Source organism: Rhizobium rhizogenes NBRC 13257 (assembly GCF_000696095.1).
In the GTDB taxonomy this organism is placed as follows: domain Bacteria; phylum Pseudomonadota; class Alphaproteobacteria; order Rhizobiales; family Rhizobiaceae; genus Rhizobium; species Rhizobium rhizogenes.
In genome coordinates, this window is the sequence record NZ_BAYX01000003.1 from 1 (window position 1) to 230,686 (window position 230,686).

Here is a 230,686-nt window from a genome sequence, read left to right on the forward strand (position 1 = left end):
AGCCACATTGCAGCGATATCGATTTCTCATCTCGAATGATTGAGTTGGCTGTCCGTGCTCCAAGAGAAGCACAAAGGGTGATATCGCATTTTAATCGCCACCGAATTTTCGATGCCGCTCTTCATCTTGTAATCCCAAAAATGAATGCAGCCGAGTTCGATGGTCGCTTACGGACCACATGAAAAACACGATACCAATTGCATCGAGGCACTTTCGATTGCCGTCCCGCTACGATCACTATATCGCGCTTGCTCGCGAAAAGGCCCTGGCGGGAGATTGCATCGAAGCCGAAACCTATTATCAGCAAGCAGAACATTATTTCCGCAGCGCCGCAGCGCTCGCCTCGCCCGCACAGAAGGTAGACCAACCACAATGAACGCCACGTCCACCTTTGAGCACCCCAGCGACGCTGGCGACAAGGCTTGGCTCAAGGTTCTTTCGAAGTATCGCAATCCACATGCCGGGCGCAGTACCTTCGAACTTGCGGTGACCGCCGTTCCGTTCGCGATCCTCTGGGCCGGCGCATGGGCGGCCGTTCATTATGGTCTCTGGTACGGCCTGATCCTGGTGATCCCCGCCGCCGCATTTCTGTTGCGGCTGTTCGCGATCCAGCACGATTGCGGTCATGGCTCTTTTTTCGCACGCCGCCGCATCGACGACTGGACCGGACGCGCGATCGGAGTGCTGACCCTGACACCCTATGACTACTGGCGCCGGGCGCATGCGCAGCATCACGCCACCGCCGGCAATCTCGATGAGCGCGGCGTCGGCGATATCACCACCCTCACGGTTGCCGAATACAATGCGCAGTCCTGGTGGGGACGGCTAGGCTACAGGCTTTACAGACATCCGCTGGTGATGTTCGGCATCGGACCCGTCTGGGTCTTCCTGTTGAAGCAGCGGCTACCCTTCGGCATGATGCGCTCGGGCCCCGTTCCGTGGATATCGACCATGGCCACCAATCTCGCCGTCGCCGTCATTGCAGCGCTGCTGATCTGGGCGGTCGGCATCGTTCCGTTTTTGCTCGTCCATCTCCCGATCGTCTTGCTGGCGGGCGCCGCCGGTGTCTGGCTCTTCTATATCCAGCACCAATTCGAGGAAACGCATTGGTCGAAGCCGCCGGAGTGGCAGTTTCAACATGCCGCCATGCACGGCGCATCCCATTACGACCTACCGCTGGTGCTGAGATGGCTTACCGGCAATATCGGCATCCATCATGTGCATCATCTGTCGAGCCGGGTGCCCTATTACCGCCTTCCCGAAGTGCTGCGCGACCATCCCGAGTTGGGCAATGTCAGCCGCATCACCCTTATGGAGAGCCTGCGCTGCGTCAAACTCGTCCTTTGGGACGAGAAAACCAACCGGCTCGTTTCCTTCCGCGAGGCAAAACGCCAAAAGGCGCTTTGAACGGCCTGCCTCTAGCGCCACCGGATCTTTAGCAGTCGCATTCATGCCTGCGAAAGATCCGATCGCCGCTCAAATATTGAGCAACAATGATCGAGCGTGGGCAATGAGCGTTCCGGCAGCGGATCACCCTCATAAAAATCAATAGCTTATAAATTGGCACACCCTTTGCTTCTGTAGAAGCTGAGTTGGTGGCTAGGGTTCCGGCGCTTTGAAAAGCGTGCTGGTCCGAGAGCTGCCGCCGGTTGGGGGAGAAATCCCACCGGATGCACGGCGGGACAAAAGCCCGGGAGACCTCGTAAGCCAAGGGATTGGCGGCGCGATGGTCTTTGCCGATCCCTTTTTGACAAAAAGCAAAAAGGGGAATTTCAATGCAGACTTTTTCGAAGCTTCTTTCCATCACCGCCCTGACCGCCTCGCTGATGCTGGGCTTTGGCACCTCTGCCGATGCCGCGCAGAAGACCGAGTTCAAGGTTGCCTGGTCGATCTATGTCGGCTGGATGCCCTGGGGCTATGCCGCCGATCACGGCATCGTCAAGAAATGGGCCGACAAATACGGCATCAAGATCGACGTCACCCAGTTCAACGACTACGTCGAATCGATGAACCAGTATACGGCCGGCGCCTTCGATGCCGTGACGCTCACCAACATGGATGGCCTTTCCATTCCGGCCGCCGGCGGCGTCGACACGACCGCCGTCATCGTCGGCGACTTTTCGAACGGCAACGACGCCGTCATCCTCAAGGACAAGGCGAGCCTTGCCGATATCAAGGGCCAGAACGTCAATCTGGTCGAATATTCCGTCTCGCATTACCTGCTCGCCCGCGCACTCGACAGCATCAAGCTCAGCGAGCGTGACGTGAAGGTCGTTAACACCTCCGACGCAGACATGGTTGCCGCCTACAAGACGCCCGACGTCTCCGCCGTCGTCACCTGGAATCCACTGGTCTCCACCATTCTTGAAGAGCCCACCGCCAAGAAGGTGTTCGACAGCTCGCAAGTGCCCGGCGAAATCATCGACCTGATGGTCGCCAATACCACGGTGCTCAAGGATAATCCGAACTTCGGCAAGGCGCTGGCCGGCATCTGGTATGAGACGGCAGCGCTGATGAAGGCAGATACGGCGGACGGCAAAGCCGCCCGCGAGACGATGGGATCGGCCTCCGGCACCGACCTCAAGGGCTTCGAAGCGCAGATCGCCGCGACTAAGCTCTTCGACAAACCCACTGACGCCGTCGCCTTCACCGCGTCGCCGAGCCTTCCGAAGACGATGGATCTGGTGCGTAACTTCCTGTTCCAGAAGGGTCTGCTCGGCAGCGGCGCGGCGTCGGCTGATGTCATCGGCATCGAGATGCCGGATGGCAAGGTCCTCGGCGACAACGGCAACGTCAAGCTGCGCTTTACCGAGACCTACATGAAGGCGGCCGCTGACGGCGCGCTCTGAGCGAAGTTCGACCGGCGGCGCGGGAAAACCGCGCCGCGTCATCCCTTCATCAGCGGAGCTTTCCTCATGCGCTGGATCAACACCAAGCCGAGCCGGGGCGCGCAATTTGCCCTGATGATGCTGCCCTTCGCCCTGATCGTCGTCGCCTATGTCTTCGGATCGACAGCGCGGCTAGCGGAAAACGCCAATGACAAGCTGCTGCCAAATCTCTCCGGCTTCGTCCAGGCGATCGACCGCATGGCCTTCACCGCCGATCAGCGCACTGGCGAGTACCTGCTTTGGTCGGACACCTGGGCAAGCCTGATCCGGCTTTTCGCCGGCCTCGGCATCTCCACGCTGACGGCGCTTTTGATCGGCATGCTCATCGGCATGCTGCCCTATCTCAGGGCGCTGCTCGCTCCCTTCGTCGCCGTCATCTCGATGGTGCCGCCCTTAGCGCTGCTGCCGATCCTCTTCATCGTCATGGGCCTCGGCGAGACCTCGAAGATCGCTCTTATCGTGATCGGCGTCGCGCCGACGATGATCCGCGACCTGGCACTGAAAGCGCTGGAATTGCCCCGCGAGCAGATCGTCAAGGCCGAAACGCTTGGCGGCTCCTCCTGGCAGATTGCTCTGCGTGTCGTGCTGCCGCAGATCCTGCCGCGACTGATCACCTGCCTCAGGCTGCAGCTCGGCCCCGCCTGGTTGTTCCTGATCGCGGCCGAGGCGATCTCGTCGGATTCCGGTCTCGGCTACCGCATCTTCCTTGTCCGCCGCTATCTCTCGATGGACATCATCTTTCCCTATGTCGTCTGGATCACGCTGCTTGCCGTGCTGACGAACTACATTCTCGACCGCATCCGCATCGCTGTCTTTCCCTGGTCGGAACTGGAGAAGCGGGCATGAGCGAACTCAGGATCGAAAATGTCTGGAAGGAGTATGGCGACCAGATCGTGCTCGAGGATATCTCGCTGACCGTCGCCTCGCGCGCCTTCGTCGCCCTCGTCGGCCCTTCCGGCTGCGGTAAGTCGACATTCCTGCGTATGCTGCTCGGCCAGGAGCAGCCGACCAGAGGCCAGATCCTGCTCGACGGCGAGCTTCTGCCGGCCGAGCCTGGTCCTGATCGCGGCGTCGTCTTCCAGCGCTACTCCGTGTTTCCGCATCTGACCGTGCTCGGCAATGTGCTGCTCGGCAAGGAATTCTCCGGCGCACGCCACAAGGCCAAGCTCTTCGGCGCGGCGCGGCGGAACGCTATCGCCGAGGCGCGGCAACTGATCGGCGAAGTCGGCCTTGCCGGCGCAGAGGACAAATATCCGGCGCAGCTTTCCGGCGGCATGCAACAGCGCCTGGCGCTTGCCCAGGCGCTGATCATGAAACCGAAGGTGCTGCTGCTCGACGAGCCATTCGGCGCGCTCGACCCGGGTATCCGCGCCGAGATCCATACGCTGATGAAACGGCTCTGGAACGAGACGCAGATGACCGTCGTCATGGTCACCCATGACATGCGCGAGGCCTTCACGCTTGCGAGCCGGGTCATCGCCTTCGAACGCCGCCGCGACCGTCCAGAAGAGAAGGAACGCTACGGCGCGACTATCACCAAGGATATTTCCATCTGGCCGCCGCGCCTTGCCGGCGAGCCGTCGATCTTCAGCCCCGACCGGGACGGCCCGGTTGTTTCCCTGGGGCATCGCCGGGACGACCTGGCTTCGTCGGGAGAAACCCAGCCATGACACATGTCAGACGTTCGCCGGAAGACATAGCCGCCAACCGCGCGCGCTACGAAGAGCATCAAAGAAAGGGGCTCGACTTCGCGCCCAAGGCACTGCCCGAGGCAAGCCCGTTGTCGGCGCCCGAGATCGCGCCCAACACGATCATCCACCGCGAAGTCGTTCCGGGTGGCTGGTACTGGTCGACCCATATCAGGAAGAATGAGGCATTCCGCGTCAGCCTCGACCATGGCTTCTCGACGGTTTCCCTCGTCGCCTGGAGTGCGGACGACACCAGCGAGCGGCTGAACCTGCCCGATACGGTGAAGATGCAATGGACAACCGCGCTCGGCAAAGGCCGGGTGATCTTCTCCGATATGGGCCGAGTGATGTTCTCGGTGACGGAAGATAGCTCCGGCGCCCATGACGGGCTGATGGGCGGCTCCACCTTCGCGTCAAACGCAGCAAAGTACGGTGAGGGAAAGCGCAACACCCGCGACAACCTGATCCTGCTTGCCACCAAGGCCGGGCTCGACAAGCGGGATATTCCGTCGGTATTGGCGCTCTTTGCCCCGGTCCGTGTCGGTCAGGACGGCGCGTTCCTGTGGAAGCCGGAGCTGCTGCATGGGCACGACTATGTCGAACTGCGCGCCGAGATGGATATGATCGTCGGCTTTTCCAACTGCCCGCACCCGCTTGATCCGGACCCCACCTATCGGCCGAACCCGGTGACCATCACGCGCGTCACGGCGGTAGAACCACCTGCCGATGACCTTTGCCGGACCGCGACTGCCGAGGCAGTGCGTGGTTTTGAAAACAACGCGCTGGCGACGATGTGAGGGGGAGCAAGACCATGAGTGATTTCATCCAGACAGCTCCGGGCCGCACGCTCGAAAACACCGCACAGGACCATTACATCCCGGCCGAGGCGCCGTTCTCGACGGTGATCCGCAAAGGCCAGACGGTCCGCATCGAGGACACATACGGCCAGCAGGCGATCGACACATTGTTCTATAACGCCACGGATGTCTCCGAGCGCTATTCTAACCAGGATACGATGCGCGAACAGGGCGCAGCCTATATCTCCACCGGCACGAAGGTCATCTCGAACGAGGGCCGGGTGATGCTGACCATGACCGCCGACAGTTGCGGCCGGCACGACACCTCGGCCGGCGCCTGCTCCTGCGAAAGCAATACGGTGCGCTTCGGCCACGGCACCAAATATCTGCACGCCTGCCGAGACAATTTCGTTCTCGAGGTCTCCAAGCACGGCATGGGCAAGCGCGATGTCGTGCCCAACATCAACTTCTTCATGAATGTGCCGATCGAGCCGAGCGGCGAGATGACGATCGTCGACGGGATCTCCGCGCCGGGCGACTATGTCGAGCTGAAAGCCGAGATGGACGTACTGCTTGTCATCTCCAATTGCCCGCAGATCAACAATCCCTGCAACGGTTTTGATCCGACACCGGTCCGGGTGCTGGTCTGGGATAGCGAGGCCTGACATGTTCAAGAAGGTTCTGATCGCAAACCGGGGTGAAATCGCCGTCCGGATCATCAAGACATTGCAGCGCATGGGTATCGCCTCCGTCGCTGTCTATTCCGATGCCGACCGCTTTTCCAAGGCGGCGCTGATAGCGGACGAGGCGGTCAGGCTTGGCCCAGCGCCGGCCTCCGAAAGCTATCTCGATGTCGACGCCGTCATCGTCGCCTGCAAGGCGACCGGTGCCGAGGCCGTGCATCCGGGCTACGGCTTCCTTTCGGAGAATATCGGATTTGCCGAGCGGCTGGCGAAAGAGGGCATTGCCTTCATCGGCCCGACACCCGACAACATTGCCGCTTTCGGGCTGAAGCACACGGCCCGTGAACTGGCGCGCGAAAGCGGCGTGCCGCTCCTTCCCGGCAGCGGACTGCTGGAGACGAGCGACGACGCGCTCATGGCCGCCACCGACATCGGCTATCCGCTGATGCTGAAATCGACGGCCGGCGGCGGCGGCATCGGCATGCAGCTCTGCGACGACCCCGAAAGCCTGAAGGCGGTTTTCGACAGCGTGCAGCGCACCGCGCGCGCAAGCTTCGGTGATGCGCGCGTCTATCTCGAGCGCTTCGTCGCCAAGGCTCGCCATGTCGAAGTGCAGATCTTCGGCGACGGCAATGGTCGGGTGATCGCGCTTGGGGAACGCGACTGCTCGCTGCAGCGCCGGAACCAGAAGGTGATCGAGGAGACCCCCGCGCCGGGATTGTCCGACGCAGTTCGGGCCAGCCTGCACGCCGCCGCCGTCGCGCTCGGCACCTCCGCCCACTACCGATCGGCAGGGACAGTCGAATTCATCTATGATCCGGCACGCGAGGAATTCTACTTCCTTGAGGTCAACACGCGTCTGCAGGTGGAGCATCCGGTCACTGAAGCCGTCTTCGGCATCGATCTCGTCGAGTGGATGATCCGCCAGGCCGCTGGGGAGGATGTACTCACCGGCAAAGAAAATCTCGTTCCCAAGGGCGCAGCGATTGAGGCGCGCATCTATGCCGAGATGCCGCATGCCGGGTTCAGGCCGAGCGCGGGGCTGCTGACCGAGGTCATCTTTCCGAAAAACGCGCGTGTCGATGGCTGGATCGAGACAGGTACGGAGGTCAGCCCTTACTATGACCCCATGCTCGCCAAGGTGATCGTCAAGGCCGAGGATCGGTCGGCAGCGATCAAGGCGCTCGGCAAGGCGCTTGAAGGCAGCGCCATTTCCGGCATCGAAACCAATCTCGATTATCTCAAGGCCATCGCCGCTTCCGATCTGCTCGCGAGCGGCAATGTGGCGACGACGGCGCTCAAGGATTTCGTCTTTGTGCCCGATGTCGTCGAGGTCATCACGCCAGGCGCCCAATCGAGCCTGCAGGAACTGCCGGGACGGCTGGGTCTCTGGCATGTCGGGGTACCGCCAAGCGGGCCGATGGACGAACGATCCTTCCGCCATGCCAACCGGCTGGCCGGAAATGCCGACGAGACGGCAGCGCTCGAGCTCACCGTCTCCGGTCCGATGCTGAAATTCTTCTCGGATGTGACGGTCGCCCTTGCCGGCGCGAACATGCCGATGACCCTCGATGGCGTACCGGCTCCGCACGACACCGCAATCCTCGTCAAGGCGGGCCAGACGCTTGCGATCGGAGCGATCGCCGGTGCCGGCCAGCGCGCCTATCTCGCCGTCGCGGGCGGGTTTGCGGCCCCGGAGGTGCTTGGCTCGCGCGCAACCTTCGGTCTCGGGCAATTCGGCGGCCACGCGACGGGAACGCTTCGCGCCGGCCATGTGCTGCGGCTTGCCCGCGCTCCGCAACCGGCACCCAAGCCGACTAATGAACCAGCCCAGCTCTCCCGCAGTTGGGATGTCGGCGTGCTCTACGGTCCGCACGGCGCTCCCGATTTCTTCCTGGAGGAAGACATCGAAACGCTGTTTGCGACCGAGTACGAGGTTCATTTCAACAGCGCCCGCACCGGCGTGCGCCTGATCGGCCCCGCGCCGAAATGGGCACGCACGGATGGCGGCGAGGCGGGGCTTCATCCCTCCAACCTGCACGACAATGCCTATGCGGTCGGCGCAATCGACTTTACCGGCGACATGCCAATCATTCTCGGTCCCGACGGCCCGAGCCTCGGCGGCTTCGTCTGCCCGGCGGTGATTGCTCGCGACGAACAATGGAAGATGGGCCAGTTCAAACCGGGTGACACGATCCGCTTCCATGCGGTGAAACGCACCGAGGACCCGATCGCCGGGCCGGTGGTCAAGCGCATCGGCGTTGACGCCGGTGCCGCGATCATTGGGCACAGCGAGGCGGGGCCGGTCCCCGTGGTCTATCGCCGCCAGGGCGACGACAATCTGCTGGTCGAATACGGCCCGATGCAGCTCGACATTGCGCTTCGCCTGCGCGTGCATCTCCTGATGCAGGCGGTCAAGGAGGCGAAGCTTCCGGGACTTGTCGATCTCACCCCCGGCATACGGTCGCTGCAGATCCACTATGACGGAACCAGCCTCACCCGCATGCGCCTTCTCGGCCTGCTCGCCGAGATCGAGGCTACGCTTCCGCCGGCACAGGCGGTGAAGGTCCCGAGCCGGATCGTGCATCTGCCGCTTTCCTGGAACGATCCCGATGCCGAGCTTGCGATGCGCAAATATCAGGAGCTCGTTCGCCCCAATGCGCCCTGGTGCCCGTCGAATATCGAGTTCATCCGCCGCATCAACGGGCTGGCCGACGAACAGGCGGTGCGCGACGTCGTCTTTGACGCCAGCTATCTCGTTCTCGGGCTCGGCGACGTCTATCTCGGCGCGCCGGTCGCCACACCGATGGATCCCCGGCATCGGCTGGTGACGACGAAGTACAATCCGGCCCGGACATGGACGCCGGAAAACGCCGTTGGCATCGGCGGCGCCTATATGTGCATCTATGGCATGGAAGGTCCCGGCGGCTATCAGCTCTTCGGCCGGACGATCCAGGTGTGGAATACCTGGCGCCAGACGCCGGTCTTTTCCAAGCAAAAGCCCTGGCTGCTTGATTTCTTCGACCAGATCCGCTTCTTCCCCGTCAGCCACGAGGAACTGACCGAAGCGCGTGCCGGCTTCCCGCATGGCGGCTATCCGATTCGCATCGAGGAGAGCGAATTCTCCTATGCGGCCTATGAGGCGGATCTTGCCGCCAACGCGGAAGCCATCGGTGCCTTCAAGACCCGCCAGCAATCGGCTTTCGAAGCCGAACGCCAGCGCTGGAAGGATCTCGGCCTCGACAGTTTCGTCGTCGACGAGGGTACTGGCCCCGGGCTTGGAGGCGATATTCCCGAAGGCTGCTTCGGCGTCGAAAGCGCCGTGCCCGGCAACGTCTGGAAGATCCTCATCGAGGAAGGCCAGACGGTCGCCGCCGGCGAGACGCTTGCCATCATCGAGTCCATGAAGATGGAAATCAATGTGACCGCCCATGCCGCCGGCCGCGTCCGCGATCTGCGCGCAGGCCCCGGCCGCAACGTCAAAGCCGGCGATGTCCTCGTCGTGCTGGAGGAAATCTGATGCTCCCTGCCATTCTCGATCTCGCTTCGCTCCAATCCGCCTATGCATCCGGCTTGTCGCCTCTCGATCTCGTTGAGGAGGTGATCATCCGCCGCAAGGCTTCCGACGACCCCGCGATCTTCATCACACCGACGCCGGACGACGAACTGCGCGCCGCTGCCAAGGCGCTGATAAGCCGAGCACCCGATCCGAACAGCCTGCCACTCTGGGGCATCCCCTTCGCGATCAAGGACAATATCGATGTGGCCGGCCTACCGACCACGGCCGCCTGCCCGGCTTTTGCCTATCGCCCCGACAAGGATGCAACGGTGGTGGCACGCCTAAGGGCTGCCGGGGCGCTGGTGATCGGCAAGACCAATCTCGATCAGTTCGCCACCGGCCTCAACGGCACGCGCTCGCCGCATGGCGCGCCGCGCTCGGTCTTCGACAAGGATTATGTATCGGGCGGCTCCAGCTCCGGTTCGGCCGTTGCCACAGCCTCAGGCCTGGCAAGCTTCGCGCTTGGCACCGACACAGCCGGTTCCGGCCGCGTGCCGGCGGCCTTCAACAATCTCGTCGGCATCAAGCCGACGCCTGGGCTGGTGCCGAATGTCGGCGTCGTGCCCGCCTGCCGCAGTGTCGATGTCATCACCATTTTTGCAGCGACCGTCGGCGACGGCGTTGCGATCCGCAAAGTGATGGAGGGCTATGACGTCGCCGATCCCTTCTCGCGCAAGGCGGCTCCCGCCAGCCTGCCCGCCTCGGGCCTCCGGGTCGGCGTGCTCGACGGGGCCGAGCGAGAGTTCTTCGGCAACGAGCACGTCGAAGCCCTCTATGATGCCGCGATCGAAAGGGCGCGCTCCCTCGGCGCCACCATCGTTCCCTTCGACTATGCGCCGTTCCGGCAGGCAGCCGAATTGCTCTACAACGGCCCCTGGGTCGCCGAACGGCTGGCGGCGGTGAAGGATTTTCTTACCAGCAATGCCGCTGATTTCGATCCGAACGTGCAAACCATCATCGAGGGTGCCAGAGCCTATGATGCGGTCGACGCCTTCGAAGGCCGATACAAGCTCGAAGCACTGCGTCAGAAGACCAGGGAAGAGTGGGAGAAGGCTGATATCCTGATGCTGCCGACCTCGCCGACCACCTATACGGTCGAGGAGATGATCGCCGATCCGATCACGAAGAACGGCCATTTCGGCCGGTACACCAACTTCGTCAATCTGCTCGACTGCGCGGCAATCGCCATTCCGGCCGGCTTCGACGCGAACGGTCACCTGCCGGCCGGCGTGACGCTGATCGGTCCGGCCTTTACCGACGATGCTCTCGCTCCCTTCGCCGACGCCATGCACCGGAGCTTGAACACCGGGATGGGCAAGGACCGCATGGCCGTTATCCCCGAGGCGAGCCGCGTGCCTCAGGCCGATGACGGCTCGGTGCCGATCGTCGTCGTCGGAGCGCATCTGAGCGGCATGCCGCTCAACCATGAACTCACTTCTTCCGGCGGATACCAGTTGAAGACCTGCCGGACGGCGGGTGACTACCGCCTCTTCGCGCTGCCGGGAACTGTCCCGCCCAAGCCGGGGTTGCTGCGCGAGCCGGGCTTTTCCGGCGGGGGCGTGGAGGTCGAAGTCTGGGCATTATCACCCGAGGCCTTCGGCCGCTTCGTCCAGAAAATCCCCGCGCCACTCGGCATTGGCAAGGTTTCGCTGGATGACGGCACGGCGGTGTCGGGTTTCCTCTGCGAGGCGCACGCCGCCGCGGATGCGCTTGAGATCACCGATTTCGGCGGCTGGCGGCACTACGTCCGAGCCAAAACCGAGACAACCTCTTGAGAAAGGATCTGCAGGATGAAGGCATTCCTGGTGAAGACATTGCGTGTCATCGTTGATGGGGTGATCGCCCGAACGCTCGTCATCGGGATGCCTCGTTCGCGGGATGGCAATTCCTCGCCCTCATCTGACACATAGAACGATCTCGTCCGTCGCGGAGGCGCCGGTGGAAACTTCCGCCGGCGCCTCCGCTTTCGCTTAATTCACGATCGGGCAACCGGCACTAGCCTTCGTGTCTCAAGCCGGCCTGCGACCGAAAAGACAAGTAGCTCGGTATCCTCACCGATCCTGTCGCCATTCATCAATCGGACGATGTCATCGACGCCGCCGACCGGGGTGCCGTCGATCGCCAGAATATAGTCACCGTCTTTCAAGCCGGCACGCTCGGCCGGGCCGCCGGATTCGACTCGTCTGACCCGCACGGACGTCGCCTGCCTGGTGCCCGCCTCAAGGGCGATCCTGCGCGGCAGCTCGATTGTATCGCCGGCGATGCCAATGAAGGCCCGCCGGACATGGCCGTAACGGAGGATCTCCGACACCACGACATTCGCCGTGTTGGAGGCGACCGCGAAGGCGATGCTCTGCGCGCCCTGGATGACGGCCGTGTTGACCCCGATGACCTCACCAGCGGAGGACACCAGCGGCCCGCCGGAATTGCCGGGATTGAGCGCGGCATCGGTCTGGATAACGTCATCCATCAGCCGGCCGCTCGCCGAACGCATCGAGCGGCCGAGCGCCGACACGATGCCTGCGGTTACCGTCCATTCGAAACCGAACGGATTGCCGATGGCAATCGCAATATGCCCCCGGCGCAGACGCTTGGAATCGCCCAGCCGTGCCCAGGCACTGACGCCGGAATTCGCACGAATGAGCGCGATGTCGGTGTCGACGTCGCGTCCAAGAACGCGTCCTTCCGTAACCGAACCGTCCGGCGTGGTGATGCGGACGAGCTTCGCATCGTCGACCACATGATTGTTGGTGACGATCAGCCCATCCGGTGAGATGTCAAAGCCGGAGCCATGCCCTCCCTTGCCGCCCACACGCTGGATGCGGCTGACCGCCGGACCGACCATGTCGACCGCGCTTGCTATGGATTGGGAATATGCGTCTATCAGCGCGCCGTCATCGGCGGCCGTAATATTTTTATCTATGAGACCCATCATCTGATCCTCCAACAGCGGCGCCCGTCGTCGCTACCGCCGGCGAACCGATCACGCGGATGCGCGCGTTCGCCATGGCGCTGTTGTATGAGAATTAAATGGAGGGGCGCAGGTCTGCATTCAAGCCGGGAGGCTTGAGGTCGGTCGTGACCTCCTGACTGGAATGCGCGGAAACCAATCCATCTCGCTAGTTCAAGTGCCCATTGATGGAATTGTCGCTAACTGCTTTCCAGCGTCTTGCCCACACACTCGGAGATATGCGAACTATTGAAGATGAGTTGTCCGGAATGTGGCCAAGAACTGACCATCTGGGTCCAAGGCATGAGCCTTAATGTTACCTGCAACAATTGCGGATGGACCGTTGCGACGACCAATAGAGATCATGCCGCGTTTGACGAGACAACCTATACGGTGCGGCTGGATCGAGCCGATCGACTGCGCTCAAAGACGATCCTGGATGTTTCGACGGTTCTTGGAATTGGCGTCATTCAGGCTCGCCTGGTCGTCGATCAAGATTTGCCGGTAGCCCAGGCTGTGACGGCAACATCTGCGATGCTATTACGCGACGCGTTCGTTAAGCGTGGTCTCCAAGTCGTCGTTGAACCGCCGCTTCCCTGGAACCCGGACGGCACACGCGCATAGCGCCGCAGCTACAGCCCCCACTTCGGACCGTTTTCAGACAGCTTGATTTCGACAGGCTCACCGCAAACCTCGACCGAGGGGCCACCGAGCGCGTTCCAGCGAAACAGGTTGAGATGCCAACCGCCGGGTATCAATCGTGACCGGTCGATTATCCCGTCAGCGCCGGCTGCTCTGGCTATATCAGCATTGCGCCATGACGCCGGCTCCTGACCGTCCGCTAAAGCGGACCGCCAGGACAGATTGGATAGTCCCCGATCAATGCCGAGCTGTTCACAAGCCTGCCGGTCATGCTGATCGACCACGATCGCATCACTGACAAGAAGCGGTACGACAACGCGCGGACGCTGGTCTTCGCGCATGTAGCCGGAGATGGCGATGATTGACCATTCGAGTGAAGCACTCGTATAAAGTGTCGCCTGACCGAGGCGGTGATAGCGTCCCGCGCTGGATGCCTCGGGAGGATCGAGCACATGATCAAGGCGTTCGGTCAGCACCGAACGAAAGAAGCGACCACTGATCTTGCGAAAGAGGCCCGCGGACTCATTCTTTGTAACATGTGCTTCCATGCAGACCCACATAGCGGGAGACCCCGCTGGGAAACAAACCTTATGGCGCGTTGCAAATCGGTATTGGCCGCGGTGGCGGCGCCGGATGATCTATTTTGTATTGGGCAATGATTGGCTCCAGGGTTTCTTTCGACCAGAACTTCGGAGCGCCGATTTCCTTCAAGCAGGAATCGTTCCAATACAAGCCGGCCTTCGATGGCGAGCGGCCGCTCGCCACAGCTTTGGCGACGGCGTTTATATCGGCTGACTCAGGATAGATGTAGAGCGTCGTCGGATTGCCTTTCACCATGGAGAGGATCTGGCTGGCGTCCGATGCCGTCCAGCTGGTGCAGCCGTCGCTGCGGCCACCCGCATATTCCACCAGCTTTCCAAGCGGAACATATCCATCGCGATTTGCGTAGGGGCTTTCAGGATTTTTCTTCAGGCAGACGCCTGCCACGACAGCGGCTGCGTGCCCGCCGATGGCGCGCTGTCGTGCATTTGCCGTTTCGCCCTCGCCGTCAAATTGGATGAACGAGCGAAGCAAGGCCGCATCTTTCGTTCCCGAGACGCGGTAGTAACCCTTGAACGTCGTCTTCGTCTCGTCCGTCATATAGGCACCGCCGGCGGTCAGGTTCGAATCCATGGCATTGCCGAAGTTCCGGGCGCACTCTCTGCCATTGCCGAAATCAACAACGCCCTTCAAATCGCGACCGCTGCCGTGCCCGGACGAAATCACACGAAACGTCTGGGTGGCTTCGCAGACAGTGTAAAAGCGGCCGCCCGATTTGCCGTCGCCCAGATCGTTCGGGCGTGTGGCGTCCATTGCGAAGTAGCAAGGATTACTGACTTTACCTTCGCTTACTTTGCGCATGTAAAGCGCGCGCGCCCGCTGCAGGACCGGCGAGGCGATCTGGCCGTCACCTTCGCCGACATGAGGCGTAAGCCACGGCGGAATGTCCGCTTGTCGACCAGCCGCAAATAACTGCGGCGATGCTGAGAGGACGACGGCGACGGTGCAAAGGCTGAGAGTATTGACGATACTCAAGAGAGCATATCTCGACCGCACGGAATCAGATCTCCTGTTGAAACGTTTTGCACTTCTACATCCAGCCTCGGCCCGAAGCCAATGGCGGCAATGATTCTGTGCTGACATCCCAAGCCCTCTTCGAACCACTCTGGCGGCAGATGGTCGCCAGCGCGCCAGAAGACTCGATTAACTTCAGACAATAATGCACGTATGAGGAGATGCTAGGAATCATAGGGGAATCGGGACCGGCAGGCGTCGAATCTCAGAATATCTGTTTTCGCCCGTCGTTGAGATCTCACCTGAGACCATGCGCGAGCGCGAAACATACTAAGAGAAAAAAAGGGGCAGAATGAGAAAGCTTATGATTTTGGCCGCCATCACGATGGCGGCTCTTTCCGTGTCGGCAAACGCCGCACCGGTCGCAAGCAAGGGCGGGTATGAATATGATAAAAATCGACTGAGCGATCCCGCGGCTCTCAACTGGAACATCGAGCAATGCAGCCACGGTGCCATCACGCCGGAAGCGACAGAGCAATTTGCGAAGCTCATGAACGTTCCCGCGGCCAATGTCCGTCGCGAGTTTTGCCGCCGAATCCTCACCGCTTACGCCAAGGGTGCCATCCCCTACGACGACTACGTTCAGTTTGCCGCAAGTCGTGTTATGGCTCCAAGCATTGCGAGGGCTTTGAGAATTGCAGGTTCTGGCCCACGGAAGCCACAGGGCGATGGACAAAGTGATATCGTTCTTCCGCTTTTGGCGAAAATGGACTCGGGCGAGACGTTCAAAGGCTCGACAATAGCATCGCGCGGCAACGGCCGATTCTCGGTCAAGTCGTCGCGGCGGTCGGTAAAATGCTCCGGTACCTACGACCTGAAGGACCGGCGCCCGACAGTTACTCTTCTCGTCAAATGCTCGGACGGTCGTACTGGGCAGGCCGTGGTCACGAGAGCGCCGGACCTCATGTCGGCGTGGGGGAAGGTGAAGCTATCCGATGGGAGCAACGGTCAGCTGACTGTTGGCACCGTGCGGAAACAACAGTGACAGGCAGACAGAGCCAAGCCCGCGGCCTCATGTCGGACGATTAGAATGAGATTCCGGCACTGAACAAGCCGCGGGCTGTCGTCCCGAGTTCCGAGCGAGGCTATCTGGACGATGCGCGAGTAGCCATGCTTCTTCTTTGACTGAGCGCATGGCGTTCATCTTTGCCACACACCCTCATGTGGATTGGGGGCAACGCAATGCTTTCTGCAATTCGGCCCCTGCCGAGAGGACGTAAGGCTTTAACCTTAGGAAGAGCGCTTCCGACTACTTGCTCAGGCTGCAGGGGATCAGCACCGGCAAATAATTTCCATCCCCATTGTCGGAATCACCTTCTGTTGGCCGTCCTTGGAGCATCAACCGCGTCAACCTGGAGGAATATCGTGGAAAACGCTCAATCAATTTGGCAGACCGCTGCCATTCTCATCGCTCGCCTGATCTTCACCGTCGTCTTCGTGATGGCCGTCTCGTTCAAGTTCATGGATATGGGCGCGACTGCCGGCTACATCGCAGCCGCCGCCTTCCCGTTCCCATTGTTCTTGGCTTGGTGCGCCGCGATCCTTGAGGTGCTGCTTGCCATCGCTTTCTTGACCGGTGCGTTGTTTACCCCGGCCGCGCTCGCTGCTGCCGTTTATGTCATCTTCCTCGGATTCTCATTCCATGGTCCTGCACGTTGGGCCGGCAACCAAGCTGAATTCGGCTTCTTCGTGGATCACTTTGTTTTCGTAGCGGGTTTGCTCTTCGCTGCTGTACATGGCCCGGGCCGGGTACTTGCCGTCAAGTAGGCATCCTGGCCGGACAGAGTGTGACGCAGCTTCATCATGATCTGAAGCTTGCCGCACCATTCCCCTTTCGACGGCGAATGAACAATGTGCTGGCACAGATGGCGGGCTTGTCGACGAGCTGCACGCGTTAAGGCCGGGGTTACAGCACTGCGGTCGCATATGAGGCGCTCATGTGGCTGAGCACCCAGTTTCCTGCCCAGGGCGCAGAGTTATTACTGGCTAAACTTGACGCTCGCCGTTCGCTCCCCAAATTCGAGTCGCGCCACCTAATCTGCTCCACTAACCCTCATGTGCCCTCCGCAATCCTCCACCGCCTTATGATGAAGTCCATAGGGTTGCTCACATCCCGACTTTAAACAGAAGCTTAAAGTGTCTTCACTTCCGTTATTGCTATTTCCTTCTCGAGGGGGCCAGCGACGGTTTCGGGCCCGAAAGCCAAAAGCAGATCAGTAAGCCTCGTTCTTCAACCTCGGCAGCCTCATGAGCGCGCTCGCGACAGCCTGTCTCGGCGATCAAACCGCGATTACCGCCTGCATCGATATCGCCGCCGCAGCTCGGATTTGGCCTCGGCGCCGAATCCGGGAACGAGACGCAGCTGATGATCACCGAACCAGCAGAAGACGACACCGACCGATTGAACGCCGCCGGCTTCGGACTGGCGGCCCGGTTGCCGGAAAGACCTCATTGGCGGAAATCGGGCTTATCATTCATGTGGTCGCGAACGGAGCCGATCGTCTACTGCCTTTGGATGAAACGATGGCCTATCCCAATCGAATACTCGACGATCTGACCTCGCCCGGACGCCGCTCACAGCCGCCCCGAGCCGACGGCCCTCACCTCCCCGTCCCTGTCTGAAGTGATCCAGTAGCCTCAATATCGCATACAGGTCGCGACCAATGGATCTGTGCCAACAGATACGAATTCCGCGCGCCACGCCAAATCGAAATTTCCTTTACCAAACAGACATGCTGACATCGGCGCAACGTGAACCTCATTGCGCCGTCTTCGTCGCACCAATGGAACCGGATGGGCATTGGCATTCTCTGCCATTGCCCATCGATCCTGCTGAAGGCTCACAAGCCGTCAACGTCGATGATCGCTTGCGCGAAGGCCTGCGGCGCCTCCTGCGGCAGATTGTGGCCGATGCCGCCATCGATCATCCGGTGTGCATACTTGCCGGAAAACTTGCCGCGGTAGGAAGCGGGATCAAGGTGCGGCGCGCCGTTGGCGTCGCCTTCCAGGGTGATCGTGGGCACGCTGATCACCGGCGCCATTGCCAGGCGCTTCTCCAGATCATCATATTGCGGCTCGCCTCTCGCCAGTCCCAACCGCCAGCGATAATTGTCGATAACGATGGCAACGTGATCCGGATTGTCGAAGGCTGCGGCGCTGCGATCAAACTGCGCGTCATCGAAGTCCCACTTCGGAGAGGCAATCTGCCAGATCAGCTTGGCAAAATCGCGCCGGTATTTATCGTAGCCCTCCTGCCCGCGCTCGGTGGCGAAGTAATACTGGTACCACCATTGAAGCTCCGCCTTCGGCGGCAGCGGCATCTTATTGGCTTCCTGACTGCCGATCAGATAGCCGCTGACGGAGACCAGCGCCTTGCAACGCTCGGGCCAGAGCGCCGCCAGAATGTTAGCCGTGCGCGCACCCCAGTCAAAGCCGCCGAGGATCGCCTTCGGAATTTTCAGTGCATCCATCAAGGCGAGGATATCGACAGCCACGACCGACTGCTGACCGTTGCGCGCAGTCTCGCTCGAAAGAAAGCCTGTCGTCCCGTAACCACGCAGATAGGGAACGATCACGTGGTAGCCTCGTGATGCGAGCAGCGGAGCAACATCGACGAAGCTGTGGATGTCATAGGGCCAGCCATGCAACAGAATGACCGGAGCGCCATCGGCGGGGCCTGCCTCCGCATATCCGACGGTCAGCACCCCGGCGTCAATCTGCTTCAGAGAAGCGAACGACGCGCCACCTCCGGATTTGACCGCCGGCTTTGTCTCATTGGACTGCGCCGCGACAGAGCCGGGCAGAGCCAATTGATTGGCAGCGAGGGCGCCGGCGGCGATACCAAAGAAGCGGCGGCGAGGGCGGTTGATGTCTTCGGACATTCATCTTTCTCCAACAAGCATGACGCTGCCTGGCGGGAAGACTTCCCCGCGCTTCCGCCATGCGTCCCGATCGGACAGTTTTAAATGGCAATGCGAGTCTCAAGCGCAGATACAATAGAGCGCTAGCGATCCTTCAACTACGATTCACGCGCCAAAGATCAATCCCGCAACACTGGCATTGTTTACCAGCGAATTGAGGACCATGACGATCGGGGGAAAACAGAAGATCGTTGCGACATCGACGGGCCGGACCTCACGGACGAGGAGAACGCATCGCAAAGCCAATTCGCAGCGACCACTCGCCTGACGAACGCCGCCCGACATAAATGGGAACGGATGCCGCTATCACCGTTTGCGCACCAACCACCGAAGATGCCAATATCGGCCAGCGTTCCCCGCGGGGAACTCGTTTTCGACGACGCATAATTGACAGCGATGGACCGAAAGTTCCCCGCGGGGAACGCTATTTTAGGCCTGGTTGCCCCGAATCATAGAATCGGAGTACTTCTTATCTACGGAAAATGCCGGTAGTACCGACTTTCTGCGTAAATAAAGAAACCAGTCACAAAAACCCAACCATAAAGGCGCTTAGTAACGTGGCCAAAAATGGGAGAAAACCATGACCCGACATCTGAGCAGCCTCGCCTTCATGCAGACATTCTCTGCGAAGCTGGATACCGCATTGGGCAATCTCAGCCTAGCCCAGTTCCCCCCCCATGCCCGACGCACTATGCGCAAGTTCACCTCTCCCGAGGTTGCCGCGCTGCTTAACGTGACCGAAGCCTATATCAGGCAGGTTTCGCTGAAAGAGCAGGGGCCGACGCCGGAAGTCGCCAATGGGCGGCGTCTCTATACGCTCGAGCAGATCCTCGAATTGCGTATGCACCTGGCGCAGAACGGCCGCAAAAAGTGGATGAACCCGCGCAGGGTAGGCGAGGAGCAATGCCAGATCCTGGCAATCACCAATTTCAAGGGCGGCTCCAGCAAGACCTCCACCACGATCCATCTCGGTCATTATCTGGCCTTGAGAGGATACCGCGTGCTGGCCGTTGACCTCGACCCCCAGGCATCGCTGACCAGCCTGCATGGTAGTCTGCCGGATTTTGATTATCGTGACGGCGATACGCTTTATTCCGCCATCCGCTTCGAGGATCCGATCCCGACCGAGCAGGTCATTCATCAGACCCACATCGCCGGCTTCGATGTCATCTGCGCCGGCCTGGAATTGACGGAGTTCGAAACCGCCGTTGCGCTTGAAATGCGCAAGTCTGGCGGCACGAGCTTCCTCTTGCGCGTATCGCAGGCACTGGAGCAGGTGGCTGATCGCTACGACATCATTCTGATGGATTCGGCCCCGTCGCTGAACTTCCTCACCCTGTCATCCCTGACCGCGGCGACAGGCGTCCTGATCCCGGTTCCGGCACATATGCTCGATGTGGATTCCACAGCGAAGTTTCTGGAACTCGCCGGATCCTACATGCAGATCCTCGAACAGGTCGGCACGTCGGCGCAATGGGATTTCGCCAAGTTCCTGATCACCAAGTTCGAACCGAACGACCATCCCCAGGCCAATATGACGGCGCTGATGCGGCAGGTTTTCGGCGAGGACCTGTTGCTTAACTCCGTGATCAAATCGACCGCGGTTGCCGATGCCTTGACCTGGAAACAGAGCCTTTACGAGGTGCAGCGGTCGAGATTTTCCGCCCCGAAAACCTATGACAGGGCGATTGAGTCGATCAATGCGGCAAATGCCGAAATCGAAGAGCTTCTTTCGAGAGCATGGGGACGCGAATGAGCAGGAAAGATTCCAAAGGCATGTTTGCCAATGTCCTGATCGGTCTCGGCCAGGACACTCCATCCGTACCCGCCGCAACGACATCGCCGTCGCCGCATCTTCTGAAGGTCGCCGCCGGCGTTCGGCAGTTGCAGGAACGTGGCGAGCTTGCCGACAAGCTGCTGCAGGGTGCCGATCACATCATCCAGCTCGACGTGGACGCGGTCCTTCCGTCTTCCATTCGGGATCGATTTGACGGAGCTTATGACGCCGACAGGCTTCAGGATCTCGTGCAGTCCATGCGCGAACACGGGCAAACGACGCCTGGTCTCGTTCGGCCCATGCCGGGCGAGGGCAGCCGGTTTCAGATCGTCTTCGGACGACGCCGCCTTGCCGCTGCAAAGCTTCTTGGCATCAAGTTCCGCGCCATCGTCCGCGATCTCACGGACGAACAGGCAATCGTTATCCAGGGCGAAGAAAATGCCAATCGCGACGATCTGTCCTTCATTGAGAAATGCGTTTTCGCTCTCAGCCAGGAAGAGGCGGGCTTCAAGCGCGAGGTGATCTGCTCATCGCTCGCAACCGGCAAGTCGCATGTTTCCGAAATGCTGCAGATCGCCAAGGTTTTCCCGAATACGGTCCTGACGCGTATCGGTGCTGCTCCCGAGACCGGCCGCCGGCGCTGGGCGCAACTGGCCGAACGCTGGAGCGCCAATGCCAAAGCCCAAACGGTCACGGACCGGCTGCTGGAAGAGCTGACGGTTCAGTCGCTGTCTAGCGATGACAGGTTCGCGGCCGTGTTGAATGCCGTTTCCAAGGCCGAGAATGCCCCTACAGCCCCTGCGGATCGCGCTCAGGAGGTCGTTTCCAAGGGAATGACCCTTGCCATCGTGAACTACGCCAAGGCGGGAACCAAGCTTACCTTCACGAAAGCCGTCCCAGACGATTTCGTGAATTACCTGCTGCGTCGAATGGAGGGATTGCACGAGGAATATCTCGATCAATCTCAACAGACCGCGCAGCACAAGACCAAGCTGTAACAGGAGACTGAATAGCAAAAGAAAAAGGCCCCCGAACGTTGCCGTAGCGGAAGCCCTTCTCAGTATGTAGCAATACGAGAATCACATTTCCGCGAATCATAGTCAAGAGTCTTTGGCACCGTTTTTGGTGAGCGGCTTTCTTTTGCCTGTTGAAAGGTGAAGGAAATGGAGATGCATATCACGACGCCCTTCGGGCGGCGGTCGATGTCGCTTGCCTTGATGAGAAATCAGATCAAGGCAACGGCCATCAGACAAGGTAAAACTGTCGACAAGTGGCAGGTGTTTCGCAATGTCTGCGAAGCAAGACCCCTGCTCAACATTTCAGATCGCACACTGGCGGTTCTGAATGCTCTTCTAACGTTTTACCCCGAGAAGGAACTCAGCGAAGACGCCGGGCTGGTGGTCTTTCCGTCCAACAATCAGCTCACCGTTCGCGCCCATGGCATTACCGGAACGACATTGCGGCGGCATCTGGCTGCCCTGGTCGAGGCCGGCCTGATCCTGCGCAAGGATAGCCCGAACGGCAAACGTTTCGCCCGCAAGGATGGGGCAGGGGCTGTCGAAGACGCCTATGGCTTCAATCTGGCGCCGCTCCTTGCCCGTTCCGAGGAGCTTGCGGATCTGGCGCAGCAGATTGCCGTCGAGAAAAAACATCTCCGACAGGCCAAGGAGAAGCTCACCATTTGCCGCCGCGATGTTCGCAAGCTGATTGGCACCGCGATCGAAGAAGGCGTTCCCGGTAACTGGCAGGCGATCGAGAGACATTATCTCAGCCTGGTCAACACCCTGCCACGCGCGCCAACAGCCGTGGATATCGCTCCCATCGCCGAAGAAATGGAAATGCTACGCAATGAGATCATCAACCTTTTGGAAACAAAGCTGATTTCCGAAAAATCAGTTGCCAATGATGTCCAAAATGACCGGCACATACAGAATTCAAATACCGAATCTCAAATAGAATCTGAAGCGAGCCCTCAGACTGCAACAGCCCCAGAACCAGACCAATCGGCCGAGCAGATCAGCAAACCCTCACAGCAGCCGATCAAAGCCTATCCGTTAGCAACGGTGCTGCGAGCCTGCCCAGAGATCACCAATTACGGCCCTTCCGGTGCGATTGCCAGCTGGCGAGAGCTGATGACAGCAGCCGTTGTCGTTCGAACCATGCTGGGTGTGACATCCAGCGCTTATCAAGATGCTTGCGATACCATGGGGCCGGAAAGCACGGCTGTCGTCATGGCCTGCCTCCTCGAAAAAGCGCAGCATATCAGCTCAGCCGGTGGCTATCTGCGCAATCTCACCTCAAGGGCACGTCGAGGCGAGTTTTCCCTCGGGCCGATGCTGATGGCGCAGATGCGGGGTCGTGACGCCGAGGCGAGGAAGGCATCTTGATGATCATCACCGAAGAGATCAGAGCTGCGATGAAGCCAATCCGGCGCGCTCCATTCGCTTCCCAATTTCATATCTACGAAGGCTATCCGCCGTTCGTCGAAACAGGGATATCAATGCATATGGGGCTGCTGGTCTCTCGAAGGATGGAGCCTCATCTGACTCAAAAAGCTGTCACGATGGATACCAGATGCCAACCAATGACGATGGGGCATCATTTTAATCGTAGCCATAGTGGAAATTAGCGCCGCTTTTGCTTCCGCTCGGAAAACTTATAGCGAAACTTCAAATAGTTAGCGACCAGTCATTTTCCAGAATAGGGGCTCAAAAGGAGCAAATATCTGATCCGAATTTACCCAAATTCAGCTTCAGATGCAAGGCGCTTGCAATATTCGATGAACGTGCGGCCAATCGCATGACCTCGATTGAGAAAAATATTCCTATAAATTCTATAGAAATAGACATTACAGCTTTCACGCCCCGGCGCTCATACCCGTAGGGTGTTTCCAAAGTGTCGATGGCAATGGCCAGGAAGAGGGGATGGATATGGGCGTGTTTCGTTCGGCAATGATCGGTGTCGTCGCGGCTTTAGGTTTCGGGCTGGCTTCGGCCCAAGCGGCTGATCTTTCTGAGATCAGGATCGACTGGGCGACTTACAATCCCGTCGGGCTTCTCCTGAAAAAGGAAGGCCTGCTCGAAAAGGAATTCGCCAAGGATAATATCAGCATCCGCTGGGTGCAATCCGCGGGCTCGAACAAGGCGCTGGAGTTCCTGAATGCCGGCTCGATCGATTTCGGTTCGACAGCGGGTGCTGCGGCATTGATCGCCCGGGTCAACGGCAACCCGATCAAATCGATCTACGTTTTCTCACGCCCCGAATGGACAGCCTTGGTCACCCGGGCCGATAGTCCGATTTCCACCGTTCAGGATCTCAAGGGCAAAACGATCGCGGTAACCCGTGGGACCGATCCGCACATCTTTCTCGTCCGTGCCTTGGCGGATGCCGGGTTGAAGCAGACGGATGTGAAGCTGGTTCTCTTGCAGCACGCGGACGGCAAGCTCGCGCTTCTACGCGGTGACGTCGATGCCTGGGCAGGTCTCGATCCTCTGATGGCGGCCGCCGAGGTGGAGGACAAGGCGAAGCTCTTCTATCGCAAGCCCGAAAACAACACATGGGGCGTACTCAACACCACCGAGACTTTCGCCACCGAACATCCCGATATCGTCAAGCGCGTCATTGCCGTCTACGAGCAGGCGCGGGCCGACGCGATCGCCAACCCCGCTGCATTGAAGGCGGCGCTGGTCGAAGCTGCCAAGCTGCCGGACGACGTAATCGCCAAGCAGCTTGAGCGCACGGACATCTCCCAGTCGACGATTGGCGATCTGCAACGCGATACGATCTCGAAAGCCGGTATTGCCTTGCAGAGTGCGGGTGTCCTTCCGGCTGATGTCGATATTCAGAAAGTCACGAACGAGTTGATCGACGATCGCTTCGCCGTCGGGAAAACGCAGTAAAGACCCAAGGCAACGCTATGGCAGACTTGGCCGGGACCGGCATCGAAACGGAAACAAAGGCGTCGCGTTCAGTCGCGGCGTCTGCGTTTTATGGAATAGGCGGCAGGGCGACGGTCGCCATCATCCTACCTGCCCTCGGACTGCTGTTTTGGGAAGTCGCGGTTGCGGCCGGCTGGTTTTCCGGTCGTCTCATGCCGCCGCCGTCGAAGGTTGCCGCAACCTTATGGGCGCTTTCGAAGTCCGGTGAACTCTTCACCCATATAGGCATCACCACCGTCAGGGTATTCTTCGGATTCATCATCGGCGCCGTGACGGCCACGATTGCCGGAGCCGTGACAGGGTATTTCGGACTTGCGCGCCGGCTGATCGATCCGTCGCTACAGGCGCTTCGTTCCATTCCCTCGATCGCCTGGGTGCCTTTGTTCATCCTCTGGTTCGGGATCTTTGAGGCATCGAAAGTGGCGCTGATCGCCGTCGGTGTCTTCTTTCCGATCTATCTCGGCGTATCGGCCGCCATCCTTTCGGTCGATCGCAAGATCGTCGAGGTCGGGCGGATTTTCCGGCTATCGGGCTTTGCGCTGGTGCGGCGGGTCATGCTGCCAACGGTTTTCCCCGCCTATGTGACCGCCTTGCGATCCGGTCTCGGTCTCGGCTGGATGTTCGTCGTCGCCGCCGAATTCATGGGCGCTTCGGAGGGGCTTGGCTATCTTCTCGTCGATGGTCAACAGATGGGCAAGCCCGACCAGATCATGGCTGCCATCATTACATTCGCGGTCATCGGCAAGCTGACGGACAGTCTGCTGCTGGCCGTGACGACGCCTTTCCTGACATGGCAGGACAGCTACAGGCGGGAGGGGTGAGCCGATGCTGACGCTGCGACACCTCGGAAAGACCTATGCGAATGGCGTTCGCGCGCTCGAAGGCTTCTCGCTCAATCTGGCGCCGGGCGAGATCGTTGCCGTCATCGGCGGATCGGGTTGCGGCAAGAGTACGCTGCTGCGGCTGATCAGCGGTCTCGAAACACCCACGCGCGGGACGGTCGAGCTGAATGGCGAGCCGGTCGTCAAGCCGCATCCATTGATCAATCTCATTTTTCAGGAACCCCGTCTTCTGCCCTGGCTGAGTGTTGCCAACAATGTCGGCTTCGGGCTTGCCGAACTCGAGGGCGATGACCGTCGTCACCGGGTCGAGGTTGCGTTGAAAAAAGTCGGCCTTGCGGAACTCGGCCGTCGCTGGCCTAGGGAATTGTCAGGCGGCCAGGCCCAGAGGGTGGCGATCGCCCGCGCACTGGTCACCCAACCGGAAGTGCTGCTTCTGGATGAGCCTTTCTCCGCTCTGGATGCCTTCACGCGCGCCGACCTGCAGGACCACCTGCTCGACATATGGTCCGAGACCCGCCCAACGCTCATTATCGTGACGCACGATATCGACGAGGCCCTTGTTCTCGCCGACCGGATCATCGTCATGCGGCCATGGCCGGGGCGTATTCTCGATGAGATCAAGATCGACCTGCCAAGGAAACGCGATCGAGCGTCGGAGGCCTTCGAGGTTGCGAAGAGACAGTTGCTCCTGTCGCTCAATACATCGCTGCAGCCGTCTTAAGCATTACCTCATCGACGATCTCACCCTACCTTGATCTAGGGTTCGAGTGCCCCGCGATCCGGTGAAACGCGAAGCATCAACCGCATAGCAAGCAGGATCGCGCATAACGCTGTGATGACCGAGCAGCCCAACCACAATGATGATGCGCTGAAATGCACGTAGATGAACGTGCCGATGGCCGGTGCCACAATGCCGGCCGCGGCTTGAGCCGTGCGGTAGAAACTCATATAGGCGCCGCTTTTGCCGCCGCTGCGCGCGGCTTGTCCCATCACCATGGCCATGATGGCGGGATAGAACATCAGCTGTCCGGCCGTCAGCAGCAGGTAGAGAGTGACCAGAGCGGTCACGCTCCCGCCGAGAGGCAATGCCCCGAAACTGACGGCAACGATCATCATCCCGATGAGCACCACGGTCATGTGGTTTTTCGATTTGGCCCAACGGCTCACCGGCAGTATGGCGGCTGCGAAAACGAAATGCCCCAATGTCAGCAGGTTTCCGTATTCCTCCGGCGTCATGCCGTAATAGGAGGTGACGAAAAGGGGCAGGGTGGAAGAGGTCTGGCGCCCCACCATGTCGAGCACGCAGGCCGCCAGGCACAGAAGAAGGAACTCCATATTTCTATAGGGCAATCCCGCAGGCTTCGATGTATCCGCCTTTACCGCGGGAGCGGCATGACGCGGTACCGATCTGTCCAGGAAAACAAGAACGGCAATCGCCGCGACGGCAGACGTAAGGCCATCGATGAAGAATATCAGGCTTGGTTGACGCGCATATAAATGTCCCGCCATCGCCGCGGCCATGCCGGCGCCGACATTGATCGCCACGACATAGATCGCATAGGCTTGCGAGCGCTCGTCTTCCGGGCACAGGCGAACCACGCAGGCATCATAGGCCGGCCGAAATGCACCATTTGCAAATGCCATGATCGCGACAGCGGCACCGATCGACATGCTGTCGCCGAGGGCAGGGATGAGAAACAGGGTGGCGGCGCTGGCAAGAAAGCTCAGAATCAGGACGTTTTCCGAGCCTATCCGATCGCTGGCATGACCTCCGGCCCATGCGCCGAAAATGCTGCCGAGCCCGAAAACGGTGAGGATGATCCCCGCCGTCTCAATGGATAGACCGACGGCACTCGTCAGGTAGAGCACCAGAAATGGCGTCACCATGAAGCCGAGGAAATTCACAAAGGCGATGGCGGCCAGCAGCCATAGCTGTCGGGGGAGTTTCGGTATCATAGTTCTCCAAGCGATGCCGCCGACACGATGGTTTAGCCGATGCGTCATGGCCACGATCGGCAGGCTCTTCCCTTTTGATATTATGATCCGTTGAGCACAAGCAATCGCCGCCTAAGGCAGGGCGCACAATGTCGCACAGATATTACCTTGGTCATCCTCTGATTCATGGTGAATTTGAACCTGATCAACTTTCTTTGAGGGAATGGAAATCAGCCGCCGCAATGCTGGGCTGAACGTCTTCCCGAAGCTCTCCTGCGTCCATGTCAATCGAAAACTGGCGACGCCCCACCGAGAGCGGCAGCCGCTCCAACCGCCGACAGCATATCAACCACAGGTTCGGGCAAGCCAATTTGACTATGCTGCCCTTTGCCGGACGGTGAATTTCAATACCGTTAGTTCTTTCAGAGTCTGGCCAAGCAGGCGGTGCCAGCCTTCGAGGTGCTGGACTTTTTTGTATTACCTAACGCAAGAGTTCTCACATATGACTTCGATCGTTTCCTCCCTGAGCACCAGTCAGATCAGGTCGCTTTCCACAGCAGCGGTTGCGGCTTGGACGACGGATGACGTGGCCTCGCTTTCCACAAAACAGATCAATGTGCTTTCGTCAGCTCAGATCGCTGCGTTGGACACGGAAGATGTCGAAGTCCTCAGTTCCCAGCAGCTAAGCGCTATTTCACAAACTGCCATCGTTGGTTTGACCATGGATCAATTGGCAGTTCTGACGGCGTCTGACATCGAAAGCTTGAGCTCGCTGCAGATCGCGGCGATCACCACCACGCAGATTAGCGCCCTGACGACGGATCAGGCGGAAGCCTTGAGTTCATCGCAAGTAGCTGCCCTTAGCTCATCGCAAGTCGCAGCTTTAAGCGCGGCTGATATCGCCACCTTCTCGACCGGCGATATGGCGGCGATCACCAATAAGGCGGTATCAGGTCTATCCACCGCCTCTATTGCAACTCTCTCGACGGATCAGATCGCTGCGTTGAGCACGTCCAGCATTGCGAGCCTGACCACCACCCAGGTCGCAGCCCTGAGCACGGCGCAGATTGCCGCCTTGACGACGGCCCAGGTCGCCGCTCTCAAGACGGCGCAAATCGCGGTCATGGACACGAAAGGCATCGCAGCGCTTTCCACCGCGCAGATTGCTGCTCTCAGCACTACTGCGATCGCGAGCCTGACGACCAGCCAGATCGATGTCCTGAGCACGGCGCAGGCCGAGGCCTTGTCCTCTTCGCAGGTGAAGGTGTTGAGCTCGACCCAGATTGCGGCACTGGGGACGGATGACATCGCCACCTTCTCGACCGACGATATGGCGGCGATCACCAGCAAAGCCGTAGCGGGCCTTGGAACGGGCCTTCTGGCAGCTCTCTCTACGGCGCAGATTGCGGCGCTGAGCACGAGCGCCATCACTGGCCTCACGACCGGTCAAGTCGTCGCTTTGAGCACAGAGCAGATCGCTTCCCTGACGACGACCCAGCTCGGTGCCCTCAAGGCATCGCAAGTCGCGGTCATGGGTACCAACGATATCGCGGTGCTGTCCACCGCGCAGGTCGCGGCCCTCAGCAAGACCGCGATCGCCGGTCTGACGACGACCCAGATCGTTGCTTTGAGCACGGAGCAGGTTGCCGCCTTGACGACGACCCAGCTCGGTGCCCTCAAGGCATCGCAGGTCGCGGTGATGGGCACCAACGATATCGCGGCGCTGTCCACCGCACAGGTTGCAGCCCTGAGTACTTCCGGCGTTACCGGCCTGACCACCGACCAGGTCGCTGCCCTGAGCACGGCGCAGGCCGAGGCCCTGACGACGATCCAGGTCGCGGTGCTGAGTTCGACACAGATTGCCGCGCTGGGAACGGATGATATTGCCACCTTCTCGACCGCCGACATGGCGGCGATCACCAGCAAAGCCATAGCGGGCTTGGATACAGCCGGTATCGCAGCCCTCTCGACGGATCAGATTGCCGCGCTGAGCAAGGCCGGCATTACGGGTCTGACAACCGATCAGATTGCCTCCTTGAGCACGGCGCAGGTCGAGGTATTGAAGACGACCCAGATCGTCGTGCTGAGTTCCAAGCAGATTGCGGTTCTGGGAACGGATATTGTCTCATCCCTTTCCACAGCGCAGGTTGCGGCTCTGAGCACCGCCGGCATTACCGGCCTGACCACCGACCAGATCGCTGCCCTCAGCACGGCGCAGGCCGAGGCCTTGTCCTCCTCGCAGGTGAAGGCGCTGAGTTCGACCCAGATTGCCGTTCTGGGAGCCGATGATATCGCCACCTTCTCGACCGCCGACATGGCGGCGATCACCAGCAAAGCCATAGCGGGCTTGAGCACGGCCGCTATCGCAACCCTCTCGACGGATCAGATCGCCGCCCTGAACACGAGCACGGTTGCAGGCCTGACGACGGCCCAGATCGCCGCCCTCTCGACGGATCAGATAAGCGCCCTGAACACGCGTATCGTCGCGGGCCTGACGACGACCCAGATCGTCGCTTTGAGCACGGCGCAGGTTGCCGCCTTGACGACGACCCAGCTCAGCGCCCTCAAGGCATCGCAAGTTGCGGTGATGGAGACGAACGATATCGCGGCGCTTTCCACCGTGCAGATTGCAGCCCTGGGCACGAGCGCGATCGCAGGCCTGACGACGAGCCAGATCGATGCCCTGACCACGGCGCAGGCCGAGGCCCTGACGACGGCTCAGGTGAAAGTGCTGAGCTCGACCCAGATTGCGGCGCTGGGGACGGATGATATCGCCACCTTCTCGACCGATGATATCGCGGCGATCACCAGCAAAGCCATGTCTGGTTTGAGCGCTAGCCAGATCGCAGCCTTGACGACAGGTCAGATTGCGGTTTTGAGCACGAGCGCGATCGCGGGTCTGACGACCAGCCAGATCGCAGCCCTGACGACCGGCCAAGCGGCGGCCTTGACGACGACTCAGGTGGTAGTGCTCAGCTCAACGCAGCTTTCCGCGCTGGGAACGGATGACATCGCCACCTTCTCGACCGCCGATATCGCGGCGATCACCAGCAAAGCTATATCGGGCTTGAGCACGAGCCTTATCACAGAACTGTCCACTGCGCAGATTGCCGCCCTGAGCACGAGCGCAATCACTGGCCTGACGACCAGTCAGATCGCGACCCTGAGCAGCAGTCAGCTTGCTGCTTTGAACACCGCAAAAGTCGCGGTGCTGAGTTCCAAGCAGGTCGCCGCCCTCGGCACGAATGTTGTCGCATCCCTGTCCACTGCACAGGTCGCCGCCCTGAGTACTTCCGGCATTACCGGCCTGACCACCGACCAGGTCGCTGCCCTGAAAACAACGCAGGTTGAGGCCCTGACGACGATCCAGGCCGCAGCGCTGAGTTCAACTCAGCTTTCCGCGCTCGGGACGGATGACATAGCGACTTTCTCGACCGCCGATATCGCGGCGATAACCGGTAAGGCCATAGCGGGCCTGAGCACGGCTGTCATCGCAGCTCTTTCGACGGGGCAGATCGCAGCCCTGAGCTCCGCCGGCGTTGTCGGTCTGAGCACCGACCAGATCTCCTCGCTGAGCACGGCGCAAATTGCGGCCTTGACCACCGCTCGCGTAGGGGTGCTGCGTGCAGCGCAAGTCGCCGCCCTGGAAACGGAAGTCGTTGCATCCCTTTCCACCGCGCAGATCGCGGCCTTGAGCACGGCCGGTATCACCGGTCTGACCACCGACCAGATTGATACGCTGAGCACGGCACAGGCCGAGGCCTTGACGACGGCTCAGGTCGCGGCGCTGAGCTCGACCCAGATCGCTGCTCTGGAGACGGATGACATCGCCACCTTCTCGACCGATGATATCGCGGCGATCAGCAGCAAAGCCATGCCGGGCCTGAGCACGGCGATCATTGCCGCTCTCTCAGCGGATCAGCTCGCGGCCCTCGGTACGACCGGCATAGCGGGCCTGACAACCACACAGATCGACGCCCTCAGCAGCGGGCAAATTGCAACCCTGCTCACCAAGCAGATTGCCGTCCTGAGTTCAACGCAGGTCGCCGCCCTGGGCACGGATATTATCGCATCTCTCTCCACCACGCAGATTGCGGCCCTGAGTGCGTCCGGTGTCGCAGGTCTGACCACCAGCCAGATTGCCGCCCTTAGCACCGCGCAGGCAGAGTCCCTGACAACGGCCCAGGTCGCAGTGCTGAGCTCGACCCAGATCAATGCTCTGGGCGCTGATGACATCGCGACTTTCTCGACCGCCGATATCGCGGCGATCACCAGCAAGGCCATGTCGGGTCTGAGCACAGCCGTTATTGCGGCCCTCTCGACGGATCAGATCGCTGCCTTGAGTGCGTCCGGCGTTGCGGGTCTGACCACCAGCCAGATCGCTGCCCTCAGCACGGCGCAAATCGCTGCCGTGACTACCGGGCGGGTTGCGGCGCTGAGCTCGACACAGATTGCGGTCCTGAGCACAGCCGTTATCGCCGCCCTCAGCACCGCACAGGTCGCCGCGCTGAGTGCATCCGGCATTGCCGGCCTGACCACCGACCAGATCGCCGCCCTCAGCACAGCGCAGGCGGAAGCCTTGACGACGACCCAAGTCGCGGCGCTGAGCTCAACCCAGATTGCTGCTCTGGAGACAGATGATCTGGCGACCTTCTCGACCAAGGACATCGCGGCGATCGGCTCGAGCGCCATATCGGGATTGTCCACGGCCGCTATAGCGACCCTCTCGACGGATCAAATCGCGGCCCTGAGCACGGCCGGCATTGCCGGCCTCTCGACCGAGCAGATCAATGCCCTCAGCACAGGTCAAATCGACGCCTTGCTGACCAAGCAGGTTGCGGCGTTGAGTTCGACGCAGGTCGCATCCCTGAGTACGGGCATTCTCGCCTCCCTTTCGACCGCGCAGATTGCGGCCCTGAGCGCGTCCGGCATTACCGGTCTTTCCACCAAACAAATTGGCGCTCTGAGCACGGCACAGGCCGAGGCCCTGACGACCACTCAGGTCGGAACTCTCAGTTCCAAACAGGTTGGAGCTTTGAGCGCAGAGGATATAGCGACCTTCTCGACCAAGGATATCGCGGCCATCGGTTCAAGTGTCATTGTGGGACTAACCACTGCAGTCATAGCAAGCCTCTCGACCGCGCAGATCGCAGCCCTGAGCACGGCTGGCATTTCGGGTCTTTCGACCGCCCAGATCGTGGCTCTAAGCACCGGCCAGCTTGAAGCCTTGACCACCGCACAGATCGCGGCCCTCAATTCTACGCAGCTTGCGGCCCTGGATACGGAAGACATAGCGACCTTCTCGACCAAGGACATCGCGGCGCTTAGCTCGAGTGCCATATCGGGATTGTCTACGGCTGTTATAGCTGCCCTCTCGACGGATCAGATTGCGGCCCTGAGCACGTCCGGCGTTGCCGGACTTTCCACCAAGCAGATCGTCGCTTTGAGTACCGTTCAGGCCGAGGCTCTGACGACGATCCAGGTCGGGGCGCTCAGTTCTACGCAACTTGCGGCTCTGGATACGGACGATATCGCCACGTTCTCCACCGCCGATATCGCGGCGATCGGCTCAAGCGCCGTATCGGGATTGTCCACGGCTGTCATAGCTGCTCTCTCGACCGGGCAGATCGCGGCCTTGAGCACGTCCGGCGTTGCCGGACTTTCCACCAAACAGATTGCCGCCCTGAACACCAGCCAGGTCGACGCCTTGCTGACCAAGCAGGTTGCGGTACTTGGTTCGACGCAGGTCGCCGCCCTGAACACAGCTGTTGTCGCGACCCTCTCGACTGCGCAGGTTGCCGCGCTCAGCACGTCCGGTATTGCGGGCCTGACCACCGCGCAGATCGCTACTCTGGGCACAGGTCAGGCCGCGACCCTATCGACGGCCCAGATCGGCGCGCTTGGTTCCAAGCAGGTTGCTGCTTTGACGACGGCCGACATCGCAGCCCTCTCGACCATGCAGATCGCGGCCCTGAGCACGGTTGGTATTGCGGGCCTGAGCGCGACGCAGATTGCCGCCTTGAGCACCGACCAGGCCGAGGCCCTGACGACGACGCAGGTTGCGGTGCTGAGCTCGACCCAGGTTGCCGCCCTGGGAGCGGACCAACTCGAGACCTTCTCGACCGCCGACATTGCGGCGATCAGCTCGAGCGCCATAACGGGATTGTCCACGGATACGCTGGCGGCGTTTTCGACGGCGCAGATCGCGGCATTGGGCACGGCTGGCATTGCAGGCCTTTCCGCCACACAGATCGCGGTTCTCAGCACCGGCCAGCTTGAAGCCTTGACGACCGTCCAGGTCGGCGCGCTTGGTTCCAAGCAGATTGCCGCCTTGACGACCGTCGACATCGCAGCCCTCTCGACCACACAGATCGCAGCCCTGAGCACAGCCGGCATTGCAGGTCTGACCACCGAGCAGATTGCCGCCTTGAGCACCGACCAGGCTGAGGCCTTGACGACGCCTCAGGTCGCGGTGCTGAGCTCGACCCAGATTGCGGCCCTGGGGACCGACGATCTCGAGACCTTCTCGACCGCCGACATCGCGGCGATCAGTTCGAGTGCCATACAGGGACTGACGACGGGCACCATAGCAGCGCTTTCGACGGACCAGATCGAGGTATTGGGAACGGCCGGCATCGCGGGCCTGACCACTGACCAGATTGCCGCCTTGAGCACCGGCCAGCTCGAAGCCTTGACGACTGCCCAGATCGGCGCGCTTGGTTCCAAGCAGATTGCCGTCCTAAGTACCGTCGGCATTGCGGGCCTGTCGACGGCGCAGATCGCGGCCCTGAGCACGGCCGGCATCGCGGGTCTGACCACCGACCAGATTGCGGCCTTGAGCACCAATCAGGCCGAGGCCCTGACACCGACCCAGGTCGGCGCGCTCAGTTCCAAGCAGATTGTGGCCCTTGGGGCAGACGATCTTGACACTTTCTCAACCGCCGATATCGCGGCGATCAGTTCGACTGCCATATCGGGATTGTCCACGGAGACAATAGCGGGTCTATCGACCTTGCAGATTGCTGCCCTGGGAACGGCCGGCATTGCAGGTCTCACCACTGCGCAGATCGCCGTATTGAGCTCCGACCAGATCGACGCCTTGACGACGGCGCAGATCGGCGCGCTTGGTTCCAAGCAGATTGCCGTCCTGACGACGGCCGAGGTCGTTGCGTTTTCGACCGCCGATATCGCAGCCATCAGTTCGAGCGCCATATCGGGGCTGTCCACAGCCATTATAGCGGCTCTATCGACTGTGCAGATTGCCGCCCTGAGCACGGCCGGCATCACGGGCCTCACCACTGCGCAGATCGCCGCCCTGAATACCGACAAGGTCGAGGCGCTGACGACGGCGCAGATCGGTGCGCTCAGTTCCAAGCAGGTTGCCGCCCTGAGCGCCGCCGATATCGCGGCCCTCTCGACGGCGCAGGTTGCAGCCTTGAGCACGGCTGGCGTCGCTGGCCTCAGCAGCGCTCAGGTCGGTGCCCTGAGCGTCGAGCAGGTTGAAGCTCTTTCCACCACCCAGATTGCCGCCTTGACGTCGACTGGCGTCGCGGGCCTGACCACGGCTGACCTGGCAACCTTCTCGGCCGCCGATATTGCCGCGATCAGCTCAAGTGCCATAGAGGGATTGTCCACGGACTTCATCGCGTCGTTTTCCACGGCTGAAATCGCCGCCCTGGGTACGGCAAGTGTCGCAGGCCTCAGCAGCGCTCAGGTCAAGGCGTTGAGTATCGATCAGATCGAAGCGCTTTCCACCACGCAGATTGCCGCGCTGAGTTCTTCGGGCGCCGCAGGCCTGACAACGGAAGATCTGGGAACCTTCTCGACCGACGAACTCGTTGCCATCAGCTCGAATGCGATACCGGGATTGTCCACGGACTTTATCGTTGCCCTCTCGACCGCGCAGATCGCTATTTTGACGACGAGCCAAGTCGCTTCGCTGAGTTACAGCCAGGTGGCGGCCATGAGCACCGACCAGATCGTGGCCCTGTCCACGACGCAGGTCAATGCCCTGAACGCATTGCAGCTCGCCGCACTGGATACGGACGACATCGCGCTGTTTTCGACCGATTTCATCGTCGCCTTGAATTCCAGCGCGATTGCCGGATTGAGCACGAGAGTGATTGCCTCCCTGACGACAGAGCAGGCCGAGGCTTTAACCCCGAGCCAGGTCGCCGGGCTGACTTCGGCACAGGTTGCGGCATTGAGTACCCAGGAGCTGGCAACCTTCTCGACCGCCGATATCGCGTCGTTCAGCTCAACCGGTTTAGCGGGATTGTCGACACAGGACATTGCGAGCCTGTCGAGTGCGCAATTGGGTGCTCTCATGAAATCGCAGATGGGATATCTGAGTTCCGACCAGATTGCGGCTGTCATTTCGGTTTATGTGGGCGCCTGATCTCCGCATCTGAGCAATTGCGGTCTCAACGAAGCCGGACGGCGTCTCCGAAACGAAGAGGGCGCCGTTTGACGTTGATCCGGGATGCGCAGTTTTCCCGGCATCATCCCAGGCCGGACGAAATCTGTTGATGGCCGGTAGGCCCCGGCCGATTTCAACGGGCGGCGCGTGACATGCTTAGAGCAAGCTAGCAGAGTTAATAACTGTGCGGCCATTTCGCAAATGGCTGCAACGCCGGCCGTTAAATCGTGGGATGTGTCCATGGTCACCAATGAAGCATCAGCTCTGACTCCTGTTCCGTCTGTTGCCGGAATTTTGGAGCTCGCGCGCACCCAGCGCCTTTCCTTCACGGATTTGTTCCAATTCGCCGAAGGTCGAAGCGTGGCCGGACAAAAACTTGAGGCGGCGGAGGTCTACAAGGTCTGGATCGCATTCAACGAGGGCCATCCCTTCCTGCATCTCGTCTATTTCAATTATTCGGTGACCCTCCGGCAATTAGGCGATGTCGCGGGATCTATACATGCGTTGCGTGCGTGCCTGAAACTCGATCCGCGCTTCGGGCCGGCGCATATCAATCTTGGACGGGCGCTGGAAGACAGCGGCATCGCCACTCAGGCAATCCTGCAATGGCGGAGCTTCGTGGAGCTGACCGCCGACAGTACGGCCGACCGGCTCGCACATCGCCTCCTGGCGCTTCAGCACATCGGCCGCGTCATGGAAAACGCGGGTCTTCTGGAAGATGCGGAAACCACCTTGTGGCAAGCGATGGAACTGCGGCCCGACAAGACGGAAGCCGGGCAACATTGGAGTGCGCTGCGCCAGCGTCAATGCAAATGGCCGACGCTGGTCTCGTCGGACCATGTCTCCATCCGCCATCTGCTCGATGCCATGTCGCCGCTGACGCTCGCCTGTTTTTCCGACGATCCGTTGTTCCAGCTGGCCAAGGCCTACCGCTATAATAAGTCTTTCGTCGGACGTCCCGATACCAGCGGCTTCACGCGCAAGACGCCGAAGCAGAAGACCAGAACCGGCCAACGCCTTCGCGTCGGCTATGTTTCCTCGGATCTGCGCGACCATGCGGTCGGCTTTGCGCTCAGGGAAGTGCTGGAGCTGCATGACAAGCGGAGCGTCGAAATCTACGCCTATTATTGTGGCGATCCCGTGCAGGGAGATGCGACCCAGGCACGCATGAAAGCCGTCGTCGATTGCTGGCGCGATATCGGCGCGCTGAGCGATGCGGATGCGGCAAGACAGATCGCCGACGACGACATCGATATTCTCGTCGACGTCAACGGCTATACCAAGCATGCCCGGACGAAGATCTTCGCCTATCGGCCGGCGCCGGTCGTCGTCAATTTTTGCGGTTATCCGGGTACGATGGGCAGCCCGTTCCATCACTACATCATCGCAGACGAACACATTATCCCGCCCGAGAACGAGATCTATTTTTCGGAGAAAGTCCTTCGGATCGCCTGTAACCAGCCGATCGATCGCAAGCGGGTGATCGCCGAAAGGCCGTCCCGCGCCGAAGCCGGCCTGCCGGAAGACGTTTTCGTCTATGCATGCTTCAACGGCATGCAGAAGATCACGCAGGAAACCTTTGCGCACTGGATGAAGATTCTCTCCGGAACGACCGGTAGTGTGCTCTGGCTGCTCACCGGCGGCGACGATGTGGATAAACGCTTGCTTCAGTTGGCGGAGAATGCCGGCGTTGCGCCGGAGCGGCTGATTTTTGCGCCCAAGGCGCCGAATGCGAAGCATCTCGCCCGGATCGCGGTTGCCGACCTGTTCCTCGACACGTTCCCCTACGGGGCACACTCAACCGCGGGCGATGCTCTGACCATGGGACTGCCTGTCCTGACATTCCCCGGCAAGAGCTTTGCAGCCCGCTTCTGCCACAGCATCGTTGCCGCCGCCGGCGTGCCGGAGCTGATCTGCTCGAACCCAGAGGACTATATCGAAAGGGCAATCGGCTTTGCGAACAACCCCAGAAGCCTGAGGGAGATCCGCGAGTCGCTGCAGGCGAAAAGAGAGACTTCCGCTTTGCGTGACATTCCGGCGCTTGCACGCCGCCTCGAAGAGCTTTTCTGGCAAATGCAGGCAGAGTGCGAACGCGGCGAAACACCGGTGCCGGACCTGAGCAATCTCGACATCTATTACGATATTGGGGTGGACCTCGTTCAGGACAATATCGCGTTTTCGGACGATCGGGCCTATCGGCAGGCCTACCGCGACAAGCTGGTAGAATGGCACGATTACGCGCCGATTCCGCACGACAGACGACTGTGGACTGAGGAAGCCGCGGTCTCGACACCGCACGCAGCCGGAAAGAGCTGATCGGGAATGCCGCGGATCAAGAAAATTGCCGTGGTCGGTGCCGGGCTTTCCGGCGCGGTCATCGGTCGTGAACTCGCCATGGTGGGTCACGAGATCGACGTCTTCGATACGCGCAACCATATTGCCGGGAATTGCCACACCGAGCGCGACCCGGCGACCGGTGTCATGGTGCATGTCTACGGCCCGCATATTTTCCACACGGACGACAGGGAAGTCTGGGAGTATGTGAACCTCTTTCAGACGTTCATGCCCTACAAGAACCGCGTCAAGACGACGAGTTCGGGCCAAGTCTATTCCCTGCCCATCAATCTTCACACGATCAATCAGTTTTTCGGCAAGACGCTCAGACCGGACGAAGCGCGTGCTTTCATCGAGGAGCGTGCCGACAAAAGCATAACGGATCCGAAGACCTTCGAGGAGCAGGCGCTGCGCTTCGTCGGTAATGACCTCTATGAAGCGTTCCTCAAGGGATATACCCAGAAGCAATGGGGTTGCGCGCCGACCGATCTTCCGGCCTCCATCCTGAAACGGCTTCCGGTCCGCTTCAACTACGACGACAACTATTTCTTCCATAAATACCAGGGCATGCCGGAGAACGGCTATACCGACATGGTTGGGCGAATTCTCGACCACACGAATATAGAAGTCCACTTGGAAACCAGGTTTCACAGCGGTCTAGCCAAGGACTTCGATCACATATTCTATTCCGGTCCCCTCGACGGCTATTTCGACTATGAATATGGCCGTTTGGGATATCGCACGCTGGATTTCGAGCGTTTTACCCATGACGGTGACTACCAGGGGTGCGCAGTCATGAACTATGGCGATGTCTCCGTGCCCTATACGCGCGTGACGGAGCATAAGCATTTCTCCCCGTGGGAAGACCATGCCGGCTCGGTCTGCTATCGCGAGTTCTCCAGGGCCTGCGAACCCGGCGATGTTCCCTACTATCCGATCCGCCTGATGGAGGAAAAGGAACAGCTCGCGCACTATGTCACGCGAGCCCTCCAGGAGACCGCGGTCACCTTTGTCGGCCGGCTCGGAACATACCGCTATCTCGATATGGACGTCACGATCCGCGAGGCGCTGGACACCGCCCGGCTTTATCTATCCGTCAGCGCCGATCACACGCCGATGCCGGCATTCCTGCATCCGCCGCTCCAGACGCTTTAACGAGCGTCCGGAACAGCCGCATTGGACACAACGGGGAAACTCAATCCTCGTTGGCGGCCAGCTTCGACAGAGTCTCACCGCGTCCGCGAGCCCTCAGGATCAACGGCACGATCAACGCCGCCGCCGCGATCAGCAGCAGTACCGCCGAGATCGGCGAGGTGAACAGCACCGTGACATCGCCCTGGCTGATCGCAAGAGCGCGCCGAAGCTGCTGCTCCGCCAGCGGCCCGAGGATCAGACCCACCACGACCGGTGCGATCGGATAACCGAAAATCCGCATGACATAGCCGAGAACGCCGAAGGCGAGCAGCATGCCGAGTTCGTAAACCGACGGATTGGCGCCGATCGTTCCGAGCGTGGCAAACAGGAGGATGCCCGCATAAAGCCATGGCTTGGGAATGGTGAGGAGCTTCACCCAAAGCCCGACCAGCGGCAGGTTGAGCACCAGCAGCATGAAATTGGCGATGAGCAGGCTGGCGATCAGGCCCCAGACGAGCTGCGGGTTGGTGACAAACAGCAGCGGGCCGGGCTGCAGGCCGTATTGCTGGAAGCCGGCAAGCATGATCGCAGCTGTCGCCGTCGTCGGCAGGCCGAGGGTCAGAAGTGGAACGAGCGTTCCAGCGGCCGATGCATTGTTGGCCGCTTCCGGACCCGCGACGCCTTCGATCGCGCCCTTGCCGAATTCTTCCGGATATTTGGTCAGGCGTTTTTCGGCTGCATAGGACAGGAAGGTGCCGATTTCGGCGCCGCCCGCCGGCATGGCGCCGATCGGGAAGCCGATCAGCGTTCCGCGCAGCCAGGCCTTCCAAGACCGTGCCCAATCCTGGGCCGTCATCCAGACGGATCCCTTGACCGCCTCGATCGTGTCGGGTCCGCGATTGCCCTGCGCGGCGATGTAGAGAGATTCGCCGATGGCGAACATCGCAACCGCAAGTGTCGTCACCTCGATGCCGTCAAGCAGATCCGGGACGCCGAAGCTCATGCGCGCCTGGCCGGTGAGCTGGTCGATGCCGATGATGGCAAGCGCAAAGCCGATGAACAATGATGTCAGGCCGCGCAAGGTGGAATCGCCGAAGGCCGATGAAACCGTCACGAAAGCCAGCACCATCAGCGCGAAATATTCGCGCGGACCGAAGACCAGCGCCAGCTTGACGATGATCGGCGCTATGAAGGCGAGCCCCAGCGTGGCGATCAGGCCGGCAACGAAGGAGCCGATTGCGGCGGTGGCGAGTGCCGGTCCGCCGCGACCCGCCCGCGCCATCTTGTTGCCCTCGAGCGCGGTCACGATCGAGGCGCTTTCGCCGGGTGTGTTGAGCAGGATGGAGGTCGTCGAGCCGCCATACATGCCGCCATAATAGATCCCGGCAAACATGATCAGCGATCCCGCTGGATCGAGCTTGTAGGTCACCGGCAGGAGCAATGCCACGGTCAGCGCCGGGCCGATGCCGGGAAGCACGCCGACAGCCGTTCCGAGCGTGACGCCGATCAGGGCGTAAAGCAGGTTCATCGGCTGGGCCGCGATCATCAGGCCCTGCAACAGAAAATCAAATGTGCTCACGTTAGGGCCTCACCAAAATAGATGTTCGAGCGGACCGGCTGGAAGCGACAGCTGCAACAGCCCGGAAAAGATCAACCAGACCCCGAGACAGAGCGCGATGCCGAGCGGGATCGATATCCAGAGCTTGCGCTTGCCGAAGGCGGCTGCAGTCGCCGCAAAGAGCAGACCGGTCGCGATCGAAAAGCCCAGCGGTTTCAACAGCAGCATCTGGGCGGCAAGACCGCCGACGATCCAGACCACAGGCGCAACTTCCTGACGTTCGCGCACGGGAAAGTCTGCGCGTAGCGCTGCAAGGACGGTCCAGGCGGACAGAACAGCAGCCCGCCGGCGATCACGAAAGGAATGGTCGCGGGGCCGATGCCTGAATAGCTCGCAATTTTCGCCAGCCGCGAACTGTCCCAGAAGATCAGGCCGGCAAGGGCAGCGAGAAAGGCGGCGATGACAAGCGCCGCCCGATCCGGGCGGCGTGTCTGTGTGGTAGGGGAATTGCCCGTGGTCATTGGACGAGCCCGATGTCCTTGAGGACGCCTTCGGTCGCGGAAATATCCTTGGCGAGCTGTTCTTTGAAGGCGTCGCCGGCGAGATAGGTATCCTCCCAGCCCTTCGTCTTCAGAAGCTCCTGCCAGCCGGCGGACTTGGCAAGCTTTTCGACGTCGGACGACACGGCGGCCTTCTGCTCGTCGCTCAAGCCGGGTGCTGCCGCAATCATGCGCCAGTTTTCGACCACGACGTCGAGGCCGCTTTCCTTGATCGTCGGCGCATCGATGCCGTCAAGACGCTCGCCGCTCGACACGGCGAGGAGACGCAGCGCACCGGACTTCACCTGGGATTCAAATTCGCCGTAACCGGAAATCCCCGCCGTCACCTGGCTGCCGAGGATGGCGGCCAGCGCTTCGCCGCCGCCGGAAAAGGCGATGTAGTTGATCTTGGTCGGATCGACACCCGCCGCCTTTGCAATGAGGCCGACCGCGATATGGTCGGTGCCGCCGGCCGAACCGCCGGCCCAGGACACCGAACCTGGATCCTTCTTCAGTGCCTCGACAAGATCGCCCATGGTTTTCAGTGGCGAGGCGGCCGGAACGACGATGGCTTCATATTCGCCGGTCAGGCGTGCGATCGGTGTCACGTCCTTGAGCGACACCGGCGATTTGTTGGTCAGGATGGCGCCGACCATGACATAGCCGCCGACGATCAGGGCATTCGGATTGCCGCTCGCCTGGCTGGCGAACTGCGCCAGACCGATGGTGCCGCCGGCACCCGGCACGTTCTGCACCTGGACATTGCGGGAGATGCCTTCCTGCTGCATCACCGACTGGATGGAGCGGGCGGTCTGGTCCCAGCCGCCACCGGGATTGGCCGGTGCCATGATGGTGTAGTCCGCCGCGAAAGCCGGCAGCGCAAGGGCGCCGGCAAGCATGGAAGCCAGAAAAAACTGTTTCAAGATTAGTCCTCCGTCGGGCGCGCTCCTTGGAGATCGGCGCGATGTTTATCCTCTTTGCGGACGGGGATTGGCTTCATCGATTAAGCGGCGCCAGGACGTCAATGACCTGCTTGCGCCGGATCCAGATGAAATACTCCTCCCATACGCTTCGATCATTCGCCTCCACGAATGATGAAGAGCCGCAAGCCATCACAGGAAGCTGACATCTAGCTGACATCGGCCGGTGTCATGTCGCACGAACATTGCCTGGCCGGAGCTATTGCAGACGCAAGGCTTCGTTCCAGCGGGCAATCAGCCGCGCTCGCTTGACCTGGTCGAGATAGACCATCAGGCCGGGGCTGACCGGCACTGGGCGCAATTGGCCGCCCAGCATTTCGCGCATGGTATTGGCGGTGTTGGCGCCGGCGACATCCGGGCTTACCGCCGGGATCTGAAGCTCGCGGGCCATGATCGTCTGGCCTTCCTTGGACATGAAAAACGCCAGATAGCGCTTTCCGAGATCCGGGGAGGCGGCCGCCTGTGGCACGAGCCCGATACGCGACATGACAACGGTATAGTCCCGTGGCAGAACGATGCCGACATCGGGGTAACGCGAGGCCCAATTGGCGGCGTAGGAGCCGAGGATGTTATAGCCGAGCGTGAAGCGGCCGTCGGATACGCGCTCGAGAATGGCCGTGCTGGTCGAATAGACTTTCACGCCGGCCGCCCCCATGGCCTGGATGACCGACCAGATGTCGCCGAATTGCTCCTGGTCGCGCGCCATGAACAGAAAGCCGACACCCGATCGCTCGATATCATAGGTGCCGATCCGGCCACGGACCTCGTTCCCGTGCCGCTTCAGGTAGTCGACGAGTTCCGCGCGCGTCGATGGCGGTTTCTCCTGGGTGAAGCTCGGCTTGTGGTAGACGAAAACGGCGGGCTCGAAGGTCAGGGCATAGGCTGTGTTGCGCCAGTTCGCCCATTCCGGCCAGCGGCCGCTCATCGGCAGATCGCTGCGCTGGGCGTATCCGTCATTGCTGAGCTTGACCTGAAGATCCATCGCCGAGGAGAAGGCGAAATCCGCCGTCCTGCCGCCGGCGTCGGTTTCCTTGACGATCCGGTCGTAGATCTCCCCCGTCAGCATATCCTCGTAGCGGACGGCGACATCGGGGTTGGCCGTCTGAAACCCCCTGATCATCGGCGTCGCCAGCGGCTCGTCCAGCGAGGAGTAGACGATGACCTCAGGCGCCTTCTCATTCCCCGAGAGCGCCGGAAAGACAACAGGCTCCGCTGCAGCAAGGCTCGCATTGAGGCAGATGGTAAGGAGGATAAAAAGAGGCCGCATGGGGTGATATTGCCGCAGCGGCAGATCGTTCACAAGCGCATGCCCACCGGTCTGAGCTCCGCTTGTCGTTTCAGGTGAGGAAAAGTACCGTAACACCTTGGATTGCTGCCTGGCGTTTTCCCAAATCGATTCCGGTCCAAGGCGGAATGCGCTAGAATGCGGGCTGGGGGAGAATAGTCGTTTTGCGCATATTGCTGGTTGAGGACAACAAGGCACTTTCCGAAGGGCTTTTCGCGATCCTGCGCGGGGCCGGCTATGCCGTTGATGTGGTGGGCGACGGCGCTTCTGCGAATGCGGCGGCGGCCGCCGAAACCTTCGATCTCGTCATCCTCGATCTCAACCTGCCGGAGATGGACGGGCTCGATGTGCTCCGGGCCATGCGCGCGCGCCAGAACAAGGCGGCCGTACTCATTCTGACGGCGCGGGGTACGCAGGAAGAGAAGGTGCGCGGCCTCGATCTGGGTGCTGACGACTACATGATCAAGCCCTTCGACATCAGCGAATTCGAGGCGCGCGTTCGCGTGCTCCTGCGCCGGCAGGCGGGGCTTCGCGCGTCGCTCGTCACCTATGGCAATGTCGTCCTCGACCTCAATTCACGCACCTTCTCGGCCAATGGCGTTCCCATCGATATTCCGGCCCGCGAACTTGGCCTTCTCGAAACCCTGTTCATGCGCGCCGGCAGGGTCGTCGCCAAGGAGGCGATCATCCAGTCGCTTGCCGCCTTCGACGACGATCTGAGCGCCAATGCCATCGAGCAATATGTCAGCCGGTTGCGCAAGCGTCTCGCGCCGCACGGATTGACGGTCAGGACGGCCCGCGGCATCGGCTATTATCTCGACAAGCTGGCGGACGGATGAGGGCACAGTCAGCCTATTCCCTGCGCCGCAGGCTGCTTGCCTGGCTTCTGATCGCGACCGTCGTCATCGGCGTCGTTGCGCTGGCCGACACCTATCGAGAGGCGCTGACAACCGCAAACACCGTTTCGGACCGCGTTCTCGCCGGCTCGGCGCTTGCTATCGCTGAACGCGTCGTCGTCGCTGAAGACGGCACGCTGGAAGTGGATATTCCCTATGTCGCGCTGGAAATGCTGACATCGGCGGCCCAGGACCGCGTCTTCTACCGCGTGGACGGTCCGCCCGGCCGGTTCATCACCGGCTATCAGAACTTGCCATCGATTGCCGACATGAAGGGACAGGCGGCGGTCTACGCTGATCACATGTTCGGCGGCGAACCGATCCGGCTTGCCGTGCTCGAGCGTTCGGCGTCGACGGGCATCAATTCGGTTCCGTTCACGGTGACCGTCGCCGAAACGACGATCGGCCGCACGCAGCTGACGCAGGCCATTCTGCTCCGCTCAGCCTTGCGCCTTCTGATCCTCATTCTCGGTGCCGCCATTATCGTCTGGATCGCCGTCACCGTATCGCTTCGGCCGCTCTATCGCCTCGGGGATGCCATTGCGGAGCGCAGCCCCGACGATCTCCATCCGATCCGGCAATCCGCGCCGAGCGAGGTCGAGGGGTTGGTGGAGACGGTCAATTCCTTCATGGTGCGGCTGCAATCGGCGCTTGATGCATTGCGCCATTTCACCGGAAATGCCGGCCACCAGCTGCGCACGCCCCTTGCCATTATCCGTACCCAGCTTGCGCTGTCGGCGCGCGCGACGTCGCTCGACGAGGCGCGGGAGGCCGCGCGCAAGGGTGATGAGGCCGTTGCCCATGCGGAACGCATCCTGGCGCAACTGCTGCTCATGGCGAAAGTCGAAGCGGCCGCTTCGAAAGAGCCGCAATCGCAGACGACCCTCGATCTTGTGTCGCTTGCACAGCGGATCACCGGCGACCATGTTCCCGGCGCCGGCGAAGCCGGCATCGATCTCGGCTTTGAGGGTGAGGGGAGCGCTCTCATTCGGGCCGAGCCGCTTCTGATCGGCGAGCTTCTGCGTAATCTTATCGAGAACGCGATCGCCTATGCCGGACGCGGGACGGAGGTGACTGTGCGCGTGGAGGCAAAGGGAGAGGTGGTCTGTCTGGACGTGGAAGACAATGGCACGGGTATCCCACTGGACAAACGACAAAGCGTGCGACAGCGATTTGCCCGCGGGGGAGGCGGGCAGGCGCCCGGAATGGGCCTGGGGCTGCCGATCGTCGAGGAGATCGCCGGCCTGTTCGGCGGCTCGCTGACGCTTGGCGAGGGAGCCGGCGGAAAGGGGCTGAAAGCCTCAGTTATCTTCCCCGGCAAATTGGACTGACGGGGAGTCCGCCTGATCGCGCACTGTTGCCGGGCAGACCGAAGAAGCTTTCGCCGGGAACCAGTCCGACAAGCACTTCGTTCTGGGAGCTGCGGACGGGGCGGACTATCGCCCCATCCATTGGTTCGGTTAGCTCTTTTACTCGACGTCGAACTTGACGCCTTGTGCGAGCGGAAGGGTGCGGCCGTAATTGATGGTGTTGGTGGCGCGGCGCATATAGGCCTTCCAGGCGTCTGAACCGGATTCGCGGCCGCCGCCGGTCTCCTTTTCACCGCCGAAGGCTCCACCGATCTCGGCGCCCGATGGGCCGAGATTGACGTTGGCGATGCCGCAATCCGAACCGCGTGCCGAAACGAAGGCTTCCGCCTCGCGCATGTCATTGGTGAAGATCGACGACGACAGGCCCTGCGGCACAGCATTGTGCAGCGCCAGTACCGCGTCGAAATCGCTGTACTTCATCACATAGAGGATCGGCGCGAAGGTCTCGTTCTCGACCGGGCCGGTCTGCGCCGGCATCTCGACCAGCGCCGGACGGACGTAGAAGGCATCGGCAGACCCGTTTTCGACACGCTCGCCGCCGGTCACCTTGCCGCCGGCCGATTTCGCTTCGCCAAGAGCGGCCTGCATCCGGTCGAAAGCCTGCTTGTCGATCAGCGGGCCGACCAGCGTACCCTGTTCCAGCGGATTGCCGATGGTGACGGAGCCGTAAGCCTTCTGCAGACGCGGCACGAGCTGATCGTAGACGCTCTCATGCACGAAGAGACGGCGCAGCGTCGTGCAGCGCTGGCCGGCGGTGCCCATGGCGGAGAAGGCGACGCCGCGCAGCGTCAGATCGAGATCGGCCGTCGGGCTGACGATCGCGGCATTGTTGCCGCCGAGCTCGAGAATCGCGCGGGCGAAGCGGCTGGCAAGCCGAGGACCGACGGCGCGGCCCATGGCCGTCGAGCCGGTGGCGGAGACCAGCGGAACCTTGGGGTGGTCGACCAGGATTTCACCGAGATCGCGACCACCGATAATGAGCGTCGAGAGATTGGCCGGGGCGTCGCCGCCCTCGGCGACAAAGCGCTTCAGGGCCTTTTCGAACAGAGCCTGTGTGGCAAGCGCCGTCAGCGGCGTCTTTTCCGAGGGCTTCCAGATCGTCGAATTGCCGCAGACCATGGCGAGTGCCGCATTCCATGACCAGACGGCGACCGGGAAGTTGAAGGCGGAGATGATGCCGATCGGGCCGAGCGGATGCCAGGTCTCCATCATCCGGTGTTCGGAGCGTTCGGTGGCAATCGTCAGGCCGTAAAGCTGGCGCGACAAGCCCACAGCGAAATCGCAGATGTCGATCATTTCCTGCACTTCGCCCAGACCTTCGGAGGTGATCTTGCCAACCTCGATGGAGACGAGACGGCCAAGCGCCGCCTTGCCGGCGCGCAGCTCTTCGCCGAGCAGACGAACCAGCTCGCCGCGCTTCGGCGCCGGCACATTACGCCAGGCGAGGAAGGCGTCCTGCGCCTTGTCGATCGCAGCCTTGGCATCGGCCGCCGAATCTTCCCTCAACCGGCCGATTTCGGCGCCGGTTACCGGCGAGGTCACGGCAAGCGTTCCGCCCGTATAACGATCGGCGGCAACGCCAAGGTCGGTCAGGATTTTCGAGACTTCTGAGGCGAGATCTAGTGTGGACATGGTCGTTATCGTCTTTCTGATGGAAGCGTGTTCGGTGATATCTGGTGACTGTCGGCGTAGGACGGAAGAGTTGTCTAACCTGATCTTCGTCCGCGCCCGGCTTTCTTTAAATGGTCTCGCTAGAAGCGGTCGCTGGTCAGATGCGCGAGCTGAGCTCCGGCCTCGTAGTAGAGTTCTTTGGCGGCACGGAAGCTTGCGTCCTTGGGCTCGGTCAGCGGCAGGGGAAGCTCGGCTTCGCTGATATCGCCGAGGATATGGCGGGCGATGGTCTTGCCAAACACCGTGCCCGGCGCAATGCCCCGGCCATTATAGCCGGAAAAGCCGATGACGTTCTCCGCGAATTTATGGAAACGGGGGACAGCATCGTCGGTCATGCCGATCTTGCCGTACCATTCGTTTTCCAAGGCGATGTCACCGAGATGCGGGAACAGCTTCTTCAATGACCGCCGCGCCCAGCTCCTGTGAACCGCAAGGCCGGTGTTGCGCAGTGCCCCGATGCTGCCGATCACAAGACGTCCGGCCTGGTCCATGCGGAAGGACGATAGGACTTCCTTCGTGTCCCAGCAGCCTTCGCGGCCAGGCAGGATCGATTTCCGCACATTGTCGCCGAGCGGCACGGTGGCGAAATTGAAATAGGGCAGATGCACCTGCTCGGTACGCACATGCTCCCAGGGGCCAGTGGAATAGGCGTCGGTCGCAACGACGATCCACTTGGCGGAGACGGAGCCATGCGCCGTACTCACCTTCCATCCGTCGCCCTGGCGTTCGGTGGCGATGACGGCGCTGCCGGTAAAGATTTTCGTGCCCGCACGGATGGCGGCGTGCGCCAGGCCGCGCGCATAGGCAAGCGGCTGGATCGTGCCGGCGCGCGGATCGAACAACGATCCGGCATAGGCAGCGCTGCCGACGCGATGGGCAGTCTCTTCGGCAGACAGCAGTTGCACCGGGGCGCCACGGGCGGTCCATTGGCGATGCCGCTCCTGCAATTCTTTCAGGCCATCGGCGCCGACGGCCAGATGCAGTGTGCCGTTCTTTTCGATTTCGCAGGGGATTTCATATCTCTCGACAATCTCGCGCACCAGAAGCGGCGCGCCGCCAAGCAGATCGAGCGTCCGCTCGCCGTGGACCGGTCCGAGCACGCCGGGAATATCGTCCGGCATTACCCACATGCCGCCATTGATCAGGCCGACATTGCGGCCAGCACCACCAAAGCCGATCTCGACCGCCTCCAGAACCACCGCCGACTGACCGGCTTCAGTGAGATGCAGGGCTGCCGAGAGGCCAGTGTAACCGCCACCGACGACAACGACATCGGCGGTGAGATCGCCGGCAAGCGCTGGTGTCACAGGGCCGGCGGGCGCGGTCTTTTCCCAAAGGCCGTGGGAGCGGGGATTATTCAGCATCGATCCTGTCCATCAATACGAAAATATCGGGCAATGCCTGTGCGGCAAACTGGAACCGGCATCCTGAGAGACGCCTGGCCCGGCCGCAGCCTGTGTCTGAAGATGAAAGCAGTAGCCTGCATTGGACTATCTCGCAACGGTTGGTCAGATCGAAGGGGACGACGTTTGTGGAGATATGGCGACATCATTCCGATTTTTCCGCTTCTTCCCCTTTACGGCGCGGTTTTCGGGGAAGAAATTGATATTTCTTCAAGAGTTAATTCCGTATGGGAATGAACATGATCACGCCGCGACGATTTCTGCCCTCCTTGTCCCTGCTGTCCGCTTTCGAGGCAGCGGCACGCACCGGCAGTGTTACCGTTGCGGCAAGAGAACTGGATCTGACCCAGAGCGCCGTCAGCCGCCAGATCAAGGCGCTGGAAGAGCAGCTTGGCGTGGAGCTGTTCGTGCGGGAGCGCCAGACCATCCGCCTGACGCTTGCCGGCGACAGCTATGCCCGCGAAATCCGCGAGGCATTGCGGCGGATTTCGTCGGCCTCGCTCGACCTGCGCGCCAACCCGAATGGCGGAACATTGAACGTGGCGATCCTGCCGACTTTCGGGACACGCTGGCTCGCCCCGAGGCTCGGCGATTTCCTTGCGACCAATCCGGGCATCACCATAAATCTGGTCACCCGTTTGTCACCATTCGATTTTCGGCTGGATTCGATCGACGCGGCCATCCATTTCGGCCATCCGCATTGGCCGGGCGCCGAACTTGCATTCCTGATGTCGGAGCGGACTATGCCGGCCTGCAGCCCCGATTTCCTCGCCCGCCACCGACTGGTGGAGCCCGCCGATTTCCTGCAGGTGCCGCTGCTGCATCTGACAACCCGGCCGGATGCCTGGGAAAAATGGCTGGCCGCGAACGGCGCCCCTGCCTCCGGTGTGCGGGGCATGTTGTTCGATCAGTTTGCAACCGCCGCTCAGGCCGCCATCTCCGGCCTTGGCGTCGCCTTGCTGCCGACATTTCTCATCCAGGAGGAACTCAAGCGCGGGGAGCTGGTGGCGGCCTCGCCCAACGAACTGGAAAGCGACGAGCGCTATTATCTTGCCTGTCCGTTCGAGCGCCTGGCATACCCGCCGCTTGTCCGTTTTCGCGAGTGGATTGTGAATCAGCGTTGAAGGATCACACTGTCCCTGTGGAGAAGTCGAGGGTGCCTGCAAATTGAGGAATCTCTAATCGATTAAAATAAATTCAATCGTTTAAACCATTTAATGCTATGATTTACAAAGAATTTCTTTCGTGCCATCCAAAGAGCCTCACACCAAGGAGGTCCTGATGCAAGAGCGTGAAGCCGTGCGGAACGAGATACCCTTACACGTCGTTGATCGTCTCGAAAGCGAGTGGCGGTCGGTGCAGGTCGAGCGCTCGTCGCTTGGACGCGCGCCGAAGACCGACACGGTCGACAGGGCTGCCACGATGCCGGTCGGCAATCTTGGAACAGCGAATAGCTGACACTGACAGCCCCGTTTCCTCGTCGCATTCCTTGATCCTGTCGCTTACGGCAAGTCCGCTGGATATCCGCGAGCGACAGAGCCGGATGACTATCCGCGCCAGTTCAGGAAGCGCCGTTCGATCTGGCCGATGACGAAGTTCACGATCAGGCCCATCATCGACAAGATGGCGACGCCGGTGAACAGCTTTTCAAGATCATAAAGCGAGCCCGCTTCGAGGATATAGGCGCCGACGCCGAACTGCGCGCCGAGCATTTCTGCGGCAACCAGCAGGATAATCGCGATCGAGATCGAGACGCGAAGACCGGAAAGAATGGCCGGGAAAGCGCCCGGCAGGACGATTTTCCGGACGATCGACCACCAGCTCAAGCCGAAGCTCTGGCCCATGCGGATCAGCGAACGGTCGACATTGTCGACCGCGCCGTAGGTGGCAACGACCGTGGGCGTGAATGTCCCGAAGGCGATCAGCGCGTATTTCGAGGTTTCGTCGATCCCGAACCAAATGACGAACAGGGGCAGCAGGGCGATCTTCGGGATCGGAAACAACGCCGCCACAAGCGGTACGAGACCAGCGCGGACATGGCTGAAAAGGCCGATGCAAACGCCGATCGAGATGCCGGCAGTGATACCGAGGGTGGCGCCGACGAAAAGCCGCTGTAGCGACGGCAGCAGATGCTGCCAGAGCAGCCCGGTCCGCCAGAGCTGGAGGAAGGTCTCGAGAACCGCCGACGGTCGCGGCAGCGTCAGGTTAGAGATGATGCCGGTGCGAGTGCCGATTTCGGCAAGTGCGATCAGGATGACGAAAACGGCGATCGCCATACCGCGAACCGGCGTCGGGGCAAAGCCGCCGCCGCGAAAGTCGACAGCGCGAACCGGAGGCGCAATCGTGCCGGTATTGTCGTCACCGGCCATGTCTGACGGCGTTGAAAATGTGGTGATGTCAGACATTGACCAGCTCCTTGTCGGCGGCCATGGCCTCTTCCCGCATCAGCTCCCAGAGCTGCTTCTGCTTTTCCTCCAGCACCGGATCGCCGAGATGGCGGTCGGCAAGCGGAATATCGATATCGACGATGTCGCGAATACGTCCGGGACGACGGGAGAGGACGACGACACGGTGACCCAGCCGCACAGCCTCGTTGAGGTTGTGGGTAACGTAGACCGACGTGAAGGGCTGGCGGGTCCAGAGCGAAATCAGGTCGTCCATCAGCAGTTCGCGGGTTTGGCTGTCGAGCGCCGAGAGCGGCTCGTCCATGAGCATGACAGCGGGGCGAACGGCAAGGGCGCGGCTGATGGCCACGCGCTGGCGCATGCCTCCGGAGAGTTGCTTGGGAAGCGTGCGCCGAAATTCGGAAAGGCGCGTGCGTTCCAGGACATCCGTGACGATCGCGTCCATCTCGCGTTTGCCGATGCCATGATCCTCGAGCACCAGCTTGATATTGCCTTCGACCGTGCGCCAAGGCAGCAGGGCAAAGTGCTGGAACACATAGGTTAGCGGATTGAGCGAACCCGCTGGCGGGTTGCCGATTTGCAGGACCTCGCCGGATGAGGGGCGTTCGAGGCCGCCGAGGAAGCGTAGCAGTGTGGACTTGCCGCATCCGGACGGGCCGATCAGACAGACGATCTGGCCCTGCGGGATGTCAAGGGAAATGTCCTTCAGAACCTCGACGGATCCGTATCGGTGGCTGATATTCTTGAGCTTCAGGTCCATATGTCCTCCAGGCGGGAGCCTTGAGAGCCCCTGCATTCAGCCTCGGTCGTCAGATGGTCTTGACGTAGGACGTGTCGAAGAGCTGCTCGTTGGTGATCGCTTCCTTGACCATGCCTTCGGACTTGAACCATTCGAGCTGCTCCACGCAGCTGCCGAGCGAGAGTGCCAGGCCGTTGTTGATACGCATCGCGCCGTCGATCAGGTTCTGCTTGGCGGTTTCGAAGGGGCTGTCGCTTTCGACGTATTTGTGAACGATCTTCGCCAGGTCGTCGCGCTCGGCGTCGTTGGCCTTGTTGTCGACGAAGGCCGCATTGTAGTCCGCAATCGCCTTGGAATAGGCTTTGACGAAGGCCTCTGTCAGCTCGCGCTCGTTCTTGGCATTCTTGGTTGAGGTAAAGGCCGTCGTCACCTGGTAGTTCGGCGCATAGTCGGAGACGAGGCCTATCTGCTTGGCAGCACCTTCCCGGAGCATCTGCTTGGCCACATTCGGCTGGATCGCCCAGGCATCGATCTGCCCGGTCGACAGCGCGCCGACGATGGCGCCGAGCTTTTGTAGCGGGCGAAGCTGGATGTCCGAGAGCTTGATATTGTTCGCCTGCGCGATCTTGTGGATCATGAAATGGAAGGACGAGCCGGCTGTGGTGATGCCGAAGCTCTTGCCGGCAAGCTTTGACGGATCCGTCAGGCCTGCATCATAGGCCTTGTTCGAGGCGAGGATGATGGCGCCGACCGTTCCCTTTTCCTCGGTGAGCGCACCGCCTATCACCTTGACCGCGTCCTTCTGCGCCAGGCTGATGAGGCCGCCGCTCATGGCGGTCACGCCGAAATCCGCGTCGCCGGAGGCAATCGCCACCGCCATGGGCTGGGCGGCTTCGAAGAATTTCAGGTCGATGTCGAGCCCGACTTCCTTGTAATAGCCGCGTTCATAGGCAATGAAGCTCGGCGCGTGGCTGGCAAGATGCAGCACCGCAAGATTGCGGGTTGCCGCGCGCGCCGGCATGCCGAAGGCGGTGGCAGCGCCAACGGCGCCCATGCCGATAAGCGCCTGACGGCGGTTCAAGGTAAGCGTCATTCCGGTATCTCCTCCGATGGGGCAGCGCCTGGGGCGTCTTCGCTCCTGTTTGCCATTGGCTGTCGCGGAAGGCAACCAACCGTGACCATGTCTCCGGTACCTTCTGCGCCTAAGCTTCAGGCAAGGAGGCAGGCTACCCGTCGGATGTCATCGAGCGATCTTCTCCAGGAAGGGCAGCAGCGCGCCGAGCACCTCCTCGGCTGCGGTTTCAGGCAGCAGGTGGCCGCCGCCAATGCCGATGTCTTCGACATTTTCCGCCCAGTCCGCCCATATGTTCAATGGTTCCCGGCCGCCGCCATAGAGCCGTCCTGCTTCGGACAGAACAAGGACCGGTGCCTGGATCTTGCGCCCGGATGCGCGATCAATGAGATCGTCGGCATCATCGATAGTGGCGCCGGCCCTGTAGTCCTCGCACATGGCGTGCCGCACCTCCTCCCTGTCGAATGCGGCCCGATAGTCTTCGAGCGCCAGCGGGTGAAGCCGGTCGATACCGAGAGCCATCTTGTCGAGGGTGAGGTCGATCAGGAAGCGCGGGTCCGCCGCCATCAATTTTTCGGGCAGGGGCGCGGGCTGCGCCATCATGAACCAATGCCAGGCGCCCATGCCGAAAGTCTTGCTGGCACCCTCCCACATCTCCGGCGTCGGCACCACCGTCACCGACACGAGCGCAGTCACCGCTTCCGGATAGTCGAGTGCCATGCGGTAGGCGACACGGCCGCCACGGTCGTGGCCGACGACGGCGAAGCGTTCATGTCCGAGTGCTTTCATCATCTCATGCAGGCATTTCGCCATCCGGCGTTTTGACCCGGCACCTTCGGTGTCAGCGACAAGGTGGCTGTCTCCGTAGCCGGGCAGGTCCGGGATGACCACGCTGTAGTGGGTTGCGAGAACCGGTGCGATGCGATGCCAGGCAGAGCGTGTCTCCGGATAGCCATGCAGAAGCAGGACCGCCGGCCCCGAACCGCCGGTCAGCACAGCCAACTCGGCTTGGGCTGTCTCGATGCGCCTGTCCTCGAAATCGGGGAAAAGCGTATTTGCGTGTCGATACATGGCTTAATTTTCCTGCTGGAGTGGTTACGGCACTTGCCTGATACGGCCGCTGCCTCTGATTTCCGAACGGCGTAAGATCGGACGGCCGAAGAGCTCGACGTTGCCGCTTCCGGAAATCGAGACGTCCGCATCCGCTTGCGCGGCAAGTTGCACATCGCCACTGCCGCGAACCTTGATCTCAGCGGATTTGGCGGTCAGGTTTTTGAGGCGCGCCGCGCCCGAACCCGAGATATCCAGGTCGACCGTATCGGCGGCTCCGGTGGCGGCAACGCTGCCGCTTCCCCGGATGCTCAGCCGCAGCAGAGGCTGGTTGATCTGCGACAGGGTAAGATTACCGCTGCCGAGCAATTTCCAGTCGGCTATCGCCGGTCCTGACAGGCTGACATCGAGCCGGGTGTCAACCCAGCCCGGATCGCAATCCAGGCTCAGCTTTCCGCCTTCCATCCGCACATGGTCGAGAAGGGCGGGATCGCCGCTGATGATTGCCTCCGCCTTGTCTCCCGGCTGGTAGCGGACCGAGGCCGGCAGGTTGATCACCAGCCTGTCGACGGCGGTAAAGGGCAGGATAACCTGCTGGCTGGTGGATGCGGCTGATCCGCAGGTGGACGGCATCGCCCCCCACAAATGCCTCGCCTCGGCCCAATCCCGTCCGGACAGTCCGATACCCAGCGCCAGAAAGACGACTGCACCGATCAATCCCGCTGTCGCGATAAATGCCAACTTTCCAGTCATTGTCCCGTTCCTTCAACGTGGTGTCATGCAACGCTCAGGCGCGCTGGTCCAGTTCAGCCAGGCGGAAATGCAGCCTGGCATAATGGCCAAGCATGCGTATGCCCGCGCCCAGTCCCATCAACAGCAAGGCGCCGCCGCCCAGGAGGCAGCTCACCAGTCCGGCGCCGATGAGCAGGCGCGCTATTATTCCGATGATCGGTCCGCCGAAGTCGAACAGCAGCGTGGTCAAGATGATCTTCACCCCGACCGCGCCGATGACCGCCAGAGCAATCGCAAGGCCAAAGGTGATGACAACCGTCACAAGGAGCAGCGGCAGCAGGAAAAGGATATCGACGATGGCTAGGCCGGCCAAGGCCATCGCGGCCGCCAACATGTTCGACATGCTCCAATGGGCCTCGAAACGGCGCAGCCCAGCCTCGGCTCGCAGTTCCCTGGCAATTCTGGCAGGATCGCCCAATGCCGCCGCGACCTCCGCCTCGCTGCGGCCGGAAGCATCGGATTCGGCGAAATGGGCAGCGTAGTCGGCGACGATATCCTCGATCTCTTGAGGCGGCAGGCCGGCAAGCCCCAGTCTCAGCGTGCGCAAAAAGGCGTCCCTGGTCATGGCAAATCCTCAAGAAGTTTATCGACGGCGCCCGCAAAGGAACGCCAGTCGCGGCGATGCGCTTCGAAAATCGTCCGGCCGAGCGGCGTGAGCCGGTAATACTTGCGGGGTGGACCGTTGCTCGATTCGACGATGCGAGTGGCCACCAGGCCGTCATTCTGCATCCGTCGCATCAGTGGATAGATCGTACCTTCCCCCATGCCGACGGCGGTAACCAGCGTGCTGGCGATTTCATAACCGTAGCTTTCACCCCGCGACAGCACGGCCAGGACGCAGAGGTCAAGGGCGCCTTTTCGCAATTGGACTTGGATAGAGTCGGTCATGAATGCCTCGGGTTTACAATATGCATATAACAAGCTATCTGTTTATGCAAGGTAGTGGATCGGCTTTGTGAAGTTGCTCGTCGGTAATCCCGACGCGACCACGGTCGTTCATGGCTGGCTCGCATGGTTACGGCCGCAACTGCAACCCTACCGGCTCGTACCTCTCGTCAAACGGAGCAATGACAATGATCCGCCTGCGCTTCTTTCTTGCCGCCCTCTTTTGCCTTGCGGCCCCGCTGGCGCATGCCGCCGGCTTCCAACTCATCGAGATTCCGGCCGATGGGCCACTTCCAGCGCTGAAGGGAGGGATCTGGTATCCCTGCGCTCAGCCGGCAGGCGATGTGACCATCGGCCCCTTCACCATGTCGGTTACCAAGGATTGCCCGATCATGGGCGAGACGCTGCCACTTGTCGTCGTCTCACATGGCAGGATCGGCAGTGCTCTCGGCCATCGTGACACGGCCGAGACGTTGGCCGAAGCCGGTTTCGTCGTCGTCGCAATCAGCCATCCCGGCGACAACTCACTGGACCAGAGCCGTACCCGCGACTTCTCGGTCTTCGTCGAGCGGCCGGCCGACATCAGGCGGGTGATCGACTTCGTGCTCGGCCCATGGCCGAACACAGGCAAGATCGACGCCAGGCGCATCGGCATGTTTGGCTTTTCGCGCGGCGGATATACCGGGCTTGTCGCAATCGGCGCCAATCCGCACTTTGGAAAACGCCTGAGGCTATGCGACGGCAACAGCAGTGCGCTATGTGATCAGGTTCACAAGGGCGAGCTTCCGGAACTCGCCCATGATCCACGCATCAAGGCCGCGGTGATCGCCGATCCGCTCAGCGTCTTTTTCACGCTGGATAGCTTCGAGAACGTCAAGATACCCGTACAGCTATGGGGCTCCGAGCGTGGCGGCGACGGCGTGACGCCGGAAAGCGTGGTGGCGATCAGCAATCAATTGCCGACAAAACCCGAATTTCACGCGGTACCCAATTCCCAGCATTTCGATTTCCTGCCCCCGTGCCCGGCCGAACTAGCAAAGTCTGCGCCAGAAATCTGTACCGACCGTCCGGGCTTCGATCGCGCCGAATTCCATAGGAAGTTCAATGCCGAAGTGCTCGCCTTCTTCCGCAAGCACCTGGTGGACGTGCAGTAGCTGTAGAAAGAGCGTCTTGTCCTCCTACCCGGCTGTCATTTGGCTTTGCAGTTCAATAAGCTGTCAGCAGATTCTGTCCGAAATTCGGCTCGACACCGAGCAGTGGCGCAGCGCGGCTGACGATGTCGTGAACCATGGGTGCAGCCGTTTCGGCGGCGAGGTTGAGATTGTGCAGGCCGGTCAGCGGCTGATCGATGAAGGACAGCACCACATATCTAGGGTTTTCCATCGGAAAAGCGGCGAGGAAGGAATTGAAGCTCAGCTTGTGTGAATAGACGCCATTGATCACCTTGTTCGCCGTGCCCGTCTTCCCGCCGACGTGGAAGCCGGGGACATCGGCAGTCTTGCCGGTGCCCTGTTCGCCGTTCAGCTTGAACAGATATCTGATGACGTCGCTGGTGCTCTTTTTAACGACCATCTTTTCGGTCTTCTCAGCTTCTTCCCGTGTCCGTGGCAGGAAGGTGGGCTCGATCAACTCACCACCGTCGATGAGGGCGGCTCCAGCAACTGCCGTCTGCATCGGCGTGGTGGCGACGCCATGGCCGAAGGCGATGGTGATCGAGTTGATCTTCTTCCACACTTTCGGCTGGCTCGGAGCTTTCACCTCGGGTAGCTCCGTCTGCATCCTCGAGAGCAAGCCGAAGCGGGTCAGATAGGTCTTCTGGACGTCCATCCCGACCTTGTCCATGATCTTTGCGGTGCCGATGTTGGACGAGTAGCGGAAGATTTCGGGTACGGTCAGCCAACGACGCGGAACGTCACGGTCGTCGTGGATGGTGAAGCCGCCGTAGTGCAGGGGTGCACTGGCATCGAATGTGTCGGTCAGCTTGACCGTGCCGGTGTCGATGGCCATCGCGATTGAGAACGTCTTGAACACCGAGCCCATTTCGTCGGTGCCATCGGACATGCGATTTAGCCAGCCCTTGATGTCCGCCTGCGGGTCATTCGGATCGAAATCAGGAGCCGATGCCATGGCCAGCACCTCGCCGGTATGGATATCGAGGATGACCGCACCGGCCGACTGAGCCTGATATTGGCCGATCGCATCCGACACGACGTCGTGTACGATGTTCTGGACACGAAGATCGATCGACAGATGGACAGGCTGCAGGCTGTCGCGGCTCGTCATGCCGGCGGAGGTGAGATCTGAAAGCCCCTGCCCATCGAGATACTTCTCGATGCCAGCGACACCATGGTTGTCGATGTCGACATAGCCGAGGATATGGGCGGCGGTACGGCCACCGGGATAAAAGCGCTTTACCTCCGGACGGAAACCGATTGCTGGAATTCCAAGCCCCAGAACCTCGTTCTGCTGTTTCGGGGTCAGCTGGCGCCGCAGCCACGCGAAGTGCGATCGCTTGTCTGAAAGCTTTTGATACAGCGTCTTTTTATCGAGGTCAGGGAATAGTGTCGAAAGCTTCTCCACCGCCTCGTCGACATCGACGATATGAAACGGCTCGGCAAACATCGACACCGTCCGTATATCGGTCGCCAGAAGCTCGCCGTTGCGGTCAACAATGTCGGGGCGCCACGCGATCACGGGACCAGACGGGATATTCGCCGCATCGACCGCCGGCTGAGAGTCGAAGTAGACGAGCTTTCCGCATATGGCGAGATAAGCCATCGTGAGCACGCCAGCCAAAGTCAGGATACGAGACTTTGCCTGCCTGTTCTTGCGGCCCGATGCCACAATATTGCGCCTGCGTGCCCCGGAACTGAATGTCAATTCCACGAGACGACCGCTCTTTATACTGAACGTGTGAAGGATCGACATTTCTATGAAAATTCAGAGGATTGAGGAGGGGAAAGAGGGGTTTCCTATAAGCCTGATTTTTAGGTTAAGGCGTTTAAATAAATCTTAACAGCACATTAAATTTTGTTCACAAAGCTTACGCATGTCTTCCCGTCCAACGGCATTGGAGCTCATTCTCAAAACACCATTCGCCCTCGATACCGCCTGATCCAGCCACATGCCGGTTTATGCGACTGCGCTTAAACTTAGCTTGACGGCAGACGTAGCAACGCTACCCTCTCCCGCAACTGACGACCGCTTGGGCTTTGGGAGGAGACCGTGGGAATGTCGGACCGCGAATTGCATGCCTCGCAGGTTCAATCCGCCCTGGTGGGAAGTGCGGCGGCGCAATCGGCTGTCGTTGCGTCCTGGAGCCGTTCCATGCGCCTCTATGGACTCGACCCCGAAGACGGGGCGTCGCCGGATGTTTTGACGGAAGCCGAGTTCAGGCAGGTGCGCGAGCGCCTGGGATCGCTTGTGCAGACGGCGCAGACAAGCCTCGATCGCCTCTATTCGGCGGTCGGCGGCGCCGGATGCTGCGTGCTTCTGGCAGACAAGGATGGCGTGCCGGTCGACCGGCGCGGATCGGTCGCCGATGACGCGGTCTTTTGCAAGATGGGCCTTTGGACCGGTGCGGTCTGGAGCGAGGAGCGCGCCGGCACCAACGGCATCGGCACGGCGCTTGCCGAACAGCGGGCATTGACCATCCATCGCGACCAGCATTTCTTCAGCCGCAACACGGCGCTGTCCTGCACGGTCGCGCCGATCTTCGATCATCGTGGTCGGTTGATGGCGGCAATCGACGTCTCTTCGGCCCGGTCCGACCTGACGGAGGATTTCGTCAAGCTGATTGCGCTTGCCGTCGGCGAAGCCGCCCGACATGTCGAGGCTGAAAACTTCCGCCTTGCCTTTCCGAAGGCGCGGATCGTGCTGGCGCAGAGCGGTGTCGACCCCCTACAGGAGCGCGCCGCGAACGCCCTGCTTGCCGTCGATGACGACGATCTCGTCATCGGTGCGTCCCGCTCGGCCCGGCATCTTCTCGGCCTGACCGACGAAGCGCTCAGCAGGCCGCTGCCGGCAGCCGCCCTCCTTGGCCAGCGCAAGACTGCGCGGCAGGACTACGCGACGGCTGAGCGAAGTGTCATTCAACGCGCTCTCGCTCGCACCTCCGGCAATATTTCCGCCGCTGCGATGATCATGGGCATCAGCCGCGCCACCCTGCACCGAAAATTGAAGAAGCTCGGCTTCGACTGAGCGCCGGTCGCGCTTAAGCCGGTGCCGCAGCGATATCGCAGTGCGACCTGTCGCAAAACTGCGACATCTCACTGACCTTGTTTCATTCCCTGGGAAGACAGAGCCGCAGACGCGGCGCCATTGTGATGCCGGTGCCGCGGAGGCGGCATTGTCACAAGTGTGCGGTCTTCGCCGATGCGAATCCTTGCATCCCGAAGACCTCGCCAGGGAGGAAAACCAATGAACAAGGTAGAATTTCACCGAACCGTCAGGCCGAACTTCAAGAAGCGCTACGGCAATTTCATCGGCGGCAAATTCGTCGAACCGAAATCCGGGCGCTATTTCGAAAACACCTCGCCGGTCAACGGCCAGGTGTTGTGCGAGATTGCCCGCTCCGATGCGCAGGACATTGAAGCCGCTCTCGATGCGGCCCATGCCGCCAAGGATGCCTGGGGCCGTACCAGCGTGGCCGAGCGCAGCCTGCTGCTCAACAGAATAGCCCAGGTGGTGGAAGACAATCTGGCGCTCTTGGCACAGGCCGAGACCTGGGACAACGGCAAGCCGATCCGCGAAACGATGGCAGCCGACCTTCCACTCGCCGTCGATCATCTGCGCTATTTCGCCGGCGTCATCCGGGCGCAGGAAGGCAGCATTTCCGAAGTCGACCATGATACGGTCGCCTATCATTTCCATGAGCCGCTCGGAGTCGTCGGCCAGATCATTCCGTGGAACTTCCCGCTGCTGATGGCGATCTGGAAGCTTGCGCCCGCGCTAGCCGCCGGCAATTGCGTGGTGATCAAGCCGGCCGAACAGACCCCGGCATCCATTCTGGTCTTCGCCGAGCTGATCGCCGATATTCTGCCGCCCGGCGTCCTCAACATCGTCAACGGCTTCGGTCTCGAGGCCGGCAAGCCTCTGGCATCCAGCCCGCGCATCGCCAAGATCGCCTTTACCGGCGAGACGACGACGGGCCGGTTGATCATGCAATATGCCAGCCAGAACCTTATTCCGATCACGCTGGAACTGGGCGGCAAATCGCCGAACATCTTCTTCAAGGATGTCGCCGAAGAAGACGACGATTTCCTCGACAAGGCGATCGAAGGCTTCGTCATGTTCGCTCTCAACCAGGGTGAAGTCTGCACATGCCCGAGCCGTGCCCTGATCCATGAGTCCATCTACGACAGGTTCATGGAAAAGGCTTTGAAGCGTGTCGAGGCCATCGTCCAGGGCGATCCGCTTGATCCGGCGACGATGATCGGCGCGCAGGCGTCCAGCGAGCAGTTGGAGAAGATCCTCTCCTATCTCGACATCGGCAAGCAGGAAGGCGCCGAGGTGCTGATCGGCGGTGAACGCAATGTCCTGCAGGGCGATCTGGCCGCGGGCTATTACGTCAAACCGACGGTCTTCAAGGGCCACAACCGCATGCGGATATTCCAAGAGGAAATCTTCGGGCCTGTCGTCTCCGTCACCACCTTCAAGGACAATGACGAGGCGCTTTCGATCGCCAATGATACGCTTTACGGTCTCGGCGCTGGTATCTGGAGCCGCGATGTCAACACCTGCTATCGCTTCGGCCGCGCCATCCAGGCCGGGCGCGTCTGGACCAATTGCTATCATGCCTATCCGGCGCATGCCGCCTTCGGCGGCTACAAGCAGTCCGGTATCGGTCGCGAAAACCACCTGAAGATGCTGGAGCATTATCAGCAGACGAAGAACATGCTCGTCAGCTACAGTCCGAAGAAGCTCGGCTTCTTCTGAGCCCGAGACGCCTGTCCGAGCGCAACTCGCCGGAGGCGGAGCAACGGGCTCCGCCTCCGGCACGTCACTGGGAGGAAGCATCATGAACGATCAGGTCAGCGCCACCCCGGCCGCCCTCGATCTCATCAAGACTTTACAGTCGGAATACGGGCCGATCCTGTTTCATCAGTCGGGCGGCTGTTGCGATGGCTCCTCGCCGATGTGCTATCCGCAGAACGATTTCATCGTCGGAGATCATGATGTGCAGCTAGGGGAAATCGGCGGTGCGCCGGTCTATATCAGCGGGCCGCAATACGAAGCGTGGAAACACACGGAACTGATCATCGACGTCGTGCCCGGCCGGGGCGGCATGTTCTCGCTCGACAATGGCCGCGAGGTGCGCTTCCTGACACGCTCGCGTATTTGCACCGTTCCGGGATCCTAGCCGTTTCGGATCACAGCGGTAGAACCCCATGAGAACGGCCGATCGTGATGATCGGCCGCTCCAATTGTCATATTGAATTCACGCAAATGTTTGCGCCTTGACCGTCGCGTACCGGTCAGAATTCTTCCCACGCACCGGCTGTTGCCGCAGCGCTGCCCGACCCCCCGAAGGCACCGGCAAGCTTGGCACGGAGCGATCGGGCCGGCGAGGCCGCCGGGGCTGACTGCTGGGTGGCCGCAGCCGGCCGCTGATAGCTTCGATCGCCTTGGAGGGTGAACTGGCCGAGCAGATTGTTCAGGGAAGCCACTTCCTTGGCGAGGCTGTGGCTGGCCGCGGTAGACTGCTCGACCATGGCGGCATTTTGCTGCGTTCCCTGATCGATGGTGTTGACTGCCGTATTGATCTCCTGCAGGCCGGTTGCCTGTTCGCGAGCCGCTTCGACGATCGCCCGCACATTATGGTCGATCTCCTCGACCTCCTTGACGATCTGTTGCAGCGAATCTCCGGTTTTCGTGACGAGGTCGACACCGCTGTGAACCTGCTGGCCGGATGTTGATATCAGTGCCTTGATCTCCTTGGCCGCCTTGGCGGAGCGCTGCGCCAGTTCACGGACTTCCTGGGCAACGACCGCAAAGCCCTTGCCCGCGTCGCCGGCACGGGCCGCCTCGACGCCTGCATTCAGCGCCAGGAGGTTCGTCTGGAATGCAATGTCATCGATGACGCCGATGATGTTGCTGATTTCGCTCGACGACTTCGAGATTGCCTCCATCGCGGCAACCGCCTCGCGCATGACGTCGCCCGATTTTTGCGCGCCGATGCGGGCGCGGCCGACCAGCGAACCTGCTTCCTCTGCCCGCCGGGTGGAGTCCTTGACGGTGGTTGTGATCTCTTCCAGTGCCGCGGCGGTTTCCTCGATTGAAGCAGCCTGCTGTTCGGTCCGCTTGGAAAGATCGTCGGATGCCGAGCGGATCTCGTTCGCGCCGGCCTCGATGGCCTGGGCATTGTCGCCGACGGCGCGCAGCGTATCCTGGAGCTTCGCCATCGAGGAATTGAAGTTGGCACGGAGCTGATCGAGATGGGCAACGAAGGGTTTGTCGATGCGATAGGTCACGTTGCCGTTTGAAAGCTCGGCAAGGCCCGCGGCCAATCCATCGACGGCAAACTGGGTGTCGGCCGCATCTTTGGTCTTCTGCGCCTCACGTTCGAGCCTTTCCTTTTCCGAGAGATTGCGGCCGGCATCGGCTTCTTGCTCCAGGCGGATGCGCTCGATTGCATTGTCGCGGAAGACCGACACGGCTGCGGCCATATGACCGACCTCATCCTGACGCTCGATACCGGACACGGCTTCCTCGGTCTCGCCCTTGGCCAGCGACGCCATGCGGGCGCGCAGTCGCTCGATCGGTGTCGTGATGCCACGGGCAGAGATCAGGAGGGCAATCAGGATTGCCGCGGCAAAGATGATCCCGAGCGCAATCAAGGTATAGGTGATGGTATGATCCGTTTGCTCGCTAAGTCTGTTGCTTTCGGCGGCTAAGTTCTTGTTCAAGGCGTCGAGCCAGCTGCGAACTGTCAGCATCTGCGTCTCGATAAGGGGATCCGCCTGCTTCAACAGGCGAGTGGCCGTATCATTGTCATCAACCATACCAGCCCTCACGGCCTGATCCGTCAATGCAATGATAGTGTCGGCCTGAGCCTTGAACGTGTCTATTGTTTTTGCCTCGGCGGGCATGAGACGCTTAGCGTTCGCGAGGCGTTCGAAGAGAACCTTCTTGTTGTCGTCATAGTCCTTGGTAATTTTTTCTATTTTCGGGTCTTTTGAGCTGTAGACCAGGACTTGATAGGTATTGTAGCTGAGCGCTGTCATCCGCTGACTTGAGCGCGATATCTCTACTGCGGCCGTTTCGTCTTTCGAGATGAAATCGGAATAGGTCGAGACGGTGTTTTTGTATTGGCTTGAAACAACGAGGACGCCCGCTATCCCAATCAGGCAGATCGGGATAATAATGGACAGAACCTTTGTTCTGATCTTGGCGTTCTGCAGGAATGACATAACTTGGCTCGCGCGTGATGAAGTTCAGGCGATCGCTCGGCGATAAGGGTCGTCGCACGCCTCAGCGATGGTCTGCTTCGAGATCGGGGGGATTGATTACAGAGAGGGAGCGTCCTGCTCGTCGCCGTTGGCGCTGTACCGTTAGAGGACCATGCCTGGCTGAAAAAACCATTAATGAGACCGAATTCGACAGCGATTTGTTAAAATGCATGACGATCTCTTCGAAAAGCCAAACATGCGGTTGCATCAATCGTCTCTTTGCTGATCGCTGCTTCGTATTCTTCGCAGCAGCGGGTCTTGACAGCAGGCGTATTCTTCCTCCTTATAACGCACAATTTGGTTACTTATCGAGAGCGATATCATCGCCCTGACGATCGAACCAAATCCAAACGGCTTGGAGGGAGGAAATCCATGTCTGTTGAAACGACCCGCAGATCCGTGCTGATGGGGGCCTTGGGTTTGGCCGGCGCGATGACGTTCTTCGGTGCGGCATACGCTGAGACGACGCGGCTGCGTCTTGCCTGGTGGGGTGGCAATGAGCGTACCCGCAGAACGCAGGAGGTGCTGAAGCTCTATCAACAGCGCGTCAACGGCGTTGAGCTTGCGGGCGAGGTCAGCAACTCGGAATATTTCACGAAACTCGCCACGCAGGTCGTCGGGCGCAGTGCGCCGGATGTTTTCCAGCTCGAGCCCAACAGCTTCGCCGATTTCGTCAAGCGCGACTGTGTGCTTGCCCTCGACGGTCTCATGCCCAATCCGATTGATGCCGCTGGGATCAGTCGCGCCATGCTGGATCTCTGCGCGGTCGACGGCAAGGTCTGGGGCATCCCCCAGGCCCTCAACTCCTTCGCCATGATGTACGACAAGGATGCCTTTGCGACCGCCGGCGTGACGCCGCCGGATGCCCAAACCAGCTGGGATGATTATGCGGATCGCATGGTCGAGCTGACCAAGGCGCTCAATCGTCGCCGGTACTGGGGCTCTTGCGACGCCAGCGGCTACAGCTACGCCTTCCAGGTCTGGCTGCGCCAGCGCGGCCGCGACCTGTTTACCGCCGATCAGGCTCTGGGCTTCGGCAAGGACGATGTGGCCGAATGGTTTGCCTACTGGGACAAGTTGCGCCAGCGCGGCGGCTGCGTGCCGGCCGACGTCGCAGCGCTCAGCCCGGATTCGACGATCAACCTCATGCCGCTGATCCAGGGCAAGGCGGCGACGAGCTTCGCCTTTTCCAACCAGATCGTCGGCATGCAGGCGACAACGCCGGTACAGCTGGCAATGACGATGTTTCCGAATGGAGGCGCCGGGGCAAAACCCGGGCAGTTCTATCGGCCGGCGAGCAGCTGGTCGATCTACGCGCAGTCCCCAAATCCCGAGGCGGCCGCGCGCTTCGTCAATTTCTTCGTCAGCGATCCCGAAGCGGCCAAGATCCTCGGCGTGGAGCGGGGTGTGCCGATGAGCCCAGCGCTGCGCGCATCGATCCTGCCGACGCTACGACCGGTCGAGCGGGCCACGGTGGAGTATATCGATGCCATCGCGGATAAGGTTGGCCCCTATCCTCCGCCACCTCCGAAAGGGTCGCAGCAATTCGGCCAGCTGATGAAACGGGCGGCCGATGCGGTGGCCTTCAACAGTGCCTCCATCAGCGACAGCGCTGCTACTCTGATGAAAGACGCGCATTCCATTCTCTGAGTGCCCGCCGCAATTTGAGGAAAGATCCCATGCAGGCCGCTGCCAACACCCTAGAGGCGAGAGAGCATCTCACGGCGGAGTTCGATGCCCATCCCTGGCTGTTCGAACATCATGCGACGGCAGGGCAGCGAAGCGAGCAGGAAGCTTTCATTGCCGAACTGGCACAGCGCCTGCCGCTGCGGATCGGCGAGGCCTGTTTCCTGTCGCCCAGGGCGCACATCTTCCCCGACAGCCTGATGCTCGGCGACCGCTGCATTGTCGCTGCGGGGGTGCGGATCCATGGCCAGCTCATCGCGGGTGATCATTGCTCGTTCAATTTGAATGCGTCAGTGATCGGTCATGTCCGGATGGGATCCTGGGTCCGCGTTGCTGCCGGCGCGGTGCTGGCCGGCTTTGACCACATCGCGGACGATCCGGAGAAGCCGATCGCCTTGCAGGGCGTTTCCTTCAAGGGCATCGAGATTGGCGACGATGTCTGGATCGGCGCCAATGCGGTGGTGACCGATGGGATCCGGATCGGCAACCATTGCATCATTGCCGCCGGGGCGGTCGTGACGCGCGACGTGCCCGACTATGCGCTCGTCGGTGGCAATCCCGCGCGATTGATCCGTGATCGCCGCCGGCCGCGTTCTTCGTCACCTCCGGACCCTCTTGTGGCTGAAATAAAGGTCTTCAGCGATCGGATCGGAAAGGAGTGGTCCGGGATTCTCGCCGCCCATGCCGCGCCTACACCCGATCGCGCGTCGTGGTATCTGGATCCGCGCAACAACGGGAACGCACCGTTTCGCGCCGATTGCGATGCGATCCAGATCGCGGCAATGTTCGGCGCGGTTCCGGATCCCTTCGCCAAGGAGGAGTGGACCGACCGGCTTGCGGCACTCCAGGATCCGGCGACGGGGCTCTGCTTCAATGCAGATAGGGTCCAGGCTGTTCGCGACAATCCGCCGGCCGATCCCGGTGGCGACAATCTCTACAATATCCTTTGTGTCGGCTATGCCCTGGAATGCCTCGGTGCTGCCTTCCGTCATCCGATCGCCTGGGCGTCCCGCCTTGATCCCGGCACGCTGCAGCGCGCATTGGACGGTCTTCCCTGGGTCGGCAGGGGCTGGTCTTCGGGCGCCTGGGTCGATGCGCTCGGCACGGCTTACTACCTCAACACTCGCAATTTCGGCGATCCGGGAGAGCTGGCGACCCTGATGGGCTGGCTGACCACCCGCGCGGACCCGGTGACCGGCCTCTGGGGCGGTCCGGTCGGCGACGACTGGCTGCAGCCCGTAAACGGCTTCTACCGGCTGACGCGCGGAACCTACGCGCAATTTGGCATTCCATTGCCCTATCCCGAACGGACGATCGATGCCGTGCTGGCCCATCTGCGCCGCAACGGCCGGTTCGAGCGCGCCCGTTTCGATGCCTGCAATGTCCTCGACGTCGTTCACCCGCTGATGCTCTGCGCCCGGCAGACGGACTATCGCGCGGAGGAAGTTGCGGAGGTGATGCGGCATTTCCTGAGCGCGGCGCTCCGGCACTATACGCCTGGGCAGGGTTTTGCCTTTGCGCGGAGCGAGGCCCCCGGCCTGCAGGGCACAGAAATGTGGCTGTCGATCGTCGGTCTCATCCTGACATATCTGGGTCTGTCCGATGCGGCGAGCTTCCAGCTCGTCGGGGTGCATCGCTGGGATCCGGCGCTGCCTGTCGGCAATATCCGCTGGCCGGCGCTCGCAGTGCGATGACGCGCTTCACAGTGCGTCATCGTCTGTTGATCTCGCCGTTTCCCCGTCAGGCGGCGCCAGCCGTGTCCAGCGTGGGATAATCGATATAACCCTTCTCGCCGGCCGAGAAAAACGTGTCCCTGTCCGGCGCGTTGAGTGCCGCGCCCTTGAGGAAACGGGCGGGCAGGTCCGGGTTGGCAAGAAATGTGCTGCCGAACACGGTCGCATCGGCTTGTCCCTTGTCCAGTGCTGCCTCGGCCTTGGCCTGGTCGAGCCCGCTGCCCATCAGATAGGCGCCATTGAAAAGCGGCTTCAGAGCCGAATGATAATCGACTGTCGTTCCGAACAGCGCAACATGCAGATAGGCGAGATTGAACGTGTTCAACTGCCGGACGAGATAGGTGTATGTCTCCTGCGGGGTGGCGTCGGAAACGTCGTTGTAGTTCATCTCCGGCGAGATTTTGATGCCGACCCGATCGCTACCGGCCTCTTCGACCATCGCCTTCAACACGTCGAGGATGAAACGGGCGCGGTTCTCGATCGAGCCGCCATATTGATCCTCGCGCTTGTTGCTGCCTGAGGAGAGAAACTGTTCCGGCAGATATCCCGAAGCGCCATGCAGTTCCACGCCATCGAAACCGGCTTCGAGCGCCCGGCGGGTGGCCGCGCGATACCCGGCGATGACATCGGCGATTTCGGCGAGGCTCAGCGCGTGCGGCGTGACGAAGTCCTGCTGGCCGGTGGCCGTCCACGTCTGACCGGCCGGCTTGATGGCCGAGGGTGCGACGGGCTGTGCGTTCCCCGGAAGCAGCGAGGGGTGAGAGATGCGGCCGCAATGCATGATCTGCATGAAGATGCGGGCGCCGCGCGCATGGACTGCATCCGTCACGCGCTTCCAGGCGGCAACCTGGGTGTCGGTCTCGATACCGGGCGTGCGGACATAGCCCTTGCCCGTTGCAGCTGGGTATACGCCTTCGCTGATGATCAGCCCGGCATCTGCCCGCTGGCTGTAATAGGTCGCCACGATATCCGTGAGCACGCCGTCGTCGTCATTGGCACGGGAGCGCGTCATTGGCGCCATGACGAAGCGATTGGGAAGTTCGTACCGTCCGATCCGGACGGGTGTGAAGAGGTTGCTCATGTTTGGACGTGTCCTTCTTGGTTGCGTCCGCAATACATGGTCACTGCCTCGAACGGGATAAATAGAAGAAAATGGAAATGATTGGTCCGCTGATGGCGCAATGACGCGGAGCTTCTGGGCGACATGGCTCCGTGTGGCCCGCAACGCAAATCGCAGATTCACTCTCGCTATCGGAAGTGGCCGAACAGATGCTAGGATCGACGTTAGTCGATCGGGCCGCATTGCTTTGCGAAGTCTCGCTTGAAGGCCACGTCATTGCGCGTCCCGCCTTGCAAAACACGGGACGGTGATGATGTGATCATGGAAATGGATGCTGATTTGTTCTGAAGACTGCACTGGGAGGAGGGCCCAATGACCATGATCCATCAGGCGCTGTATCGCGAGCGGCTGACATCCGCAGAGAGGGCGGTCGCCATGATCCCGTCCGGCGCGAAGGTCGCCATGCCGCTGGCCGCCGGTCAGCCACCCGCCATCCTTGCGGCGTTTGCCGAACGAGCCCGCGCGGGAGCCGTTAAGAATGTGCGGCTCCATTATCTCCTTTGCACAGGCGTCGCCGGCACCAGCGTGTTCGATTTCGAGCTGCGCGATGTGATCGTCCCGATGAGCTATTTTCATGGCGGCGTGGAGCGCGCGCTCGACAAGAGGCGATCGGCGGAAGCGTTGCCCGCCGTCGACCTGGTGCCGTGCCATTTCAGCCAGGTGCCGCGCTCGATGATCGAGCATGTCGGCGTGGACACGTTGATTGCGACCGTTTCGCCGATGGACGCGGACGGTAATTTCAGCCTTGGGGCCAGTACCGACTACGCGCTCACGGTATCGCGGAAGCCCGGGATCCGGGTTATCCTCGAGGTCAATCCCAACATGCCCTATGTGCGGGGCGATTGCATGATCCCCGTATCAAGCGTGACGGCGTTGGTCGAAAATGATGCCGGCCTGCCGATCTTGCCAGCCGCCCCGCGCAATGAAGTGGATGATGCCATCGGTGCGATCATCGCGGGCCTGGTGGAAGATGGCGATTGTCTGCAAATGGGTATCGGTGCCTTACCCGATGCGGTGTGCTCGGGGCTTACTCGTCATCGCCATCTTGGCATCCATACGGAGATGATGACGCCGGGGCTCGCCAGGCTGATCAAGGCAGGTGTGGTCGACAACAGCCGCAAGCAGACACATGTCGGGCGGTCCATCTTCACCTTTGCACTGGGAGATCAGGCGCTCTACGACTTCCTGAACAACAATCCGGACGTCGAAGCCTACCCGGTCGATTATGTGAACAATCCCTTCGTCATTGCCCAGAATGACCGGGTGGTGTCGGTCAATGCGACGCTGCAGATCGATCTGAACGGCGCGTGCAATTCGGAGTTCGTAAACGGAAGGCAATTCAGCGCATCCGGCGGCCAGGTTGATTTCGTGCGTGGCGCCTATGCCTCGCGCGGCGGGCGATCGATCATCGCCTGTCATTCCACCGCGGCGAAAGGCACGCTCTCGCGCATTGTTCCGGCGCTGACGGGACCGGTGACGACATCACGCAACGATACGCATATCGTCGTGACTGAGTATGGATGGGCGAACCTCAAGGGCAAGTCCGTGGCCGAGCGAGCAAGGGCGCTGATCGGGCTGGCCCACCCCGATTTTCGCGAGGATCTGGACCGGGCAGCCCATGGGGTAGGGCTTTATGCTGATGCTGCGTTGGATGCACGGGCTGTGAACACCGACCGTTGAGATGAGAAGGTCGTCGGTTCATATCCCTTCAAGAGCACCTTTTGCGGTTTTTGTTACCTCAACGGAATGACGAGGTCTGACCTTCGAACCCTTGCAAGGCGACGAATTACAACTCTTGAGCATCAGATAAAAAGGGCGTCTATTTCCGCTTGTTCCTCGATGTGGCGACCACGCTGCCGAGGACTGCTCACCAACCTGGGCTTAAGCGGCATTGACATCGTGCCTATTGACCGCCCCGGATGAAATCCGCAATCCGTTCGGCGATCATGATGGTGGGTATGTTGGTGTTGGCGCAGGGGATCGACGGCATCAGCGAGGCATCGCAGACCCGCAGTCCCTCGACGCCGTAAACCCGGCCTGTAGCGGAGGTAACGGCCATGGGATCATCCGGCGATCCCATGCGGCAGGTGCCGGAGGGATGCCAGGTGCCGCCGACGTGCCGGCGGACGAATTCGGTCAGCATCGCATCGTCGGTGAGCAGCTCTTCCATGGTGGTGCCGAGGGTGACGACGGAATGGATGAGAGCGGCGCGCAAGGGACCCGCGAGGTCGAGCATCGCCGACAATGCGCCGCGCTGGATCGCATTCCATGCGCCGGGAACGGCGACTTTGGCGACGCGCGGGGAATAGCTGGAGGGAAACACCGTGCCCCGATAACCGTTCATATGCGGATCGAGCAGCACCTGCGCGCCCATGCGCAACGCCAGTTTCAGTCGTTCAAGGTCGCGTTCGTCCGTCAGCATCCGGAAATCGACCTCGGGTTCGGCCAGCGGATCGGCGGACCCAAGCTTCAGGACGCCGCGCGAGTAGGACTTGTTGACCCAGAAGAACAGACTGCCCATCCGCAGGCCGACCGAATGCCAGCCGGAGCGTGACAGGATGGCGGCATGCATATCGCCCTGTGGTGTATCGGGAAGGCCAGAGGAAAAACGCCAGATCGATTGCTCGTGGTGTTCCGTGCGGTCGCTCACCCGCATTCGTGGCGGCAGATAGGCGGCGACCGCGATGGACGGATGTTCCATCAGGTTGCGGCCGATGCCCGCGCGCGATGAGATGACGGGAATGCCGAGCGCTACGAGATCCGTGCCGGGACCGATGCCGGAACGCAGCAGCAGCGCCGGGGAGTGGATCGCACCCGAAGCCACGATGATCTCGTGCGCCCTGATCGTCTGGGAGTGGGTGCCCGTAAGCGTGGCGCCAATCGCCCGCGTGCCCTCGAAGAGAATACGCGTCGCGGTGCTGTCGGTGATGATCGTGAGGTTCGGGCGCCGGCGAACATCGGGTGTGAGATAGGCAATCGAGGTCGGCAGGCGTTCGCCGGCATCGCTGACGGCGACGGCGCCCCGGAACGTGCCGTTCTCCCAAGGGCCATTCTGGTCGGGCCGGATCGGATGTCCCCGTGTCTCCAGCGTCTTCATCACGCGATCGACGAAGGGCGATATTTTTTCGTCCGTGATCCGCCGGATCGACAGTGGTCCGTTCGCTCCATGCAGGGGGCCGCCGAAATCCCGGTCGGCCTCTATTCTGCGGAAATAGGGCAGGCAGCTCTCCCATCCCCATCCGGTCGCACCCAATTCCTCCCATTCGGCGTAGTCGGACGGTGCGCCGCGATTGGCCATCAGCGCGTTGATGGCGGAGCCGCCGCCGAGAATCTTCGCCTGCTCGTAGCGGCGGGATGAACGGGGGACGCTGTTTGATCGGGAAGAGCCCATCAACGCGGTGAGCGAGGACCATATGTTGCTGGTGTCGAGATAGGCGCGGCCGGGATAACGGCTGCGCACGTCATCGGGGATGTCGCCGGCGGCAATGTTGCGTCCGGCTTCGACAAGAACCACCATCCGCTTCGGATCTTCCGACAGCCGCGCTGCCAGAACGCATCCGGCCGATCCGCCACCGAGGATCAGGTGATCGGCAATCATGCGGCCTTCCCCTGGCGACGATCCGTGTTGCGCGCATTGATCGCCACCAGCATCACCAAGATGAAGGAAATCGCCGTCAGCAGCGAGCTGATCGATGCGATCGTCGGATCGATTTCGTCGCGCAGCGCGGTGAACATGCGCTTTGTCAGCGTCTGGTACTGGCCGCCGGAAATGAACAGCGAAACGACGGTCTCGTCCATCGCGGAAATGAAGGCGAACAGCATGCCGGAAATCACGCTCGGCCGGATCTGCGGCAGGGTGATGACGAAGAAGGTGCGCAACCGGTTCATGCCGAGGCTGCGCGACACCATCTCCTGCGTATGGTCGAATTTTCGAAGGCCGACCAGAACCGAGGTGATGACATAAGGCAGGCCGAGCATGACATTGGCGAGGATCAGGCCCGTCATGGTGGCAAGCAGGCCGATCTGGGCGTAGACGAGAAAGACCCCGACGGCGGTGATGACGATCGGCACGATCAGCGGCAGGAGCAGCAGCATCTGCAGGCTGCGCACCAGCCGGGACGAGGTCATATCGAGCGCATAGGCGGCGGCCGTGCCGAAGATCGTCGCCAGGATGGCGCTCGAAACCGAGACGATAAGGCTGACGCGGGTCGCCTGCATCCATGCGGCACTGCTGAGATAGGCCTCATACCAGCGCAGAGACCATGATGGAGGCGGGAACGACAGGAACCGGGCGCCGGAAAACGACATGGGCACGATGATGAGGATCGGGATGATCAGCCAGGCGAGGATAAGGGCGACGACGGCATAAAGCAGGATTTTGGGCATACGCATGCGTCACCTCGTTCCCATGATGCGTTCAAACGGGATGATCAGGCTCGCCAGGCGGAAGATGAGGAAGACACAGGCCATCAGCACCACGCTGATCGACGATGCCGCACCCCATTCATTGTAGACCTCGATGTTACGGGAGACGAGCATGGAGACCATGTAGGTGCGGCCGCCGCCCAGAAGTTCCGGCGTGATGTAGAAACCGAGCGTCAGCACGAAGACCAGAACCATGCCGGCGATCATGCCGGGCAGGGACAGGGGCAGGAAGACCCGCGCAAACACATGCGCCGGCGATCCGCCGAGGCTGGCTCCCGCCATCGTCAGCTCGGGCGGGATCTTCTTCATGGTCGCATAGAGCGGCAGCACCATGAAGGGCAGCAGGATATGAATGGTTGCCAGAACCGTGCCGAACTCGTTGTTGACGAGCAGCAGCGGGCTGTCGATCAGCCCGGCACTCTTCAGCGCCGAATTGACGATGCCGGTTCTCTGCAACAGGATGAGCCAGGCATAGGCGCGCACGAGCACGCTGGTCCAGAAGGGCAGCAGCACCATTGCGAGAATGAGCACGCTCCATCGCTGCGGCAGGCCCGCCGCCACATAGGCGACGGGATAGCCGAGCAGAAGCGTCGCGAGCGTCACCACGAACGCGATGCGGAAGGTTTGGAGGAAGGTCATCCAGTAGACGGAATCGGTCAGGAACCGTTCGTAGTTGACGAGCGTGAAACCGCCGTTCTGCCAGATCGACTGCCAGGCAAGCCAGAGCAGCGGCACGATCAGCAACGACACGACCACGAGCAGGGCAGGGGCAAGAAGCATCAACATCAGCCTCTGCTCGCGCCGGTCATGACGCTCCGAAGGATTGCTTGTCGACACGGTCATGAATGACCCTCCATCGGCTGGGTGATTACTTCTGGATAAAGGATGCCCAGCGCTTCTGTGCTTCCTCGCCGGCCGGCGAACTCCACCACTTGTCCGACACCAGAACCTGCTTGGCGGCGTTCTCCGGCGAGCTTGGCATTTCAGCCGCGCGCTCCGGGGAAATCTTGCCGGTCTTGTAGGCCTCCGGATTGCCGGGGCCGTAATCGATATAAGTCGGGAAGTTCGCCTGGATCTCCGGCGTCATCGCCGCGTTGACGAATTTCACGGCGGTGTCGAGATTGGGCGCACCTTTCAGAATGCAAAGCGATGTGTATTGCAGGAAGCCCTGGTTGAATGTGTAGCTGATTGGGGCTCCTTCCTTGGCAACGGCGGTCACGCGACCGTTCCAGGCCATTTCCATATCGACCTCGCCGTCGGCAAGCAGCTGTGCCGACTGAGCGCCCGACGTCCACCAGACGGTAACGTAAGGCTTGATTTCCTCGAGCTTCTTGAAGGCGCGATCGACGTCCAGCGGATAGAGCTTGTCGGCGGGAACGCCGTCGGCAAGAAGGGCTGCTTCCAGCGTGGCAAGCGGATGGTTGCGCAGTGCGCGCGTGCCCGGAAACTTCTTGACGTCCCAGAAATCCGCCCAGCTCTTCGGCGGGTTTGTTCCGAACTTGTCCTTGTTGTAGGCGAGCACGCTCGAATAGAACTCATAGGCCACGGAATAGGGGCTCTTGTATTCCGCGGGCATTTTTTCGGCATTGGGGATCTTGGAGAAATCGAGGGTCTCGATCATGCCCTGCTGGCCGCCACGGACGCAATCCTGCGTCGGCGTATCGACGACATCCCAGATCGGCTTGCCCGTTGACGTCTGGGTCTTGATGACCGGCCAGGCGTCTGGCGCGCTATCCTGGTTGACGGTGATTCCAAGCAATTTGGCGACCGGGTCGAGGATCGCCTTGGTCTGGGCGTCCTGATAGGCGCCGCCCTGGGATACGAAGGTGATCTGTTCAGCCGAAGCAAGGCCGGCCGAGAGGGCGATGGCTGACGCGGAAAGCACGAGAGTGGAAAATTTCAGTATCATGTCCGTTCTCCTCTTTTGGCAGGATTTCAAACCCCGCTTTTTTTGATGCGTGAAATGCTGGGTCTTATCGCCCGATTGCATCCAGGAACTGGTACCAGCCGGCGACGAGCCGGACGGCGGGTTCCCGGATGGGATAGAAGGGAACGGGTTTCAACCGTTCGGAAGTCAGAAGTCCGAGGTCGGGGCTCTCGCCTGCGATGATCGCGGCGACGTGTTTGCCCATGCTGGAGGCAAGCGCCACGCCGGTGCCGTTGTAACCGACCGCATAGACGACGCGTTCGTCCAGCCGTCCCACATGCGGAATGCTATCCATGGTCATGGCGACGAGACCGGACCACCGATGGGTAACGGCGGCGTCGGAAAGTTCCGGGAACTGTCGCACCATCGCTTTGTGCAGCGCGGCGAAGGCGCTTTCAGAATCCGTCTTGCCGAAGGCGCCGCGGCCGCCATAGAGCAGCCGATCACCCGCCTTGCGAAACCAGCGCATCATCCGCCGGGTCTCGGTGTAGCTGCGGCCATTGGCCAAGAGAGCGCCCCCGGCTTTGCCGGACAGCGGTTCCGTGGCGATCATGGCCGAGCGGAAGGGGATGATCGCTTTGCGGACTGCCGCCGTCGCGCGTGTCAGGTCGGAATAGGAGTTGGTGGCGATCACGGCCTGTCCGGCGGTGATGGTGCCGTGAGGCGTTTCCAGACACACGCCGGAGCTCTCGCGCCTGAGGCCGGTGACCGGGGCATTCTCGAAGATGTGGATACCGGCGGCCTTCAGCCCGGCGGCAATGCCGAACACGAAATTGAGGGGGTGAATGACACCGCCATGGGTGTTGAGCATGCCGCCGGTGAAATCCCGCGAGCCGGTTTCCCTTTCCATATCCCCCGGTGAAAGGATGGAGCAGGCGTTGTCGCCGAGCGCCTGCTGCAGCCAATTCACTTCCGTCTTGAGAGCCTCAAGCGAGACCGCATTGTGGGCGCAGCGCAGCGAGCCCGCCGTCCGGTAGCTGGCGGACGCGATGCCGTAATCCTCGACCAGCTCGCCGACATGCTCGATGGCTTCGATACCGAGATCGTGCATGCGTCGGGCGGTCTCGATACCGAACCGGCCGGCGATCTCGGAAAAGGCGAGCCGGAACTTTCCGGAGACGACGCCGCCATTGCGCCCGCTTGCGCCCCAGCCGATACGGTTTGCTTCCAGCACCACGGATGACAGGCCTCGGCGGGCGAGGTAACGGGCCGTGCTCAGGCCCGTATAACCGCCGCCGATAATGGCTACGTCATAGCGATGATCGCCCGACAGCGTGCCGAAGACCGGACGGTCTACGGCTGTCTCCTGCCAGAGGGAGTTGATATCGGGAAAGGGAGGGTGGGCGGCGGCCATCGTCTTTCCTCAGGCCGCGCTTGCGGTCTGAATACCCGCGGCAAGCTCCGCGTCAACGGCGTCGGCAAGCTGTTTCAGCGAGGAGAAATGGAAATCCGGCTTCGTCAGTACCTTGGGTTCCGGCGTGCCGCCAAACCCCTTCTGACCCTGACGCCGCTCGATCCAGCATGTCGTGTAACCGAGCTCCTTGGCCACGCCGATATCGTGGTGCTGGCTCTGGGCAACGTGCAAGATTTCCGACTGCTTGAAGCCGGAAGCGGATTGGCGGCCCTTGTTGAAGGCGAAGAACTGCGGATTGGGCTTGGCGCATCCCGTTTCGTCGCAGGTGACGCTGTCGTGGAACGGATTGCCGAGCGTGTCCGAATAGGCCGAGAAGGCCGTGCGGTCTGCATTCGTCATCGCCACCAGCCGGAAATTCTTGCGCAGGCGTGCCAGAGCCTCGACCGAGTCCGAGAAGGCCGGCCAGCGCAGGACCGCCAGCTGAAAGGCTTCCGCGGTCGCATCATCTTTCACGAAGCCGCATTCCGTCGCCAGGGAGAGATAGACGTCCTTCATGGCAAAGGAGGAGCGGCCGTAAAACTTATCCCGGCCGCGCTTGTAAGGCTCGAAGATCTCGTCATCGGAGGCTGCGGCTGCCTTCTCCCCGCCGAGAGCCCGAACGGCATTCAGGACACCCGTTTCGAAATCGATCAAAGTGCCGACGACATCGAAGGTCATGACCTTGAATTCGGTGAGTTTCATAGTCTTCTTTCCTTGTTGACTGTAAGAATGAACGTGAGATTTCAGGATGCTTCCGGCACGATGATCGTGTCTTCGGGATGCAGTGCCACGGTAATCGGGTCGCCCGGTTTCTTGAGTTGCGCGCGGCCCGCATGATTGCTTGGGAGCCTTAGGCTGAGGTCGCCACCGGATGACAGCGTCAGGAAAACCCGGATGCTTTCGCCCTGATAAAGTGTGTCGGTCACCGTTCCCGTCAGCCGGTTCGATGCCGATGGTTCGCTGCCATCGGCGACGACGAGCTTTTCGGAATGGACAGCCAGATGCAGGTGGCCATTCTGTGGAACGCGATGCGACGTGCGCAGGACTGTGTCGCCCAACCTTACGGTGTCGCCGCCTTCACGCTTGACCGACAGCAGCGTTGCCTCGCCGATGAAGCGGGCGACGAAGGAATCCGCCGGATGGTCATGAAGCTGCTCCGGCGTGTCCACCTGCACGAACCGGCCCTTGTTCATGATGGCAACGCGATCGCTCATCGTCAGGGCCTCACGCTGGTCGTGGGTGACGTAGATGATGGTTGCGCCAAGCCGCTTGTGCAGGCGCTTGAGTTCGATCTGCATGGTCTCCCGCAGCTGCTTGTCGAGCGCGGAAAGCGGCTCGTCCATCAGGATCAGTCCCGGCTCGAAAATCATGGCGCGAGCGAGTGCGACACGCTGGCGCTGGCCGCCGGAAAGCTCATGAACGCGCCGCTCTCCGTATCCGGTCAGTTCGACCATATCGAGCGCTTCCCGCAGCTTCTTTGGCCAGTCCGATTTCGGCAGACGGCGTGCCCTGAGCGGAAATGTGATGTTCTCGGCGACACTCATATGCGGAAAGAGCGCATAGTTCTGGAAGACGATGCCGATATTGCGCTTGTGCGGAGGCTCGAATGTAATATCCCGTTCGCCGAGCCAGATGGATCCGGACGTGGGCTGCACAAAGCCTCCCAGAATACCCAGAAAGGTCGTCTTTCCCGACCCGGAAGGCCCGAGGATCGAGACGAATTCTCCCGCAGCCACTTCCAGGCTGACATTGTCCAGCGCCCGGAATTCTCCATAGCTCTTGTTTGCAGCGCGAATGGAAACGCCCAAACGCTCAGCGCTCTTTAGATCAATCATATGATTCCACTGCAAAATTTACACGCGCGGATGCCGAACCGACACGCGCTGCATTCATTGTTGAGTAGAAACCTGGACATGTGGCCCATGCCGGAACGCTGTGCGTCCGGCAGGTCTGCATATCCTGTTCCCCGATTTTCCTTGAAGGTCTTCCGCCTTCCTTGATCGGCAACAGACCAAAGAACCGAGATGTCCGCAATTGAAAAAAAGTTCAGAAAGGTGTTACATTATGTAATGAACAAGCTGCGCCGATCCCTGCCGTCCATGAATGGCCTCTTTACTTTCGAGGCCGCGGCGCGCTGCGGCAACTTCTCCAAGGCAGCCGACGAGCTCAACGTCACGCCGGCGGCCGTCAGCCGGATGATCGCGCGTCTGGAGGAACATCTCGATACGGCGCTGTTCAGTCGTCAGCCGGGAGGTGTCGGCCTGACCGAATCCGGCCGCATACTCTTCGATGCGATTGCGCGCGGCTTTTCGGCAATCGAGAACGCGCTGCGCGAAATCGAGGATCGCCGCATCGGCATTCAAACGGTCTCCCTGTCGGTTTCGACCGGTTTCACCACCCATTGGATGATGCCGCGCATGGCGGAATTCAAGAAGCAGTTTCCAACCGTCGATTTGCGTTTCCAACTCGTGATGGGCGCACTGGCCGGCCCGGTCAACGACGTGGATCTTGGGATGCGCTTCGTCAACGGCTCGGATGAGCGGCATGAGGCGGTTTTCGTCATGCCGGAAATTCTGGTCCCGATCTGCAGTCCCGCCTATCGGGAAAGCCATGGGCCGGATGGCAACGACATGAAGCGGAGCCCCGACACTACCATCAATCTCAGCGACGCTCAGCCGAACTGGTCGAGCCTGTTTTCTCCGGCGAACGAGGGCGACGCGGTCAACTCGATGATCTTTTCCGACTATGCCATCGTGGTGCAGGCAGCGCTTCTCGGGCAGGGCGTTGCGCTCGGATGGCTGAACGTTGTTGCGCATTGGCTACGAACCGAGGCGCTGGTGCCGGCGCGCGAGCATCTGATGACGACCGGCCGGCAATGCCATCTCGTCCGCCTGCGGGACAAGCCGGCCCGCGCCATCGTCACGCAGGTCCGCGACTGGATGATCGCCGAACTCAATAGTGACATCGTCGCGGTAGACGCGCTTTATCCGACACTCGGGCTGGATCCTGGGAGCTGGTCGAAAGCAGGATAGTGACTTGCGGTGCATTCTCTATGCAGCGCGTTTGAGACTTCGCTGAACGTCTCCTGACACAATGCGGGCAAGACAAATGGCATGACCACGGGATCGATGGTTCGGCCTTGCTCAAGGCGATAGCGTCTTCGGAAGCCAACACAAATTCCCTCGGGGTTCATAACCTCAAGTTATATGCGCGCGCAATTTTTTTGCAGTCCCACGGCTGGGCCATGATGATAACCTTCAGGCAATAAAAGTGGGAACTAAGCCGTTTTGGAAACGTAAAGCGGCCGAAAAAAGCAAGATCCATGCCGCCATCGAACAGGTCGCTTCCGGCCCTGCTTGCGCGTGCGTGTTGAGCGGGAGTCCATGGCATTGGTAATATCGTTTGCAAATGGCGAGGGCTTGGCGTGCTTTTCTAGCGAGGGCGCGAGGCTGCGTCGGACATGAAGGATGCCTCCGGAAAGGCTCTCATCGGCCTACACTTACTCAGTAAGCGCTACGGAACGCATACGGTCCTCGACAAGATCGATCTCGAAGTTGGTTCAGGCGAGGTTCTCGCCATCATTGGGCCCAGCGGTTCGGGAAAGAGCACGCTGCTTCGCTGCATCAATTATCTCGAGCCGCCATCGGGCGGTACGATTACCATAGGTCCAACGACGATCAATGCGGCGCAACCGGTGTCGCGTAACGAGCTGTCCAGCCTGCGTCGGCGTGTCGGCATGGTTTTTCAGTCGTTTAACCTTTTCCCCCACATGTCGGTGCTGCGCAATGTCAGCCTCGCGCAGGAACGGGTGCTCGGCCGCAGCCGGGCCGAAGCGGACGAGCGTTCGATGCAACTGCTAAGTCGGGTCGGGTTGACCGATAAGGCTGCGCAGTTTCCGGGGCGCTGTTCGGGCGGACAACAGCAGCGGATTGCCATCGCCCGCGCTCTGGCGCTCGATCCAGAGGTCATGTTGTTCGACGAGCCGACGTCGGCGCTCGATCCGGAGCTGGGGCTCGAGGTGTTGGCGGTCATGCGCGAACTGGCGACCAGCGGGATGACGATGATCGTCGTGACCCACGAAATGGGTTTTGCCGAAAACGTATCCGACACGGTGATGATCATGGCGGATGGCCAGATCGTGGAAAAAGGTCCGTCGGCCGAGGTCATGCGCAATCCGCAGCACGAGCGGGCGCGCCGCTTCCTCCGTGCGGTGCATGATCGATGAGCGCTGCCGATCTTCTTATGTTTGTCCGCGGTCTCGCCTGGACCACCGCCTTGACCATCGGTTCCTTCGCGATCGGCGCCATCCTTGCCATACCGCTTCTGGCAGCACGCCGAAGCCGGTTTTTCCCGGTGCGCTTCCTTGCCTCGGTCGCGATCCAGATCGTGCGTGCCATTCCGCCGATCCTCTGGTTGTTCATCATCTTCTTTGGTCTTGGGATAAGCCTTTTCCCGATCAGCCCGTTCGTGGCGGCGCTTGCCGGCCTTGGCCTCATCGCGGCCGCGAACATGGCGGAAATCTATCGCGGCGCCCTGAGCTCGATCCACCATGGTCAATGGGAGGCCTGTGCGGCGCTGGATCTTGGCCGGTGGTCTACGATGAGGGATGTGGTGGCGCCGCAGGCCTTCAGAGTGGCTCTGCCGTCGGCGGCAAGTTATCTCATTGGCCTGATGAAAGAGACGGCGGTCGCCTCAACGATCGGGGTGACGGAGCTCGCCTACCAGGGCAATCAACTTTCGCAACTAACGTTCCGCGGTCTGGAAATCTTCGCCTTCGTCGGGCTTTTCTACATTTTTCTCAGCCTGCCGGTGGCCTGGCTGTCGCGCCTGGCCGACGCTCATCTCCGATCCAGGGTGGCGCGCTGATGTTTCCAAGCTATGACGAAATCGTCTCGTGGATGCCCGAGCTTCTCGGCGGTCTTTCCATCAGCCTTCAGGTCACCGTGCTCAGCCTGTTGCTTGGCATTCCCTTCGGGCTTTTGCTGGCGTTGGGCGTGCTGGCGCGCAGCAAGGCGCTGCGAGCCGTTTCGCTCATTTTTGTGGAAGTGGGACGCGGCGCGCCGGCACTGGTGCTGCTGCAATTCATCTATTTCGGGTTGCCGAGCGTCGGGCTGACGATCGAGTCCTTTGCGGCGGCGGTGATCGCGCTTGCCTGGAACACCGGCGCCTATACCAGCGAGATCATCCGGGCGAGCCTGCAATCGATCGCGCACGGCCAGCGCGAGGCCGCCGAGGCGCTCGGCCTCAATCGGACCGACGAGTTGCGCTTCGTCCTGCTTCCGCAGGGCCTGCGCGTGGCGTTGCCGGCGCTTCTCGGCTTCTCGATCCTCATTTTCCAGGGCACGTCGCTGTGTTTCACGATTGCCCTGCCGGAACTCGTGAGCCGTGCTTACGAGATCGGTTCCACCACCTTCCGCTATTTCCCGGCCCTGCTTTGCGCCGGTGCGCTCTATGCCTGCATTTCGATACCCGCCGCCCTCCTCGTCAGCCACGTCGAGAAGCGCGCAAGTCTCTATGCTCAACATTAACCTTCCACAGAAAGGAATTCCGACATGCCCGCATTCAAGTCCAAGGCTTACCTCCTTCTGTCCGGCATTGCCGGCATGCTCCTGTCGGCCCAGATTACGCATGCCGCGGACTGCACGCCGCAGCACAAGTTCACCACCATCGAGCCCGGCACGCTGACGGTTGCCGTCACGACCTATGCGCCGCACTCCTATCTGGACGACAGCGGCGGCATGAAGGGGATAGACGGCGATATCGCCGCCGAATTCGCCAAGCGCGAATGCCTGAAGGTCAAGGCGGTTGCCGTCGATCCCGCCGCGGCGATCCAGTATGTTCTTTCCGGCCAGGCTGATATCACCACCGGCGACTGGTATCGCACCGCCGAGCGGGCCAAGGTCATGAGCCTTTCCGCGCCGCTCTACACGGACCAGATGGCGATCTATTCGAAGCAGGACTTCAAGAAGGTATCCGATCTCGAAGGCAAAAAGGTCGGCACCGTCCAGGGTTATCTCTGGGTTTCCGATCTGAAGACGCTGCTCGGCGCGTCGCTAAAGCTCTATCCGAACTCCGTCAACATGCAGCAGGATCTGTTTGCCGGCCGTATCGATGTTGCCGTCGACGGCTATTCGACAGGGGTTGTCGCCGCACAGAAAGGTGCGCTGAAGGATGTCAAGGTTGCCGTCGCAACCGCGGATCCGCGCGTGAAGGCGACCAAGGAGGCCGCACAGGCTGGCTTCCCCTATTCGTTGAAGGCGAAGGAATTCGGTGAAGCGCTCGATAGCAATATCGAGGCGATGCACAAGGACGGAACGATCGTCAAGATCCTGAAGTCTTATGGCCTTGACGGCACGGCGGGCGAAACCGGCGCTCCGCGCCTGGTGCAGTAAGGCCATGGTGCGCGGGGGAGGCGATCTTCCCCCGCTTGCCCGCGAACAGATATAGGGAGACATCGGCGATGACGGTCTACACGGTCACGCGCAAGACGCAGTCATGGTACGGGGAACAGATCGGCATCCTGATCCTCGATGCGGCCTATCCTTGTGTTCCCGGCAATGTCGGGAATGCTTCCACCTACACCTATCCCGTCCGGTTTCAGGAAGTGCGCGGCGCGTCGATCGACAGGCTTCTGAACCAGCGCGATCCCGCCCTGAAGGAGGCTTTCGTCGAAGCAGCACTGGAATTGCAGAGCCGGGGCGTTAAGGCCATTACCGGTGCCTGCGGCTTCATGGCCTATTTTCAGGAGGAAGTGGCAGCCGCGCTCGATATCCCGGTCTTCTTGTCCAGCCTGATGCAGGTTCCCTTCATGCACGCACTTTGCGGCGGCAGCGTTGGTATCATCACGGCCAATGCCTCGCGGCTCACGCCGCGGCATTTCAAGGCTTGCAACATCCCGGACAGCATTCCCCTGGCGATCGCGGGCATGGAGGACCAGACGGAGTTTCGTCAAGCAATCCTTGAAGAAAAGGGAACGCTGGATTCAGCGGAGATCGAACGCGAGGTGACGCAGGTCGCCCGCCGTCTGGTGGAAGAACATCCCGACGTGCGTTCCATCCTGCTGGAGTGCAGCGATCTGCCGCCCTATGCCCATGCGGTGCAAGCAGCCACGGGACGCCCTATCTTCGACTTCATCACGATGATCAACTACGTCCGGCAGAGCATTGCCCACCGGCCTTACGTCGGGAGCATGTGACGCCAGCGGTTTCGACCAGGAGGTCAACCATGTCTGTCGATGAATATTACCTGCTCGGGCGCTCGGGGCTGCGCGTCAGCCGTCTGGCGCTCGGCACGATGACCTTTGGCAATGGTGGCATTCGCGGTATCGGCGGAAACTGGGGGGCGGACGAGGCGACCGCACGGGCGATCTTCAACCGCTACATCGCCGCCGGCGGCAATTTCATCGACACTGCCAATTCCTATGCCGGGGGGTTGAGTGAAAAACTTGTCGGCGCCTTCGTCGCCGAAATGGGTTTGCGCGATGACGTCGTCATCACCACGAAATTCTCCAACAATGTTTCGCCCGGTAATCCCAATGCCGGCGGCAACGGTCGCAAGGCGATGCTGCAGGCGGTCGATGCCTCGCTCAAGCGCCTGAAGACCGATTATATCGACCTCTATCTGCTGCATACGTGGGATCGCATGACGCCGGCCGAGGAAGTCATGCGAACGTTCGACGATCTCGTGCGTGCCGGCAAGATCCGTTATGCCGGGTTCTCCGACGTGCCCGGCTGGTATGCCGCGCGCGCTCAGACATGGGCCGAGGCGCATGCGCTCACCCAGCCCATCTGCCTGCAATTGCCTTATTCACTGGTCGAGCGGAGCATCGAGCACGAGTTCATGCCGCTCGCCGAGGCGCTTGGTCTCGGCATCACCGCATGGAGCCCGCTTGCCATGGGGCTTCTATCCGGAAAATACCGTCCCGGTTCGACAGAGCAGGGGCGGCTTTCGCAAGATGCATCCGGCGGCGGCCTTGGATTGTTCACCGAACGCAACACGGGCATCCTCACCGTGCTGGAAAGGATTGCCGGCGAACTGGGGCGCAGCATGGCGCAGGTGGCGCTGAACTGGTGCGTCAATCGCCCGGGTGTCGCAGCCGCGATTATCGGCGCGAGCCGGCTCTCCCAACTCGACGACAATCTCGCTGCGCTGGATTTTACAATTCCGCCCGAGTTCCGGTCCGAGCTCGATAGCGCCACCGCCATCGAGGCACCCTATCCCTATGCGCTCTTTGCGGACGACTATCAGGCCGCGATTTTGAATGCAGGCGCTTATGTTGGCGATAAGCCGCCGAGCTACAGACGGGAAATCCTGCTGCCCAAGATCACGGACTATACATTCGGCCAGCCGAAGGCCAAGGATCCGGATTGAATGCCCAACCCTCGACCAATCAGCTCTTCGCGCCCAACGGTCAGGCAGCGGGGATATCGGTCGTTTCGAAGATGGGCGCGTCGGCATCCTGTTCGAGCAGCCAATCCCGAAAGAGCATGGCGCCGTGTTTTGCCGGGCGCTGCGCTGGCATCACGAGGTATATGGACTGGCCGGAGCGATGGACTGCGTCCAGCGGATAGACCAACCGGCCGGCTTGGACATGATCATGGACAAGGTGTTTCCAGCCAAGCGCAATACCTTGCCCGAGAACGGCGGCCTCGATAGAGCTGAGCGCGTCCGTGAAAACGAAATCCTGGGCGAGGCGGGCGACGGGGACGGAATGGTGGAGCAGCCAGTCACGCCAGCCGAGCCGAACGCGATGCCGTTCCTCGAAATGCAGAAGCCGGTGATTCAGCAAATCGGCGGGCACATTGATCGGCCCGTGCTCCCTGAGATAGTCGGCGTTGCAAACCGGGATGACTTCTTCCGTCACGAAATGCCACGCATGGATCCCCGGCCATTTGCCGGCGCCGAGGCGCGCTGAAATATCGATGTCTTCTTCGTTCAAATCCTGGTCGTCGCGGCTGCTTTCCTCGATACGCAGCGCGATATCGGGATGCTTCACCTTGAAATCCTTGAGGCGCGGCAGAAGCCAAAGCTGCACGAAGGAGGTCGAGAATGATACTCGGACCGTGTCGTTCGAATGTTTTGTGCGCAGGGATGTCAGGACCATGTGCAGGTGATCGAAGGCTTGCTGCGTTTCCCTGTAGAGTCTTTGCCCCTCGGCGGTCAGCTCCAGCCGCGTGTGTTCGCGGCGAAACAGTTTTAGCCCCGTCGCCTCTTCCAGCAGCTTGATCGTCTTGCTGACGGCCGGTTGGCTGACGTTCAGTTCCTCGGCAGCGGCGGTGAAACTTCGCCGCCGCGCTGCCGCCTCGAAGACGAAGAGATAATTTGCCGAGGGTACCAAGGATCGCAGTCTATGCATAAATTGAAGTTATGCCCCTCTGCATTTTTTTGCAACGTCACAAGTGTGTTCGTGGTTAGTAGTCTCGCCCGAAATCAAATCGGGAACTCTCAATGCAAACTCATGCTCGCGCCGTCGTCATCGGTGGTGGTTGTGTCGGGGCCGCCATCCTTTACGGTCTTGCCAAACGTGGCTGGACGGATGTCGCCCTTCTGGAACGCACGCAGCTGACTGCTGGCTCCACCTGGCATGCCGCCGGCCTCATCCCCTCCTATGCGCGCAGTATCAATATCGGCCGCATGATCGCCAAGACGATCGAAATATATGAGGGGCTGGAAGCGGAGACCGGCCAGCATGTCGGCTGGCACAAATGCGGGCAGCTGCGCATCGCCAACACGCGTGACCGCCTGGACGAATACAAGAGCTATATGAGCGTTGCCGCCGTTCAGGGCATTCGCGCTGAACTCGTGACGCCACAGGAAGCCCGTCAACTCTGGCCGCTTCTGGAAAATAATCACGACATGCTGGCGGCACTCTATCATCCCGATGACGGCCACATAGCACCGGCCGACGTCACGCAGGCAATGGCAAAGGGCGCTCGTGATCGCGGTGCCAAGATCTACCTCAATACCGAGGTGCGCGGCTTCGAGCGCATGCCGGGCGGCGAGTGGAAAATCCTCACCAACAACGGCGAGATCATTTGCGAACACGTCATCTCGGCGACCGGCAATTATGCCCGCCAGACGGGCGCCATGCTCGGCCTTGAAATTCCGGCAATTCCGATCGTCCATCAATACTGGATCACCGATGCGGTGCCGGAAGTGATCGAGCGCAAGCGGCAGGGACTGCCGGAAATGCCGATCCTGCGCGACGAGGCTTTCGAAGGCTATCTGCGCGAGGAGGGTGATGGCCTGATGTTCGGCCCCTATGAAAAGACCGAGCATCTGAAGCTCTTCGCGGAGAACGGCGTTCCGGAATGGTTCGGGGCCGACCTCCTGGAAGAGGATTTCGATTCCGTGTCCTGGAACTGGGAGCGCGCCATGGAGCTCATTCCGGCGCTCGGCCGGGTGGGCATTAAGGCGAACGTGCGCGGCCCGTTCCAGATGACGGCTGACGAGTTGCCGCTGGTGGGACCGGCCTGGGGGCTGGAGAATGTCTGGATCGCGGAAGGCGTGCCCGGCGGTATCCTCTGGGGTGGCGCCATCGGCTATTACCTGTCGGAACGCATCGTCGAAGGCGCCAACAGCCTCGACACCTCCGAACTCGACCCACGCCGCTTCGGTGACTATGCCAATAAGGAGTGGACGCGGCACAAAGTGCGCGAAAGCTGGGGCACCCATGCCGAACAGCATTATCCGGGCCAGGACATGCCAGCAGCCCGACCGCAGAAAACGGCGCCCTCCTACGACATCCTGACGAAGCGTGGTGCCGTCTGGGGGGTGCTGAACGGCTGGGAAATGCCGAACTGGTTCGCACCAGAGGGTGTCGAGGCCAGGGATCAGAACAGCTGGCGCTGGACGGAGAAGGGCAAGTATGTCGGCGAGGAGGTTCATGCGGTGCGCAACACCGTCGGTCTCGTCGAAATGACGCCGATGACGAAATTCGAGATCTCCGGTCCGGGCGCCGAGGCCTGGCTCGACGGCATCCTCGCCAACCGCCTGCCGAAAGTCGGACGCGTCAATCTCAGCCATCATCTGACCAGGAACGGCGGTGTCCAGGCGGAGTACATCGTTTCCCGTCTTGAGGACGGTACGTTCTATTTGATTTCGACCCCCCGCGCCGAGCGCTGGAATTTCGACGACCTGTCGAAGCTCTTGCCGAAGGACGGGACAGTGCAGTTGCGAAACGCAACGAATGAACGCGGTTGCTTCACCATCGTCGGACCCAAGGCGCGCGAGGTGCTGCAGGGTCTCACGGAAATGGATCTTTCCAACGAGGCCTTTCCGTGGTTCGGGGTCAAATCGGGTACGGTCGGTCTTGCCACCGACGTCCGGCTGCTGCGGGTGAACTATGAAGGAGAACTCGGATGGGAGCTCTATCATCCGCTTTGCTACCAGCGTCATCTCCTCGAAGCCTTGCTGGCGGCCGGCGCACCACACGGCCTACGCTTGATCGGTCTGCAGGCGCTGGAATCGCTCAGGCTGGAAAAATCCTATCGCGCCATGTATCGCGATATGAATCCGGAACTGACGGCATGGGAAAGCGGCCTTGACCGCTTCATTCGCCTGGACAAGGGGGAGTTCATCGGCAGAGAGGCCCTGTTGCGACAGAAAGAACAGGGCGTCGAACAACGGTCGGTCACCATCAGCATCGACACGGATGGAGCAAGCTCGCTCATCCATGAAGGCGTCTATCGCAACGGCAAGCTGGTCGGCTGCATCACCTCCGGTGGCTATGCCTACACGCTTGGCTGTGATGTCGCTTTTGCGCTGCTGCCGGTCGAACTGGGCGCTCCCGGCACCGAGCTCGAAGTGCCGATCCTCGGAGAGATGCGCAAGGCGCGCGTAATCCCTGAATCACCCTATGATCCCGACACTCTGCGCGGCCGCATGTGAGGGTCGGACAGCGAAAACATGGGAAGGCGTTAAGTTTCATATCCTTTTCCCGTTTCTCCGTTTACAGCGAAGCACCGGCCGTAGGGATAAACTAAAGCGCCGAAATCGAAGGATCTCGTGCGGGCACGTTGTCTATTGATCCAGCTTCTGGAAAATCTCGGAAAGCAGATTGGAAAGATCGATCGCTTCCTTCTGGCCCAATATGTTCATCACGTCTTGGCGATTTCATTTGGGTCTAGATCGCATGATATCGCCGGTCAAAATAGATGAGAGCCTGTCCGCCGTCGTTCTCGCGGATGGCGACGACGTCGCAGATCAGGATGTCATGCGTGCCCCCGTCGGAGATGGCTTTCACCCTGCAATCGAGAGAGATCAGCGCGTCGTCGAGCACAGGTGCTCCCGTTTCAAGCGAGGACCAGCTGGCACCCTCGAAACGCTCGTTCACAGGCGTCTTGCCGCCGAAAAGCCGGCTAAGCTCCTCATGGCTGCGCTCCAATGTATTGACGCAAAGCACACGGTTGGCGTTGACGGCCGGATAGGCGGAAGAGCCGCGATTGAGGCAGACCAGCAATGTCGGCGGGCTGTCGGTCACGCTGCACACCGCGGTTGCCGCAAAGCCCGCAAGCCCTCCCGGGCCATCGGTCGTCACTATGTTGACGGCGGCTCCGAGCCGCGCCATGGCGTCGCGGTATTCCTGCTTCCTCTCGTCAAGGGAGAGGCTGGCTGGTGCGGCGACCGTCAGGGATGAGGCTTGCATGTCAGGCTCCTTATCGGACTTCCGATCTCGCGCGTAGAAAGCGCAGCACTTTATTGTTGAATTCCTCGGGCTCGACGACGTTCACCGCATGGGCGCCAAAGTCGGAAAGGGTAAGCTCGGCGGCCGGCAAGCCCTCGGCAAGCCGGACGGAGCGCGTATAGGGCACGAGCAGATCGTCGCGCGTGCCGACGACCAGCGTCGGAGTGCGGATCTCGGCGAGCCGGTGGTCGATATCGAACGCCCGCAACGCGGCGATCCGTTTGAGAACATTCGCCTTGCCCTGGAAATGCGCGACGCCATGGCGCTCATCCGCCGCCATGCGCTCGGCATTTTCCGACATCCAGACCGCCGGATAGAGAAACAAGGGCTGCGCCTTGACGAAGGCTTCGACGCCGGATCGCTCCAAAAGCTCGATGCGGATATCGAAGCAGCGGCCGGAATGCGGATCGGCCTTGCTCCATGCGTTGATGAGGATCAGCTTCCCGATAAGCTCGGGACGCCGCAGCGCGATGTCGAGGCCGATGAGGCCGCCGAGCGCGTGGCCCATGAAGTCGAAACGATCAAGTTGCAGCCGGGCTGCAATCTCCAGTACATCGTCCGCCATGGCCGAGATGCCGCCCGTATCCGGAACATCGCCGCCGGTGCGTCCCGTGCCGCGATGGTCGTAGGTGACGATCCGGAAATCGGTCGCGAGCGCCTCGATTTGAGGCGCCCAATAGCTTCCTGATCCGCCAAGCCCGGAGGATAGGATGATCGTCTTCGCGTCGGGGTGATCGAGCCCATGAACCTCGAAATGCATGCCGCCTACTTCTTGCCGATATGAGCGACGGTTGCGATCTCGACCAGCGCGTCCGGCTTGACGAGCCCGCACAGGATGCAGTAGCGCGCCGGCTTGTCGCCGGGGAAGTATTCGGCATAGACGGCGTTGACGGCCTGGTAGTTGGCCCAGTCGGTGACGAAGATGTGGTTCATCGTCACGTCTTCCATGGTGCCCCCGGCTGTCTCGATCACCGATTTGATGGTTTCGAGCACATGGCGCGTCTGGGCGCCGGCATCGCCGACATGCACGACGTCATTGTTCTTGTCGAAGGGCAGGGTGCCGGAGACATAGACGATGCCATCGGCAAGCGTGCCGGGCGAAAATGGCGCGATCGGCTTATGGGTTCCTGCGGGCACGATGATGGACTTGGGCATGAGGGTCTCCTCTTGATGATTGGATCAGGCTTCGTTTGGAGCGGCTTGTGAGACGGTGGCGCAGAAGTCGTTGACGGTGGCGACCCAACCGAAGAATTTCTCGACGTTGTAGACGGTCGCCTGCTGGATGAAATCGGGGCCGAGATGATGGGTGGCATCCTCCAGCATCACGCCGAAATATTCGAGATGGAACGCATCGCGGAGCGAGCTCTCCACGCAAACATTCGTGGCGATGCCGACGAAGACGAGATTGCGGATGCCGCGCGCGCGCAGCACGCTGTCCATATTGGTGTTGAAGAAACCGCTGTAGCGGGTCTTCGGCACCAGGATGTCGCCGGGTTGGGGCTGCAGCTCGTCGACGATCGCGTAGTCCCAGGTTCCCTTGGCGAGAAGCTGCCCCTGTAGCTCCGGTCTCTGGCGCATGGTCTTCAGGGCATTGGACTTGTGATAGTTCGGCGAGCCGGGGCCACCGGCCTCCACATAGTCCTTGTCCCAACCGTTCTGGAAATAGATGACCTGAACACCGGCGGCGCGCGCCGCGTCCAGTGTCTTCTTGATATTGGCGATCGTGCCCTTGGCGCCCGCGATATCGAAGCCGGCGAGATCGACATAGCCGCCTTCGGTCGAATAGGCGTTCTGCATGTCAACGACGACAACCGCTGTCTCACTGGGCTTCAGCGTGATCGGTTCGGGCCTGGCGGGGAGGGTGACGCTCTGCGAGCGCTCCTGAGGGGCCTGATATCCGGCTGCGGTAACGGCGCTCATTCGGCGGCCTCCAGCATGGGCTTTATGTGTTCGCGGCACTTCATCAGCGGCTGGATCTTCGTGCCGAAATCTTCGACACCCTTCACGAAGTCGTCGAAGGTCAGCAGCACGCCGCCTGTTCCGGGAACGGTCGGGACTTCATCGAGCAGCTTGGCGATGGTCTCGTAGGAGCCAACGAGTGTTCCCATGTTGATGTTGACGGCCGAGACGGGGTCGGCCATCTGGCGGATATTGGTGTCCGAACCGGACTTGGTATCGGCGGCACCCTGCACGCCGAGCCAGGCAATCGCTTCCTGGTCTGCGCCGTCCTTATAGCTCTCCCATTTGGCGCGGGCGGCCTCATCGGTCTCGTCGGCGATCACCATGAAAAGGACGAAGGAAGAGACGTCGCGGCCGGTCTTGGCCGTCGCTACCTGAAGCCGTTCGGCTGCCGGAGCAAACGCCTTCGGCGTATTGACGCCGACGCCGAAGCAAAAATTGTAGTCGGCATATTGGGCCGAGAACTCCATGCCCGCGGTCGAAGAGCCGGCGCAGATCACCTTCATGTCGGCCTGGGGCCGTGGCGACAGGCGGCAATCGTCCATCTGGAAGAATTCGCCCTTCAGATCGCTCTTTCCGGTCTCCCACAGATCGCGCAGCACGGTCGCGTATTCGCCGAGATAGTCGTAGCGCTTGGCGAAATACTCGTCGCCCGGCCACATGCCCATTTGGGAATATTCCGGGCGCTGCCAGCCGGTGACGAGGTTGAGACCGAAGCGGCCATTCGAAATGCTGTCGATGGTCGATGCCATACGGGCGACGATAGCCGGCGGCATCACCAGCGTTGCGGCGGTCGCAAACAGCTTGATGCGGGTGGTGACGGCAGCGAGGCCCGACATCAGCGTGAAGGATTCGAGATTGTGATCCCAGAACTCCGTCTTGCCGCCGAAGCCGCGCAGCTTGATCATCGAGAGCACGAAGTCGAAGCCGTATTTCTCCGCCTTTAGCGTGATCTCCTTGTTCAGTTCGAAGCTGGGTTTGTACTGCGGCGCGTTTTCCGACAGCAGCCAACCATTGTTCCCGATCGGGATGAAAACACCGATTTCCATATCTGCTCTCCTCTTGATGTCGCGAGCGGCCAAGGCCTGGTTCGGAATCTTGAAAGCAGGTTGTGTGCCAAATCGAAAAGTTCAATAAAATCAATGGAGATCGGTTTTGCGCGTCCTAAATTATTTATCGTTTGGTCAAAAATTTACCGTCCGATAAATTTTTGACCAAACATCGTGCGCTGCCGCCCAAAATTGCGGCAGCGCACGATGTGCCGTGTGAGATGGCCCCGCTCAAAAACTGGCATGGTTTATGATGCCGACTGGCTACGGTGTCATAACATCACGAGTGCGATGCGGTCGCCTTGTTTGCCGAGGCGAGCCGGTTCTGCGGGGAGTGACCGCCTGTAGACTTCTTATTCGCCGATCAGCCCTTCGCTCGCGATGCCCTTCGTCAGCTCCAGCGCCTGGCGCTCGAACAGCCCGCGATAGATCCCGCCTTTGCGCCGAATGAGGCTGGCATGGGTGCCTTCCTCGGCAATATCTCCGTGTTCGAAGACCAGCAGCCGATCGAGCGCGCGCACAGTCGACAGGCGGTGAGCAACGACGAGCGTCGTGCGTCCCTCCATCAGCCGCTCCATCGCCTGCTGGATGAGCATTTCCGATTCCGAGTCGAGGCTTGAAGTCGCTTCGTCGAGGATCAGGATCGGCGCATCGGCCAGGAATGCGCGGGCGATGGCGATGCGTTGCCGTTCGCCGCCGGAGAGCTTGATGCCGCGTTCACCGACAAGCGTCGCATAGCCCTTCGGCAGCGCTTCGATGAAGTCGTGGGCGCTTGCAAGCTGTGCAGCCCTCCTGATCTCTGCTTGCGTGGCCGTCGGCCTTGCATAGGCGATATTTTCCGCCAGCGAGCGGTGAAACAGGATGGGTTCCTGCTGCACGATGGCGATCTGGCGGCGAAGAGAGGTCTGCGCCACCTTGGAAATATCCTGCCCGTCGATCGAGACCGTGCCGTGGTTGACGTCATGCAGGCGCTGGATCAGCTTGATGAAGGTCGTCTTTCCCGAGCCGGAATGGCCGACAAGGCCGACCCGCTCGCCCGGTTTGATGGTGACCGAGAAGTCTTTGTAGAGCGGGGCAGGGTGGTTGCCATAATGGAAGGTGACATGATCGAACGTGATCAGGCCGGCCTTCACATGGAGGGCTGGCGCGCGGGGAACGTCCTCCACGCCCAAAGGCTGTGCATGGATGGTGACAAGCTCCTCCATGTCGTTCACCGAGCGCTGCAGGTTGCGGATATGCATGCCGATTTCACGCAGATAGCCCTGAAGAATGAAAAAGGCAGTCAGGACGAAAGTGATGTCGCCCGCATTGGCCTTGCCGTTGGCCCAAAGCCAAAGGGCGAGGCCGAGCACGCAGCCGCGCAACAGGCTGAGCAGTGCATTCTGCGAGGTGCCGTTCAGGGTGCCCCGCGTCCAGGTGCGAGCGGTGCGATCCCGCCACTTGCGCATGACCGTGGCGAGACGCTTGTCCTCGCGGTCTTCAGCACCAAAGGCCTTGACCACGGCGTTGCAGGTCACGGCATCGGCGAGCGCACCGCCAAGGCGTGTATCCCAGCTATTGGCCATGCTGGCCATCGGCGCGACATAGCGCAGAGCCATCGTCGCCGTGAAGGCGATAAAGAGTACGGATCCGGCGCCAACCAGCAATCCCATCATCGGCCAGTACCATGTCATCAAAATAGTCGAGCCGATGAGCATCACCAGCGATGGGAACAGCGCGACGAAGACGGTGTCGTTGAGCAGGTCAAGCGCCCACATGCCGCGCGTCACCTTGCGGACGGTGGAGCCGGCAAAGCTGTTGGCGTGCCAATCGCTCGAAAAGCGCTGGATATGGAAGAAGGAATTCGCCGCGATCTCCGACATCGACTTCAGCGTGAAGCCGATGATGGCGGTGAACGTGGCATGCCGCAAAATGACGGCGCCGATCGACAGTGCCATCAGCCAGCAAAAGGCGTTGAAAGCATTGTTCCACGTTGCGGCGTCGCCGGCCTTTCCGGACACCACGGCATCGACCAGCCGGCCGGAAAACAAGGGCGTGAGCACATCCGCAAATGTAGACAGCATCGCTGTGAACAACATGAAGGAGGCGCGGCCTGGCTGTTGCTTCCAGTGAGCCCAGCAAAAACGGAAAACGCTGCGAAAAGCACCGCCGCGGCGGGATTTGAAACCAAGAGCCATTGATGTATCCGGCTTTCGCCGGCTCCGTCATAGGGTAAGGGATCTCCGCGCAAAACCGCGCGAAATGGTTTGGTGGGGAACGATCGACGGGAGGGTTAGCACCAGTCCATCAGGTTCTGCCGCGTTGGAAAACGCGGCCGGCTTCAGGCGATATTCGCGGAAGCCACTGGGGAGTTGGAAAAAATAGCCATCGAAAACTCCCTAGAACCGTGTTGATGATGATCAATCCTAGATCGGTTGGACGCGTAGGCCAAGTCAAACCCGGCGAAATTTTCGGCTAAGCTTTGAGATGCGGCATAGTTGCAACAGTAGCCAGGTCGCAAGCCCTCGGGGAAGGGGATTTGCTGGCCACCAGCTGCGGCAGGCCATACCAAAATGCATCAAAAGGACGTGGGGCTTAACGCCTTAAGGATTCGTTCACCATGATCGCAGCTTCGTCTCGGCAATGAATTGACGTTCACCCGAACATAACCTCGCAAAAGCAGAATGGTCTTTCCTATCTGTTCCGAGGAATTTCCGTGGCTAAAGGCGTCATTGCGGACGGCAAACTGCCAATCTCATTCTCCGAGGTCGAGCCGGCTTCGAACGCTGTCATGTCGCCCAGGATGTCGGACGATTCTCATCATGAAGCTGACTTGGCCGAGCGCCAGAGTTGGCTGGAGAATATGATCAACCAAATCCCTGATTATATATATGCCAAGGATTTGGAAGGACGTTTCCTGTTTGCAAACCAAGCGATCGTCGCCAACAACGGGCTGTCGCATCTGAAGGATTTGGTCGGGCGGACGGATTTCGATTTCCTGCCGCACCACATAGCGCAAATAGCCACGGATGTTGAACGTAGTGTCGCCGAGACAGGACAGCCCCATTTCGGTGGTGAGGAGTTGGCATTTCGTGGCGGTGGGGAGCGATGGCTGATGATCACGCGTGTCCCGCTGAGAGACGCGTCTGGAACAATAGTCGGCGTTGTCGGCGTTTCCCGTGACGTCACCGCGCAGAAATCGGCAGAACGACGGATGCGCGCTCAGTCCGGTCTGCTCGAAATGATAGCGCGCGGAATGCCTCTGCCCAATTTTCTTGAAGAACTTGCTCTGATGACTGCCGGATTCGCGAAGGGTGTTCACGCTGCATTCCTGACAATCACGCCAGATTCGGCGGAGTTGCGGCTGGCGGCTGCGCCGACCTTGAATGAAGACTATCGCAAACGCGCCAATGCGACATTCATTCGTACCGTTCCCACAGATCTCGACGCCGCCGCGGCGGCACTCAAGCTCGCCTTTGATCAGGCGGGTATTTCTGAACTCGACCATCAGTGCCGTTGTTTGGCAATTTCCGACGCCGACGGGCAGATCGAAGGCATCCTCGCTCTCTATTCGTCTGAAGGTTCACGGTTTCAGCCGGATTTCTCCGAGTTTGTTTCGATCGCGGTGCACATGGCCGGGATAGCAATCAGCCGTCATCGTGCGGAGGCAAGGATCGGGTTTCTTGCCGACCACGATCCGCTGACGGGGATGGCCAATCGCGCATTGCTGGACCGAAAACTCACCTTTGCAATGCAGACGGCCGATTCGACGAAGAGCGAAGTGGCGCTGGCATTCCTCGATCTCGACAATTTCAAGCTCGTCAACGACAGCCTTGGTCACTCGGTCGGCGACCAATTGTTGAAGATCGTAGCCAGCAGGATCAGCGAGCTGACAAGTGACCAGGGTTCTCTCGCCAGAATCGGGGGAGACGAGTTCGTGATTATTCTTGAGCAAATGGATCTCGAGAGCTGCCTGGATCGATTGTCGGCAATAAGAGAAGCAGTTACACGCCCGATCGTACTCAACGATATCGAACTCAGGGTGACCTGCAGCATCGGCGTCGCCAGTTACCCGAGCCATGGCAGCACCGCGGGAGAGCTGCTCGCTTCCGCAGATATGGCCATGTATCGGGCGAAGGAGCTGGGTCGCGACGGAATAGCCTTGTTCACCTCGGCAATGACCGCCATCGTCCGAAAGAAGCTTTCCCGGACCGACGAACTCCGCCAGGCACTTCTTCGCGATGAGTTCGTGCTGCACTACCAGCCGCAGGTGGACGTCCGGACAGGCAGGATCGTTGCGGCCGAAGCGTTGATCCGCTGGAACCATTCGAGCGAGGGCCTTGTCTACCCAGGAGATTTCATTGCTCTTGCCGAAGAGACGGGTCTCATCGTGCCAATTGGTGAATGGGTACTCAAGACGGCGTGCAGGCAGGCCAAGGCATGGCAGGACCAGGGGCGCGAACCAATCAGGATCAGCGTCAATGTCTCCGCCAGGCAGTTTCAGGAAAAGCGCCTGATCGAGACCGTGGCGACTGCGCTGAGTGAAAGCGGCCTCGATCCAATATGGCTCGAGCTTGAAATCACCGAGAGCCTGATCATGAAGGACCTCGCCGGTTCGATTGCCAGAATGCAGGAATTGGAGACGCTGGGCGTAAAGCTCGCAGTCGACGATTTCGGAACAGGCTATTCGAGCCTCAGTGCGCTCAAAAGATTTCCATTGTCGCGCCTCAAGATCGACCGCTCATTCATCGCCGACATTCCGCACGACGCCGACGACATGGCCATAACTGCAGCGATTATCTCGCTTGCCCAGAAGCTGGGTTTGGAGGTGATCGCCGAAGGTGTCGAGACGGAGGAGCAGGCTCGCTTCCTCGTCGAAAGCGGCTGTAACGAGATTCAGGGCTATCTCTTTAGCCGGCCCGTTGAAGAGGCGCAGTTTAATCGGATGCTCGAGAACAATGGCGGCATGTATCCGCTCTTACGAACACAAGCTTCGTGAGCACCAAGCAGATGAATGCCGCCATTGTTCTCGAGCATGCGAGTAGCGGCACTCCAGCCATTCAGATGTCGAAGTTCTGCGGCAGGATCACGAGGTCGCGGATTGTCACATTGCGTGGCCGTGTCAGCATGAACAAGACCGCTTCGGCAACTTCGGATGGCTCGATGAGATTGCCTGCTGCCATCGCTTTTTCGAGATTTTCGGGCGGCCAATCCTTCAGGAGCGCCGTCACCACCGGACCGGGTGCGATTGCCCCCACGCGTATTCCATGTTTCGAGACTTGCCGCCGCACCGTGTGGACGAAGGCTTGCACTGCATGTTTTGAGGCCGTGTAGACCGGTTCCCACACCACCGGGACGTGGCCAGCCACCGAACTGGTCACGATGATATCGCCGGCCTTGCGCTCCACCATATGCGGGAGGACCGCGTGTACGCAGCGAAACACGGCGTTGATGTTGAGATTGAGCATCCGGTCAAAGGCGTCCGGATCGCCTTCGATAAGATCGCCGCCGATATAAGAGCCTGCATTGGCGTGGAAGACGTCCAGTTGCCCGGCTTTTGAAAGGATCTGCGGCATCATGGTGGCGATGCTGCTCGTGTCGGCCAGATCGATCACCAGCGGGATAGCGTTACCGCCAAGTTCTTGGCAAAGAGCGTTCAGCCTATCCTCCGCGCGGTCGATCAGGACGACACGGGCGCCGGATTCAAGGCAGATCTTGCTGCAGGCAAGGCCGATTCCGGATGCGGCACCGGTGATGGCGACGACTTTTCCCTCGAGTTTGTTGGTCATTTTCATTCTCCTCCTGACTATTTTAAGGTTGATGTCACCGGGTAAGGTAGCCTCCGTCAACCACGAGCACCGAACCGGTGACGTAGCTTGCGGCGGGCGAGCACAGGAACAGGACGCAGTTGGCGATCTCCTCCGGCTGGCCGTAGCGCCCCATCGGGGTCATTTGCCGCCAGACGGAATCCCATTCCGGTATGGCGAAGCCGCCCCGGGTCATATCGGTGTCGATGTAGCCCGGCGCGACCGCGTTTACCCTGATGTTTTCAGCCGCGACCTCGCTGGCCAGACTTTTCGTCATCATGTGAACGGCAGCCTTGGACGCATTGTAGGCGACCTGATGCTGCGGGATGTTGGTGGTGAATCCGGAGATCGACCCGACGTTCAGGATGACTCCGCCACCCTGCTCGCGCATCGGCGTCATTGCTGCGCGGCAAAAGCGAAAGGCCTGGATGAGATTGGTGGACATGATCGTGTCCAGCATCTGGTCATTGAAATCCGGCGTATCGCCATGCACAGCGACGCCGGCATTGTTGACAAGAATGTCGATGCGTCCGTATTTCGCGATCGTATGCCGGATCAGCATGTCCGGTGCGGCCGGGTCCGTGGCGTCGGCGGATACGAAATCATAGTCATAGCCGGCACCGTTCAGCAGGGCGTCCGCTTCCGGATTGTCGCGGCGGGCAGTCAGAACGGATTTCGCTCCGGCTTCGCCGAAAAGCTGGGCAATCGCCAGTCCGATGCCACGATTGCCGCCGGTAATGAGTGCAACCTTGTCGTCCAGCCTGAATTGTTTCAAGGTCATCCTAGTCTCCTCCTCTTTATCTCTTAACTGTCTGCCAGCTCCTCAGCAGGTCGTCGCGCGGTCGGGCGACATTGATCCGGCTCGCCTATCGGGGAGAGCGATGTCAATGCTGTCCCCTCAGCCTGCCTCCTCCGCAAAGCGCTGGCTTTCCAGTGATAGAAAACGTTGGTGGAGGATACAGGCCGCGCCGAAGGCGGGACCGACCGTTTCCTCCTCGTTCACGCCAATGGAGGGCAATGGAAAGCTTGCCTCCTGCGCCAACTGAATATGGTGAGCGACACGCGCTGCCATCAGCGGGTAAAGAGCCGCGACGGAACCGCCAAGGATGATGCGGTCGGCATCGATGACGCGACAGGCCTGGATCAGGCCGAAAGCCAGGGCTCTTGCCCATTCCTCCGCAATCGAGACTGCGCCCGGTACACGATCGCGCACATCCGCCAGGAAATGCCCGAATGTCGGGGCGGCGACAGCCGGCACTTTGCGGTACTCCGTCATGATATGTTCCAGGCCCAGCACCTCCTCCAGGCTGCGGCTCGGTTCCGATGCACTGGAGATTCTCAGGTGCCCGATCTCGCCCGCCAGTCCGTTGGCGCCGCGAAACAGGCTGCCATTGGCAATGATGCCGCCACCAACCCCGCTTTCCATGACCAGGAACAACGTCACGCCGCTATGCTTATCGTTTCGTCCGTAAGACGCGCCGATAGCAAAGGCATTGCCGTCGTTCTCCGCGACGACCGGCACGGAAACAGGCAGGGACTCGCGCACCAATTCGGCAAGCTGGACGTTTTCCCAGCGCAGCAAGGGCGCCAGCCGGACAAATCCGTGCTTGTCCATTTGCGCCGGCACGGCAACGCCTATGCCTTCGCAGCGCTCCAGTCTTGAAGACGGAATGGCCCCCAGCACCATCTCGATCGCCCGCTCGACGGTCGCGGCGACACCGGCGGATGCGCCGTCGAACGGTTCGACCGTGGTCGAGACAATGTTGCCGCCGAGGTCGATTTCGACCGCGCTGATATGCTCCACGCCTATTTCTATGCCCAGGAAATAGACCGCGCCTGGCACCAGTTCGATCATGATTCCAGGCCGCCCCGCATGGGCATGGCCGCCGCGCGCCTGGTCGCCGTCGCTGACCTCGCGCACCAATCCATCAAGCGTCAGGCCGGCGATGATATGGCCGGACGAAGAGCGATTGAGCCCCAGCCTGCGGGCAAGTTCCGCCCGGCTGAGCGGGCCGAACTGATACAAAGCCCGCAACGCCGCCAGCTCGTTGCGCTGGCGGATTCCCCGTGGCGAACTCGTTACTACCGCCGGCTCAGTCAAAAATGATCTCCGTTGATTTTTGTGAGGGACGAACGAGTGGTGGTGCAATGGAGGCAAGCGCAAATCTCGATATGGGCGAGCCCGTGCTTTTCACCACTGCTTCCGCTCATGCTATTGCGCTGTCAAGGGCGTCCGTTGGTGGCCCGTCGTCGCACCGCTTCCTGCATCTTGAGATCGATGAAGGCCTTGGCATGCTCGGCAAGCGGCATGTTCTCCGTCCATGTGTCTCGCCAGATGGCGCAGGCAAGCGACAGGCCTTCGTCGACGACGGCGCTGGAGAATGACTCGAAGGTGATGTCCCTGCCATAGCCGATATCGAGCAGCGCATCGAACACCAGGTCGAAATTGATGCAACCATCGCCGAGATAGCCACGATTGCTCTCGCCGATGTGGAAATAGCCGATCTTTTCGCCGGCGAGCCGGATCGCCGCAGCCGGATTGGCTTCCTCGATGTTCATGTGGAACGTATCGAGATGCAGAAGCACATGATCGGAACCCGTCGCCTCTATGAAGGCAAGCCCCTGCGCCGTCGTGTTGAGCAGGTTCGTCTCGAACCGATTGACGATTTCGAGCACGAGATCCACGCCCGCCGCCCTGGCAATATCGGCCGTTTTGGCGATGGCCTGGACACTGTTTCTGCGGCCATTTTCGGTCGGCATCCGGCTATATTTGGTATGGGCGGAGTAAAGGATGCCGCCGAGCTTGGTGCCGCCGATGTCGCGAACGGCCCTGACCGCATCGGCCAGCATGCGTTCGCCGGCCTTGACCGTCTCGGCATCATCGCTCGACACGTCGGCATTTAGCGGCAAGCCCATTGTTACGGCAATCTGCAGGTCGAGCGAACGTGCCCGCTTGGCCAGTTGGTCGAGGTTGAATTTTTCGGGCCGCAGATAGGCGAATTCGATCAGCTTGTATCCGCACGCCGCGGATTTCTCCATCGCGTCCTCGAGCATGCGTTGTGTGCTGCCGCCCGTCCAGACGAACGAATGGATACCCAATCTTCCCATGTAATTCTCCTCCCAGGACGAATATTCTATATGTTGCTACACACAACAAAATAACCGATCGACTTCGATGTCAAGTCGCTTCGTATGCGTGGGCTTTGCAGGTGCGGAGGGTAGCTGGTGTGCTTCCAGTCGATTTTCGAGTGGAATACCCTCTCATGCCCAGGACATCCACGTCTCTATGCTCATGCCGGTTTGGTATTGACACCCAACGGAAAAGCGCTAATTTGTAATTTCGCGCAACATATATGCGCCAATTGTGCCGGGTAAAGAGTTCGCAGAGCAGTATTGCGGCGGCCCCAGATGGCAAAGCCGCAATCTCGCGGGAAAATCCGAGACTTTCGAACACAATCCCGCGAGTAATGCCGGGTCAAATCGACGAGTGATTTTTTTTACATACGCCGTACCGAAGAGGGAGAGGAGCCCTTGTAGGTGCGAGTGACGCAGGATGGCAGATTGGGCGCAGCGACCTGCTCGCGATCCAATCCGGGGAGGGGGCTCTAGCCATGAAGGCTGACTTAAGGATCGTTCCGGACTTTGAAATGGTCATCTGCGCACCTGCGGAATCCTTCCGCTGGAACATGCATGACTATCCGTATTTTGGTGCCAAGTGGCACTATCATCCCGAGTACGAGCTGCACCTGACGCGCAAGAGCTCGGGCGTGATGATGGTCGGCGACTACATCGGTGAGTTCGAGCCGGGTTGCCTGGTTCTGACCGGACCCAACGTCCCGCACAATTGGGTCAGCGATATAGAACCCGGCATCCCGATCCAGAACCGCGATATGCTGATTCAGTTCAGTGCCGAATGGGCCGACCGCGTCACGGGCTTTTGCCCGGAGCTCGCCAGCATCCGCCCGCTTTATGAAGATGCCGTCTACGGCGTGGAGTTTCTCGGTGCGACGGCGATGGCCGGGCAGCGGCTGCTCGCCCAGATCGGTGCTGCCCATGGCGCGGAGCGTATCGTCTTGTTCTTGCAGCTGATGACGACGCTCGCCCAGAATCCGGGCGATCGCCGCAGGTTATCGAGATTGGCGCCGACATCCGCACATGTGGAACTGCCGCGGGAACTCGATGTCGCCATGCGCTATGTGCTGGAGCACTATAGCGACGACATCGATCTTGCCTCGGTATCCCGGCTGTGCGGGCTGGAGCCGCAGGCATTCTCCCGCTTCTTCAAGCGGCAGAGCGGCCATACATTTGCACGCTACGTCATTCTGGCGCGCGTCTATGCGGCCTGCTCGCTGCTGACGCAGACCTATCGGCCAATCACCGATATCTGCTTCGAGGTCGGTTTCAACAGCATCGCCAATTTCAACAGGCAGTTCATCAAGGTCTGCGGTCGCACGCCGTCGGATTACCGCCGCAACGCCCACAAGATCGGCACCAAGGCGCGCGCGGATCCGTTCAGGGAAATTCGCGCCTTTTCAGCCGGCATCGGTGCAGTCGGCGAAAAAGTATAGGTCGGCCGCAAAGCACGCGTGGCAGAGGATTTTTACCGATACTAAGCTCGCTGGACGCGCATGGAGGTGGGTCCACAAAAACAAGCTGCGGTATTCAACCATGATAGCGAGATGAAATTCGACCGCCGGGAGGAGCCGGGGCGTCGGATTTTCGAGGCCCGACTGCGGTTGGGCCGGGCAGGATGCTTGTCGACAGCCGTCCGCAAGCACAACGAACACTCTGGGAGGAGAGTTTATGATCGGGAAAAATGGAATTGGACTTGCGGCGCTCGCAATCGGTCTCATGGCGACTGTCATGCCCGCAAAGGCCGACTTCTGGTCGGATGCCGGAGCGAAATACAAAGGCGTCGTTCTGCATGGCGTGACCGAGAGCACGCCGCCCTCCAACTACATCAAGGATGTGCTTGCGCCGGAGTTCGAAAAGAAGACCGGGATCAAGGTCGCGATCGAAACCACGTCGTGGGATCAGATGTACGATAAGGCCATCAAGGACATGGAAGCCAAAACCGGCATCTATGACATGGTCTATATCGAACAGGACATCATCTACGCCTATCTGGCCCGCAACTTCCTTGTCGATATCACCAAGTCGCTCAAGGACGACGCCTCGCTGAAGGCGCCCGAATTCGACGAGACGCACTTCACCACCTTCGCCAACTATTTCAAGAATGCCGACGGCGATCTCTTCGGCGTCCCGATGGAAGCCTTCATCAAGATATATCTCTACCGCACCGATCTCTTCAACGATCCGAAGATCAAGGAGGCGTTCAAGAAGGAAACCGGCAAGGATCTCGTTCCGGCGAAAACGCACGAGGACTATACCGAGATCGCGGAATTCTTCACCAAATACGGCAAGGACAACGGCCTTGAGCTTTGGGGCACCACTGCGCAGGCCCATACGGGCCATCCAGCGTCCTGGTATGAGTTCTTCGAGTCCGTCGCACCAACCTTCGGCGTGTTCAACTGGGGTATCGACGCTTCCAAGAATTATGCGGCGACCGTCGAAAACGGCGGCACGATGAATGGCCCGGAAGCCAAAAAGGCGCTGAAATACTGGCTGCATCTGCGTGACATCGCCCCACCGGAATCGGCGGCGAGTACATGGACGGAAGTCGGTACGACATTCGCCGCCGGCCGTGTCGCGCAGGGCCTGGTCTATGGCGAGAACGCGGCCTGGATCGCCAGCGACGCTGAAAAGTCGAAGGTCGTCGGCAATGTCGGCGTGGCGCTGCCGCCGACGGAGCCCGCCGTTCTCGATGAGGTCAAGGGCGGCAAGGGCTATATTGGCTACTATGATGGTGGCGCCTTCGGGCTTCCCGTGACGTCGAAGAACAAGGAGGCGGCACTGCTGTTCCTGCAATTCATCGGCCAGGATTCAGTCCAGGCCGATTGGGCAGTCGCAGCGCCACGCATCACCAACACGGCAACCTATGACGACCCGAAAATCATCGCAATGGATAAGAAGCTCAACGGCTACTATTCCATGCTGAAGGATGACGGGAAGCTGTTTGCCGGCGCCCCTCCTTACCCCTTCCACGCCCAGGTGCGCGAAGCAACGGCTCCGATCTTCTACAGGATCCTGCTGGGGGAAGTGTCGCCCGACGATGGACTTGACCAGATGGCGGCAGCCGCCGAAGCGGAGCTGAAGAACCTCGGCTATCGCAAATAGTCCAGTGCAAGTCTGCCCGGGCAGCCGCACGAGCGGCCGCCCGGGACGTGCATTCAATGCTCCGCGGCGCGGGCATCGACTTCCGGGAGACAAGGTTCATGCGTTCCAACACTGTGGGCTGGCTGATGCTTGCCCCGACGATAGCAATTCTCGGCATATTCGGCATCGCACCCTTTATCTATGTGCTTTACCTGGCGTTTCATCACTGGAACCCGTTCGGCGCCGATCCGTCCATGGCCTATAATGGCGCGAACAATTTCCGCCGGCTTGTCTTCGACCAGGAATTTCTCGGATCCATCGCCGTCACCGCCAAGTTTGCATTCTTCGCGGTGCTCAGCGAAATCGCCCTTGGCTATGCTCTTGCCCAGCTGTTCATGCGGGAGTTTCCGGGCCGCGGCTTCTTCAGGACGATCCACACGCTGCCGCTCATCGTCGCGCCCATCGTCGTCGGTTCCGTCTGGCGCCTGATGACGACCCCGAGCATCGGCATCATTCCCTATCTGCTCAAACACTGGTTCGGCTATGACCTGAACATCGGTCGCGATGCCAGTGCGGCCTTTGCGCTGACCGTCATCATGGACATCTGGCATTGGACACCGCTGGTGACGCTCACCCTGCTCGCAGCGCTGCTCGCCTTGCCCAAGGAGCCGTTCGAACAGGCGCAGATAGACGGCGCCAACCGCTGGCAGATCTTCTGGCACGTCACGCTGCCGATGATCCGGCCTGCGATCCTCGCGACCGTGTTCATCCGTCTGATGGATGCGCTGCGCACCGTCGATGAAGTCTGGATGCTGACATCAGGCGGCCCCGGCGCGGCAACCCGCTATGTCGGCCTGCATATCTGGAAGATCGTGTTTCCCAAGACCGATTACGGCTATGGCGCGGCCATATCGGTGATCGTGCTCTATCTGACGCTGGTCATGTGCTGGCTGCTCTATGTCGCCCTCGTCGCCCGCCGCGAAAAGAAGAGGACGTTCTGATGCGCCAGCAACGCCCCATTCTTTACCTGCTGCTCTGGCTCCTCCTGAGCCTGCTGACCCTGTTTCCGATCTACTGGCTATTTGTCATCTCGGTGAAGCCGGCGGTGGATCTCTTCACCACGCCAAGCCTGATCCTCGATACGGTCTACTGGAAGAACTACGTCAACGTGATCAACAATGAGACGTTGCGTGGCTACATGATCAACTCTCTGATCATCTCCACCAGCAATGCGCTTCTGGTCACTGTGCTGGCCTTTCTGGCCTGCTACGCGCTGTCTCGTTTCGATCTCGCCGGCAAGGAGAACATCTTCTTCTGGACGATCACCAACCGCATGGCGCCCGCAGCCGTGTTCCTGCTGCCTTTCTACCTGCTGTTTACCCAGGTTTTCACCTTCGGCGACTGGAAGCTCTACGACACCAAGATCGGGATGATCCTGCTCTATTGCACCTTCAATCTGCCTTTCGCGATCTGGACGCTGCGACCGACCATCGACGGCATTCCCAGGGAACTCGACGAAGCCGCCACAGTCGATGGCGCCTCGACATGGCAGGTGATCCACGAAGTCGTGTTCCCTCTCGCAAGACCGGGCCTGGCGGTCACATTCATCCTCACCTGGGTGTTTGCCTGGAACGAGTTTCTGCTGGCGGCAACCCTCACAAGTTTCAACGCCCGCACCATCACCACCGGCCTTTCGGAGTATGTCACGACCACCGGGACCGAATGGGGCACGATGGCGGCGATTGCGGTCATCACCCTGATCCCGGCCCTCATCATTTTCTCGATGGTCCAGCGCCACATCGTGGCCGGTCTGACCTTCGGCGCGGTCAAGGAGTGAGCGATGCAACATCAGATCGATCCTGACGAAACTGAGGATGCACCGGCCATCGTTACGGCCGGCAAACAGGAGCGGGTCGGCTTCCTGCCGATCGTCACCAACTGGTTCGACCGTGTGTTCGTCGGCATCTACCTGTTTGTCGCACTTGAGCTGTTCTGGATGCGCTTCCTCGAACAATCGATCCCGCTGACGCTCTGCCATGTGCTGGCGGTCGCCTTGGGGGTCCTGATCGTCTGGCGCGGTTGAAGCCGAATGCCCTTCTGAAATCGAGAAATGGAATAGGCCATGAAAGCACTGGTTCTGGAAGAAAAGATGAAACTGTCGCTCCGGGACTTTCCCATCGAGCGCGAAGAAGCGCTCGGGTCTCGCGACGTTCGCATCAAGCTGCACACAGTCGGCATTTGCGGCTCGGACGTACACTATTACACCCATGGCGGCACCGGCATCTTCCAGGTCAGGGCACCGATGATCCTCGGTCATGAGGCGTCCGGCACGGTCATCGAGGCCGGAGCCGACGTCACATCGCTGAAAGTCGGCGACCGCGTCTGCATGGAACCGGGCATTCCCGACCCCAACAGCCGTGCCACCCGGATGGGCATGTACAATGTCGATCCGGCCGTGCGTTTCTGGGCAACCCCGCCGATCCATGGCGTGCTGCGGCCGACGGTGGTTCATCCCGCCGATTTCACCTTCAAGCTGCCCGACAACGTTTCCTTTGCCGAAGCGGCGATGGTCGAGCCGCTGGCGGTCGGCGTCCATGCCGCCACCAAGGCACAGGTCAAGCCAGGGGATATCGCGCTGGTGATCGGCGCCGGTCCGATCGGGCTGGTTACCGCACTCTCGGCGCTGGCGGCCGGTTGCGCACACGTCTTCGTCAGCGATATCGATGACGCAAAGCTCGAGATTGCCGCAAAGCTCGGCGCGGTCATCCCGATCAACCCGCAGCGCCAGGATCTCGTCAACGAGATTCTCACGGCCACGGACGGCTGGGGTGTGGAAATCCTGTTCGAATGCTCCGGCCACCCTAGGGGTGCCGAGGGTGTGTTCGATCCGCTGGCACCGGGCGGGCGGGTGGTGTTCATCGGGTCGCAGGTCCACCCGATCCACTACGATGTCGGCAAGGCCATGGTGCGCGAAGCCCGCGTCGAACATGTCTTCCGCTACGCTCATGTCTTTCCGCGCTGCGTCGCGATGCTGTCGTCAGGCGCAATCGACGTCAAGCCGCTCATCACCCGCACATTCGATTTTGTAGACAGTGTCTGCGCCTTTGAAACCGCTGCATCCGCCCCCAGGGGCGAAGTCAAGATGCAGATCATATTGCCGCAATAGGGGATTGGTATGGCTCAGGTCGCCGTCAAGGACGTCATCAAGAAATATGGAAGTCTTCAGGTCATTCATGGCGTGAACATCGACATAGCAGATGGCGAATTCGTTGTTCTCGTGGGTCCGTCTGGGTGCGGAAAATCGACATTGCTGCGCATGATCGCGGGGCTTGAAACCATCTCCGGCGGTGAGGTTTCGATCGGTGCCAGGGTCGTCAATAACGTGCTGCCCAAGGACCGCGATATCGCCATGGTGTTTCAGAATTATGCGCTCTATCCGCACAAGAACGTCGCCGACAATATGGGCTTTCCGCTGAAGCTGAAGGGTGCGCCAAAAAGCGAAATCGAGGCCAAGGTCAGGAAGGCGGCCGAAATTCTCGATCTCGGCAAGCTGCTGGACCGCTATCCCAAGCAGCTCTCCGGCGGCCAGCGCCAGCGCGTCGCCATGGGTCGTGCCATCGTGCGCGATCCGCAGGTCTTCCTGTTCGACGAGCCCTTGTCCAATCTCGACGCCAAGCTGCGCGTGACCATGCGCGTCGAGATCAAGGAGCTTCACCAGCGGCTGAAGACCACGACGATCTACGTCACCCACGACCAGATCGAGGCGATGACCATGGCCGACAAGATCGTTGTCATGCGCGATGGCCTGGTCGAACAGATCGGTGCGCCGCTCGACCTTTACGACCACCCCGCCAATGTCTTCGTTGCGGGTTTCATCGGCTCGCCGGCGATGAACTTCGTGCGTGGCAAACTGGCAACCGTGAATGGCGAGACGGTTTTCGTCAGCGATAAAGGCGCCGTCCTGCCGGTGCCTGCGGGCACAACTGCTCACGACGAGCCGGTAATCTACGGCATTCGTCCGGAACATATCGAACATGGTGGTGAAGGCCTTCCGGCAACGATCTCGGTGCTCGAACCAACTGGATCCGAAACGCAAATTTTCGCCCATATCGGGGGCGACCCTATCAATGCGGTGGTCAAGGACCGGATCGCGTTGCGCCCTGGCGAGACAATACCGCTGCTAATCAACCGCGAACGGGTTCATCTCTTCGAGAGGAAGAGCGGACGGCGCGTCTGATCCCCATAAATGATGGAGTAGTTCGATGTTCTTTGAGAAATTCAGGATGGACGGGCAGGTTGCCGTCGTCACCGGCGGCGGACGTGGTATCGGTCTGGCCTGCGCCGAGGCATTGGCCGAGGCCGGTGCCAGGATCGTTATTATCGACCGGGAAGAGACAATCGCCCAGTCCGGCAAGCAGGCATTGGCGGCGAAGGGCTATAACGCCGACGTCCTGATCCTCGATGTGACGGATTCGGTTGCCGTCGACAAGGCGGCCGCGGCGGTGTTCGCCAAATACGGCCGGATCGACGTTCTCGTTGCCAATGCCGGCATTGCCCGCTCCGGCACTCCCGCGGAGGACACGCCGGACGAACTCTGGCTGAACGTCAATGACGTCAATTACAACGGTGTGTTCTGGTGCAACCGCGCCTTTGGCCGGCCAATGCTGAAGGTTGGACGCGGCTCGATCATCAATATCGGCTCGATGTCCGGCTACATCGTCAATCGCCCGCAAAACCAGACCTATTACAACGCCTCCAAGGCCGCCGTGCACCATCTTACCGCCTCGCTGGCGGCGGAATGGGCCGGGCGCGGTGTCCGCGTCAATGCGGTGGCGCCGACCTATATCGAATCCGAGATGACGAAGGTCCTCAATCTCGATCCCGATGTGGTCGACACCTGGCTGCGCGATACGCCGATGGGCCGGATGGGCCAGCCGCACGAGATCGCCTCGGTGGTGCATTTCCTCGCCTGCGACGCATCCAGCCTGATGACCGGCACGACCGTGAAGGCCGATGCCGGCTTTACCATCTGGTAGGAGAGCGGCAAGCCATTCCGGCGCTCACGCGGGATGCTCGACTGTCTTGGCCGATGTAGCTGGCCGTTTTGCAACGGGGCCAATGGGCGAATTCCTCGTGGCCCCGGCTATCATCCCGATCGCATTACTTTGCTGCTGCGACTGCCTTTTCGATATAAATTTCCCGCAGGCGTTTGCTCACAGGGCCGATGACCCCTTCGCCGATGGTGGTTCCGTCGATCTCAAGGACAGCGGTCACGAAAGACGTGGCGGAGGTGATGAAGGCCTCCTTTGCAGCCAGCGCTTCCTCGATGGTGAAGGATCTTTCCTCCAACGTATAGCCGGATTCAGCAGCAAGCCGGAGAACGGCGGCGCGGGTAATGCCATGCAGAATATCGAATGAAAGCTTGCGCGTGACGATCTTGCCGTCTGACGTCACGATATAGGCATTGGCTGAGGATGCTTCGGTGACATAGCCGTCCTGCACGAGCCATGCATCGTCGGCGCCAGCCTGATAGGCGACGTTCTTCGCCATCGACGGGTAAAGAAGCTGGACAGTCTTGATGTCGCGACGGCCCCAGCGAATGTCCGGCAGCGATATGATCTTCAGGCCGCGTTTGGCGAGAGGGCTTTCGATGACCGGCCGGGATTGGGTGAACATGACGACCACCGGCGGCGTGCCCTTGGGCGGAAAATTGAAGTCCCGATCGGCCGAGCCACGGGAAATCTGCATATAGATCAGACCTTCGTCGACATTGTTGGCTGCCACCAGTTTGCGGTGGATGGCCAGGAGCTCGTCGACGGACATCGGCATCGCCATGTCGAGTTCGTTCAATGAGCGCTGTAGCCGTGCCATGTGACCATCGAAATCGACGAGCTTGCCGCCGAGCACGCAGGTGACTTCATAGATGGCATCCGCGAAAAGATAGCCGCGGTCGAAAATCGAGACCTTGGCTTCGGTTTCGGGGCAATACTGGCCGTTGACGTAGACAGTGCGTTCAGGTGACGTCATGTTCATTCAATTCCTAAGAGGTTTGCTTGCATTGAAGAGAGGCGCATTGGCGGCATGCCGCCTTTAATATCCGCGCGCGAAGTCGACAATGGATGGAAGCGTGGCGGTGCGTCGAAAGGTTCGAATATTGTCCGCTACGAGCGCTGCCGCCGTTTCCCGATCCGTCGGGGCGGAGATGTGCGGCAGCACGGTGATCCGGGGATGGTCCCAAAAGGGTGCGTCGGCGGGCAGCGGCTCTACATCGAAAACATCCAGAACCGCGTGGCTCAAACGGCCGGTATCGAGCGCCTGTAACAGATCTTCGCTCACCACGATCGGGCCACGAGCGAAATTGATCAGCGATGCGTTCGCGGGCAGGAGGGCAAGCCTTTCTGCGTTAAGCAGCGCCCGCGTTTCCGACGTCTGCGGCAGAAGGCACACCAGGATATCGGATGCGCGCAGGACTGCATTCAGACCATCATCGCCGGAGAAGGTCTCAATCCCTTCGATGTTCTTTGCCGAGCGGCTCCATCCAATCACCTTGAAACCGGCATCGATCAGACGATGCGCCGCCGCCTCACCCAGCGCGCCCAGCCCAAGCAGGCCGACGGTGACCTGTTCCGGGCGTCGATAGGGCAATTGCTGCCAGCTGCGCTCCCGCTGGAAGCGGGCATAGGCAGGCATGTCGCGGAACAGGTAATAGGTCCAGGCAAGAACGGCTTCGGCCATGGTGCGGCTCAATTGCGGGTCGACCAGACGCACAACGGGCAATGTGCTGTCGCCGATTTCGCTGACCAGACGTTCGACGCCCGCCCAAAGGCTGTGAATCCACGTCAAGCCGGGCAAGCGGGCGAGATCCATCGGATCGGGGTTGGCGACGATGGCAATATCGACCGCTGCTCGCTCTTCTTCATTGAGATGCCGGAACGAGACGATCTTCTCCTCCGGCATCCTCAGCGAAAGAGCTTCGAGCCACAGCTGTTCCGCCTCATCGGATATACGCGTTACCAGCGCAATCATTCGACTGTTTCCCTTTTCTCGCTCAATGCGCAAAGACACTCTCGAAATCCTTGAAACCCTTGACTTCGATCGGGTTTCCGCTGGGATCAAAGAAGAACATCGTACGCTGCTCGCCAGGCAGCCCTTCGAAGCGCACAACGGGCGGAATGTCGAATGCCGTGCCGGCGTCTTCCAGCCTCTTGGCAAGGGCAAACCAGTCGTCGAGCGCAAGGACAACACCGAGATGGGGCATCATCACCATATGATCGCCGACCTTGCCGGTGCGCGTCGTTTCGAAAGGCTTGCCGAGATGCAGGGAGATCTGATGGCCGAAGAAATCGAAATCGACCCATGTATCCGTGCTGCGGCCTTCCTCGCAGCCGAGCACGCCGCCATAAAAGCGGCGGGCCTCATCGAGATCGGTGACATGATAGGCGAGATGGAAAAGTGAACGCATGATGATTGTTACCTGGCTAAGTTTGAGTAGTGGTGATTGCTATGACATTGTTGATGGACATCGCTTGGCGGCTGCTTCCAAAAATGCCACGAGCAACGGATGGGGCATGTCGGCTCTTGATGATAATTCGGGATGTCCTTGCATGCCAATGAAGAAGGCGTGCCCGGGCACTTCGATAGCATCGACAATGGCGCCTAATGAACTGAATGCGGCAACGCGAAGCCCGGCGACTTCAAGATCCGGCAGTAGAGCCGGGTTCAATCGGAAGCGGTGATTGCAGCGGATCTGGCGCTCTGAACGAATAATGACTGAGAGCTGAGTGTCGGAAACGATATCGATCGCCTGATCACCCGTCCTATGGAGTGGCAGCAGAGTTTCATCCGGCCCCTGCGCACCGGCCATCGGCACGAAGGTCTTGATCCTGGCATCCGGGTCGGCCTCCGCCAGATTGGCCGTTTTGCGACCCAAGGCACGCCATGCCACCGCCGTCGCCATCGTCTGCATACCCAGGCACAAACCAACTGTCGGCAGGCCGGATTCCAGGCTTAAAGCGGCGGCCGCGGTCTGGCCGGCAACATTCTTCATGTCGGCGCCCCCAGGGAGCAGAATGCCCGACAGGCCGTCGAAAATAGCTGGATCTTCGAACTGGTTGATGTGGACCGGATCGATGAAGCGCGCATCGATCGGAATGGAAAGGCTATCTGCCGCGTCGGCGAGACTTGCCAGTGCTGCCGGATAGACGTCGCGATGGTCGCTCTCCGCACCGACAAGGCCGATTGTCAGACCATCGCCCTCCCAGAAGGGAGGCGCGCGCAACCCGATCCGCCCGAAGCGATCCCGCAGGGCAAGTAGCTCCTGCGTCGCCGCGTCGAAAAAGCAATCGGAACCCTCGTGAACGGTGATCGCTTTCACCTTTATTCCAAGGGCCTGGGCGGCAGACGAGAGTGTTGTCGGCATGTCTTGATCAGCCAGAAATGCCGGATGGATAGGCACCACGACGTTCTGCATCCGAGCAGCATCGAGAATACTCTCCGGCGTGGCGACGGGCGGCACCTGCTTCCCCGACAGTCGCTCGAACCAGCAGAGCCCACTTGGCCCAAGCCCGCCACTTGCGATCACATGCTGCGCGGCATCGGCGTGGAGCCTGGTATCGAAGCGGGCCGCGACGTGCATGAAGCCGCATTGCCGTGCAGCCGCGATTGCAGCAGCAACCGCGCCATAGAGAGCAGGGCGGGACGTATCATGCAAGACGAGGATCAACCCCATGGCGCGCTCCTTCTCGTCGCTTTCAAACTTCGAGCAAATCGCGTTTGACGGTTCCAAGCGCTCGATATCCCGTGTCCGTGACGACGATCGTTTCGCTGACGCCGACGGTGAAGCGGCCGTAAATGCGCAGCGCCGGCGGCAAATGGAAGGTCATGCCGGGACGCAGCTCCGTCTTCACTCCGGCGTTCAGGCTGAGGATGGCCCCCTCGCCCCAATCCGGCGCGAAGGAGATCCCGACGCTATAGCCAAGGCGCTTGCGGAAATTATCGGTGTAGCCCGCCGCATCGATGATCCGCTGGCAAGCCATATGTGGAACCTCGCACGGCACGCCCGGACGAATGGTATCGAGCGATACCTGGAGCGCCTCCTGGCAAACCTTCATCATCTCCGTTGCTTCATTCGGCGCCTGCCCGATCCAGGCCGATCGCATCAAGGCAGCGTGATAGCGGTCATGGCAGGCGGCCATTTCGAGAAAGGCGGGATCACCGTCCTCGATCCTGCCGCGTCGCCAGGTTCCGTGCGGCACGCCCGTGCGCGCACCGACTGAGACAAGCGGTTCCATGCCCATATATTCCGATCCGGCTGATATCGCCGCAGACATCATTGCGGCGACCAGATCGTTATCGGTGGCACCGACCTTGACGGCCGCAAGTCCGGCCCGCATGCCCGCGTCGACATAGGAGGCCGCGCGTTCGAGCTTCTCGATTTCCAGCGGAGATTTGACGGCGCGTAACTTTTCAATAACGCCGGCACCGTCATGCACGACGCCTAACCGCTCAGCCAAGGATTCGTAGACGAATATCGGCAGGAACCAGCCTCGTTTGTCGATCGCGACGCGCTTTCCTCTAAGGCCGCGCTTCTCGATGAGGGCCATGAGGAAGGAAACGGGCTCGTCGCCGTCCTGATAGACTTCGGCGTCAGCGATGAAGGTATTGGCGATGAAGTTAAAATATTCGAGCTGGCGGATGACGAAGACCGGATCACCCTCGGCCGGAAGGAGCAGCGCCTGAAACGTGTAATATCCCGGTGTTTGCTGGCCGGTCAGATAGAAGATGTTTTCCGGACCGGTGATGACGAGCGCGTCGATGCCAGCCTCGACGAGATTTTGACGAGCGCGTGCAACCCGGATCTCATATTCCTTTTTCGGGAAGGCCGATTCCTGCCCCTGTAAGATAGTGCCTGCCGTCGTCATCTTGCGAACTCCTTCAAGAGACTTGTCTTTGATAGATCAACCGTCAACCCGAGGCCGGGAGCCTGAGTGCCGGTCACTTGGCCTCGGGCGTAGGTGAGGCGGGATGCCGGATCGTCAGCCAGCCCATCGGCTCCATATAATTCGGCGAAGGACGGGCCAGTCGCGCAGGCCAGATGCAGGGCCGCGGCCGTCGCCACGGCGCCCTCATTCATCTGCCCGAGCATGAAGGGGATATTGCCGTTGCGAAGCGTCACTGCCGCCTTCAGCGTCGGAGCGATGCCGCCGAGCTTGACCAGCTTGAGATGTGCCCACAGACGGCCGGACGCCTCGACAATAGCCTTCACGTCCAGCAAACTGGAGACACTTTCGTCCAGCATCAGCGGCATCGGGCTTTTCCGTGCGAGTTCGAGCATGAGGTCGAAATCTCCGGCGGGAATGGGCTGCTCGACATAAGCGAGATCGAATTCTGCCAGCCGCGCTAGCTTCCCTTCTGCATCGTCGCGGCCCCAGGCACCATTGGCATCGACCGCGAGCTTGATGGCCTCACCGAAGCGACTGCGCAGCTGCGAAAGTCGCCACAGATCATCCTCAAAAGCGCCGGCTCCGATCCTGACCTTTAGGTCGCAAAAGCCGCGCCTGACGTAGTTTTCCGCCTGTGCGAGAAATTGCTCCGGCGTGGAAATGAACAATGTCTGGTTCGTCGGATGTGAAATGGGCATTGCAGCGGCAGCGCCTAGCCATTGCGCAAGCGGTACGCCCTGCCGTCGTGCCAGAAGATCGTGAAGCGCGATGTCCAGCAGCATCCGTACCGGTGCGCTCGCCTCTGCCCAGATCGTCTCGTCGGCAAGCAGATCGGCCGCCTCTAGCGACCAGTCGATCCGGTCGAAAAGCGATAATGCCTCGGCCAGGACCGTATCCGCCTGAAGGCCGTTCAGATAGGCGATATTGATGCGGACTTCGCCGGTCGCCACCACATCGCCGTCGCGCAGGCGTAGATAAAGCGTATCGAGGCCGGTGACCGGGCCGGATGATGCGGTGTGCAGCATCAGGCCGTTCCCATAGCTCAGCGTGGCGCGGTGCAGGGACGCTTGCATCGATCAGGCCCGCAGCATCGACTGCGCGACATCGCGATAAATCAGGCTGGCTGTCACGAACTCGTCGATAGGAACGAATTCGTCGGGCTTGTGGGCCACGGACAAATCGCCCGGACCGATCACGGTGCCCTGTGCGCCGATCTGCCGGAAATGCACCAGGTCGCAACCGCCCTGAAAGCCGAAGGGGCCGGGATTTGCGATGCCGTGAGACCGGCAAGCGACCATGCTGGCTTGGACGATGGCGCTGTCGATCGCAGTTTCCGTCGCACCGCCCGTCGTCGCCTTGTAGTCGATAATCTCTGCCCGAACGCCGAAGCGCGCTTGGGCGAGCGCCAGCAGATCGGCAAACTCCTGCTTCACCGCCTCTTCGTTCTCGCCGGGCACCATCCTGCGGTCCAGCAGGACATCGCAGGCATAGGGCACCACATTGTCCGCATGTCCGCCGGAAATACGCGTCACCGTCAGGCTTGCTTCACCGACCAGCGGATGCGTACGGCCGCGCACCACCTCGTTGTGATGGGCCTCGATCAGCGAAAGGAGCTGCCCGGCGCGATAGATGGCGTTCTCGCCGAGATGCGGCGTTCCGGAGTGTGCTGCCTGCCCATGAACGCGCACGACGGGCCTGAGACTTCCCTTATGTGCCGCAAAGGTCGTGTTGGATGTCGGCTCGCCCACCACGGCAAAGTCGATTTTCGGTTTGCCGGCCGCGTAGAATTTGGCGCCTTCGCTGGCAATCTCCTCGTCGCCGACGAAAACGCCGAGCAAGGTACCGGACCATGTGCTGCGGTCGGATGCCAGCATTCGCATGGCTTCCACCATCGCTATCAGCGGCCCCTTGCAGTCGCAGGCGCCACGACCATAGAGCTTGCCGTCTGCCTCGCGCAGCGTGAACGGATCGGACGACCATCCGTCTCCCGCGGGCACGGTATCCATATGGGTGTTGAAGGCGAAGACCGGCCCCGGCCCATTGTCCAGCCGCGCCTCGACATTGAAACGGCCTGGCTTGTACTCCGTGATATCGACCGCAAAGCCCGCGGACAGAAGCATATCGCGGACATAGACGGCAGCATCAGCCTCTCGGCCCGGCGGATTTTCTGTTCTGATGGCGATCAGCTCGGCCAGTTCACGCTTCATGCGCGCGATATCGGGGGTATGGGACATGTCTGCCTTCCGCAGTTAGTGCAATATCTGACCTAGAAACAGGCGCGCACGGTCATTGACCGTTCCGCCGAAGAACTCTTCGCTCGTCGCGTTTTCGATCACCTCGCCGTTTTCCATGAAAACGATCTGATCCGCGGCGCGTCTGGCAAAGCCCATCTCATGGGTGACGACGACGCTTGTCATGCCGTCAGCGCTGAGATCGGCCATTACATCCAGAACCTCGCGTATCATTTCCGGATCGAGCGCCGAGGTCGGCTCGTCGTAGAGCATCAGCTTGGGCTTCATGGCCAGCGCCCGGGCGATTGCGACGCGCTGCTGCTGACCTCCGGACAACTCGTCGGGAAAGAAATCGGCCTTCTCGGGGATGCGGACCTTTTCGAGCAATTGCATCGCTATGTCGTGCGCGTCGAGCTTGCTGATGCCTGAGACCTTCATCGGCGCGAGCATGATGTTTTCGGCGGCCGAGAGATGTTGGAACAATTCGAAATTCTGGAAGACCATGCCGATATCGCGACGTATTTTGGAGGCATTACGGAGGTCGCGGGTAATATCATTGCCGTCAAAGAAGATATTGCCGCCATCCGCAGGCTCGAGCAGATTGACGCATCGCAGCAATGTCGACTTTCCCGATCCGGACGGGCCGATGACGACCACGGTCTGCTTGCGGAAAACGTTCAAGCTACAGGTCTTGAGAATCCGTGCTGGTCCGAAACTTTTATCGATGCCGATGATTTCCAGGAGCGGTTTGTTGTCCGGCGCGGCCATGTCGTCTTTCCTCACTGGATCTCGGATTTCGGGGCGATGAGGCTCAAGGGCTTGCGAATGCTGCCCCGGCGCCCGCGTTTCGGGTCAAGCGACCGCTCGAGAATTGATTGAAAGACCATGAAGATCGTCGTCAGCGCCAGATAGTAGATGCCGGCGGCGCTCAAGGCCTCAAAATAGCGGAAATTCGCGCTGGCGGTCTGGTTGGCGACGAGAAGCAACTCCTCCACGGCAACGACGGAAACAAGCGCGCTGGTCTTCAGCATGCCGATCATCTGATTGCCGACGGCGGGCAGGACGATGCGGGCGGCCTGCGGCATCACGACGAAACGCATGACGCTCGCCCGTGTCATTCCAAGCGCAAGCCCGGCCGTCCTCTGCCCCTTTTTCACCGCATGCAGGCCCGACCGCAGGATCTCCGCCATGTAGGCACCCTCATTCAGCGACAAAGCGAGGACCGCGCTGAGAATAGCCGAGAGGCGAATGCCGAAACCTGGCAGGACATTATAGATGAAGATGATCTGGAACAGGACCGGGGTACCGCGAAACAGCCAGAGATAGACGAGCGTCGCCGCCTTGACGGCGCGCAGTTCTGTCTCCTGCAAAAGAGCAATGACGAGCCCGACGATGATCCCGAAGAATAACGACACTATGGTGATCAAAAGGGTCAGCACGGCGCCGTGGAAAAAAGCGGGCGACAGCAGATAGTCGAAAACGAGTTCGAGAGACATGCCCGCTCCTTCTCTTCAGCATCAGGTCGGATGTCAGTTGAAGATCGCAACGGAAGCCGGCAGCTTCCACTTCTCGATCAGGCTCTTGTAGGTGCCATCGGCGACGATTTCGGCGAGTGCTGCCTTGATGGAGGCTTGAACAGCGGCATCCCCCTTGCGGGTGGCAATGCCAATGCTGGTATTGGACTCGAACTCGCCACCAACGACTTCATAGACGCCAGGAACCGCCGCCTGAAGCACCACCGCACCCGGCGTGGAATCGTATTCCGCATCCGCGCGGCCCTGCCGCAAGGACAGTGCGGAATCCTGTGCCGTCGGCAGTGTCAGGACCGTTACGCCCGAAAGCCCCTTGGCCTTGCAGCGTGTATCGTCAGCCCGCGCCTGGTTTTCCTGAATGCCGCCAAGCGTGACGGCGATCGTCTTGCCGCAAAGCGTATCGTCCCGGCCGGTAATCTTGGCGGGATTGCCAGCCTGAACGATCACCTGATTGCCGATTTTCATATAGGGAATGAAATCGACCTGCTCTGAGCGCTTGTCATTGATGTACATGGCCGAGTTGATGATATCGATCCGGCTGGAGAGAAGCGCCGGGATCAGCCCCTTGAACTCCATGTTCATCGGCACGGGCTTGGCGCTGAGTTTTGCGGCCAGCGCTGCGATCAGGTCGATATCGAAACCGGACAGCACCCCATCCTTCTGGAATTCGAATGGCGCGAACGTCGCCGCAACGCCGTAGGTGATGGATCCATTCTCGACGAGGCCCGACTTTGGAAGATCGGCGGCAATGACGGATTGCGCAAGGACCAGGGGCAAGGCGAATGCAGTCATGAAAGATCGAAGCATGGCAGTTCCCTTTTGTTTGATCGAGCTATAATTGCTCTGATTTAATACAACGGTACAATGTCGCTATCGAGAGAGTCAAGCGCGGAAGCGCAAAAATAGGCATTTCTGGAGTGGCTTAAATAATAAGCATTTTGGCGAAGTTTTGACCGAAACTCATATCCGGTTGGATAGTATGCACAGCTTCCATGTTTCCTGGCGATCGTTTTTCAGATGAAACTCGTGAGTTTCATGCTTTCATGAGATTGGTCGCGTTGCCGATGCCGGCACTCATGTTGTATTAGCTGTGTAAATTTGTACAAAAATGGAAAGCCTAATGGCCAGTGCTCCACGTCAAGGTCGATATCGCCTTGCAAATCAGATTCTCGATCTCGCCCGGGATGCTCGCTTCGAGCCCGGGCATCACCTGCGCGAACAGCAGCTTGGCGATCTGATCGGCGTATCGAGAACACCGGTTCGCGCTGCGCTGCTGCTGCTTGTGGAACACGGTGTCGTGGAGGCCCGCAAGAACCAGGGATTTTTCTTGAAGGCATTGCCTGAAGAGCTGCTGCGCGTTGAGTTGGAGGTGCCGACGACAGCCGATCAGGATCTCTATTTGCGGATTGTGGAAGACCGCCTTTCCGGCGCGCTCCCGGAAACCTTCACGCAGTCGGAAATTGCTCGTCGTTTCGACGTGGACCGCATTCTCCTGCAGCGAACGCTCACCCATCTGGTGAATGACGGGTTGTTGGCGCGAAACAGCGGCAGGGGCTGGACCTTTCTGCCCACGCTCGACACGCAGGTGGCCTTGCGCAACAGCTATGATTTCCGCACCACGATCGAACCTGCCGGGCTGCTGCTCAACACCTTTCGCCACGATCCTGCCGCCCTGGAACGATCGCGCCTTCAGCACCTCTATCTGGAGGCGCATCCTGACATCACGTCTATAAACCCTCGCCAATTGTTCGAGACGGATGCACAGTTCCACGAAATGATCGCTGAGTTCAGCGGCAATATCTTCTTCCTGCAATCCATCCAGCAGCAGAACAGGCTGCGGCGATTGCTTGAGTTTGGTGGCTACACCAATCGCCGGCGCGTGAAGGACTGGTGCCGGGAACACGTTGCGATCCTCGATGCGATCGCATCGGGACAGCGCGCGCACGCGGCCCAACTTATGACGCAACATCTCCGGGCTGCTCTGTCGTTTGCTCCGCAATATGGTGCGTCGTAACGGCATTCAGATCGGCGGATCGCTTCTCAGCGGCAGATGGCTTTCCAATATCAGAACCGGTGAATACGCAGGCCCAGGACTTTTTCCGACAGGACGACGACGAACAGGGTCAGCACGATGGATACCGTCGACACGGCGGCGGCCTCGGGGGTGAAGTTCGTGCGCAAATAGTCGTAGAGCTGGATCGGAAGCGTGGCGGTGCCGACATTCTTCAGCATGAATGATATGGTGAATGTGTCAAAGGATATGATGAAGGCGAACAGGCATCCGCCAATCACGCCAGGCTTGATCAGCGGCAGCATGATGCGGCGAAACCGCGTCAATGGCCCGGCGCCGAGGCTCTTGGCTGCCAGGCTCCAGGATGCGTCGTAGGACTCCATTGCCGCCGAAACGTTGATGAAGACGAAGGGAAGGGTGATGAGGCAATGGCCGATGATCATCGCCGCGATCGTTCGTGTGCCCATGCCGATCGAATAGACGAAGAACAACAGCGATATCGCCGTCAGCACCTCCGGCACCAGCAGCGGCAGAAGCATGGCGAGCCGGATGCTTTCCTTCCAGCGTCCGGCATGCTGGACATAGAAGATCGCCGCCATCGTGCCGATGATCGAGGAAATCACCGTCGAGACCGCGGCCACCCAGAGCGATGTCTTGATCGCGCTGAGGAAGACCTCATTGTGAAAGAACACCACATACCAGCGAAATGAAAGTCCCTGTGGCGGGAACGTCAGGAAGGCGCCAGCATTGAAGGAAGCGCCGACGACCACGAGGATCGGCAGCAGCAGAAAGGCGTAGATTATCAGGCAGTAGCCGGTGAGGAGGTGCCTGGACATCAGTTGGCCTTCCATTTCATGCGGGTGAGCCTTGCAAACAGCATCACCATCATCGCCCCGGTCAGAGATAGCATCAGCGCCATGGCCGAGCCGAATGGCCATTGAAACGTGTCGATAAGCGCGTCGACCACGCTGACCGCCATCGTCTTCACGCGCAGGCCGCCGATCAAGGACGGCGTGACGTAGGCGCTGAGCGACAAGACAAAGACCAGTATGCAGCCGGCCTGTATGCCGGGCATGGCCAGTGGCAGGACAATTCGTCTGAAGGCAGTGATGCGTCCGGCCCCCAGCGAGCGGGCGGCCGCTTCGATCGACGGGTCTATCCCCTGCAGTGCGCTCATGAGCGGAAGGATCATGAATGGCAGGAAGACGTGCACCAGGGCAATCACGATCCCAAGAGAGTTGTACATCAGGGCAAGGGGGCGATCGATCAGGCCGAAGCCGATCAGGGTGCGGTTTATCATGCCGTTGTTGCCGAGCAGGATCGTCCAGCCGTAGCTGCGGATGACGATGCCGACGAGAAGCGGTGACAGCACGAGGCCATAGGCCAGGCCACGAAAACGCATTTGGGTCTTCGCGAGCTGCCATGCGACGGGGAAGCCGAGAACAAGGCAGATAAAGGTGGTGATGAAGCCGATCATCAACGTGTTTGCGGTCTGCTCCAGGTAAAAGCTGTCGGCAAAGAGCCTGAGATAGTTTGAGAGGGTGAAGCCGGGCGCATAGGGCGTCCCGCTCCCCGGATTGCGCAGGCTCATGACCACGATGTTGATATAGGGCAATACCAGGAAGACGCCGAGCAGCAGAACAGCCGGGGCGATCAGGGCAAACGGCTTCAGGGATTTTGCTCGAAGGCTCATGCGGCAGCTCCGAGCGCCCAGAAGCGATCGCCATCGACCTTGACGGTGACGCGGTCGCCCGGAGAAAAGCGGCTGCGGGGGAAGGTCTGAACATTGATGGTATCGCCGCTATCGAGCGCCAGCCGATAGTCGATCAGGCTGCCCGAATAATAGCTCGCTGTGATGGTGGCCGGGGTGCCTGCCTGCCCTGCGCTTTCCGGAAACAGCTCGACGGCCTCGGGCCGAAGTACCAGCGTCACGGCGCCATCGGGCGACTTCGGCATATTGCCGATCCTGATCGTGCCGAGCGCGGTATCGATGACCGAGATATCGTTTGCTTCGGTGGAGAGCAGCCGACCGGACAGGATGTTGACCTGCCCCACGAATTGCGCGACTTCGAGGCTCGCCGGCCGATCGTAGATATCGGCCGGTGCGCCATACTGGGCGATCCGCCCGCCAAACATGACCACGACACGATCAGACATGGTCATCGCCTCGGCCTGATCGTGGGTCACGTAGACGGTGGTGATGCCGACGCGTTTTTGAAGGTCGCGGATAAAGACGCGCATCTCCTCGCGCAGCTTGGCGTCGAGGTTGGCAAGCGGCTCGTCGAGCAGGAGAATTCGAGGTTCGATCACCAGCGCTCGAGCAAGGGCGACGCGTTGTTGCTGTCCGCCGGAAAGCTGGCGCGGATAGCGGTCCGCATAACCGGAGAGCTGCACCATGTCGAGAACACGGGCTGTGCGCTCGGCGATCTCGCGCTTCGGCCTGCGGCGCATCTCCAGTCCGAACGCCAGATTCTGAGCGACGGTCATATGCGGAAACAGGGCGTAGTTCTGGAAGACCATACCGATGTCGCGTTTTTCGGCAGGCACATGCACGACGTCCTGCCCATCGAAACGTATCGCGCCTGATGTCGCGTCTTCGAAGCCGGCTATCATTTTCAGCGTGGTTGTCTTGCCACAGCCGGAAGGGCCAAGAAGGGAGATAAACTCGCCCTTCGCGATCCTCACGGAAATGCCGTTTACCGCAAGAGATGCCCCATAGTGCTTGGTCAGCGCTTCGATGCTCACCTCTGTCATGATCGATCTTCCAAATTCTGCCGGCGGCGATCGTGGTCGTGCCACCATGTCGAGAAAGCAGCCGGACCGCATAGAGGCGGGCCGACATATAGCGAGGGAATCGTCAGGGCGCGTCTAGCGCATGACCTTTGCCCAGGTCTCCGAGAACTCGGCCTGTTTTTGGTTCATGAAATTCCAATCCCATGTGAGGATCTTGTCCATCGTCTCGCCCGAGATCGGCACATCCTTTTGCAGGTCGGCCGGGACCACCACCTTGGAACTGGTGGGGGAGACGAAAAACTGCTTCATGAGCGGTATCTGCCCCTCCGGGGAGAGAAGGAAGTCGGCATATTGGTAGGCGAGTTCCTTTTCGGGGGCGTGGGCAAGGATATTCAGCGTTTGGTCGAACATCAGCATGCCCTCTTCGGGCACGACGACATCGATCGGCAGCCCCTGGGATCGCAAGCGCGCCACTTCGCCGAAGTCAAAGGGCGCAACCACGAATTCGCCTGCCGCGAGGCCCGTCGACAGGTTGAAATCCGCCTGTATGACCGGACCGAGCTTTTCCAGCGCCTTGAAGCCGGCATCGATGTCGTATTGATCCTTGCCGAAGATCTTCGATGCCAGCATCAGCTCCATCTTGCCGGCCGTATTGGCGAAGTTGTAGAGGCCGATGCGTCCCTTGAATTCCGGATTTTCCCAGAGATCCTTCCATCCCTTCGGCGGGGTTTTGACCATATCGGTGCGGTAAGCGATGCCGATCGGCGAGACCATCGCCACGGCACCCCAACCATCCGTCTTCTTCGCAAGGGGATAGAGATCGTTGTAGTTCGATAGTTTCGTCAGATCGAGCTTCTCGAAGAAGCCTTCCTTGCGCAGGCTGGAGGCGAAGGCCTCGTTGGTCATCAGGATCGAATAGGGCGGGTTTTGAGCGCCCGCCGCGCGCAGGTTGGCGCTCCAGACACGGCCGTTGCCGGCGTCAAGTGTCACCGCGGCACCGCTCTTTGCCGTGAATGCCGGTGCGAGCGTCGAGCGCCAGAACTGCTCCCAGGCGCCGCCGAGTGTCGGCACCACGAGGGTCTTGCCTTGCGCGCGCGCGGGAAGGCTGATCATGTTTGCGGCGGCAAGGCCGCCCATTCCGGCAAGAAGCTGCCGCCTGTTCATGTTCATCATCTTGGTTCCCCTTGTCATGGCCGTATGTCGGTGGGTGCTGCGCGCTAGGCGATGTTTCGCTTCTTGCGCTCAGGACTTGCTGAAGGCCTGGCTCGTCTTCAGCGCGATATAGTCTCCGTAGGTAATTGGCGTGTATTTTGCCGGCGCCTTCGCCGCAAAGGGCGGCAGGCATTCGATGAGCGTCTCTTTCGATGGATTGACAAAGAAGGGAATGGATTGACGCCGTGTCGTACCCTTGAAGTTGCCGGGTGGATTGGCCACCCGATGCGGCGTCGAGAGCCATTCGTCGTTGGTCCAGCGCATGAAGGCATCGGCGATATTGACGATATAGGCGCCTTCGACGTTCGGCGCATCCAGCCATTCGCCATCGCGCCTGCGGACCTGAAGCCCTCCCGGCGATGCCTCCGAGCGCAGAATGGTCATGAAGCCGTAATCGGTATGGACGCCCGCACGTAACTGTCCGGGCAGCGGGCTTTCCTGCTGTTCCGGATAGTTGATGACGCGGAGTGCCGAAAGGTGGTCGGTAAAGGCCGGCTCGAAGTAATCGGGCGCAAGCCCGATCGCCTGGCAGAATGCGCGTCGCAGATGCCCAGCGAGCGTCTCCATCTCGCCAAAATAGGCGTTAAAGGCCGCCTGCAATCCTTGTGGAACCGTAGGCCAGGCGTCACCCGGAAGGCGCGGCCCGAAATTCAGGCTTTCCTTGTAGTCCCCCGGCGTCTTGATCCCCAGCGTGGCGCTCAGCGCCTCGTCCGCGATGGGGGAGAAAGCGACACCCCCCCTTAGCGAGGTTCCTCGACCCTGCTTCTTCTTCCAGTCTTGCGGCTCGTCGAAGAAATCGCGGGCAAGATTGTAAAGCTGCGCAGTCGCCTCCTTGGAGACGCCATGTCCGGTGATCAGGAAGAAGCCGGTTTCGCGGCAGGCGGCCTCGATTGCCTTGACCACGGCATCGCTACCGGCGGTCCGATGGATGAAAGGCGAGATATCTATGACCGGAATGCTGTCCATATCCTGCCTTGAGGACGGGGCCGTTTGCATTGTCTGATCCTTTCCGGAGTGAACGTAGCCGTGTTGTCGTGGCGGCTTGACGGCCTGCCAACGAGGGAGATGATGTCAGTCGAGCCCCTTGAAGGGTGCGTCGCGAAATTCGAGATATTCCTTCAGCGACATCTTCTGGAGATTGCGCATCCATTCCTGCCCGTCCTTGCTGACATGGAGGGCGGCAATGGCGTGCACGTTGTAGTCGAAGGATGTCATCAGGCCGGCGGCGACCTGCTGGTTGTTGATGGAGGACTTGGCGAATTTGATCGCCGGAACCGGCATGCGCGCCAGCTTGCGCGCCAGATTCTCGGTCTTTTGCTTGAGCTGATCGGCGGGCACGATCTTGTTGATCAGATGCATGCGCAGCGCCTCTTCCGCGTCCACAAGGTCACCGGTGTACATCAGCCAGCGGACATCGCGGGTGGCCAGCAGCCAAGGCATGAAGAGGGCAGGCGGACCGGAATTGTGCCTGACTTCCGGTTCGCCGAATTTGGCGTTGTCGGCGGCGATCGCAAGATCGCACGACATGACGAGTTCGAGAGCGCCGGCAAGCGCATAACCGTTCACCGAGGCGATGACGGGGATTGGAGCTTTCCAGATATTCAGAAGTGCCTGGGCATTTTCCGACATGTCGGCATGCCAGTCCTCGATACTAACGTCATAGTCTGCGCCTTGCAGATCATAACCGGCCGAAAACGCGCGGCCGGCACCGGTAATCACCAGCGCGTTGACGTCCTTGTCGGCGACGGCAAGCGCAACGGCACGGTCGATCTCGCGCACCGTCGTCTTGTTCATCGCGTTGAGCTTGTCCGGCCGATTGATGGTGATCGTCGCGAACTTGTCCTGTTCATCCTTGTCATAGAGGATGGTCTCGAAGCTCTCGGTCATGCTCATATGCTTTTCCTCTTTACGCTGGTGTCAGCCGGTTGCGATGCAGTGCTCGATGCCTGCATCAACAGGGCTGCCTTGTTCTTCTCGAAACGCTCTATCGATGCTGATTTGACCGGACCAAACCCCTTGATCTGATCGGGGAGTTGGGCGAGCGCGATGGCGCGCTGCTGGTTTTCCGGCGACAGGTTCGCTGAGAGGTCGTTGATCAGTGCCGTGTAGTCGGCGACCAGCTTGCGCTCTGTACGTCGCTCATGCGTGTAGCCGAAGGGATCAAGCGGCGTGCCGCGAAGGAAGCGCAATTTCTCCAGCACGGAGAACGCCGGTGCAATCAGCTTGCGGCTGATGGAAATCTTTGCCGGGTTGCCAGTGCGCTTGTCGATCCTTCGGGAAAAGAGCGGCGGTGCGAGATGATGCTTAATCTCGAAATCACCTTCGAACTGCGCGGCAATCTTGTCCTTGAAGCTCCGGTCGTTGTGGAGACGAGCCACTTCATATTCGTCCTTGTAGGCCATCAGCTTGAAGGCATTGCGTGCTACGGCTTCGGAAAAATCCTCCCCAAACTTCAGTCGGGCTTCGGCATTGCGCGCAGTCGTCACCAGCTTGCGGTATTTGTTGGCATAGGCGAAATTCTGGTAGTGCATCAGGAATTCGATGCGCTTGGCGACGAGGTCGTCAAGCGTCTGCTTGGCAGGCGCTTCGTCCAGGTCGATTGCGGCGGCTTGTTCGACAGCTTCTGGATCGACCACCGAGCGACGGCCCCAGCCAAAGGCTGCGCGGTTCATCGCAATGCCCGTGCCATTGAGTTCGATCGCCGCATCGATTGCCTCAAGGCGAATTGGCACAAGACCGCGCTGCCAGGCGTGGCCAAGCAGGAACATGTTGGCGGCAATCGCGTCGCCCATCAGGGCCGCCCCCAGTTTCGTCGCGGCGATAAGGCTGATGGCATCGTCACCGGCCGCTCTGCGCAACGCCTTCAACGTCGCTTCCTGACGGAAATCGATCGCGGTGTTCTGCACAAACGAGGCCGTTGGTGCGAAATGATCGTCGAGAACGGCCTTGGTCCGGCCGAAGGCGAATGTGGACAGGGCGTTCTGGGCCGCTGAGACGACGATATCGAAGCCAAGGACCAGATCGCTTTCGCCCGGTCCGATACGCACAGATGTGATCTGCTCTCGCGTCCTTGCGACCCGCAGGTGCGAAATGACGGCCCCATTCTTCTGGGCAAGACCGGTCTGGTCGAGGGTCTGCACGGCAAGGCCGTCCATGTGAGCGGCCATCGACACTATGGCGCTGACGGTGATGACGCCCGTTCCGCCGATGCCAGCGAGCAGCATGTTGTAGGGACGGTCGGTAATCGGTCGGATGGCCGGAAGAGGGAGGTCGTCGAAACTTGCCTTGCCTGCTTTAGCGTCCGGCTTGCGGATGGTGCCGCCCTCGACGGTGACGAAGCTCGGACAGAAACCTTTTATGCAGGAAAGATCGGTGTTGCAGCTCGACTGGTTGATTCGCCGTTTGCGGCCGAACTCCGTTTCCTGCGGCTCGATGGAGATGCAATTGGAAACAGCGGAACAGTCGCCGCAGCCCTCGCAGACGAGCTCGTTGATGAAGGCGCGCTTGTCGGAGACGGCCAAAGCGCCCCGCTTGCGCCGACGCCGTTTTTCGGCAGCACAAACCTGATCGTAGACGAGGACGGTAACACCCGCCACCTCGCGCAATTCGCGTTGCACCGCATCGAGTTCGTCGCGGTGGTTGATCGTAACGCCGGACGGCAGATTGCCTTGCCAGACCTCGGGGCGCTCGGCGACCACGGCGACGCGGGCCGCGCCTTCGGCGAGCATCTGCCCGACAATGCCAGGAACGGAGACTTCGCCATCATGCTTCTGGCCGCCGGTCATTGCGACGGCATCATTATAGAGGATCTTGTAAGTGGCGTTGACCTTGGCGGCGATCGCGGCGCGGATCGCAAGCAGCCCGGAGTGGAAATAGGTGCCGTCACCCATGTTGACGAAGATATGCTTTTCGTCGGTGAATTGGGAAAGGCCGATCCACGCGCCGCCTTCGCCGCCCATCTGGGTAAAGGTCGAGGTGTTGCGCTCTTCCAGCCCGATCACCATCATATGACAGCCGATGCCGGTGGATGCCCGGCTTCCCTCGGGTAGCCGAGTGGAAATACTGTGCGGACAGCCTGAGCAGAAATAGGGGTCGCGTTTCAGCGCCGGCGTTTCCGCAGCACTGGCTGCGAAGATGGCCTCGATAGCGTGCGATCTCGCCAGCAGATCGGTGTGATGCTCACCGATGAGAGAGACAATCGCTCTCGCAACGGCGACAGCATTGATCTCGCCGGCTGCGGACAAGAGCGGTCGGCCATCCACGCCGAATTTGCCGTAGATCCTTGGACGCCGGTCGGAGACCATGTTGAAAAGCTGCGCCTTGATCTGGTCTTCGATGACCGCGCGCTTTTCCTCGACCACCAACAGGGTTTCGACGCCGGAGGCGAACCGTTGCAGCCCCTCCGGTTCGATCGGCCAGACCATGCCGATCTTGTAAAGCCGGATGCCGAGTTCGCCGGCCCGGCGCTCGTCGATGCCGAAGCTTGCCAGCGCGCCCATGAGATCGAGCCACGATTTCCCGGTCGAAACGATGCCGAGCCTCGCTTTGCCGGCAATGCTGCCCCAGACCGTTCTATCGATGCTGTTTTGACGGGCGAAGGCGTGTATCGCCTCCATCTTGTTTTCCAGCCGCTGCTCCATCGCATGTGGGCCATCCGGCCATCGCAACGAGAGATCGCCATTGCCGTCGGGATAGACGATGGCGGGCCGATCGGGGTCGAGCTCGACCGTCGCGGTGCACTCGACAATTTCCGTCTGGCATTTGAAGCCGACCCAGGCGCCGGAATAGCGGCTGAGCGCCCAGCCGAGCAATCCGTAGTCGATATATTCCCCGACGCCGGCTGGCGACAGCAGCGGCACCATCGCGGAGATCAGATTATGCTCGCTCTGGTGCGGCAGGGTCGACGAAACGGCACCGTGATCGTCTCCGACAAGCAGCAGAACGCCGCCATTCGGATTGGTGCCGACGGCGTTGGCATGACGGATCACGTCCATGCTGCGGTCGACGCCAGGTCCCTTGCCGTACCACATGGCGAAGACGCCATCATACCGTGCGCCCGGAAACATCGCCGTCTGCTGCGTGCCCCAGACGGCAGTAGCGGCCATGTCTTCATTGAGGCCGGGCTGGAAGCGGACGTGATGGTCGTCGAGATATTTCTTCGCGCGCGCCATTTCGCGGTCGAAGCTGGCAAGTGGCGAACCGCGATATCCGGAGACATAGCCGGCGGTGTTCAATCCGCGCGCAAGGTCGCGTTGACGCTGGATCATCGGCAGGCGAACGAGCGCCTGCGTGCCGGAAACGAGGATGCTTCCCCGATCGAGCGTGTAGCGGTCATCGAGGCTGGGTGTCGTCGCGGCAGAGGCTGTAGGCCGTTTTTCGGGGTGGGCGGCGACGGGGAGGGTGGACATTTATGCGCGCTCCCCCGGTGTTGTCGATTCCATATCGAAAACGCGGCCGGGATTGAGGATGTTATTGGGATCGAACGCTGCTTTGAGACGGCGCATGGCGGCCATCTCCGTCGGGCTGCGAACGAGTGCCAGCCACTTCTTCTTTTCAAGGCCAATGCCATGCTCGGCCGATATCGATCCGCCTTCGCTGGCGACACAGGAGTATGTCGCGTCCGCGACGCGGTCATAGTGGTGTGTGCGAACGAGAAAATGCAGATTGCCGTCACCGAGATGACCGAAAATGTAGATGGACGCTGCGGGATCGACAGTTGCGATTTCGGCCGTGGCCCTGTCCAGGAACCGCTGCATTGCGGAAATGGGCAGGCTGACGTCGAAGCCCGCGACATGGTCCATGCTGAAAATGAACTCACTCGCCGCCTCGCGCAAAGCCCATATGGCATGATAGTCGCGCAGAGAGCGGGAAGCCGCGACATCGCGGACGATGCCTTCCTCGTAGCATTCCATCAGTGCAGCCGCGAAGCGATCCTCGTCGCCAGCTTCGTCCTGTCCCTGCATCTCGATGAGCGCATACATTCCGGCACCCGCCGGCACAGGCGGTGGTGCGCCGGTGCGGTTGAGAACGCCGGCGTAAACAGCCGGGAAGATGACTTCGAAAGCGGAGAGGGAAGGTCCCAACCTCTGGCGCAGGCGCCGCAGGAGAGCGATGGCCGCACTGAGCGAAGGGAGTGCGCAAAATGCGTTTGCCAGTGACTGTGGCTTCGGATGAAGACGCAGACAGGCACGGGTTACGACGCCGAGCGTACCTTCGCTACCGATGAAGATCTGGTTGAGATCGAAACCCGAATTGTCCTTCGAAAGGCCTTTTAGGCCGGTCAGCACCGAGCCGTCCGCCATCACGGCCTCCAGGCCAAGAACCTGGGCGCGATACATGCCATAGCGCAGAACGCGAATGCCGCCGGCATTTGTGGCGATGTTGCCGCCGATGGTGGAGGTGCCGCGCGCGCCAATATCCACGCCGAACATGAAGCCGTGGCTGGCGGCGGTCTCCTGGACAGCCTGCAGGGTCGCACCGGCATGAGCGATCACAGTGCCGGCATCCTCGTTAACGGGCTCGATCGCGCTCATGCGCTCCAGGGACAGCGCAACCTCGCCAGCCATAGGCCGCGCGGCCCCTGCAAGACCAGTGCGTCCGCCTTGCACGACGATAGGCTGGCGAAGGGCGTCGCAAGCGGAAAGAATGGCCGACACCGACGCGGTATCCCTGGGGCGAAACAGGATGGACGGTCGCACGCCGCGCTCGTCTGTCGCGTCCGCGCAATAGGCGTCACCGACATCCGGACCGACGACAACAGCGTTCTTGTCCAGCCTGTCGTTGAGGCGGGCCAGCAATTCCCACAGCCGCAAAGACGGCGCAGATAAGGGATGAGCGGCGAGCGCCCGGTCGATCGATCCGCCCATTCTGTTCCCCTGGTTATCTGGATCGAGGGCAGGTTATCGCCTATCTGATATTTGTCAAACCTATATTTAAATACCTATAGCCTTTTCGATGAAGGCATGGCATCAATGCTTTCGAGCGAAGGATGGAGCTCTATGAATCTTAGATATGACGAAGTGGTAAGATCTGGCATCGCCAAACAGGTCGCCGAGAATATCAAGTCCGCGATCCTGGACGGGCGTCTGAAGATCGACGAGCGCTTGCCGACGGAAGAGGATCTTGCCCGCAGCTTCGGAATTTCGCGCCCGACGGTGCGCGAAGCGCTGAAGCGTCTGGCGGCGCAGAATCTCATTCATTCGCGTCGCGGCCCCCTCGGCGGCAATTTCGTGATGCGGCCCGATCCGGAAGGTCTGTCGAAGGCGATTACTGGTGCTGCGACGCTTCTCGTCGGCATCGGCGCTTTCGATATCGACGAGATCATTACCGCCAGGCTTGAGACGGAAACCATCTGCTGCCGGCTCGCCTGCGAGAACCGCAGCGAAGAGGGATTGCAGGCCATGGCGGCCGAGATCGCCTTGCAGCGGGATCAGGACATCAGCGATGAAGATTTCTGCGCTTCCGATGTGCGCTTCCATCGCGCCCTAGTCGACTCGACCGGCAACGGCCCCTTGAAGCTGATGATGTACATCGTGATCGAATCCTTCATTCCGATCACGAACATGATCGTCTTCAGGGTGCGGGAGCGCCGCCAGGTCGTTGCCTTCCACCAGCGGATCCATGAGGCGCTGAGCAATCGCGATGTCGGCGAAGCAACGGCGGCGCTCACAAATCTCCTTGCCTATGTGCGGGACAGCTATAGCGCCGCGCTCGATGCGCGCAGCCGTCGGGCCGGCGAGCAGGCGCAGTCCTGAATCCAGTCGGCTCACATCCTCAGAAGCATTGAAGGTCAAGGGAATTCCATGTCAGATTCTTTTACGGCAATGGTGATCGATACGGTTGATGGCAAACAGCAGGCCGGCTTCCGACAGCTGACCCTGGCCGATCTGCCCGACCATGACGTTCTGGTCGACGTTGCGTTTTCCACGGTCAACTACAAGGACGGTCTGGCCCTTTCCGGCAAGGGAAGGATTGCGCGCCGCACGCCGATGGTTGGCGGTATCGATCTTGCCGGCGTTGTCGTCGAGTCGCGCTCGGACAAATGGGTTGCGGGTGACAAGGTCATTCTGAACGGCTGGGGCCTCTCCGAGACCGAATGGGGTGGTTATTCCCGATACCAGCGGGTCAAGGCGGAATGGCTGATCGCGCTGCCGCCCGAATTCTCCCTGGAACAGGCGATGGCAATCGGAACGGCCGGCTATACCGCAGCCCTTTGCGTCAATGCCCTGGAGGATTGGGGAACGATCGGCGTCGACGATCGGGAAGTGTTGGTCACAGGTGCTGCCGGCGGCGTCGGCTCGGTGGCCGTGAGCCTGCTTGCCAACAAGGGCTACAAGGTAACGGCATCGACTGGCCGGCCGGAAACATACGATTATCTCGCCTCGCTGGGAGCCTCCGGTTTCGTTGAGCGCGCGGCGCTCAACGAGAAGGGTGGCCCGCTGCAGAAAGAGCGCTGGGCGGGCGCCATCGATTCCGTCGGATCGACGACGCTTGCCAACGTGCTGTCCCAGACGGTCTACGGCGGGGCGGTGGCCGCCTGCGGTCTTGCCGGCGGTGCCGATCTGCCGGCGACGGTCTTGCCGCATATCCTGCGCAACGTGGCACTGCTCGGCATCGATTCCGTCATGGCGCCCATGGTGAAACGCGAACGTGCCTGGCGGACGCTGAGCCAGCACTTGAATCCGGTCCACTTGGAGACATTAACGCGGATTGAGCCGATGTCGGCCTTGCCGAAAATCGCAGAGGATATCGTTGCGGGTCGCATCCGCGGTCGCGTCGTCGTGGCGATCACCTGACACCTGCTCATGGCTATATGCTGCGCTACTGAGGGCTGCTATCGGAACCGGCACTGCTCCTGAATCTCTCTTCGAACTTTGACACGAACGCAACTGCTTCTGTTCGTGCCGGATATGGCTGAAACTCTAATACTCTACCTTCGACATCGCCGTCCCGATGCCTGAACCGTTTGCGCTCGGCAACGGCATGGGTTCGATTTGGCGCGCCGCTCGCGTGCAATCTTGCGGCGTTCATCCATGTCGATCTGGGAGTAGGTGCGCTTCACGTCACGCTCCTCGCAAGCGATAAGCCGTTGTTATCCATTGCAAGTCGCACTTCGCCCTCGAGCCAACCAGGAGGAGTGGAGAGGCGAGCCGCGTCGCGTTCAGGATGGATTTCTGGGGTGATGTATATGTAAAGAAGAGTTCGGAAAACGAATGTATTTTTGAATAGATATACCGGTGGATTCGTAATAGTAATACCACCATTATTGGTATCTGCCTGGCGGTAGCAATAAATGAAGGATTGAAGCTGCATGGCTCTTCCGTCGAAAAAACTGCCCCGAACATTTCTGATGGCGGTACTGTCGTCGCTGCGAAAGGCGTTCCTCAGCATCGCGATCGCCAGCGCCGTGTTAAGCGTGCTGGCCCTGACAGGCTCCTTTTTTATGCTTCAGGTCTATGACCGGGTCATTCCCGGCCATAGTCTTCCAACGCTTGTCGGCATTGCGATCATCGCCGCGACCCTTTTCGTATTTCAGGGCATTCTTGAGCTGTTGCGTTCGATGCTGCTGGCACGCGTCGGCGTGGCGCTTGACGAGCGGATGAACGGTAAGGTCTTTGCTTCGCTGGTGCTTCAACCACAATTGATGCAGGCGCCAGGTGACGGAATGCAGTCGGTTCGCGATCTGGATAAGGTCCGGTCTTTCCTCTCCAGCACCGGTCCGATCGCACTGTTCGACCTGCCCTGGATACCGCTTTATCTCGGGCTGTGTTTTCTGTTCCACTTCTGGATCGGGCTGACTGCGACCTGCGGTGCCATCGTCCTCGTCGTTCTGGCGGTCCTTGCCGAGATCATGTCGCAGCGCCCGGCAGCCGAGGCCGCCAAACATTCGGCAGCGCGCCTTGCCTTTGCTGAAAGCGCGCGGCGAAACTGGGAGGCGGTTGTCGCAATGGGTTTCGTCGGCCGGATGACGGAGCGATGGACCGACATCAATGACGCCTATCTGGCAAATCAACTGGCAGCCGGCAACGTGACCGGGATGCTGACGACCACCTCGCGCATCCTGCGCTTGATGCTTCAGTCTGCCGTGCTCGCAGCCGGCGCTGTTCTCGTCATCCGGCAAGAAGCGACCGGGGGCATCATGATCGCAAGTTCGATCCTGGTCAGCCGGGCGCTTGCGCCGGTGGAGCTTGCCATCGGCCAATGGAGGGCGTTTGTCGCCGCCCGGCAAAGCTGGTCGCGGCTTGTTAGACTGTTGGAGATCATGCCCGCCGGACACCAGAGCATCAGTCTGCCGGCACCCAGGTCGAAATTGACCGTAGACAATCTGAGCCTCGCATCTCCGGGCAGCCGTGAGCTCATCCTTCGCAACATCTCGTTTGACATATCGGCCGGGACCGTACTCGGGGTCATTGGTCCCAGCGCCTCGGGAAAGTCGTCGCTCGCTCGTGCGGTCACCGGCCTCTGGCCGGCCGCGATCGGCTCGATACGTCTCGATCACGCCGCCCTCTCGCAATGGGACCTCTCCGACCTCGGGCGCTATGTCGGCTATCTTCCACAGGATGTCAGCCTTTTCGACGGTTCGATTGCCGACAACATCGCCCGCTTTGAAAAGCAGCCTTCATCGCAATCGGTTGTCGCCGCTGCGAAGTCTGCCGGCGTCTATGACATGATCGTAAAGCTCCCGCAGGGCTTCGATACCGTGATCGGGGAGGGTGGCTCCCGGCTTTCGGCGGGGCAGCGGCAGCGTATCGCACTTGCGCGAGCGCTCTACGGAGAGCCATTCCTGGTGGTGCTGGACGAACCCAATTCAAATCTGGACGCCGAAGGCGAGGCGGCATTGACCCAGGCCCTGCTCAATGTCGGTGCGCGGGGCGGCATTGCAATAGTCATCGCCCACCGACCGAGCGCTTTGATCGCGGCTGACATGGTGATGGTCATCGCCGGAGGGCGGTTGCAGGCGTTTGGACCTAAAGACGCGGTTCTCGGAAATCCGGCGAGGCAACCGATCAAACAGAGTGCGGTCCGGTTGATGGTCGCCGGCGAGGATGCCGGATCATGAGTGGATTAAAGCTGTCAACCAGCGAGCGTTCGATACCCAGACTTTCCGCTGTAATGCTTGGGACGATCGTCCTGCTTGTCGGCGTGATGGGGGGTCTTGCCGCGACGACGGAGATCTCCGGTGCGGTCATAGCCCCTGGAACGCTCGTGGTCGACAGCTATGTAAAGCCAATCCAGCATCTCAAAGGAGGAATTGTCGGCGACGTTGAAGTCAAGAACGGTGACCGTGTCGATGCTGGCCAGCTTCTGATCCATCTCGATGATACGCAAACGAGCGCCAATCTCGCGATCATACGAAAACGTCTGGACGAACTCTCAGCGAGAACTGCGCGGCTCGATGCGGAGCGCGATGGCGCGCCAGCGATCGCTTTTCCGGCAGAATTGCTTTCGCGGGCCGGCGAAGATGAAATCGCCCGGACGATCGCCGGCGAGAGACGCCTGTTCGACGATCGACTGGCATCCAGGCAAAGCCGCAAATCACAGCTAGGCGAGCGTATCCAGCAGCTGAGCCAAGAGGCGGACGGTCTGGTTGCGCAAGAGAATGGCAAGCGCATCGAGATCGATCTGATCGCCAAAGAGCTTGCCAGCCTCCAGCGTCTGTTTGAGAAGGGTATCGTCCCGGCGGCGAAGGTTTATGCGCTGCAGCGCGAGAGCGCCAGCCTGACTGGAGAGCTCGGCAATCTCGTCTCGAGCATTGCGCAGACCAAGGGTAAGATGACGGAGACCGAACTGCAGATCACGCAGGTCGACGACGACCACAGCGCCGAGGTGTCGGAGCAGCTGCGTCAGGCGCAGAGTGATACGGGGCTTTTTTTGGAGCGATTGATCGCCGCAGAGGACGATTTGAAGCGGATCGATATAAGAGCGCCGCAGGCCGGCATCATCGACCACCTGAGCGTGCATGCGGTGGGCGCCGTGATATCTCCCGGCGAAACTGTTATGCAGATCGTGCCGGATCAGGATGCGCTCGTTGCGGAGCTTAAACTTTCGCCACAGGATATCGACCAGGTGATCGTCGGGCAGCCGGTCACGTTGAGGTTGTCAGCGTTCAATCAGCGGGACACGCCTGAACTCAACGCAGACATCACCAAGATCTCAGCCGAGCTGACCACCGACCAGCATTCCGGCGCAAGCTACTATGTCCTTCGCGCCCACGTATCCAAGGCGGAGTGGAGCCGGCTTGGGAAGCTGACTGCCGTCCCCGGCATGCCGGTCGAGGGCTTCTTGCAGACCGGCGCAAGAACAGTCCTTGCCTACCTGACGAAGCCGATGGCGGACCAGATGGCCAGAGCCCTTCGTGAAGAATAGCATCTCTCTATCCCAAATCGATTTTGCAAACTTGTTGTAGTTGTAAAAGTTAGTCCGCAAGATCAATTGGATAGATAGTAATATTACTTTTGAGCTTGATTTTATATTTTTTAAACCGCAGGCTAAGACGTCATTTTAGCTTGGAGGAGGCCGAAATGGTTAAGCGAGTTCCGATAACAGCGGGGAATTTAACCGGCCATCAAATAGGCGCGGACGACATCTTGGTCGCGTCAGATTTGACCAGCATTCTTTACGGGGATGCCGGAGGAAGCCTGTTGGATCATGCCACGGGCGGCAATGATAATCTAACCATACATGGCTCGGGCAACTTTTATGGCGATGCCGTCAAAGATATTGCCGACCACGCAATCGGCGGCGATGATATTCTGTTCGCGCAGATAACTGGGCCAAGCGGTTCCACGACCAATTTGTATGGAGACGTGGGAGGAAGCATCTCTGACAGCGCGAAGGGCGGCAATGACGTTCTGAGCGCAGCTCCAAGTGCAACCAACATCACAGTCGCCATGTATGGTGACGCCGGAAAGAACATATCGGGCCATGCAGCGGGAGGCGATGATACCTTTAAGCTTTCCGCTTTTCAGAACACGTTTGCAATCTATGGAGACGCCGGCGGCGACCTGAAGGATCATGCCGTTGGTGGTAACGACACAGCCACGGACGGTAGCTCTGAAGGGTTCGTTACATTCTACGGAGATGCCGGCAGAAATATATCCGGTCACGCACATGGCGGTAATGACGTTCTCAATACAGGTCTTGAAGACAGCGTAACGTTTTACGGCGATGCCGGTGGCAATCTCGGCGATCATGCCATGGGTGGTAACGATACGATGAACGTCGCTTCCGTCGGGGCCGTTCTGGCCTATGGCGATGCGAAGAGCATGTCGGGTAGCGCCCACGGTGGTAACGACAGCCTTATCGTTCGGGCGCAACAAACCGCGAATGATATGATCGTGGGTGATGCGCAAACGATGTCGGGCAATGCTCATGGAGGCGACGACGTGCTGAATGTCGACGCCGTTCGCCACAGGGAAGGATCTATTACCCTGATCGGCGACGCCCAAACGATGTCCGGTCATTCTCGTGGCGGCAACGATACTCTGATCAGCGGCAACGGAAACGACGACATGTGGGGTGACGCGCAGGTAATGGTCGATCACGCCAAAGGCGGAAACGACACCTTCGTGTTTAAATTCAATAACGGCCAGGACAAAATCGGGGATTTTGGTCAGGGCGCTTGCAGCGCGGGATCGAATTGGGGAACCGACCATATCGACGTTTCCGCACTGGGAATCCAGGACTTCAGCCAGCTGACTATTTCAGCATTCGACCCAACCACGCATGACAGTCGGATTTCATTCGATACGGGTGATGTGGTTGTGCACAGTCAGCATTTGCTGACGGAACACGACTTCTTGTTCGCATAGGCGGCGGAAGCCGAGGTCCTTTTCGCGGATCCGCCGAGCGGCAGCTTCGATTTGATGAAGCTGCCATCGGATGGCGGGGATATCGGATCCCGCGGCGATATCGACAGGTTTTGCGTTTTGTTGGCGTTGGATGTTCGCGGTCCATGCAATTTTGGAAGCGCGGGCGGGTTCATTTGCCCTGGAGGTAGACATGTCTGCGATTGATCTTACCAAGTACAAGCTGACGTTTGACGACGAGTTCAACACTCGCAGCATTTCTCAGACGGGTAATGGCACGACGTGGGCCGATATCCGTCCACAATGGCGTTATGACGCCAATTCCGATATCGGTTTCGGTCACTCTTCATTTGTTGACCCTTCGTCGGGCTATGATCCTTTCAAAGTGAGCAACGGCGTGCTGACGATTACGGCCGTGCCCGACCGTACTGCATCGGGCATCCCCGGCAGCTGGGAATCCGGCCTGATCACCACGCAGGGGCATTTTTCGCAAACCTATGGCTACTTCGAGATGCGGGCTGACTTCTCGAACCTTGCCGGAGCATGGGAGGCTTTCTGGCTTCTGCCGGATCATGTGATAGCCGATCCGAACAAGGCCGGGCACTGGCAGGAACTTGATGTCGTCGAAAACTACGGGAGCTTTGAGAAGGGCGTATATAGCGGCATTCACACGACGGATGCGGCGCCGAACGTCAATTGGCAACAAAATTTGCAGGTCTATAGTGGGCTCGCTCAGCCAACCGGTTTTCACACATATGGATTGGATTGGAATGCGGATACCATAGGCTTTTACGTCGACGGTCAGCTTATGGGAACGAAGGCCACACCCAGTGACATGCATGGGCCAATGTATCTGCTGGCCAATCTGGCTACGCAGAACGATCCCCATAACAATGCGGATATTACCAAAGCGCCGATTTCGGAGCAGATCGATTATATCCGGGTGTATTCTCACCTTCCTGCCACCACTCCCCCTGCAACTGTCACGCCGCCCGCAGGCGGCACACCCACAGCCAGCGCCACTATCGGCGCTGGAGCCGACAAACTCGTCTTGTTGATCAGCGAGGATGCTTATCTTGGTGACGCCCAGTACAGGGTTACGGTCGATGGAAAGCAAATCGGCGGGGTTCAGACGGCCCACTCTCATCACGGTTCCGGTCAATCCGACCACTTATTGGTGCAGGGGGATTGGGACAAAGGCAGCCACGATGTCAGCGTGACCTTCCTGAATGACGCTTGGGCCGGGACAACCGCTACCGATAGAAATCTGTATTTGGATGGCGCTACCTACGATGGCGCAGATGTCGCAGGCGCGGAACATGCGCTGATGGGCGTCAGCGCATTTCACTTCCATGTCTTTGATATCTGAGGCTTGGAGCAATCATTGTTGTTCGCGTCTCGGTGGCCTGCTCCCTGAAAAATGATCCTTTGGGACGGATGGCTTAAGAGCCGATGAGGTGCGGGCGACGAGTTCGTCGGTGTCCTGGCCGCACAACTGTCTCGGGGAGCGTCGGTGGAGATGGCGGTGAGGAGCGCCCATCAAGCGGCCGCCATTCTTGTCTTGAGAGAGCGGGAGCGAATATTTGGCTTGAGCAGGTTTCGGCCGGGTCTAAACCTGCTAAAACCCTGTCACCCCACAATCGGCTGATTTGCCAGACCTTCGACATCCCTGATGACCCGCCTCCTTCCCGAAGTATTCCGCGACCCGACGATCCGGGTGAGCATGCTTGCCATCTTTGCCTTCGGCTTTGCCGGGGCTGCGACAACGCCCTATCAGTCCGTCGTGGGTATCCGCGAGCTCGGCCTGAGCAATGGGCTCTATTCGGTGCTGATTTTTTCGGCCGCCGCAGTGAACGTCATCGTCAGCATTCTGCTGGGAAACCTGGCGGACAGGCTCGGTCAATATCGCACGATGATGCTGACGGTCGCCATTTTCGGCATTCTCGGCTATGGGGCAGTCTATTTCATACCGGCACAGGCGACCTTCGTTGTCAGTGCGTTGTTGTTCCTGCCGGTCTACGGCTCCCTTAATTCGCTGCTTTTTGCCAATGTCAGGGTTGCGACCAAGGGAATGGAACGTAACGACGTCGCCACCGTCAATTCGGGTGTCCGGGCGATGATTTCGCTGTCCTGGGTTCTCGTGCCGGGTATTATCGGCGCGCTCCTTATAAATTCCGGAACCATGCTGCCTGCCTATCTTTTCGCAGGTCTGGCCTGTGCGGTCTGCTTCGGGCTGATCGCGGCTTTCCTTCCGCGCCAGAACGGCACCGACAAAGCCGCAACGCGCCATCTCTCCTATCTTGCAGCCCTCGGCGAGGTCGTCTCGCCGCCGGTCCTCGTGCGCGTGATCGCGGTGGCGCTGATCACCAGCACAGTTCATGTCAGCGACACTATTCTGCCCCTCATCGTCACCGGGGCTGCCCACGGGACCGTCGCCGATATCGGGGCACTCGTGGGGATCGTGGCGCTTCTCGAAGTCATATTCATCATCGTGTGGGGACGCGCCCAGCGGATCATGAGCCATGTCACCGCGCTGGCCATCGGCACGGTCATCTATGTCGTCTACCTGCTGCTGCTCGCGCAGGCATCGGCGCCCTGGCACGTCTACGCGCTGACACTTGTCAGCGGCATCGGGGCGGCTGCCCTCATCAGCATTCCCATCACATACCTGCAGGATCTGATTGCCGAGCGCCCTGGGCTCGGCAGCGCCCTGATATCCGTCAATATTTTCCTGAGCGCAGGTATGAGCGCCCTGCTCTTTGCGATCGGAACGGGGATGAGCAGCTATTCCGGTACGGCGGTCATCAGCGCGGCTGCCGGATTGGTCGGGCTTGCCCTGCTGCTCTTCTTTGATGGCAGCAGACGGCGCAGATAGTCGCCGGTGAACGCGGAATTATCCGACTTTGAATCGGCAGCGAACACAGACCCACAGCGGCACCACCAATCGACCAGATCAAATCTCCCTGTTCACGGTCTCCGACGCGCGGGAGTGGTGTCCCGGCCGCTGACGATGTCCAGAATCTCGGATGCGACATTGCGCAGATGAGTTACCATCGCCGCCCGTGCGCGCCGGCCGTCGCCTTTGGCGAAGGCGTCCAGGATGGCGACGTGTTCGGCGGCATCCGCCGCCACGCGACCCGACGGGCTGGTCAGTTCGAACAGGCGGGTGATGACGCGCAGCTGTTGGATCATCCGCACCAGTACGCCGTTGCCGAGTGCTTCCGGGAACAGCATGTGAAGACGGTCGTCGGTGTCCCAATGCTCGGCGGCTTGTGCTTCCAGCGCGCCGAGTCTCAGAATATCGCTGCGCAGCGCCTCGATCGTTTCCGGTTTGATGCGGCCGATCGCGAGCTCGACGGCTTCGCCTTCGAGCAGCTCGCGAACCTTGAGCGCCTGGAAGAACTCCACCGGCTGCACCCGGCGCACCGCGTAGGAGCGCGAGCCCTGCTTGATGAGCAGTCCCTCCGCCGCAAGCCGCAGGATGGCCTCCCGCATCGGGGTGCGGGAAACGTCGAGCTGCTGGGCGAGTCGTCCTTCCACCACGAGGCTGCCGCCCGGCAGCTTGCGGGTCAGGATGAGGCGGCTGAGTTCGTCATAGGCGCGCTCGCTGAGGCTTGCTTCGCCGTTGATGGCGGATAAAAGGCTATCGTCGTTCATGCATCGGAGCCTAGCAGTCCGGCATTGGCAAGGGCATGCCGCAGCCGGAGGATTTCGGAGGATGGCAGATCGGTGATGGGAGCGCGCGGACTGCCGTTGCGCCAATGTCCAAGCAGGACCATGCAGGCCTTGAGGCGCGCCGTGGCCCAGCCGACAGGATGCGTGCCGTAGATGGCGTTTGCCAGCGGCTGAATGCGTTCGCTCAAGGCGCGTGCCCGTTCCAAATCCCCCCCTTGCACTGCGCGATCCAGCGCCACGATCTCTCCCGGCATGATCACCGCTAGACTCACGAGACTACCTTCACTGCCGATCGCAAAACAAGAGAGGAGATGCTCGTCCCCGGATGCCATGATCTCAACGTGGGGCGCTGTGTTCTTAACGAGGCGGCGATTGCGGTCATAGGCGTTGCTCTCCCAGCTTCCCTCCTTGATCCCCACGACTGTCGGCAACTGGACCAGCCTGGAGAGCACGTCCGGCCGGTAGGCAAGCGCGGAAGCGACGCCAGCCTGATAGAGCATCATCGGTGTATCGACGGCCTCGGCGATGGTGCGATGGTGCGTCACGGCCATCTCGGCGTCCTGCGACAGCGCCCAGGAGAATGGCGGGAAGACGAGAATGGAATCAGCGCCGGCATTGGCCGCGTCTTCGGCATGGCAGACGGCTTCTGCTGTTGCCTCGCACAGGATCCCGCAGACGACGATATGGGTGTTGCCGATCGCTTTGACGGCGATTTCCGTCACCCGGTGGCGCTCTTCGCGGGAGAGCAGGATGTTCTCGCCCGCATGGCCGTTGCAAAGAACACCGACGATGCCCGGTTCGGCCGTCACGGAGCGGAAGTGATCGGCAAGCGCATCCTCGTCGATCGTGCCGTCGTCGCGAAATGGGGTGAGTGTAGCCACGTAGATGCCGCGGAAGGGGTGGTTTATGGCGGGTATCAAGCTGTTTCCTCCGGGTTCTTGATCAGTCGGGCGGGGTCGAAGAGCGGCATTTCGGGTTCGCGCCCGAGAATCCGCTCGGCGAGGAGCCGTCCCATGTAAGGGGCACTGGTATAGCCGGAGTGGGCGCAGCCGATCACATAGGCTTCGTCCAGTCCGGGCAGCGGCCCGATGATTGGCATGGCATCGGCGGTCTCGGATTCGAGGCCGAGCCAGATACGCAAGATGCGGGCGTCGCCAAGGGCCGGTATGGCATGACGGGCGAGCTGGACGTTGCCGATGAGGTTGTCCGGGATCGTCTCGACGCCGCCGCGGATCGGATCGCCGATGCCCTGCCAGCCGCCGCCGATCAGCACGCTGCCGTTTTCGAACTGCTTGAGCGACAGGAGGCCGTTGGCGATCCCGACCACGGTCTGCATCACCGGCCGCATACGCTCGGTGACCACGAGCTGGTTGATCAGGCATTTGATCGGAACGCGGAACCCGAGCCAGGCGAGCATCGTCTCGAGCCAGACACCGCCGGCGAGAACCAGCCGCTTTGCCGTCGTTCTTGCGCCGTCCTCATGCAGAATGGTGTAATGGCCGCCATCTGGTTCTATCCCGCTGACGGATGCGTTTTCGAGAAGGGTGACGTTCGCCGAGACCAGTGCCTTTCGATAGGCACGGCCCGTTATATAGGCGGTAACGTGCCCGTCGAGCTCGCAATAGGCGGCGGCGATGAGCGAAGGATTGAGACCCGGTTCTATCCGGAGAGCCTCGGCGGGCGTGATCAGCCGGATCGGCGCCCCCATCGCCGCGCGCGCCTGCGCCCTCTTTTCCAGCATCTCCCGTTCCGCCGCCGTGAAGGCAAGGGACAGTCCCGGAGCCGAGCGGGCACCGACATCCATGCCGAGCCAGTTCGGCGCGTCGAGCCAGAGTTCGCGTCCCTTCATGGCGTAAGGGATCAGGGCGGCGCGCGTCATGTGGAGCGTCAGCGTACCGGCATTGACGCCGGAGGCCTCACGGCAGATTTCGCCGCGGTCGATCAAGGCGACGCGCATGCCGGAGCGTGCGAGGTGAAGGGCCGCCGTTGCCCCCATCGCGCCTGCGCCGACCACGGCGATATCGAATGTTTGCGAAGGATTTTTTGACATCATAGCGGCGCGGGCGGTGGGAGCTTCAGCTCGGAATAATCGACCGGCTCGAGAAGCTGGGCGAGCGGAAGCGGACGAAACGGCGTCCGGCCGGTGAACATGCCTGATCTTGGATGTTGTCCTGTCGCCTGGGCGAGAAGGGCGCTCGCGATATCGCCGCAGATACGGCCCTGGCAGGGCCCCATGCCACAGCGCGTCCAGGCCTTGAGCTGGTTTGCACTGCGTGCGCCGTCCGCAAAGGCCAAGTCGATATCCCGCCGCGTCACGTCCTCGCATCGGCAGACGACAGCATCTTCGGCGATGCTTTTGATCTGCCCCGGCCTCAGAGCCATCAGCCCGGCCATGGCGCCGCCGAATCCGAGTGCCCATTTGGCGCTTCGGCGAAGGGGGGCGGATTTCTCCTCATAGGCTTCGCCTGAGAGGGCGCCGAGGTCGCGGGCGGCAACAAGGCCGGCAAGACGGCCATTCAGTGCCGCCGCCGCCGCTCCGGCGATCCCGGTGCCGTCACCGACCGTATAGAGACCAGCGATGCTGGTGCGAAAGTCGGCGTCGATCCGTGGAGCCCAGCCACCGCGAGCCTCGTCGAACGCATGGTCCGCCCGTAGCAGCCTTGTAATGTCCGTGGACGCGACAAGACCGTTGCCGACTGCGACGGCATCAACGATGAAAGTCCGCTCATTGCCCGCGATCGAACAACCACTCCGGTCGACGGGGCCGATCGTCACCTCGATCTCGTTTTCATCTTGCTTTACGGCGCGGCGGATGGCGTGGCGATAGAAAAAGGGAACGCCCGCGCCATGAAGGCGGGTCAGCCATCCGGCACCGCGAGCAGCAAGGTCGGGGCGGGTCAGGAATGCGGGGCTCTTTGCCAGCCACTCGCCACGGGAAGCGAGATCGACGACACCCGCCACCGTACCACCCGCCTTCAAAATTCCGGCGGCGACTGCCAGGAGAAGCGGGCCTTGCCCGGCGACCAGGGTGCGACGGCCCGGCAAGATGCGCTGCGACTTGAGAAGTATCGTCGCTCCGGCGAGGCCGATAATGCCGGGAAGCGTCCAGCCGGGAAACGGCACGACCCGCTCCTGCGCGCCGGTCGCGACAATGATCTTGCGGGCATTCCACGACACCGGTCCATCCTTCGCGAGAGCGTCGACCCGCAAGTCCGGCGAGACTGACCAAACAACATGACCGAAGCGGACGTCGACCGTGCTTTCGGCGAGCCGGTGGCGCAACGCATCTCCAGCGCGGCTTTCCGGGGTGGCCGGCAGGCCGGCGAAGGTGCTGGGCGGTGCGCGGTAGACCTGCCCACCTGCTGCGGGGGCTTCGTCGACCAGCACCACGCGCAGGCCGCAAGCGGCCGCGGACAGGGCAGCTTCAGTGCCGGCCGGACCGGCGCCGATGACGAAGACATCGCAGGTGTCGCTCATGCGATCGTTCCTTTTCGCACAATGAGGCCATCCGCACATTCCGTGCGACAAGCCGGCATGCGAACGCCGTTCACCTCCACAGTGCATTCCTGACAGAGACCCATCCAGCAGAACGCACCTCGCGGCGCATGCTCGTTTGGGCTTTCCCGCAGGGTTCGATAGCCGGCGGCCAGAAGTGCGGCAGCCACCGATTCTCCCGCGTAGGCGTCGACGGGATTGCCATCGAAGGTGAAGTGCACAGGCGTCCCCCGCCTCACATCTGGCTCTCGCAGACTGGGTCGTCTCAATTCGAAAGGTTGACTTTCGCCTGTCACGGTGTTTCTTTCGTCTATGAACGGTATACGATAGATACACCGTCGAGAACGCTAGTGCAACGGTTCGGATGCTGAAATATCTCCGGTCTGGCCACGGCAAAGCAAAAAAAGGGGATCGATATGAATAGTTTAAAGACGGTTTGCATGCTTGCGGGCGCGGCCTGCCTCGCGCTCACGGCGGTTGCCGCCGATGCACATAGCCTGGATGAAATCCTTTCGGCCAAGAAGATCGTGGTCGGCATAAATCCGAACCTGCCGCCGCTTGGCCGCTTCAACGACAAGAACGAAATCGAGGGTTTCGACGTCGATGTCGCCAAGAAACTCGGCGAGATGCTCGGGGTGGAGGTTTCGCTCGTACAGGTCTCGTCAGCCGATCGTGTGCCGTTTCTGGCGACCGGCAAGGCCGATATCGTACTCGGCGCGCTGACCCGCACGGCCGACCGGGCAAAGGTGATCGATTTCTCCCTGCCGATCCAGACGGAGGCGATCAGCGCACTGGTTGCGAAGGACAAGCCTTACCAGACCATGGATGATCTGAACTCCGCCGACGTTCATCTCGTCGAAGTCCGCGGCACGACACCCGTCGACTTCGTGAAGGACCGCTTGCCGAAGGCGCAGGTGACACTGTTCGACAACTATCCCGACGCCGTACGCGCTTTCGAACAGGGCCGGGGCGATGCCATCGTCGACGTTGTCGACTATCTCGGCGCCTATACGAAGAACTATAGCGCCGAGACGCGGGTGATCACGGACAAGTCGGCCTCGATCGACTATGATTGCATCGGCCTTGCGCAGGGCAATACGGCGTTGAAGTCGTGGGTCAATGTCGCCCTTTACCAGCTGCAGACAAACGGCTTCATGAAGCAGACCTACAAGCAGTGGTTCGGGATCGACATGGTCTATCCGGTCCCTGTCACGCCTTATTTCTGACCGGACGACACGGCTGATACGGAACGGGATCGGGTCATGCACTACGCTCTACATTACAGCCAGATCACATCCTATCTGCCTTACCTGATAGGGGGCGCTCTGCTCAGCCTGGAGCTGAGCGTCCTTGCCTTTGCGGGTGGCATGGTGATCGGCTTCGCACTTGCCATCGCCCGCAACGAGGGTGGTCCGATCCTGTCGCGCCTGGTGCGGGCCTATGTCGTCTTCTTTACCAACACGCCGCAGCTGGTGCAGATCTACGTGATCTTCTTCGGCTTGCCGGATCTCGGCGTCGTGTTTTCGCCCTTCGCGGCTGTGCTGATCGGCATGACGCTGAATGCGGGGGCCTATCTGACAGAAATCCTCCGAGCCGGGCTTGCCTCGGTTCATCAAGAGGAACTCGACGCGGCCGAGACCCTCGGCATGAGCCGGCTTCAGAGCCTGCGCTATGTGATCGTGCCGCATGTCTTCCGCGTTGCGATGCCTCCGCTCAGCAACCAATATATCCTGATGACGCTCGGCACATCGATGGCGGCTGTGTTCGGCGTCGAGGAGCTGACGGGCCGCGCGTTCAATGTGAACTCGACGACGTTCCGCTCCATCGAGATCTTCACGACGATCGCCGGGCTTTATGTCGTCATCACCTTCATGGCGACGATCCTGCTTGCGGTGGTCGGCCGCTACGTTTTCCGCGCAAGGGTCAGGGTGCTTTGATGTTGAAGGATATTCTCGCTCAGCTCCCCCAGGTCTTCACCAGCTACAACATCGCCATGCTTGCGGAAGCGGCATTGACGACGCTTTTCCTCTCGGCTGTCGGCTGCCTCGTCGGGGTCGTATTCGGAACAATCCTGTCCCTTGCCCGCCTGTCGCGTACTCGGCTTCTCCTGCCCGTCAAGATCGTCGCCTTCGTCTATGTCGAAGTGTTTCGGCGTGTGCCCTTTCTGGTGACCTTGCTGGTGTTCTTCTTTGGCGCGCAGGTGCTCGGCTTCGACATCTCGCCGCTGGTGGTTACCCTGATCAGCACCTCGGTCATCTCCACGGCCTTCGTGGCGGAGATCATCCGCGCGGGACTTGCCGCCGTGCGCCCGAGCCAGCTCGAGGCTGCCGAGGTCATGAATTTTTCGCCCTGGCAGACCCTTTGTCTCGTTCGCTGGCCGCAAGCCTGGCCGCTGATCCTGCCGCCGGTATTCGGCTATTTCGTCCTATTCATCAAGGACACGGCGCTTGCCTCGCAGATCGGCGTCCTCGAACTCACCCAGGCGGGAAAGATCCTCAATACCAAGGGCTTTTCGGCCCTGCTCGTCTTCGCGACGATCCTCATTCTCTATTTTCTGATTTCCTACCCCCTGGCCCGGCTGGGGGCCTATCTGGAGAGCAATCTTGGCGCATCTCGACATTCGCGGTCTCACGGCCAGCTACGCTAATCACACCGTTCTCGACGGCATCGACCTGACGGTGGAGCGCGGTGAGATCGTGAGCCTGATCGGCCCGTCGGGGTCCGGCAAGAGCACGTTGCTGCGGGTGATCACGGGTCTCCTTAAGCCGGAGCGCGGCGAGATCATCCTCGACGACGAAAGGATCGACTATGCCGATCGCCGTTCGCTGAAGGCGGCGCGGGAAAAGCTGGCGATCGTGTTTCAGCAATACAATCTCTTCGGCAATATGACCGTGCTCGGCAATGTCATGGTCGCTCCGGCGAAGATCCGAAAGCGCAACAGGAGCGAGGTGGAGGCCGACGCCCGGCGCCTGCTCGGGAAGGTGGGGCTTGGCGACAAGCTCGCCGCCTATCCGGACGAGCTTTCGGGCGGCCAGCAGCAGCGTGTCGCTCTTGCGCGGGCGCTGTGTCTGAAGCCGGAAATCCTGCTGCTTGACGAGGTCACCTCCGCGCTCGATCCGGAGCGGGTAAGCGAGGTGCTCGACACCATCAAGCTCTTGGCCTCCGAGAACATCACCCTCCTGATTGTCTCCCACGAAATGAATTTCGTGCGCGAGGTTTCCGATCGGGTCGTCTTCATGGCGAATGGAAAAATCCAGGAGATCGGGTCGCCGGAGCAGATATTCGACGCCCCTCAAGTGCAGCGCACCCGCGAGTTTACGAGCAGGATCGCTCGGGTGTCTCAGGCAGATTCTATTGCCACTTGATCGGGGTGGTTTTGCATATGAGGAAGCTTCAAGCTTGATTGCCACCCGTGAGCTGAAGCCCATTCTTCCTGTCACCTGATCAGGTACCTCGCATCGGTCCTTGATCCAAGGCCGATAAGTTTACGGCGTCTTTCTATCCGATGCGCCCGGATATTCTGTCTCGATAATGGAACGCATCCGGCTAAAGCTCCTCGAGGCTATCGTTCAAAGCTTCGATATTTCGCAGACGCCTGCGACCTGACACCTCCGCCTTTTCGACGCATCGCGTTATGAGCAGGTGGCAAAGCGCCATGACGGAGGCATGATTGAAGAGTGGTCCAGGTGCCAGTGTCTGGCAAAGGAAATGCCATTCGGCGCTTGTCAGAACGGGCGCACCTTCGTCGGTGATGTAGAGGAACCTGGCTTTTGACCGCAGGATTTGCTCGATCAGCAGATCCATCCGCGCTATCCGCCGCCGCAGACCGAACAGCACGACGACATCCTGTTCCTGCACGCTGACCAGATGTTCGCCGAGGGTCTGTCCCGGACCGGGGATCGCCACGATATTCTCGATGACCTGCGTGAGTTGCCACTGGAGATAGGAGGCGAAAGGATGATTGCTGCGGAAACCAACCACCCATACCTTGCGGGCGTTTAGCATTGCGTCTGCAACAGCATCGATTTGTGTATCGTTGATTGCGAGAAAGGTCGCGTCGATGTTGGCGATCGCTTGTGCGATATGTGCTTTGATCGATTGGGTCGTGGAGGCATCTGTCGAGGTTGACAGAAACAGCCGCGATCCGGTCTGCTTCTCGGCGCGGGCGTGCCTGCGGGCCTCTTCGTAGTTTGCGTAACCCAGCCGCTGGACGAAACGCGAAACGGTCGCCTTCGAAACATGGGCAAGTGCTGCCAGTTCCTGCGCGGAATAGCTCGCAAGCTCGCCGGGAAAATCGCAGACAAAATCTCCAAGCCGCCGCTCGGCGGGGTGGAGCTCCGGAAGAGCCTGCCTGACCCTGAACAGAAACGACGTCTCTTTGGGCACTCCCGTCTCCACCAGATTGCTCGCCGTTGGATTTTCCGTCGCGGATACCCGATTTGCAATCGAAAAGGGCGCAGGCAACCGACGTCTGTGTGCCTTCGTCATGAGGAAGGGTTGCTGGCGGGAGACGTGGCTTTGATTTGGAGCAGTAGCGACGCCACGGCCGCCGTGATCGGTGCAATCACCGGCCTGGAAAACCGGCGCCCCAGCTCAACGGCCGCTTGTCCCAACGGCCCACCGCCGATGATGACAGCCTCGGCTCCGTCGAGCTCGAATGCCTGTTCGACCGCAAAGGCAAGTTCGGCCTGCAGCCGCTCCGGATCGGCTGCGAGCTTTTGCGGATCGCCGTTGGTCAGGCGCGTCCCTGTGAAAAGCTGACCAAGCCCAAGGCCATCCGCCTTGCGGGCAAAGCCGTTGACAAGGTTGGGCGTAACCGTCGCGATGCCAAAACGACGTCCATGCGCGGATGCCTCAAGCATGCTGGCCTCGCAGATGCCGACCACCGGAACCTTGGTGAGGTCCCGTAGCTGCTGGATGCCGGGATCGCCGAAGGCGCTGACGATGATGCCGTCGCAAAACCGGGCCGCCACGAGCCCCATCTTGACTACTCCGGCGGCGGCCGCCGCCAGTTGATTGTCGTCGAGGATCATTGGAACGCCGCTTGTCGCGGTCACACCCTCGATGGTGACATCGGCCGGAAGAACGCTGCGGGCGATGTCGGTCATCATTGCCGTCGTCGCCGCAGACGTATTCGGGTTGATGAGGACGATGTGCTTCGTTGTGTCTTGAGCATGCTGAACGAGCACGGCGGTCTCCCTGGTTCGCTGTTGTTTTTTCAGTGACGGGTAGCTCGAAGCTCACGCGTATTGAAGGCAGGCCACCTGTCCGGTTCCGCCTTGGCCGACGAGATCGGGCACGCGGGACCGGCACGCATCCGACACCTGTGAGCAGCGAGGCGCAAAGGCGCAGCCAGGTGGCATGTTCGCCAGATCAGGTGGTGAGCCCGGAATTGTCACCAATCTGTCCCGGCCATGGGCCAGCTCGACGCGGGCTCCCAGCAAGCCCCGGGTATAGGGATGCTTCGGTTGGTTGATGATATCGGAGACTGTGCCTTCCTCGACGATCCGCCCGGCATACATCACCGCAATCCTGTCGGCGACTTCCGCGGCGACGCCGATGTCATGTGTAACGAAGATCACCGACAAGCCATATTCCGCCTGAAGCTCCCGGATCAGGAGGAGAATCTGAATTTGCACCGTCGCGTCGAGAGCCGTCGTCGGCTCGTCGGCAAGGAGCACTTTCGGATTGCAGGAAAGCGCCATCGCGATCATCGAACGCTGCAGCATTCCGCCGGACATCTCGTGCGGATAATTCTTGAGGCGCCGTTCGGGCGACGGGATGCGAACTTTCTGAAACAAGGCGAGTGCCCGCGCCGAGGCTTCTTGACGCGACACATTTTCATGCCGCCGGATCGTCTCTTCGATCTGCTGGCCGAGCGTATAGACGGGGTCGAGGGCAAGCCGCGGTTCCTGAAAGACCATCGAGACGATCGGCCCGCGCAGATCGCCCAGCTCCTTGTTCGAAAGAGCTGTCACATTGCGACCGGCGACCGTCATCGAACCTTCGATGATCGTTCCAGGCGGATGCAGCCGCAGCAGGGAACGCATCGTCACGCTCTTGCCGGAGCCGGACTCGCCGAGCAGGGCAACGACTTCGCCCGGCCGCACGGAAAGGCTGACACCGTTCACCGCCTTGACGGGCTTGCGTCCGCGATTGAAGGTCACCGAGAGGTTTCTGATATCGATCATTGGCTGGGCATCAGTCATTTTGGGTCTCCATCATGACGGGCGCACGGCTGTGACCGGATGCGGGCATCGACATAAGACAGGCTGCGGCATGATCCCCGGACACCATGGCAAGCGGCGGCATCTCCCGGCTGCAAATTTCCTCGGCAAAGATACAGCGCGTATGGAATCGACAGCCGGGAGGCGGATCGATCGGATTTGGCGGATCACCTGCAAGCGGAGGTTCCGATGTGCGATCGGAGGGGTTGATCTTCGGCATGGAGGCAAGCAAGGCCGAGGAATAGGGATGCCTCGTACGGTCGAAAATCGCGTCGCGGCTACCGATCTCGGCTACCTTGCCGAGATACATGACCATGACACGGTCGCACATGAAGCGGACGACGTTGAGGTCGTGCGAGATGAAGAGGTAGGTCAGGCCAAAATCCCGCTTGAGATCGAGCAGCAGGTTCAGCACCTGCGCCTCCACCGACTTGTCGAGTGCGGACACGGCCTCGTCGAGAATGACGAGACGCGGTTCCAATGCCAGGGCACGGGCAATGTTGACGCGCTGCCGCTGACCGCCGGAAAGCTCGTGTGGATAGCGACCGGCAAAGCGTTTCGGCTCCAGGCCCACCCTATGCAGCAGGTCGTGTGCCCGGGCCATGGCCTTTTCCGCGGTGACGCCATGAACGCGCGGGCCGAACGAGATCGACTCCTCCATCGTCAGGCGCGGGTTCAGCGAGGCATAGCTATCCTGGAAGACCATCTGCACTTGCCGGCGGTAATCGCTCAACGACAACGTGCCGCCGACCGTTTCGCCATCGAACAGCACTTCGCCTTGATCCCGCTTGATCAGTTGCATCAGCAACCGCGCCGTTGTGGACTTGCCGCAGCCGCTCTCGCCGACCACGCCAAGTGTCTCGCCCTTCAGAATGTCGAAGTCTATTCCGTCGACGGCGCGGACCACCTTCTTCGGCTGGAACAACCCGCCGCCTTTGACGGGAAAGTGTTTCAGGAGAGATCTGACCGAGACCAGCGGCTGTGCCGGGCCGCCGCGGTCGCGTGGATCTTGCGCGGACAGGGGGAGGGCTTCGATCATGATTTCACATCCATTGCCGCGCGCAGTCCGTCCGAGAAAAGATTGAAGCAGATCGAGGTGATGAAGATCATCACGCCCGGCAGAGCCGCCACATAGGGGTTGACGTAGATTGCCGTGCGTAACGTATTCAACATCAGGCCCCACTCGGCATCCGGCGGCCGGACGCCCAGCCCGAGGAAGGAAAGGCCGGAAGCCAGGATCATCGACACCGAGATGAGGCTGGTCGCAAAGACGAAGATCGGGCCAAGAACGTTGCCCAGAATATGGACGCTTATGATCGTGCGGGCCTTTGCGCCTGAGGCGCGGGCGGCATCCACATAATCGAGGTTTCGCACCTGCGTGGTCACGCTTTCGGCGACGCGAGCGATCTGGGGAATGAACACCACCGTCAGAGACACTAGCGCATTGGTCAGGCCGGAGCCGAGCGCGCCGGAGAGCGCGACGGCAAGCAGCACGGACGGAAATGCGTAGAAGACGTCGACCGTTCGCATGATCAGCGTATTGACGATGCCGCCCGCGTAGCCGGCGATGATGCCGATCGCAGAGCCGATCACGAAGGCGATCGGCACAGGGATGACGCCCATCAATAGCGATAGTCTTGCGCCGTAGATCAGCCGGGAAAGCATGTCGCGGCCAAGTTCATCGGTCCCGAGTATGTACCCTGGAGTGCCGATCGGCTTCAGGCGGCGGATCACGCTCGTCTTTGTCGGACCGTACGGCGCGAGATAGGGAGCGAGGATCGCCGCCGCAATGAGCACGATGATGACCAGAAGCGCCACGAGGGCAACCGGATCCCGACAGAGACGGCGTACAACGCCGTGCCAGAAACCGGGGGAGCGGATGGTGCGCGGAGCATCCGCGACGACGTCTGCTGTAACGGCCACCATGGACTCAACTCCTCTGGATACGCGGATCGATCGCACTCTGAAGCACGTCGACGACAAGGTTGACGAGAACGAAGAACATGGCGAGCACAAGGATGGTGCCCTGGAGCACGGGCAGGTCTCTGCTGAAGATCGCGCCGTTCAGGAGGAAGCCCGTTCCCGGCCAGGAAAAGACCGTCTCGATCAGGATGGAGCCGCCGAGCAGATAGCCAAGCTGCAGGCCCATGACCGATATCGCCGTCGGTGCGGCATTGCGAACGACGTGGCGCAGGATTTGCCGCGTCGTCAGGCCCTTGGCGGCGAGAGCCTGTGTGAAATCCTGCGCGAGAATATCCGCAACCAGCGACCGGATCGTCCGGGCGATGATTCCCATCGGGATGACGGACATCGTGATGGCGGGAAGGATGAGATAGCGCAGATACTCCCAGTTGACCGCCCTTCCATCCGATCCGCCGGGGCCACCGCCCATCGCGGGAAGCCAACCGAGCCTTACCGAAAAGACGATGACAAGCACCATGCCGAGCCAGTAATGCGGCACGCTGACGCCGAGCATCGAGACCGCCGAAGCGATGCGGTCGATCCATTTACCGCGGAAGACACCTGCCAGAAAGCCGAGGCCCGCGCCGAGCGTGAAGCCGATCAGCGTTGCAGCGACAGCAAGGATGATCGAATTGAGCGAAGCCGAGGCGATTTCTCCGAGGACCGGCCGCCCGCTGGCGATGGAAACACCGAGATCGCCATACAGCGCCCGCCAGCTCCACAGGGCGTACTGAACCGGCAGCGGCCGGTCGAGGCCGTAGAAGCTTCGCATCTGGGCCTGGAGTTCGGCCGAGGCATCGGAGGGCAGAATGGCCGCAAGCGGGTCGCCCGGCGCGATGTGGATCAGCATAAAGCACACCATGCTGACGCCGGTCGCCACCGGTATGACATGCAGAAGCCGTTTCAAACCATAAGCCAGCATGAGATCCTCGCTTGGGAAGAGTAAGTCCGCGCTTCAATGGGGTGCACCGGCGAACCGACGCACCCGTTTCGGGGATCAGGGATCCAGCGTGATCTGCGAGAAGTCCTGGAACCAGTTCTGTGCCTGCACGAAGCCCTTGACCTTTGCGCTCATCGCGCGTGGGTTGACGTCGTGCGTGACCATCAGGAACAGCGCTTCATTGACGTATTTCTCATGCACCTGCTGGAGAACCTTGTCCTGTTCGGCGGGGTCGAAGGTGTTGCGCACCTTGTCGATGAGCGCATCCATTTCCGGATCGCAATAATAGCCCCAGTTCGTACCCGCCGGCGGCGCGAGGTTGCACTGCAGATGTCGGATGAGGCCGGTAAAGGGGTCCTGAATGAAATAGGAGTAGTTGATGGCCGTTGCGCCCTTGGCGCTCGGATCCTTCGCTCCCGCGCGCCAGATATTGATGACCGTGTTCCAGTCGGCCACCTCATATTCGATATCGATGCCGATCTCGGCAAGCGTCTGCTGGATATACTCGTTCATCGCCAGCGGCAGCATCTGGCCGGAGCCGGACGAGGAAATGATGACCTTGGTCTTGATCCGCTTGTCGGGACCGTATCCGGCTTCCGCCATCAGCTTTTTCGCTTCCTCGACATTGTAGCTGAGCTTGAAGGTCGGATTGCCGAACCACTGGTGGCCGGGCGGCATGAATCCCTGGGCCGGGATCGAGAGGCCACCGAGAAGCTCATTCAGGCCGTCGCGATCGACGGCGAGGTTCGCGGCCTTGCGGACGCGAATATCGTTCCAGGGCGAACCTTCGACGCGGGAGAAATGCCATGTCCAGTTATGCGGATAGGAGTTTGTGACGATCGTGAAACCGGCCTCCTTGAGAGACGCGACGGAGTCCGGCGCCGGCGCCTCGATCCAGTCGACTTGGCCGGATCGCAGAGCGGCGACGCGGGTGTTCGGTTCGGGCAGCGGAATAAGGATCAGCTTGTCGAGTTTCGGCACGCGCGCCGGATCCCAGTAGTTTTTGTTCGGCGTCAGCTCAGCGCGCTCGCGCGGTGTGAAGCCGCTTTCCAGCTTCCACGGCCCGGTCCCGGACGGCTTCTGCGCAACGACATCCCAGTTCTTGCCCTGCGCTTCCCAGTTTGCCGGGGAGGACATCAGGATCCAGCTCAATTGATAAGGCAGCGTCGCATCAGGTGTCTTGGTGGTGATCTCCACCGTCAGCGGGTCGGTTACCTTGTAGCTGGCCACGGCCGGAATGCGTGACTTGCCCTGGGCCGCCTGGCGTTTGTCGAATTGGGGCGCATCCGCCTTCAAAAGCTTGTCGAGGTTCCAGACGACAGCATCGGCTGTGAAAGCGCTGCCGTCATGAAACTTGACGCCGTCACGAAGCTTGAAAACCCACTTCGTCTTATCGTTGGCATCGACTGCCCAGGAAACGGCGAGCCCCGGAACGAGGGCGGACGGCTTTACGGCACTTGTGAGATCCCATTCGACGAGCGAGTCATAGACCGTGTAGCCCATGAAGCGCTGACCTTCGCCGCCCTGATCCGTCTGTCCGGTGGTCAGCGGAATATCGGAAGCCGTCATGCCGATCCGCAGCGTTCCAGCGGCAAGGGCCGTGGCTGCGCCTGCGGCGGCCAGTACGATGGCGGTCGCTCCGACCATGATGGATTTGCGGAATTTGCGAAGAATGGATCTTCTCTGTGATAGAAGACCTAGTGCCTGGTTCATGCCGTTCCCTCATCTGTTTCTTGTTGCCACCGGGCAGGACCCAGTCGGGGATGAGAAGCAGTTTTCATGCCTATTTGAGTGAAACCGGAGTTCCACTTTAAAAAACAATATTTTGATTGAATTTTTTGATTTCCGGGCTTGTGACCGCCGAATTTATTGTTGCTTAAAAGGCGTGCGGCACTTAATGCAAATGCATAATCCCGCGCCGCGAGACCGGACCCATGACCGATAGAAATTACTATTCGAAACTCGGCGGATTGCCGCCGCAGACAGAACTGCTTTCAAGCAAGGCCGTTTTTACGACGGCCTATGCGGTTATTCCGCGAAGCGTTATGACCGACATCGTCACGAGCGTGCTTCCGCATTGGTCGGGAACGAGGGCATGGATTCTATCCCGGCCGCTCTCCGGGTTCTCGGAAACCTTCTCGCAATATGTGATGGAAGTCCTGCCGGGCGGCGGAAGCGACCGACCGGAACCCGACAATCGCGCGGAAGCAGCGATCTTCGTAGTCGAGGGCGAGATGGCGATCGAATTTGCCGGAAGCGAACATGCGCTAAGAGCAGGATCCTTTGCCTTTATACCGGCTGGAGCCGCGTGGAAGCTGAGCAACCCGGGGACTGCGCCGGTCCGGTTCCACTGGGTCCGGAAGGTGTTCCAGACAGTCGAGGGATTGGAAGCTCCACCCGCTATTTTCACGCATGAGGACCAGCACGCCATTTCGTCGATGCCGGACACGAATGGCTCTTGGGGAACCACCCGTTTCATCGATCCGTCCGACGTCCGTTACGACATGCATCTCAACATCGTCACATTTGAACCTGGCGGGACGATCCCCTTCATGGAGACGCATGTCATGGAGCACGGCCTATACGTGCTCGAAGGCAAGGCGGTCTATCGGCTGAACAAGGATTGGGTGGAAGTGGAAGCGGGTGACTTCATGTGGTTGCGCGCCTTCTGCCCACAGGCCTGCTACGCCGGCGGACCGGGCCGTTTCCGCTACCTGCTTTACAAGGACGTTAACCGGCACCCCGGACTTTGGTAGTCGGGAAAAAGCGAAATCGCAACTTGTCCTGATTGCTTCCCATAACAAATGGTTGCTGCATTAATCGGGATCAATAGGCTAAAACGGAGCCAATTGGTCTGCTGGTGGAGCAAAGATGTGGAACTTCTGAACGACATGGCTCTGTTCGTGGAGGTCGTGAAAGCGCGCAGCTTTCGTCGGGCGTCCGAAGCCACCAAGGTTCCCAACTCCACCCTGTCACGCCGGATCAGCCTGCTGGAGAAGGCAATCGGATTGCGGCTGTTGCACCGCACGACACGGCGGATCGAGTTGACGGAAGCCGGTCAGATCTATTTCGAACGCTGCAAGCGTATCGTTGAGGAAGCACGGCTGGCGCATGAGCAACTCGGCGAGTTGCTGGAGCAGCCGAGCGGCTTCCTGCGCGTGTCCCTGCCCGTGGATTTTGCGACGACCTATCTGGCGCCGCTGATTGCCGAGTTCGCGGAGCAATACCCCGGCATCAGTTTCGAATTCGATCTGACGCCGCGCCTTGTCGATCTGGTGGCTGAGCCGTTTGACGTGGCGATCCGTATGGGAGAGCCGGAGCCGTCCCACATGATCGCGCGACCATTGGCCCGCCTGTCGCCGTATCTTTACGCCTCGCCGCGCTATCTCGAGTGCAACGGGGAACCGAACGAGCCTTCGGACCTGGCCGGGCATCAGTGCCTCTGCATGCTGAAGGCCAAGGTCTGGACGCTGGACAATGGAAGTGAAATGGTTGAGGCCGCCGTTGGCGGCAGGTTCCGGCTGAACAATATCGGAATGATCCGCCGCCTCGCCACGCTGGACATGGGTATCGCCATGCTGCCGGAGCAAATCGTGTCCGATGAACTGGCGGACAAACGGCTGCAACGCATCCTGCCGCAGTGGCAAGGGACGCCCGTATCCGTCTTTGCGATCACGGAGACACGACTTTTGCCGGCGAAGACACAGCGCTTCATCGAGTTCCTGAAAGACCGGCTGAAATAGAACCGCCCCGCTTGTGATTGACAGCGAGCGGGGCGGATAACCTGTTCGGGAGTTTTTCGAAATCAGTTCCGGACGTTGCCGCCATCCGCCGCGATCGTCTGACCCGTGACGAAAGCTGAATCCTGCGAGCATAGGAACGAGACGACCCCGACGATATCCGAGGGTTCGATAACCCGCGGGATAGCCTGAACCTTGGGCAGATAGCCGTAGATTTCCTCGTTCTCGGCACGCATCGTTTTGGTGTTGGTCAGTCCGGGCGCAATCACGTTGACGGTCACGCCAGAGGCGCCGACTTCGCCAGCCAGAGCCCGCGTAAATCCGATGACGCCGCCCTTGCTTGCGACGTAAGAGGTCATCTGGGTGGTATTGAGCCAGAAGGTCGTGCTAGCGACGTTGACAATCCGCCCGAAGCCGCGCTCAACCATGCCCGGCACGAACGCCTTGCACATCAGGAACGGTCCGTCGAGGTTGACGCTGATGACCTTGCGCCAGAGATCATAATCCGTTTCGGCGAACGGCTTCCATGGATAGATTCCCGCGTTGTTGACGAGGGCGGTGACGGGCGGAAGGATCTTTGCGACCTCGTTGGCGAATTCCGCCGTCGAGCTGGGCGAGGTCACGTCGATCTTGGCCGAGAAGAACCTGCGTCCCGCGGCCTCTATCATCGCCTTTGTTTCCGATGCATCGCCGACGTCGGCGACCGCGATATCGAAGCCATCGGTGGCAAGCCTCTGGGCATAGGCTTGACCGATGCCGTTGGCGGCTCCGGTGACGACGGCGGTTCCCTTGGACATGCTGCAGTCTCCATTTACAGATCGGGGTTCAAACTGAACTTCCGCGGAGCGACATGGCTCTTCGAGAGCCGCCATGGTCTAGCCGGTGGAAGCCTTTGGCCAACGACAGGAAAGATTGTCTGGTGACGGGCCGCCGGTGGCGGCCCGTCAATGCTCAACCGCTTATGGTTCCTTCGCGCGAAAACGCGGCGCGCCGGTCAATGAGAAAGAGAACGAGATCCGTTTCTGTGGTCGCGGTCACATCGGGCGCGGCTTCATCCGCGCCGATCGTCAGCGCCGTATGGGTTTCGGCCTCCTGATGGCCCACCAGCACGCTGCCGCGAAAGACATAGAGCCAACGATCGAACCCGGGCATTGATGGCAGGCCGATGCTTTTGCTGGCCGACAGGTGCGTATCGTAGAGATAGACGGCCTGGCGAACGAAACTCGGCGCTGCCGATCCGGCGGGTCCTGTCAGAAGCCGCCATTGATCGGTCCGCGCTGTCTCGTCCAGGCTGACAAACTGAACTCCAGGCTCCATGTCCGCCGTCTCCGGACGGACGAAGATCTGCAGCATTTCAATCTGGTCTTTGCCGACAACCTCTTCCTCGTGGGAAAAGCCACTGCCGGCATTCATGACCATCAGCCGACCAGCCGAGATGACCTCACTCCGGCCAGCCGAGTCCGTGTGCTGCATGTTGCCCGAGCGCAGATAGCTGATGATCTCGTCGTTGCGATGCTCATGCATCCTGACGACAAGGCCGGGTTGCAGCCGGGCGTGGTCGATAATTCCAAGCCCGCCGAAGCCTGCGTCATCCGGTTGCCGCAGGGTAATACCTGGGCGGATTCGGCGGAGTTGGAACGGGCCTTGCGCTCTTACTAGATGCGTTTCCGGCGATACGACGCCAATCCCGTTGAGGGGAGTTGCTTCTAAGGTCATGTTCTCTACTCCTTGGCTTCGCACGGACTGGATATCGGTTACGAGATCGGCGGAAGCACTTCGGTGAACAGAAGCTGGATCAGCTTCTGGCCATTCGGCGTGCCCCAATTCTGGGCAAGTTCCGCGATCATGGTGTTGGTGGCGGTCAGAATGACGCCGCCATCCTGCATGCGCCGGCGAGACATGTCCTCGGACAGTTCGTAGGGCGAACCCGAGGCGTCCATGACGGCCTGCACCTCGTAGCCTTCGGCGACGGCATCGATCGCCGGGAAGACCAGGCAGACGTCGGTGGTAACGCCGGCCATGATCAGGTTCTTGCGGCCCGTCGCCTCCACCGCGGCCTTGAAGTTGGCATCGGTCCAGGCATTGACGATGCCTTCGCGCTTGACGCGCTTCTCGAAAGCCTCGGGCAGGATTTCTTGCAGTTCCGGCAGAAGCGGCCCCTGCAGGCGATCTTCCTGGCTGGAGGTCAGCACGGTCGGGATGCCAAGAATGCTGGCGGCCTTGGCAAGTGCAAGCGACATGCGCTTGGCCTGCTCTACGTCGATGTTCTTGATCAGTTGCATCGTGCCAACCTGATGGTCAATCAGCAGCAGTGCGGAATTTTCAGGCGTGAATGTCGTGGTCATGACTCATCTCCTGTGCTCGTTGGGAGCTTTATTGCTCGAGCTGGAAGATAGAGATGGAACGATACATCGGGGAGACTTGATTTGTGTCGTGCTTATGTTCCATAAATGAAACATGAAAACATTCGGCGATTTTGATGGCCTGGCGCTGTTCATCCGCATTGCGCAGGCGGGTGGACTGGCCTCGGCCGAACGCGCGACCGGCATTCCAAAAGCCACGCTCTCGCGCCGTCTGTCGGCGCTGGAGGAGAGTTTGAACGTCCGCCTTGTGCGCCGGACGAAGAAGGGGGTGATCCTGACCGAGCAGGGGCAGCAACTCTTTGATCGAAGCCAGACGGCGTTCATGCTGGCCGAACAAGCGGTTGCCGAGGTTCAGGATGAACGTGTCGCACTATCGGGCACAGTGCGTTTGTCGCTGCCTCCGGATATGGCGGTCGCGGTTCTTGCCCCGGCTCTGATCGGCTTCAAGACACGCTATCCCGACGTCACGATCGAGATGACGCTTGCGGATCGCCGGGTTTCGCTGATCGAAGAGGGATATGATCTCGTCATTCGCATGGGACCGGTTGCCGATTCCGAACTGATGTTCAAGAAGATCGCTGCCTTGCCGCGAACGCTCGTCGCCAGCCCGGCTTTCCTCAGCATGCACCCCGATCTGAAAACCCCACAGGATCTGGAGATGCTGCCGGCGCTTGCGATCCGCCGCGATCTGATTGCGTGGGATCTGAAAAATGCTCAAGGGACACGCGAAATCATGCGCCCTAGGATCGGTTTTGCCGCAAACCGACAGACCATTCTCGTCGAGGCCGCCTGTGCCGGCCTTGGCATCGCCAATCTGCCCAAGTTCATGATCGAGGATGCGATAGCGACCGGTGCGCTCGTTCCGGTCCTCCCCGATTGGGAGCCGTCACCCGTCGAGATGACTGCATTATGGCAGAAGGACAGGATCACGGAGCGCCTCATCAAGGCCATCGTCAGTGATTTTGAAGAGGCACTGCATGCCAAGCTGGCCGAGACTTAGCGCTCGGCTTTCGCCTATCGACTTTATCACGTCATCCACTTGCGGTGCTCGGCGAAGCGCTCGACCAGCAAGTCGATGAAAAGCCTCACCTTCGTCGGCAGGTGGCTGCGGTTGGGGTAGATGGCATTGATGGCGAATTCCACGCCACGGAACTCCGGCATCATCCGGATCAGCCGGCCTTCGGCCAGGTCCTCGGACACAATGAAGCTTGGCGCGAGCCAGATCGCACGGCCATTGACCGCAAGGTGGCGCAACGTCTCTGCGCTGTTGGAACGGGCGTTGCCTTGCACTCTAACGTTTGCCGGTTCCCCGTTGCCCGTTTCGAAATGCCATTCGTCGCCGTATGGATAGTAGCTGTATTGAAGGCAGTTGTGGGCCGCGAGATCGGCGGGCGTCTTCGGTTCGGCATGTTCCTCGAGATAGGACGGGGAGCATACGAGGACGTGCCGCCATGACGTCAGTTTTCGAACCATGAGGCTGGAATCCGGAGAGGGCACGGTACGCATCACGAGATCGTGGCCATCCTCGATCATGTCGATCGTCCGTTCGCCGATGTCTACGTCCATGGAGACTGAGGGGTAGAGCTGGAGATATTCATCGATGACGGGAAGCAGAAAGCGGACAATCGCAGCGCTTGAATAGATCTTGAGCGTGCCACGGGGCATCGTGGTCAGCGCGCCCGCGGCCCGGTCCGCTTCTTCGAGTTCGGCCAGTATCTGAGACGAGCGGTCGTAATAGAACTTGCCCGTTTCCGTCAGGCTCACCTTGCGCGTCGTGCGATTGAGCAGGCGAACGCCGAGCCTCTCCTCAAGCGATTGCACATGGGTGGCAACCATTGTCACCGACATGTTGAGCCGCCGCGCCGCCGCCGAGAAACCACCATGCTCGACCACCTTTCCGAAGACCGAAAGACTTGTCAGACGATCCATGCACACCTCCTGATTATCCGCTCTCAGCGTATGATCCTTACCGATATACGCGGATTATCAAAAGGCGACCAGCGGGGCATTTATGCGGTCCATAGAACGCAATCATGCCCCGCATCATCAACGGGGCGGACCATAGGAGAAGTACGATGGTTGAGCTCCCCCGCAAGGAAGCATTCGAAAGCGCCAAGGCAGAGACAGCTAAAGTCGCCGATGTCCCAGCGCCTACCACCGCGGAAGCTGTCGCAGCCAAGGCCCCGAAGACCAAAGGAAGTGCTGTCAAACGCGGTGTGCTCGTCGTGGCCCTTCTCGCGGGCGCCGCATATGCCGCGAACTTCGGATATCATTACTGGACCGTCGGGCGCTTCATGGAGTCGACGGACGACGCCTATGTGAAGGCGGACTACACCACGATCGCCCCTAAAGTTACCGGCTATATCAAGGAAGTCCTCGTAAACGACAATGATACGGTCAAAGCAGGACAAGTCCTCGCCCGGATCGATGATCGTGACTTCCAGGCCGCATTGTCGCAGGCGAAAGCGGATTTCAACGCAGCCGATGCTGCGATCACCAATATCGATGCACAAATTCGATTGCAGCAGTCGGTCATCGACCAGGCGAAGGCCTCGCTTGATGCGTCGCGCGCCTCCCTCGTCTACGCTCAGTCGGATGCGGCACGTAACGCGAGACTAATAGCGAATGGTGCAGGCACGCAGTCTCGCGCCGAACAAACCCAGTCCCTGAATGATCAGGCCGTAGCAGCGGTCGAACGGGATCAGGCCGCTTTCGTTGCCGCACAGAACAAGGTTCCCGTCCTTCAGACTGAGCGTGATCAGGCCGTTGCCCAGCGCGACCACGCCGATGCCGCCGTCCACCAGGCCGAATTGAACCTTTCATATACCGATATCGTTGCGGCTGTGGATGGAACCGTCGGCGCCCGTTCGATTCGTGTCGGCCAGTTTGTCACCGCCGGAACGCAGCTTATGGCGGTCGTGCCGCTCCACGCCGTCTACGTCGTTGCGAATTTCAAGGAAACGCAGCTCACCAATGTTCGTCCGCGCCAGCCCGTCGAAATCAAGATCGACAGCTTCCCGGATGTTGCGATCAAGGGGCACGTCGACAGCATATCGCCCGCGAGCGGCCTGGAATTCTCCCTGCTGCCCCCGGACAATGCGACGGGCAATTTCACCAAGATCGTGCAGCGTATTCCCGTGAAGATCGTCATCGACGACGAGGGGCTGGTCGGCCTGCTTCGGTCCGGCATGTCGGTCGAACCTGAGATCGATACGAGGGACGTCGCACTTCAGAAGTAGGAAGCGATTATCCGGCGGGGCCGGATGATCCTCCCGTTTCTTTCCCGATTATCACCCAACCATTGTCATGAGAACGTTTTCGGCAGAGCCGGAAGGAGACAAGTCATGGCCACGCTCCAGGTCGTAGCAAACAATACTCAGCCTCTTAGTCCGGCAGTGGTATCAGCACCCGCCAAGCCGGCTATGAGCCCGCTTCGCATGTGGACCGCGGTCATCGCCTCCACGCTCGGTGCTTTCATGGCGGTGCTCAACATTCAGATCGTCAATGCCTCGCTTGCGGACATTCAGGGCGCGATCGGTGCCGGAACGGATGATGGCGGCTGGATATCGACCTCCTATCTCATCGCCGAAATCGTCGTCATTCCGCTCAGCGGATGGCTGGCCAGGGTTTTCTCGGTCCGCAATTATCTGCTGGTCAACGCCATCCTGTTCCTCGTCTTCTCGATCGCCTGTGCATTCGCGGTGAACCTGCAGCAGATGATCGTCCTTCGCGCCATCCAGGGCTTTTCCGGCGGCGTACTGATCCCGATGGCCTTCACCATCATCATCACGCTGCTCCCCAAGGCAAAGCAGCCGATCGGTCTGGCGCTTTTCGCGCTCTCCGCCACCTTTGCACCCGCGATCGGCCCGACCATCGGCGGTTATCTCACCGAGAATTTCGGATGGGAGTATATCTTCTACGTCAATCTGGTCCCAGGCTCGCTGATGGTCGGCATGCTCTGGCTCTCGCTCGAGCGGGCGCCGATGAACCTTAGCCTGCTTTCGAAGGGTGACTGGCCTGGCATCCTCACCATGTCGGTGGGTCTTGCAGCGCTTCAGACCGTGCTCGAGGAAGGCAACAAGGACGACTGGTTCGGATCGGACTTCATTGTCCGCCTGTCAGTCATCGCCGTCGTATCGCTGACGCTCTTCCTGATCATCGAACTGAAGACCGCGCATCCGCTGCTGAACTTGCGCCTGCTGGTGCGGAGAAACTTCGGCTTCGGTATCGTCGCCAACATCCTGCTCGGCATCGCGCTCTATGGCTCCGCCTTCATTCTGCCGATCTATCTGTCCCGCATTCAGGGATATAACTCCGAGCAGATCGGCATGGTGCTGGCGTGGACAGGCATCCCTCAGCTTCTGCTGATCCCGCTGGTTCCGCAGATGATGAAACGCTTCGACGTCCGTCTGCTGATCGTCGTCGGTTTCGCGCTCTTTGCCGTCTCGAACTTCATGAACGTCCACATGACCGGGGATTATGCGACCGACCAGCTGTTCTGGCCTAACGTTGTCCGTGCGATTGGACAGGCGCTTGTCTTCACGCCGCTTTCGGCGATCGCGACCGCAGGCATAGAGCAGGAGAATGCCGGTTCGGCCTCCGCGCTGTTCAACATGATGCGAAACCTCGGCGGCGCTGTCGGCATTGCCTCGTTGCAGACCTTCTTGTCGAAGCGCGAACAATTCCATTCGAACATCATGACCAACTCGGTCTCCATGTTCGAGGAAGCCACCCGCGAGCGCATCGCGAAGCTGACGGCGTACTTCATGAGCCATGGCGTCAGCGATCAGGCTACCGCCACGCACAAGGCTGTTGTCGCCGTCGCGTCGGGTCTGCGAAAGCAGGCCAATATCATGGCCTTCAGCGATACGTTTTTCCTGCTTGGCGCGGCGCTGCTCGTTGCTCTTGTCGCGACGCTGTTTTTCAAGAAGCCCGGTCAGTTGTCGGGTGGAGGAGCCCACTGAGCATTCGCGTTTTCCAGATCCCGAAAGGCAAAGCCATGAACACCTTGCTCAAAGATCCGGTCTCCGTCGGTCAACGGACCATTCGCCGCCGCAGCGTCGATCCGAACTCCATGCTCTCCGTGCTGGAATGGTTGTCGGGCGACGAATGTCACGCCATCGATGAGGCCGGTTTGATTGCCGGACTTGGCCGACGGCTGCAGGGCATGGGCCTCCCGATCGATAGGCTGACACTGCATCTGATGACGCTCCACCCGGAGTTTCCGGGGCGTACTGTGGCCTGGGCGCCTGGCGAACCTGTCGAGATACACGATCACGAGCATAGCACCGGACACTCATTCGCCGGCAGCCCGTTGCGCAAGCTACTGGGCTCCCGTGAGCCGATGATCGTGGGGATGGACGAGCGGAATTGGCCGTGGCAGGAGATGGATGTCCATGCCGGCCGAGGTCTTGCGCAGCTCCTCGTCGCCCCGCTCTGCAATGTTGACGGTCCTGTCAGCGCCGTCATCTTCGGTACGCGACATCCAGGCGGCTTCACGCTGCCGGACATTTGCGTCATCGAGCGGATTCTTCCAGCCCTGCGCAACACCTGCGAACTCCGTGTCATGCGCCAGGCGGAGCTCAGTCTCCTCGACACCTACACCGGCCCGATGACCGTGCAGCGCATTCTTGCCGGGCGTATTCGGCAAGGCGAGGTCGAAACCATGGAGGCAGCCCTTTTGCTTTGTAGCCTCCGCGATTTCACTGAACTCTCGAACAGACTGTCGGGGGATCGCGCATTGGAGTTGCTGAACGCATATTTCGAGATCGTGGTGTCGGCCATCACGCATCGAGGCGGGAAGCTGCTTAGATCTATGGGCGATGCGGTGCTGGCATTCTTTCCAAGCTCCGATGCCGAGGCCGCCAGCAGTTCAGCATTCGCCGCAGCGGACGCGATCCTTGAGGAGCTGAGACACTTCGAATTCGATGGCGCCGATATCGAGGCCAGTATTGCGCTGCACTACGGCGGAGTCAGCTACGGCAATGTAGGCTCCGGTGGCCGTCAGGATCTCGCTTTCATCGGCTCCGACGTGAACCTCCTCACCCAGATCCAGAGCGCATGCGTCGTGCTTGGGACGTCCGTTCTCATGTCAGATTCGTTCCGCCGCAGGATCGGAGCCGAGGAAATCCGGACGGCCGGCTTCCACCAGCTCAAAGGGTTAGAGGATCCAATCGAGTTGTTCACGGCCGAACCCTGACATCCGTCCTCGGCGGCAAAAACGGGCCGAAGTGATTTTGCTATTTGCCATTTTCCTCTGAAAATCGAGATAACTTCGACTGGCCTTCATAGGCTGCGGAACGCTTCGAAGGCCGTGCAACGACAAGGAAAACGCCGAACAAGATCAGTGCCATGCCGAGCGACGCAGCCGTTTCCGGAAGCTCTCCCAGTAATGCCCACCCCAATGCGACACCGACGAGGGGATTGACGTAGGCGAAGGTCGAAGCGATCGTCGGATTGAAGGACTTGATCACCTTGATATAGGAGACAAGGCATATCGCCGATCCGAAGACGACCAGAAACAGGAAGGCTGCGATCTGGTTCGTCGCTAAACCGAACTGAGGAAGAAGGGGGGCCGCCTGCAGTTTGCCGATCGTCGTCAAGATGAGTGCGGCCGATAGCATCTGGATGCCTGCGGCCGTCGTCGGCGCCAGTCGACCAATCAAGGGCTGCTGCAGGACGGAGCCGAGCGACCACGTCAGGCCGGCCGCGCACAGGATCAGGGCGGTCGAGACAGCGTAGCCTTGTGCGACCGACGAAACCTCTGAGGATAGGGCCGGCGGCACTATGACGAAACTCAGCCCGATAATGCCCGTAAACAATCCCAGGATCATGGTGCGCGATGGAAGCGCCCTGTTCATGATGCTGGTGATCAGCGTTGTCCAGACGGGGATCATCCCCATTGCCATCACGATGAAGCCGGACGTGGCGTGACGCGACGCCAATGTCGCCAACCCGTTTCCAGAAACCCACATCAGCGCGCCGGTGACGCAACAGGTCAGCAGGTCTCGGATTCTGATCTTCGATGGCAGATTGCCAGAGAAAAACGACAGGCCGATCAGCAGGATGCCTGCCATCGACATGCGCCAGGTCTGAAGCTGAAGGGGAGACAATGCGGATGGGCCGCTCACGCATATCTTGACCGCCAGATAGGTGCTGCCCCACACGAGGTAGACCACGGCGAGATGACCGTATCGATGCCAGCTATGCTCTGGCGCCACTGCATCGGATACGCTCATTGGCTACTCAATCCACCCGCATGAATATTCGGGCGAGACCTTCCTTGACCGAGGACACGGCATCGGCGACGCTGATGCTGATGTGATCGCGCATGATGCGCGCGGCGCGATCCGCATCGCGGGCTGCCATCGCCCGTGCGATGTCGGTATGCTCCGTATAGGTCGTCGACAGTCTCCGGTGTTTCTCCACTTCGATTTGTCGGACAAAATGGATGCGCGTGTTGATCCCCTCGATCATCCGCGCAAGCTCCGGGTTGCCGGACATCTTCGCGATACGCATGTGGAATTCCTCGTCCTTGCTTGTCAGATCCGCGCTGGAAAGCGCGTCTGCGCGGGCGGCCGTTGCCCGCCACCAATCCACAAGAGCCCTGAGTTCCTCATCGCTGGCCCGCTTGATCGCAAGAACTACGGCGCGCTCTTCCAGCAGGCATCGCACATCCGAAAGATTGACGACCTCGTCGACATCGAAGCCCCGGCAAAAGAAGCCGCGGTTCGGCTGGAACGTGATCAGGCCTTCCGTGACAAGACGCTGCAAGGCTTCGCGAATGGGGCTGCGGCTGACATTCAGGCGCGCGGCAAGTTCGACCTCGTTGATGCGTTCGTTCGGCTTGAAGCGGTACTCCATCGCCATGCGCCGGATCTCCTCATAGATCCGCGGCCCGGTCTTGATCGCCTTGGCTTCCAACACGGAATGCTCCTCCTGATCGATATGCTTTTCGTGTTGGATCATTGGGCCAAGCAATCCTTTAAAGTCAACAGGATGGGGCGGTGCATCATTCTGCGACACACCGCATTTGGTCAGATGGCGGCGATCACGGAAATCTCGACCGTGAACTGGGGAGCGGCAAGCTTGGATTCGACGCAGGCGCGTGCTGGCGCTCCGCCGGGGGCGACCCATGCGTCCCAGATTTCGTTCATTTCACCGAAGGTGGCGATGTCTGAAAGCCAGATCGATGCGGACAAAAGCTTCGTCTTGTCGGTGCCGGCTTCAGCCAGCAATTCGTCGGCCTTTGCCAGAATATCCCTGGTCTGTTCGCTCACGGACGCGCCGGGTGCACGCAGCGCCACCTGTCCGGCGAGAAAGACCATGTTTCCATAGGCGACGGCCTGAGACATCCGTTGCGCGGTGCCAATGCGTTGAATAGCGGTCATGTTCGTTTCCTTTATAACTGGTAGGAGATTTCGGAGAGCTGCAGCGGTGCACGGTGCTCAGCCTCGATGATTCCGTCGAGCGGAATGGGGGCCGGCCGGCCGGCGACAAGATCGGCAATGATGGCGGCCGAACCATGCGACATCGTCCAGCCGATATGGCCGTGCCCCGTATTCAGCCAGAGATTCTTGAATATGCGCCGCCCGAGAACAGGCAAATTGTCGGGTGTCATCGGCCGCAAACCGGCCCACATCTCGGCCCGGTCATAGGCGATGCCCTTGGGAAAGAGCTCCTGGGTGACCTTCTTCATGAAGGCGAAATCCGAAGGCTTGTGGCTTCGGTCGTAGCCGGCAAATTCAGCGGTCGCCGTCACGCGAATACGGTCTCCCATCGGCGTGATCCCGACAAGATTGTGCTCGTCGAGAACCGGCAGCTTGGGAGCAAGGTCCGGGTCTGTGATCGGAATGGTCAACGAATATCCCTTGATCGGATAGATCGGCAGATCAAGCCCGATGCTGCGTGCAAGAATCGGACTTTCGGACCCAAGACACAGCACATAGATGTCCGCTTTGTAGTCGCCCCTGTCCGTCAATACGCGCGTGATGGCATCGCCGGCCTTCTCAATGGCGGTGATCGTCGTGCCGGTCAGAATTTTACCGCCGCGAGTCTGCACCAAGCCGGCAAGGGCGCGGGTGAACTTCGCCGAATCGCCCGTCTCGTCGCTGGGGCACAGGATGCCGCCGGCAATCTTTCCCCGCGACGATGCCAGCGCCGGCTCTCGCCGCTCGATTTCATCCCCATCGATCACACGGATGTCTTGGCCGTCGGAGGCCAGCAGTTCCATGTTCCTGACACCTTGATCCAAGGCGGACTGACTACGATGGAAATAGAGGATACCGCTCGAGGTGCGATCGTACTCAATGCCTTCTTTCGCCACCACCGACTGAAGTACGGCCTGGGAGTGGACGGCAAGGCGATGCTTGAGCAGCGTATTGCGCCGCGCCTTTTCCGCCGTGCACTGCATCAGAAACTTCCACGACCAGACCCAGAGATGCGGATCGGCCGACAGTTTGAAGCGTAGCGCCTGATCCTTGAGGTAGAGCGATTTCAGCAGGGTCATCGGGGCCTTCGGCGACGACCAGACGAAGGAATGGCCAGGCGCGATCATTCCCGCATTTCCAAAGCTTGCGCCCTCGGCCACCCTCTCGGCCCTCTCCAGTACCGTGACGTCGTAGCCATCCTGCTGAAGTTGATAGGCCGCACTGATGCCGGCGACGCCACCGCCTAATATCAAAGCTCTCATTTTCGCCTCTGCGTCTGTCGTTTATATTGCCGACAATTACGAAGAAGCTCGCCGATTTGTCAATGCTACTCTCTGTCAAAAAAGTGGCCGGCGTGCAATCGCACTCGACTTTAAAGAGCTGAATTCTCTAAAATCGATGATTTTTCACACTTTCTCAAGCGATACGAGCAAATTATAGGCATGCATAAAAAATACTCAGCCGCACTTGACAGTTATCATTATTGTCGTTTGTATTGTCGACAATTAAGAGGCTGTAACAAAAATGGGGAATTGCAATGAAGAAACTGCTGAGTTTTGTTGTTGTCCTGGCCGCGCTGGCGGGGCCAGCCGCCGCGCAGGATATTGTGATCGGCGCCATTCTTCCTCTGTCGGGCGCAAGCGCAACGCAGGGTGAGGATCAGCGCCGCGGCATGGAGCTTGCGGTCGACAAGATCAATGCGGCGGGCGGTGTCATGGGGCAACCCTTGAAGATCGTCACCGAGGATTCGGCTGGCAACGCCGTCACTGCGCTGACTGCTGCGAAGAAGCTGGTCACCGTCGACAACGTGCCCGTCGTCCTTGGTGAATTCTCGTCAGGCATCACCATCCCGGTCGCCGACTATCTTCTGCAACAGGGCCGCACGCATATCAACATCGGCAGCTCCAGCATCAAGATCCGCGACCTGGGCAAGGGTTCGTTCAGCGTCATCGGTCTCGACAACGTGTCGGGAGCCTTCGGAGCCGACGACGTCATCAAGTCCGGCGCGAAGAAGGTTGCGATCATTGCGCCGAACAACGCCTACGGCCAAGGCATCGTTGATGCCTTCTCCACCAAGTTCAAGGCGCTCGGCGGAACGGTAACGTCCTCGATCCTCTACACCGAAGGTCAGACCACGTACCGGCCTGAGCTTCAGCAGCTCGAAAAGAGCAAGCCCGATGTCTATGTCTATTCGGCCTACGGCAAGGAGTCGGCGACCATCAACCGCGAGTCCTTCGAGCTCGGCCTCAATGAGACGCCCTGGTATGCGCTTTACCTGACGATGTGCACCGCCGACAGCGATCCGCAATATGTCGAGGGCCAGATCGGCATGGACCTGAACTATATCGGCACCGGCGGTGCGGACTATCAGAAGTCCTACAAGGCGACATTCAAAAGCGACTTCACCTCGACCTACAACGGTTTTGCCTATGACGGCGTCATGATGGTGGCCGCGGCAATCGACAAAGCGAAGTCCACAGAACCAGCCAAAATCAATGTCGCGCTGGCCGAGATCGGCAAGAATTATCAAGGCGTCACCGGCCCGATCACCTTCGACGACCACAACCAGCGTTCCGCTCAACCTTACCTGAAGCTCAAGATCGCAGCAGGCAAACCCGTCACCAACTGATTTGAAGCGATGCAGCGGCCGATCGATTGCGCGGCCGCCGCATCCGACCTTCTACTTTTGCAAACGTGACAGGGGTCAAGCACATGGTTCAATTTGTCGTCGATGTCCTGTTGCGGGCGAGCGACCTGGTTCTGATCGCGGTTGGAATGAGCGCGATCTACTCCCTGATGAAATTTCCGAACATTGCGGTGGCACAGTACGCCGCCTCGGGCGCCTTTATCGCCCTGGTTCTGCAAAGGAGCGGGATCCCGATCGTCGTTGCTGCCATCATTGCCGTCCTCTGTGTCGGCGTTGCCGCCGTCGCCCTCAACGAGCTTCTCTTCAATCGCATGCTGAAGATCAGTTCGTCGACCGCGATGATCGGATCGCTTGCCGTCAGCATGCTTGTATCGGCGGTATTCCTGCTGGCCATCGGTCCAAACCCGACGCGCTTCAGCCTTCCGATCACGCGCCCATTCCGGGTTCTCGGTGCCCGCATGACGGAGAACCAGCTTGCCTCGCTTTCGATCACGACGGGCGCGATCCTCTGCTTTGCCCTTTTGCTTTTTCGCACGGACCTTGGACGATGTATGCGGGCGACCGCCACCAACGGGCTTCTTGCCGAGGCAACCGGGATCGACACGCGGCGTACCAGAAATGCCGTTGTTCTGATCAGCGGCATGCTGGCCGCTCTTGGCGGCATCTGCCTGACCCTGAAGGGCGAGATCAACATTCAAACAGGTCTCGATCTTCTGCTACCGGTATTTTCCGCAGCAATTCTTGGTGGCTTGGGCAATCCGCTCGGAGCTGCCGCCGGAGCCGTCGTCATCGCGTTGGCGGAGACGCTTATCACCGGTATCAATTTCGGTACTGCCTTCGGGCGAGACCTGCTCTTCATGCCCGCCGCCTATGCCACGGCAGGATCTTTCGTCCTCCTGGTGGTCACATTGATCTGGCGGCCGCGCGGCCTCTTTGTCAGCGAGGTGAAGCGTGTTTGATTTCCTGATCCATGTCACGATCCTTGCCTGCCTCTACAGTCTGGTGGCGCTCAGCCTCAATCTGCAGTCAGGTTTCGGCGGCCTGATGAATTTCGGCCAGGTCGCGCTCTTCGGCTGCGGCACCTATGGCGCTGGGATCGCCTATAAATACGACCTCGGCTTCGCATCGGGGATTGTCATCGCGGCAGCTTTCGCAGTCTTCGTCGGGTGGGCTTTCGCGGCAATCGGGCGCAACCTCCAGGAGGACTATTGGGGCATGGCGACACTCGCGCTCGCCGAGGTCATCCGCATCATCGTCAACAACGAAGGATGGTTCACCGGCGGTGCCCAGGGGATCAGCGCGGTGTCGCCACTATTTCCGAGCCTCGCCGGCCGAATGCAGCAGGTTGCAATTCTGTGTTCGTGCACCGCACTTCTCACTGCCGCGTACATTCTGTGCCGATGGCTTACCGATGGACGATATGGCCTCGGCCTGAAAATGAGCAGAGAGGAGCCGCAGTTGGCCCTCTCGCTCGGCTACAATGTGGCGGCGCTGCGACGCGAATGCATGATCCTGTCGGGACTGGTGGCCGCCAGCGCCGGCTTCGTCTTTGCCCACTACATCTCGTTCGTGGCACCCGAACAGCTTGTGAGTTCTGAGACATTTCTGATTTGGGCGATGGTCATCATCGGTGGCATTGGAAATCATCGCGGTGCGATTGTCGGCGCATGTCTCCTTCAGTTCATTTTCTCCTTCATTCCCTTCTTCAAGGACCTCGTCGGCCTGCCGACGGAATTCGTCGCGGCGGCACGCCTTGTCATGATCGGCGGTGGGCTGATCGCCTTCATGCTGTGGCGCCAGTCCGGCCTCGTTCCCGAAAGGATCGGAGGGCCGAAACTTGCCTGAGAACCTTCTCCATATTGCAGATGTTTCGAAATCATTCGGCGAGAACCAGGTTCTGAAAGGCATCGATATCAAGGTGACAGCAGGCGAAGTTGTTGGCCTTCTTGGACCGAACGGTTGCGGAAAAAGCACCTTGCTCAACGTGATCTCGGGCTTTTCTAGAGCCAGCGCCGGTTCTGTAATCTTCGCAGGCGAGGAGATAACCTCGACAGCGGTCGATAGGATCGCGCGCAAGGGTCTGGTGCGGACATTCCAGCTGCCGTCCATGCCGCGACGAATGACAGTTGCGGACGTGCTGCAGGCCGGCAAGGCGGACGGATCGGGTTTTCGCAGCCTTTTTAAAAGGAGCTGCTTCGATACCCGCGACGTCGAAAGATTGCTCAGCGAACTCGCACTGGATCACGTTCGCGATCTGCCGGCCGGATCCTTGTCGGGTGGCCAGAAGAAGCTTCTGTCTATCGCGCTCGCCCTGCGCACGAACCCAAGGCTCATTTGCCTGGATGAGCCGACCGCGGGCGTGCACCCGTCATTACGTCAGCACATGGTGCAACTGCTCCGCAGGGTCAACGCCCAAGGCGTAACACTGCTAGTCATCGAGCACGACATGCACTTCATCCGCGAACTCTGCGGCCGCTGCGTGGTCCTTGATCGTGGCAAGGTCATCGCAGACTGCGCGCCTGCCGACCTCACGCTCAACTCCAGTGTCGTCGAAGCCTATCTCGGCGGCGCCCGCGACAAGAGGGCCTATGCATGATTGAGGTCGACAACATCAGGGCCGGCTACGGCGACGGCCCGGATATTCTGAACGGCATCAGCCTTCGCGCCGACCCCCAGCGCATCGTCACGATCCTCGGCCCGAACGGCTGCGGAAAGTCGACGCTCCTCAAATGCGTTGCGGGCTTTGTTCGTCCGCGCGCGGGCCAGGTGAAAATGTCGGGCGAAATCGTCACCCACCTGCCAACCCACGACAAGATCCGCCATCACCGCGTCGGCTTTGTTCCTCAGACCGACAATGTGTTTGCGACCCTATCCGTCTCCGAGAATATATTGCTTGGCGCACGCCAGATGCAAAAGGCTGACAGGAGCCATCGCTTCGACGAGCTGATGGTCCAGTATCCCTCCCTTGCCGCCAAGAAAAACAAGCGCGCCTCGGCCTTGTCGGGCGGCGAGCGGCAGTTACTGTCCTTGGCGAGAGCCCTGATTGCCAACCCCAGTATCCTGTTGCTCGACGAACCCTCTGCAGGACTGTCGCCGCGAATGATGCACGAGGTTTTCGAGGTCATCAGAACCATCCGCACCCGCGACGGGATCTGCATTCTGATGGTCGAGCAGAATGCCTTCGAAGCACTGCACATTTCCGACACGGCCTATGTGCTATCGCTCGGTAATGTCGCGCTGCATGGCAACGCGGCGGATCTGCTCGCTGACCCCGCCATGCGATCGCTCTATCTCGGTGGCGACGCCCCTCACTAACAGATCACAATTCAACGAAAACACCACGAAACGGGAGATACCCATGTCGGCAAACGCAGCTGAAATCTCAGACGCCCTCGTCCTCAACAAGGAACATATCGATTTTGCCACCGATGACGGGATCGGGACCCATGCGAACCTTGGCCTGCTCGTTCTGCGAACAGACCAGACGATCGAGGACGAGTTTCGCTTTGCTCTGCCGCCTCGCGACGTCGCCCTCTATGGTGCACGGCTCTATAGCGACGTGCAAATTACCCCTGAAAATCTGATCAAGATGTCGGATGAAATCCCCGGAACGGTCGGCCTGCTTCCAGACGTCGAATTTGATGTCATCGGCTTTGCCTGCACGTCCGGCGCTCTGGTCATCGGCGAAGGCCGGATCGCCGAGCGTGTGCATGAGGTTCTTCCCGGCGTTCAGGTGACGGATCCCGTCACCGCAGCTCGCGCAGCGTTCAAGGCGCTTGGCGCCTCCCGCATCGCGCTCCTGACACCATATCTTCCCGCCATCAACCATTCGCTGCGTACCTCGCTGATGGCGCGGGGGATGGAAATACCGGTCATGGGTTCGTTCAACGAGGCTGATGACAATATCGTTGCGCGCATCACGCCGGAATCGATTGAGCGCGCCATTCTCGATATTGGCGCCTCCGACGAATGCGACGCAGTCTTCGTATCCTGTACCAGCCTGCGTGTTGCTCGAATTGTCGAGGCTGTGGAGAAGACGCTCGGCAAGCCGGTAACATCGAGCAATCACGCGCTCGCATGGCACATGCTGCGCCTGGCCGGGATGGAATCAAGCCTTGAAGGCAGAGGCGAGTTGTTTCGAAGACGAAGATGAAGCTCTCGGATGTTGCCCACGTCGGCTCGCCGCGTTTGCGCTAAACGCGCCTGTGCGATTATCCCTGCGCGCACCTTGCTCGCTCGTTGACGAAATGCCGTTGAGATTTAAGCCTGTTTGCTCGCGCCATCCGACGGGCTGTTGGTGATAAGCGAAAGGTAGCGCTCCATCGCCTTCCTGAATTTCGCGTCCCAGACGCTTTCGGCTAGAGGAAGGTTGCGATCCCTGATTGCCTCATAAAGCGAGACAACATATTTTTCGGCATCGCCGCGACGGTCTGTGTAAACGATACCAAGCAAATTGTTGAAGCGCCGCACATCGCCGGTCAGCTCGGAAAAATAGCGAATGGTGCGTTGCAATCCCGTCGCGTCGATAATCGCCTGCTGAAACTCCAGGTCGTTGCTGACGGTATCGGACTGATCCTTCAAATCAGCGAATTTGACGGCATTGTTAGCCAGCTTCTCGATTCGCTTGAGGTCATCTAGCTGTAGGCGCCCTTCTTCCGACAGGAGATAGGTGAGGGCAATTTTTCCGAGCGCCATCCGGATATCGTAAACCTCGACGACGCTGGCGGCATCCAGGGCGCTGACCACCGCGCCGCGATTTCGCCGAAGCTCGACAAAGCCTTCGCGGGCTAGCAGCCGCAAGGCCTCCCTGACCGGATGACGCGACACATTGATCATGTCGGTAAGCTGTTGCTCGACCAGACGATCGCCGGGCTTCAAGGCCCCGGCGATGATTGCTTTTCTGATCTGTTCTGCGGCGAACTCCGCACTTTCCATGATGGTCATCGCCGCCAGCACGTTCGCAGAACCGTCCGATTTAGCCAAGATTCGCTCTCCTCATTGTCATGAGGCTATGTATTATAACGTCATCAACTTGTCGATTATATACAAACGTAATCCTGATGTTTCAAAGCCCTGCTAGAGCGAAATGACAAGGTGCTTCTGGGGGAGGTTTCCGGCACCTCGATATGCGGTGATCTCGATCTCGAACAGATATTCAGGCCCGCCGAGAGGGCCGCAGCTTACGCAGCTTGCAGGATCGATGCCTTTGAATGTCTCGCCCATGAAGGCCATGACGTCCGCAACATCTTCCTGGCGTGGAATGAAGATCCGCCGACGGACGACATCTGCAAGGCTGGCACCGACCGACGCCAATGCGCCTTCGACATTCTTCATCGCCTGCTTGGCCTGTTCGACGGCAGTGTCAGGCATGGCCCGGGTCTTGTAGTCCCGCCCGGCTGTGAGCGACATGAAAATCCAGTTGTCGAGCGCGACGATCCGCGAATAGCCCTCCTTGTCCTCGAGGATGCTACCCGACTTCACTTTGACAATTTCGCTGACCATGTTTCTTCCTTGAATAGGGATGTGCATATCCGAGCCGGGAGCGCACAGCATTGCTGACGGTTCCCGGTGCGGAAATGCGCTGTTTAGGAGCTAGAGGTGTTGGCGGGCCTGCGGCAAGCCCGATAGAAAGTTAGATGGAGATTCCGCCGTCGATCACGACGGTATGGCCGGTTATCATGCGGCCCGCGAAACCGAGGTAGACGATCAGTTCCGCGACTTCATCCGGGGTGCAGAGCTTCTTCAGCGGTGTTGCAGCGATTGTGCCATCATGCCGCTCTTTCGACCACTCGATCGCCCAGGAACTGTCCACCGATCCCGGCGCCACGGCGTTGACGCGGACATCCGGGGCGAGCGACCGCGCCAGGTTTTTCGTCAGATTGATAACGGCGGCCTTGGATCCGCTATAGGCGATGGTGCTTGCCACCGAACCGAAGCCGGCGATCGAGGCCGTGTTGACGATAGCGCCCTTGCTTTCCTTCAAGGCAGATGCGGCAGCCTTGGAGCAGCGAAAGACACTCATCAGATTGACGTTCAACAGGTTGGCCCACAGCTCCTCGGTGATCGACTCGAGATCCTGGATCGGCACGGGAAGCTTGACGCCAGGGGTGCCTGCATTGTTGACCAGCAGATCGAGATGCCCGAGATCGCTGATCGCCTTCTTGACCATCGCTTCGGCCTTGTCGGCATCGCCGACATCACCCGGAGCGGCAACGGGATCATAGCCTTCCTTGCGCAATGCCGCGAGCGCTTCTTCGCCGCGGGGGTCATCCGGAAGATAGTTGATCGCCACGCGGGCGCCACCTCGGCTTAACATCCGTGCGGTCTCAAAGCCGATCCCGGATGCGCCACCCGTTACGAGCGCGGTGCGGCCTTTAAGATCAAATGAAATCATCGTGCAAATCCGATCAAATTCTAACGTTGCGTTACATGAAAGTGCTTAAGCCGCCGATATTTTGCGGCCGCAGTCAGTCGAGATGCGGTTCTCACGCCTCAGGAAGCGTTGGGTCTGCTCTTGGGAGGGATTGTCGATCACCTGGGCTGCCGTCCCGAGTTCACAAACCTCGCCTTGGTGCAGAAAGGCGACTCGGTCCGCGGATTCGCGCGCAAAGCCGATATCGTGGGTGACGACGACCATGGTCATTCCCTCCGACTTCAGCAGCCGCATGGTTTCAAGGACCTCGCCGACGAGTTCCGGATCGAGAGCCGAGGTGACTTCGTCAAACAGCATGTAGGAAGGCTCCATCGCCAGTGCCCTTGCGATGGCCAGACGCTGCTGCTGGCCGCCCGAAAGCCTTGATGGCAGCGCATCGGCTTTATCCCCGAGCCCGACATGCTCGAGATGTTTCTGGGCAAGTTTGCGCGCCTCCGAGCGGCTGCGTTTTGCGACCACGCGCGGGGCCAGCGCCACGTTTTCAAGGGCGGTCAGATGCGGAAAGGCATTGTATTGTTGAAAGACGATGCCGAGCTTCCGGCGCAAGGTGTTGATGTTGGTCTTCGGGTCATGGACACTGATGCCGTCGACAATGATCTCACCTCCCTGGATCGGTTCCAGACCGTTGATGCATTGCAGGAGCGTCGATTTCCCCGAGCCGCTTGCGCCGATCAGGCAAAGAAGCTCGCCCTTTTCGACCGTCAGGTTGATGCCCTTGAGAACCGTCAACGGACCGAAGATCTTGCGGACATTTTTGATCTCGATCATACGAGGACCCTTCTTTCAAGTTGGCGACTGTACTTGGAAACCGGATAGCAAATGAGGAAATAGAATAGCCCGGTCCCCAGCAGCATGAGCCAGGTTTCGTGGGTTCGGGTCATGAGCATCTGGGCGCTGCGGGTGAATTCCAGATAGCCGATGACCCCTGCCAGCGAGCTATCCTTGATCAGGCTCAGGACCAGGCCGATCCAGGACGGAAGCCCGGCACGAAAACCAAGGGGTGCCGAGATATGGAAGAGCTCCTGGAAGTAGTTCATCCCCAGGGAGCGAGCGCCCCGGCGGTATTGAAACGGCACGGATCGCAGGGCGTCGCGCGCGACTTCGGCCGTAACGGCTGCCATCCAGGCGCCGAGTGCGATGGTGCCGAACCAGAATGGCGAGGCGCTGAAGCCCATGAGCGACAGGATGCTATTGGCCAGGATCAGCTGAATGACCATCGGCACGCTGCGAAGAATGTCGATGATCGGCGTCGTCAGCAGGCGGATGACGAGCGAGATCGACCGCAACCATCCAAGGACGATACCAAGGACTGTGCCGAGCAGACCCGCCGCGACGGCGATCTTGATGGTGTTGATGGCGCCCAGCAGCAGGAAGTAGGCGTCGGACCAATGCAAGCCCTGATTTGCAAATTGAAACTGCATCAGGTCCTCCCGTACATGAGCTTGAAAACGAGATGCGCCGAAAGTTGCAGAGCCTTTGCGATGACGTAGTAAAATCCGGCCGTCACGATGAAGAATTCGAATGTGCGGAACGACACGGATTGCGCATATTGGGCCGCCCCCGCCAGTTCCCGCAGGCCAACGAGCATGCCGAGCGATGTGTTGAGCATTCCCCAGATACCCTGGGTGACGAAGGCGAGGAAAATGACCTGGAAGACCTGCGGGAAGACGACATGCATGAAGCTCTGGAAGCTGGTCATTCCGAGTGACCGGGCGGCGGAAAATTGCTGGCGCGGGATCGCCGCAATGCCGCCCCGGAATATCTCGGCGAGATAACCGGCATTGTTGAACGAGATCGCCGCCAGCACCGAGATGTAGCTCGATATGTTGATGCCGAGCGCGCCGAGGCCGAAATAGATCATGAAGACCTGGAAGAGCACTGGCGTGTTGCGGGAGAGCTCAACCCACGCCGTTGCTAGTCGATAGCCGAGGCCCGTTTCCCTTTGACGTGCGACCGCCATCGGCATCGCGATCAGTGTTCCGATGACGAACGACAGTATGGTGATCTGAACGGTCACCCAGGCGGCGGCCAGGAGCTGCGGCAAAGCATCCCAAACGATGGACCAGTAGAATTGATAACCAAGCATGGCAGTGTCCCAATATCCATTGGCAGGGGTCGCCTGCCAATGGAGGTTCGGTTGAACTAGAAATCGACGCCGTCAGCATGCAGCGACGGCACCGGCCCATTGCCGAAATACTGCTTGTATACTTCAGCGAAGCGCCCGCTGACGCCCTGCTGCCAGACGAACATTTTAGCCCAGTTCAGCATCTGCTGGTCATCGCGGCGCACAGCGATGGAGACCATGTCGGAAAGCGGCGCTTCTCCGGCGATGACGAACTCGGGGAACTGCCCGCTCTGCGCAAGAGCGTTGAAGACGCCGAAGGAAACGAGGATGGCGTCGACCTTGCCCTGTTGCAAGGCAAGATACGCTTCAGCATCGGTCGAATAGCCGGTGTAGGTAGCGCCTTTGTCCTTCCAGCCATTTGCCAGCTCTTTATTCAGCAACTGCTCGGGCGTGCTGCCCACCACGCCGCCGAGCTTCTTGCTGCTCAGATCCGCATAGGCCTTGATGCCGGTGTCCTTGCGCGTGACCACGCCCATCGTGTTGTTCATGTAAGGCTGCGTGAAAGCGACGGTCAGCGCGCGCTTCGGCGTCGGCGTCGTCGATGCAATCAACACGTCGATACGATTGGATACCAGCGCTGGAATGCGATCCGGCGAGGGAGTTTCGACGATCTCAGGCTCCGCTCCGAGAGCTGCGGCCATGTCCTTGCAATAGACCACGTCGAAGCCCTCCGGCTCGTTATTCGTATTGCGAAAGCCGGCGGGAGGGCTGTCCAACATAATGCCGCAGCGCAGTTTCTTGCTCTGAACAATCGTGTCGAGCGCGGACTGTGCGTAGGAATGTGCCGACAGCGTCAGGCTGAAAGCCGTAGCAATCATTGCAGTCTTGAGTATGGTGTTCTTCATGTCATTCCCCTTTTGATATTGTATATTAGCTGCTTAGTTTTCGACTTTTATAAGCCTCCGGCCCACTCCCTTTGAGGGCCGATTCCCCCGAGCTCAACCGGCTTTGCGTTGAGCTATTTCTTGAGCACCGATGTTCGCGATCGGGCCGACCGCTTGCTCGACCAGCGGAAGAACTTCCTTCTTGAAGCGGTAGATCGACTTTTGCGCCCGTTCCAACGGCATGCAGCCAAAGGAAAAGTTGCAGGTGTAGTTGGACGGATTGAGGCGCTTGATGTTGTCGACGATTTTCTCGGCGACCGTGTGCGGATCACCGACGACCATGTTGTCGGCATATTGCTCAAGCGTGAATTCGCCGGGATAGGGCTCGTTGCGGATAAATCCGGCTTGATCCAACGGCAGCTCCGGCTGGCGCAGAAAATGTGCCATGCGCCCGACGTAACGGGCACGCTCACCGGCCTCCAGCGCTTCGGCTCGACTGTCGGTGATGTTGACATACTGCATGATGGCCAGAGGCTTTGTCGCAGGATCGTCCCCGATTGATTCCCAGGCCTTGTTCAGCCCGTCGCCCATCTTGTAGAGAGCCGGCGATCCAAGCGTGCTTGCGGCGATGAAAGGGGTGGCGCCCCATTTCTTGAAGCGGCTGAGAAGCTTGGGATGGGAGGACGTCACGAAGATCGACGGTAATGGCTTTTGTTCGGTCTTGATCGCAAAGGATGTCTTGGGAACCGAGATGAATTTGCCGTTGTATTCCACCGTTCCGTTGACGAGGGCCTGCTCGATAATGTCCCAATATTCGAGAAAGATATCGACCTTGTCGTCGAGGACGACACTGTAGCGGTCGAATTCGTATTGCTGGTATCCGGTTCCCATGCCGATCACCAAACGCCCGCCTGATTGCGTATCCGCGACGGCGATCTCCTGGGCAACCCTGAGCGGGTTGTAGAGCGGAAGAACGATGACGCCAGGCCCGAGCTTGATCTTCTTTGTCCAGCCCGCGGCGTAGGAGCACATCATCAAGGGCGAGGGGGAGCTCGAATAGTTTGCGAAATGATGTTCGGCGAACCACGCAATGTCGAAATCGAGCTCTTCGGCGGTTTCGACCATTTTTCTGGTGTCACGCATGACGCCGAGTGCGCCATCGGGATGATCCCGCAACGTCATCAAGTTGAACAGACCGAGCTGCATTACAATTCTCCTGGCTATCTGTAGCGCCTAAGCGGCGTCATTCAGCAGCAATGGCGCACACGCCACGTAACCGCCGTTTTGGTAAATCAACGGATCGACGCGCTCGGCAAAGCCTGCGGCGATGGCGCGCCCGATCACGATTTGATGGGTGGAATAGGCAACGGTCTGATCGACCTCACAAAAGAGGTTGGCTTGGGCATCCGGCAGGTAGGGAATACCTTGGGCATCTTCCGCCCAGCCGCCGACCAGAAACCGTTCGCTTGGCGGCACGCCGCCGCTGAAGCGCTTCGAGATTTCGACCTGCGATTTTTGCAGAACGTTGATGCAATACCGGCCCTCCGCAAGCAGCGGATGGATGATCGACGTGCCGTTGTTGATGCACGCCAAGATCGACAGCGGCTTGAAGCACAGCGAGGTGACCGACGTCACCGTGATGCCAAAACGAACGCCTTCGTGCCGGCATGAAATGACGCAGACCGTTGCTGCGAGACGCCGCAAGGATTGCCGGAAATTCTCTTCGTGCTGGTCGCTCATCAAAGCCATCTCCATTTCGATGGCTGGATGATTGCGGATTATCTACAATCTGTCAATCGTCATTTTTCCGATTGCCAGTTTGCTCGAGGTGACAAGAGTGGGATTGATAAATTGTAGATGATCTGCAATATGGTAGCTTCGATCCGCGGCGACTGGCCGTGGCAAAGCATAGGCATCTAAGTGGGAGATGGAGGCATCATGTCGTTAGATCTAGTTGGTAGGACAATCATCGTCTCGGGCGCTGCCGGCGGTGTGGGCCGCTCAGTCGTTGGTAAGCTTGCGGCTATGGGCGCGCGCGTCTGTGCAACGGATCTGACGCCCAGCGTTCTGGAGCTCGCCGCAAGCTGCGCGGGCAAAGTGGTTTCGATCGTTGGCGATGTCACGAAATCGGATCATGTGAACGCCATTTATGAATTTGCGGAAAGCAAACTGGGGCCTGTCGACGGCCTTGTCAGCAATGCAGGTTTCATCATTTCGAAGTCCGTCCACGAAACCTCCGAGGACGAGTGGGACAGCGTCATGAACGCAAACGCCAAATCCTTCTTTCTGATGGCCAAGCGAGCCCTGCCATCGATGATGGAGCGTCGCGCCGGGACGATCGTCGCGACCGGATCAATTTCCAGCGTCGTAGGACTTCCCTCGCAGGCAGCCTATTGCGCCAGCAAGGGTGCCCTGCTGCAGCTGGTTCGGCAAATGGCTGTCGACTATGCCTCCGCAGGCATCAGGATCAATGCCGTCGGTCCCGGCTCGATCAACACCCCGTTCCTGACGAAATATCTGCAAGGTCTGGAGGATCCAGCCGCCGGCGAAGCGGATATCAAATCGGCGCATCCGCTTGGACGATGGGCCGAGCCCGAAGAGATTGCGGATGCGATCGTCTATCTCTCCGTTTCCGCGAGCTCATTTGTTACCGGTCAGATTCTGATGGTTGACGGCGGATACACGGCACGGTGATCGGCGGATAGCCAAGAACCTTAAAGCCAGCCAAGAGCGGTCGCAGCGCGAAGCGCTTCGGCGCGACGGTTGCACCCCAGCTTTCTGAAAAGATTGCCGAGATGGAATTTCACCGTCACCTCGGAAATGTTGAGCGTTTGGGCGATGCGTTTGTTCGACAGTCCACCCGCGATCAGTTGCAGCATCTGCGCCTCGCGCTGCGACAGGCCGCCCTGCAATGCGCGGGCCTGTGGTGAATTCACCGAGGCAGAGAAGATCGAAAGTGCGGTTCGGACATCGGAGGAGGTTTCGATGAAGCTTCGGATGCGCCGGTTTTTCAAAAGAGGCGCCAGGAAGATCCGCTCCTCGGACAATACGCCGTTGCATCCAAGCCGGGTGGCACTTTCGAGCGCAGACAGGATATGCGCGCGCGCCGCGGCGTTGTCGCGGCGCTGGTGGGCGGCGTAACTCCGCCACAGCTGTAGCGCCACTTTTTCCCGGTTCGTAACCTGCGGGTTGGCGATAAGAGCGTCGATCTGGCGCGAGAGATAGGCGCGGGGTGTTGAGAGGCGCACGGCGTCACGTAACCACGCCATGGCATAGGAAATCTCATCGCGCCGGCTCAGGCGTGTCAGTTCCTCGGTCGCGCTTTCGACCCAGTTGCGCCCGATCCGCATGCGTACGGCTGAAAGCGTGGCCGCTGCATCGCCCCAGCGATTGACGTTCTGATAGGCGATGGCGGTGCGGATCTCCATCATCGCGTGAAACTGCAGCCCCTCCGACAGATGGATCCATAGCCCGTCCAAGAAGCCCGGCCGGATCGCCATCGGGAAGTGATCGGCGAGAACCTGCGAGGCGTAGTGAAGTGCAAATTGCATCAGGCTCGGCCATATCTCCGCGACGGCGAACTGTTCGAATTCCGTCTGGACAAAATCCAGAAGGTCGCGCGGGCGCCCTGCTTCATAGGCGACGCAGGCTTCCGCCAGACGCAGCATACGGAATTCCGCTTCCGCTTCATGTGGAACCTGTTCCAGCTTGCTCCGCGCTTCCCGTGCGGCTTGCCTGGCGAACAATGCGTCGCCGCTCATCAGGCGCAGCACGATCTGATGCAGATGAATGAAGAATTCGAGCAGCGGCTGCCCACTTGGTTGGCGCAGATAGATCAGGGCGCGGGCGGCTGCGGCCTCGGCCTCGCGGAAGTTGCGGCGGCGGATCTCGAACTCGAGAAGCGCATTGTAATATGCCGCCCATTTGCTGTGGTCGCCCATCGGATAATCCGCCATGAATTCACCAAGACGGCTGATCATCACATCGCTCGGCGTCAGGTCCTCGGTAATCATCAGATTGAGCCTGAATGTCCGGGCGGCGAAGGAAAATCGTGATCCGCGTGCCAGAACCTTCAAGGGGTCCATATAATCAGAGCCGAGATGCCGGCTCAACAGATGGCGCACGCGTTGCAACTCGCCTTGTTTCAGAAGCGTGCGCGTGACGGCGAAGAGCACCGTCTCGTTGGTTGCGATCATCTCCTGTGAGAAGCGCAGGACAATGTCCTGAAACCTGTTGAGGCTGCTGCGGTAGATCAGGTCCCGGCCGTGAGCGCGTTCGAGGATCTGCGCCGCGTGGGCCTCGCGCCCGTGGTCGATGAGGAGCGCCATGGCCGCAAGCGATCGTCCCGCCCGCTCATATGCCGATGCGATCTCTGTCACCGCTCCCTGGGTCTCGAATGTCGCCAGGCGTTCGTGCACGGCGATGGTAAGAAGCCGCAAAAGGTCCGGATGTCTTTCCGGGTTCGCCGTCAGAAACGGCGGCAGCATCTCGGTCCAGTCCCCGGTCGGGGTGGGCAAAGGGGCCTCAAGCCAGATCGATAGGGCGGTCGTCTGCCCGGGGGATAGGTGGCTGAGAAAGGTCTCTCGCAGGTAGTCGATACACAGTCTTTCATTTGAGGCGGATGCCAGAGGCAGAAAGGCGGGCCAACCCGCATATCCGTCGCGCATGAGGCTCGCCTGCTCTGAAGGCAGCGCGCGCAATTCGTCCTCGGCTAAAGTCAGGTCGGTCGCACCGAATGTTGCGGAGCGGCGGTAGAGGATCTGCCGCGCCAATCCACTGATGCGCTGATCCGGACGGCATGCGATCACGACGGATTGGGCAGCGTCCAGAACCTGAGCGGAAAGCCGTGCCGATCGCGTGGAGACCGGCACATCCCAGAAAAGCCGACCGTCCTCGACGTCATCCAGCCGGGGCTGCTGTAATGTGCAGACGTGCTTGCCCAGCATCTCCGCAACCATGCTCAACAAGACTGTTTTTCCGGCACCGGCGGGCGCGCGCAGGAGGATCACGCCCGCGGTTTCACCGGCAATACGGCTACAGAGATGAGGGCGCGGCAGAAATATGCTCATGATGGTCCGATAGATCACAGTCGCGCAGAAACCTATACCAATCTACCAAGAAACTATACCTTTGTGAGATTGCCTGCAGAGACGTTGAGGGAAATGTTTGTGTCCCTACGCAGCTGGTCAACAAGGCACCCTAGCGATGCAGCAACATCCGTTGGTCGCGATCCTCACCCGGATCGGCACGTTCGTGCTGGTCATGATCGCCCTGTCCATCATGATCTTTCTGCTGGCGCGCGTCGTGCCAGGCGATCCCGCGCGCATGGCGCTCGGCCCGGCGGCGACGCAGGAACAGGTCGATACGCTGCGTCTTCAGATGGGCCTCGATCAGCCGATGGTGCTGCAATATCTCGACTATGTGTGCAACGCCCTGCACGGCGATCTCGGAATGTCGCTCGTTTCGCAGCGTCCGGTCACGACAGACCTGGCCCAGACTGTTCCGGCGACCGTGGAGCTGGTGCTCGTCTCCGTGATCTTCATGTTTGTGGTCGCCATTCCGCTGGGCGTCATCACCGCGCATTACCGCGATCGCTCCTGGGATCATATCGGGCGGGTCCTATCCCTGACGGGCGTGACGATTCCAAGTTTTCTGTTTGCGATCAGCCTGCAACTGCTGGCGGCGCGCTACCTTCCCGGTTGGCCGATCATCGGCAGGATCGATCACACGTTGAACTGGCAAGGCGGTCCCACGGGTTTCCTGTTGCTCGACGGGCTGCTGGCGGGACGTTTCGATGTCATGCTGAACGCGCTGCAACACCTGGCACTGCCGGCTTTCGCGCTCTCCATGGCGGGTATCGGGCAGATCACCCGGATCACCCGGTCCTCGATGATCGAGAACCAGCGCAAGGATCACGTCTTGACGCTGCAAAGCTTCGGCGTACCGGAACGCGTCATCATCTTTCGCTATTTGCTCAAGCTCTCCTCTATCGCGCCGCTGACCATTATGGGCCTCGAATTCGCATCGCTGATCGGCAATGCCTTCGTCATCGAAATGGTTTTCGCCTGGGGTGGCTTTGCCTCTTACGGGCTGACCGCGATCCTGCAGAAGGATCTCAATGCCATCACCGCCGTGGTGCTGGTGGCCGGGCTGTTTTTCATCGTTGCGAACCTGATCGTGGACGTCCTGATCTCGATCATTGACCCGCGCCTGCGCCGCAAGGAGGCACGTTGATGGCCGATATGAATATGCTCGACGCTTCCGATCGGGGACTGAGCGACGGTTACATGATGTGGTATCGCTTCAGCCGCAATCCGGCTGCGGTGATCGGTACGTTGATGCTGATCTCGGTTGTCATACTGGCGGTTTTCGCGCCGTGGCTGACGCCCTATCCGAAGCATGTGGGTGCGGTCGTCGATTTCCGTGCGCGGCATATGCCGCCGGACCTGACGCATTGGTTCGGCACGGACAAGGCGGGCCGCGATATCTTCTCGCGGACGGTCTTTGGTCTGCGCGTCTCGCTTCTTCTCGTGATCGGCGTGCTTGGTATTTCGGTGCCGGTGGGCACGGTGCTCGGCCTAATCGCGGGTTATTTCGGCGGCTGGGTCGAGAAGGTCATCACCGGGCTAACAAATGTAATGTTGGCGATGCCGCCTCTCGTGATGGCCCTTGCCGTGTCCAACCTGCTCGAGCCAACGCTGATGAACGCGATGATCGCAATCACGCTTCTGTGGTGGACGTGGCATGCGCGGCTGATCTATTCGGTCTCCAAATCGGTCGCCTCCGAGGACTTCATCGAAGCCGCCCGCCTTGCCGGCGCCGGTCCGATGCACATCCTGTTTCGCGAGATCCTGCCGAATTGCGTCGCGGTGATCTCGGTGAAGACGACGCTGGATGCGGCCTTCGTGATCCTGTTCGGTGCGACGCTCAGCTTCCTCGGTTTCGGCGTCAAGCCACCGACACCCGACCTTGGCTCCATGGTCGCCGACGGGCGGCAGTTCATGCCCGATTACTGGTGGGAGGTGCTCTGCCCGGGCGCGGCCGTTTTCTATGTGACGCTCGGGTTCAATCTTCTCGGCGACGGCTTGCGCGACATGTTCGATGTGGAGAGCTGAGCCCATGGCCGAACCGCTTCTGAAAGTCGAGGCCCTCAATGTCTCTTTCACGACCTACGGCCGCACCCGGCAGGTGCTGCGCGATGTGGGCTTCACCGTGGCCGCCGGAGAGCGCGTCGCGCTGATCGGCGAAACCGGATCGGGCAAGTCGGTGACGGCGAAGGCGATCATCGGCACTCTGCCGAAGAATGCGGCGATCGGCTCAGGCACGATCGCGGTTGCGGGGCGTAACGTACTCACCATGCCTCGATCCGAGCGCGAAGCGCTGAAGGGCACGGCGTTCTCGCTGATCATGCAGGACCCGCTTTCGTCCTTCAATCCGGTGTTCAAGATCGGCACGCATCTCGATGACGTCATGCGCTTTGCCGACAAGCGCGATGGCGTGGTCTCGTCCAGGGCGGATCGCCGCCTGCGCATCGCGGCGGTGCTGCGTCGGGTTCAGCTTGCCGACGGCGAGCGCGTAATGAACGCCTATCCGTCGGAACTCTCAGGCGGCATGCGTCAGCGCGTGCTGATCGGGCTTGCGCTGCTGCATCAGCCGAAGCTCTTGATTGCCGACGAACCCGGCACGGCGCTCGATGTGACCACGCAGGACGAGATCCTGAACCTTATCAACCAGCTGGTCGTCGAGGAGAACATGGCTCTCCTGATGATCACCCACAATCTCGGCGTCGTGCGCAAGGTCGCGGACCGGGTCGTGGTCATGCATCATGGCGATATCGTCGAGGCCGGTCCTTGCACCGAGATTCTGCATAGCCCGAAACAGCCCTATACCAAGGCGCTCCTCGAGGCGGTGCCGCCGCTTTACGGCCGGCGCGTCATCGACCTGCCGCAAAGCGATCGCGCTCCCATCGTCAAGGTCGAGGCATTGAACAAGGTCTATGGCCGGCGGCCCGGCTTCCATGCCGTGCGTGACGTGAACCTGACATTGCGCGAGGGCGAAATTTTCGGGCTTGCCGGCGAGTCCGGCTCGGGCAAGACCTCGGTGGCTCGCATCATCATGGGCCTGTCGCGCCCGACTTCGGGAAGCATCACCATCGACGCTCCCGCGCCGGGGCATGGCAAGCGATTGACCCAGATCGTCTACCAGAACCCTGGCACCTCGCTGAACCCGAAGCGCACGGTGAAGCAGACGCTTGCCCTGCCGCTGAAATCCATCGGCATGGATGGGCCGACGCGGGAGGCGCGAATGAGCGAGCTGATGGATCTCGTTCGTCTGCCGCAATCCTATCTTGCGAAGTATCCGCACGAACTTTCAGGCGGCCAGAAGCAGCGCGTGGCCATCGCTCGCGCGCTTGCGGCCGAGCCGAAGATCCTGATCCTGGACGAGCCCACCGCTGCCCTAGATGTCTCGGTGCAGAAGACGGTGATCGAACTGCTCCTGCAATTGCGCCGGGATCTCGGTCTCACCTACCTGATGATCTCGCATGATCTTTCGCTGATGCGGAATTTCTGCTCGCGCATTGCCATCATGCTGCGTGGCGAGATCGTCGAAGAGGGGCCGACGCCCGAGGTCTTTGCTGAGCCCAACCATCCCTACACCCGCGCGCTGATTGCCGCGATCCCCGTCGTCACCGACGAGGAGGAGCGCCTGAAACCCGTCGTGACCCAGGAAGAGCGCATGCGCTTCCTCGTGAAAACCATAGATTGATCGAAGAGGAGCCTGACGTGTATCGCGTTGGAATTGACGTCGGCGGCACCAATACGGACGCTGTCGTACTGAATGGAAAGACCGTGCTGGCGGGGGTTAAGGCCTCGACGACCGAAGACGTGACGTCGGGCGTGATCGAAGCACTCGAAAAGGTGATCGAAGCGTCCGGTATCGACCGGGCGCGGATCGCGGCTGTCATGATCGGTACGACGCATTTTACCAATGCGGTGATCGAGCGGCGTCACATGGACGAAGTCGCGGCGATCCGCCTTAGCCTGCCGTCGGGTGCCGGCCTGCCGCCGATGGTCGACTGGCCCGATGATCTCCGCGAGATCGTCGGAAATCACGGCTATCAGGTAAAGGGCGGCTATGAATTCGACGGCCGCGAACTCTCGCCGCTCGACGAGGACGCCATCATCCGGATCGCGGGCGACATCCGCGCCAAGGGTCTGAAGGCAGCAGCGGTCACCTGCGTCTTCAGTGGCATCAATGACGCGATGGAGCTCCGCGCCAAGGAGATTTTGCAACAGCATTGCCCGGGTCTGCCGGTTGTGATGTCGAAGGATATCGGTCGCCATGGCCTGATTGCCCGCGAGAGTGCCACGATCATGAATGCCAGTCTCCTGTCGCTCGCGGATCGCACGGTGGCGGCATTCGGCAAGGCACTGACGGCTGCGGGGATACCCTGCCCATTTTATATTACGCAGAACGACGGCACACTGATGGCCGCTGACGTCGTGCGCGGCTTCCCGGTACTGACCTTCGCCTCCGGCCCGACCAATTCGATGCGGGGCGCGGCATTCCTGACCGGCATCAAGGATGCCGTTGTCGTCGATGTCGGCGGCACCACCTCGGATGTGGGCTCCCTTTCGCACGGCTTCCCGCGCCAGGCCTCGACCACGGTCGATATCGGCGGCGTGCGTACGAATTTCCGAATGCCCGATGTGTTTTCCATTGGCCTGGGCGGCGGCTCGCTGGTCGTCAGAGGTGATGCTGGCCTGACCGTGGGACCAAAGTCGGTGGGCTACCGCGTTCGCAAGGAAGCCCTGTGCTTCGGCGGCACGACGCTGACCGCGACCGATATCGCCGTCGCCTCCGGCAAGGCCGATGTGGGTGACAGGGCGCTGGTCGAAAACCTCGACAAGGTGCTGGTCGATGCGGCCGTCGCGAAGATCGATGCGATGCTCGAAGCCTGCGTCGAGCGCAGCCGCATCTCGTCGACGCCTGTACCGGTGATAGCGGTCGGTGGCGGGTCCATCCTCATGCCCGACCGTATCGGTGAATTGGAGGTGATCCGGCCTGAGAATTTCGCCGTGGCAAATGCCGTCGGCGCCGCCATCGCGCAGATCAGCGGCGAGACGGACCGCGTCTTCTCGCTAATCGACGGACGCACGCGCGAAAGTGCGCTCGCAGAAGCGGAAGCGGAAGCGCGTGAGAAAGCGATCGCTGCCGGCGCGCTTGCCGAAACGCTTGAAGTCATCGAGCGAGAGGACATGCCGCTTGCCTATCTGCCGGGCAACGCCACGCGCATTCATGTCAAAGTCGTCGGAGAGATGGGAGGCGATCATGCCTGAGACGCGCAAGCTGAAGTATGACGAAGCCGTCCTGCGCACGCTGACACCGGAAGACCTCGACGCGCTGGAGATCGGTGCCGGCATTCTCGGCACCGGCGGCGGCGGCAATCCGTATCAGGGCAAGCTTCTCGCGCTTGAGGCGATGAAGGCCGGTTACGAGATGAAGGTTCTCGCGACCGACAGTATCGAGCCGGATGCGCTGTGCATGTCCATCGGCGGCATCGGGGCACCTGTTGTCGGCGTGGAACGCATCCGCGAGGGACGCGAGGGGCTGCGATGCCTGCGCGCGATGGAGGAGCTGATCCGCACGCCGATCGATGCCATCGTCTGCGAGGAAATCGGCGGCTCGAATGCGATGAACCCTCTGGTCACGGCGGCGCTTGGTGGGTTGCCCGTCCTGGATTGCGACGGCATGGGCCGGGCCTTTCCCGAAATGCAGATGACCACCTTCTCGATCTATGGTCACAGCTCGACGCCTTCGGTGATGTGCGATCTGCATGGCAACGCCGTGATCTTCAGCCATGCCGTGTCCGAGGTCTGGCACGAGCGTATGGCGCGCGCCTGCGTCGTGGCCCAGGGCGGCGGCGCCATGCTGGCGACGGCGCCGATGCAGGCGCACTACGTCCACCAATACGGCATTCCGAAAAGCTATACCAAGGCAATCGCGCTCGGCGAAGCGGTGATCCGCGCGCGCAAAGCACAGGAAGACCCGATCGCGGCGGTCTGTGCGCTTGAGGGTGGCCGACGCATCTTCAACGGCAAGATCACCGATCTGAAGCGCCATTTGCGTGGCGGCTTTGCCGTTGGTGACATGGAGCTTGCGGGCTTTGACGATTGCGTCGGTCAGACGGCGAGCGTGGCGATCCAGAACGAATTTCTGATCTTCCGCCGGGACGGCGAGGTCGAGGTCTGCGTGCCCGATCTGATCGTCCTGCTCGATGTCGACACGGGTTATCCGATCACCACCGAAATGCTGCGCTACGGCCAGCGCGTCGCCGTGGTCGCCATCCCCTGTCACGAGCTGCTGCGCAGTGCGCGCGCGCTCGATGTCGTCGGCCCGTCGGCTTTCGGCTATCGCGAGATCACCTATTCACCGCTGCCTGCTCCTACGGGGACAGCAGCATAACCATAAGCGGGGCAATTCCAGTTCCCGCATCCAAGAGGAGAACGTGAATGAAGATGGGTTCCAATAGTTTGCGCCTTGCCGCACTGTTCCTCGGCACGGCCATGGCGCTGCCGCTGACCTCGGTTGCGGCTTCGGCGGCCGACAAGGTGTCGATTGCCGTCAATACAATGCAGATCTTCAGCTCGCTCGACCCGGCGAAGGTCACCGACTATACCGGCTACATGGCCATCGTGAACATGTATGACGGCCTGACGACGGTAAGCCCTTCGGGCGACATCGTCCCCCATCTGGCAAAATCATGGGACATCGCGCCGGACGGGCTGACCTACACCTTCCATCTGCGTGATGATGCCAAATTCCAGGACGGCACGCCGCTCAAGGCTTCGGACTTTGTCTGGTCGATCCGGCGTCTGCTCGGCATCAACAAGGGGCCGTCGAACCTTGTCGTCGGCCTTGTGAAGCCCGAAAACATCACCGCGCCCGACGATACCACTGTTGTCATCAAGCTCGACCGTCAGTTCTCGCCCTTCATGGCGGTGACGCCACTGATGATGGCGCTCAACGAAAAGCTGATCGAGGCCAATACGAAGCCGGACGATAAATGGGGCGAAGCCTATGTCGGCGAACATTCGGCGGGCTCTGGCCCCTACAAGCTCGTCAGCTACAACCGCTCGGCCGACATGGTGATCGCGCGTAACTCTGACTATTTCCTCGGCTGGACCAAGGGCACGCCGATCGACGAGGTGCGCTTCATTCAGACGAGCGACGATGCCACGGTGAAAGCCCTGGCCGAAAAGGGTGATCTCGGCCTTTCCTCGCACGGTATGGGCAACGACACCTATGAAACAATCGGCAAAATGCCGAACTACAAGCTGATCCAAACCGGCACGGCCGGCGGCTTCGTCATCAAGCTGAACTCCAAGGTCTATCCGACGGATGATGTCCATGTACGGCGTGCGATCGCCTATGCGACCGATTACAAGACCATTCAGGAGGCGATCTATCCAGGCTTCGACATGACCGGCCCGCTTTCGACCGCGTTCAAGGACGCCCATAGCGACGATATCCAGCCCGGCGTCTTCGACCTCGAAAAGGCCAAGGAAGAGCTTGCCAAGTCGAAGTACGCTGGCCAGAAGATCACGCTGGTCAACAGCTATGTCGCCTCGCTCGCCTTCGAGGCGGATGTGGCGCTGCTGATGCAGGCAAATCTTGAACAGATCGGCATCACGCTCGACATCAAGCCCGAGCCGTGGAACCGCATCGTCGAACTTTCCTCCAAACCGGAAACGACGCCGGCTTCGACGCAGGTCAACATCTCGCCCAATTATCCCTCGCCGGATGCGATATTCTACAACCAGTATCACTCCAAGGCTTCAGGTACCTGGATGTCGATGGAATGGCTGCAGAATCCGGAGGTCGATGCGCTGATCGACAAGGCGCGGGCGACCACCGACGTCAAGGAACAGAATGCGGCCTATAAGGAGCTTCAGGCGAAGCTCGTCGATCTGCAGCCAGACGTTTGGGCCGTGTCGCCGAACCGCCGTTATGCCGCGAACAAATGCTTGCAAGGTTACGAGTTCATCCCGATGCAAAGCTGGGACCTGAATTTCTCGAACTTCCATTGGGACTGCAAGGCGAACTGATCCTCGCATTCCAGACAAGCAGACCCGGCCCGTTTTGGGGTCGGGAACGCTATTGCCGAAGGTGACACATGCTTCAGGAATTTTCCGAAGACGACATCGAGCCGCTTGCAACGGGTGCCTGGATTCTGGGGACCGGGGGCGGCGGCAATCCCTATATCTCGACGCTGAACCTCCGCCGGCTCTATGCCGAGGGCCGGCGTGTTCAGGTGATGGACCCGATGGCGCTCGACGACGACGACATGGTTGCCGTCGTCTCGAAGATGGGCGCGCCGCTGGTCGGCCAGGAGCGGCTGGGCGATCCCGTTCATCTTGCCCGCGCGGTCGAGGTCATGGAGGATTACCTTGGCAAGCCCTTCCGCGCGATCATGAGCGTCGAGATTGGCGGTTCGAATGCGCTGTCCTCCTTCCTCGCCGCCGCCATGCTCGGCCGCCCGGTCGTCAACGCCGATGCGATGGGCCGCGCCTATCCGGAGGCGCAGATGACCTCCTTTGCCATCGGCAATCTGCCGATGTTCCCGCTTTCGCTGGTCGACGTGCGCGAAAATGAAGTCATCATCACCCGAGCGGCGTCGTGGAAATGGATGGAGCGGATATCGCGCAAGATCTGCACCGAGGTCGGCTCGACCGCCGCCACCTGCAAGGCGCCCCGCACCGGCCGAGAGGTCAAGGAATGGGGCATTCACTATACGATCACCAAGGCAACCGAACTCGGCCGGGTCGTGATCGAGGCGCGTGCGCGCCACGACAATCCGGTGAAGGCGGTCCTCGACCACGAGGGCGGCAAGCAGCTGTTCCGCGGCAAGGTGATCGACGTCGCGCGCGAGACCACCGGCGGCTTCCTGCGAGGCCGCACGGTGATTGAAGGCATCGACGCGGATAAGGGTGCGCGCATGGAGCTGGCCTTCCAGAACGAATGGGCGGTCGCGTTCCGTGACGGCGAGCCCGTTGCAATGACGCCGGATCTTCTGTGCCTTCTCGACACGATTTCGGGCGGCGCGATCGGGACTGAATCGGTGCGCTACGGCCAGCGCGTGACGGTCGTGGCTCTGCCTGCCCCGAAACTTCTGACGACACCCGCGGGGATCGCAGCCGTTGGGCCTCGTGCCTTTGGTTATGACATTGATTTCAGATCGGTATTCGCATGAAGCGCATCGGTATTGACGTTGGCGGCACCAATACGGATGCCGTTTTGATCGACGGCGAAAACATCATCGCCTCGATCAAGGTTCCCACGACGCAGGATGTGATGTCGGGCGTGAAGGCGGCGTTGAGCCATGTGGCGGGGCACGAGGGCGCGGGTGGGCGGCCCATCGACGCGGTGATGATCGGGACGACGCATTTCACGAATGCAGTGGTCGAGCGCGCGCGCCTGGAGCGCGTCGCGGCGATCCGCATCGCGTTGCCGACCGGCGCATCGCTGCCGCCGATGTGCGACTGGCCGGAGGATCTGCGTGCTGCGGTCGATCCGCTGGTCTTCATGGTGCATGGCGGCCACGAATATGACGGCAGCTTGCTGGTGCCGATGATCCCCGACGAGATCCGCGAAGCGGCGATGAAGATCCGCGACGCGGGCATTACCTCGATCGCGATCTCGGCCACCTTCTCGCCGCTGACGACCGAATGCGAGGTCAGGGCGGCCGAGATCGTCCGTTCGGTGATCCCGGATGCGCGGATCACGTTGTCGCACACGCTCGGCCGGATCGGGCTTCTGGAGCGCGAGAACGTCGCGCTTTTGAATGCGGCGCTGCAATCCCTCGGCAAGACAACCGTGCAGGCTTTTTCGGATGCACTGCGAGAGGCGGGTTTGGCCGCGCCTTTCTATCTGACGCAGAATGACGGCACGGTGGCGCTTGCCGATATGGCGGCGGCAAACCCGGTCCATAGTTTCGCCTCCGGACCGACGAACTCGATGCGTGGCGCAGCTTTCCTGACCGGGCTCATGGATGCCATGGTCGTCGATGTCGGTGGCACCACCTCGGATATCGGCTGCCTTGTCGGCGGTTTTCCGCGCGAGGCGAACAATATCGTCCATATTGGCGGGGTACGCACGCTGTTCCGCATGCCCGACCTCCTGCCGATTGCGCTTGGCGGCGGAACGATCATCGATCCGGAAACCGGCAAGATAGGCCCGCGTTCGGTCGGCTATCGCATATTGACTGAAGCACGCGTCTTCGGCGGCAACACGTTGACCACGTCGGATATTGCGGTCGCAGCAGGGCTGATCGAGATGGGTGACAGGGACCGCGTGAAAGATCTCGATCCGACCTTCGTCAGGACAAGCCTCGGTCGTATCCGCGATATGGTGACGGACAGCTTCGATCAGATGAAGACCTCGGCGGAAGACGTGCCTCTGATTGCGGTCGGCGGCGGGGCCTTCCTGATCCCGGATAAGATCGCCGGAGCCTCCGAAGTTCTTCGCGTCGAGAACGCGGGTGTGGCGAATGCGCTGGGTGCTGCGATGGCGCAGGTCTCCGGTGAAGTCGATCAGGTGTTCTCGGGGCTGAGCCGCGATGAGGCGCTCGCAAAAGCCGAGGAAGGGGCGCGAGATGCCGCCGTCGCTTCCGGCGCGAGCCGTGCAAGCCTCAAGACCCTCGAGGTCGAGGATATCCCGATCGCTTACCTGCCAGGCGGCGCACGGCGCGTGCGTGTGCGGGTGATCGGCGACATCGCGTTCAGTTGACGCAAATCGCCTGGCCCGGCAGGAGCGCGTTTTTCATCCGCTATGTGGTCGGACATGAAATTGCGTCCCGCCTGGCCTATCTGAAGCAGGATCTCGCCAGCGCTGCGGATGGTGTTGTCAATGGTGATCTCGCGCCCTATCACATCGGGGCGAAGCTGGTGGCCATCGATGCCGCCGGCGAGGTTGTCGCTACCCACGAGACAATCTACGAGGTCACGCTGTGACGGAGGCAAGAATGAGCGAAGATCCGATCTATATCCCCGTATTCGATGGGCATAACGATATCCTGTCGCGCCTGATGAGCGAGGGGCGGGTGGGCGCAGAGACGCGCTTCCTGAATGGGCAGGAGGGCGTACACATCGACCTTCCCCGGGCAAGGCAAGGCGGCCTTGTCGGCGGACTTTGCGCTGTCTATGTCCCTGGAGCCGGTAGGGTGCCGGATGCCAACGGCGATCTGCCGTGGGTCGATCGTCAGAGCGCGCTGGATCACACGATCGCGCAAGCCGCTCTCCTGCGTCGGATCGAGGCGCAGTCGGAAGGCGCTTTCACGGTCTGCACGTCGGTGGCGGAAATCCATACGGCAATCGAGTATGGCAGTTTCGCCGCGGTCTTCCATATCGAGGGAATTGAGGCTGTCGGGCCGGATCTCGATCTTCTCCATGTGCTCCACGCGGCGGGCCTGCGGACGCTCGGTCCGGTCTGGAGCCGCCCGAACATCTTCGCGCATGGCGTGCCCTTCCGCTTCGGCCATGGTCCCGATATCGGCCCCGGATTGATCGAAGCCGGCCGCGACCTGATCCGGCTGTGCAACCGGCTGAAGATCATGATTGACCTTTCGCATATGAACGATGCCGGGTTCTGGGATGTCGCGGAAATCTCGGATGCGCCGCTCGTTGCCTCGCATTCGAACGCCTTTGCGATTTGCCCCCATAGCCGCAACGCGACCGACAGGCAGCTCGATGCGATCCGCGAGACGGGCGGCCTCATCGGGTTGAATTTCGGTGTCAAGTTCCTCCACCCCGAGGGCAAGGCCGACAGCGGAACGGATATTTCGGTGATGGTGCGCCACATCGACTATCTGGTTGAACGCGTGGGCATCGACCATGTCGCCTTGGGATCGGATTTCGACGGCACATTAATCTCGAACAAGATCGGGGACGTCACCGGCCTGCCGCGCCTGCTCAGCGCGCTGCAAGCGGCCGGTTACGACAATGAGGCGCTGACGAAGATCGCGCATTCCAACTGGCTTTCACTGCTGGAACGCACCTGGGGTGATGAAACCGCATAGTAGATGTCATGGGCACCAATGTCTGGAAAGAAGGATAAAAGGCATGTCTGGGCGACAGCCGTCAGCGCTGACGCTCCAAGGAGTGCCGCAGCGTCATTGTGTCTCCTCAGAGTATCGCCCGCGCTCAGGCCGCCACCATTTCCCGTATTGTGCTGACAATTTTCTCGGGATCGTAGGGTTTGCTGAAAAACCGCCCATCGACCGGAAGGTTCTCTTCTCGAATGGATTGGTGGCCGGAGGTTACGATGATCTTGATGGGCGGCCAGCGATCGCGAACAGCGATCGCCAGCATGAGCCCGTCCATGCTGCCGGGCATGTCGATGTCGGTGAACAGGGCCTGTATTTCCGTGTGTTCCACCAGGATAACAATGGCTTCGTCGGCGTTTGCAGCCTCCAAGACCAGGAACCCGCCATCCTCCAGTGCATCGGAAATGTCCATCCTCATTAGTGGTTCGTCCTCGACCACGAGAACGGTAATGTGGGCATTGGTCATTGCAGTCTCAATTCTCTTTGGTCACCCCGCCTGTGAAGCTGGTGACAGCAGGTATGAATCGGCGCGGTTCAAGACAAGCATCAGAGCATGGGTAACGCGGCGTGCCTCGGAATTGATCCGTACCTTTCAATTATATTGACGGTAAGCGCACAGTGACCATCGGAGGATTCAGGCAAGCCGATGCATTGCCGACGCTTCCTTTATCGCAACACGTCTCTATTTAACCGGAGAGAAGCGATGTAAGGATTTGCATGACCGACGGGCTGCAGCCGCCAAATGTAAACGGAACTATACTACGGGAACTCGTTGCTGGGTTGAGCGATGGCATTGTCCTGCTTGACCCTGAAGGAGGGATTTCCTGGGCAAATAGTGCAGCGCTTCAAATGCACAGGGTCTCCGCAATCGAGGAGCTTGGCGGCGATGTTGAAGGCTACCGGAAAGCATTTGCACTCAGATACCGCAACAACCATCCGCTGGAGGAAGGCCAATATCCGATCGAGCGGCTGCTCGATGGCGAGACGGTCGATGAGGTGACCGTCGAAATATCGCCAGCCTGCGACCCGGATCTCGTCTGGGTTCACACAGTCCGCAGTCTGATCATCGCTGATGCCGGTGACCGACCTAACGTACTCGCGCTCGTGATCCGGGACGAGACGTCGCTGTTCGAGGCGGAAGAGCGCTTCGAACGCGCCTTTAATGCCAATCCTGCGCCTGGCCTGATTTGTCGCCTTGAGGATCTTCGTTTCATCCGCGTCAACCCGGGCTTCGTGGAGATGACGAACTATACCCGGGAAGAGGTCATCGGAAAGACCGTCGATCAGATCGGCCTCTTTGCCAATTGCGATACGGGCGAGGACGCCACGGCGAAGCTCATGGAAGGAAAGATGATCCGGCAGCGGGAGGCCCTGCTTCCTCTTCCGGGCGGTCGCGATTGCCTGGTGATCGTTGCCGGCGAACCGATTGCCGTCGGCGAAGAGCCATGCATGTTGTTCACATTCGCGGATCTTGATGCGCGGCGAAAGGCACAGAACGCACTTCGCCAGAGCGAAGAGCGGTTCTCGAAGTCATTCAGGCTCTCGCCTGCTGCCGCGGCGATCTCCCGTCTCGATGATTTCGTTTTCACGGAGGTCAACGATGCTTTCGTCCAGCTCTCGGGCTACAGCCTCGAGGAGATCGTTGGAAAGACGGCAAGCGAATTGCGCCTATGGGACAATATCGCCGCCCGGCGCGCCGTGGAAAAGAAGCTTGCGGACACCATAGCAGTTCGCGATGAAGCGATGCGTATGAAGCAAAAGGACGGTGGGACAGCGGATTGTCTCGTATCCGCCGAGCGCGTCGAAATCGGCGATCAGCAATGCGTGATCTGGTCATTGCAGGACATCACCGAACGCAAGCGCAGCGAAGCGGAATTGGTCGAAGCAATCGAGAGCGTCATGGCCGATACCTCGTGGTTCAGCCGCTCGGTCGTCGATCGTCTCGCCACATTGCGGCAGGTGTCGAGCGGCAAGGCTCCCTCGGCCCAGCTGCTCGATCTCAGCGATCGAGAGAAGGAAATTCTTGCCCTGATCTGTCGTGGTCAAAGCGATGCGGAGATGAGTGAGACGCTTCATCTATCCAAGAACACCATTCGCAACCATGTCGCATCGCTTTACATAAAGATTGGCGTAAACCGGCGAGCCGCCGCCGTCATCTGGGCCAGGGAGCGTGGTTTCACAGGCGCCTCAGCATCGTCCAAGGGCCTTAAGTCAAAGTGACGGCTCGATGCTCGCGCCAGGCTCGATAAGGCCTGCATTCGCGAAATGAAGCGGATGGAGTGAGAAAAGGCTATTTCCTACTAGCTTGCCTAGTATTTTCTGATCTGCAATCTGTCGTTCTGAGGCTCTAATTCTTGGGGCATGGCTTCGGTCGAAAGCCCGACGCCGCTTCGTTCTAGACCCAACCCAAGGAGAAGAGACGATGGATAAGAACCGTATCAAAGGCGCAGCCAAGGAAGCAGCGGGATCGATCAAGGAGACGGCCGGGAAGTTGACTGGCAATGATCGGCTGAAGGCAGAGGGTACCGCCGAGAAGACCGAAGGAAAGATCCAGAGTGAAGTTGGCAAGGCCAAGGATGCCGTCAAAGACATTCTTCGATGAGGTGATAGCCGCCTGAATTCCCGATCATACGATCTCACGGAGGCACCTTCGATGCTCTTTCTGGCCAAGCTTTCATCGCTGACGACCGGGTCAGATAGGTGTGCGACCTGTGCAGCTATCCGCTGCCTGATTGCCTATGCCGATGGGCTCGAGGGTTCAAGGATCGACGTGACCGCGACAGAAGGCACTATCGTACTCTCGGGCGTCGCGACGAGCGATCAGGCGCGTGAGACAGCAATTGCGATTGCCGGCGAATATGCCGGCAATCGCGTCGTCAATAATATCGCCACGCAGGCAGATATTGCCGGTCTTCCGGCCTGCCATATCTGCCGTGACGGCCGATGAGCAACGGTCGTGCGAACAAATACACCCAGGCTATGAAGGAAACCTCGTGAAAAGATCATCGTTGCGGTTGCAACCGTTTCCATGGCCTCGGGATCAATGCGCCAGCGTATTCCATCACTAAACTATGATGCTCTCCGATTGTACTTTAACATCATGCGAAGAAGACCTACGCTTGTCGAGACATCGGTATGTGAGCCTTGCTGGATAATGGAGCATACGGGATGAGCCATCTGTCGACCAACGAGAATGAGACGGTCGCCGAATACGTCGACATGTCCGCGAGAAGCGGGTCTCAACCCAATTTAATCCACCATCCGCTGGCACTTCAAGACATTCTGGAAGCGTTACCGGAGGCTGTTTACACGACCGATGCACTCGGCCGGATCACCTTCTACAACAAGGCAGCAACCGAGATGTGGGGTGTCAGCCCCAAGCTTGGTGAGAGCGAATTCTGCGGCTCCTGGAAACTCTACTGGCCCGACGGAACGCTTCTGCCGCATGACGAATGCCCCATGGCGATCGCGCTGAAAGAGAGGCGCGCCGTCAGAGGGCTTGAAGCGATTGCCGAGCGCCCGGACGGTACGCGTACCGCGTTCCTTGCATTTCCAACGCCGATCTTCGATGCCGCCGGCAACCTTAGCGGTGCCGTCAATATGCTCGTCGATCTGACCGATCGCGCGAGTGTTGAAGAGGCGGCCCAACGGTTTGCGGCCATCGTCGAATCGTCCGACGACGCGATCCTCGCCAAGGACTTGAACGGTAAAATCGTCAGCTGGAACCGTGGTGCCGAGCGGCTTTACGGTTATACGGCGCAGGAAGCGATCGGCCAGCCCGTCCTCATGCTTATCCCGCTTGATCGGCAGAACGAGGAGCCGGAACTCCTGGCTCGCATCCGCCGTGGCGAACGCATCGACCACTATGAAACGATCCGACGCCGGAAGGACGGCAGTCTCGTTGAGATATCGCTATCGGTCTCGCCGATCAAAAATCGCGAAGGCCGTGTCATCGGCGTGTCCAAGATCGCGCGCGATATAACCGAGCGCCGGCGCGCTGAAGAGCAGCAACATCTGCTGATCAGGGAGATGGACCACCGCGTCAAAAACCTGTTCAGCCTTGCAAGCAGCGTTGTGTCTCTGAGCGCGCGCGCCGCGACAACACCTGGAGAGCTTGCCTCCGCTGTTTCGGCCCGATTGAACGCGTTGGCGCGCGCGCATGCCTTGACGGTTCCTCGCACGTCTGGCGCCGCCAGTCGAAACGAGCAGGCAACCACGCTGCATGCCCTGATCCAGACGATTGTGGCGCCCTACGATATCACCACCGACAGCCGGCAATCGCGAGCCATCGTTACGGGTCCCGATATCGCCATTAGCGGCAGCGCGGTCACGAGCTTTGCATTGCTGCTGCATGAATTTGCAACCAACGCCGCGAAATATGGAGCTCTTTCCACCTCGGACGGGCGCGTCGATATCGCATGCGCCGAGGACGGGGAACACTTTATCCTGACGTGGACCGAGAGTGGCGGGCCACAGGTTGATCGGCAGACCGATGGAGATGGTTTTGGCAGTATCCTCGCCAAGGCAACGGTCCGCAGTCAGCTCGGTGGTGAGATTTCCCGCGAATGGAACCGTGAAGGGTTGTCGATCCGCCTCATGGTCAAGGCCGATCGCCTTGTTGTATGATCCGCGCTTGATGCCGGTAGCGCTGTGTTTTCGGCTCGGACTGTCGCGCTTTATCAAAATCTTCTTGCAGCCTTGGGTCGTTTCATGAAGTCGCGCGTTTAGTTTGGGAGAAACCGAGCCATCCAGGAGGCTATCATGACCAAGACCTTTGATCTGTCCGACTTCTCCGAAGAGGAGCTTACCTCTCTCATCGAAGAGGCAGGGAGCCTGCGAGACGCCAGACGTAAGACCCGTGATCGAGAGCTTTCAACTGGTGCGGATGGCTCGAAGGGGCAGGATGTGACGGATCCTCAGCACGGCGTCATCCCTACGCCGACACCGCGCGAAGTCAAGGATGACGGTCCGGCACACGGCGTCCCAAAATAAAGCCTTCGAGCGCTAGCCTGGGCGGCGGCTGCAAAATCGCGATCCTCAATATCCAACGCCCGCCGATCGTCATCGACCGGCGGGCGTCGTTGTCGTCGGGAAGCGCCCTTCTTCCGACGACGTGAATGTGCCCCGTTGCTTACGCAAGCGTACGGACGAGGGGCTCGCGATCCCAGTAGCGTTTGGCGGCCGCGCCGACAAAGGAGGCAAGCTCGACAACGCCGGCGCCCGGTTGAATACCCGCCTTGTCGAGGAGCGGTTTGGCCGGAATGTTATGACCAATGGCCTTCAGATGGCCGAAGGCATCCATTGCCCATTGTACGGCGGCGCCCTCCTTGACGAGCTTTGCCGCGCCTTCGTTCGACAGGATGATCGCCACGGCATCGAAGAGCTGTGACGGCGAACCGAGAAGTTGTCCGTCGGCCTTGAGCGTGCTGCTGTCCGAAAGCTTCGTTTCTCCCACTTTTGGCGCAACGATGAAGGGCGTGGCGCCGGCTTTGGTCAGGGACTTGACCAGGTCGGAGATCGCCTTGGCGTCACTGCCGTCTGCGATCAGAATGCCGACCGTGCGCCCCTCCAGCGTCTCCTTCATGTTCTTATGGATCGAAAGGGCAGGCGAGGGATCGAGATCGATCGGCTTGCGAACGGGAGGGTTCCTGTTCGGCAGGGCGATGCCGAGGCCGGCAGCAACACGCTTTGCCAGATCGGCGTCGACATTCATGAGGTTGCCGACCACGCGAGGCGGCACCTGCTCAAGCTGCACCTTCGACAGCTCGAACGCGAAGGCGGAGGCGATATGGGCCTGTTCCGAGGGTGTTTGCGACTTCCAGAACAGGCGCGCCTGGCTGTAGTGGTCGGCAAAGAGTTCACCGCGTGCCCGCAACTTGTCACCTTGCTCTCCTTCCCCCGCCTGGTGGGCGAAGGTCTGGAAGCCGGTGACGGGACATTCACGCGGACCGCCAGGCTCGCCGTTCTCGCTGAGGCTGTTGGGTTCGTAATTGGCGCGGCCCTTGGGTACGTTCATCTGCATCTGGCCGTCGCGCTGGAAGTTCATCACCGGGCATTTTGGCGCGTTGATCGGCAATTGATGGAAATTCGCGGTGCCAAGCCGTGATTTCTGTGTGTCGAGATAGCTGAAGAGGCGCCCCTGTAGCAGCGGATCGTTGGTGAAATCGACACCCGGCACGATATTGGCCGGACAGAAGGCGACCTGCTCGGTCTCGGCAAAGAAATTGTCGGGATTTCGGTCGAGCACCATTCGGCCGACGATCTTGAGCGGCAGGATCTCTTCCGGAATGAGCTTGGTAGGATCGAGGACATCATATGGAAGGCTCTCGGCGAACTTGTCGTCGAAGAGCTGCAGCCCCAGCTCCCATTCTGGAAAATGGCCGGCGGCGATCGTCTCAAACAGGTCGCGGCGATGATAGTCGTTGTCGGCCGCCTGCAGCTTCAACGCTTCGTCCCACACCAGCGACTGCATGCCAAGCTTCGGTCGCCAATGGAATTTCACGAAGGTGGACTTGCCGGCCTCGTTGACGAGACGGAACGTGTGGATACCAAAGCCCTGCATCATGCGGAGCGAGCGAGGAATGGCGCGATCCGACATCGCCCACATCAGCATATGGGTCGCTTCCGGCATCAAGGATGCCCAGTCCCAGAAGGTGTCGTGGGCACTGCCGGCTTGCGGATAGGCCCTGTCCGCCTCCATTTTGACCGCGTGGACGAGATCCGGAAACTTGATCGCATCCTGGATGAAGAAGACCGGGATATTGTTGCCGACGAGATCCCAATTGCCTTGCTTTGTGTAGAATTTCACCGCGAAGCCGCGTACGTCGCGTGGCGTATCGACAGAGCCGGCGCCACCGGCAACGGTTGAGAAGCGGACGAAGACCGGTGTTTTTTCGCCCTTGCGCTGGAACAGATCCGCCTTGGTGATGTCGGAGAGAGGCTCATAGAGTTCGAAAAATCCATGCGCGCCTGACCCGCGCGCATGTACGATGCGCTCGGGAATGCGTTCGTGATCAAAATGAAAGATCTTTTCGCGCAGCACGAAATCTTCAAGAAGAGTCGGCCCGCGCACGCCGGATTTCAGGCTGTTCTGATTGTCGGAGACAGGAGTGCCCTGGTCTGTCGTCAAATGATCGACGCCTCCATGCGGCCCCTTGGCCGGCACATGCTGATGTGTCTCGCCGCCTTTGCCGCGCGAAGTTTCGAAATTCGTCTCGGTCGCCATGGGGATCCTCCTCCGGATACTAACTCGACGAGACTTAACGTCCGCAATTCTTAGTTGTTCCAGGCGATCTGTAATCGCGCTTCCTGGCGGTTCAAAGATCGTGGCGCTATTGGGATCCATATCGGCCGTGGCCCGCTGCAAACGGAAGATGCGTCAGAGAGCATTGCGACCGTCTTCGACGCCCAGCATCCGCATCTTTATCGCTCTACGTTTTTCCTATAGGGTTATATAATTCCTATAGGAAACCAAGTTGAATGCCGATAAAGTTTCGCGCAAGCAGGGAGGTGAACATGCTGGATACCGCGACGGAAGAGCGTGACGAAATGGATCTCGGCAAGCGCGTGCGGGCACTGCGGGCCAATATCGACATGACCATCAAGGAAGTGTCGCTGCGCTCGGGAATGTCCGCTTCGGCCATTTCCAAGATCGAGAACAATCAGCTTTCGCCGACCTACGAGAACATCATCAAGCTCGCACGAGGGCTGGGGGTGGATATTTCGGAGCTTTTCTCCGATCCCAGCAAACAAATGCCGCGCGGCCGCCGGTCGTTCACCCGTAAGGGTCAGGGCAAAATTATCAATACGAAACAGTATATTTACGAGATGCTCTGCACCGATCTCATCGGCAAGAAGATGATGCCGTTGAAGGCAACGCTCAAGGCCCACGAGATTCGTGACTTCGGCAAGCTCATCGCCCATGTCGGCGAGGAAATAGTTGTCGTGCTCAGCGGCCGCGTCGAGTTGCGGACCGAGTTCTATGAGCCGCTTGTTCTGGAAGAGGGCGACTGCGCCTATTTCGACAGCACCATGGGGCATGCCTGCCTTGCTGCTGGCGACGGCGATGCCGAACTATTCTGGGTCTGCTCCAGCAACGAAGTTCTCGGGCTGTCCTAGCCAATAATGCGCGTGCCACGCGCTTGACACATCGAAAATGTAAGTATTGAATATCCGTATAAGAAATAAAAATTCCTTACAGAAACTATTATTATCATTCGCGGATCGCTATCCGACTGTAATCAGGGAAAAGACATGACCGAAGACGTTACTGGTCGCCGCGCGTTTCTGACGGCCGCGGCATTGGGCGGTGGTGCCGCTGTTCTCGTTGGTGGCGCGACTGCAGCTGTCGCGCAGACGGCAAGTGCGCCTGGCACGCTTCAGGCTATCCGTGATCGTGGCGAACTTCGCATCGCCGTGGCGCCGGGCGAGCCTTGGTTCTACAAGGATCAGCGCAGCGGCGAATGGTATGGTCTCGGCTGGGGCGTCGGTGTGGCGCTCGCCAAGGAACTGGGCATCAAGGCGACCCCGGTGGAAACCACATGGGGCACCGCGATCGCAGGCCTTCAGGCCGGCCAGTTCGACGTGATGTTCACGATGGATGCGACGCCGCAGCGGGCGCTTGCTGCCGATTTTCCGGTCCAGCCGATGTTCTACTACGCGCAGGGCGTTCTCCTCAAGGACGGTGTCACCGTCACGACATGGGAGGAGATGAACAAGCCGGAGTTCAAGATCGGCGTTGTTCTCGGCACGTCTCCGGACCGCGATATCACCGTTCGTCTTCCAAAGGCGACCATCGAACGCTTCCCCAGCGCCGACGAGACGGGTGCGGCTTTCGTTGCCGGCCGAATGGACGCAATTTCACTGTTCCATCCGGCGCTCGTCATGCTGCAGTCCAAGGTCAAGCGCGGCTCGATCGTTCTGCCCGAGCCGATCCGTCAGTCGCCTTCGAGCGCTGGCGTTCCCAATCAGGCCGACAAGTCGTGGCGCGACTGGCTCGGTCTTTCGATGGATTATCTCTACCAGACCGGCCAGACGCAGAAGATCTTTGATGAGTATCTGACCTATCGCGGTATCGATGCCTCCAAGGTCCCGGCCATCATGCGCGAGCGCTGGACCAAGGCCTGAGGAAAAATCGGAAAGGCGGGCCACAAGCCCGCCTCTCTTTTTCATGGCTTTTTCTATCCTCGGCCGCGCATCGACAAGGTGCGGAGATCATCATGAACTATACCTGGGATTTTACGCCCATCCGCATGAATGCGGAGCTGCTGCTCGAAGGGCTCGGCAATACGCTGCTCCTGTCGGCGGCATCGATCGTTGCCGGGCTGTGTTTCGGCATCGTCCTGGTGCTGATGCGGCTTTCGTCGAACAAGCCGATCTCGATTGTTGGCACGGCGATCATCGAATTCTATCGCAATACACCACCGCTGGTGCATTTCTTTTGGTATTTCTACGGGCTGCCAATCCTCATCGGCGTCAGTCTCGATCCGTTCGTGGCAGCCTGGATCGCACTCTCCATCCAGTCGGGCGCCTTTTTCGCCGAGGTTTTCCGGGGCGGCATTATCTCGATCGAGCGTGGCCAGTGGGAAGCCGCGCGTGCGCTTGGCATGCGCGGCGGCAGGATCATGCGCCGGATCATCCTGCCCCAGGCACTGCGCCGTATGATCCCACCGCTGATGGAGCGCTCGTTCGAGCTGGTGAAGACGACGTCGCTCGCCGCCACGCTCGCCTATGGTGATCTCGTCTATCAGGCGATGGTGGTGACGTCGCAGACCTATCGGCCGCTGGAAACCTATACGACCGTCGCCGTCCTGTTTTTCAGCGTGCTGTTCGTCGCAAGCCTCGGCATGCGCGCTGTCGAAGCGCGTCTTGCGCGATATCACAAGAGGTAGACCATGGACTATCAGTTCCAGTTCGGCGAAGTCCTCGCCAATAGCGATCTGCTGTTGCGCGGTATCCGGCTGACCCTGACGCTGTGGGCGCTGGCTTTTTCCGGTGCGCTGGTGGCCGGGCTGTTTCTGGGGCTCGCCCGCGCCTCGACGGTCAAATGGATCAACTGGCTCGCCACCGGCTATATCGAGGTGTTCCGCAACACACCGACTCTGGTGCAGCTCATCTGGTTTTATTATGCCTTTCCGGTCCTCACCGGTTGGCAGATGAGCTCGTTTACCGCTGCGGCTCTTGGCCTGTTTCTCAATACGTCGGCCTATTGCGCCGAGATCTGGCGCGCCGGCCTGCAATCGGTCGCTTCCGGACAATGGGAAGCGGCAAGCGCGCTCGGCATGACGACAAGGCGCACGCTTGCTCGCATCATCCTGCCGCAGGCCGCCCGCCGTATGATCCCGGCCTTCACCAATCGCGGCGTCGAACTTGCCAAGATGACGTCTATCGCCTCCGTCATCACCGTTCAGGAACTGATGTACGAGGCGAAGATGCTAAGTACCCAGTCATTCCTGCCGCTGGAAACCTTCTCGGTCGTGGCGGTCATCTATTTCCTGGTGATCTATCCAGGCACGCTTGCAGCCTATGGGCTGGAGCGTCGATTGAACTCACGAGGAACCTGACATGGCCTTGAACGAAGAAACGGTCCTTAGCGTCGAAGGCTTGCGCAAGAGTTTCGGACCCAATGAGGTTCTGAAGGGTATGGATCTCAAGGTGAAACCGGGCGAGCGCATTGCCATTCTGGGCTCCAGCGGCTCGGGCAAAAGCACCTTCCTGCGCTGCATCAACTTCATGGAAACGCCAAGCGTGGGTCGCATCAGTCTCGACGGCGTGCCGGTCGGCAAGCAGGGAAAGGCCGGCCAGATCGTTGCATCGGAAAAGGAGCTTTGTGCCCTTCGCACCCGCGTCGGCATGATCTTCCAGCAGTTCAATCTGTTTCCCCACATGACCGCGCTCGAAAACGTCATGGAAGGCCTGATCTCGGTGCACGGCAGGAGCCGCGCCGACGCTAGGGCCAAGGCGAGGGATTATCTTGCCCGCGTCGGTCTTGCCGAAAAGGCGGATCAGTATCCAGCACGACTGTCCGGCGGCCAGCAGCAGCGCGTCGCGATTGCCCGGGCACTGGCGATGGAACCGGAAATCCTTCTTTTCGACGAGCCGACATCATCTCTGGACCCGGAATTGGTCGGCGAAGTGCTCGATGTCATCCTCGACCTCTCCAAAGAAGGCCGGACCATGCTTCTGGTCACGCATGAGCTCGGTTTCGCCTATCACTTCGCGACACGCGTGCTATTCCTGCATGACGGTCTTATCCACGAAGAGGGTACGCCGGACGAGGTGCTGAAAAATCCGCAGCAGGAGCGTACGAAGACTTTCCTGGCGCGCTTCTCGTCCTTCCATTTCTAAAGGCAGGCCAATGACAGAAGACAAGGGTGCGCAGACGCCGGTCGAGGACCCCCGCAACGAGGATCTGTGGATATGGCTGAATGGCCGGCTCGTCAAACGCGTCGATGCCGTGGTGTCGATCTTCGACGCCGGCTTCGGACTTGGTGATGGCGTCTGGGAAGGCATCCGGCTTGCCAAGGGCAAGCTCGTGTTCGTCGAAGAACATCTGAAGCGCCTTTACGAAGGCGCCCGCACCATCGCGATTGATATAGGCTTGACGCCAAGCGAAATGCGGGCGGCGCTCGAGGAAGTCTGCGCGGCGAACGGCATCGAGGATGGTGGTCATCTGCGCCTGATGGTGACGCGGGGCGAAAAGCGCACCGTGCATCAGGACCCACGCAATGCGCTTGGCAAGGCGACGATCGCGATTACCGCCGAGTTCAAAAAGCCGGATCCCGAGATCAAGAAGCAGGGCATCAAGCTCTTCACCTCCACATTTCGGTCGTCAGGACCCGATTCCTTCGATCTCAGGCTCAATTCGCACAGTCGCCTGAATTTCATTCAACCGTTGCTGCAGGCGATTGCGGCCGGTGCCCACGAGGCACTGATGCTCGATCCCGCCGGGTTCGTCGCGAGCTGCAACTCGACGAATTTCTTCATCGTACGCGATAGCGAGGTGCTGACATCCAGCGGGCGCTTCTGCTTCAAGGGCATCACCCGGGCGAAGGTCATCAGGCTATGCGCGGAACAAGGGATTGCCTGCCGCGAGACGGATTTCACGCTGGCCGAAGTCTACAATGCCGAAGAGGCTTTCGTGACCGGCACGTTCGGCGGTGTCACGCCCGTTCGCTCAGTGGATGGCCGCAGTCTTGGCGAGAGCCTACCGGGAACGCTCACGAGCCGCCTGTCGGCGATCTACGACCAGGCGTTTTTCGGAGAGGCGCCGAAATGACGCTCACCAGCCGGATCGCCGCTTTCGCCGAGACGTTGCGTTATGACGATATTCCGCAAGCCGTCCGGCACAAGGCAAGCCTGCACATCATCGACAGCATCGGCTGTGGGATCGCCGGTGCGGCGAGCGATCTTTCCCGCCGGGTGCTGTCGTTTCTGGCCAGCGAGGCGAAGGAAGGGGTCTGCCCAATTCTCGGCACGCCGCTCGCATTCGGGCCTGCCACATCCGCTTTCGGCAATTCGGCCGCGATGAATGCGCTTGATTTCGACGACGGGCTGGAAGTCGACGGTAAGGGCATGGGCCATCCGGGCGCGACCATCGTTGCGGCGGCAATCGCAGCGCCATTCCTGGCGGTGATCTCGGGCCGCGATTTCCTGACGGCGGTCGTTGCGGGCTACGAGATCAACAACCGGCTGATCCAGGCGATACAGCCGAGCATGGAGCGTTTTCGCGAGGTCTACGGCGTCTGCCAGCATCAGACGGTCGGCGCCGCCATCGCCTATGGCAAGCAGAAGGGGCTCGGGCGGGACGCGCTCGAAAATGCAATCGGCTTTGCCGGTACCTTGGCCAATGTCCCCAGCCTGAAGAAATACAACTGGGAAAGCCGGCCGCTTGTTTCCTTTAAAGACTTCAATGCCCCGGCCGCCGAAACCGGTGTGCGTGCCGTCGAACTCGACGCCTGCGGCCTTGTCGGCGCAAAGGCGGTTCTCGACGGGACGAGCGGACTGTGGCGGATGCTTGGATCGGACCGTTTCGACGAAGAGATATTGGTCGGTGGGCTTGGCGACGATTGGAGCCTGTCGGGCAACACGATCAAGGCATTTCCAACCTGCCGCTGGATGCAGACGACGCTCTCGGCGTTTCAGGAGCTCAAGCGGGAGCACGGGCTTCGGGCCGGGGACATCCAGACGGTGACCGTCCATACGGCGTCAGCGCTGATCCGCGATTTCATGGATCGCGCGCCCACGACCATGGTGGATGCGCAATTCTCCTTTCCCTACGCCCTCGCCGCCATGGCGCTCGACATCGCGCCCGCCGCGCGCTGGTACGAGCCGGAGACCATGACGCACGCCGATCTCAAGGCGTTTTCCTCCAGGGTCGAGGCGGAGATCGATGACGAGGCCGATCGTCTGCTCGACAGCATCCGCCGTCCCACCGGCCGCGTGAGCATCCGGACAAAGGACGGTAGGCATCTGGCCTCCCCACTTGTCCAGTTCGCACCCGGCAGCCCTTTGAACCCGGTATCGGATGATTTCATACTCGAAAAATTCGAAGCGAATGTCGTTCCGGTCATTGGCACCGAAGCGTCGCAAAAGTTGCTCGAAGGACTTTTCGGCCTTGATCGCATCGGGGATATGGCAGCACTGCTGTGGCTTGGTGTGACGGCGAACTGACCGAATAACACGGCTCCCATCCATCTTGTCGCTGTGATGCCTGTCGGAGTTATCTCTCGCCGCGCCGATAGGGTTGCATCAGTGCCTGCGGCACCCGGGCGCGGCGGCTCATGACGGCCAGCGCGACGATGGAGAGAATGTAGGGCGTCATCAGGAAGATCTGGTAGGGCACGCCTTGCACCGCCGTCTGCAGGCGGAGCTGGAAGGCGTCGAAGAAGGCGAAGAGCAGGGCGCCGAACAGCGCCCGGCCCGGTCGCCAGGAGGAAAAGACGACGAGGGCGATGCAGATCCAGCCGCGGCCCTGCACCATGGTGGGGAAGAAACTGTTGAAGGCTGAAAGCGTCAGGAAGGCGCCGCCCATGCCCATCAGCGCGCTGCCGGCAATCACGGCACCGTAGCGCACCTTCATCGGGTTGACGCCCTGCGCTTCGGCGGCATGCGGGTTCTCGCCGGTCATGCGGATTGCAAGCCCAATTGGCGTGCGAAAGACGACATAGGCCATGAGCAGCGCCACCAGGATCGCCAGATAGGTCGGCGCGGTCTGCGTGAAGAAAGCGGGGCCGATGAAGGGCAGGGTCGACAGGCCGGGAATGCTGATCGGCTGGAATGGCACGATGGTCGGCGGCGTTCCGGTGACCGGCACGACCAGCCGGAAGACATAATAGCTGAAACTCGAGGCGAACAGCGTCACGCCAAGACCGGAGACATGCTGCGACAGGCCGAGTGTCACCGTCAGCCCCGAATGCAGCAGGCCGAGGACGCCGCCGGCGATCGCCGCGATCAGAAGGCCGGTCCACAGATCGGCGCCATGATAGACCGACAGCCAGCCGATCATCGCGCCGAAGGTCATGATGCCCTCGATGCCGAGATTGAGCACGCCCGCGCGCTCGCAAAGCAGGGCTCCCAGCGTGCCGAAGATCAGTGGTGTCGCGATGCGCAGCACGGCGGCCCAAAGCCCGGCGGAGGCGATGATGTCGAACAGCGCGCTCATCGGCGGATCCTGTATTGCGTGAAGAACACCGCGATCAGCATGGTGAGCAGTGATAGGGCCACGGTGACATCGGCGATATAGGTCGGGATGCTGAGGCTGCGGCTCATGCCGTCGGCGCCGACAAACATGGTAGCCGTGAAGATGGCGGCCAGCACCACACCGAGCGGATTGAGATTGGCGAGCATGGCAACGACGATGCCGGCATAGCCGAAGCCGGGTGACAGGTCGGTAGTCACATAGCCCTTGACGCCCATCACCTCGACCGCGCCGGCAAGCCCGGCAAGACCGCCTGAAAGGCAGGCGACCTTGACGAGCGTGCCGCCGAGCCGCACGCCAGCGAAGGCCGCGCCGGAAGGGTTGAGGCCGGCGGCGCGCGACCGCATGCCGAAGACGGTGCGCGACTGGACGAAATAGACGACGACAGCCAGGGCAATGGCGATCAAAAAGCCGACATGCAGCCGCGAGCGAGCGATCAGCTTCGGCAGCATGGCGTGATCGACGACCGCCTGAGACTGCGGCCATCCGAAGGCCGTGGGATCCTTCAGCACACCGTCGATCAGCATGGAGACGAAGAGCACGGCGATAAAATTCAGTATCAGGCTGGTCACCACCTCGTCGACGGAGAAACGCAATCTCAGCCAGAGCGGGATCAGGATCAGCACCATCCCGGCGACGGCGCCGATGACGAGCAGCAGCGGGATCAGGATCGGCGCCGGCAATCCGGCCAGCATGTTCGAGCCGAAGGCGGCGACGGCAATCGCGCCGAGATAGAACTGTCCCTCGGCGCCGATGTTCCAGAGCCGGGCGCGGAAGGCGACGGCAGCGGCAAGCCCCGTCAGCATCAGCGGCGTGGCGCGCGTCAGCGTTTCCGTTGCCGAAAGCCGCGAGCCGAAGGCGCCGATCAGGATGCGTCGGTAGGCCTCGAGAACGGGCGCGCCGGCAATCGCGATCAATATACCGGCTAGCGCCAGCGCAGCGACGACAGCGAGCGACGGTGTCAGGATTATCAGGTAGAGCGGGCGATGCTCGCGACGTTCAAACCGCATGGATGGTCTCCGGCGTTTTCGACCATTCTCCGGCCATCATCAGGCCCAGCATGCGGGCATCAGCCTCCTCGGCCTCGATCGGCGGGGACAGCCTGCCACCGACGATCGCCTGGATACGGTCCGCCAAGGCAATGACCTCATCGAGATCCTCCGAAATCAAAAGTACCGCCGTTCCCTTTCGCCGCGCCTCCAGAATGCGGGCGTGAACGGCGGCCACCGCGCCTTCGTCCAGCCCGCGCGCCGGCTGCGCGGCGATGAGGATTTTCGGGCGCTGATGGAGGTTGCGACCGAGAATGAGCTTCTGCATGTTGCCGCCCGACAGCAGTCGGGTGCGGCTTGTCGGAGCACCGCCCCGCACGTCGAACTCGGCGATGATTTCCTGCGCGAAAGCGACGCCGGCCTTCCGGTCGACCAGCCCGTTCTTCGAGAAGGAGGAAAGGCGTTCCAGCACGGCGTTTTCCCAAATCGCCATTTCGCCGATCGCACCTTCCTTGTTGCGGTCTTCGGGGATGCGGCCAATGCCTGCCCCCACGATTTCAGCGACGTCGGGATTACCCATGGGCTTGCCGAAGAAGAGAAGCTCGCCCGATGTGCGGGCAAGCGTGCCGGAGAGTATCTGCGCGAGTGCTGTCTGGCCGTTGCCCGAGACGCCGATGATGCCGAGAATTTCGCCGGCACGCAGGCTGAAGCTGACTTTCTTCAGTCGCTCGACGCCGCCAATACTCACCGTCACGTCGCGCGCTTCAAGCGTGATCTCGCCCGGCGTGCCCGGCTCGCGGACTGGGCGGGTCACCCGATGCCCGACCATCAACTCGGCAAGTTCCGCCTTGTCGGTCCGCGACGCCTCGCGTTCGGCCACTTTCCTGCCGCCGCGCAGCACGACGATGCGGTCGGCTGCGGCCATCACCTCGTCGAGCTTGTGGGAAATGAAGATCAGCGACAGACCCTGGCGGGCCATTTCCTTGAGTGTCGCAAACAGGCGTTCCGCCTCGATATTGGTGAGCACGGCGGTCGGTTCGTCGAGGATCAGGATACGGGCGTCGTTATAAAGCGCCTTGAGGATTTCCACGCGCTGCTGTTCGCCGACGGAAAGGTCTCCGAGCCGGGCATCGGGATCGACCTTCAGGCCAAAACGCTCGGAGAGTGCCAGCAGCTTCCTGCGCGCGGCGGCAGTGTGCGACCGCCACGACCAGAGCTTTTCGGTGCCGGTCATGACGTTTTCGAGCACTGTCAGATTGGGCGCGAGGGAAAAATGCTGGTGCACCATGCCGACGCCGGCGCTGATCGCCGCGCGCGGCTTGCCATGCGGCAGTTCGGTGCCGTCGATCAGGATCCGCCCGGTATCAGACACGTAATGGCCAAAGAGGATGCTCATCAGTGTCGTCTTGCCGGCGCCGTTTTCGCCGAGCAGCGCCACGATCTCACCTTTGGCAAGCGTGAGCGAGATATCGTCATTGGCGACGATGTCGCCGAACCGTTTGCTGACGCTGTCTATTTCAAGGACCGGTCCAGTCATGCCGCGAGCCCAGCGATCGGGTAACGATGCTGCCAGCGTCCGTCCGCCTCGAGCCGGGCGGCAAGAGACAGTAGAAGGGCATCCTTGCCCATCGGCGCCATGATCTGGACGGGCAAGGGCAGGCCGTCGGCATCGGCACCGAAGGACAGCGTCAGGGCCGGAAAGCCGGAGATATTGGCAAGCGAGGCAAGCGGCGCGAAAGCCGTCATGCGGTCGAGATGCAGGTCCGTATCGGAATGATCGGTGGGAAAGGATCCGATCAACGGCGGCGGCGAGGCAAGCATCGGCGTCAGCAGAATATCGACCTTGTCGAAGAGGGTCCACAGGCTGCGGCTCGCCTGCACCGCGCCGTTGAGTGCATCCCAGAGCGCCGTTGCCGACATGGCGTGTCCGCGCAGGATGAAAGCCTGTGTCAACGTTTCGGCAGCCTGCATGTCGAGATCGAGGCTATCCACCAGGGCGGCGATGTTGACGGAGATGATATCGCCAAAGGCGCGTCCGCTGGCCAAGACCGGCTGTTCGACATCGCCCCAGGCGAGCGGGATGATTTGATGTCCCTGTGTTTCGAGCAAGCGTGCTGCGGCTTCGACGACTTGCTGCCGTTCGGGCATGGTGGAATGGCGTGTGCCTGTGTCGGCAAGCAGGCCGATCCGCAGTGATCCCGCTTGCGCTGCGATTCGCTCGATATCCGCAAAAGGCCCCTTGGTTTTACCGGTGAAGGCCTCAAGAAGCCTGCTGGCGTCGCGCACCGAGCGCGTCACCGCAAGCTCGCTGGCAATGCCGCCGAGATGGTTGCCGAAGGATGGGCCGGCCGGTATGGCCCCGCGCGTCGGCTTCAGGCCGACAAGGCCGCAGCAAGCGGCCGGTACACGGATCGAGCCGCCTGCATCCGTGGCGTGGGCAAGTGCTACGATGCCTGCCGCCACGGCCGCCGCCGCGCCGCCCGATGAACCGCCGGCGGTGCGGGCAGAGTCCAGCGGATTGTGGCAGATCGGGCCGATCGCGGGCTCGGATGCCAGGGAGAAGCCGAACTCCGGGCTGGTGGTCAGCCCGAACAGGCAGAAGCCTGCCTCGCGGAACCGTTTTGCAAGATCGCTATCCGCCTCACCGCCCTCGCGTTTGAAAAGACGCGAGCCAGCCGTCACCGGCAGCCCCGTGAAGGGGCCGCCGAGATCCTTGGCGAGCGTCGGCACACCTGCGAAAGGCCGGGCGGCAAAGCGGTCCGGATGCTGCGATCGTTCCTGATCCAAGGCCTTAGCGGAGGCAAGGCCCATCCCGGCGTCGAGATGAGCTATCGCGCCAAGAGAAGCCTGCTGTTCGCTAGCGGAAAGAGCGGCCTGCATGGCGTCCACGCAGGTGAGTTTTCCGGCCTTGACGGCGCCGGCCAGGTCGGTGGCATCGGCGGATAGGGGACTGGGCATGGTCGCGCCGGATTACTTCGGCTGCTCCATCACCTTGGGAACCTCGAAGGTGCCGGCCTTGATGTCGGCGCGGACCTTTTCCATCGCCGCTTCGGCGTCCGCCGGTGCCACGCCCTTCACATAGACGATGTCGCTGCCGCCATCCTTCATCAGGCCGTAGGCCGTGTAATTGCGCCCGACGGGCTTGCCGGCGGCGACGTCGGCGATGGCCGCATTGAGGATGGGACGGAAATACCACATGGCATTGGCAAACACCGTGTCCGGGTAGCGCGGCGTGTAGTCGATCAACGAGCCGATTGACTTGATTTTGCGCTCCTTGGCGGCATCCGCCGTGCCGATGCGTTCGCCGAACAGGATGTCGGCGCCGGCATCGATCTGCGCCAGGCCCGCCTCGCGCGCCTTCGGCGGGTCGAAGAAGGTGCCGATGAAGGAGACGAGATGCTTGCAGTCGGGATTGACCGCCTTGACGCCGGCTGCAAACGCATTGATCAGCATGTTGACTTCCGGGATCGGGATCGCGCCGACCGAGCCGACGACGTTCGATTTGGTCATCTTGCCGGCGAGCATGCCGGCGAGATAGGCGCCGTCATGGTTCCAGGTGCCGAACACGCCGAAATTGCCGCCGGCGGCCTCGCCACTGGAGCCGAGCACGAAGGCGGTGTCCGGATAATCGGCGGCCACCTGTCGCGCTTCCTTTTCCACCGCATAGGCTTCGCCGATAATCAGCTTGTTGCCCTGTTCGGCATATTCGCGCATGGCGCGGGGATAGTCGGTGCCCGATACGCCCTCGGAGAACACATACTCGATCACGCCTTCCTTAGCCGCATCCTGAAGTGCCTTGTGCAGACAGGAGTTCCACGCATTCTCAACCGGTGAAGCATGAATGCCGGCCACTTTCAGCGGTGCGGCGGCGCGAGCGGCGGGCGCAAGCGCGCTCACACCAAGAGCGATGCCCGACGCGATCACCGCACGGCGCGATAGCATGATGTCATGTGTCATTGTCTGTTCCCACGTTTTTGATCATTTGGTCAAAAGTCTATGGGTCGACTAAAAAAGTGTCAAGCAATCGAGTGGCTTAAAGAATGTGCGTTTTGGTGTTGGGCTGGCCTTTTCCTCGCGACGGCCGCGACCCAAATCTTCAGCGAGTACCTGCCTGTAGATCTGCCTCGTCGGCAAGAATGGAGGCGGCCTCGTTCAAGAGGACGTCTTTTGCGTTCTTGCGGGCCTTTTCAAGAGCAATGTCAGCACTCAGGCTGCGCTCGTTTGCCTGCAGGCCATCATCTCCGCCGGTATCCACACCATCGTCTATTTTCTCGCGCGACTTGAGGCGATTTACCTGAGCGGCCATTTCATTGCGACGTTCGGTTTCATTGAGGGAGATAACCCGTTTTTCGCGCTGTGCCTTCAGTACGGCAATGTCTTCTACAAAGCGTCGGAAATCCGGATCGTTCTGCACCCGGGCATCGTGGCGGCTTTGCAGTTGCGGCAGCAATGCCTTTATAGTGCCATCGGCCTTATAGTTTGCTGGTTTGACCTCAGTCCACGGCAGAGCATTGTCATAGCTTGCCTCACCAAAGGTCTTAGGGTCCGAAAGGCCCGGCAGGCTGATGTCAGGCGTCACGCCGCGTAGCTGTGTCGTCCCGCCATTGACACGGAAAAACTGCGCAACCGTCAATTTCAGCTCGCCGAATTTCGGCTTGCTGTTGCGGGCCACCTGGTCAAGATTGACCACAGTCTGCACGGTGCCTTTGCCAAAGCTGGGTTCGCCGACAATGACTCCTCGACCATAGTCTTGAATCGCTGCGGCAAAAATCTCGGAGGCCGATGCCGAGCCGCGATTGATCAACACGCCAACCGGACCAGTCCAGGCAGGCGTCGGAAGATCATCGCTTTCTACGTCGACCTTGCCGTCCGCATCGCGCTGCTGAACCACCGGACCTTTGCCAACGAACAGGCCCGTCAAATCGATCGCTTCGGAGAGCGAACCGCCGCCATTGTTGCGCAAGTCGATCAGAACGCCGTCGACCTTGTCTTGCTTCAGCTCGGTGAGAAGCTTGGCGACGTCGCGGCTTGCGCTTCTGTAATCCTTGTCGCCTTTTCGCCGTGCTTCGAAGTCCTCATAAAACGCCGGCAGAGTAATCACGCCGATTTTGCGTGTGGCGTCGCCATCCTTGACTGACAGGATGGTCTTCTGGGCGGCCTGCTTTTCGAGACTGATCTTATCGCGCACCAGGCTGATGAGGCGATGTTTGCCATCCGGTCCGGCATCGGCCGGCAAGATGTCCAGGCGCACGACAGACCCCTTCGCGCCGCGGATCATTTGCACGATTTCATCAAGGCGCGTACCGACCACTTCCTTTATCGGGCCGCTTTCGTCTTGACCGACACCGGTAATGCGGTCACCGACTGCAAGCTTGCCGGACAATTGCGCCGGGCCACCGGGCACGAGTTCACGGATCGTCGTGTAGTCATCTCTTTCCTGCAATACCGCGCCGATACCAACCAGTGAAAGCTTCATGGAAATATCGAATTCAGCCGAAGCGGTCGCGCCGAAATAATCGGTATGCGGGTCAACCGACGTTGTGTAGGCATCCATGAACGACTGGAACACATCGTCGCTCTTATACTTGTAGGCACGATCGAGGGAGTTTTTGTAACGTTTGTCGAGCGTATCGCGAATAGCAGCGTCAGTCTTGCCCGCCAGTTTCAAGCGCAGCCAGTCGCTCTTGACGCGTTTGCGCCACAGCTCATTGCTTTCCGCTTCGGATTTCGGCCAAGGCTCCTTGTCGCGGATCAGGGGATAGTCTTCCTGCACACTGAAGTCGAACTTCTGGCTGAGCAGGCTGCGTGCGTAGCTCATGCGATCGACGACGCGCTGCTCATAAACGTTGAAAATGGAAAATGGGATATTCAAGTCTTCCTGATTGATGGCGTCATCGATCTTGGTGCTGCTGGCCATGAACGTGTCGATATCCGTCTGCAGGAAGATGACACGGTCCGGATCCAGAGACTTGATAAACCGATTCATGACCTTGACCGACAAGGTATCATCCAGCGGAACGGGCTTATAGTGGAAGCGCGTCAGAAATTGCGCGCTCAAATGAGCGGCCTGCCCCTGTTGCGGTAGCGGCGTCAAAACTGGTGGCGAGCCGGCTTCCAGAGCATATGCCGACGGTGCAATTGCCAAGAATATGCAGAGGAAACCATATCGTATACGCATTAAGCTTTGATCCGATTCTCAAGGTTGACTGTCTAATGTGTGATCTTGGTGGAACAATTATGGTTTTTTGGCAACTAGACGATGCGCTCCGTTCGGAAAGATTTCCAGAACGCCTCCGCGTGTGACGATTGATTTGAGGGCCAATTGGCCGCAGAGGTCGTCGAAAGACCTAAACCGAAATTCGAATTAACGGCCTCCGGTTCTGCTCCCGTCAAGAGCCACTATCCGGCGTTCATTCAAGAGAACCATGGTAAGACATCGCCCCCATGGCATGCCCCCGCGGAATGATCGTTGGTGCATGCTTGGCCGCCGCAGCTGGCGTTGACGCTGTTCCGCCGGGTTAGACATGCTGGCCGCCATTGATGTGGATCTCTGCACCATTGATGTAGGCGGACGTATCGCTGCATAGAAAGTGGATGGTTTCGGCGACTTCCCGTGGTGTGCCAAGTCTCTTCATCGGGACGTTAGTTTCAACCAGAAGATCTGTGCCGGGAGACAGGATCGAGGTCGCAATCTCGCCCGGCGCGATGGCATTGGCACGAACGCCGTGTGGGCCGAATTCATGGGCGATTTCCCGCGTGAGCGCTGCAAGACCGGCCTTTGAGGCGGCATAGGCGACACCGGCAAAGGGATGCACCCTTGAACCGGCAATCGAGGTCACATTGACGATTGATCCCTGCGCGGCCTCCAGTTCAGGCAGTAATGCCCGCGCGAGCAGGGCGATCGAGACGAGATTGACATTGAGGACCGTCGTCCAAGTCTGCGCATCGGAATCGATGACACCGAGGCGCGCGCCATTTGGGCCTTTCGGCGAAATTCCCGCATTGTTCACCAGCGCATGCAGCGCCGCACCGTTCAAGCGGTCGCGAACGTCGGCCACCAGCTGATCGATTTGCGTGAGATCGGCCAGATCAGCCTGAATATGGCTTTCACGGGCCGATGGCCACCGGCACTCCTCGGAGAAAGGCTGCCGCGAAACTGTTAGAACGCGCCAACCTTTCTCCAGGAATAGCTTTACCGTGGCATGTCCAATGCCGCGACTGGCACCGGTCAAGAGCATGTAGCGCTGTGTCATTGTAGGCCTCTTCTGGATGCCGTAGGCATCAAATGTCTCAACGACGTTTCACTCGATATCAGTCGATGAAGGTATTGGCGTTCGAGTTGCCGGCGCGAATAGACTATCTTGCTGCCCTTGAACTGTAACTCTGACCGTTGACGGGATTGAGCTTCATCAGCCCTGCACGGGTTTTGCCGGCGCCTTGTCCGGCCAGAACCGCACGCCAGGACGGGCGAGGCCACCACCGAGCGCGGCCACAGTGCCGTCAGCGCGCCAGCAGGCGGCGCCGGTCATCGTGTCGCCAAAGGCGATCGCGTTCATCCCGCCGCCGATATGCGGCATCACTCGGACATCGTGCCCGAGTTCTTCGAGCTTCGTCTGTTGCGGCGCGTAGGCCTGTTCGATTTCCACTTCCTGGCCCTGCGTCCAGATTCTGGGCGCTTCCACAGCTTCCTGCAGGCTCATCTTGTGATCGATCAGGTTGACGATGGCCTGCATGGCCGAGGGGAAAATTCGTAGGCCACCGGGCAGACCAAGCGCAAAAACGGGAGCGCCGTCTTTCATCAGGATCATCGGCGCCATGGATGTCGGCACCCGCTTGCCCGGAACCACCGAGAGCGCGTGGCCGGGATGCGGGTCGAAATTGCTCATGTAGTTGTTGGGAATGATGCCGGTGCCGGGTACCGCCAGTCGCGCGCCGAAGAGTCCGTTGATCGTATGCGTGGCGCTGACGATGTTGCCGTCGCGATCGGCGACGGTGATATGGGTGGTGTCGTGGCTTTCATAGCCCGGCGCATAGGTCGCCGGCAGGCTCGCTGAGTGACCGATCTGGGCGCGGCATTCGGCGGCATAGGCCTTCGAGGTCAACCGCTCGACCGGCACATCGACGAAGGCCGGATCGCCCGAGTGTTCACGCCGGTCGGCAAAGGCGATGCGGATGACCTCGGCGAGAAGATGCAGGGAAGCGGGGCTGCCAAAGCCCATGCCCGCCACGTCATAGGCTTCGAGCATATTCAGCATCTGGGTGACATGCACGCCGGAGGAAGCTGGCGGCGGCGGCCCGGCGATCTCGAACCCGCGATAGCTGCCGATGATCGGCTTGCGCTCGATTGGGCGGTAGGCCCGCAGATCGGCTTCCGTGACCCAACCGGCATCGCCGCCGCCAGTCTGCATCCTTGCGGCCAGCGCAGCGCCAAGGGCGCCGCCGTGCAGGGCTGCGGCTCCTTCACGCTGGATCAGCCGCAGGCTTTCGGCATAATCACCCATGACGAGGCGCTCGCCCGGTGCCGGTGCTCTGCCGTCGGGCATGAGAATACGGGCGACTTCTGCATCCTGGGACAACTCACCGGCGGCCTCGGTAATCGCGCCAGAGAGATAATGGGTGACGGCAAAGCCGCGCGAGGCCAGTCGGATCGCTGGCTCGACAACATCCGCAAAGGGCAGCTTGCCATATCGCGCCTGCATATTGCACCAGCCCGCCAGATTGCCGGGAACGGCAACCGAGGATGCACCGATGATGTTGCGTCGCCCCTTGGCGTCCATGTAACGCGCCGGTTTATCTGAAACCGGTTCATAGATCTCGGGGTGCATCGTTGCAGCCGCCGAAGACAGAGCGTCGATCACGACATGTTGTCCATCCGCGAGCCGCAGATGCGATAGGCCGCCGCCGGCAATGCCGACCATCATCGGCTCCACCACGGTCAGTGCCAGCAGTGCAGCGACCGCAGCATCCACAGCATTGCCGCCTGCCGACAGCATCTCGAAGCCCGCCGCCGAGCCCAGAGGGTGGTTGGTCACCACCATGCCGCCCGCGCCGCTGGCCGGGGATTTTTCGCAGGTGAAGGGTAGGCGGGCAGGGGTCATGTTGGATCTCATTTCAAGGGGCACTGCAGTCGCCGCAGATTAACCGGGGCACGGCGCTCCGGCTAGAGAGAGCACGGATCATAGGAGTTTTGCCAGAACTTTAGCAGTCGCGCCCGACAGATCGCCGAGCTTGACGCCGGTTTCGCGAACGCTCGCTTCGCGTGCCTTGCCGCGGATCTGCGTGTCGATGGCCTTCTGAGCTTCTGATGCCACTTCATCTGGTGAAAGAACGATCACACCGCTTTCGTCTGCCAGAACGGCGTCGCCTGGCATGACCACGGTATTGCCGACCGAGACCGGAACGTTGATCGCACCGCCAAGGTCATAGATACGGGTGGTGATCGGCGAGATGCCGCGGCACCACATCGGGAAATCCGACTGGACGATTTCTTCAAGGTCGGTGCAGGGGCCGTCAACCACGGCGCCCACGGCACCTGCCGCTTTCGCACCAACCGTCACGCCACCGCCCCAGCAGGCATAACGATCGTCATGCAGCCGATCGACGATGACGAAGTCACCTGGACGGATGAGGCTCAACAGATGGTGCAGCAGGGTGGAATCAGGGCCAGGGATGGCGATGGTGACGGCGGTCCCCACGACCCGCCGGCCCGGAATCAGTGGCTGGATCTGCCGGTTCAGAAAGCCGAAATGCCGCCAATGGCCGAGCGTTGCGGTTTCGACCTGAGCCAGAAGAGCGAGGTCTTCCTTGGCGATCTGTGCTGGCATCGGATTGATTTTATAGCTCATTTTCGGATCCAATCTGTGACGTGAAGGTTAACGGTCAAAGGCCTTGGCAAAACCAATGCTGCGTTCGACGACCAAGACAATGGCAAGCGAGAGCGCGATCATCAGCACGGCCAGCACGGCCACCATCGGATCAGTGCGCTCATCGACATAGCGGTAGAGGGCAACAGGCAAAGTTTGCAGCCGCGGCCCGACGATAAAGAGCGACAATACGATCTCGTCGAAGGACAGAATGAGGGCGATGGCACTGGACGCGATCACGCCGGGTGTCAGCCGCGGCAGAGTAATTTGCATGAAAACCTGCAACGGTCGGGCGCCGAGCGTCATCGCCGCCTCATCGACATCCGTCCCGAGGTTGCTGAGTGCCGTCTGGAGGATGCGGATGCTGAAGGGGAGCGTCATGACGAGATGCGCGAGCACCAAGCCAGGATAGGTGGCGACCAAGCCGGCCGGGGTGAAGACCATCAGGATCCCCAATCCGAGCATCATGGCTGGCAGGACCAGCGGCGCGATGACCAGGCTGCGGATCAGATTGCGGCCCGGAAAATCAAGCCGCACCAGCGCATAGGCGGCCGGCAGTCCAAGCGCGAGGCTGAGGGCGGCGACAATCATCGCAATCAGCGCACTGTTGCGGAACCCCTGCATGAAGCTGGCATTGCCCAGTACGGCTCCATACCATTTCAGGCTCCAGCCCGAGGGCGGGAAGGAGAGATAGCTATCGGCGCTAAACGAAATGACGAGGATGATCGCCATCGGCATGAACACGATGCAAAAGACCAGGGTGACATAGGTGCGGGAGAACCAGGAGAGGAACTTCGTCATTCTACGCCCTCCGGGTCAGCAGTCGAAGGAGGAGGCCGGTCAGCCCCATCGCGAGAACAAAAAACGCCAGCATCAGAAAGGAAAGCGCCGCCGCCGTCGGCCAATCAAGTGAGACAAGCGCAAGATCGTAGACTTCGGTCGCCAGTAGGAATACCCGGCCGCCGCCGAGTAGCGATGGCGTGATAAAGGAGGAAACACAGAGCACGAAGCCGATCGTCAGTCCGGCAAGGATCGCCGGCAGGCTGAGCGGCAGGGTGACTTGCCAAAATACCGTCTGTGGCGGCGCGCCGAGTGACATGGCTGCGTCGTCCAGCCGTCTGTCCAGTTTGCCAAGCCCGGCCGCGATGGTGAGGAACATGTAGGGCATGATGCTTTCGGACAGGCCAATGATCACACCCGAATAGTTATTGACCATGTGCAGCGGCTCCGCTGTCAGCCCGGAAATTCGCAGCAGGTAGTTGACCGGGCCGTCGTCTCCGAGAGTTACCAGCCAGCCAAAGGATCGCACCACGGCCGAAATCAACAGTGGCGATGCGGCGAGCACTGTCAGCGGCGTTCGCCAGCGCGAAGTCATCCGCGAGAGCGACAACGCCATCGGATAGGCAAGCAGCAGTGCTACCACGGAGCAGGTGATCGACACACGCAGGGTTCGACCCAGAAGGTCCAGGTAATAGCTATCCCGGAGGATGCCGATGTAGGTCTGCAGGCTGACAGCCTTGGTAATTGCCCCGTAATCAGAAATGTTCAACGACATGCGGAACAGCCACAAGATCGGGGCAATGAAGGAAATGATCAGCACAATCAGCACCGGGCTGAGAAGCAGCCATGGCGTGAATCTTGTGCTGCTGCCAGGAACGGTAAAGCGGTTCATGCGGCAAAGATCCGCATATCGGTGGACCGCCAGCTGAGCGCCACCTCGGCCCCCGGTTGCGCGAGTTGCGCCTCGTCGCTGCCGGGACGAAGCTCGGCGACCAATGTCTGGCCTCCGGCCAGTTCCAGCCCCACCTCGATAATGCTGCCAACGAAGACGCTGCGGATCACGCGCGCCGTCAGGCCGCTATTCGATTTGCCAAGCTGGATGGCGTGGGGCCGGATCATGGCGGAAAATTTGGCGCCGTCAGCGGCGTCTTTGGGTAGATCTTCGGCGCGTGGTGCGGGAAGTAACTGACCCTTATGGCTCAGCTGCGGCCTACTCGCCATATGGCTGAGTGTGGCGGAGACACTATTGGCACGCCCGATGAAACCCGCCACGAAGGGTGTTGCAGCCTTGTCGTAGACCTCGACAGGCGTTCCTATCTGTTCGAGCCGGCCGCCATTCATCACCGCAATCCGGTCGCACATGGTCAGTGCTTCCTGCTGATCATGCGTGACAAATAGTGTCGTGATGCCGGTCCGTGTCTGGATATCGCGGATTTCGAAGCGCATCTCGTCGCGCAGTCGCGCATCGAGGTTTGACAAAGGCTCGTCGAGCAGCAGGATCTCGGGCTCGATGACAATGGCGCGGGCGATGGCGACACGCTGCTGCTGGCCGCCTGAAAGCTCGGCGGGGCGACGGGTACCGAACCCTTCGAGCCGCACCGCGCGCAATGCCTCCTTGACGCGCGCGGCGGTCTCCTCCTTGTCGACTTTACGCAGGCGCAGGCCAAAGGCAACGTTCTGAGCCACCGTCATATGAGGAAACAGGGCATAGGACTGGAACACCAGACCGAGGTTGCGCTCCCAAGGAGGCCGCGACACGATGTTCTCGCCGCCAATGATGATCTGTCCGGAAGTCGGGGTCAGAAGCCCCGCGAACATCCGCAGCGTTGTGGACTTGCCGCAGCCGGACGGACCCAGGAGCCCGATAAACTCGCCCTTTGCTATGTCGAAAGACAAGGAGTCCACTGCCGGTCGCTCACCGCCGTAGTCGAAGGTAAGCTTGTCGATCTGGATATGGGCGGGGGATGCGGCGAGTTTCATCGGTCCGTCCTGCTGGTTTACTTGCCGGCCGAGATGATCTGGCGCTTCCAGATCTGGTTCCACTCATCCGATTTTGTCGCAGCCCAGCCCCAGTCGAGTGGCAGTGTCTTGTCGAGCTTGCCTGCCACAGTGCGGGCCGTGGCTGCTTCACTGACCTTGGCCTTGGCATTCACCGGTGCGTAGAACATCACTTCCGTGAACGCGGCCTGGGCCTCGGGAGACAGCGCATAGTCGATGAAGGCCTTGGCGGCGACCGGGTTCTTGGAACCCTGCACGAGATTGATGGTATTGATCTGCAGGATGGTGCCTTCCTTTGGCAGCATGACCCCCAGTTTGCCCTTGGATTCATCGGCATAATACTGGCCGCGCGCATTCCAGCCGGTGCCCAGCACGTCGGTGCCATTGATGACCAGGGTATAGGCGTCAGGTTTCGGGTCGAAGGTCTGGACCCCCGGTGCCATCTCGGCAAGCTTGGCCGCGGATTGCTTGACGGACTTGGTATAGTCTTCTCCCAGCATGGCCGAGGTCATCACCATCAGGCCCGAGCCGAGGATGGAGGGCATCGAAGTCACGGCCATCTTGCCGGCGTACGTCTTGTCCCAGAGAACTTGGAGAGAGGTCGGTGCGGTTGGAAAGGCTTCGGTGTTGTAGATCACGACGAGGTTGTCGAAGGTTACCGCCGGGCCATAACCTTCCTTGACGATCGCCTGCGGCACCAGATCAGCAAGGCTCGGTACATCAGTCTTGCTCAGCGGCGCGAGCAAGCCTTCCTTGTCGCCGATCAGCGAGGTAGAGACGTCGAAAATCACCACGTCCGTCTGCGGATCGCCGGCCTGCGAGCGAAGGTTGCCCAGCATCGCCGACGAGGCGGGGGAAGGGAAATAGTTCACCTTCACGTTGGGGTACTTTGCCAGGAAGGGTTTGATGACCGCTTCGTTGTACTTGTCCTGAAAGATTCCGGAATAAGCGGTGAGCGTGATCTCGCCCGAGACATCGGAGGATTGCGCGTGTGCGGTGGTAGAGAGCAGCGCAGTAAAGATGATGGCAGGAACAAGACGGATACTCATCAACAAATTCTCCTGTCGGGTGAAGCGGCCCGGTTGTCGAAATGGCTGCCAGGATGGCAAGCAGCACGGTGAGGCACGGATCGGCCAGACCTTTCAGCGCTCGACTGATCCGTCGCGAAGAAGGTGATGGGAGGTTCAAACGATCCACTGCCCCGCGATGCAACGATCTCGGACCGACAAAGTCCAATCGAATTTTCTTAGTGTTGCCATCAGAAAAATTTTGCGCAAAATCTGGCTAAATTTATAGCCGAATGCTCCGGCTAAGAGCCTGAAAATTAATCATTATAGCAAACAAAAATCCTCCGGTCGCACGAAGGCGCCGGAGGATGAAGAGAGTTTTCCAAAGTGAAATCTATCGGGTTAGTAACCGCGTTTCGCGTCCGCAAGATCAGCGACGGTCCCGGTCTCGTGGAAGGTCCGAATGTTCTTCGCCACGATCTTGCTGCCAGTCGGCGCGTCGATCAGCGAGGCGACATGCGGCGTGACCGTAATCTTCGGGTTGGTCCAGAAAGGATGCGATTTGGGCAACGGTTCGACATGGAACACGTCGAGCGTGGCGCTGCTAATCTGTCCGGAATTCAGGGCCTCCAGAAGATCGCTATCGACCAGATGCGGACCACGCGCGGCGTTGATGATACTGGCGCCACGTTTCAGTCGATTGAAGGTGTCGGCATTGAGAATGCCACGGGTACTTTCTGTCAAAGGCAATAGGCAGACAAGGATCTCCGTACCCTCCAGAAACGCTCCGAAGCCCTCGGCGCCGGAGAAGCATTTTATGCCCGGCAGGTCCTTCTGAGATCGCGACCAGCCGCTGACCTCAAAGCCAATTTGCTTCAAGAGATCTGCGGCGATCGCACCCAGATTGCCGAGTCCCATCACGCCGACGCGTCGTTGCGTGGCGGGAGGCACTACAATCTGCTCCCAGACCTGGTGCGCCTGGTTTGCCTGAATGGCGGGCAGTTCGCGGTGGTGGCGCAGAACATGCATGGCTACATATTCCTTCATCCGCTGCGTCAGGTCGGTCCCGACCGTGCGGATGATCGGGACGTGCAGTGGCAGTTGTTCATCCGCCAACACATGGTCGATGCCCGCCCCCAGCGACACGATTGCCTTCAGGTTTTTGAACGGCTTCATGGCTCCGGTCGCTGGGCGCCAGACCACCGAGTAGGTCACAGCATCAGGATCAGGCACCTTGTTGATTGGATAGATGTTCCAATCCGGCATCAAATCACGGAGCATCTGGCACCACCACTCGGTCTTGTCTTCGGCGGGCAGGGAAACGGCAATGTTCATGGAGCGTCCTCAATTGGCTCATGCATCATAGTGTAGCTCCATTCACAGCAGGACAGGCGCGGAGGTCAAAGCAAAAATTCCTGTAAGTCTCATAGAAAATTTTTATGTAGATTTTCCATCGCTTTGCTCTAGGCTTCGACTATGAATTTCAAACAGTTGGAAGCCTTTTACTGGCTCACTCGTCTTAAAAGCTATCAGCGCGTCGCCGATCATATCGGCTTGACGCAACCGGCTGTTTCCGCACGGATCTCGGGTCTGGAGGACAGTTTCGGTATTCCTTTGATAGATCGCTCGCAGGCCGATTTCACCCTGACAGAACAAGGTTATGAGGTCGCCGAATACGCGGAGACGTTTCTCAATCTCAGCGAGACCCTGACCAGCCGTTTGAAGTCGAAGCAAAAAAGACGTTATACCATTGGCGTCGTTTCGATGGTGACACAGACCTGGGCAATCACCCTGCGCCACAAGATTGCCAATCTGCCCGACCCGCCATTGGTGGATTTCTATTCCGGCGCCAATCTCGATCTGCGACCCATGGTCAAATCCGGTGCGCTGGATATGGCTTTCGTAACAGGTGAAGCCGGTCTACCACAGATGGCGGACAGTTTTTCCGTCCTTTATCATGTCGGGTGGGTGGCGCGCCCGGATGTCGTGGGTGAGATCACCCGGCCATTGACGCCCGATGAACTGCGCGAACTGCCTCTGGTACTCTACCCGCACACATCGCCACTGTTCGGACCCGTCGCCGACTTGATCGAAGAAACGAAGCGACGGCCAAATTCCCGGCACACCGGCAATTCACTGGCCACGATCTGCGAGATGGTCAGGGCCGGTTATGGTGCGTCGGCGATGCCTCTGGTGTCGCTTGAGCCGGAAATCGTAACCGGAATGCTGGTCGAGATACCTACTACGGTCCAACTGGCACCATTGGACATCCGCTGCGTGCACCAGAACAGGGCGCGCAAGGCGCAGACCGAAGAAATATTCCAGCTTGCTCGGCAGGCCGCCGAAGAATGGGCTGCCGCCCATCCGCGTTATGTCAGCTTTCGCGCGACCTGAGTTTATTCGCCAGACAGATCGCTGCGCGTTGCGTCGTCCATATCGATACTACCCAAGAGTGCGGCGCCGACAGGCGCCGCACTCTTGGCCATGACGGCTCAGGCGGCAAAACGCTTTGAGACGTGATCGCGGATGAAGCCCGCGCCGATCTGAACCAGGCGCGCTGTGAGCGCCGCCCCGGTTTCAGCCGAGCAATAGACGGGGTCGCCGCCCCATACGCCGTTCGGCGCGCTTTCCATCGCCTCGATCGGCGCCTGCAAGCGGGCACCGGCATACTTTAACGCCGCAAAGCCTGCCACGTCGACGCCCATGGCCTTCTGGTCCTTCGGCGGCGCCTTCGCCAGATCCATGCGCAGAAGTTCTGGATAGTAATGCAAGCCGACCGAGGTTAGCGGATCACCGCCATGACCGGAGGATTTGGCCGCAGCTTCCGGACCGAGGATTTCCTTCAGCAATTCATAGCTGATCTGCCAGAGATACATCGACGCCACGAACATGCCGTTGGTCTGGCGCCATTTCAGTGAAACATCGTTGATGGCGCCGACGTTGCCGCCATGGCCATTGATCACCAGAACCTTGGTCAACCCGTGGCGGGCAAGGCAGGCGAACATGTCGTCGAGCACGGCGGCGAGCGTCGATTGGCTGAGGGCGATACCACCATGCGACGAGCCGAAATAGTCGGCTCCGCCAAAGGGGATGACCGGGGCGATGAAAGTCGGTACCCCTTCGGCCCGCGCGGCGCGGGCGATGTCAAGCGCCACCGCTTCGGCGGCAAGATAATCGCCCATCGGCGCATGGGTGCCCTGATCCTCCAGGGAGCCCATCGGCAGCAAGATGACGGCGTCATCGTTCAGGAATTGCCGGGCTTCTTCACTGGTCAGTTCGGCGATCTTGATCTTGTTGGTCAACATATTCGAATCCTTAAAGAATATCATGTCGAAGGCAGGCCGACTGATGCTGATCACCGACCGATTGTAGCGTCGGGACGGTTTCAGCGCAGGCGGGCTGGACGTAGGGACAACGACTGCGAAAAACGCAGCCGGACGGCAGGGAGAGCGGCGAGGGGATCTCACCGATCAGGCGGATGCGGCGGCTTTCGCGGTGCAGGCTGGGCTCAGCCGAAACCAGTGCCGCGGTATAGGGATGCTTCGGCGTGAAATGCACCTGATCAGCGGGACCAACTTCCATGACCCGACCAAGATAAAGCACCATGATCCGGTCTGAGATGTAGCGCACCACCGAGAGATCATGGCTGATGAACAACAGCGAAACCCCGGTCTTGGCGCGCAAATCGGCCAACAGGTTGAGTACCTGTGCCTGAATGGATACAT

General features: G+C 60.3%; 203 protein-coding genes, 2 pseudogenes and 1 riboswitch (1 of these 206 cut by a window edge). Of the genes and pseudogenes, 100 read left to right on the forward strand and 105 right to left on the reverse strand.

Annotated elements, in window-relative coordinates:
• The 10 genes from RRH01S_RS34665 to atzF form a co-directional block, all read left to right on the forward strand.
• A partial coding sequence (locus RRH01S_RS34665) for a hypothetical protein (RefSeq protein ID WP_210165232.1) occupies positions 1 to 182 on the forward strand: 182 nt, incomplete at its 5' end.
• A gap of 35 nt (positions 183 to 217) precedes the next feature.
• Entirely contained in the window at positions 218 to 376 is a 159-nt protein-coding gene (locus tag RRH01S_RS33385) for a DUF4167 domain-containing protein (RefSeq protein ID WP_161600002.1), read from the forward strand.
• A complete protein-coding gene (locus RRH01S_RS06975; protein WP_007688691.1) occupies positions 373 to 1,407 on the forward strand; it encodes a fatty acid desaturase in 1,035 nt (344 codons plus the stop codon). Before RRH01S_RS33385 ends, RRH01S_RS06975 begins: the two co-directional genes overlap by 4 nt.
• A gap of 181 nt (positions 1,408 to 1,588) precedes the next feature.
• Positions 1,589 to 1,699, forward strand: a riboswitch (guanidine-I (ykkC/yxkD leader).
• Between the two features lie 76 nt (positions 1,700 to 1,775).
• Positions 1,776 to 2,849, forward strand: a complete 1,074-nt coding sequence (locus RRH01S_RS06980; RefSeq protein ID WP_007688698.1) for a putative urea ABC transporter substrate-binding protein — start codon at positions 1,776 to 1,778, stop codon at positions 2,847 to 2,849.
• A gap of 66 nt (positions 2,850 to 2,915) precedes the next feature.
• On the forward strand, positions 2,916 to 3,734 hold the full coding sequence (locus RRH01S_RS06985; protein ID WP_042470580.1) for an ABC transporter permease: 819 nt from the start codon (positions 2,916 to 2,918) through the stop codon (positions 3,732 to 3,734).
• Positions 3,731 to 4,558, forward strand: a complete 828-nt coding sequence (locus RRH01S_RS06990; protein WP_034515776.1) for an ABC transporter ATP-binding protein — start codon at positions 3,731 to 3,733, stop codon at positions 4,556 to 4,558. The genes RRH01S_RS06985 and RRH01S_RS06990 overlap by 4 nt, the downstream gene beginning before the upstream one ends.
• Positions 4,555 to 5,373 (forward strand): urea amidolyase associated protein UAAP1, encoded by an 819-nt coding sequence (locus RRH01S_RS06995; protein ID WP_042470586.1) that lies wholly within the window; start codon positions 4,555 to 4,557, stop codon positions 5,371 to 5,373. Before RRH01S_RS06990 ends, RRH01S_RS06995 begins: the two co-directional genes overlap by 4 nt.
• A 14-nt stretch (positions 5,374 to 5,387) precedes the next feature.
• A complete protein-coding gene (locus RRH01S_RS07000) occupies positions 5,388 to 6,038 on the forward strand; it encodes an urea amidolyase associated protein UAAP2 (protein WP_015918183.1) in 651 nt (216 codons plus the stop codon).
• Position 6,039: 1 nt separating this feature from the next.
• A complete protein-coding gene (gene uca, locus RRH01S_RS07005) occupies positions 6,040 to 9,576 on the forward strand; it encodes an urea carboxylase (RefSeq protein WP_042470590.1) in 3,537 nt (1,178 codons plus the stop codon).
• On the forward strand, positions 9,576 to 11,390 hold the full coding sequence (atzF, locus tag RRH01S_RS07010) for an allophanate hydrolase (protein WP_042470593.1): 1,815 nt from the start codon (positions 9,576 to 9,578) through the stop codon (positions 11,388 to 11,390). The genes uca and atzF overlap by 1 nt, the downstream gene beginning before the upstream one ends.
• 200 nt (positions 11,391 to 11,590) lie before the next feature.
• Here atzF and RRH01S_RS07015 read toward each other — a convergent pair whose 3' ends face one another.
• Positions 11,591 to 12,547: a S1C family serine protease gene (locus tag RRH01S_RS07015; protein WP_042471132.1), complete on the reverse strand. Its 957-nt coding sequence runs from the start codon at positions 12,545 to 12,547 to the stop codon at positions 11,591 to 11,593.
• A 321-nt stretch (positions 12,548 to 12,868) separates the two neighbouring features.
• Here RRH01S_RS07015 and RRH01S_RS07020 point away from each other — a divergent pair, with 321 nt between their 5' ends.
• Positions 12,869 to 13,189 carry a hypothetical protein gene (locus RRH01S_RS07020; protein WP_131596202.1) on the forward strand — a complete coding sequence of 107 codons (321 nt, stop codon included), beginning with the start codon at positions 12,869 to 12,871 and terminating at the stop codon, positions 13,187 to 13,189.
• Between the two features lie 8 nt (positions 13,190 to 13,197).
• Here the strand turns inward: RRH01S_RS07020 and RRH01S_RS07025 are convergent, their stop codons facing one another.
• Both RRH01S_RS07025 and RRH01S_RS07030 read right to left on the reverse strand, forming a co-directional pair.
• A complete protein-coding gene (locus RRH01S_RS07025; protein WP_229202657.1) occupies positions 13,198 to 13,755 on the reverse strand; it encodes an RES family NAD+ phosphorylase in 558 nt (185 codons plus the stop codon).
• Between the two features lie 40 nt (positions 13,756 to 13,795).
• Positions 13,796 to 14,803, reverse strand: a complete 1,008-nt coding sequence (locus RRH01S_RS07030) for a hypothetical protein (RefSeq protein WP_007688708.1) — start codon at positions 14,801 to 14,803, stop codon at positions 13,796 to 13,798.
• A 322-nt stretch (positions 14,804 to 15,125) separates the two neighbouring features.
• Between RRH01S_RS07030 and RRH01S_RS07035 the strand changes: the two genes are divergently transcribed.
• Positions 15,126 to 15,806: a hypothetical protein gene (locus tag RRH01S_RS07035; protein WP_234711658.1), complete on the forward strand. Its 681-nt coding sequence runs from the start codon at positions 15,126 to 15,128 to the stop codon at positions 15,804 to 15,806.
• Between the two features lie 380 nt (positions 15,807 to 16,186).
• Positions 16,187 to 16,588, forward strand: a complete 402-nt coding sequence (locus tag RRH01S_RS07040; RefSeq protein WP_174010411.1) for a DoxX family protein — start codon at positions 16,187 to 16,189, stop codon at positions 16,586 to 16,588.
• Between the two features lie 1,073 nt (positions 16,589 to 17,661).
• On the opposite strand, the gene RRH01S_RS07045 is transcribed toward RRH01S_RS07040, so the two are convergent.
• Positions 17,662 to 18,702 (reverse strand): alpha/beta fold hydrolase, encoded by a 1,041-nt coding sequence (locus RRH01S_RS07045; protein ID WP_007688715.1) that lies wholly within the window; start codon positions 18,700 to 18,702, stop codon positions 17,662 to 17,664.
• Between the two features lie 619 nt (positions 18,703 to 19,321).
• Between RRH01S_RS07045 and repA the strand changes: the two genes are divergently transcribed.
• The 7 genes from repA to RRH01S_RS07085 all read left to right on the forward strand — a co-directional run bounded on the left by repA (position 19,322) and on the right by RRH01S_RS07085 (position 26,019).
• The gene (gene repA / locus RRH01S_RS07055) at positions 19,322 to 20,497 is read left to right on the forward strand and encodes a plasmid partitioning protein RepA (RefSeq protein WP_007688717.1); all 1,176 of its coding nucleotides are present in this window, start codon (positions 19,322 to 19,324) and stop codon (positions 20,495 to 20,497) included.
• Positions 20,494 to 21,516 (forward strand): plasmid partitioning protein RepB, encoded by a 1,023-nt coding sequence (repB, locus tag RRH01S_RS07060; protein ID WP_042470601.1) that lies wholly within the window; start codon positions 20,494 to 20,496, stop codon positions 21,514 to 21,516. Before repA ends, repB begins: the two co-directional genes overlap by 4 nt.
• Before the next feature lie 171 nt (positions 21,517 to 21,687).
• The gene (gene repC / locus RRH01S_RS07065) at positions 21,688 to 22,905 is read left to right on the forward strand and encodes a plasmid replication protein RepC (protein WP_110924601.1); all 1,218 of its coding nucleotides are present in this window, start codon (positions 21,688 to 21,690) and stop codon (positions 22,903 to 22,905) included.
• Entirely contained in the window at positions 22,905 to 23,147 is a 243-nt protein-coding gene (locus tag RRH01S_RS07070; RefSeq protein WP_042470607.1) for a hypothetical protein, read from the forward strand. Before repC ends, RRH01S_RS07070 begins: the two co-directional genes overlap by 1 nt.
• 301 nt (positions 23,148 to 23,448) lie before the next feature.
• Positions 23,449 to 24,417 (forward strand): aliphatic sulfonate ABC transporter substrate-binding protein, encoded by a 969-nt coding sequence (locus tag RRH01S_RS07075; RefSeq protein WP_007688725.1) that lies wholly within the window; start codon positions 23,449 to 23,451, stop codon positions 24,415 to 24,417.
• Between the two features lie 17 nt (positions 24,418 to 24,434).
• Complete coding sequence (locus tag RRH01S_RS07080; protein ID WP_042470611.1) at positions 24,435 to 25,277, forward strand: ABC transporter permease; 843 nt, start codon at positions 24,435 to 24,437, stop codon at positions 25,275 to 25,277.
• Between the two features lie 4 nt (positions 25,278 to 25,281).
• Positions 25,282 to 26,019 carry an ABC transporter ATP-binding protein gene (locus RRH01S_RS07085; RefSeq protein ID WP_042470613.1) on the forward strand — a complete coding sequence of 246 codons (738 nt, stop codon included), beginning with the start codon at positions 25,282 to 25,284 and terminating at the stop codon, positions 26,017 to 26,019.
• 35 nt (positions 26,020 to 26,054) lie between these two features.
• Here RRH01S_RS07085 and RRH01S_RS07090 read toward each other — a convergent pair whose 3' ends face one another.
• On the reverse strand, positions 26,055 to 27,254 hold the full coding sequence (locus RRH01S_RS07090) for an MFS transporter (protein ID WP_042470615.1): 1,200 nt from the start codon (positions 27,252 to 27,254) through the stop codon (positions 26,055 to 26,057).
• Positions 27,255 to 27,735: 481 nt separating this feature from the next.
• On the opposite strand from RRH01S_RS07090, the gene RRH01S_RS07095 reads away from it, so the two are divergent.
• The 3 genes from RRH01S_RS07095 to RRH01S_RS07105 all read left to right on the forward strand — a co-directional run bounded on the left by RRH01S_RS07095 (position 27,736) and on the right by RRH01S_RS07105 (position 39,141).
• On the forward strand, positions 27,736 to 35,631 hold the full coding sequence (locus RRH01S_RS07095; protein ID WP_042470620.1) for a hypothetical protein: 7,896 nt from the start codon (positions 27,736 to 27,738) through the stop codon (positions 35,629 to 35,631).
• Positions 35,632 to 35,892: 261 nt separating this feature from the next.
• A complete protein-coding gene (locus RRH01S_RS07100) occupies positions 35,893 to 37,968 on the forward strand; it encodes an O-linked N-acetylglucosamine transferase, SPINDLY family protein (RefSeq protein ID WP_080705415.1) in 2,076 nt (691 codons plus the stop codon).
• A 6-nt stretch (positions 37,969 to 37,974) separates the two neighbouring features.
• A complete protein-coding gene (locus RRH01S_RS07105) occupies positions 37,975 to 39,141 on the forward strand; it encodes a UDP-galactopyranose/dTDP-fucopyranose mutase family protein (RefSeq protein WP_007688735.1) in 1,167 nt (388 codons plus the stop codon).
• 40 nt (positions 39,142 to 39,181) lie between these two features.
• On the opposite strand, the gene RRH01S_RS07110 is transcribed toward RRH01S_RS07105, so the two are convergent.
• The 4 genes and pseudogenes from RRH01S_RS07110 to RRH01S_RS07125 form a co-directional block, all read right to left on the reverse strand.
• Positions 39,182 to 40,699 carry a tripartite tricarboxylate transporter permease gene (locus RRH01S_RS07110; protein WP_012649118.1) on the reverse strand — a complete coding sequence of 506 codons (1,518 nt, stop codon included), beginning with the start codon at positions 40,697 to 40,699 and terminating at the stop codon, positions 39,182 to 39,184.
• 9 nt (positions 40,700 to 40,708) lie between these two features.
• Positions 40,709 to 41,199, reverse strand: a pseudogene (locus tag RRH01S_RS07115) (tripartite tricarboxylate transporter TctB family protein).
• Positions 41,196 to 42,116, reverse strand: coding sequence for a Bug family tripartite tricarboxylate transporter substrate binding protein (locus RRH01S_RS07120; protein WP_374188749.1), 921 nt, complete (start codon positions 42,114 to 42,116; stop codon positions 41,196 to 41,198). Before RRH01S_RS07120 ends, RRH01S_RS07115 begins: the two are co-directional and overlap by 4 nt.
• A gap of 280 nt (positions 42,117 to 42,396) precedes the next feature.
• On the reverse strand, positions 42,397 to 43,464 hold the full coding sequence (locus RRH01S_RS07125) for an ABC transporter substrate-binding protein (protein WP_042471141.1): 1,068 nt from the start codon (positions 43,462 to 43,464) through the stop codon (positions 42,397 to 42,399).
• A 182-nt stretch (positions 43,465 to 43,646) separates the two neighbouring features.
• On the opposite strand from RRH01S_RS07125, the gene RRH01S_RS07130 reads away from it, so the two are divergent.
• The gene (locus RRH01S_RS07130) at positions 43,647 to 44,321 is read left to right on the forward strand and encodes a response regulator (RefSeq protein WP_042470627.1); all 675 of its coding nucleotides are present in this window, start codon (positions 43,647 to 43,649) and stop codon (positions 44,319 to 44,321) included.
• Positions 44,318 to 45,709: a sensor histidine kinase gene (locus tag RRH01S_RS07135; RefSeq protein ID WP_012649122.1), complete on the forward strand. Its 1,392-nt coding sequence runs from the start codon at positions 44,318 to 44,320 to the stop codon at positions 45,707 to 45,709. The genes RRH01S_RS07130 and RRH01S_RS07135 overlap by 4 nt, the downstream gene beginning before the upstream one ends.
• Positions 45,710 to 45,847: 138 nt before the next feature.
• Here RRH01S_RS07135 and amaB read toward each other — a convergent pair whose 3' ends face one another.
• Complete coding sequence (gene amaB, locus RRH01S_RS07140; protein ID WP_007688747.1) at positions 45,848 to 47,380, reverse strand: L-piperidine-6-carboxylate dehydrogenase; 1,533 nt, start codon at positions 47,378 to 47,380, stop codon at positions 45,848 to 45,850.
• Positions 47,381 to 47,499: 119 nt separating this feature from the next.
• Entirely contained in the window at positions 47,500 to 48,783 is a 1,284-nt protein-coding gene (locus RRH01S_RS07145) for an NAD(P)/FAD-dependent oxidoreductase (RefSeq protein WP_042470631.1), read from the reverse strand.
• 272 nt (positions 48,784 to 49,055) lie between these two features.
• On the opposite strand from RRH01S_RS07145, the gene RRH01S_RS07150 reads away from it, so the two are divergent.
• Both RRH01S_RS07150 and RRH01S_RS34345 read left to right on the forward strand, forming a co-directional pair.
• On the forward strand, positions 49,056 to 49,946 hold the full coding sequence (locus RRH01S_RS07150; protein ID WP_174006544.1) for a LysR family transcriptional regulator: 891 nt from the start codon (positions 49,056 to 49,058) through the stop codon (positions 49,944 to 49,946).
• Positions 49,947 to 50,103: 157 nt separating this feature from the next.
• Positions 50,104 to 50,280, forward strand: a complete 177-nt coding sequence (locus RRH01S_RS34345) for a hypothetical protein (protein ID WP_007688753.1) — start codon at positions 50,104 to 50,106, stop codon at positions 50,278 to 50,280.
• An 89-nt stretch (positions 50,281 to 50,369) separates the two neighbouring features.
• Here RRH01S_RS34345 and RRH01S_RS07155 read toward each other — a convergent pair whose 3' ends face one another.
• From RRH01S_RS07155 to RRH01S_RS07185, 7 genes are all read right to left on the reverse strand, one after another.
• Complete coding sequence (locus RRH01S_RS07155; protein ID WP_042471145.1) at positions 50,370 to 51,191, reverse strand: ABC transporter permease; 822 nt, start codon at positions 51,189 to 51,191, stop codon at positions 50,370 to 50,372.
• A gap of 28 nt (positions 51,192 to 51,219) precedes the next feature.
• Entirely contained in the window at positions 51,220 to 51,987 is a 768-nt protein-coding gene (locus RRH01S_RS07160) for an ABC transporter ATP-binding protein (protein WP_037221451.1), read from the reverse strand.
• Between the two features lie 49 nt (positions 51,988 to 52,036).
• Complete coding sequence (locus RRH01S_RS07165; RefSeq protein ID WP_042470636.1) at positions 52,037 to 53,059, reverse strand: ABC transporter substrate-binding protein; 1,023 nt, start codon at positions 53,057 to 53,059, stop codon at positions 52,037 to 52,039.
• Positions 53,060 to 53,206: 147 nt separating this feature from the next.
• Positions 53,207 to 54,109, reverse strand: coding sequence for an alpha/beta fold hydrolase (locus tag RRH01S_RS07170; protein WP_042470639.1), 903 nt, complete (start codon positions 54,107 to 54,109; stop codon positions 53,207 to 53,209).
• A gap of 24 nt (positions 54,110 to 54,133) precedes the next feature.
• Positions 54,134 to 54,841 carry a GIN domain-containing protein gene (locus tag RRH01S_RS07175; protein WP_042470642.1) on the reverse strand — a complete coding sequence of 236 codons (708 nt, stop codon included), beginning with the start codon at positions 54,839 to 54,841 and terminating at the stop codon, positions 54,134 to 54,136.
• Positions 54,842 to 54,875: 34 nt separating this feature from the next.
• Positions 54,876 to 55,445: a DUF1700 domain-containing protein gene (locus tag RRH01S_RS07180; RefSeq protein ID WP_042470644.1), complete on the reverse strand. Its 570-nt coding sequence runs from the start codon at positions 55,443 to 55,445 to the stop codon at positions 54,876 to 54,878.
• Entirely contained in the window at positions 55,442 to 55,768 is a 327-nt protein-coding gene (locus tag RRH01S_RS07185) for a PadR family transcriptional regulator (protein ID WP_042470647.1), read from the reverse strand. Before RRH01S_RS07185 ends, RRH01S_RS07180 begins: the two co-directional genes overlap by 4 nt.
• A 179-nt stretch (positions 55,769 to 55,947) precedes the next feature.
• Between RRH01S_RS07185 and RRH01S_RS07190 the strand changes: the two genes are divergently transcribed.
• Positions 55,948 to 56,919 carry an alpha/beta hydrolase family protein gene (locus RRH01S_RS07190; RefSeq protein ID WP_080705417.1) on the forward strand — a complete coding sequence of 324 codons (972 nt, stop codon included), beginning with the start codon at positions 55,948 to 55,950 and terminating at the stop codon, positions 56,917 to 56,919.
• A gap of 52 nt (positions 56,920 to 56,971) precedes the next feature.
• Here the strand turns inward: RRH01S_RS07190 and RRH01S_RS07195 are convergent, their stop codons facing one another.
• Positions 56,972 to 58,693: a peptidoglycan D,D-transpeptidase FtsI family protein gene (locus tag RRH01S_RS07195; protein WP_042470653.1), complete on the reverse strand. Its 1,722-nt coding sequence runs from the start codon at positions 58,691 to 58,693 to the stop codon at positions 56,972 to 56,974.
• 303 nt (positions 58,694 to 58,996) lie between these two features.
• Here RRH01S_RS07195 and RRH01S_RS07200 point away from each other — a divergent pair, with 303 nt between their 5' ends.
• From RRH01S_RS07200 to RRH01S_RS07210, 3 genes are all read left to right on the forward strand, one after another.
• Entirely contained in the window at positions 58,997 to 59,965 is a 969-nt protein-coding gene (locus RRH01S_RS07200) for a GAF domain-containing protein (RefSeq protein ID WP_042470655.1), read from the forward strand.
• A 219-nt stretch (positions 59,966 to 60,184) separates the two neighbouring features.
• Positions 60,185 to 61,702, forward strand: coding sequence for an aldehyde dehydrogenase (adh, locus tag RRH01S_RS07205; protein WP_034515839.1), 1,518 nt, complete (start codon positions 60,185 to 60,187; stop codon positions 61,700 to 61,702).
• A gap of 82 nt (positions 61,703 to 61,784) precedes the next feature.
• A complete protein-coding gene (locus RRH01S_RS07210; RefSeq protein ID WP_042470658.1) occupies positions 61,785 to 62,126 on the forward strand; it encodes a DUF779 domain-containing protein in 342 nt (113 codons plus the stop codon).
• A gap of 115 nt (positions 62,127 to 62,241) precedes the next feature.
• Here the strand turns inward: RRH01S_RS07210 and RRH01S_RS07215 are convergent, their stop codons facing one another.
• Entirely contained in the window at positions 62,242 to 64,176 is a 1,935-nt protein-coding gene (locus RRH01S_RS07215) for a methyl-accepting chemotaxis protein (RefSeq protein WP_042470660.1), read from the reverse strand.
• A 411-nt stretch (positions 64,177 to 64,587) separates the two neighbouring features.
• Here RRH01S_RS07215 and RRH01S_RS07220 point away from each other — a divergent pair, with 411 nt between their 5' ends.
• Together RRH01S_RS07220 and RRH01S_RS07225 are read left to right on the forward strand one after the other, a co-directional pair.
• Positions 64,588 to 65,865: an ABC transporter substrate-binding protein gene (locus RRH01S_RS07220; protein WP_042470662.1), complete on the forward strand. Its 1,278-nt coding sequence runs from the start codon at positions 64,588 to 64,590 to the stop codon at positions 65,863 to 65,865.
• Positions 65,866 to 65,894: 29 nt separating this feature from the next.
• Positions 65,895 to 67,595: an acyltransferase gene (locus RRH01S_RS07225; protein WP_042470664.1), complete on the forward strand. Its 1,701-nt coding sequence runs from the start codon at positions 65,895 to 65,897 to the stop codon at positions 67,593 to 67,595.
• Positions 67,596 to 67,641: 46 nt separating this feature from the next.
• Here RRH01S_RS07225 and RRH01S_RS07230 read toward each other — a convergent pair whose 3' ends face one another.
• Complete coding sequence (locus RRH01S_RS07230) at positions 67,642 to 68,715, reverse strand: alkene reductase (protein WP_007688788.1); 1,074 nt, start codon at positions 68,713 to 68,715, stop codon at positions 67,642 to 67,644.
• Between the two features lie 351 nt (positions 68,716 to 69,066).
• Here RRH01S_RS07230 and RRH01S_RS07235 point away from each other — a divergent pair, with 351 nt between their 5' ends.
• A complete protein-coding gene (locus RRH01S_RS07235; protein WP_042470665.1) occupies positions 69,067 to 70,434 on the forward strand; it encodes an acetyl-CoA hydrolase/transferase family protein in 1,368 nt (455 codons plus the stop codon).
• A 223-nt stretch (positions 70,435 to 70,657) separates the two neighbouring features.
• Here RRH01S_RS07235 and RRH01S_RS07240 read toward each other — a convergent pair whose 3' ends face one another.
• From RRH01S_RS07240 to RRH01S_RS07270, 7 genes are all read right to left on the reverse strand, one after another.
• Positions 70,658 to 72,352: a GMC family oxidoreductase gene (locus tag RRH01S_RS07240; protein ID WP_042470668.1), complete on the reverse strand. Its 1,695-nt coding sequence runs from the start codon at positions 72,350 to 72,352 to the stop codon at positions 70,658 to 70,660.
• Positions 72,349 to 73,146 (reverse strand): ABC transporter permease, encoded by a 798-nt coding sequence (locus tag RRH01S_RS07245; protein ID WP_042470669.1) that lies wholly within the window; start codon positions 73,144 to 73,146, stop codon positions 72,349 to 72,351. Before RRH01S_RS07245 ends, RRH01S_RS07240 begins: the two co-directional genes overlap by 4 nt.
• Positions 73,147 to 73,149: 3 nt before the next feature.
• Positions 73,150 to 74,022, reverse strand: coding sequence for an ABC transporter permease (locus RRH01S_RS07250; protein WP_042470672.1), 873 nt, complete (start codon positions 74,020 to 74,022; stop codon positions 73,150 to 73,152).
• A 25-nt stretch (positions 74,023 to 74,047) separates the two neighbouring features.
• A complete protein-coding gene (locus tag RRH01S_RS07255) occupies positions 74,048 to 75,088 on the reverse strand; it encodes an ABC transporter substrate-binding protein (RefSeq protein WP_034522593.1) in 1,041 nt (346 codons plus the stop codon).
• Between the two features lie 64 nt (positions 75,089 to 75,152).
• Positions 75,153 to 76,460 carry an NAD(P)/FAD-dependent oxidoreductase gene (locus RRH01S_RS07260; protein ID WP_042470675.1) on the reverse strand — a complete coding sequence of 436 codons (1,308 nt, stop codon included), beginning with the start codon at positions 76,458 to 76,460 and terminating at the stop codon, positions 75,153 to 75,155.
• A gap of 9 nt (positions 76,461 to 76,469) precedes the next feature.
• Positions 76,470 to 77,201, reverse strand: coding sequence for an HAD-IA family hydrolase (locus RRH01S_RS07265; protein ID WP_007688808.1), 732 nt, complete (start codon positions 77,199 to 77,201; stop codon positions 76,470 to 76,472).
• Positions 77,202 to 77,242: 41 nt separating this feature from the next.
• Positions 77,243 to 78,334 carry an ABC transporter ATP-binding protein gene (locus tag RRH01S_RS07270; RefSeq protein WP_042470677.1) on the reverse strand — a complete coding sequence of 364 codons (1,092 nt, stop codon included), beginning with the start codon at positions 78,332 to 78,334 and terminating at the stop codon, positions 77,243 to 77,245.
• Positions 78,335 to 78,568: 234 nt separating this feature from the next.
• Here RRH01S_RS07270 and RRH01S_RS07275 point away from each other — a divergent pair, with 234 nt between their 5' ends.
• The 7 genes from RRH01S_RS07275 (at position 78,569) to RRH01S_RS07305 (ending at position 84,869) form a co-directional block, all read left to right on the forward strand.
• On the forward strand, positions 78,569 to 79,531 hold the full coding sequence (locus RRH01S_RS07275) for a LysR family transcriptional regulator (RefSeq protein WP_007688812.1): 963 nt from the start codon (positions 78,569 to 78,571) through the stop codon (positions 79,529 to 79,531).
• 428 nt (positions 79,532 to 79,959) lie between these two features.
• Positions 79,960 to 80,724 (forward strand): amino acid ABC transporter ATP-binding protein, encoded by a 765-nt coding sequence (locus RRH01S_RS07280; RefSeq protein WP_042470680.1) that lies wholly within the window; start codon positions 79,960 to 79,962, stop codon positions 80,722 to 80,724.
• Positions 80,721 to 81,365 carry an amino acid ABC transporter permease gene (locus RRH01S_RS07285; protein WP_042470682.1) on the forward strand — a complete coding sequence of 215 codons (645 nt, stop codon included), beginning with the start codon at positions 80,721 to 80,723 and terminating at the stop codon, positions 81,363 to 81,365. Before RRH01S_RS07280 ends, RRH01S_RS07285 begins: the two co-directional genes overlap by 4 nt.
• Complete coding sequence (locus RRH01S_RS07290) at positions 81,365 to 82,027, forward strand: amino acid ABC transporter permease (protein ID WP_042470684.1); 663 nt, start codon at positions 81,365 to 81,367, stop codon at positions 82,025 to 82,027. The genes RRH01S_RS07285 and RRH01S_RS07290 overlap by 1 nt, the downstream gene beginning before the upstream one ends.
• A 24-nt stretch (positions 82,028 to 82,051) precedes the next feature.
• Positions 82,052 to 82,891 (forward strand): ABC transporter substrate-binding protein, encoded by an 840-nt coding sequence (locus RRH01S_RS07295; RefSeq protein WP_007688822.1) that lies wholly within the window; start codon positions 82,052 to 82,054, stop codon positions 82,889 to 82,891.
• A 68-nt stretch (positions 82,892 to 82,959) separates the two neighbouring features.
• Positions 82,960 to 83,694 (forward strand): aspartate/glutamate racemase family protein, encoded by a 735-nt coding sequence (locus tag RRH01S_RS07300; RefSeq protein ID WP_007688824.1) that lies wholly within the window; start codon positions 82,960 to 82,962, stop codon positions 83,692 to 83,694.
• Positions 83,695 to 83,723: 29 nt separating this feature from the next.
• On the forward strand, positions 83,724 to 84,869 hold the full coding sequence (locus RRH01S_RS07305; RefSeq protein ID WP_042470687.1) for an aldo/keto reductase: 1,146 nt from the start codon (positions 83,724 to 83,726) through the stop codon (positions 84,867 to 84,869).
• 40 nt (positions 84,870 to 84,909) lie between these two features.
• Here RRH01S_RS07305 and RRH01S_RS07310 read toward each other — a convergent pair whose 3' ends face one another.
• Positions 84,910 to 85,836 (reverse strand): LysR substrate-binding domain-containing protein, encoded by a 927-nt coding sequence (locus RRH01S_RS07310; protein WP_234711659.1) that lies wholly within the window; start codon positions 85,834 to 85,836, stop codon positions 84,910 to 84,912.
• Positions 85,837 to 85,946: 110 nt separating this feature from the next.
• Here RRH01S_RS07310 and RRH01S_RS07315 point away from each other — a divergent pair, with 110 nt between their 5' ends.
• A complete protein-coding gene (locus RRH01S_RS07315) occupies positions 85,947 to 88,388 on the forward strand; it encodes a GcvT family protein (RefSeq protein WP_042470690.1) in 2,442 nt (813 codons plus the stop codon).
• A 235-nt stretch (positions 88,389 to 88,623) separates the two neighbouring features.
• Here RRH01S_RS07315 and rutF read toward each other — a convergent pair whose 3' ends face one another.
• From rutF to RRH01S_RS07345, 6 genes are all read right to left on the reverse strand, one after another.
• Positions 88,624 to 89,145: an NADH-dependent FMN reductase RutF gene (rutF, locus tag RRH01S_RS07320; protein WP_042470692.1), complete on the reverse strand. Its 522-nt coding sequence runs from the start codon at positions 89,143 to 89,145 to the stop codon at positions 88,624 to 88,626.
• Positions 89,146 to 89,155: 10 nt separating this feature from the next.
• Positions 89,156 to 89,944: a pyrimidine utilization protein D gene (gene rutD / locus RRH01S_RS07325; protein WP_042470694.1), complete on the reverse strand. Its 789-nt coding sequence runs from the start codon at positions 89,942 to 89,944 to the stop codon at positions 89,156 to 89,158.
• Positions 89,945 to 89,949: 5 nt separating this feature from the next.
• Complete coding sequence (gene rutC, locus RRH01S_RS07330; protein WP_007688838.1) at positions 89,950 to 90,339, reverse strand: pyrimidine utilization protein C; 390 nt, start codon at positions 90,337 to 90,339, stop codon at positions 89,950 to 89,952.
• Positions 90,340 to 90,363: 24 nt separating this feature from the next.
• A complete protein-coding gene (rutB, locus tag RRH01S_RS07335) occupies positions 90,364 to 91,104 on the reverse strand; it encodes a pyrimidine utilization protein B (RefSeq protein WP_007688840.1) in 741 nt (246 codons plus the stop codon).
• The gene (gene rutA / locus RRH01S_RS07340; protein WP_034522571.1) at positions 91,101 to 92,192 is read right to left on the reverse strand and encodes a pyrimidine utilization protein A; all 1,092 of its coding nucleotides are present in this window, start codon (positions 92,190 to 92,192) and stop codon (positions 91,101 to 91,103) included. The genes rutB and rutA overlap by 4 nt, the downstream gene beginning before the upstream one ends.
• A 353-nt stretch (positions 92,193 to 92,545) precedes the next feature.
• Positions 92,546 to 94,369 (reverse strand): ABC transporter ATP-binding protein, encoded by a 1,824-nt coding sequence (locus RRH01S_RS07345; RefSeq protein ID WP_042470697.1) that lies wholly within the window; start codon positions 94,367 to 94,369, stop codon positions 92,546 to 92,548.
• 518 nt (positions 94,370 to 94,887) lie between these two features.
• Here RRH01S_RS07345 and RRH01S_RS07350 point away from each other — a divergent pair.
• The gene (locus tag RRH01S_RS07350; protein ID WP_234711660.1) at positions 94,888 to 97,170 is read left to right on the forward strand and encodes a sensor domain-containing protein; all 2,283 of its coding nucleotides are present in this window, start codon (positions 94,888 to 94,890) and stop codon (positions 97,168 to 97,170) included.
• Between the two features lie 61 nt (positions 97,171 to 97,231).
• Here the strand turns inward: RRH01S_RS07350 and RRH01S_RS07355 are convergent, their stop codons facing one another.
• The 4 genes from RRH01S_RS07355 to RRH01S_RS07370 form a co-directional block, all read right to left on the reverse strand.
• The gene (locus tag RRH01S_RS07355) at positions 97,232 to 97,960 is read right to left on the reverse strand and encodes an SDR family oxidoreductase (protein ID WP_007688849.1); all 729 of its coding nucleotides are present in this window, start codon (positions 97,958 to 97,960) and stop codon (positions 97,232 to 97,234) included.
• A 34-nt stretch (positions 97,961 to 97,994) separates the two neighbouring features.
• Entirely contained in the window at positions 97,995 to 98,759 is a 765-nt protein-coding gene (locus RRH01S_RS07360; protein WP_012649162.1) for an SDR family NAD(P)-dependent oxidoreductase, read from the reverse strand.
• A 117-nt stretch (positions 98,760 to 98,876) separates the two neighbouring features.
• The gene (locus RRH01S_RS07365) at positions 98,877 to 100,079 is read right to left on the reverse strand and encodes an ROK family transcriptional regulator (protein ID WP_034522567.1); all 1,203 of its coding nucleotides are present in this window, start codon (positions 100,077 to 100,079) and stop codon (positions 98,877 to 98,879) included.
• Positions 100,080 to 100,201: 122 nt separating this feature from the next.
• Positions 100,202 to 101,086 (reverse strand): sugar phosphate isomerase/epimerase family protein, encoded by an 885-nt coding sequence (locus tag RRH01S_RS07370; protein ID WP_037221927.1) that lies wholly within the window; start codon positions 101,084 to 101,086, stop codon positions 100,202 to 100,204.
• A gap of 503 nt (positions 101,087 to 101,589) precedes the next feature.
• On the opposite strand from RRH01S_RS07370, the gene RRH01S_RS07375 reads away from it, so the two are divergent.
• The 8 genes from RRH01S_RS07375 to RRH01S_RS07410 all read left to right on the forward strand — a co-directional run bounded on the left by RRH01S_RS07375 (position 101,590) and on the right by RRH01S_RS07410 (position 109,230).
• Positions 101,590 to 102,546 (forward strand): helix-turn-helix domain-containing protein, encoded by a 957-nt coding sequence (locus tag RRH01S_RS07375; RefSeq protein WP_007688854.1) that lies wholly within the window; start codon positions 101,590 to 101,592, stop codon positions 102,544 to 102,546.
• A 235-nt stretch (positions 102,547 to 102,781) separates the two neighbouring features.
• Positions 102,782 to 104,215 carry an extracellular solute-binding protein gene (locus tag RRH01S_RS07380; RefSeq protein ID WP_034522563.1) on the forward strand — a complete coding sequence of 478 codons (1,434 nt, stop codon included), beginning with the start codon at positions 102,782 to 102,784 and terminating at the stop codon, positions 104,213 to 104,215.
• A 98-nt stretch (positions 104,216 to 104,313) separates the two neighbouring features.
• Positions 104,314 to 105,195 (forward strand): carbohydrate ABC transporter permease, encoded by an 882-nt coding sequence (locus RRH01S_RS07385; protein WP_034522562.1) that lies wholly within the window; start codon positions 104,314 to 104,316, stop codon positions 105,193 to 105,195.
• The gene (locus RRH01S_RS07390) at positions 105,195 to 106,031 is read left to right on the forward strand and encodes a carbohydrate ABC transporter permease (RefSeq protein ID WP_034522560.1); all 837 of its coding nucleotides are present in this window, start codon (positions 105,195 to 105,197) and stop codon (positions 106,029 to 106,031) included. Before RRH01S_RS07385 ends, RRH01S_RS07390 begins: the two co-directional genes overlap by 1 nt.
• Positions 106,032 to 106,034: 3 nt before the next feature.
• Positions 106,035 to 106,277, forward strand: a complete 243-nt coding sequence (locus RRH01S_RS07395) for a DUF2160 family membrane protein (RefSeq protein WP_034522559.1) — start codon at positions 106,035 to 106,037, stop codon at positions 106,275 to 106,277.
• A gap of 39 nt (positions 106,278 to 106,316) precedes the next feature.
• Complete coding sequence (locus RRH01S_RS07400) at positions 106,317 to 107,360, forward strand: NAD(P)-dependent alcohol dehydrogenase (protein ID WP_037221929.1); 1,044 nt, start codon at positions 106,317 to 106,319, stop codon at positions 107,358 to 107,360.
• Positions 107,361 to 107,369: 9 nt separating this feature from the next.
• On the forward strand, positions 107,370 to 108,431 hold the full coding sequence (locus RRH01S_RS07405; protein WP_034522556.1) for an ABC transporter ATP-binding protein: 1,062 nt from the start codon (positions 107,370 to 107,372) through the stop codon (positions 108,429 to 108,431).
• A gap of 25 nt (positions 108,432 to 108,456) precedes the next feature.
• Positions 108,457 to 109,230 (forward strand): SDR family NAD(P)-dependent oxidoreductase, encoded by a 774-nt coding sequence (locus RRH01S_RS07410; RefSeq protein WP_034522554.1) that lies wholly within the window; start codon positions 108,457 to 108,459, stop codon positions 109,228 to 109,230.
• A gap of 124 nt (positions 109,231 to 109,354) precedes the next feature.
• On the opposite strand, the gene RRH01S_RS07415 is transcribed toward RRH01S_RS07410, so the two are convergent.
• From RRH01S_RS07415 to RRH01S_RS07460, 10 genes are read right to left on the reverse strand one after another with little or no spacing between them, the layout of a single operon-like run.
• Complete coding sequence (locus RRH01S_RS07415) at positions 109,355 to 110,227, reverse strand: D-amino-acid transaminase (RefSeq protein ID WP_037221931.1); 873 nt, start codon at positions 110,225 to 110,227, stop codon at positions 109,355 to 109,357.
• A gap of 57 nt (positions 110,228 to 110,284) precedes the next feature.
• Positions 110,285 to 111,220: a 2-hydroxyacid dehydrogenase gene (locus tag RRH01S_RS07420; protein ID WP_034522550.1), complete on the reverse strand. Its 936-nt coding sequence runs from the start codon at positions 111,218 to 111,220 to the stop codon at positions 110,285 to 110,287.
• Positions 111,221 to 111,242: 22 nt separating this feature from the next.
• Entirely contained in the window at positions 111,243 to 111,656 is a 414-nt protein-coding gene (locus RRH01S_RS07425) for a VOC family protein (protein ID WP_034522549.1), read from the reverse strand.
• A 39-nt stretch (positions 111,657 to 111,695) separates the two neighbouring features.
• Positions 111,696 to 112,979 carry a glutamine amidotransferase-related protein gene (locus RRH01S_RS07430; RefSeq protein ID WP_234711661.1) on the reverse strand — a complete coding sequence of 428 codons (1,284 nt, stop codon included), beginning with the start codon at positions 112,977 to 112,979 and terminating at the stop codon, positions 111,696 to 111,698.
• Positions 112,945 to 114,114, reverse strand: coding sequence for a M24 family metallopeptidase (locus tag RRH01S_RS07435; protein WP_034522545.1), 1,170 nt, complete (start codon positions 114,112 to 114,114; stop codon positions 112,945 to 112,947). The genes RRH01S_RS07430 and RRH01S_RS07435 overlap by 35 nt, the downstream gene beginning before the upstream one ends.
• The gene (locus RRH01S_RS07440; protein WP_034522544.1) at positions 114,111 to 115,208 is read right to left on the reverse strand and encodes a mandelate racemase/muconate lactonizing enzyme family protein; all 1,098 of its coding nucleotides are present in this window, start codon (positions 115,206 to 115,208) and stop codon (positions 114,111 to 114,113) included. Before RRH01S_RS07440 ends, RRH01S_RS07435 begins: the two co-directional genes overlap by 4 nt.
• A gap of 3 nt (positions 115,209 to 115,211) precedes the next feature.
• Positions 115,212 to 116,369, reverse strand: a complete 1,158-nt coding sequence (locus RRH01S_RS07445; RefSeq protein ID WP_034522542.1) for a M20 family metallopeptidase — start codon at positions 116,367 to 116,369, stop codon at positions 115,212 to 115,214.
• 15 nt (positions 116,370 to 116,384) lie between these two features.
• A complete protein-coding gene (locus RRH01S_RS07450) occupies positions 116,385 to 117,134 on the reverse strand; it encodes an amino acid ABC transporter ATP-binding protein (protein ID WP_034522541.1) in 750 nt (249 codons plus the stop codon).
• 11 nt (positions 117,135 to 117,145) lie between these two features.
• On the reverse strand, positions 117,146 to 117,862 hold the full coding sequence (locus RRH01S_RS07455) for an amino acid ABC transporter permease (protein WP_007688884.1): 717 nt from the start codon (positions 117,860 to 117,862) through the stop codon (positions 117,146 to 117,148).
• Positions 117,863 to 117,895: 33 nt separating this feature from the next.
• A complete protein-coding gene (locus RRH01S_RS07460) occupies positions 117,896 to 118,705 on the reverse strand; it encodes an ABC transporter substrate-binding protein (RefSeq protein ID WP_034522539.1) in 810 nt (269 codons plus the stop codon).
• A 313-nt stretch (positions 118,706 to 119,018) separates the two neighbouring features.
• Here RRH01S_RS07460 and RRH01S_RS07465 point away from each other — a divergent pair, with 313 nt between their 5' ends.
• Positions 119,019 to 119,912: a GntR family transcriptional regulator gene (locus tag RRH01S_RS07465; RefSeq protein WP_034522538.1), complete on the forward strand. Its 894-nt coding sequence runs from the start codon at positions 119,019 to 119,021 to the stop codon at positions 119,910 to 119,912.
• A 50-nt stretch (positions 119,913 to 119,962) separates the two neighbouring features.
• Here the strand turns inward: RRH01S_RS07465 and RRH01S_RS07470 are convergent, their stop codons facing one another.
• The 8 genes from RRH01S_RS07470 to RRH01S_RS07505 form a co-directional block, all read right to left on the reverse strand.
• Complete coding sequence (locus tag RRH01S_RS07470) at positions 119,963 to 120,745, reverse strand: ABC transporter permease (RefSeq protein WP_034522536.1); 783 nt, start codon at positions 120,743 to 120,745, stop codon at positions 119,963 to 119,965.
• Positions 120,745 to 121,602, reverse strand: coding sequence for an ABC transporter permease (locus RRH01S_RS07475; protein WP_034522534.1), 858 nt, complete (start codon positions 121,600 to 121,602; stop codon positions 120,745 to 120,747). Before RRH01S_RS07475 ends, RRH01S_RS07470 begins: the two co-directional genes overlap by 1 nt.
• Positions 121,599 to 122,663 (reverse strand): ABC transporter ATP-binding protein, encoded by a 1,065-nt coding sequence (locus tag RRH01S_RS07480; RefSeq protein ID WP_034522533.1) that lies wholly within the window; start codon positions 122,661 to 122,663, stop codon positions 121,599 to 121,601. The genes RRH01S_RS07475 and RRH01S_RS07480 overlap by 4 nt, the downstream gene beginning before the upstream one ends.
• A 114-nt stretch (positions 122,664 to 122,777) precedes the next feature.
• Positions 122,778 to 123,815, reverse strand: a complete 1,038-nt coding sequence (locus RRH01S_RS07485; RefSeq protein WP_034522531.1) for an ABC transporter substrate-binding protein — start codon at positions 123,813 to 123,815, stop codon at positions 122,778 to 122,780.
• 69 nt (positions 123,816 to 123,884) lie between these two features.
• Entirely contained in the window at positions 123,885 to 124,850 is a 966-nt protein-coding gene (locus RRH01S_RS07490) for an isopenicillin N synthase family dioxygenase (RefSeq protein ID WP_034522529.1), read from the reverse strand.
• Between the two features lie 75 nt (positions 124,851 to 124,925).
• Positions 124,926 to 125,747 carry an enoyl-CoA hydratase/isomerase family protein gene (locus RRH01S_RS07495; protein ID WP_007688901.1) on the reverse strand — a complete coding sequence of 274 codons (822 nt, stop codon included), beginning with the start codon at positions 125,745 to 125,747 and terminating at the stop codon, positions 124,926 to 124,928.
• Positions 125,744 to 129,262, reverse strand: coding sequence for an indolepyruvate ferredoxin oxidoreductase family protein (locus tag RRH01S_RS07500; protein ID WP_042470703.1), 3,519 nt, complete (start codon positions 129,260 to 129,262; stop codon positions 125,744 to 125,746). The genes RRH01S_RS07495 and RRH01S_RS07500 overlap by 4 nt, the downstream gene beginning before the upstream one ends.
• Complete coding sequence (locus tag RRH01S_RS07505; RefSeq protein ID WP_042470707.1) at positions 129,263 to 130,720, reverse strand: FAD-binding oxidoreductase; 1,458 nt, start codon at positions 130,718 to 130,720, stop codon at positions 129,263 to 129,265.
• Positions 130,721 to 130,852: 132 nt separating this feature from the next.
• Here RRH01S_RS07505 and RRH01S_RS07510 point away from each other — a divergent pair, with 132 nt between their 5' ends.
• The 8 genes and pseudogenes from RRH01S_RS07510 (at position 130,853) to RRH01S_RS07540 (ending at position 140,537) form a co-directional block, all read left to right on the forward strand.
• A complete protein-coding gene (locus tag RRH01S_RS07510; RefSeq protein WP_007688905.1) occupies positions 130,853 to 131,608 on the forward strand; it encodes a FadR/GntR family transcriptional regulator in 756 nt (251 codons plus the stop codon).
• A gap of 48 nt (positions 131,609 to 131,656) precedes the next feature.
• A complete protein-coding gene (locus RRH01S_RS07515) occupies positions 131,657 to 132,649 on the forward strand; it encodes an MDR family oxidoreductase (protein ID WP_034522525.1) in 993 nt (330 codons plus the stop codon).
• Between the two features lie 515 nt (positions 132,650 to 133,164).
• The gene (locus RRH01S_RS07520) at positions 133,165 to 134,913 is read left to right on the forward strand and encodes a type I secretion system permease/ATPase (RefSeq protein WP_034522524.1); all 1,749 of its coding nucleotides are present in this window, start codon (positions 133,165 to 133,167) and stop codon (positions 134,911 to 134,913) included.
• Entirely contained in the window at positions 134,910 to 136,220 is a 1,311-nt protein-coding gene (locus tag RRH01S_RS07525; protein ID WP_034522522.1) for an HlyD family type I secretion periplasmic adaptor subunit, read from the forward strand. The genes RRH01S_RS07520 and RRH01S_RS07525 overlap by 4 nt, the downstream gene beginning before the upstream one ends.
• Positions 136,221 to 136,375: 155 nt before the next feature.
• Positions 136,376 to 137,665 carry a hypothetical protein gene (locus RRH01S_RS07530; RefSeq protein ID WP_034522521.1) on the forward strand — a complete coding sequence of 430 codons (1,290 nt, stop codon included), beginning with the start codon at positions 136,376 to 136,378 and terminating at the stop codon, positions 137,663 to 137,665.
• 190 nt (positions 137,666 to 137,855) lie between these two features.
• Positions 137,856 to 139,031 (forward strand): family 16 glycosylhydrolase, encoded by a 1,176-nt coding sequence (locus RRH01S_RS07535; RefSeq protein WP_034522519.1) that lies wholly within the window; start codon positions 137,856 to 137,858, stop codon positions 139,029 to 139,031.
• A gap of 99 nt (positions 139,032 to 139,130) precedes the next feature.
• Positions 139,131 to 139,310, forward strand: a pseudogene (locus RRH01S_RS33915) (hypothetical protein); the annotation flags it as partial.
• Positions 139,311 to 139,334: 24 nt separating this feature from the next.
• Positions 139,335 to 140,537, forward strand: coding sequence for an MFS transporter (locus RRH01S_RS07540; protein WP_034522518.1), 1,203 nt, complete (start codon positions 139,335 to 139,337; stop codon positions 140,535 to 140,537).
• A gap of 92 nt (positions 140,538 to 140,629) precedes the next feature.
• Here the strand turns inward: RRH01S_RS07540 and RRH01S_RS07545 are convergent, their stop codons facing one another.
• Genes RRH01S_RS07545 through RRH01S_RS07565 form a run of 5 tightly spaced genes read right to left on the reverse strand, consistent with a single transcriptional unit; the run spans position 140,630 to position 145,128 of the window.
• Positions 140,630 to 141,319 (reverse strand): GntR family transcriptional regulator, encoded by a 690-nt coding sequence (locus RRH01S_RS07545; RefSeq protein ID WP_007688912.1) that lies wholly within the window; start codon positions 141,317 to 141,319, stop codon positions 140,630 to 140,632.
• Positions 141,316 to 142,257 carry a dihydrodipicolinate synthase family protein gene (locus RRH01S_RS07550; RefSeq protein ID WP_034522515.1) on the reverse strand — a complete coding sequence of 314 codons (942 nt, stop codon included), beginning with the start codon at positions 142,255 to 142,257 and terminating at the stop codon, positions 141,316 to 141,318. The genes RRH01S_RS07545 and RRH01S_RS07550 overlap by 4 nt, the downstream gene beginning before the upstream one ends.
• On the reverse strand, positions 142,254 to 143,387 hold the full coding sequence (locus tag RRH01S_RS07555) for an NAD(P)/FAD-dependent oxidoreductase (protein ID WP_234711662.1): 1,134 nt from the start codon (positions 143,385 to 143,387) through the stop codon (positions 142,254 to 142,256). The genes RRH01S_RS07550 and RRH01S_RS07555 overlap by 4 nt, the downstream gene beginning before the upstream one ends.
• Positions 143,387 to 144,814, reverse strand: a complete 1,428-nt coding sequence (locus RRH01S_RS07560) for an NAD(P)/FAD-dependent oxidoreductase (protein ID WP_034522513.1) — start codon at positions 144,812 to 144,814, stop codon at positions 143,387 to 143,389. Before RRH01S_RS07560 ends, RRH01S_RS07555 begins: the two co-directional genes overlap by 1 nt.
• Complete coding sequence (locus RRH01S_RS07565) at positions 144,811 to 145,128, reverse strand: (2Fe-2S)-binding protein (RefSeq protein WP_309486258.1); 318 nt, start codon at positions 145,126 to 145,128, stop codon at positions 144,811 to 144,813. The genes RRH01S_RS07560 and RRH01S_RS07565 overlap by 4 nt, the downstream gene beginning before the upstream one ends.
• 120 nt (positions 145,129 to 145,248) lie before the next feature.
• Here RRH01S_RS07565 and RRH01S_RS07570 point away from each other — a divergent pair, with 120 nt between their 5' ends.
• Genes RRH01S_RS07570 through RRH01S_RS07585 form a run of 4 tightly spaced genes read left to right on the forward strand, consistent with a single transcriptional unit; the run spans position 145,249 to position 148,197 of the window.
• Entirely contained in the window at positions 145,249 to 146,058 is an 810-nt protein-coding gene (locus tag RRH01S_RS07570) for a transporter substrate-binding domain-containing protein (protein WP_034522512.1), read from the forward strand.
• A gap of 36 nt (positions 146,059 to 146,094) precedes the next feature.
• Positions 146,095 to 146,769: an amino acid ABC transporter permease gene (locus RRH01S_RS07575; RefSeq protein WP_007688918.1), complete on the forward strand. Its 675-nt coding sequence runs from the start codon at positions 146,095 to 146,097 to the stop codon at positions 146,767 to 146,769.
• On the forward strand, positions 146,769 to 147,479 hold the full coding sequence (locus tag RRH01S_RS07580) for an amino acid ABC transporter permease (protein WP_007688919.1): 711 nt from the start codon (positions 146,769 to 146,771) through the stop codon (positions 147,477 to 147,479). Before RRH01S_RS07575 ends, RRH01S_RS07580 begins: the two co-directional genes overlap by 1 nt.
• On the forward strand, positions 147,436 to 148,197 hold the full coding sequence (locus RRH01S_RS07585; RefSeq protein WP_034522510.1) for an amino acid ABC transporter ATP-binding protein: 762 nt from the start codon (positions 147,436 to 147,438) through the stop codon (positions 148,195 to 148,197). Before RRH01S_RS07580 ends, RRH01S_RS07585 begins: the two co-directional genes overlap by 44 nt.
• A 181-nt stretch (positions 148,198 to 148,378) precedes the next feature.
• On the opposite strand, the gene RRH01S_RS07590 is transcribed toward RRH01S_RS07585, so the two are convergent.
• The 7 genes from RRH01S_RS07590 to RRH01S_RS07620 form a co-directional block, all read right to left on the reverse strand.
• Positions 148,379 to 149,218, reverse strand: coding sequence for a MurR/RpiR family transcriptional regulator (locus RRH01S_RS07590; protein ID WP_034522509.1), 840 nt, complete (start codon positions 149,216 to 149,218; stop codon positions 148,379 to 148,381).
• A gap of 98 nt (positions 149,219 to 149,316) precedes the next feature.
• On the reverse strand, positions 149,317 to 150,021 hold the full coding sequence (locus RRH01S_RS07595; RefSeq protein ID WP_007688922.1) for an aspartate/glutamate racemase family protein: 705 nt from the start codon (positions 150,019 to 150,021) through the stop codon (positions 149,317 to 149,319).
• A 51-nt stretch (positions 150,022 to 150,072) separates the two neighbouring features.
• Positions 150,073 to 151,041, reverse strand: coding sequence for an ABC transporter ATP-binding protein (locus RRH01S_RS07600; RefSeq protein ID WP_034522507.1), 969 nt, complete (start codon positions 151,039 to 151,041; stop codon positions 150,073 to 150,075).
• Positions 151,034 to 152,098 (reverse strand): ABC transporter ATP-binding protein, encoded by a 1,065-nt coding sequence (locus RRH01S_RS07605; protein ID WP_034522506.1) that lies wholly within the window; start codon positions 152,096 to 152,098, stop codon positions 151,034 to 151,036. The genes RRH01S_RS07600 and RRH01S_RS07605 overlap by 8 nt, the downstream gene beginning before the upstream one ends.
• The gene (locus RRH01S_RS07610) at positions 152,095 to 152,985 is read right to left on the reverse strand and encodes an ABC transporter permease (protein WP_042470717.1); all 891 of its coding nucleotides are present in this window, start codon (positions 152,983 to 152,985) and stop codon (positions 152,095 to 152,097) included. Before RRH01S_RS07610 ends, RRH01S_RS07605 begins: the two co-directional genes overlap by 4 nt.
• Positions 152,986 to 152,989: 4 nt before the next feature.
• Entirely contained in the window at positions 152,990 to 153,943 is a 954-nt protein-coding gene (locus RRH01S_RS07615; RefSeq protein WP_042470720.1) for an ABC transporter permease, read from the reverse strand.
• A 75-nt stretch (positions 153,944 to 154,018) separates the two neighbouring features.
• Positions 154,019 to 155,608, reverse strand: coding sequence for an ABC transporter substrate-binding protein (locus RRH01S_RS07620; protein ID WP_110924605.1), 1,590 nt, complete (start codon positions 155,606 to 155,608; stop codon positions 154,019 to 154,021).
• 287 nt (positions 155,609 to 155,895) lie between these two features.
• Between RRH01S_RS07620 and RRH01S_RS07625 the strand changes: the two genes are divergently transcribed.
• Both RRH01S_RS07625 and RRH01S_RS07630 read left to right on the forward strand, forming a co-directional pair.
• Positions 155,896 to 156,717, forward strand: a complete 822-nt coding sequence (locus tag RRH01S_RS07625) for a bifunctional allantoicase/(S)-ureidoglycine aminohydrolase (protein ID WP_034522504.1) — start codon at positions 155,896 to 155,898, stop codon at positions 156,715 to 156,717.
• A 117-nt stretch (positions 156,718 to 156,834) separates the two neighbouring features.
• Positions 156,835 to 157,704: a LysR family transcriptional regulator gene (locus tag RRH01S_RS07630; RefSeq protein WP_034522502.1), complete on the forward strand. Its 870-nt coding sequence runs from the start codon at positions 156,835 to 156,837 to the stop codon at positions 157,702 to 157,704.
• A gap of 62 nt (positions 157,705 to 157,766) precedes the next feature.
• Here RRH01S_RS07630 and RRH01S_RS07635 read toward each other — a convergent pair whose 3' ends face one another.
• From RRH01S_RS07635 to RRH01S_RS07645, 3 genes are all read right to left on the reverse strand, one after another.
• Complete coding sequence (locus RRH01S_RS07635) at positions 157,767 to 158,498, reverse strand: SDR family NAD(P)-dependent oxidoreductase (protein WP_034522501.1); 732 nt, start codon at positions 158,496 to 158,498, stop codon at positions 157,767 to 157,769.
• A gap of 154 nt (positions 158,499 to 158,652) precedes the next feature.
• On the reverse strand, positions 158,653 to 159,417 hold the full coding sequence (locus RRH01S_RS07640) for a pirin family protein (protein WP_034522500.1): 765 nt from the start codon (positions 159,415 to 159,417) through the stop codon (positions 158,653 to 158,655).
• Between the two features lie 38 nt (positions 159,418 to 159,455).
• The gene (locus RRH01S_RS07645) at positions 159,456 to 160,046 is read right to left on the reverse strand and encodes an isochorismatase family protein (protein WP_034522499.1); all 591 of its coding nucleotides are present in this window, start codon (positions 160,044 to 160,046) and stop codon (positions 159,456 to 159,458) included.
• A 112-nt stretch (positions 160,047 to 160,158) separates the two neighbouring features.
• On the opposite strand from RRH01S_RS07645, the gene RRH01S_RS07650 reads away from it, so the two are divergent.
• Positions 160,159 to 161,064, forward strand: a complete 906-nt coding sequence (locus RRH01S_RS07650; protein ID WP_034522498.1) for a LysR family transcriptional regulator — start codon at positions 160,159 to 160,161, stop codon at positions 161,062 to 161,064.
• A gap of 26 nt (positions 161,065 to 161,090) precedes the next feature.
• Here RRH01S_RS07650 and RRH01S_RS07655 read toward each other — a convergent pair whose 3' ends face one another.
• Complete coding sequence (locus RRH01S_RS07655; RefSeq protein WP_034522497.1) at positions 161,091 to 161,993, reverse strand: LysR family transcriptional regulator; 903 nt, start codon at positions 161,991 to 161,993, stop codon at positions 161,091 to 161,093.
• Between the two features lie 146 nt (positions 161,994 to 162,139).
• Between RRH01S_RS07655 and RRH01S_RS07660 the strand changes: the two genes are divergently transcribed.
• From RRH01S_RS07660 to RRH01S_RS07670, 3 genes are all read left to right on the forward strand, one after another.
• The gene (locus RRH01S_RS07660) at positions 162,140 to 163,303 is read left to right on the forward strand and encodes an HlyD family secretion protein (RefSeq protein ID WP_034522496.1); all 1,164 of its coding nucleotides are present in this window, start codon (positions 162,140 to 162,142) and stop codon (positions 163,301 to 163,303) included.
• Positions 163,304 to 163,408: 105 nt separating this feature from the next.
• Positions 163,409 to 165,028, forward strand: coding sequence for an MDR family MFS transporter (locus tag RRH01S_RS07665; RefSeq protein WP_042470726.1), 1,620 nt, complete (start codon positions 163,409 to 163,411; stop codon positions 165,026 to 165,028).
• Between the two features lie 35 nt (positions 165,029 to 165,063).
• Positions 165,064 to 166,263, forward strand: coding sequence for an adenylate/guanylate cyclase domain-containing protein (locus tag RRH01S_RS07670; RefSeq protein ID WP_007689128.1), 1,200 nt, complete (start codon positions 165,064 to 165,066; stop codon positions 166,261 to 166,263).
• Positions 166,264 to 166,303: 40 nt separating this feature from the next.
• Here RRH01S_RS07670 and RRH01S_RS07675 read toward each other — a convergent pair whose 3' ends face one another.
• The 4 genes from RRH01S_RS07675 to RRH01S_RS07690 all read right to left on the reverse strand — a co-directional run bounded on the left by RRH01S_RS07675 (position 166,304) and on the right by RRH01S_RS07690 (position 169,755).
• On the reverse strand, positions 166,304 to 167,302 hold the full coding sequence (locus tag RRH01S_RS07675) for a DMT family transporter (protein WP_037221953.1): 999 nt from the start codon (positions 167,300 to 167,302) through the stop codon (positions 166,304 to 166,306).
• Between the two features lie 7 nt (positions 167,303 to 167,309).
• A complete protein-coding gene (locus RRH01S_RS07680; protein WP_051696906.1) occupies positions 167,310 to 168,032 on the reverse strand; it encodes a GntR family transcriptional regulator in 723 nt (240 codons plus the stop codon).
• Positions 168,033 to 168,100: 68 nt separating this feature from the next.
• Positions 168,101 to 168,454: a RidA family protein gene (locus RRH01S_RS07685; protein WP_007689131.1), complete on the reverse strand. Its 354-nt coding sequence runs from the start codon at positions 168,452 to 168,454 to the stop codon at positions 168,101 to 168,103.
• An 11-nt stretch (positions 168,455 to 168,465) separates the two neighbouring features.
• Positions 168,466 to 169,755 carry a D-amino acid dehydrogenase gene (locus RRH01S_RS07690; protein ID WP_034522493.1) on the reverse strand — a complete coding sequence of 430 codons (1,290 nt, stop codon included), beginning with the start codon at positions 169,753 to 169,755 and terminating at the stop codon, positions 168,466 to 168,468.
• Positions 169,756 to 170,030: 275 nt separating this feature from the next.
• On the opposite strand from RRH01S_RS07690, the gene RRH01S_RS07695 reads away from it, so the two are divergent.
• From RRH01S_RS07695 to RRH01S_RS07720, 6 genes are all read left to right on the forward strand, one after another.
• Positions 170,031 to 171,122, forward strand: coding sequence for an ABC transporter substrate-binding protein (locus RRH01S_RS07695; protein WP_007689139.1), 1,092 nt, complete (start codon positions 170,031 to 170,033; stop codon positions 171,120 to 171,122).
• Positions 171,123 to 171,205: 83 nt separating this feature from the next.
• On the forward strand, positions 171,206 to 172,099 hold the full coding sequence (locus RRH01S_RS07700) for a branched-chain amino acid ABC transporter permease (RefSeq protein ID WP_007689141.1): 894 nt from the start codon (positions 171,206 to 171,208) through the stop codon (positions 172,097 to 172,099).
• Positions 172,092 to 172,985 (forward strand): branched-chain amino acid ABC transporter permease, encoded by an 894-nt coding sequence (locus tag RRH01S_RS07705; protein ID WP_034522492.1) that lies wholly within the window; start codon positions 172,092 to 172,094, stop codon positions 172,983 to 172,985. The genes RRH01S_RS07700 and RRH01S_RS07705 overlap by 8 nt, the downstream gene beginning before the upstream one ends.
• Positions 172,978 to 173,736 carry an ABC transporter ATP-binding protein gene (locus tag RRH01S_RS07710; protein ID WP_034522491.1) on the forward strand — a complete coding sequence of 253 codons (759 nt, stop codon included), beginning with the start codon at positions 172,978 to 172,980 and terminating at the stop codon, positions 173,734 to 173,736. Before RRH01S_RS07705 ends, RRH01S_RS07710 begins: the two co-directional genes overlap by 8 nt.
• A complete protein-coding gene (locus RRH01S_RS07715; RefSeq protein ID WP_034522490.1) occupies positions 173,733 to 174,455 on the forward strand; it encodes an ABC transporter ATP-binding protein in 723 nt (240 codons plus the stop codon). Before RRH01S_RS07710 ends, RRH01S_RS07715 begins: the two co-directional genes overlap by 4 nt.
• 43 nt (positions 174,456 to 174,498) lie before the next feature.
• The gene (locus RRH01S_RS07720) at positions 174,499 to 175,293 is read left to right on the forward strand and encodes a maleate cis-trans isomerase family protein (RefSeq protein ID WP_034522488.1); all 795 of its coding nucleotides are present in this window, start codon (positions 174,499 to 174,501) and stop codon (positions 175,291 to 175,293) included.
• Positions 175,294 to 175,400: 107 nt separating this feature from the next.
• Here the strand turns inward: RRH01S_RS07720 and RRH01S_RS07725 are convergent, their stop codons facing one another.
• From RRH01S_RS07725 to RRH01S_RS07765, 9 genes are all read right to left on the reverse strand, one after another.
• Positions 175,401 to 176,123 carry a GntR family transcriptional regulator gene (locus RRH01S_RS07725; protein ID WP_080705418.1) on the reverse strand — a complete coding sequence of 241 codons (723 nt, stop codon included), beginning with the start codon at positions 176,121 to 176,123 and terminating at the stop codon, positions 175,401 to 175,403.
• A 93-nt stretch (positions 176,124 to 176,216) separates the two neighbouring features.
• Positions 176,217 to 176,642: a RidA family protein gene (locus RRH01S_RS07730; RefSeq protein ID WP_034522486.1), complete on the reverse strand. Its 426-nt coding sequence runs from the start codon at positions 176,640 to 176,642 to the stop codon at positions 176,217 to 176,219.
• A gap of 130 nt (positions 176,643 to 176,772) precedes the next feature.
• A complete protein-coding gene (locus RRH01S_RS07735; protein WP_034522484.1) occupies positions 176,773 to 177,534 on the reverse strand; it encodes an SDR family NAD(P)-dependent oxidoreductase in 762 nt (253 codons plus the stop codon).
• Between the two features lie 45 nt (positions 177,535 to 177,579).
• Entirely contained in the window at positions 177,580 to 178,341 is a 762-nt protein-coding gene (locus RRH01S_RS07740; RefSeq protein ID WP_034522482.1) for an amino acid ABC transporter ATP-binding protein, read from the reverse strand.
• Positions 178,338 to 178,994, reverse strand: a complete 657-nt coding sequence (locus RRH01S_RS07745) for an amino acid ABC transporter permease (protein WP_007689157.1) — start codon at positions 178,992 to 178,994, stop codon at positions 178,338 to 178,340. The genes RRH01S_RS07740 and RRH01S_RS07745 overlap by 4 nt, the downstream gene beginning before the upstream one ends.
• Positions 178,994 to 179,659, reverse strand: a complete 666-nt coding sequence (locus RRH01S_RS07750; RefSeq protein WP_042470731.1) for an amino acid ABC transporter permease — start codon at positions 179,657 to 179,659, stop codon at positions 178,994 to 178,996. The genes RRH01S_RS07745 and RRH01S_RS07750 overlap by 1 nt, the downstream gene beginning before the upstream one ends.
• Before the next feature lie 56 nt (positions 179,660 to 179,715).
• Positions 179,716 to 180,543 carry an ABC transporter substrate-binding protein gene (locus RRH01S_RS07755; protein ID WP_007689159.1) on the reverse strand — a complete coding sequence of 276 codons (828 nt, stop codon included), beginning with the start codon at positions 180,541 to 180,543 and terminating at the stop codon, positions 179,716 to 179,718.
• Between the two features lie 93 nt (positions 180,544 to 180,636).
• On the reverse strand, positions 180,637 to 181,728 hold the full coding sequence (locus tag RRH01S_RS07760; protein ID WP_007689160.1) for an LLM class flavin-dependent oxidoreductase: 1,092 nt from the start codon (positions 181,726 to 181,728) through the stop codon (positions 180,637 to 180,639).
• Between the two features lie 27 nt (positions 181,729 to 181,755).
• The gene (locus tag RRH01S_RS07765; RefSeq protein WP_034522478.1) at positions 181,756 to 182,262 is read right to left on the reverse strand and encodes a flavin reductase family protein; all 507 of its coding nucleotides are present in this window, start codon (positions 182,260 to 182,262) and stop codon (positions 181,756 to 181,758) included.
• A 198-nt stretch (positions 182,263 to 182,460) separates the two neighbouring features.
• On the opposite strand from RRH01S_RS07765, the gene RRH01S_RS07770 reads away from it, so the two are divergent.
• On the forward strand, positions 182,461 to 183,216 hold the full coding sequence (locus tag RRH01S_RS07770) for an SDR family NAD(P)-dependent oxidoreductase (RefSeq protein ID WP_034522475.1): 756 nt from the start codon (positions 182,461 to 182,463) through the stop codon (positions 183,214 to 183,216).
• A 20-nt stretch (positions 183,217 to 183,236) separates the two neighbouring features.
• Here the strand turns inward: RRH01S_RS07770 and RRH01S_RS07775 are convergent, their stop codons facing one another.
• The gene (locus RRH01S_RS07775) at positions 183,237 to 185,591 is read right to left on the reverse strand and encodes a helix-turn-helix transcriptional regulator (RefSeq protein ID WP_034522661.1); all 2,355 of its coding nucleotides are present in this window, start codon (positions 185,589 to 185,591) and stop codon (positions 183,237 to 183,239) included.
• Between the two features lie 136 nt (positions 185,592 to 185,727).
• Here RRH01S_RS07775 and RRH01S_RS07780 point away from each other — a divergent pair, with 136 nt between their 5' ends.
• From RRH01S_RS07780 to RRH01S_RS07825, 10 genes are all read left to right on the forward strand, one after another.
• Positions 185,728 to 186,756 carry an ABC transporter permease gene (locus RRH01S_RS07780; RefSeq protein WP_034522473.1) on the forward strand — a complete coding sequence of 343 codons (1,029 nt, stop codon included), beginning with the start codon at positions 185,728 to 185,730 and terminating at the stop codon, positions 186,754 to 186,756.
• Complete coding sequence (locus tag RRH01S_RS07785) at positions 186,756 to 187,637, forward strand: ABC transporter permease (RefSeq protein ID WP_034522471.1); 882 nt, start codon at positions 186,756 to 186,758, stop codon at positions 187,635 to 187,637. Before RRH01S_RS07780 ends, RRH01S_RS07785 begins: the two co-directional genes overlap by 1 nt.
• Before the next feature lie 4 nt (positions 187,638 to 187,641).
• The gene (locus tag RRH01S_RS07790; RefSeq protein ID WP_034522469.1) at positions 187,642 to 189,288 is read left to right on the forward strand and encodes an ATP-binding cassette domain-containing protein; all 1,647 of its coding nucleotides are present in this window, start codon (positions 187,642 to 187,644) and stop codon (positions 189,286 to 189,288) included.
• 17 nt (positions 189,289 to 189,305) lie between these two features.
• A complete protein-coding gene (locus RRH01S_RS07795) occupies positions 189,306 to 190,862 on the forward strand; it encodes a hydantoinase/oxoprolinase N-terminal domain-containing protein (RefSeq protein WP_034522658.1) in 1,557 nt (518 codons plus the stop codon).
• Positions 190,855 to 191,988 (forward strand): S-methyl thiohydantoin desulfurase family protein, encoded by a 1,134-nt coding sequence (locus RRH01S_RS07800; protein WP_042470735.1) that lies wholly within the window; start codon positions 190,855 to 190,857, stop codon positions 191,986 to 191,988. The genes RRH01S_RS07795 and RRH01S_RS07800 overlap by 8 nt, the downstream gene beginning before the upstream one ends.
• A gap of 47 nt (positions 191,989 to 192,035) precedes the next feature.
• Positions 192,036 to 193,631: an ABC transporter substrate-binding protein gene (locus RRH01S_RS07805; protein WP_034522465.1), complete on the forward strand. Its 1,596-nt coding sequence runs from the start codon at positions 192,036 to 192,038 to the stop codon at positions 193,629 to 193,631.
• 68 nt (positions 193,632 to 193,699) lie between these two features.
• The gene (locus RRH01S_RS07810; protein WP_034522463.1) at positions 193,700 to 194,776 is read left to right on the forward strand and encodes an S-methyl thiohydantoin desulfurase family protein; all 1,077 of its coding nucleotides are present in this window, start codon (positions 193,700 to 193,702) and stop codon (positions 194,774 to 194,776) included.
• Complete coding sequence (locus RRH01S_RS07815) at positions 194,773 to 196,311, forward strand: hydantoinase/oxoprolinase N-terminal domain-containing protein (RefSeq protein ID WP_034522461.1); 1,539 nt, start codon at positions 194,773 to 194,775, stop codon at positions 196,309 to 196,311. The genes RRH01S_RS07810 and RRH01S_RS07815 overlap by 4 nt, the downstream gene beginning before the upstream one ends.
• Positions 196,308 to 196,535: an isoaspartyl peptidase/L-asparaginase gene (locus RRH01S_RS07820; RefSeq protein ID WP_034522460.1), complete on the forward strand. Its 228-nt coding sequence runs from the start codon at positions 196,308 to 196,310 to the stop codon at positions 196,533 to 196,535. The genes RRH01S_RS07815 and RRH01S_RS07820 overlap by 4 nt, the downstream gene beginning before the upstream one ends.
• A gap of 11 nt (positions 196,536 to 196,546) precedes the next feature.
• The gene (locus tag RRH01S_RS07825) at positions 196,547 to 197,599 is read left to right on the forward strand and encodes a dipeptidase (RefSeq protein WP_042470743.1); all 1,053 of its coding nucleotides are present in this window, start codon (positions 196,547 to 196,549) and stop codon (positions 197,597 to 197,599) included.
• A gap of 124 nt (positions 197,600 to 197,723) precedes the next feature.
• Here the strand turns inward: RRH01S_RS07825 and RRH01S_RS07830 are convergent, their stop codons facing one another.
• Positions 197,724 to 198,092, reverse strand: coding sequence for a response regulator (locus tag RRH01S_RS07830; protein WP_007689174.1), 369 nt, complete (start codon positions 198,090 to 198,092; stop codon positions 197,724 to 197,726).
• A 251-nt stretch (positions 198,093 to 198,343) separates the two neighbouring features.
• On the opposite strand from RRH01S_RS07830, the gene RRH01S_RS07835 reads away from it, so the two are divergent.
• From RRH01S_RS07835 to RRH01S_RS07855, 5 genes are all read left to right on the forward strand, one after another.
• A complete protein-coding gene (locus tag RRH01S_RS07835) occupies positions 198,344 to 199,846 on the forward strand; it encodes a helix-turn-helix transcriptional regulator (RefSeq protein ID WP_034522456.1) in 1,503 nt (500 codons plus the stop codon).
• Positions 199,847 to 200,048: 202 nt separating this feature from the next.
• Positions 200,049 to 200,228 (forward strand): CsbD family protein, encoded by a 180-nt coding sequence (locus RRH01S_RS07840; protein ID WP_034522454.1) that lies wholly within the window; start codon positions 200,049 to 200,051, stop codon positions 200,226 to 200,228.
• A gap of 51 nt (positions 200,229 to 200,279) precedes the next feature.
• The gene (locus tag RRH01S_RS07845; protein ID WP_007689177.1) at positions 200,280 to 200,573 is read left to right on the forward strand and encodes a BON domain-containing protein; all 294 of its coding nucleotides are present in this window, start codon (positions 200,280 to 200,282) and stop codon (positions 200,571 to 200,573) included.
• Positions 200,574 to 200,794: 221 nt separating this feature from the next.
• Entirely contained in the window at positions 200,795 to 202,252 is a 1,458-nt protein-coding gene (locus RRH01S_RS07850) for a PAS domain-containing HWE histidine kinase family protein (protein ID WP_034522452.1), read from the forward strand.
• Positions 202,253 to 202,387: 135 nt separating this feature from the next.
• The gene (locus RRH01S_RS07855) at positions 202,388 to 202,618 is read left to right on the forward strand and encodes a hypothetical protein (protein ID WP_007689179.1); all 231 of its coding nucleotides are present in this window, start codon (positions 202,388 to 202,390) and stop codon (positions 202,616 to 202,618) included.
• A gap of 139 nt (positions 202,619 to 202,757) precedes the next feature.
• Here RRH01S_RS07855 and RRH01S_RS07860 read toward each other — a convergent pair whose 3' ends face one another.
• Entirely contained in the window at positions 202,758 to 204,851 is a 2,094-nt protein-coding gene (locus RRH01S_RS07860; RefSeq protein WP_037221958.1) for a catalase, read from the reverse strand.
• Positions 204,852 to 205,141: 290 nt separating this feature from the next.
• Here RRH01S_RS07860 and RRH01S_RS07865 point away from each other — a divergent pair, with 290 nt between their 5' ends.
• The 7 genes from RRH01S_RS07865 to RRH01S_RS07895 all read left to right on the forward strand — a co-directional run bounded on the left by RRH01S_RS07865 (position 205,142) and on the right by RRH01S_RS07895 (position 211,297).
• Complete coding sequence (locus tag RRH01S_RS07865) at positions 205,142 to 205,744, forward strand: helix-turn-helix domain-containing protein (RefSeq protein ID WP_012649237.1); 603 nt, start codon at positions 205,142 to 205,144, stop codon at positions 205,742 to 205,744.
• 135 nt (positions 205,745 to 205,879) lie between these two features.
• Positions 205,880 to 206,752 (forward strand): transporter substrate-binding domain-containing protein, encoded by an 873-nt coding sequence (locus RRH01S_RS07870; protein WP_012649238.1) that lies wholly within the window; start codon positions 205,880 to 205,882, stop codon positions 206,750 to 206,752.
• Between the two features lie 92 nt (positions 206,753 to 206,844).
• Complete coding sequence (locus RRH01S_RS07875; RefSeq protein WP_034522449.1) at positions 206,845 to 207,516, forward strand: amino acid ABC transporter permease; 672 nt, start codon at positions 206,845 to 206,847, stop codon at positions 207,514 to 207,516.
• 3 nt (positions 207,517 to 207,519) lie between these two features.
• Positions 207,520 to 208,188, forward strand: a complete 669-nt coding sequence (locus tag RRH01S_RS07880; RefSeq protein ID WP_034522447.1) for an amino acid ABC transporter permease — start codon at positions 207,520 to 207,522, stop codon at positions 208,186 to 208,188.
• A 1-nt stretch (position 208,189) separates the two neighbouring features.
• A complete protein-coding gene (locus tag RRH01S_RS07885; protein WP_034522445.1) occupies positions 208,190 to 208,972 on the forward strand; it encodes an amino acid ABC transporter ATP-binding protein in 783 nt (260 codons plus the stop codon).
• A 10-nt stretch (positions 208,973 to 208,982) separates the two neighbouring features.
• Positions 208,983 to 209,903, forward strand: a complete 921-nt coding sequence (locus RRH01S_RS07890; protein ID WP_042470749.1) for an aminotransferase class IV — start codon at positions 208,983 to 208,985, stop codon at positions 209,901 to 209,903.
• Entirely contained in the window at positions 209,900 to 211,297 is a 1,398-nt protein-coding gene (locus RRH01S_RS07895) for an MmgE/PrpD family protein (RefSeq protein ID WP_034522441.1), read from the forward strand. The genes RRH01S_RS07890 and RRH01S_RS07895 overlap by 4 nt, the downstream gene beginning before the upstream one ends.
• Positions 211,298 to 211,346: 49 nt before the next feature.
• Here RRH01S_RS07895 and RRH01S_RS07900 read toward each other — a convergent pair whose 3' ends face one another.
• From RRH01S_RS07900 to RRH01S_RS07965, 14 genes are all read right to left on the reverse strand, one after another.
• Positions 211,347 to 212,288, reverse strand: a complete 942-nt coding sequence (locus RRH01S_RS07900) for an ABC transporter permease (RefSeq protein WP_037221963.1) — start codon at positions 212,286 to 212,288, stop codon at positions 211,347 to 211,349.
• A complete protein-coding gene (locus RRH01S_RS07905; RefSeq protein WP_034522436.1) occupies positions 212,285 to 213,334 on the reverse strand; it encodes an ABC transporter permease in 1,050 nt (349 codons plus the stop codon). The genes RRH01S_RS07900 and RRH01S_RS07905 overlap by 4 nt, the downstream gene beginning before the upstream one ends.
• Positions 213,324 to 214,850 carry an ABC transporter ATP-binding protein gene (locus RRH01S_RS07910; RefSeq protein WP_034522434.1) on the reverse strand — a complete coding sequence of 509 codons (1,527 nt, stop codon included), beginning with the start codon at positions 214,848 to 214,850 and terminating at the stop codon, positions 213,324 to 213,326. The genes RRH01S_RS07905 and RRH01S_RS07910 overlap by 11 nt, the downstream gene beginning before the upstream one ends.
• Positions 214,847 to 216,271 carry an amidase gene (locus tag RRH01S_RS07915; protein ID WP_034522432.1) on the reverse strand — a complete coding sequence of 475 codons (1,425 nt, stop codon included), beginning with the start codon at positions 216,269 to 216,271 and terminating at the stop codon, positions 214,847 to 214,849. Before RRH01S_RS07915 ends, RRH01S_RS07910 begins: the two co-directional genes overlap by 4 nt.
• Positions 216,272 to 216,283: 12 nt before the next feature.
• On the reverse strand, positions 216,284 to 217,270 hold the full coding sequence (locus tag RRH01S_RS07920; RefSeq protein ID WP_034522431.1) for a BMP family protein: 987 nt from the start codon (positions 217,268 to 217,270) through the stop codon (positions 216,284 to 216,286).
• A 139-nt stretch (positions 217,271 to 217,409) separates the two neighbouring features.
• Positions 217,410 to 219,491, reverse strand: a complete 2,082-nt coding sequence (locus RRH01S_RS07925; RefSeq protein ID WP_034522430.1) for a carboxy terminal-processing peptidase — start codon at positions 219,489 to 219,491, stop codon at positions 217,410 to 217,412.
• 340 nt (positions 219,492 to 219,831) lie between these two features.
• Positions 219,832 to 220,566 (reverse strand): SDR family NAD(P)-dependent oxidoreductase, encoded by a 735-nt coding sequence (locus RRH01S_RS07930; protein ID WP_007689190.1) that lies wholly within the window; start codon positions 220,564 to 220,566, stop codon positions 219,832 to 219,834.
• A 156-nt stretch (positions 220,567 to 220,722) separates the two neighbouring features.
• Positions 220,723 to 222,411, reverse strand: a complete 1,689-nt coding sequence (gene ggt / locus RRH01S_RS07935) for a gamma-glutamyltransferase (RefSeq protein WP_034522428.1) — start codon at positions 222,409 to 222,411, stop codon at positions 220,723 to 220,725.
• Positions 222,412 to 222,489: 78 nt separating this feature from the next.
• Entirely contained in the window at positions 222,490 to 223,158 is a 669-nt protein-coding gene (locus RRH01S_RS07940) for an RraA family protein (RefSeq protein WP_007689193.1), read from the reverse strand.
• 27 nt (positions 223,159 to 223,185) lie between these two features.
• Complete coding sequence (locus RRH01S_RS07945; RefSeq protein ID WP_034522426.1) at positions 223,186 to 223,977, reverse strand: ABC transporter permease; 792 nt, start codon at positions 223,975 to 223,977, stop codon at positions 223,186 to 223,188.
• A gap of 1 nt (position 223,978) precedes the next feature.
• On the reverse strand, positions 223,979 to 224,848 hold the full coding sequence (locus tag RRH01S_RS07950; RefSeq protein WP_034522424.1) for an ABC transporter permease: 870 nt from the start codon (positions 224,846 to 224,848) through the stop codon (positions 223,979 to 223,981).
• On the reverse strand, positions 224,845 to 225,936 hold the full coding sequence (locus RRH01S_RS07955; protein WP_042470754.1) for an ABC transporter ATP-binding protein: 1,092 nt from the start codon (positions 225,934 to 225,936) through the stop codon (positions 224,845 to 224,847). The genes RRH01S_RS07950 and RRH01S_RS07955 overlap by 4 nt, the downstream gene beginning before the upstream one ends.
• A gap of 17 nt (positions 225,937 to 225,953) precedes the next feature.
• Positions 225,954 to 227,003 (reverse strand): ABC transporter substrate-binding protein, encoded by a 1,050-nt coding sequence (locus RRH01S_RS07960; RefSeq protein WP_007689199.1) that lies wholly within the window; start codon positions 227,001 to 227,003, stop codon positions 225,954 to 225,956.
• Between the two features lie 360 nt (positions 227,004 to 227,363).
• Positions 227,364 to 228,296 (reverse strand): 2-hydroxyacid dehydrogenase, encoded by a 933-nt coding sequence (locus tag RRH01S_RS07965; RefSeq protein ID WP_034522420.1) that lies wholly within the window; start codon positions 228,294 to 228,296, stop codon positions 227,364 to 227,366.
• Positions 228,297 to 228,452: 156 nt separating this feature from the next.
• Here RRH01S_RS07965 and RRH01S_RS07970 point away from each other — a divergent pair, with 156 nt between their 5' ends.
• A complete protein-coding gene (locus RRH01S_RS07970; protein ID WP_234711663.1) occupies positions 228,453 to 229,355 on the forward strand; it encodes a LysR family transcriptional regulator in 903 nt (300 codons plus the stop codon).
• Positions 229,356 to 229,453: 98 nt separating this feature from the next.
• On the opposite strand, the gene RRH01S_RS07975 is transcribed toward RRH01S_RS07970, so the two are convergent.
• Both RRH01S_RS07975 and RRH01S_RS07980 read right to left on the reverse strand, forming a co-directional pair.
• Complete coding sequence (locus RRH01S_RS07975; RefSeq protein WP_037221965.1) at positions 229,454 to 230,266, reverse strand: creatininase family protein; 813 nt, start codon at positions 230,264 to 230,266, stop codon at positions 229,454 to 229,456.
• 10 nt (positions 230,267 to 230,276) lie between these two features.
• On the reverse strand, positions 230,277 to 230,686 hold the 3' end of the coding sequence (locus tag RRH01S_RS07980) for an ABC transporter ATP-binding protein (protein WP_034522418.1). Its footprint extends 559 nt past the window's final position; 410 of the gene's 969 nt are visible here — the last part of the coding sequence; its start codon lies beyond the right edge, outside the window — the gene reads right to left on this strand; its stop codon occupies positions 230,277 to 230,279.

Excerpts from the sequence above, each read along its gene's own strand:
- uca (WP_042470590.1), top strand. The coding sequence starts at position 6,040 with ATGTTCAAGAAGGTTCTGATCGCAAACCGGGGTGAAATCGCCGTCCGG.
- RRH01S_RS07375 (WP_007688854.1), top strand. The coding sequence starts at position 101,590 with ATGAAGGCTGACTTAAGGATCGTTCCGGACTTTGAAATGGTCATCTGC.
- RRH01S_RS07965 (WP_034522420.1), bottom strand. The coding sequence starts at position 228,296 with ATGAACATTGCCGTTTCCCTGCCCGCCGAAGACAAGACCGAGTGGTGG.
- RRH01S_RS07440 (WP_034522544.1), bottom strand. The coding sequence starts at position 115,208 with ATGCAAGCGTCCCTGCACCGCGCCACGCTGAGCTATGGGAACGGCCTG.
- RRH01S_RS07535 (WP_034522519.1), top strand. The coding sequence starts at position 137,856 with ATGTCTGCGATTGATCTTACCAAGTACAAGCTGACGTTTGACGACGAG.
- RRH01S_RS07070 (WP_042470607.1), top strand. The coding sequence starts at position 22,905 with ATGATCATCACCGAAGAGATCAGAGCTGCGATGAAGCCAATCCGGCGC.
- RRH01S_RS34345 (WP_007688753.1), top strand. The coding sequence starts at position 50,104 with ATGCAAGAGCGTGAAGCCGTGCGGAACGAGATACCCTTACACGTCGTT.
- RRH01S_RS07165 (WP_042470636.1), bottom strand. The coding sequence starts at position 53,059 with ATGACGCTTACCTTGAACCGCCGTCAGGCGCTTATCGGCATGGGCGCC.
- RRH01S_RS07170 (WP_042470639.1), bottom strand. The coding sequence starts at position 54,109 with ATGTATCGACACGCAAATACGCTTTTCCCCGATTTCGAGGACAGGCGC.
- RRH01S_RS07255 (WP_034522593.1), bottom strand. The coding sequence starts at position 75,088 with ATGATACTGAAATTTTCCACTCTCGTGCTTTCCGCGTCAGCCATCGCC.
- RRH01S_RS07460 (WP_034522539.1), bottom strand. The coding sequence starts at position 118,705 with ATGCTTCGATCTTTCATGACTGCATTCGCCTTGCCCCTGGTCCTTGCG.
- RRH01S_RS07520 (WP_034522524.1), top strand. The coding sequence starts at position 133,165 with ATGGCTCTTCCGTCGAAAAAACTGCCCCGAACATTTCTGATGGCGGTA.
- RRH01S_RS07975 (WP_037221965.1), bottom strand. The coding sequence starts at position 230,266 with ATGTTGACCAACAAGATCAAGATCGCCGAACTGACCAGTGAAGAAGCC.
- RRH01S_RS07940 (WP_007689193.1), bottom strand. The coding sequence starts at position 223,158 with ATGAGCTATAAAATCAATCCGATGCCAGCACAGATCGCCAAGGAAGAC.
- amaB (WP_007688747.1), bottom strand. The coding sequence starts at position 47,380 with ATGTCCACACTAGATCTCGCCTCAGAAGTCTCGAAAATCCTGACCGAC.
- RRH01S_RS07545 (WP_007688912.1), bottom strand. The coding sequence starts at position 141,319 with ATGAACGACGATAGCCTTTTATCCGCCATCAACGGCGAAGCAAGCCTC.
- RRH01S_RS07220 (WP_042470662.1), top strand. The coding sequence starts at position 64,588 with ATGTCTGTTGAAACGACCCGCAGATCCGTGCTGATGGGGGCCTTGGGT.
- RRH01S_RS07505 (WP_042470707.1), bottom strand. The coding sequence starts at position 130,720 with ATGGGCGGATCGATCGACCGGGCGCTCGCCGCTCATCCCTTATCTGCG.
- RRH01S_RS07635 (WP_034522501.1), bottom strand. The coding sequence starts at position 158,498 with ATGTCCAAGGGAACCGCCGTCGTCACCGGAGCCGCCAACGGCATCGGT.
- RRH01S_RS07400 (WP_037221929.1), top strand. The coding sequence starts at position 106,317 with ATGAAAGCACTGGTTCTGGAAGAAAAGATGAAACTGTCGCTCCGGGAC.
- RRH01S_RS07785 (WP_034522471.1), top strand. The coding sequence starts at position 186,756 with ATGGCCGATATGAATATGCTCGACGCTTCCGATCGGGGACTGAGCGAC.
- RRH01S_RS06980 (WP_007688698.1), top strand. The coding sequence starts at position 1,776 with ATGCAGACTTTTTCGAAGCTTCTTTCCATCACCGCCCTGACCGCCTCG.
- RRH01S_RS07730 (WP_034522486.1), bottom strand. The coding sequence starts at position 176,642 with ATGGTCAGCGAAATTGTCAAAGTGAAGTCGGGTAGCATCCTCGAGGAC.
- RRH01S_RS07160 (WP_037221451.1), bottom strand. The coding sequence starts at position 51,987 with ATGGACCTGAAGCTCAAGAATATCAGCCACCGATACGGATCCGTCGAG.
- RRH01S_RS07195 (WP_042470653.1), bottom strand. The coding sequence starts at position 58,693 with ATGTCGATCCTTCACACGTTCAGTATAAAGAGCGGTCGTCTCGTGGAA.
- RRH01S_RS07295 (WP_007688822.1), top strand. The coding sequence starts at position 82,052 with ATGCCCGCATTCAAGTCCAAGGCTTACCTCCTTCTGTCCGGCATTGCC.
- RRH01S_RS07185 (WP_042470647.1), bottom strand. The coding sequence starts at position 55,768 with ATGACCGACTCTATCCAAGTCCAATTGCGAAAAGGCGCCCTTGACCTC.
- RRH01S_RS07855 (WP_007689179.1), top strand. The coding sequence starts at position 202,388 with ATGACCAAGACCTTTGATCTGTCCGACTTCTCCGAAGAGGAGCTTACC.
- RRH01S_RS07805 (WP_034522465.1), top strand. The coding sequence starts at position 192,036 with ATGAAGATGGGTTCCAATAGTTTGCGCCTTGCCGCACTGTTCCTCGGC.
- RRH01S_RS07445 (WP_034522542.1), bottom strand. The coding sequence starts at position 116,369 with ATGTCCCATACCCCCGATATCGCGCGCATGAAGCGTGAACTGGCCGAG.
- RRH01S_RS07095 (WP_042470620.1), top strand. The coding sequence starts at position 27,736 with ATGACTTCGATCGTTTCCTCCCTGAGCACCAGTCAGATCAGGTCGCTT.
- RRH01S_RS07930 (WP_007689190.1), bottom strand. The coding sequence starts at position 220,566 with ATGACACAGCGCTACATGCTCTTGACCGGTGCCAGTCGCGGCATTGGA.
- rutD (WP_042470694.1), bottom strand. The coding sequence starts at position 89,944 with ATGCATTTCGAGGTTCATGGGCTCGATCACCCCGACGCGAAGACGATC.
- RRH01S_RS07510 (WP_007688905.1), top strand. The coding sequence starts at position 130,853 with ATGAATCTTAGATATGACGAAGTGGTAAGATCTGGCATCGCCAAACAG.
- RRH01S_RS07200 (WP_042470655.1), top strand. The coding sequence starts at position 58,997 with ATGTCGGACCGCGAATTGCATGCCTCGCAGGTTCAATCCGCCCTGGTG.
- RRH01S_RS07380 (WP_034522563.1), top strand. The coding sequence starts at position 102,782 with ATGATCGGGAAAAATGGAATTGGACTTGCGGCGCTCGCAATCGGTCTC.
- RRH01S_RS07085 (WP_042470613.1), top strand. The coding sequence starts at position 25,282 with ATGCTGACGCTGCGACACCTCGGAAAGACCTATGCGAATGGCGTTCGC.
- RRH01S_RS07180 (WP_042470644.1), bottom strand. The coding sequence starts at position 55,445 with ATGACCAGGGACGCCTTTTTGCGCACGCTGAGACTGGGGCTTGCCGGC.
- RRH01S_RS07020 (WP_131596202.1), top strand. The coding sequence starts at position 12,869 with ATGAGCCTTAATGTTACCTGCAACAATTGCGGATGGACCGTTGCGACG.
- RRH01S_RS07715 (WP_034522490.1), top strand. The coding sequence starts at position 173,733 with ATGATTGAGGTCGACAACATCAGGGCCGGCTACGGCGACGGCCCGGAT.
- RRH01S_RS07620 (WP_110924605.1), bottom strand. The coding sequence starts at position 155,608 with ATGGTCGGAGCGACCGCCATCGTACTGGCCGCCGCAGGCGCAGCCACG.
- RRH01S_RS07700 (WP_007689141.1), top strand. The coding sequence starts at position 171,206 with ATGGTTCAATTTGTCGTCGATGTCCTGTTGCGGGCGAGCGACCTGGTT.
- RRH01S_RS07425 (WP_034522549.1), bottom strand. The coding sequence starts at position 111,656 with ATGCGTTCACTTTTCCATCTCGCCTATCATGTCACCGATCTCGATGAG.
- RRH01S_RS07655 (WP_034522497.1), bottom strand. The coding sequence starts at position 161,993 with ATGGATCGTCTGACAAGTCTTTCGGTCTTCGGAAAGGTGGTCGAGCAT.
- RRH01S_RS07600 (WP_034522507.1), bottom strand. The coding sequence starts at position 151,041 with ATGACTGATGCCCAGCCAATGATCGATATCAGAAACCTCTCGGTGACC.
- RRH01S_RS07915 (WP_034522432.1), bottom strand. The coding sequence starts at position 216,271 with ATGCCCAGTCCCCTATCCGCCGATGCCACCGACCTGGCCGGCGCCGTC.
- RRH01S_RS07560 (WP_034522513.1), bottom strand. The coding sequence starts at position 144,814 with ATGAGCGACACCTGCGATGTCTTCGTCATCGGCGCCGGTCCGGCCGGC.
- atzF (WP_042470593.1), top strand. The coding sequence starts at position 9,576 with ATGCTCCCTGCCATTCTCGATCTCGCTTCGCTCCAATCCGCCTATGCA.
- RRH01S_RS07875 (WP_034522449.1), top strand. The coding sequence starts at position 206,845 with ATGAACTATACCTGGGATTTTACGCCCATCCGCATGAATGCGGAGCTG.
- RRH01S_RS07515 (WP_034522525.1), top strand. The coding sequence starts at position 131,657 with ATGTCAGATTCTTTTACGGCAATGGTGATCGATACGGTTGATGGCAAA.
- rutB (WP_007688840.1), bottom strand. The coding sequence starts at position 91,104 with ATGAGCGCCGTTACCGCAGCCGGATATCAGGCCCCTCAGGAGCGCTCG.
- RRH01S_RS07755 (WP_007689159.1), bottom strand. The coding sequence starts at position 180,543 with ATGAAGAACACCATACTCAAGACTGCAATGATTGCTACGGCTTTCAGC.
- RRH01S_RS06990 (WP_034515776.1), top strand. The coding sequence starts at position 3,731 with ATGAGCGAACTCAGGATCGAAAATGTCTGGAAGGAGTATGGCGACCAG.
- RRH01S_RS07905 (WP_034522436.1), bottom strand. The coding sequence starts at position 213,334 with ATGCGGTTTGAACGTCGCGAGCATCGCCCGCTCTACCTGATAATCCTG.
- RRH01S_RS07885 (WP_034522445.1), top strand. The coding sequence starts at position 208,190 with ATGGCCTTGAACGAAGAAACGGTCCTTAGCGTCGAAGGCTTGCGCAAG.
- RRH01S_RS07395 (WP_034522559.1), top strand. The coding sequence starts at position 106,035 with ATGCAACATCAGATCGATCCTGACGAAACTGAGGATGCACCGGCCATC.
- RRH01S_RS07495 (WP_007688901.1), bottom strand. The coding sequence starts at position 125,747 with ATGAGCATGACCGAGAGCTTCGAGACCATCCTCTATGACAAGGATGAA.
- RRH01S_RS07275 (WP_007688812.1), top strand. The coding sequence starts at position 78,569 with ATGAACAAGCTGCGCCGATCCCTGCCGTCCATGAATGGCCTCTTTACT.
- RRH01S_RS07230 (WP_007688788.1), bottom strand. The coding sequence starts at position 68,715 with ATGAGCAACCTCTTCACACCCGTCCGGATCGGACGGTACGAACTTCCC.
- RRH01S_RS07135 (WP_012649122.1), top strand. The coding sequence starts at position 44,318 with ATGAGGGCACAGTCAGCCTATTCCCTGCGCCGCAGGCTGCTTGCCTGG.
- RRH01S_RS07895 (WP_034522441.1), top strand. The coding sequence starts at position 209,900 with ATGACGCTCACCAGCCGGATCGCCGCTTTCGCCGAGACGTTGCGTTAT.
- RRH01S_RS07290 (WP_042470684.1), top strand. The coding sequence starts at position 81,365 with ATGTTTCCAAGCTATGACGAAATCGTCTCGTGGATGCCCGAGCTTCTC.
- RRH01S_RS07490 (WP_034522529.1), bottom strand. The coding sequence starts at position 124,850 with ATGCAAACGGCCCCGTCCTCAAGGCAGGATATGGACAGCATTCCGGTC.
- RRH01S_RS07315 (WP_042470690.1), top strand. The coding sequence starts at position 85,947 with ATGCAAACTCATGCTCGCGCCGTCGTCATCGGTGGTGGTTGTGTCGGG.
- RRH01S_RS07920 (WP_034522431.1), bottom strand. The coding sequence starts at position 217,270 with ATGACACATGACATCATGCTATCGCGCCGTGCGGTGATCGCGTCGGGC.
- RRH01S_RS07420 (WP_034522550.1), bottom strand. The coding sequence starts at position 111,220 with ATGATTGCGCTGGTAACGCGTATATCCGATGAGGCGGAACAGCTGTGG.
- RRH01S_RS07190 (WP_080705417.1), top strand. The coding sequence starts at position 55,948 with ATGACAATGATCCGCCTGCGCTTCTTTCTTGCCGCCCTCTTTTGCCTT.
- RRH01S_RS07950 (WP_034522424.1), bottom strand. The coding sequence starts at position 224,848 with ATGAACCGCTTTACCGTTCCTGGCAGCAGCACAAGATTCACGCCATGG.
- RRH01S_RS07925 (WP_034522430.1), bottom strand. The coding sequence starts at position 219,491 with ATGCGTATACGATATGGTTTCCTCTGCATATTCTTGGCAATTGCACCG.
- ggt (WP_034522428.1), bottom strand. The coding sequence starts at position 222,411 with ATGACCCCTGCCCGCCTACCCTTCACCTGCGAAAAATCCCCGGCCAGC.
- RRH01S_RS07555 (WP_234711662.1), bottom strand. The coding sequence starts at position 143,387 with ATGTCAAAAAATCCTTCGCAAACATTCGATATCGCCGTGGTCGGCGCA.
- RRH01S_RS07125 (WP_042471141.1), bottom strand. The coding sequence starts at position 43,464 with ATGCGGCCTCTTTTTATCCTCCTTACCATCTGCCTCAATGCGAGCCTT.
- RRH01S_RS07830 (WP_007689174.1), bottom strand. The coding sequence starts at position 198,092 with ATGACCAATGCCCACATTACCGTTCTCGTGGTCGAGGACGAACCACTA.
- RRH01S_RS07045 (WP_007688715.1), bottom strand. The coding sequence starts at position 18,702 with ATGTCCGAAGACATCAACCGCCCTCGCCGCCGCTTCTTTGGTATCGCC.
- RRH01S_RS07415 (WP_037221931.1), bottom strand. The coding sequence starts at position 110,227 with ATGAACATGACGTCACCTGAACGCACTGTCTACGTCAACGGCCAGTAT.
- repC (WP_110924601.1), top strand. The coding sequence starts at position 21,688 with ATGCATATCACGACGCCCTTCGGGCGGCGGTCGATGTCGCTTGCCTTG.
- RRH01S_RS07570 (WP_034522512.1), top strand. The coding sequence starts at position 145,249 with ATGAATAGTTTAAAGACGGTTTGCATGCTTGCGGGCGCGGCCTGCCTC.
- RRH01S_RS07825 (WP_042470743.1), top strand. The coding sequence starts at position 196,547 with ATGAGCGAAGATCCGATCTATATCCCCGTATTCGATGGGCATAACGAT.
- RRH01S_RS07385 (WP_034522562.1), top strand. The coding sequence starts at position 104,314 with ATGCGTTCCAACACTGTGGGCTGGCTGATGCTTGCCCCGACGATAGCA.
- RRH01S_RS07215 (WP_042470660.1), bottom strand. The coding sequence starts at position 64,176 with ATGTCATTCCTGCAGAACGCCAAGATCAGAACAAAGGTTCTGTCCATT.
- RRH01S_RS07780 (WP_034522473.1), top strand. The coding sequence starts at position 185,728 with ATGCAGCAACATCCGTTGGTCGCGATCCTCACCCGGATCGGCACGTTC.
- RRH01S_RS07150 (WP_174006544.1), top strand. The coding sequence starts at position 49,056 with ATGAACATGATCACGCCGCGACGATTTCTGCCCTCCTTGTCCCTGCTG.
- RRH01S_RS07435 (WP_034522545.1), bottom strand. The coding sequence starts at position 114,114 with ATGACGACGGCAGGCACTATCTTACAGGGGCAGGAATCGGCCTTCCCG.
- RRH01S_RS07750 (WP_042470731.1), bottom strand. The coding sequence starts at position 179,659 with ATGCTTGGTTATCAATTCTACTGGTCCATCGTTTGGGATGCTTTGCCG.
- RRH01S_RS07410 (WP_034522554.1), top strand. The coding sequence starts at position 108,457 with ATGTTCTTTGAGAAATTCAGGATGGACGGGCAGGTTGCCGTCGTCACC.
- RRH01S_RS07645 (WP_034522499.1), bottom strand. The coding sequence starts at position 160,046 with ATGACCACGACATTCACGCCTGAAAATTCCGCACTGCTGCTGATTGAC.
- RRH01S_RS07735 (WP_034522484.1), bottom strand. The coding sequence starts at position 177,534 with ATGATTTCATTTGATCTTAAAGGCCGCACCGCGCTCGTAACGGGTGGC.
- RRH01S_RS07475 (WP_034522534.1), bottom strand. The coding sequence starts at position 121,602 with ATGAGCCTTCGAGCAAAATCCCTGAAGCCGTTTGCCCTGATCGCCCCG.
- rutA (WP_034522571.1), bottom strand. The coding sequence starts at position 92,192 with ATGGAAATCGGTGTTTTCATCCCGATCGGGAACAATGGTTGGCTGCTG.
- RRH01S_RS07090 (WP_042470615.1), bottom strand. The coding sequence starts at position 27,254 with ATGATACCGAAACTCCCCCGACAGCTATGGCTGCTGGCCGCCATCGCC.
- RRH01S_RS07390 (WP_034522560.1), top strand. The coding sequence starts at position 105,195 with ATGCGCCAGCAACGCCCCATTCTTTACCTGCTGCTCTGGCTCCTCCTG.
- RRH01S_RS07865 (WP_012649237.1), top strand. The coding sequence starts at position 205,142 with ATGCTGGATACCGCGACGGAAGAGCGTGACGAAATGGATCTCGGCAAG.
- RRH01S_RS07470 (WP_034522536.1), bottom strand. The coding sequence starts at position 120,745 with ATGTCCAGGCACCTCCTCACCGGCTACTGCCTGATAATCTACGCCTTT.
- RRH01S_RS07075 (WP_007688725.1), top strand. The coding sequence starts at position 23,449 with ATGGGCGTGTTTCGTTCGGCAATGATCGGTGTCGTCGCGGCTTTAGGT.
- RRH01S_RS07260 (WP_042470675.1), bottom strand. The coding sequence starts at position 76,460 with ATGGCCGCCGCCCACCCTCCCTTTCCCGATATCAACTCCCTCTGGCAG.
- repA (WP_007688717.1), top strand. The coding sequence starts at position 19,322 with ATGACCCGACATCTGAGCAGCCTCGCCTTCATGCAGACATTCTCTGCG.
- RRH01S_RS07775 (WP_034522661.1), bottom strand. The coding sequence starts at position 185,591 with ATGAGCATATTTCTGCCGCGCCCTCATCTCTGTAGCCGTATTGCCGGT.
- RRH01S_RS07660 (WP_034522496.1), top strand. The coding sequence starts at position 162,140 with ATGGTTGAGCTCCCCCGCAAGGAAGCATTCGAAAGCGCCAAGGCAGAG.
- RRH01S_RS07740 (WP_034522482.1), bottom strand. The coding sequence starts at position 178,341 with ATGATCGAGATCAAAAATGTCCGCAAGATCTTCGGTCCGTTGACGGTT.
- RRH01S_RS07235 (WP_042470665.1), top strand. The coding sequence starts at position 69,067 with ATGACCATGATCCATCAGGCGCTGTATCGCGAGCGGCTGACATCCGCA.
- RRH01S_RS07765 (WP_034522478.1), bottom strand. The coding sequence starts at position 182,262 with ATGAGCGACCAGCACGAAGAGAATTTCCGGCAATCCTTGCGGCGTCTC.
- RRH01S_RS07155 (WP_042471145.1), bottom strand. The coding sequence starts at position 51,191 with ATGGCCGGTGACGACAATACCGGCACGATTGCGCCTCCGGTTCGCGCT.
- RRH01S_RS07680 (WP_051696906.1), bottom strand. The coding sequence starts at position 168,032 with ATGATCCAACACGAAAAGCATATCGATCAGGAGGAGCATTCCGTGTTG.
- RRH01S_RS07250 (WP_042470672.1), bottom strand. The coding sequence starts at position 74,022 with ATGACCGTGTCGACAAGCAATCCTTCGGAGCGTCATGACCGGCGCGAG.
- RRH01S_RS07480 (WP_034522533.1), bottom strand. The coding sequence starts at position 122,663 with ATGACAGAGGTGAGCATCGAAGCGCTGACCAAGCACTATGGGGCATCT.
- RRH01S_RS07305 (WP_042470687.1), top strand. The coding sequence starts at position 83,724 with ATGTCTGTCGATGAATATTACCTGCTCGGGCGCTCGGGGCTGCGCGTC.
- RRH01S_RS07910 (WP_034522434.1), bottom strand. The coding sequence starts at position 214,850 with ATGACTGGACCGGTCCTTGAAATAGACAGCGTCAGCAAACGGTTCGGC.
- RRH01S_RS07210 (WP_042470658.1), top strand. The coding sequence starts at position 61,785 with ATGAACGATCAGGTCAGCGCCACCCCGGCCGCCCTCGATCTCATCAAG.
- RRH01S_RS07000 (WP_015918183.1), top strand. The coding sequence starts at position 5,388 with ATGAGTGATTTCATCCAGACAGCTCCGGGCCGCACGCTCGAAAACACC.
- RRH01S_RS07955 (WP_042470754.1), bottom strand. The coding sequence starts at position 225,936 with ATGAAACTCGCCGCATCCCCCGCCCATATCCAGATCGACAAGCTTACC.
- RRH01S_RS07890 (WP_042470749.1), top strand. The coding sequence starts at position 208,983 with ATGACAGAAGACAAGGGTGCGCAGACGCCGGTCGAGGACCCCCGCAAC.
- RRH01S_RS07790 (WP_034522469.1), top strand. The coding sequence starts at position 187,642 with ATGGCCGAACCGCTTCTGAAAGTCGAGGCCCTCAATGTCTCTTTCACG.
- RRH01S_RS07615 (WP_042470720.1), bottom strand. The coding sequence starts at position 153,943 with ATGCTGGCTTATGGTTTGAAACGGCTTCTGCATGTCATACCGGTGGCG.
- repB (WP_042470601.1), top strand. The coding sequence starts at position 20,494 with ATGAGCAGGAAAGATTCCAAAGGCATGTTTGCCAATGTCCTGATCGGT.
- RRH01S_RS07945 (WP_034522426.1), bottom strand. The coding sequence starts at position 223,977 with ATGACGAAGTTCCTCTCCTGGTTCTCCCGCACCTATGTCACCCTGGTC.
- RRH01S_RS07100 (WP_080705415.1), top strand. The coding sequence starts at position 35,893 with ATGGTCACCAATGAAGCATCAGCTCTGACTCCTGTTCCGTCTGTTGCC.
- RRH01S_RS07450 (WP_034522541.1), bottom strand. The coding sequence starts at position 117,134 with ATGGCCGCGCCGGACAACAAACCGCTCCTGGAAATCATCGGCATCGAT.
- RRH01S_RS07280 (WP_042470680.1), top strand. The coding sequence starts at position 79,960 with ATGAAGGATGCCTCCGGAAAGGCTCTCATCGGCCTACACTTACTCAGT.
- RRH01S_RS07800 (WP_042470735.1), top strand. The coding sequence starts at position 190,855 with ATGCCTGAGACGCGCAAGCTGAAGTATGACGAAGCCGTCCTGCGCACG.
- RRH01S_RS07345 (WP_042470697.1), bottom strand. The coding sequence starts at position 94,369 with ATGGCTCTTGGTTTCAAATCCCGCCGCGGCGGTGCTTTTCGCAGCGTT.
- RRH01S_RS07080 (WP_042470611.1), top strand. The coding sequence starts at position 24,435 with ATGGCAGACTTGGCCGGGACCGGCATCGAAACGGAAACAAAGGCGTCG.
- RRH01S_RS07370 (WP_037221927.1), bottom strand. The coding sequence starts at position 101,086 with ATGGGAAGATTGGGTATCCATTCGTTCGTCTGGACGGGCGGCAGCACA.
- RRH01S_RS07840 (WP_034522454.1), top strand. The coding sequence starts at position 200,049 with ATGGATAAGAACCGTATCAAAGGCGCAGCCAAGGAAGCAGCGGGATCG.
- rutF (WP_042470692.1), bottom strand. The coding sequence starts at position 89,145 with ATGCAAGCCTCATCCCTGACGGTCGCCGCACCAGCCAGCCTCTCCCTT.
- RRH01S_RS07465 (WP_034522538.1), top strand. The coding sequence starts at position 119,019 with ATGGCCAGTGCTCCACGTCAAGGTCGATATCGCCTTGCAAATCAGATT.
- RRH01S_RS07300 (WP_007688824.1), top strand. The coding sequence starts at position 82,960 with ATGACGGTCTACACGGTCACGCGCAAGACGCAGTCATGGTACGGGGAA.
- RRH01S_RS07525 (WP_034522522.1), top strand. The coding sequence starts at position 134,910 with ATGAGTGGATTAAAGCTGTCAACCAGCGAGCGTTCGATACCCAGACTT.
- RRH01S_RS07675 (WP_037221953.1), bottom strand. The coding sequence starts at position 167,302 with ATGAGCGTATCCGATGCAGTGGCGCCAGAGCATAGCTGGCATCGATAC.
- RRH01S_RS07265 (WP_007688808.1), bottom strand. The coding sequence starts at position 77,201 with ATGAAACTCACCGAATTCAAGGTCATGACCTTCGATGTCGTCGGCACT.
- RRH01S_RS06975 (WP_007688691.1), top strand. The coding sequence starts at position 373 with ATGAACGCCACGTCCACCTTTGAGCACCCCAGCGACGCTGGCGACAAG.
- RRH01S_RS07665 (WP_042470726.1), top strand. The coding sequence starts at position 163,409 with ATGGCCACGCTCCAGGTCGTAGCAAACAATACTCAGCCTCTTAGTCCG.
- RRH01S_RS07120 (WP_374188749.1), bottom strand. The coding sequence starts at position 42,116 with ATGCTTGCCGGCGCCCTTGCGCTGCCGGCTTTCGCGGCGGACTACACC.
- RRH01S_RS07540 (WP_034522518.1), top strand. The coding sequence starts at position 139,335 with ATGACCCGCCTCCTTCCCGAAGTATTCCGCGACCCGACGATCCGGGTG.
- RRH01S_RS07640 (WP_034522500.1), bottom strand. The coding sequence starts at position 159,417 with ATGACCTTAGAAGCAACTCCCCTCAACGGGATTGGCGTCGTATCGCCG.
- RRH01S_RS07355 (WP_007688849.1), bottom strand. The coding sequence starts at position 97,960 with ATGACCAACAAACTCGAGGGAAAAGTCGTCGCCATCACCGGTGCCGCA.
- RRH01S_RS07270 (WP_042470677.1), bottom strand. The coding sequence starts at position 78,334 with ATGATTGATCTAAAGAGCGCTGAGCGTTTGGGCGTTTCCATTCGCGCT.
- RRH01S_RS07575 (WP_007688918.1), top strand. The coding sequence starts at position 146,095 with ATGCACTACGCTCTACATTACAGCCAGATCACATCCTATCTGCCTTAC.
- RRH01S_RS07025 (WP_229202657.1), bottom strand. The coding sequence starts at position 13,755 with ATGGAAGCACATGTTACAAAGAATGAGTCCGCGGGCCTCTTTCGCAAG.
- RRH01S_RS07245 (WP_042470669.1), bottom strand. The coding sequence starts at position 73,146 with ATGCGTATGCCCAAAATCCTGCTTTATGCCGTCGTCGCCCTTATCCTC.
- RRH01S_RS06985 (WP_042470580.1), top strand. The coding sequence starts at position 2,916 with ATGCGCTGGATCAACACCAAGCCGAGCCGGGGCGCGCAATTTGCCCTG.
- RRH01S_RS07810 (WP_034522463.1), top strand. The coding sequence starts at position 193,700 with ATGCTTCAGGAATTTTCCGAAGACGACATCGAGCCGCTTGCAACGGGT.
- RRH01S_RS07880 (WP_034522447.1), top strand. The coding sequence starts at position 207,520 with ATGGACTATCAGTTCCAGTTCGGCGAAGTCCTCGCCAATAGCGATCTG.
- RRH01S_RS07695 (WP_007689139.1), top strand. The coding sequence starts at position 170,031 with ATGAAGAAACTGCTGAGTTTTGTTGTTGTCCTGGCCGCGCTGGCGGGG.
- RRH01S_RS07685 (WP_007689131.1), bottom strand. The coding sequence starts at position 168,454 with ATGACCGCTATTCAACGCATTGGCACCGCGCAACGGATGTCTCAGGCC.
- rutC (WP_007688838.1), bottom strand. The coding sequence starts at position 90,339 with ATGCCCAAGTCCATCATCGTGCCCGCAGGAACCCATAAGCCGATCGCG.
- RRH01S_RS07845 (WP_007689177.1), top strand. The coding sequence starts at position 200,280 with ATGCTCTTTCTGGCCAAGCTTTCATCGCTGACGACCGGGTCAGATAGG.
- RRH01S_RS07770 (WP_034522475.1), top strand. The coding sequence starts at position 182,461 with ATGTCGTTAGATCTAGTTGGTAGGACAATCATCGTCTCGGGCGCTGCC.
- RRH01S_RS07175 (WP_042470642.1), bottom strand. The coding sequence starts at position 54,841 with ATGACTGGAAAGTTGGCATTTATCGCGACAGCGGGATTGATCGGTGCA.
- RRH01S_RS07485 (WP_034522531.1), bottom strand. The coding sequence starts at position 123,815 with ATGATGAACATGAACAGGCGGCAGCTTCTTGCCGGAATGGGCGGCCTT.
- RRH01S_RS07360 (WP_012649162.1), bottom strand. The coding sequence starts at position 98,759 with ATGACCTTGAAACAATTCAGGCTGGACGACAAGGTTGCACTCATTACC.
- RRH01S_RS07850 (WP_034522452.1), top strand. The coding sequence starts at position 200,795 with ATGAGCCATCTGTCGACCAACGAGAATGAGACGGTCGCCGAATACGTC.
- RRH01S_RS07670 (WP_007689128.1), top strand. The coding sequence starts at position 165,064 with ATGAACACCTTGCTCAAAGATCCGGTCTCCGTCGGTCAACGGACCATT.
- RRH01S_RS07690 (WP_034522493.1), bottom strand. The coding sequence starts at position 169,755 with ATGAGAGCTTTGATATTAGGCGGTGGCGTCGCCGGCATCAGTGCGGCC.
- RRH01S_RS07760 (WP_007689160.1), bottom strand. The coding sequence starts at position 181,728 with ATGCAGCTCGGTCTGTTCAACTTGATGACGTTGCGGGATCATCCCGAT.
- RRH01S_RS07145 (WP_042470631.1), bottom strand. The coding sequence starts at position 48,783 with ATGCTGAATAATCCCCGCTCCCACGGCCTTTGGGAAAAGACCGCGCCC.
- RRH01S_RS07225 (WP_042470664.1), top strand. The coding sequence starts at position 65,895 with ATGCAGGCCGCTGCCAACACCCTAGAGGCGAGAGAGCATCTCACGGCG.
- RRH01S_RS07285 (WP_042470682.1), top strand. The coding sequence starts at position 80,721 with ATGAGCGCTGCCGATCTTCTTATGTTTGTCCGCGGTCTCGCCTGGACC.
- RRH01S_RS07720 (WP_034522488.1), top strand. The coding sequence starts at position 174,499 with ATGTCGGCAAACGCAGCTGAAATCTCAGACGCCCTCGTCCTCAACAAG.
- RRH01S_RS07605 (WP_034522506.1), bottom strand. The coding sequence starts at position 152,098 with ATGATCGAAGCCCTCCCCCTGTCCGCGCAAGATCCACGCGACCGCGGC.
- RRH01S_RS07960 (WP_007689199.1), bottom strand. The coding sequence starts at position 227,003 with ATGAGTATCCGTCTTGTTCCTGCCATCATCTTTACTGCGCTGCTCTCT.
- RRH01S_RS07860 (WP_037221958.1), bottom strand. The coding sequence starts at position 204,851 with ATGGCGACCGAGACGAATTTCGAAACTTCGCGCGGCAAAGGCGGCGAG.
- RRH01S_RS07900 (WP_037221963.1), bottom strand. The coding sequence starts at position 212,288 with ATGAGCGCGCTGTTCGACATCATCGCCTCCGCCGGGCTTTGGGCCGCC.
- RRH01S_RS07610 (WP_042470717.1), bottom strand. The coding sequence starts at position 152,985 with ATGGTGGCCGTTACAGCAGACGTCGTCGCGGATGCTCCGCGCACCATC.
- RRH01S_RS07455 (WP_007688884.1), bottom strand. The coding sequence starts at position 117,862 with ATGTCTCTCGAACTCGTTTTCGACTATCTGCTGTCGCCCGCTTTTTTC.
- RRH01S_RS07745 (WP_007689157.1), bottom strand. The coding sequence starts at position 178,994 with ATGCAGTTTCAATTTGCAAATCAGGGCTTGCATTGGTCCGACGCCTAC.
- RRH01S_RS07650 (WP_034522498.1), top strand. The coding sequence starts at position 160,159 with ATGAAAACATTCGGCGATTTTGATGGCCTGGCGCTGTTCATCCGCATT.
- RRH01S_RS07105 (WP_007688735.1), top strand. The coding sequence starts at position 37,975 with ATGCCGCGGATCAAGAAAATTGCCGTGGTCGGTGCCGGGCTTTCCGGC.
- RRH01S_RS07405 (WP_034522556.1), top strand. The coding sequence starts at position 107,370 with ATGGCTCAGGTCGCCGTCAAGGACGTCATCAAGAAATATGGAAGTCTT.
- RRH01S_RS07500 (WP_042470703.1), bottom strand. The coding sequence starts at position 129,262 with ATGTCCACCCTCCCCGTCGCCGCCCACCCCGAAAAACGGCCTACAGCC.
- RRH01S_RS07035 (WP_234711658.1), top strand. The coding sequence starts at position 15,126 with ATGATTTTGGCCGCCATCACGATGGCGGCTCTTTCCGTGTCGGCAAAC.
- RRH01S_RS07870 (WP_012649238.1), top strand. The coding sequence starts at position 205,880 with ATGACCGAAGACGTTACTGGTCGCCGCGCGTTTCTGACGGCCGCGGCA.
- RRH01S_RS06995 (WP_042470586.1), top strand. The coding sequence starts at position 4,555 with ATGACACATGTCAGACGTTCGCCGGAAGACATAGCCGCCAACCGCGCG.
- adh (WP_034515839.1), top strand. The coding sequence starts at position 60,185 with ATGAACAAGGTAGAATTTCACCGAACCGTCAGGCCGAACTTCAAGAAG.
- RRH01S_RS07015 (WP_042471132.1), bottom strand. The coding sequence starts at position 12,547 with ATGGGTCTCATAGATAAAAATATTACGGCCGCCGATGACGGCGCGCTG.
- RRH01S_RS07240 (WP_042470668.1), bottom strand. The coding sequence starts at position 72,352 with ATGATTGCCGATCACCTGATCCTCGGTGGCGGATCGGCCGGATGCGTT.
- RRH01S_RS07530 (WP_034522521.1), top strand. The coding sequence starts at position 136,376 with ATGGTTAAGCGAGTTCCGATAACAGCGGGGAATTTAACCGGCCATCAA.
- RRH01S_RS07580 (WP_007688919.1), top strand. The coding sequence starts at position 146,769 with ATGTTGAAGGATATTCTCGCTCAGCTCCCCCAGGTCTTCACCAGCTAC.
- RRH01S_RS07625 (WP_034522504.1), top strand. The coding sequence starts at position 155,896 with ATGACCGATAGAAATTACTATTCGAAACTCGGCGGATTGCCGCCGCAG.
- RRH01S_RS07815 (WP_034522461.1), top strand. The coding sequence starts at position 194,773 with ATGAAGCGCATCGGTATTGACGTTGGCGGCACCAATACGGATGCCGTT.
- RRH01S_RS07835 (WP_034522456.1), top strand. The coding sequence starts at position 198,344 with ATGACCGACGGGCTGCAGCCGCCAAATGTAAACGGAACTATACTACGG.